This is a genomic window from Fusibacter sp. 3D3 (assembly GCF_001748365.1).
GTDB lineage: Bacteria > Bacillota > Clostridia > Peptostreptococcales > Acidaminobacteraceae > Fusibacter_A.
Genome location: NZ_BDHH01000005.1, coordinates 57,672 through 250,990, shown reverse-complemented (window position 1 = coordinate 250,990; position 193,319 = coordinate 57,672). Strand labels below are relative to the sequence as shown.

Sequence of the window (193,319 nt, the reverse complement as noted above, 5' to 3'; positions counted from 1 at the left end):
AAAAGACACCTTTGTAGCTCTTTCTAAGTACAGAAAGCGGGAATATATAGAGGAGTATGTGCGTTCATCAAAGCAACATGCAGATAGTATGGGGATCAGAGTTTGGGATGCGGATACACTCCGAGGAAGGATGTTTGTACAATTTATATCGCTTTGTTACTACGAATACCTTAGTGAGACTGTACGAACGATGAAGTTATCTCTTGGTGTGCCAAATGGAAATCACGACCACGATCTTAAACAAAACCTTGATCAGGAGAAAAAGCTTAAAAGCTGGCTTGATAACACGCCAATTTATCTACAGCTACAGTGGTTTGATGCTATAGAGGGAATTGAAATATCCTCAGCATTACAATCAAAACGTTGGACTACCGAGATGACAATAAGGGATAACCTGTTTATTCAGAGGCTTGGGCTCAAATCGGGATTTTAATTTGAGTACAGCTTATCTAACTTTTAGGTTAATATATCTAATCTCATTTTCATACTTCCAAGATTGATCTTTTGACAAAAAGTTTCTAATATTTTTATCAGATATTTCTTTTTCTATAATTACTTTATTACTGCCATTTTGTAGTAAGGTTTTTGAAACCTTTTTAATATCTTGATTCATTGATTGTTGTTCTCCAATATAAAGTATGGGGCGTAAAAATTTTTCATTTATAATTTCAAACTCTAAGCAAATTCCATAGTGGTTATTAGCGTAATGAGCCCACATAGGTGAACAATTATAATCTTCAGAAGTAAATGAAGCTATTAATATGTTGCTTTTTAACGCCTCATAAATACTTTTATCTAAATAATTACTAGGTTCCATAAAATAATACTGTGATTCGTATGGATCATTTAACATAGTATATTTACTTGTAAATATTTTGTCATTTTGTAAACTCTCAATTTTCTTTTTATCAAGTCCTTTTATAGAATTGTTTGAAAACCCAATAAATTTATAAATTTTGCTATTAATCATTTTAGTTTCATTACTCCAATTATTTTTGTAAAATCTTTTGGCTAACGTTTCCGCTATTTCCGAAGTCACCGTTCTCGCTGGGCGCTTGGCGGCATTCTTGCCCTAAAAAAAATAAGTCTCTTTTGCAAGAATGATGACAAGCGCACAGTGAGAATTGGCGCGATCGTTGCTTCCTTTCGCAACGATTGTGACGATAGGTGATTTTGGAAATAGACGTGTTAGACGCTGTCGCATGCTCTTAGTCTCCATTTGGTATCGTGCATTAATGGTGGGGCGCCTTAGAGTCACACCATTATCTTGCCCTTAATCACAATGGACCAAACCGTCTTTTCTGATCTTTTCAAAATGAATTATAACAGTTTGAATATGGCATACTTTAATCAAATATATTCGTCTGTTTTGATTATACTTCCTAATGTGTTCGTGCGATGGCGGCTAACGTTCCCGCGGTTACCGAAGTCACTCCTTTTCACCCTTAGGCGAAAAGTGGCGTAGTCCTTGCCTTGCAAGGGCTATGTCATCAGAGTGATTTAGGTAACCGGCGTGTTGGACGAAACCGCTACCGCGGTGACTTTTTAAATCTTTTTGCCCTAGACATATAGTGCTTTCTTTAGATATTCTTATTCTGAATCTAAAAGAAAAGGCGCTATTTTTTATGTCTAAATTATTATCTAAAATGCAAATGGATATGGAACTCAGAGGTTTAAGTCCAAAGACTGTCACTGTCTATCTCAAAGGGGTTAAGAAGATTTCGAAATTTCACAACTTGCCACCTGAGAATCTCTCCTATGATCATGTTCGCGAATTTTTACATGATGCAATTACCAGTAGAAAGCTCAGTCGATCTTATGTAAATTCAAACTACAGTGCCATTAAATTCTTCTTCGAAACTACTCTTGGTCCTGAATGGAATATGGTCGATATTCCTAGAGTGAAACAACCGTCTAAGCTTCCAATTGCTTTAACACCTGCACAGATTCACGCACTTTTTGACTCTGTCACAAATCTTAAGCATAAAACCATGCTTGTAGTCTGTTACTCTTCGGGTTTGCGCGTTGGGGAACTTATGAACCTCAAAGTCTCTGATATTCATTCAGATACGATGCGCATTCGCGTCAGAGATGGCAAAGGCCTCAAAGAACGCTACACGCTTCTTTCGAAAAGTGCTCTTGATCTTTTAAGAATTTACTACAAGCAATATTACCCTAAAGATTACCTTTTTCAAAGCTTCTCAAAAGGCAAACCATTGACGACGCGGAACATTCAAATGGTGTTTAGGACCAAGTGTGATCTCTTGGGATTTCCTAAAGAAGCCACGATTCACAGTTTAAGACACAGCTTTCAGGCACATCTGCTTCTTGCCGGAACCAATGTTGTCGTTATTCAAAAACTGCTTGGTCATTCTAAGCTTTCAACGACCACTGTCTACCTTCATTTAACTACCGCTGACGTGACTAAAGCCATTAGTCCGTTTGATAGTTTGGAGGTTTTTAATGCCTAATCTYCAAGATATTTTTGTGCGTTTCTTTGAGGACTATTGTCAAACCCACAMTCCCTCATATGATCAATATAAAGTCATGAATGCTCTCATGGCTTGTCGTACTTCTAAACTGGGGGGACATCATAATGTTTGCACAAATTGTGGTGAAACTTCTATTGCTTATAATTCTTGTCGTAATCGTCATTGCCCACTTTGTCAGTCTTTCAAAAGAGAAAAATGGCGTGTTGATCGCAACTCTGAACTTTTAAATGTCCACTACTTCCATGTGGTTTTTACTGTCCCTGAAGAACTCAATCCAATTTTCTTTGCCAATCAAGCTTTGATGTACAATTTGATCATGAAGTCTGCTTCTAAAACGCTCTTGTCTCTAGCTGCCGATAAAAAGCATCTAGGAGCTCAAATTGGTCTAACTGGTATTCTCCACACATGGGGTCAAACACTTTCTTATCACCCGCATGTTCACTTTATTGTACCCGGTGGGGGGCTTTGTACTAAAACCATGCGCTTTAAAAAAACCCGAAAAAATTATCTAATTCATGTTAAAATACTCAGTCGTGTTTTTAAAGGCATTTTTATGAAAGCCTTGAAAAAACTTTTTTACGAAGGTCAATTACAAGGTTGGAATACAAATGAATGTGCATCCGCTTTGGACTTTCAAAATAGAATTGATGCTGCCTATTCAAAAGCTTTTGTAGTTTACGCCAAAGAAAACTTTGACTCACCTACTCACGTGGTTAACTACTTATGTCAGTATACTCATCGTGTGGCCATTTCCAATCACCGCATCCTCAAAGTCACTGATGATCACGTCACTTTTAGATATAAAGACAATAAAGACTCCGGAAAAACCAAACAAATGACACTTACTGGCACAGAATTCATACGCCGGTTTTTAATGCATGTACTGCCTTCTGGCTTTGTGAAAATTAGACATTATGGCATTCTCGCTGCTAGAAACAGGCCCACAAAGCTTGCTCACTGCCAGCGCATTATGAAGATTATTCCTTCTAAAAAATCCAGTGATTATACTGCACTTGAGTTTCTAGTCAAATTTATGCGCCTTGATTTTTCTAGGTGTTCAAAATGCCCTTTAGAACCTTCTAATTGTGATACTGTCATGCAAGAGGCTACACCACATATTGGTGCAGGTTAAGCTTTTGAAACTTAATAGATTCTTACACGTCCAAATGATTGAATGTACTTTCATGGGGAGGGGGAATCTATGTCATTGTATCAATTTTTCTATGGATTCACAATCTCATTTTTACCTTTTGTAAGGCGTTTATTCAAAATCTGTTCTAAAAAACCTAAAGAGCAGATCATTGGATACCCAAAGATAATGGTGACGCGGCTTCGCCCAACACAATGTTCCTAAATCACATTTTATGCCTCCTTGAGGCTTATTTTTTTGTGTGATTTAGAAACATTACTTTATGTTATGAGAAGTTTTTTATATGCTAAAATTTCTATATACTTCTTCATTTTTTAATCTTTTTCCAATATAAACCCATTCAGTCAAACTATCTGTTTTATATTCCATAATTTGTTCTTTTAAAAAAGCTTTAAATAACCCTTTAGGTTTTGATGAAAAAACTTTAGTATAAGCATTACCGTTCTTAATTTCAATCAGATACTCAATTTGTTCTCTATGCTGAGTCAAGTAACTGATTTCGATAGAACTAATATTTTGTTCATAACAAACTGGCATCTTCATTGTATATTTTATATTTGGTTGAATTGTGGTAAGTATAAATACATCATCATCTATTTTTAAAACAGGTATACTAGAATTTATTGATTCTACAAATTCATCCTTCAATGCGTCCACGGACACTTTAATGTTAATACTAATTTTAACATCATATATAATTTGTGGACCATTGTTTAATAATCTTAAAAATTGTCCATTCTCAATATATTTTTCAAATATTTTATACCTTACAAAACAATTATTTGCCTCTTTAAAACTATCATTGAATATTTTACTGAGTTCTGAGTAATTACTTGTGTCCATAATTTTAGGATAACCTTTATCTTTTAACGACTCTAGCTTTAATCCACATGATTTTACAATTTCATAGTCTAGTATGACCCTAGCTGACAAACGTTTCTCTATCCTAAGTATTCTAAAGTTAAAAGCTATATTTATCAATGCAATTAACAAAGTGCTAAATATTCCAATATATGTTGAATTTTCTTTCAATATTTCAATTCCATCCTTTGTTAAAGCATATATCTCCATACATTATTCTCCTTAAAAAATTTTTCATAACGTTTCCGCTATTTCCGAAGTCACCGTTCTCGCTGGGCGCTTGGCGACATTCTTGCCCTAAAAAAAAATAAGTCTCTTTTGCAAGAATGATGACAAGCGCACAGTGAGAATTGGCGCGATCGTTGCTTCCTTTCGCAACGATTGTGACGATAGGTGATTTTGGAAATAGACGTGTTAGACGCTGTCGCATGCTCTTAGTCTCAATTTGGTATCGTGCATTAATGGTGGGGCGCCTTAGAGTCACACCATTATCTTGCCCTTGATCACAATGGACCAAACCGTCTTTTCTGATCTTTTCAAAATGAGTTATAACAGTTTGAATATGGCATACTTTGATCAAATATATTCGTCTGTTTTGATTATACTTCCTAATGTGTTCGTGCGATGGCGGCTAACGTCTCGGGGATTCTCGAAGTGCCTTGGTCTCGGCGTTCGCTTGGCGACGTTCTTGATCCAAGTTCACAAGAACGGTGACAAGCGATTAGCTGAGAATTGGCGTGACTCTTGCCTCAGGCTTGCATTAGGCATGCCAATAAAGGCATTTTGAGAATCCTCTGTTATACGATGCCGCATGCACTTAGTCTTTAAAATACATCGCGCATTAATGGCGGGGCGCCTTAGGGTCTCGCCATTATCGCACCTTTAGATTACTATTAACCAATACTTCTTTTTTCTTTTATAATCGTGATGATTTTTAGACAATTATACGGTATGTCTTAGTATCATCTATTTGCTCATATTAAATTTTCAACTTTCTTTGTGCGGTTTCGTGATAACGTYTCGGGGATTCTCGAAGTGCCTTGGTCTCGGCGTTCGCTTGGCGACGTTTTTGATCCAAGTTCACAAAAACGGTGACAAGCGATTAGCKGAGAATTGGCGTGACTCTTGCCTCAGGCTTGCATGAGGCATGCCAATAAAGGCATTTTGAGAATCCTCTGTTATACGATGCCGCATGCACTTAGTCTTTAAAATACATCGTGCTTTAAYGGCGGGGCACCTTAGGGTCTCGCCRTTATCTTTCCTCTGATCACATTTACCCAATACTTCTTTTTTCTTTTATAATCGTGATGATTTTTAGACARTTATACRGTATGTCTTAGTATCATCTATTTGMTCATATTAAATTTTCAACTTTCTTTGTGCGGTTTCGTGATAACGTCTCGGGGATTCTCGAAGTGCCTTGGTCTCGGCGTTCGCTTGGCGACGTTCTTGATCCAAGTTCACAAGAACGGTGACAAGCGATTAGCTGAGAATTGGCGTGACTCTTGCCTCAGGCTTGCATKAGGCATGCCAATAAAGGCATTTTGAGAATCCTCTGTTATACGATGCCGCATGCACTTAGTCTTTAAAATACATCGCGCATTAATGGCGGGGCGCCTTAGGGTCTCGCCATTATCGCACCTTTAGATTACTATTAACCAATACTTCTTTTTTCTTTTATAATCGTGATGATTTTTAGACAATTATACGGTATGTCTTAGTATCATCTATTTGCTCATATTAAATTTTCAACTTTCTTTGTGCGGTTTCGTGATAACGTTCCCGCGATTACCGAAGTCACTCCTTTTCCCTTAGGAAAAGTGGCGCTGACCTTGCCTCGCAAGGGCTGTGTCATCAGAGTGATTTAGGTAATCGGCGTGTTATAAGACGTTATTTTATGTTTTTCAATATTTGCTTACACAACTTTAATCTTTTATTATGAAGTTTTTCTTTTCCAATACTTTCAAAGCCGTCAATGATTGTAGTCATTAATTCACTCTCCCCAAATGGTGGTCGAAGTTTAATTAACTCGTCAATATCAACTCCACAACCAATATCATTAAAATGTTTAAAGTATTTATTTCTATTATTATTTAAGGATACATTCAAACTATATAAACTATAAAAAGACTCAAACATGTTCTCTTCATAACCATCAGTTACTTCCAGTCTATGAAACAAATTATTAGTATTTTGATTCAAATTATCATACTCTTTATATAGAGCTTGATAAGCCTTAATTAATGTACTTATAGTCATTTCTACTTCACTCAGAACCTCGTATGGAATTTCAGGGGTTAACAGATTTTTGATTTCATCATATATATCATCCATTGACCATATACCTATCGCGATATTGTCTCTTTCATTATTTGCATCCCCAACTACTTCTAATAGTTTAGGAGGAATTCCTTTTCTGTCTGACTTTAAAACAAAAATCCACTCATCAATGGATTTCCATTCTCCATCATTCTTCCTTTTTTCAAACCCTTTTAAATCACTTCGAAATTTGCTAATGGCTTTATCTTGCAGATTATTCATAGTCTCAGGCGCAAATATAGCAAATGCAACTTTATCATTCAATATACCATCAACTTTCATATCTCCCTGTTTACCATAATTCTGAGTTTGCTGATATTTTCTCTTGTATTTCTTTTTCATTATTTTTGAGAACATATCTTCAAATGCTTTACCATCAAGATTTTTAAGTTTTTTGTACATATTATTTATTTCGCTCATTTGAGTACCTCCTAATAAAATAATTTCTTATAACGTTTCCGCTATTTCCGAAGTCACCGTTCTCGCTGGGCGCTTGGCGGCATTCTTGCCCTAAAAAAAATAAGTCTCTTTTGCAAGAATGATGACAAGCGCACAGTGAGAATTGGCGCGATCGTTGCTTCTTTTCGCAACGATTGTGACGATAGGTGATTTTGGAAATAGACGTGTTAGACGCTGTCGCATGCTCTTAGTCTCAATTTGGTATCGTGCATTAATGGTGGGGCGCCTTAGAGTCACACCATTATCTTCCCCTTAATCACAATGGACCAAACCGTCTTTTCTGATCTTTTCAAAATGAGTTATAACAGTTTGAATATGGCATACTTTGATCAAATATATTCGTCTGTTTTGATTATACTTCCTAATGTGTTCGTGCGATGGCGGCTAACGTTCCCGCTATTTCCGAAGTCACCGTTCTCGCTGGGCGCTTGGCGACATTCTTGCCCTAAAAAAAATGAGTCACTTTTGCAAGAATGATGACAAGCGCACAGTGAGAATTGGCGCAATCGTTGCTCCCTTTCGCAACGATTGTGACGATAGGTGATTTTGGAAATAGGCGTGTTAGCCGTTGCCACATGCTCTTAGTCTCAATTTGGTATCGTGCATTAATGGTGGGGCGCCTTAGAGTCACGCCATTATCTTACCTTTGATCTCAATGGACCAAACCGTCTTTTCTGATCTTTTCTATATTAGTCACAAGATTTTGCTGATTACACTGTATATCTCATTTTTTTCACTTGCTCATATTTACATCCTAATGTGTTCGTGTGGTTGCGGCTAACGTCTCGGGGATTCTCGAAGTGCCTTGGTCTCGGCGTTCGCTTGGCGACGTTTTTGATCCAAGTTCACAAAAACGGTGACAAGCGATTAGCTGAGAATTGGCGTGACTCTTGCCTCAGGCTTGCATGAGGCATGCCAATAAAGGCATTTTGAGAATCCTCTGTTATACGATGCCGCATGCACTTAGTCTTTAAAATACATCGTGCTTTAATGGCGGGGCACCTTAGGGTCTCGCCATTATCTTTCCTCTGATCACATTTACCCAATACTTCTTTTTTCTTTTATAATCGTGATGATTCTTAGACAATTATAAAATATGCCTTAGTATCATCTACTTGCTCATATTAAATTTTCAACTTTCTTTGTGCGGTTTCGTGATAACGTTCGTATTCCCGACCCTAAATGCAAAATAACTGCACCTAGAGTGGGGTTTGCGTGAAAACATTTCGGGAAAACTACTCCAATCGGTCTAGAGGATTTATTATCTTCTGTAGCGACGCAGTAGATACATGCGTATAAATCTCAGTCGTCTTAGTACTAGAATGTCCCAAAAGTTCCTGTATATATCTGATATCCACACCCGAATCAAGCAGATGCGTTGCAAACGAATGCCTTAAACTGTGAAAAGTCACATACTTGTGAATATCAGCCTTCTCCGCCGAAGCATGGAACACCTTCTGTAAAGTTCTCTCCGACAATCCTTTACTTCTATCGGCATTCTCAAAGACAAAGTGCTTCGGCCTGTAAACCCTATAATAATCCGTCAATTGCTCAAGCATTTTGATCGACAGCGTACTGATGCGATCTTTGCGCCCCTTTCCTTGCTTTACATTCACAAGCATCCGATCACTATCAATATCCTGCAAAGTGATATGAATGACCTCACTAACCCTAAGACCACATGAATAAGCCAACATAAAAGCCGTTTTATGCTTGATATTTGTCGTAACCTCGAACAATCGCTTCACTTCCTGTTGGCTCATAACCTTTGGTAACTTGCGTTCTTTTTTAGGCCGAAGTAACTTCAAAAACGCTTCTTCTCTCACATTCGTATTAACCTTAAGATACAACTTAATCGCATTGATGGCTTGATTGCAATATGAATGACTGCATTTTTTCTCTTCAATTAACGTCATGACATAACCATTGGCTGTATCAATCGAAAAAACTTCAGTAGAATAGGAGACATACCGCTTAATATGATTGATATACGTTTTGATTGTCTTTGGGCTATAACCCTTTTGAACCAAGTGACGTCTCACCTTTTCAAGCGCATCCTCTTCATTAAGCCCTTTTGTCTTTATCAATCCCTCATTTTTACCAACATGCCAGGGCTTATCCACCGCTACAGTACTGTCGCCATTCATATACTTTCCTAAAAAATGACCTTTTCTTTTGACTTTAGAATCAAGTTCATCTTTAAGCGCCATCAAAGCTTCATATTTATGAAGCGGAAAAGTCCATAAATATAACTCTGGATTCCATTTTCCCAATCCGATTTTTTTTAGCTGATCAACAATTTCGGATTCATATCTAAATTCAACCTTCACAATACCATTTTCAATCCAAACTTTCATACAATCCTCCTTTATTATAGCAATTCCTGTTTCTAAACCAAAGTATTTTTTACAAAAAGTACAAAATTTATTTACGATTAACCTACTCTTCAATATTAAAAAATGAGTCCTACACCTCATAAGCAGACATAAGGTATATAACCCTTGTGGTGATGTCCCTTACCTTTTAAAGTGGGGGTTCATATTCCTAATTCAGAAACTCCCGCTGAATGCAATCCGATAGGATTGCAAGGGGGTTACGAAGATAGCAAAACGGGCTAAAATATACATTATTAGTCTTTAATTGCATTATATGTATTCATATTATATACCATTTTTTTCCTGATTGGAATGCTCAAAAAAAATAAACCTCCTCAGAGGTTCTAATGCGTGTCTATTTTATAGACACCTCAAGCCTGAATATCTAAAACAATCTCAGAACTTTGAATTTGATTTTTTCCCATGCGTTTTGCATGATAGAGGAGCTTATCCACCTCATTGATGAAAAAATGATGTTGATTCATCTCAACTACAGGTCTATATGCACCAACACCTAAAGAAATGGTAATTTGAATTTCTACCTGATCATACTTAAAAATATTGCCTTCAATACACATTCTGACTTTCTCAGAAATCATAATGGCATCTTCTAGTGACGTATTGGCAAATACAAGCGCAAACTCTTCCCCACCATATCTAGAAATGAAATCTGTTTTTCTAAGCGTGTTCTTGATGAGATCGGCAGTGTCCCTTAAAAGATAATCCCCAACCAAATGACCATACGTATCATTGACTATTTTAAAATTATCAATATCAATGAGCACCAAACTGACCACCTCCCCAGTGACTTTAGAACGGTTGATCAACGCCTTATAGTAGAGATAAAACGATTTGTAATTATTCAGATTTGTAAGATGATCTGTATACGCCATTTTTTTTAATTCTGCATTTTTCTGAATCAGTTCTTGTCTTTGAATTTCCTTTTCTTCATAAATAAAATGGATATGTTCAAGTGTATTTTGAATGATGTAGTTGACCATGATATAAATGAGCGTCGTAACCAAAAAATCAATTAAAACATCGCGTTTGAGCCCTACGAGCACAAGGGTACCCGCGTGTAAGCCGATCGTATACATCAAAACAAAATACTTATTTTCGCTGACCGCTCTTAAAACATGCAATATCAGGAACACATACAAAATATGCGAAAAAATAGGTGTAATATCACTGAAAAGAACGATCCCAAGACCATAAATCAGCCCCTCAATAAAGATAAATCTTTTGCGCTTCAATATTGAGATTGAAGCATTCACTTTAAGACTTTCGCTTACATATAGCCCAAAGAACACAAGCAAATAAAAGCCATACCCCATAAAGTAAGCATAAAAGGCAGGTGTCTTTAAATCCTTATCCAACATTCTAAAACAAAATAGCATAATGATATAGATTATAATTTGAACACTTAGATAAAATTCCTCTAAATACTTATCATAATCAGATTTAAGTCTAAGCATTTGAACACCAACCATAACTCGGATCATGAAAATCTTGATTGGCTTTTAAATCTTCCCATTTTGGCCAGAGGTTCACAATTGCATTCACAATTACAGGATCAAACTGTCCGCCACTACACCTTTCAATCTCTTCTCTACAAGCCTTCATCGATACTTTATGACGATACAAGCGTTGTGATGTCATAGCATCAATCGCATCACTAACTGCCAGAATTCGAGATTCAAGAGGAATCTGGTCACCCTTTAACCCGTCTGGATAACCACTCCCATCATAGGCTTCGTGATGATGTCGAACAATGATGGCAATGTCCTCAAGCTCTTTTGATTTCTTGATAATTTCATAGCCCATTTCACTGTGCTTTTTCATCATTTCATACTCTATAAAAGTCAACTTCCCCGTTTTATTCAAAATAGCATCCGATATGCCGATCTTGCCAATATCATGTAGATGCCCTGCGATGTGTATTTTATCGAGTCGTTCACCTGTGAAGCCCATAGAAAATGCAATATCACTTGCCATCTGAGCCACACGATCAGAATGCCCCTTAGTGTACACATCTTTTGCTTCCAGTGCACTAACAAGGCATTCAATAATATCATGATAATATTTATATTTAGTTTCTTCAAACATAGTCAACCTCAAATTTTCGTTTTGTAACGATATTGATTATCATTCGCAGTATACAATATTGTGATTCTAATGTCAATATTACATTACGTTTATCTTATCCGATTTTACACATTGCATTTATCTTAACCGGTTTACAAGTCTTTTGGATAAGTTTACACGCTCCACTTTAAACAAAAAAAACCGCCCCCAAAAACAAACAGTCGTGAGCGGTATTACAGATGTCAAACAGGATTTCTGTTCCAAAAGCAATCCTGTTGATTTTACAGATGAAGATATACGGGGCATCATCATGGCCATTTATTAAGTCAAGTCTGGATTACTATCTAAAGCTATTTCTAACGCTTTAATCGCATTTAGGCGGTCGCATTCGCTCATTTTCTCTTTCTTGAGATCATCCCACGGATATACAGCGCCGTTGATCATTCGCGTTACGAGTTTGCCCGATGCTTCAGAATTGCCCTTTAAATGAGGGGCATCTAAAATGCCGACTTTCACCGCGTGTGCCAAATTGTATGGGTCCGTCAGAGGATCGTAATCATCGCCTTGCGCCTTATCCTTTGCAAGATCTGTGATCGCATCTAAAATCAACTGGACCTCACGGTTGAGAACCTCTATACGATTGAGTATTTCTAAATCCCCCATAAAATCGGGTTGCCCTAAGAGCGCATTTTTAATGACACCTTGCACAATTTCGCAGCTTTCAATGACTTCATTTGCCTCTGCCGCATGATCACCTTCACAGAACCCGACGACATGTATGATATCTGGTTTTAACATAAGCGCCAGCATCGTTGAAGCCGCCAGTTGACCTTTAGCGATGTTCAGATTTGGAGACATGTGTAATAGTCCAGCTCTCACTTGGCGATAAGACTTAAAATGTGCATCATGCAGACCTTCTATCCATTGGATTTTGCAGAGCATTTTTGCAAGATCCATCTTTCCAGATGTGCCAGGAGGTGTGTTGAGCATATACTGAGCGATATAGCTGTTCACGCCGAGTTTTTTGGCATTATAGGCTGCTAAATAAGCCATCGCCACTGCTATGCTGTCATGAGATTCTCTCAAGCTCCAGTGATGTGATTCGTTTACTTCTAGGGGAATCTTTCGCTCAGCATACCATTTCATAGCTTCTTGATTTTCGCGAATTGCATTTTCAAGACTTCTTTTAGACCGACCGTCTAAATGGCTATACCACATTAAGGGCACAGCACCCCATTCATTGGATAATGTTCGGGTTGAGAGCTCTGCCCATTGAATTAGATCCCTTGTGCCACTGTAAATGCGCATGAGCGGATAATTTCCAAATTGGCTACTCCCCTTTAATTTTATCAAATCTTCTGCCGTTCTAACCGGTACGCCACCAGAACCCTCTAACTCAACATTCATCTCTGATGGCCTAAAAAAGGATTCTTGTGCATTTTGATCTGGTGCGATAGAAATGATATCCAGAACACCTGATTTTGATATGGTTTCTATGCCCTTAATTGTTTCAGATAAATTGGGTAGCCCAAAGTGATGTCTCAAAAGAGGCACAGGCCTGCTGATTTTAATGCGATCTATTAAGTTTTGAGCGTTTTCAGACGGCTTGTATTCACCCTCCTCATCTCGAAATACCCGCATCACTTCACTTGCTCTCTCTAACCCATTAAAGGTATAGTGAAATACGCCCAGTGCTCGCATCACTTTACAAACTGGCTCAGTACCTCCAAAGACCATGATCGCATCCTTTTTTTGGATTAAGGGGATCAGTGCTTTGACTAAGGTCTCTCCCACTTGAGGCGTCAACCGATAGCCTATTGAAATGACATCTGGGTTAAGCCGGTTAATCTCTGCCGCAAAATAATCAAGCTCAACAGCAGGCCCTAAAAAATGAGTTTCACATCCAATAGATTCCGCCAGTTTTAAAAAATTCATAACCCCAGCAACATGTACACAGTTGCCAAGAGCTCCCGCAACAACAACTCTTTTCTCCTGTCCATTTTCTTTTATCATTTTTTCCTCCATGGCAATCTACCTATTCCCTAACAATATAAATTGTCTCAAAGCCTTTAAATCCATGTCTTCAATGCCCATGTCCTTTAGACCTCTTCCGGTTTGTAAATAGTCTACCTGATGCAATTGTGACCCCAAAAGGATGATCGCATCTATGGTGGGGGTTTCAACCTCACCCAGTTTTCCAAGCATGGCAATCGGTACGAGGCTCATGGGAATATCCTCAGAAATATAACGATGATAAACGGTTTTGGGTGCTTTGATTCCATCATAACCTCTGTTGCTTCTAATGGCTTCAAAGAGTGTTCTGCCGACGGCATCATAAGCTGTATAAAGCCATTCCCTCGCAGTCATGGCTCTAAAGCCCAAGGATTCAGCAACAGCCACACGCTCAGCATCCATTTTTTCCAAAATAATGGCCACTGAGGGCGTAATGCCTTCTGTATAATAATCGAAGTCACCATTCGTGCTTTCTATTCGACCTGCATTCAAAACCGTCACTGCGGGATGAAAAATAGCGCCGATGTTATCAAGACTCGTTTTCATGACATTATCGCCTGAGACAAATTGTGGCAAAGCCCTTCTGAGCTTTTTTACAACATTTGGCGTCATATGTGCTGGAATCGCAGCTATGGGAATGCTATTTTTAACTCTGAAAATCTGCGTTTGAGCTGGATTGACAGATCGACTTGCATAGAGTAGCGTTTGTGTTTCGCATACCGTAATTTCTTTTTCACACCCTAAATTTCGAATCGTATTGAGCACTTGAAGCGCGCCACCCGTCCTTCCCGGATTTAAAATAACGATCTGATCTGCCTCTAAGTGTGGTGCCAGTTGTTCTGCAATATATTGATGTCCGTTGGCCGGAATGACCACCATGATTATCGTGCGTCCTTCTATAGCTTCTTTAATATCATTTGTCACAATTTTAAGAGGCGCAAACCCCCTTGGTATGGTTTCGCAACTTGTGATGATCTCTATGCCTCCGAGTTGTTGAATCGATCTCAGTCTTTCCTTACCCCTGTTGTATAGGCTCACATCAAATCCCATCAAGGATAGATGTCCCGCCATGGCTGTGCCGCCATGACCTGCTCCTAAAACAGCAAATTTGATTTCATTTTCCATTTTTGTCACTTCCTATTCATTTTTTTTAACAAAAAACGACTATCTGGATAGATAATCGCTCATAAGCAAAAAAACCTCCTTCCCTTCGAAGCTTCCGAGGTTAGCTGACGGATTCGGACAGAAAGGAAATTGCCCTACTAAACTTTCGTTTAGATTCACCCCTAATAATTGGTTCCCCCGTATTCCATGTATGCGTACATGGAAATTCAGCAATAGTATATTCAGTTGACCTATAAATGAAATGCATAAATTTTATTTATAAAAATTTTGTTTGTAAATATAAATGGTCTAACTTGATTATAATAATAAAAATCATTCTCTGTCAAGGCGAAAACAAGAACTTAACATTCACGTCAATCGGCTAGCTTAATCAGACCCTATCTTTATTCAATGAAACCCTTTTCTTTCAAGTATTTGACCGCAATTTCTTTATGATCCTCATGATTGATGTCCACTTCACAATTTAACATTTGAATGGTTTCAATATCGATTTGTCCCGACAATTTAGTGAGGATGGCTTTGATCTCAATTTATTGTGCACTACCTTCTAACAAAATCTTACCGATGAGTTCACTGCCCAAGTGATATGAAGGTCCCTCGCCAATGGTTGCCACGATATAGGCTTCTTGACCATAGCTGTGGATGAACACCGTTTTGCCATTTTCAAGTTCTATGTTCATCGTTAAGCCTGCGATCATTTCCACATAAGCCGTATCCATGATAAAACTTTCATTAAAAGCCGTTTCTATTGCCTTAATTTCTTCTTCTGTAAAAGTTCTGTCCACCACATTGCCTTCAAGATCTCTCAATGTGATTGATTTGATGTCTTTTATGGCTTTAGCCTCTTGTATTGCCTTTGCTGCCTCTTCTGTCATCTTTGGGCTTGTCCCTGATGCGGGATCCGTTGTAGGTTCTGCTATGGGTTCTGTTGTGGGTTCAGCCACAGGCTCTGACACTGGCAAGTTTTGCGCATCTGTATTTGGATCTGAAGAGGGTTCTTCATCTTTCTTTGCACAGCCTGTCAATCCCATGAGACCAACGCTTATAATAATACATCCGATTAGTAAACTTTTTTTCATAGATTTGCTCCTTTTATAGGGGTTAAATTTAAATGTCTATAGACTTCAAAAAGACTATAGGGTTAAGACGCATAAAATATCAAAAAGTTCCATTACAATCCATAAGGATTCAAAAAATGCGCATAAAGTCATAGACAACAGAACCTTTTTCGTGTTAGATTAAAGAAAACCCATGGAGGATTCAATGAAAAAAGGATTTGATTCAGAAAAGTATCTTGAAGAACAATCGAAATTTATTCTCGAGCGTGTGCATAATTTCGACAAGCTCTACCTTGAATTTGGGGGTAAACTCATCTACGATATGCATGCCAAACGCGTACTGCCCGGTTTTGATGAAAACGTCAAAATTAAATTGTTGCAAAAATTAAAAGACAAACTCGAAGTCATCATTTGCTTTTATGCAGGTGACATTGAGCGCAATAAAATCCGTGGCGATTTTGGCATCTCTTATGATATGGACGTTTTAAAACTCATCGATGACCTCAGAGGCAATGGTCTTGAAATCAACAGTGTGGTGATCACGCGATATGAAAACCAACCCGCAGCAACCGTCTTCATCAATAAACTAAAGCATATGGGCATCAAAGTGTATAAGCATAGACCTACGAAGGGTTATCCTACCGAAGTCGATACCATCGTCAGCGACGAAGGCTATGGCCAAAATCCCTATATCGAAACCACTAAACCCATTGTCGTCGTAACGGCTCCAGGTCCTGGTAGTGGTAAACTTGCAACTTGCTTAAGTCAACTTTATCATGAAAACAAACAGGGACGTAAAGCAGGTTACTCTAAATTTGAAACCTTCCCCGTGTGGAACATGCCTCTAAAGCATCCTCTCAACATCGCTTACGAAGCTGCAACCGTGGATTTAAAAGACGTCAATATGGTGGATCCCTTCCACCTAGAGACCTATGGCGAGGTGACGGTGAATTACAACAGAGATGTGGAGACCTTCCCCGTTTTAAAACGCATTATAGAAAGAATTACAGACACAGAATCTATGTATCAATCCCCAACAGATATGGGGGTCAATCGAATTGCCTTTGGCATCACTGACGATGAAATCATCAAAGAAGCCTCACGACAAGAAATCATCCGTCGTTACTTTAAAACAGGGTGTGAATACAAAAAAGGGCTCTGTGATTTAGATACCTTTAATCACTCAAAGATGATCATGGAAGAGCTTCAGCTCAAACCCAACCATCGCATTGTGGTGGAGCCTGCCAGAGCTTATTCCAAGGCATTGGCTGAAAAATATGCTGTCGATACGATTGTCCCTACCATGGCGCTGGCACTTCATAACGGTGATATCGTTACGGGTAAAAACAATCAAGTCATGGATGCCGCAGCTGCCTGTATCCTGAACGCACTTAAAAAATATACGGGCATATCTGATGACATGCACTTACTGTCACCTGCTATACTCAACCCGATCATTAAATTGAAAACCGAATCCCTTGGCGATAAAACAGCCCTTTTGGATTTAGAAGAAGTTTTAATCGCACTCTCAATCAGTGCTGCTTTTAACCCAATCGCTCAAGTGGCACTAGATGCACTTGAGAGCATCAGAGACTGTCAAGCACATGCAACCGTTATCCTGCATAGTAATAACGAAGCCACACTTAGAAACCTCGGAATTGATCTCACAAGTGATCCAGAATTTTCATCTACAAGCCTTTTTTATGGCAACTAAAATGCCAGAGCTAAAAGCCCATAGATAAAGATTTATAGATAATGGCATCCCCCTGAAATATAATAAGCGCCATAGGCACACGCCCTGAAAATAGCGTATGTCTATAGCGCTTTATCTGTTTAATAAAGCCCATAACATCCAACCCATAAGACTACAGAAATACAAGCTCTGATAAGATGATGCTTAACAAGAGGTTTGCCATAAAGTTTATACCCGTTCATGACCGCTGAGATATGAACAGAGATTAATCCCAAGCCCAATATAAGTGCCCTCATCATCAAAGTCATTTCCTTGTTGACAAATGCAAAAATAACAACTGCACCTCCAACGAACATCAGTGCACTGGAAAGCCTTCCAAGCCTCTTCTGTGGAAACATCAACGCCCCTGTAAACAGCATAATTAGACCATAGAAAACACCCAATACCATTAACCCAATCTTCATCTCGTTCTCCCTCTTCGCTAAATCTCAAGTGCCTTTAAAATAGATGTCACCATTATTTCATATTCTTCTAAGAGATTCAACCCTTTTACATCCTCTAAATCCTCTAAATCCTCTAAATCCTCTTCAGTCGCCAAATAAGCACTCAACCCCTCTTCCTTTAAAAGCATATACTGTATCGGCGCAACGATTTGAATTGCCATGTACTTGAGTTCACGATTGTTTAAAGTGGGCTTAATTTCACTGAGCAAGGTCAAAAGCGTCTCTGGCGTGCTGAACCTGTTGCTTAAAAGTTCCTCTCTAATCAAATAGGTAGCGTAGGGCTTGTACTGGCAAACCACCAGCGCCATAGCCTTTAAAAAGGCTCTCAACTTTAACTCCGGTGGATCATTGACATCTGCAAACGATTGAAAAGCCTGCATTGCTGCATCATCAATAATCGTCGAAATGGCTGCCACAATGAGATTTAGTTTGTTGCCAAAATGGTAATGAATCAACCCTGTTGCCACATGCGCTTCATAAGCAATTTGCCGCACCGTTAAAGATTCAAGTTCAAAATCATCTTCTAGAAGCGCTCGAACGGATTGAATTAAATGGTTCTTTATCTCTGAATTCTCTGGCTTTATAGACATGGTCACTCCTTTACTGAACTACTCAACACTTTTAAAAAGCTTATCTGCAGCCTCAATGATTTCTTCTCGGTGACCAAAGAGCATATGCCCTCCCATTTCAAAGGATAATAACTGTGACCCTTTGATTTGTTCATGCGTATACGCTGCATAGCGAAAGGGTTGAAGCGTATCATCCTCAGCATGAACAACTAATGTGGGCACTTTTATCTCCCAGATGGGATAATCTTCAGGTAAGAGACTTTTAAACTGAATATTGGCATTGTAGATCCCCGCCTTTCTAAGTGAGATTGGACTCATACTCCCAAAGAACTCTGTTGCCATGATCTTTTCATCATCCGTCATCTGCGCTTGAACCGCTTTGGAGACCCCCAGCACGCTGGAAAGCTGTGATGACATATGTTCTGTGATCATCCAAAATAGAAAGTCATGCTCAAAAATCGTCCCAAATACTGCGGCTTGAACTGGCGTTTGCTCAGGTGGCGTTTGGCTCTTAGCCGCAATCATCGTAAGGGACTTTGTATACTCTGGATAAAAGATACTGAACTTTAGAGCAGAGGGCCCGCCATCGGATACACCCACCACATTGACCTGCTCGATACCAAGTGCGTCTAAAAGTGCCTTATAAAGTGCCGCTTGATGATCAGGCGTGGCATCCTCTGGCAAAGGCGTATTGACATAGCCAAATCTTGATATTGCAATGATTTTACAATTCTCAGGCAAAAGATAATCTGCAAGTAAAAGCCCTTGATCATAACCCCCGCCAGCACCGTGTATCATCAATACAGGATATCCCTCTCCACGAATGGCATATTCGATGGTCCCTACTTCTGTGACCATCATCTGACTGCCCTCATTTAACTTTTGAATTTGACTTGCCTTAACTTTTGAAAATTGATGATAAGCATACCCTAAATATAAAAGGCCTAATCCTAAAGCTATTAAAATAACAATGCCTATTTTTTGCATAAATGGTTTCATTTTTTCTCCTCTCTTGAACATGTTCAGCTAATCCTAGTGTACTGATTAAACCTTATAAAATCAATAGCCCTAGCGTTCAAATCGAAGCCTTTGCAATTCAACAGGTTAGGCGATTGGTTTAATCATTTTTATGTATCTCGTGTATTGTGAATCCAAAAATGCTAAAATGACAGTATTAAAAATACCCTTAATCGAGGTGCTCAATTTGTCAAACTACAATTTACTGCTTATAGAAGATGATCCTGATATCTGTGAAATATTAAGCCATTACCTCATCAAAGAAGGCTATGCAGTTGAACTTGCAACGGATGGCGAACTCGGTCTTGATAAAGCCCTCCACAACCACTACGATTTACTACTTTTGGACCTAACACTTCCCAAATTGCCCGGAATAGAAGTTCTAAAACAGCTCAGAGAAAAAAATCAAATGCCAATCCTTATTGTTTCCGCTAGAGATACAGATCTTGATAAAGCTTTGGGATTAGGATTTGGGGCCGATGATTATATAGCCAAGCCCTTTTCCTTGATTGAAGTTTCGGCTAGAATCAGTGCTGCAATCAGGCGTGCAACGCGTTATAGTGGTCTGAGTACACCTTTAGAGCTTCAACCCAATACAAACAAACCCTCCAATTTTATAGAAATAGGTATTCTTAAAATGGACTTTGATAATTATACCGTCTATAAGAATAACCAATTTATTAAACTCACAAACAAGGAATTTGGTATCTTAAGACTTTTAGCCACCAACCGCAAACGCGTCTATTCAAAAGCGCAACTCTATGAACAGGTTTGGAAAGAAAACTATTACGGCGATGAAAACGTGATTAACGTCCAAATTCGAAGATTACGAGAAAAAATTGAAGATAATCCCTCTGACCCTAAATACATCGTGACCATTTGGGGTATCGGTTATAAATTTGGTGAATTATCATGATGACAGCGCTTATCTTTTTGTCGATTCTATGGATAGCAACGCTCATCGTAGCGCTAAGGCAGTATAGCCAAAGAAAATCTATTGAAAAAGACCTCCTGTATATTACTTCTAAACTGGAAATGATTATGGAGGGGGATGAAATGATCCGACTCTTTACAGATAATCCAACGGTCATAGAACTTCAAAAGCAAATCAATCAAAATTTAGAGATCATTAGACGCATCAGAGCCAATGAGCATCATAATGAAGCCAACATGAAACGCATGCTCTCTAATGTCTCTCACGACTTAAAGACCCCATTGACTGTTATTTCAGGATATCTTGAAATGCTTTTAAAAGATGAAAATTTAGAGATCCGAGAACAAAAACGGATTTTAGAACGTGTTCACTCAAAATCCATTGAAATCATAAACATTGTCAACTATTTCTTTGATCTAGCCAAAATTGAATCCGAGGACTACCCCATCCCATTAGTGCCGGTTGATCTTCACGAAATCTGTAAACAAAACATTTTACACTTTTACTCTTTATTTCAAAAAAACAACCTTGAAGTCTCCATTGACATTCCGGATACACCTAACGTCATCCATTCAAATGTAGATGCCTTAAATCGCATTCTGAACAATCTGATTTCTAATGCCATCCGTTATGGTTATGAAGGCGGTATTGTTGGCATCAAGGTTAAAACAGACGATTCCTTTGTAACCCTCACGATATGGGACAAGGGTAAAGGGATAAAAGAACAGCATTTAAATCAGGTTTTTGAACGCCTTTATACATTAGAGGATTCCAGAAATAAAAACTATCAGAGCAGTGGTATTGGCCTCACGATTACAAAGCGCTTAGTGGAGAGGCTTGGCGGCGAGATTTTACTTAAGAGTGTGCCCTATGAGTTGACACAATTCATGATTAAACTTAAGAAATAAGTAAGAAACACGTAAGAGAAATGAATGATCCCTATCCTATCATTATAGGTGAACGTACGACACAATATTAAGTGAGGTTACAAATGAATACCATTCTTAAAACACATAACTTGACAAAAGCCTTTAATGGCATCGAAGTCATTTCAAATGTGAATATGACCATTAAAAAAGGTGAAATTTACGGTTTTTTAGGCCCAAATGGCGCTGGAAAAACCACGCTTATGAAACTCATCATGAATCTGCTCAAACCTACGTCAGGCAGAATTGAACTCTTTGGCGAAGCATTGACCTATGATTCATATGAATTTCTTAAGCGGATTGGCAGCATTATTGAAAATCCAGTCTTCTACGATTGGCTAACAGGATACGAAAATTTAGAATTGCATTGTCAATACATGGGCTATCATCAAGACAAATCTATCGAAGAAGCCCTACAACGGGTTGCCTTGACGGACATTAAAAAGAAGAAAGTAAAAGAGTACTCGCTGGGTATGAAACAAAGACTTGCCATCGCACGTGCCCTCGTCACAAGACCTGAACTCTTAATTTTAGACGAGCCTATAAATGGCCTTGATCCCGTGGGCATTAAGGATATGCGAAATCTTTTTCACAAATTAAGCAAAGAATACGGTGTTACTATACTCATCTCCAGTCATATTATCTCTGAAATCGAACAAATTGCAGATAAAATTGGGATTATAAAAAAGGGCCGACTGATACAAGAAATCAAACTAGAAGACACCCGTATTGAAAATAAGGCTTGTTTTGAACTGATTGTGGATGATAGTCAGAAAGCTTCTCTGATATTGCTGGATACGTTGAACATTGAAAACTTTAAAGTTCTAGATCACAATACCATCCGCATCTATAATTTTGAGCATTCTCAGACTCAAATCATGAATGCACTCATTCAAAACGGTATTCAGCTTGAGTCCTTTCAAAAGAAAATGGATTCTTTGGAAGATTACTTTCTAAAAAACGTCGCAGGAGGTGAAATCATTGCTTAAATTGATGAAACTCGAATCTCAAAAATACAATATAAAGCGTTATATTTTTAAATCTATTGTCATCACTTTGATCCTACTTTCCATATTGCTATTGATCTTCTTTGCGGACCAAAAAGAAAGCGAAGTGGTTTTTAAAGATATCAACCAAACCTATATGATTACTAAAACGCTGGTGAATATAGTTTTCCTTATTTTGGCATCTGTCATGTTAGGCCGGATCGTTATCGGCGAATATGATAAACAGACCATTTCCCTTTTATTCTCTTACCCTATAAGTCGAAAAAAATTAATGCTATCCAAGATTTTACTCATTGGGATATTTATCGCATTTGCCATAATCCTCTCTACAACGTTCTTAATGTCCACTTTATATATAGTGAGTCATATTTACTATGAAATGCCCTTTAACTTAACACCACAAATCTATTTGCCATTAATGCTCAACATGATCATTAACAGTATTGCATATACTTGTCTGAGTAGTATCTGTCTCTATTTTGGCCTTAAAAAAAATTCAAGCACAAAAACAATTATCGTTGGTGTGATCATCGCATTGCTCTTAGGATCAAACATTGGAGATTTCACACTTGGAAATATCATTTTAGTGCCTATATGTTTTGCAGTTGTCGGTCTCCTATTTACAAAAACGCTCATAAAAAATATTGAACAAAACGATATTTAGATTCATGCAATTTAGATTCATGTGATTTCGGTTTCACTCCAGTAGGTTTTCACTCTACGTTCTAATCTATATTATGATAAGACCACCACATCTAATGCACCTGTCTCAGGGTGCATGAGCATGCCGTGGATTCTGACATCTTTCGGCATGAGGGGATGATTTCGAAGCTGATTGACACTCTCATGAATTGCATCTTCTGGAGACTCAAAGCCCTCTAACCACTTGTCGATATCTATACCCGAATACTTGAGCATTTCCAGTGTTGAAACTTCAATGCCACGTTCAATCGCTTTATCTAACAGCGCTTTGCCATCTAAATGACACATGCCACAGCCGTAATGCCCAATGATGAGGACATCCTCAACACCAAATTCATAGACTGCAACGATAATACTTCTTACAATACTGCCAAAAGGATGCATAATCGTTGCCCCTGCATTTTTAATAAGCTTTGCATCTCCATTTTTAATGTTCAGAGCCTTTGGCAAAAGTTCTGTAAGTCGCGTGTCCATACAGGACAAAATCACAATCTTTTTTTCTGGTATACCAGAAGTTATCAACGTCTTGTAAGCCTCATTCAAGACAAATTCTTTATTATAAGCTAAAATTTCTTCTATTCTGCTTTTCATAAATCCACATCCTTTTGTATAAATATTTAAAACTAATTATACAAATTCTCAGAGAAATGTCAACTTCTATCTGAAATTATTAAAAATCAGATACAATATGAACTTGATTCCTGTAAAAATACACCAGAAGTTTGTCATAACTATTATTTTTTTATAGTAATTTTAACAAAAATAATCTATTATTTCTAAAAAAAAGGGTATATAATGTGTGAAACCAGACACATAAGGAGGCAAATTCATGAAAGTCATTGTAATTGGAAATGGCGCTGCTGGCATTTCAGCAGTGGAAAGCTTAATCGAAAATCAAGTTGATACCCACTATGATATAAAAATCATTACCAATGAAGACGCATCTATCTATTATAGACCCATGTTATCCGATTATATTTCGCAGTCCGCTCTGCCGAATCGGTTCTTTCTTCACCCCTTTGCATGGTATGAAGAAAATAAAATCGAACTCATTCACGGCATTCCCGTCGTTGAAATTTTAAAAGCAAAAAAACAAATCAAACTTCAAGATGACCGTTTCTTGCCCTATGATAAGCTTATTATCGCGACAGGCAGTTATAATTTCATCCCACCACTTGAAGGCGTCGCTCTGCCAGAAGTCAAATCGCTTAGAACCTTAAAAGATGCAGAGTTCATCAAAAAGATGGTCAAACCCTCTAAGCATGCCGTTGTCATCGGTGGTGGCCTGCTTGGATTAGAACTCGGCTGGCAAATGATTAAGCTTGGGCTCAAGGTCACCGTGATCGAAATGATGGAACGCCTCTTGCCGAGACAACTGGATGCTGAAGCCTCTGGTCTGTTTTTAGAAAAAGTGGAAGCTACAGGCATGCAGATCATAACAGGTGTCGGGACAGATTCAATTCTAGGGGATCATCATGTTGAAGGCATAAGGCTTTCAAATGGGAAAACCATCACTTGTGATTATGTCTTCATTTCCATCGGAATTAAAGCCGATATTGCTTTAGCGGAGCAAGCTGGACTTGAAGTTGGCAAAGGGATCACTGTAAATGCTCAAATGCAAACCAGTGACGCAAATATTTATGCTGCTGGTGATTGTGCTGAATACGACGGCATCAATTATGGCATATGGCCCGAAGCTGTGTTACAAGGCAAAACAGCAGGGCTAAACATAGCAAATCAAAAAACTTCTTACGAGACCTTGGTTCCGTTCAATATCTACCATGGTATGAATATGCGCCTTTTTTCGATTGGTGATGTGGGCAGTCTTGGAGAAAAGGCCTATGAGATCATCCGTTTTGAATATGATGATCATTTTGAAAAAATCTTCTTTAAAGAGGGCATTATTACAGGTGGTATTTTAATCGGCAATATATCAAAGTCAGCTAAACTCAAAAGTGCACTTTTCCACAAGTTGACCAAAGAGGCTTTTTTAGAGTCACTTAAATCTTAATCTCATACAAAAATCCTCCTACGATGTTTCTTCAACATGGATAGGAGGATTTCCTTTGTAAATGATCTCTATGATTATACCGTTTTGAAATGTGAACTGCCTTTAATTCGATCTGAAATTTGTTGCATGAGTGAAATGATCTGATGGCTAATTTCATCCGCTTCTTTATAGATTGAAAGCGCCTTTGAACGCTCATTGCGCTCGATGGCTTTTACAATTTCACCACCGCTTTTATGAAGTTTATGATGTAATACATCTATGGCTTGCCAGTCCTTTATGATCCTTGGTTCATCCACAATAACAGAATGATAAAAGTGACCAAACGCACATTTTTTGTCATCGATTTGAAGTGGCAGTAACGTTTCGTTTTGCACGATCTCTTTTAAGGTCTTCATCCAGTTTTGATGTGCAATGATTGCTTTGTCGACTTCTTGAGAAACCTTGGTCAATTGGATCGCATTCTTCCCCCCATGTAAAGCGCCAAGAGAAGATTTGACCACTTTTGAGAGTGCATCATCAATTAAAGCAATATTTTGGGCTAAAGTCTCACTGCTGGATGCGTCTTCTAAAATAGATTTGGTCATAACGCTGAGCGTTTCTGCATCTTGACTTGATGTTTCCATGGCCTGTGTGATTTCATCTGCAGAACTTTTGATATTTTTTACAGCGTCATGTACGACATTTACCGTTTTAATAGTGGTTTTTAGCATACTGACATTTTGATCCATTGTATTTGAAATCACATCGATTTGCTGGCTCATATCACCTGTTGATCTCAGCGTATTATTCATACTTTCAATGCCTTCACCAGCAGTTACCTTGATCGCATCCACGAAACCACGCATCCTGCCTAAGCTGTCCTTTGTGGTTTCTGCAAGTTTCCTTATTTCTTCTGCAACAACTGCAAATCCTCTGCCATGTTCTCCAGCACGTGCCGCCTCAATAGATGCATTTAATGCTAAGAGATTCGTCTGAGCGGCAATATTGTCCACATCTGCAACAATATTATTGATTTGATTTGTCATTTCAACCAATTGTTCAATTTGGATTTTCATCTGGTTGGCATCATTCATGACTTCTTCTTTAAGCTCGACCACAGTATTAATCTGTACAACCCCTTGTTCGTTACTGGATTGAAGTTCTCTAGATTGTTGACTGAGGTGCTCCAGTTTATCGGTGACATCTGATATGGTTTCGTTGACAGTGATCATGCTTGCTGTGGTCTCTTCCACAATTGCAAGGTTGGACTCACTTACATTTGAAAGTTCGGACGCAAATACCTTTAGTTTTTTAGAAGAATGAGACATATTTACATCAAATCCACTGATCTCTGTGGTAATGCTCAATAGCTTTTGCGCATTTTCACCAAATACTTTCTCATTTTGAAACAACTTTTTGAAAGTGGTCATGATGTCTTTATGAATGTGATATTCTATTACAGGTTCTTCATGGACATCGCCATCCATATATTGATCCACATACTTTAAAATACAAACTGCTTCTTCACAAGGTTTTTTCTTAAACAATCTCAGTTTTTTTGACATAGGTCTCCCTCTTCTTAATTTGATTTAAATCACATTGATTTATAAAGTGTACTTAAGTTGATACAAGTATACCTTTTTATTATTCTTTCAACAACACCTTTCGATACTAGATGCTATATTTTACGTGTCCTTTACAAAATCAAATTGATGCGCCCCTCTTCAAAAGTTCAGCGTCAATCGAAATAGTAGCCTTCAACAACGCTCTCTTTTTTTATGGAACCCAGTTCTTTCGGAATGATCACATAACCGTCCGATCCTGAAAGTAATGTGATCATTCCAGACTTACCCGGTGTTGGATGTGCCAGAATACCTGCTTCAGTTTCTTCAAGCGTCACCATTTGGTAGGTGTCTCGCCCTTGAGCAGCATAAATATCACCTGTGAGTTTAACAGTGATCTTATGATCTTTTCTAACTTCATAACCCCATGTCTTCATAATCTCTCCTGCGATGAGTTTAAAAACCACAATTGCTGAAACTGGATGTCCAGGTAATCCAATGATGGGCTTATTCGTATGCTTTGCCACTATAGTAGGCTTTCCCGGTTTAATCGCCATACCACTGATGAGAACGCCTTCTGATGCAATTTCACTGAGCAAGTCATAAGTATAATCCTTTTCGCCCACTGAACTCCCACCCGATATCGCCACCAAATCTGCTTTTTCAAGTGCGGATTCGATTTCATATTTAATGCGCGCATAATCATCTTTTAAGATTAGCGTTTCTAAAACTTCAAACCCCATATCTTCTGCGATTGCCGTTAAGGTATATCCATTTATCTCTCTGATTTTACCGTACGAAAGGGTTTCATCCAGTGTGATCAGTTCATCCCCTGTGGATATAAAACAAACTTTAGGCTTTTTCAATACCTCGACCTCTTGATGTCCCAAAGAAGCCAAAACGCCGATGTGCTGTGGCTTAAGCCGCGTACCTTTTTTAAGGACCACCTGTCCTGGCTTCATATCATCGCCAATTTCTATAATAAAGTCTCTGGAATCCGCCGCTTTATTGAATTGAACCCCTGTAGGCGTTAAGACTTCAGTCTCTTCTATCATCACCATGGTATCAGTGCCCTTGGGAATCACGCCACCAGTGGGCACATAGACACACTCACCTGCACTCAGTTCTATGTTTAAGGCCTCACCCATGTCCACTTTGCCCACCAGGGTACACTGGCAAGGTCTATCCATGAATTTAACTGCATAACCGTCCACTGTGGACTTTGGAAATTCAGGTATGAGCACATCGCTGATCAGAGCCTCCGCCAGAATGCGATGAGAAGCCTCTTTTAACTTAACGCGTTCTGTGCCCCCTATTTTATTATCAAATGTCCCGCGAATGACTGACAAGACATGTTCAATCGGATTTAATTCTATCTTCTTCATAAAAAACTCCCCCCATTATAAGCGCTTAGCACTTTATGATACATCTCTTCATGGTCTATATCCCAAAAGAAACTTGATCTTTCAACAAAATGTGGAATCACATGCACATCAGCTGCCCTGATGATGCTGCGACCGCCTTGATCGCCTCTAATCTGCTTTAACGCATCAAACCAAGCTGCGCCAAAGAGCACAGGTGTACCGCGTCCCTCTGTTCCAACGGGTGTTATAATTGTTTTTGGATTCACGCTCATTCTAAAGACCTCAATCATTTGATTGATGTTTTCTACATCGATCAGCGGTTGATCCCCCATGAAAAAAAAACAGCCTTCGGCATCATCCCGTATCTTGGATAAACCCTTTATCATAGAAGTGCTTTGACCTTCAAAATAAGCGTTGTTCTCATGACATTGAACAGGGTAAGCCTCCAGCACTTTAGAAAGGCGATTATAATCTCTACCGCCTATGACGATCACTTCAGAAAGTTCTGTTTGGAGTAACGTTTTGATGACTGTTTCAATTACAGTGGTCTCATCTATCGGCAATAAAATCTTGTTTTTTTGCATTCTTGTAGAAGCGCCAGCCGCTAAAACAACGCCAGAGATTGAAGGCTTTATCATCATGCCTCACCTTCCGATCGACTTAAGTAAGCAGCATAGGTCCAATGCTTTTCTAAGGAAACCACAAAAAAACCCTCAATGCTTGGGCTTATGTCAAACAACTTTTCAGTTATATTTTCAAAATCATGTGGCAGTGTCGCGCAATCCGCTTGATTCAAAAATGCGATGACATCACAGCCTTTAGGCACTGCTTTTAAAAAACCGGTCTCCCCGCTAAAGAGTGCCACTAGATCCTCAATTTGAAGCATCTCTCCTTGTTTTTTGCCCGTCAGTTTTAAAAAGTGATCTAGCCTATGGACAGATTCTTCAGAAATTGGCACGTTGAGTCCCTTAAGTCCCATGACGGCAATAGTCACATCAGAACACTGAGGCAAGACGGGTTCATGCGGCCCATAAGCTTTTAGAGGTCTACGTCTAGAACCATCTGCTTCTACCAATATTAGATCATACAAAGAGGCGGCCGCAATTTGGTCCACAAGTGTTTCAGACACCCCTTTTAATTTAATCACTGGGCTTTCATCAATATCAAAACCCTCTCCTACCTCATTTTGAAATAATCCCGTCACCGGCTTTGAGGTTGCTGATAGCTCCGCTACTGTCAGCGTCTCCAGTGTCGCTAACTTTTCTAAAAGCGCATGCGCTGGAAGTTCTCCCTGATAAATGAGGTGATCCAATTCACAAGTGGGTTTAAACATCATGGTCGTGGTGGTCACTAAAATTTTGAACTCCGATTTCAATGCATTCACAAGGTAATAGATCAAACTGGTTTTACCCCCTGCACCTACCACCGAGACGACGAGCGTTTTGTGTTGAACTTTAGCAGCATTCAGCTTCATCCGCACCAAGGCTTCTATCGTCATCCCTGAAATAAAATCATTGCCACTCCTTTTTTTTATAGTGCACATATTGGACTCCCTATCTGGATTTTAGACCGATTAATACAGCTTCTAATACACCACCAGCAATGTTCCGCCCTTTATCACTGATCGTAAAGCAATAATGTGTATTCCCCCTTGGATCAATATCTCCGATCTTAAGCCCTTCTGTGATTTTTACAGATTCATGGATCAAGCCTCTGAGCACACCATCGAGTTTTGCCTTGACGGGCTTGCCTGCTATGGTCATGATCACCTCGCCCGCACGCACAAGGTCGCCTATTTTTTTATCACATTTCATAAGACCCGCGCAAGGTGCACGTAAAACCCGTTCATGCGTGTAACCGCCAATATCCCCTGGAATATGCGTGTTTTCTTTTGCCCAGCCACTAAAGATCAATCTTCCCAGATCATGTCCTCTGCTGGTTTCAATCACCGTATGCGCATGAACACCCGCTTCGATATTAGGCCCTAAACCGATGACTACTTGAGCATACGCTTTGGTATAGTTGACCTCTTTTTTAGACACTGTCGCATCCACAAATACATCCGGTTTAAAAAAATCGATCATTTCAGATTCCAAAGTGGTCATTACAGGGATTTTGCCCTGGGCCAGCAGCGTTTTAATTTCATCAACCGACTTAATCCAAACCGCCTCAATCTCTTCCACGACATAAGGATTTTCATAAATTGCATTTGAAAAAGAAACCGTCCGCCTGACCATTTTAGGGGTTTCAAGTTCAGAAACCACAACTTCAAAGCCACTTCTATATAATTTTTGAATGACAGCTGATGCAAGATCTCCACCGCCTCTAACCAGTACCCTATGGGGCATTCTATGCGCCTCCTTTTTCAATCTGTTTCATAAAAGGCCCTTGCTTTCCGAATTGAATAGCTTGAATTTCTGCCATTATAGACAGCGCAATTTCAGAAGGGGTTTCCCCACCGATATCAAGGCCAATAGGCGCATGAACAGCACTGAGCTTTTCTTCGGACACGCCTTCTGCTCTAAGCGTTTGAAAGCAATAATTGACTTTAGATTTACTGCCGATCATGCCGATATAACCTGCATTGTGATTCAAAACGCCTCTTAAGACCTCTAGATCATGTGTGTGACCGTGCGTCACAATGACCACACTGGTGCTTGGCACGATTTCAAGATCAGCCAATAGGGTCTGCATTTCACCTGAGAGAATGACATCAGCAGATTCAAACCGGGCCACATTGGCATATTCGTCTCGTTCGTCAACGATCGTCACATGATACTCTAACAGCTTGGCCATTTTAGAAAGCACCATGCCAATATGACCTGCCCCAAAGATGATCAATGATTTTCCCACTGAAAAGACCTTTATGAAAACCGTCACAGCGCCACCACATGCCATTCCAAGTGCGTTTTCAGTCTCTTTGAGTGTGAGTTCATATGAAAAGGCAGAAGAAGTTTGATTTTTTAGACAAGCCATTGCATCCTGCTTTGCGCTTTCCTCCACACCCCCGCCCCCTATGGTGCCTGCAAGGAGTGTCCCTTTGTGATCCACAAGCATCATACTCCCTTTATCACGTGGGCCACTTCCAACTTTATGGGTCACCGTCACAAGTGCAACAGCTTCTCTATGGTCTATGGCATTTAATAATCTTTTTATGACTGCTGATTCCATATAGGCCTCCTCATATTGAAAATTACAAGTTTATCCGTCAAGACTGGCCTATCCAAGCGGATAGACCAGTCTATTTTAAATTCAGTTCTACTATTATCATAACCTCATAAGACGCCCTCTTCAATCAATTCTTTGATTTTTTCATCATCAAAATTCAAATAGGTCTTCAAAATAACAGCGCTGTGCTCTCCTAGCAAAGGTGCTGCCGTCTGGATACAGCCTGGTGTCTCACTGAGTTTTATAGCCACGCCGGGCATTTTAAGTTTACCTGCAACAGGATGTTCTACCTCAACGATCATTTCTCTTGCGATGATTTGTTCATCTTCAAGCACTTGATCCACATAATTGATGGGTCCATTTGGAACACCCGCTTTGTCCAAGAGCAATTGCCATTCATGTGTGGTTTTCTCCATCATCTTACTTGCGATAATAGGTCTTAATAACTCATAATGCTTATTTCTCTGTGGATTTGTGGCAAATGCTTCTTGAAGGGCAATCTCATTGAGATTACAGACTTCACAGAATTTAAGCCAAAGTGAATCATTGCCCACTGCAACGACTAGTTTAGAGTCTTGAGTGTCAAAGGGTTCAAAGGGTACGATGGAAGTATGACGGTTTCCAGCGGGTTTTGGCACTTCATTCGTGACCACATATCTTGCGATGGCATTTTCAAGCATGGCCACTTGACAATCCAACATAGCCACATCTACTTTTTGTCCAATGCCCTTTTCATTTCGGCAGTTAAGTGCCGATAGCACACCGATTGCTGTAAACAATCCTGCAGCGATATCGCCAATAGAAGGGCCTACTCTTGTGGGCTCACCATCCTTGGCACCTGTGATACTCATGATGCCTCCCATCGCTTGGACGACACCATCGTACGCAGGTCTTTGACTGTATGGCCCCGTGTGCCCAAATCCTGAAGATGCCGCATAGATAATTTTGGGATTAACCGTTTTGAGCACCTCATAACCGAGGCCTAACTTCTCCATCGTCCCTGGTCTAAAGTTTTCTATGATCACATCCACTTCTTTTACCAGTGCTTTAAGAATCTCCTTGCCTTCTGGCTTTTTAAGATCGAGCGTAATACTTTTCTTATTGCGATTCAAACTCATAAAATAGGCACTTTCGCCATTTTGGTAGGGGCCAAAATGTCTTGAATCGTCTCCCTTTATTGGTGCTTCCACCTTGATGATTTCAGCGCCTAAATCGCCTAGGATCATCGTGCAATAAGGCCCAGCTAAAACACGTGTCAAATCTAATATTTTTAATCCTTGAAGTGGTCCCATATACTTTCCTCCAATAATGTGAATCATTGTCCGTCGAAACTTCGTTTCGCCTGACCCGTTCTCGTCTAACCGCTTAGAGCAGGTTGAACATTCCTGCCTCTAAGCTGGACGAGAACTAATGTGAATCATTGTCCGCCAAAACTTCGTTTTGCCTGACCCGTTCTCGTCTAACCGCTTAGAGCAGGTTGAACATTCCTGCCTCTAAGCTGGACGAGAACTAATGATTTAAAGCTCACCCGTGTTATGCACTGGGTGCACTAGGTGAGCCTTTGATTTAGTTTATGCCATACTATGATACGCCCATAAGGCCGCTATTTTATTCTTGTTCGTCAAATGCAACGATTCTACAGAATGCTGATTCACCGCCTTGGAATTTCCAAGGGAAACAACCGATGATGCATCTCTTATTTAAAACTTCATCGATTTGTCCGCCCAAGTTTTCCGCATGAATGATTTCATCTGGTTTAGGGAAAACGTGAATGTGCATTGCCTGATAAGTTTGAGGCCATTCATAAATTTCGTTGAGCTCTTTGCCATATTTTGCTTTCATATAGGCATCACAAGCTTTAGCTTCACCCGGTTCCCAATCTCTGATTTTAGTATTCATCGGATGATCTGCCGAACCACAGTCCACACCAATCCATTTGATCTCCATTTTCTTAACCCAATCTGGGAAATCCATAGAAGGCCCTGGATGTCTCAACATATACCTTCTCTCATCTGCTGTGGGTTGATCCCAACCGTATTTATGATAGCCTGTGTTGATGATCAAAACATCACCCTTTTTAACTTCAACACGGTCCATGATATCTTGAGGGGTATAGATGCTAAAATCCTCTGAAATATCTGATAAATCCACGATGACACCAGGACCACATAGCTTTTCCAGTTCAAGAGAGGCAATATCTCTACCAGATGTATCAAAGTGTAAAGGACCATCTAAATGTGTGCCCACATGGTTAGATGTTGTGATCAGTTGCCCATTTGCCCCATTTGGCGACAATCTTTTAAAGAATTTGACCTGTAGTGGCTCATAAGTTGGCCAAGGGGGTGTTAAGTGACTCGTATTTTGTGTTAAATCATACATTTTTACTTTATTCCAGAAATCCATAGTAATCCTCCTTAAGATTTGGGACGCTACACCTTACAGATGCCTTATACCCTTTTTTAGATTTGACTATTCAAGTAACCCTTCTTTTGCCATTTGCGTTACAAAAGCTTCAAGTGCATCTTCAAAGCACTTCATTGGGGGTCTCACAAGACCAGCACCCACTTGTCCTACACCTGCATCTTTATGCGCAATACCCGTGTTGATAATCGGTAAAATCTGTGTTTCAATGACCTTTTGAAGTTCAATACCCGTTGGTGTGCCTCTAAAATTCATCGTCGGCATCTTATAAGCATCATTTTCTTGTTCAGTGATTTCATACATACTTGTGGTGAAGTTAATCGCATCTTGAGGCGTACCCCCTACGAATTGAACGATGGCAGGTGCAGTCGCCATGGCGAAGCCACCAATACCACTTGTTTCAGTGATAACCGAGTCCCCTATATCTGGATTGGCATCTTCTTTGGTATACCCTGGGAAGAACAAGCCATCTATGATTTCAGCAGGTGCACTGAACCACTGATCTCCTAGACCAGAAACGCGAATGCCGAATTCAGTGCCATTTCTAGCCATGGTGTAAATAAGCGTTGAATGCGGGATATTGCCTACTGGGTCCATGGTTGATTTTGCAGCTGGCATGGTTAAATTTAAAAAGAAGTGATCGTTAGAATGCATAAACTTAAGGACTTCAGATTTTGCTTCATTGCTAAAATCCGTTAAGACCACATAAGGTGCAATCTCTCTGATAAACAGCGAGGTGCCCGCTTTATTTCTATTGTGACCTTCATCACCCATTTGAACCACTTGAGCGATCATGGACTTAAGATCAATAGGACCTCTTAACTTAACAGCCGCCTTAAGCACAGGTGCAAGTGTATTTTCCATCCACTTAAGTCTGGTGATGACCTCTTCACTGAAAGCGCCATACCGAAGTACTTTTCCAAGCCCTTCATTTAGCGTACAGTACGCATAATTGTCAAACGCTTTATTTTGAATAATCCAAACAGGCATTGACGCCGTCACAACACCAGCCATTGGTCCTACAGTTTGGTGGTGATGGCATGAATCAAATTTGATCTCACCTGATGCTGCAAGTTTAGTAGCTTCTTCTTCATTACTTGCTAGGCCTTCATAAATAAGACCTCCAATGACAGCCCCTTTTAAGGGTCCACTCATATTTTCCCATTTGATTGGGGGTCCTGCGTGCAGGATTGTTTTCTTATCCATATTTGGAATATCTTTTAGCGCAACCCCTATTCCCATTAGTGTTGGTCTTGCTTTTTGAAGATTTTCCATCGCTTGTTGATTGGCTTTTCGGATCAATTCTTGCACTTTATCATCTCCTTTACTTATTCGATTTTAAACGATTGAGCAGGTCTATCATCTTAGGATTTCCACCTGCACGAGGTCGCCAGTTCATATGAATCACAGCTACATCTTGTTCTTTTAAATCTTTATAAAAAGATTCAAGTCCCATGTTGATGACTTTTAAATCTTTTTGGAAAAGTTGATTGATCTTATGCATGTTTCATACCTCCTAACGCGGTTAAAAGTTTGTGAACAAATCTCACGGCTTGAGCATTTGAAGGGAGTACCAAGATGCCTTCCTGCTCAAGTGTTGCTTTAGAAACACTTAGGATTTGAGGATCACCTTCTGTGCCTGTTATAGAAGCCACCACAACAAACTTTTCATCATAAGATGCTCTAAGTGCATTAACAGACTGTGCCGCCTCTAGTGCCGGATTTTCATGTGAGCCATAACCGATGACCACATCCATTAAAACCACAGCCACCGTTTCATCTATATCGGTTTTAAAGCGATCTGTACGTGTGGAAGGATCAATCATCGGATGAGGTCTTCCCACTGTAAATTGATCTTCTCCTAAATCCAAACACACATGTCCTTTGAGATTATTCAAATTTTGGAGCTCATATTCTGGTGAAAGCGGGATATTGGAGTAGATTCCCCCAAAAGTATTGCCCAGTAATTTCATGGCTTCATCAGCCAAGGTTCCGCCTGTATAAAGCGCTCTTAAATTGGTTTGCGTTGGTTTTATCCCCTCTAAACTTTTTTGTACGAGTTCATCTATTACAGATTCATCCTCTGTAAAACCTATAAAATCAACGGGTTCCATGCCATTTGCAAGTGCAACCGCTTTTCGGGCTGTATCTTCAAGTGTTAAACACGCATAGGCACCAGCGTTTTTAATGGTTTCTTGGTTGCCTCCTATAAAGTCCACAACAACAGGCTTTGAAGTCAATTTGACCTTCTGAAGGATTTTTTCTGCCACTTCTGGTGCTGGTGGTTTAGAAATAAGAACGATGACTTTGGTCTCTGGATCTTCAATCAAAGCATCGATGCTTTGAAGCATCATAAGACCTCCAATTTCTGATTTTAAATCTCGTCCCCCTGTCCCAATCACTTGCGAACAGCCCGATCCCAATTGATCGATAAGTGCGGTCACTTCTTGCGTCCCCGTACCGGATGCGCCGACCACACCGATAGGGCCTTTTTTGACCACATTTGCAAAAGCAAGGGGTATCCCATTGATGATGGCAGTGCCACAATCCGGTCCCATCATGAGTAGTTCCTTAGATACCGCTTTTTGCTTCATCCTAAGTTCTGCTTCTATGGAGACATTATCTGAGAAGAGCATGACATTGAGATCATGGTCCAGTGCATTTAAAACCTCTTCTTCAGCATATTGACCTGCGATTGAAACAATCACGAGATTGGCCTCTTTAAAATGCTCGACAGCAGAATTCAGTGTTGCTGGCCTATAATCGCTCCCTGCCGCCGTCTTCTTAGCCGTGAGCAGACGCTCCACGGATTCAATCACTTCTTTCATGCTTTCATCTGAATCCACTTCTGCGGCAATATAAAAATCATTTGGCGAAATAGCATCCAGCAATGTATGCTTTAGACCAATGTTGACCGTCAGTTCCTTGTTGAGGTCAGTACCCATACCCACAATCGCGTCCCCTACCCCTTCGATGTTTTTTATCTCTTTTGAAATGAGCATCAAAGTTACGGAGTCATAGTAAGCGTTTTTGCGAATCTCATATTGTATCATTATTCTTCACACTCCTTTACTGGTATAGGTTCAATCGGTTTTAAACGATTTAGCCTTATTGAATTCATGCAATAGACACCGAATAAGAAGTCACTTCCAGAGGATGCCCCATGCTTTAATACGGTCTCAATCCGCAGATGCATTGGGACCTGATCTTTAAAGAAAATACTTCTAATGAGATTGCGATACCCTTCGGAGACCATACCTCTAGAAGCAAATTTAAGCATTTGCTCACTGACACTGGTAGTTTTGCCCACACATATTTCATAAACATCTTTTGAAAATACAAGGACTTGATCCTCTCTAAGAGATGCCTCTTTCATGGATTCTTCATAGACTAGACTGACTAATATTCCCGCCAACAGATCATCGGATGAAGGCGTGAGTCCTGGCCCAAATCCAACAAAGTTAGGCATGAGGGTCAACGCCTCGTCATAATGCCTATCGTTGAGTGCCTTAAGCAGTTGGTAAAGCCTGATTTGTATGAAATCACAGTACTCATTGAGCGCTGGTGAATCCTTGTTCAAAAGTTGAACGCCCTCGTTGAAGGTTAAATAATGTATCAAGGGTGATAAGCCAATCGTCAAATCCTCTTCTACGAGTTTTTGCTTAATGTCTTCAACGCACCGTTTTTGTGCCTCAATAGAATGTCTTTCGCCTTGAATTGAAATTTCAGGATGCCAGACTTTTGATTTTTCAATCGACAGCCATTTGTTATTATTTTTAAAGAGAATGCCCTTGCTTGAAAGCTCCACAGGGTCGTCTTGATAAAAGCCTTTCATTTCACGAGGTTGAGCAGAGATCAGCGCACTCATGGGTTCTATATCTTTTCCAGCAGTGAGAATGGAGATCAATTCGCCGTTTGCCGTCTGAATGTTGAGGGCATCTTTGAAAACAGAATGTATCTTGCCCTCTGATTTTCTGCAACTCTCAAGATAGGCTTTGAGGTCCCTTGATAGCAATTGTGCTTCCATAAATCATCATCCTTTTATTCCGAACTCTGGGCTCAGAACATCTAGTATTTTCAGTGCGATATGGATATTGAGGGTGACGTTGGGATCATTAAAATCAATATTGCCAATCTCTTTAATCCGCTGCATTCTATAGATTACAGTGTTATAATGCGTATACATTTCCTCAGATACTTTTTTGAGGTTACAACCACAGGCAAAATACATTTTTAAAGTCTGAAGGAGATCGGCATCTTTCTCTTTGTCGTACGCCACTATAGGCCCTAATGTCTCCATGAAAAACTGATACAATTCGGGTTGAATCGCTTCATTGGATAGGATTCTATAAATCCCCAAATCATCAAAATGCATTATTTTTTCATATAAATCTAAGGCAGGCTTTTGTACAGCGTGTTCACTTAAGTTGAGTTTTTGAATGGCCCTATGTGCTTCACGATAACTGTTGTGAAGCTCTTTATAATTGCCATACGTTCTGCCAATGCCTATTGAAATTTTATGATGAATGTTTTCAAGCTTTGAAAAATCCAATAAATCCTGTGAAAATCGAATCAGCTCTTGCTTCATTTGCGATTCATCGCGTAAATAGTCAAATCCCAATAGGAAGATGATCCGATCGCTTTTATTGCCATAGATGAGTTCACCCTTGTAGTGACGGTGTAATCTTTCCACAACACTGATCAATTTAGAATTCAGTTGCTTTAAAATTTTAGAATTATTAGGGGTATATTTCACATCTGTTGCGGTCTCATTAATCGTGACCAAAACGACCCCATAAATGTTGTTTTTATTAAAATCAAAGTAAGTTGCCTTCTCGATGGCTCTTAGATGATGCCCCTCTTGATCCGATAAAAGTTCTTCTATAAATTCAATCTTGTGCTTATTTTCATTTTCATATACAGATAGCTTTTTAGCAGAGTTCAGTGCAATAAGTGAAACTGCCGCCTCTATCATAAACAAGGTTGTATCTGCAATATTTTTATTGATATTCCAGATGATGACGTGCCCATAGAGCACATCAGCTGAAAAGATGGGAATCATCAATCTATCCACAATTTCATCTTCGAAATGATCTTCAAAGTGCTCAATCCCAAAATCACGAATGACTTTATTGTGCTTGGTAATTCGATTCAAAACGAGTTCTTCCACTAAGGGTTCAATTATTTTCTTTTGATCTGCGTTGGTGACAATAACATAGTCCTTAAAAATATCTTCTGTTATAGCAATCGGTGCATCTACAACCTCATGAATCATTTTTGCAATTTCAAAGAGGTCTCCACCTCTTAACATAATCTCTTTTAATCGGTTGTTAAAATCATCAATTTGTATCAGTAAATTCGTTTGTTTATTCACAACACTGGTCAAAATGGTCGTTATAATATCACCAAAGGAAATCCCCTGTGGTATGTTGATAATGGGGAATGCCAACTTATTAGCTGTATCAATAACACTACTTGGCAATTCATCTACGTACCTTTTTGTTTTTATACCAATCCCTGCAACACCAATCTCTTTCATAATCGGGATGAGTTCATTTAATTTCATAATATCATCTTTAATCGAGTACGCCGTGGTCAATAAAAATTCGCCTGGCTTAACCCAGTTGATAATATCTGGCACTTCCATTACATTTACCTTTGTAATGTAGTGTTCCAGCCCCATTTTACCGCCTATGATTTCCGCATCTTTAAACAAATCCAGCTGTAAAATTTCACTTATTTTAACGCCAATATTATTTTGCATGACAGATCACCTCTAATACCATTATACTCAATATTCAGATTATTTGATCTGTATTTTTTTAGTGTTTAACAATAATAAATATGTGATTTTATTCGAAATGTTTGTTTCCATTTAACAAATTCTTTTGAAAAGTAAACCGGTAAAAGAAGAGCGCCTCTACCGGCTTAGTGATTAACGAGATTTAAAATATCAAAGTTTTGCTTAAAAACTATTCAATTTATTCTGGTAAAATAACATTTAAAACAATACCAGCGATTGCTGCAAGTGCCATACCTTCTATATTGACTGTGAATGCCCCCATTTGAATAGGCAAAACGGCTCCGCCTAAACCTAAAACCACAATAACAGCTGCAATGATCAAGTTTCTAGCTTTCGTGAAATCCACTTGATGCTCAACAAGTGTTCTTGCTCCAATAGAGGCGATCATACCGAATAAGATAATGGAAATCCCCCCTATAATCGCGCCTGGAATGGTTGAAATCAAAGCACCCAGTTTTGGGATAAGCCCTAAACAAATTGCCATAACCGCTGCTATTCTCATAATTTTAGGATCCCACGCTCTTGTGAGCGCTAAGACGCCAGTATTTTCAGAATAAGTGGTATTTGCAGGGCCACCAAACATGGCTGAAACCGCAGTTGCAATACCATCTCCCATTAAGGTTCTGGTGAGTCCAGGGTCTTTCATAAAATCTTTTTCCACAGTTGCGCCTATTGCTAAAATATCACCCACATGCTCTACCATGGTTGCAAGTGCAATAGGTGCCACAGTCAAAACCGCATCCAAATTGAATTTTGCCAATTTAAATGCTGGAACACCGAGCATGGCTGCATCTTTTACCGAAGAGAAGTCAACTCTACCCAAAATGACTGCGATGAGATAAGTGCCAATGAGACCAATAATAACCGGAATTACTTTTAAGAAGCCCTTTGCATAAACGCTGACTCCTGTTACAATACAAAATGCAATAAAGGCCAGTAACCAATCCGTTTGTGCCATGCTAATGGCAGTTGGCGCAAGTTTAAGACCAATAACCATAATAATCGGTCCAGTGACCACCGGCGGGAAAAATTTGATGACTTTGTCCGAACCAAACACGTGCATGAGTCCTGCTAAGATCAGATAGACAAAGCCTGCTACTACAATGCCACCCCTTGCATACTCGAGTCCATAGGTTCCTGCAACTGCAAGCATCGGTGCGATAAATGCAAATGAAGATCCTAAGAATGCAGGGACTTTGCCCTTTGTGATAAAGTGGAAAATAAGCGTGCCAACCCCTGCTAGTAACAGTGAAACAGAAATATCAAGTCCCGTGATAATGGGTACTAATACAGTTGCACCAAACATCGTAAAGGTATGCTGCAAACCTAATGTCAGCATCTTAGGCATCCCCAACTCAGTAACATCTGTAATCGCATGAACATTTTTTTGCGATTCCATATAACCCCTCCTATTTGTTTTTAGATGCGGCTTCTCGTTAATCTATTTTGCTTGCATTGCCGCGAGCACCTTTTCAGCTGTCATAGGCATTGTATTGAGTCGAATACCAGTCGCATCATAAATGGCATTCGCAATTGCTGGAGCAGATGGCACCATTGCAGGTTCTGCAACCCCCCTTGCGCCAAATGGTCCAGTTTCCTCTGGATTTTCAACAAACTTAATGATCATTTCTGGCATATCGTCTGCCGTCGGTATCTTGTAATCTACAAAGGATGGATTGAGCACCTTGCCCTCTTTGAGCATGAGCTCCTCAAATAAAGCAGTCCCTAGCCCCTGTACGATTGCACCTTCTATTTGACCTTCCAGTAGTTGAGGATTGACAACCCGTCCTACATCGAAGCAAGAAGCAACTTTAAGTACTTTTGTTTGACCCGTTTCCAAATCGACTTCCACTTCTACCCCTTGAACCCCATAGGTCCAAAATACAACAGGATGATCGCCAAGGCCGGTTTTCTTATCTGCATTTCTGATGTTCGGCGGAATAAAGGAACCTCTGCCGATAATTGGCCCGTGAATCGCCGAACCGTCCTCAAAATTCAGACCAAGTGCAAGTTCCGAAATAGACACTTTTTTATCTGGATAAATCTTAGAGACCACATAACCATCTCGAAGCTCTAAATCCCTTTTAAAAATCCCCAGTTTTATTTGGGATAAATCCAACAATTGATCCATAGCGTCATGACAAGCTTCATAGACAGCACGCCCCGCTGAATAGGTAATTCTAGAAGCAACGGTTTGCCATTCATATGGAGTATGATCCGTGTCACCCGTTTTAATCGTGATTTTTTCTGGCGAAATAGACAACACTTCTGCGGCAATTTGCGTCATGACCGTATCCGACCCCTGTCCAATATCTTGAGCACTTACAAGTAAGTGGGCTGTACCATCTTCATTGAGTTTGATGATTGCCGAAGACGCGGCGTTGTTCGGCATAGAGGGTGCCTTCCAACCACATGCGATCCCCTTGCCACGCACTTTGGTTGGTGAAGAGGGTTCGCTCCTTTCATAAAACTTAATATCTTCAACCACTTGGTCTAGACACTCCATAAGACCTGATACCGTCACCACCTCACCAGTCCCTGTTGTGCCACCTGGTTTCATGCCATTAATTTTCCTGATCTCAACAGGCGTAATGCCTAATTTTTCTGCAATAATATCTAGATTTTGTTCTATGCCAAAGTGAATCTCACTCATGCCAAAACCGCGATAAGGACCACCCACAGGATGATTCGTATAGACACAGTAAGAATCCGTCCAAACATTGTCGATATCATAAGGGCCTGCTGATGCATAACCCGCTGCTTTTGCGATGTTTACGCCATACTCGGTATAAGCACCCCCATCCCAAATAAACTCATTTTGAACTGCGAGTATTTTCCCTTCTTTATTGACAGCCGTTTTGATGGCGGCATGCAAGCCTTGTCTCACATAGGCATTTTCAAATTCATCTTGTCTCGAATAAGTGAGTTTCACCGGTCTGCCCTTAGCATGCATCGCAAATGGGATGATAATGCCCTCAAGTGTGGTTCCCGCCTTGGAGCCAAAGCCACCGCCCACTGCGGGTGAAAGCACTCTCAATTTGTTAAGTGGAATGTCAAATGCCGCAGATAAAGCCTGTCTTACTGCATATGGTGATTGACAACTTGCCCACACCGTCAAATAACCATCCGCATCCATCTGCGCAATTGCGGTGTGCGTTTCAATAGGCACATGTTGAACATGGGGGACATAGAAATTATTTTCAACAACAAATTCAGCCTCTTTGAAGATTTCTGGCGCATCGCCTTTTCGCAGTTTATAATGATTCGAGATATTCGTTCCTGGCTTCGGAAAAAATACTGGCGCCCAATGATAGTCTCCCAAGTCTGGATGTACAAGTGGCGCCTCTGGCTTCATGCCCTCTTTCGCGTTGGTCACAGCTGGTAAAACCTCGTATTCAACTTCGATCAAATCCACCGCATTTTGAGCGATTTCTTCGGTTTCTGCACATACTGCGGCTACACCTTCGCCACGATAACGTGCCTTCCCCACTGCTAAAAAGTTTTTATCTTCTAGGTAAAGTCCTCCCCTTCTTTCGAACTGGTCCCCAGTGATGATCTCTTTTACGCCTTTTAATGCCCTCGCCTTTTCGACATTGATGCTAATGATGTTAGCATGGGCATGCGGACTCCTTTTCACTGCTGCATAGAGCATTCTAGACAGCTTAATATCATCTACATATTTTAACGTTCCCGTTACTTTTTTAACGCCATCAACCCTTTTGACACTCTTACCGACGAACTTCAAATGCAACACCCCCTATGCTTTATTTTGATCTGCGACACTTTGAATCGCTTCGATAATTTTTTTATAGCCTGTACACCGGCAAAGGTTTCCACTGATGCCCGCCTTGATTTCTGTTTCTGTTGGATGTGGATTTTCATTTAAAAGCGCTTTTGCGGTCATGATCATGCCTGGTGTACAATAACCGCATTGGAGCGCTGCATTTTCAATAAAAGCACTTTGAAGTGGATCGAGTTCATTCTGGTCACCCGAAAGACCTTCTATCGTTAAGAGGTCACACCCCTCTGCTTCAACTGCAAGGACAAGACAAGCATTGACCGCTCTACCGTCCATAATCACTGTACAAGCGCCACATTCGCCGGCGCCACACCCCTCTTTTGCACCTGTGAGATCAAAATCTTCGCGAATCATTTTAAGCAGCGTTTTATTGACCTCCACCTCATGCTCTATACTTTCACCATTTAGTGTAAAATGAATTTCTGTCTTCATGTGTATCCCCCCTATAACCATTCTGATAATGCATGTTTTAAAATCAAATGCACAAGTTCTTGCCGATAGGCTTTTGAGGCTCTTATATCGCTAATAGGTGATACCTCATTCACGGCAACTTCACAGGCACTTTGGATAACGTCTTCTGTCAAATCATGTGCATCTAGATAAGCTTCGGTTTTATAAAGTCTTATCGGTGTAGGTGCCACGGCCCCCATACTCACTCTATAGCCATCCTTGCCTCTAAATACAGTGCCACAGACAGTGGATAGGTCAACTTCTTTACGTCTAGACATTTTTTCGAAGATGCCTTTAGCGTCTTTATTGGTATTAAAGGAAATACTGGTCACAATCTCGTTTTGTTTTAACACCGTTTTACGGACAAAGACAAAAAAGTCCTTAAGGGGTATTCGCTTGACGCCCGCCTCACCATAAATTTCAACTTCTGCATCCAATGCCAGTAGAGGTGTGGCTGTGTCCGCAAGTGGTGAAGCATTACAGATGTTGCCGATACAAGTTGCACGATTTCGAACTTGCTTTGAGCCAACCGACAATGCCGCCTGTGCTAAAAAGGGCACTCTTTCTCTAATAACAGGATGTGAACCCACATCATTTAATAAAACACAGGCCCCAATGGTGATTTCCGAATCCGTCACTTTGATTTTCCTGAGCATTTCTATATGTTTTATATCAATCACAGCTTTAGGGCTGGAATGACCTTCTCTCATGCGCACGATTAAATCCGTGCCACCATTTAGTAAAGTGGCTTCCTCTCCATAAGTATTCAATAACGCTAAAGCTTCTTTCAAAGATGTTGGTCGAAAATATTCAAATGGCTTCATCATTCATCCCTCCACAAATTCCTTTAATTAACCCGTTATCTCATTATAATCTTTTTTAGGCCAAACACTCTTTATAACAATTGACTAAATTTTCAGACTATTTGACTCTTGCATTTAGTACCCATTAACAATTAAAATACGCATAAGCCCCTTTTAAATGGGTAAATATCATAGGTAAAGGGGGATTAGAATGCAAGCCAGTAATCACTTTAGATATAATGCTTATGATATGAAACAATTTCAGGATTTGTTAAACGCATCCCAAGTGCTCAAGCACTACGAACAAATTGGCATGCGTTATTTTCAGGATTTCCAAGAGTTCATGTTCATGATATTCCTACTCTCTTATAAAATCGTCCTTACTGAACCGATCTCTGAATTAAACTCAGTCGCAATCTCGTGAGAGCGCATGCTGTATTTAAGGGTCGTACAACCTGTGTTGAAGACGACCTCATTGCGCTTCAATTCGCTTTTTGGCAAAACATTGATGATATTTTAATCGTCAAAGATACCATCTTTACCATTTTAGATCAACCGCGAAAAGATGCTCAAAAATATCATGCCTTCTTAGATTCCATTATGGATGAACTCGATCAAAATATCGATAGTGGCAGAGATTTTCCAAGTTTCGATATACATCGCCTCTATACCCAATCCCTCACGGACGTGATGAAGTTGCTCGAGCAAATACAAACAGACTATCCACGATTTGATGCGCTAGAACCCATTATGACCTGCTACAAGCAGATCGAAAAAACTTATGAAAGACTTCTCACCGAGCAAAATGCTTTGCGTTAAAAAAAGATGCAATTATGTCAAATTTGATATATAATTTATAATCAAATAACAAGTTCCACGTATAACGCAAATCCAGTCACACTTGGGGGAAAAGGAGCGGCTCATGAAAATCGGTTTTCTTGGCTCAAAGGTCAGGATAGAAGATATCCGAAAAATATTCAACACACTTTTTACAAATATCACGCCTGTATTTATTATAGATAATTTTGTCTATTATCAAGAACATGTTGAACATGAAATTAAAGCATTAAAATCCACTATAGATGGGTTTATATTTTTAGGGGAACTGCAATACGAGCATTACAGTTATATTTTATCCCCAGAAGTGCCTTGCGCTTACTTAAAAAAGGATTGGTCTTCCCTTCAAATTGCATTTTTGAAAGCCTCTTTAAGAAACTTGGATTTTAGAAATGTCAGCATTGACAGTTATACCAGTTCTGAACTTCAACAACTCTTTATGGACCTTGACATTTCACCCTCCGAAAACAAGACGCATTTTATTACGCGCAGACGTTTTGATCAAGCCTATGTCTCAAAAGTATATGAAGAACACCTTTTGCTTTATAAAACAAATGTCGTAAAGGGCTGTGTCACGGCATTACACCCCGTTCACACGCTATTGGTAAATGCTGAAATTCCTTGCATTTATGTCAAACCCAGCACTGAAATCATCATCAAAACAGTAAACACAATCATCGAGCAAAGTAATATTCGTAAAAATACAATTGGACACACCGCTATTTTGATCATTAAAATAATCCCCAAAAAAGAATATTCCTATGTCCGCAAAGATGAATACTTGTACATGCATGAAAAAATAAAGGTGGCAGAAGAAATCTATTATTTTGCCAGAAATACCAAAGCAGCGGTTGTGAGTGAATCCAACGATAAGTTTATCATTTTAATGAATAAATCGGATCTATTCGAATATACGCAGGGATTCCAGTGCTTTTATCTTGTAAACTCCATCAATGTCAATACAAATTGTAATGTCAACATAGGTATTGGCTATGGATTTGACCCCAGCGAAGCCAAACATAACGCAAATATTGCCATAGACCGCCTTGACGACTCAAATCCAAATCTCGTCTATATTGTGCCCTATGAAAACTCAGTGATTGGCCCCTTAGAGTTTTTACATGCGGATTTCTCTTCTGAACAAAGAGTCGAAGAAAAATTGATTTTAGAGATTTCAGCCAAGACCGGCATCTCGCAAACATTGCTCTACGATTTGTATATCCTCATGGAGAAGCAAAAGAAAAACAGCTTTACGTCACCCGAAATTTCTAAGAATCTAGCCATTTCGCAGCGCAGTTCAAACCGACTCCTGTTAAAACTTGAGGAATCCAAATATGCAATCCATGCGGGCAAACAGTTAACAGGTAAATCAGGTCGTCCAAGTGATATATACGAAATCACTTTAACTAAAACGAATGTTTTGTAGTGCTTAAACCACAAATAAAAGGAGCAGTAAGCCGTGAGTTATTCAAAAATTATATCAGAAATTCTCATACTCATCATATACGTCATCATCGGCTTCTATGCCAAAAAAAGAAATTTTTTCACAGATGCAGGGATTCAAGACATCAGTAAAATTGTTGTCAATATCGCCATGCCACTCTTGGTGATCTCAGCCATCAATATCGAATATAAAGTGGCCTATGTTCATAATATGATTGCCATTGCCCTTTGTTCGTTTCTTTACTTATCAAGCGTTTCTTTGTTCAGTGCAAAACTTGCACCCTATATTACAAAAAAAACAGATCATGCCAAGTCCATTAGATATGCAATGACTTTTGGCAATACTGTTTTTCTGGGTTACCCGATGAGCTATGCGCTCTTTGGTGAACTTGGCATGCTCTATACTTCTGTCTATGTCGCTATGCAAAATATTTTTCAGTGGACCGTCGGCGTTCATATTTTTAAACAAGAAAAATTCGAACTCAAATCGCTCAAACGACTTCTGAATCCAGGTTTGATCGCCATTTGCCTCGGCATGGCGATGTTCTTTCTCGGCATTAAGACCCCTGCCTATTTACAGCGTGTCATTAAAGGCGTTGGCGCTATCTCCGTACCACTTGCGCTGATGGTCATTGGCGCGACACTTGCTGAATACGAATTAAAAGAAATTCTCAGAGATCGTGAAGCACAAGTCGTTTCGATCATAAAATCTGTTGTTTTTCCAACACTGTTTCTCACCGTGTTGCTTTTTATACCGATTGCTCCAATGCTTAAAGCTATTTTAATCATACAAACGGCAGCCCCTGTCCAAGCATCGGCTGCCTTGTTTGCAAAAAACTTTGGTGGCGAATCCGGTATCGTTGCAAAGTGCGTTGCCATTACAACACTCCTCTGCACCCTTACGATCCCACTTTTTTTGATGCTAATTCGGTGAAATTAAGGTACATACCTTTGAGATTAAACTTTATCCAACACATTAAACCAAAAATGATTTTACCTTTTCTGACTCAAGAATGGCATCTGTGATGAGTACAATGCGTTCGATTGCAGAATCCACAAGCGCATATTCCCTATTGGTGTGATTCCATTCACCCTTAACGCCCATACTGCAGAGGCAAGGTACTCCAGCAATTGTGATAAAAGCTGCATCTGATGAGCCCCCAATATGAATGGCTTCTGTTTCACCCAATCCATTTTTAACAGAAATAGCGTTTACAAACTCATACGCTCTTTGATTGAGCTTGTTCGAAAACGGTGGGAACCCTCCATCGATAAAAAGTTCACCTGTTGTGCCTTGTATTTTACTTGTCTGTGCAATTTGCTTGAGGTCTTCGATAAGCGTCTCTTTGATGTCCACATCATTATATCTGACATCAATTTCAATTTCAGCATAATCCGGCACTGCATTGGCCACGGTGCCACCTTTGATGGTGCCAACAGAAAAAGTCACATCCTTATACTTGTTATTCAAAGCTTGTATTTCCAGAATCTTATATGCCATTTCATGAATTGCGTTAATGCCATCGCTAAAGTTAGCGCCTGCATGAGCCGATTTGCCTTTTGTAGCAACTCTACAAGCGATTCTACCCTTTCTCGCTACAGTAATGCTGTTGCCAATCAGTCCAGTCTCCATGTTAAAAGCCAGCTTGCAGCCCTTGCTCTCCTCTAGCATCAACTGCCCCTGATTAGAATGTTCGTGACCGTGTTCCTCATCTCCACTGATTATAATTTTAATGGGTTTTGTATAATGCAACGCTTTAAGCAGTTTGAGAATATAAAAAATGAGATTAACGCCACCTTTCATATCGAGCACACCTGGACCAAATGCCTTTCCGTCTTCTACTCTAAAAGGATTTTCTTTTATAAATCCCTCTTTAAAAACGGTGTCCATATGACCTGTTAGTAAAATACATTCACTGAGGTCACCTTCTCCATATTCGCCGATCAGTAAAGGTCCTACTTTATCAAATTCGATCACTTTAGTCCTTACACCTAGAATTTCAAGCTCACTTCTTATAAAATCGCACACCAAACTGACCCCTTCACGATTGTGTGTAAAGCTTTCAATTTCAACGATTTCTTTCCAAGTTTTAAGTACGGATGCGCTATCAATTTTACAAGACTGCATTGCTTCTAAAATAACTGGATTCATGCTGCCACCTCTTTCTTCATATTTAAGATCATTATATTAACAATCAAATTGACATAATAGTGACTAAAATCTGTCTGTAATCTAAATACGTTTTTTAAAAAGCATTTGAATTTCAATCAAAAACAATTTTGGACATATTATAGCTCATTTTAAGTCTTTCGCTTATCTGTTAATATTTCGTTAACAATTATCGGCGTTTTGTTAATAACTAATGGGGTTTTGTTAACAATTGTCATCACGATAATAAAACTATGAAAAGGAGAAATATTATGGCTAATGCTACTCAAAAATCGAAAAGAAAATTTAAGATGCCTGATACGTATGTCTTATTGGTATTTTTTATTCTCTGTGCTGCTGTGTTAACGTATATTTTACCAGCAGGAACTTATGAAATGGTTCCAGACACAAAAACACTTGATCCGAATTCATTTCACTTCATCGACAGCACACCTGTAAATCCTTTTGCTGCTATTTTAGCAATTTCAACAGGTATGACAAATGCAGCATCTATCATCTTTACTGTTTTTTTAGTTTCGGGGGCATTTAAAATCATCAATGATACGGGTTCAATCGACTCTGCAATTGATGCACTTTCACAGCGTTTAAAAACTAAAGTTATTATACTCATTCCTATTATCATGATTGCAATGTCAATTCTCGGGTACCTTGGCATTATCGTCAATCAAACCATCGTCTTTATTCCTATTGGTTTACTCATTGCCAGAAAGCTTAAAATGGATCCAATTGTAGGTTTATCCATGATGTATCTGGCGACTTATGCGGGTTTCATCGGTTCTGGTATGGATCCATTTACAGTCGTTGTCGCTCAGAAGATTTCTGGATTACCGCTTTTATCTGGTATTGGCTACAGAACTTTCATCTTTGTCTGCTTACTTGCATCTGCAATTATTTATCTTATGATCTATGCTAAAAAAGTCATGGCTGATCCAACGAAGTCTATTCTGGGTACCCATTATGAATGGGCTGTTGAAGAGCATCACACCGCGGCTTTCAGTGCAAAACACAAACTTATTCTAGCCGCACTTTTCTTAACTTTTGCATTTTATATCTACGGTGCTCAAAACCTAAAATGGGGCATGGGTGAGCTTAATACAGTCACGATTTTACTTGCTATCTTTAGTGGTTTAGTCAGTGGCATGAAAACCGAACAAATGAGCAAATCATTTGTTGATGGCTGTAAGATGGCTGTTTTTTCAGCATTGCTCATTGGCTTTGCAACAGCTATTTCAGTGGTGCTTTCACAAGGTAACATTATCCACACGATTATCTATTACTGTTCAATGCCACTTAGCCATTTATCTGCATACTTCTCTGCACTTTTCATGTTCTTCTTTAACTGGGGCTTTAACTTCTTTGTGCCATCAGGTAGCGGACAAGCAGCAGTGGTTATGCCAATCCTAGCACCTCTTAGTGATGTTATTGGCCTCTCTAAGCAAGTTACCGTTTCCGCTTACAAATACGGCGATGGTATTACGAACTTAATCATCCCAACTTCAGGCACTTTAATGGGCTTCATCGGGCTCGCAAAAATACCTTATGAAAAATGGCTCAAATTCATCATGCCATTGATTGGTATTTGGACCGCAATTGCGGCTGCAGCTGTGCTCATTGGCGTTGCAACAGGATTCTAATCAAGATTGCAAACCACACACAATTAGATAAATTACCCAAAGAGATGACTGTGCAAACCCAAAAGCACAGTCATCTCTTTGTCAAAGAAAATATCAAATAGAGGAGGTATTTTTATGGAACAAGCTCTGAAAGGCATTAAAGTATTGGACCTTACGCGGGTATTAGCGGGCCCCTATTGCACCATGATTCTTGCGGATATGGGTGCTGATGTCATTAAAGTTGAAGCCCCTATTAAAGGCGATGATTCGAGACAATTTGGCCCATATGTCAACGGCGAAAGTGCTTACTTTATGAGCATTAACCGCAACAAAAGAAGCATCACACTCAATTTAAAGCAACCCGAAGCCCAAAAAGAGTTCTTTAAACTCATCAAATCCGTGGATGTGATCACTGAGAATTTTAAGCCCGGCACTATGGAAAAATTGGGACTTGGTTATGAGGTCCTCAAAGCTATTAATCCACAAATCATTTATGCTGCAACTTCTGGATTTGGTCATACTGGCCCATACAGTGCACGACCTGCATATGATGGCGTCGTTCAGGCGATGGGCGGCATTATGAGTATAACTGGCCAAAAGGGGGGCAAACCGACTCGTGTAGGGCCATCTGTGGGCGATATCATGGCGGGCATGTTCACCGCCATCGGTATACTTGGAGCACTCCACTACAGAACTGAAAACGGCATTGGACAAAAGATTGATGTCAGCATGTTGGATTGCCAAGTTGCGGTACTGGAAAATGCCATTTCGAGGTATATGGCAACAGGTATCTCTCCAAAGCCTGAAGGCAATCGCCACGCTTCAATTGTGCCTTTCGAACCCTTCGATACCGAGGATGGCGAAATCATGATCGCAGTCGGCAATGATTCCATCTGGCATAAATTCTGTACTCAGATTCAAAGAGCCGATTTGATCTCACATGAACTATTTGCCTCCAATCCGTTGCGGTCAGAAAACTACGAATTGCTTAGCCCTATTATTAAAGCCATCATAAAGACTAAAAAGACTTTAGAATGGCAAGCTATTTTTGATGAAAATGGCATTCCAAATGGCCCAATCAACAACATAGAAAGCGTTGTAAATGATCCACAGGTGAACCACAGAGAGATGATTCTGGAAATGGACCATCCGATTGCCCATAAAGTAAAGATTCCTGGCATTCCTATTAAAATGAGCGTTACACAAGGTGCCGTCTATAAGGCTTCCCCTGTTCTTGGCGAAGATACTGAATCTATCTTGAAGACTATGAACGGGCTGACCGACGAAGAAATAGAGACATTAAAAACACTTGGTGCCATCTAATTTCATTTCCATCACATCGTTTGAACTAAATTAAAGGCTGTTACACTGGACTATTTTGTGTAATAGCCTTTGATTATTTCAAAGCATACCTTCCCCCTATAATTGCGGTAGTTTTCTATGAGAACCATTTGTCTCTAACCCATATGCAATTTCCACTAAGATCGGCTCACTAAAGGGTCTCCCTAAAATCTCCATACCAATAGGAACACCTATTTTAGCCGTTTCTGTTACTGCCGAAAACCCGGCGGGGACACAGATAGAAGGAAACCCCGTAACCGAGGCTAAGACGCCATTGCGTTCATCTTGTGAGCCGCCTACCTTGCAAGTTAATTGCTTCTGATGCGGATAGATCAGTGCATCCAAATCATAATCTGCCATAATATGCATCAATTGTTGTTTGATTTTTTCTCTTTCTAAAATGCGTTGACTGTACTCGGGCATTGTCGTGGAAAGTTCAGAAGCTTTCAAAAGATTCTCTTTAATGCCAGGATGAAATAATCCAGAGTTTAAAACCTCTGCCATAGAATGGACCCTAGCACTTCTTGGCAATGTTTTCAAATAGAGGTTTAGGTGATCTTTTAAGTCATACAAATGAACGCTTACATTATTAACCAAATAGTCTGAATCTATGATTTCGTTCACTTCTACCATTGTGGCACCCTTTTCGCTCATTTCTTGAATCACTTGGTGGACAGCTTGATTGATTTCTTGATGTACGGCTTGCTTTCCAAAAAAATGATTTAAAATCCCGATGCGCTTTGCGGTTAACCCCTCTTTTATGAGATGTGATTTAAGGTCTACTTTAAAGTGTGTATGCCCCCAAGCAGTGACTTCATCTTCAACATCATAGCCCCTGATCACCTCTAAAAGTCTCACTGCGTCCTCTACAGTTCTCGCCATAGGACCCGCAGTATCTTGGGTGTACGAATAAGGAATAATCCCACTCCTACTGACATAACCAAGGGTTGGTCTAATCCCCACAAGACTATTCGCTGAAGATGGCGACCTCACTGAATTAATCGTATCCGTGCCTATGCCCACAAGCCCAAAATTTGCAGCAAGTGCCGCACCAGTACCACCACTTGATCCCCCAGGTGTCCTTGTGAGGTCATAGGGATTTAAAGTCTGTCCTAAGATTGAGCTCAAGGTTTCACCCCATATGGCAAACTCATGTAAATTTGACTTGGCAATAATGATCGCCCCTGCTGCTCTTAAACGCTGAGCAATATAGGCATCCGTCTCGGGTATGACCCCCTCAAGGCTTTTACTCCCAGCAGTCGTTGGCAAATCCACTGTATTGACATTATCCTTTAAAATCACGGGCACACCTTGAAGCGGCCTAATAATTCCAGATTGCCTCGTCTCCAGATCAAGTCGATCCGCTTCAATAAGTGCATCTGGATTCACCATGATTATAGCGTTGAGTTTTGGGCCCTTCTGATCAAATGCCTCTATTCGATCTAAATAAAACTGCACCATTTCTCTAATCGTCATGTGACCTTCAATAAGCTCATGGTGATACTGGCTTATCGTTATTTCTAGAAAGCGATTCTCAACCATCGTCATCCCCCATTTCGTAATATTAATCCTAAAGAAAGAAATTAGACAAATTCAAAATATTCCCTTCATATATCTACAACAAATTTAAGGACTTCATTTTGTTATGAGATTACAAGCCGCATTTACTGTTTCAAATTTTAGATCTATTTTGATCCAAATATATTATTTAATTGTTACTATAAGGGTATCATAAGAATAATATAACTCAAAGGAGAGCGCTATGACTCATAAAATCCCCCCATTAGAGGATCATAAATTTGATCTAGATTTTCTCTCAAAAGATTCAAAGCCAATAGCTCATCTGAAGAAAACTTACAAGATCATCATAGCGGATGATGATGAAGATATTCATACTTTAACAGAGCTCTTACTGAAAGATTTCGTTTTTGAAGATGAAGGGCTCTTTTTCATTCATACGTATTCTGCCGATGAGACGATTAGAAACATGGACCGTCATCCAGATGCCGCCGTCATATTATTGGATGTCGTTATGGAAGAAATGGACTCTGGTCTAAAAGTAATTGATTATATTAGAAAAGTTCAAAAGAACAGACTGATCCGAATTGTTCTAAGGACAGGACAACCGGGGTATGCGCCTGAAGAAAATTTGATCAGAGATTACGATATCAACGATTATAAATTAAAAACAGAGTTGACTAAGCAAAAAATGTACACCACACTTTATGCTTGTCTAAGATCTTATAGAGACCTCATGCATATTGAGCGCAACAAAAGTTCCCTAGAAGAACTTGTGAAAATCAGCGGTGACTTATTTAAGAAAAAATCTCTTATAGATTTTTTGGAGTCTATTTTCATACAAATCTCTATTTTTCAAAAGTATACCTTGCATCTAATGCCAAACTCAAAAATAGAGAAAAACGGCTTGATCTTTACTGCTAATGGCATCATATTAATCGGCATTGGTAAATTTAAAATTTATGAAACCCATTTGATCGACGAGATCAAAGGCCTTATTGGTATAGAAGATGTGCTCCACGAGTTACCTGAAACCAATAAAAATGTCATCTACTTAAAGAAGGGATTGCTCTTTTACAATAAAGGGATTTCATCGCTTAGAGACTACGTCTATATTGAACTTGATAAAGAGCGCTATGACAAAGCACTCATCGAATTGCTCATTAACAATTACGCCTTGGCACTTGAAAACTATCAGCTTAATGAGCTCCTTGTCAAAAGTCACGAGGATGTGATCTTCACCCTCACCGAAACTATAGAAAGACATTCAAATGAAACCTCAAATCACGTCAAGCGGGTCTCTGTATTCATGAAATTATTGGCAAAACACTATGATGTGCCAGAATCTGAATGGGATTTGCTCAGAATTTCAAGTGTACTTCATGATATTGGAAAAATAGGAATCCCAGACTCTATATTGAAAAAGCCAGGAAAACTCTCCTATCAAGAATTTGAAATTATTAAGACTCATACAGAAATTGGCTATCGCATTTTGGGAACCAATAACCATCCCATCTTTGAAAAAGCAGCTGATATTGCCTATTATCATCACGAAAAATTTGATGGCACTGGCTATCCTTTAGGGTTATCTGGCACGAATATTCCCCTTTATGCAAGGATGATGGCAATCATTGACGTATTTGATGCACTGGTCAGCAAAAGATGCTATAAAGAGGCCATTCCAATCGACGAGGTTTTCAAAATCATGCGCTCAGAATCTGGAAAACACTTTGACCCGATTCTTCTTGGACTCTTCTTAAATGAAAAAGAAGCAATCATAAAGGTGCTCGAAGAATATGTTGATTAAAGAAGAACCCCCACTCAAAGAAGTGGAGGTTCTTCTTCATAAATCAATGAAAGTGTATTAAGGGGGATCTCAATGACGAACCGAGTATACTGATCCACTTTACTTTCAAGTGTAATTTTCCCTAAAAGTGATTGTGTAATGATGTTATAAATCACATTCATACCCAGACCACTATTCCCATTTTGTCTGTTTGTTGTGAAGAAGGGTTCAAAGATTTTTTTCATGTGCTCACGTTCTATGCCCCGACCATTATCTTCATAAATAAGGATAAGAACCTCTGGTTTTAATTGACATTCGATCTGAATCAACCCATTCATTCTATCTTTAAAACCATGCTCTATGGAATTCATAATAAGATTGGTCATGATTTGAGAATAAGCTCCAGGAAAACTGTTCAATTCGATCTCTTCATCACATTTTAAACGGATACGATGCTGTTGCCTTTTGTAGACCCCTCTTAAACTCAAAATAACGTCTTCAATAGTCTCTTTCAAGTTAAAGTTGACCCGAACCTCATTGCTTTGATTCACAGCAATCTTTTTGAAACTCTTCACAAGTTCAGCCGCACGATTTAAATTATTACTGAGCAGATAAGTCGCTTCTCCAATGCTCTCAAAGTATTCAATTAAGTCTGCTTTCGTCATCTTGCCAAGTTCAATGAGTTTCAAATTTTTTTTATTGAGCAATTCTATATGCGATGCTGTGGAAATACCCACGCCAAGCGGGGTATTGATTTCATGCGCAACACCTGCCACTAAATTGCCCAGAGAGGCTGCCTTTTCTGTTTGAATAATATACTGATACTGTTGTTCCAATTCCTTATTCTTTTCACGGATCTTTTCTTCAAGTACGACATTTTCATTTCTAAAGGTTGTGATGATACTTTGAAAGGAATTACAAATCGCGCCCATCTCATCTTCTCGATTTAAATGACTCTGGGGAATATTTTTAGAATAATCCCCAGAGGCTATGTCGCCTGCAAAAGCAACGAGGAGTTTGTAAGGCTTTGTATGGCGTCTAACCATCAGATGAATACTGCCAACCGCAAGCATAAATGCAATCACCATCAAAAAAACAATCCAAAAATAAATGCCGTATAAAGCTGCATTAATACTGGCTCGATCTAGCAAAGTGATTACTTGCCATTTATTGTTATCCATACTATAGCTCATCAAATAATAGGATTTGCCTTCATATAGGATAGGAACAAGCTCCTGTTTCGGCGAAAATATTGAATCCACATAAGCATTCAAAGGGTCTGTTTCATCATATAGGGAGGCGTTCATGACTTGATCTGGATTTTCATGATAAATGTATTCACCCTCGTGTGTTACCAAGAACGATTTATCCGCCTCTGACAAGGCTACATTCTTAAAGATCTCTGGTATGGAATCCAGCATGATATCCACGACTACGAAGCCATAAACTTCAGCCCCTTCTCTAAGGGCAAGAATAGATGAGATGACTGTTTTGCGCGTCTCCCATTCCACATAGGGCGGCGTAAAGGCCACCGTACTTGAATTAATCGCCACAGTATACCAAGGGCGTTTGGTGACTTCATAATCCGCATCAGGTGCTACGCCTGAACTGTCTAAATAAAAGTTTGCCTGCTCGTTGGCGACCCAAGCCAAAAAATGTACGGTATTGCTTTCTTTTATTTTAATTAAATAATCATAGACATCCGTATAATAAGGGCTACTTCTTATAGCCTCACGTGTTTTAACGGTTTTAAGATAGGCGGTTATATCAGGGTTTAATGCCATCTGCTTCGTGTAGAGTTGCGCATTTTCAAATATATTGGCAACATCCTTCGAAATAGACTCTGATTGTATATAAGTTTTTTCAAGCAAATTCATTTTGACTGTTTGAGTCATAAAACTAAAACTGCTCAATCCGATTATACAAAAAACCACCAATAAGATAATGGCTATAAAAAAAGAAAGTGTATTGGCCAAACTTCTTCTAATCCACTTCACTTGATTTCCCCCCATTCACCTGACTCTTTCAATTATACCCGTCCGCGAATGATTCTAACGCCAATGCCTATTCAAAAATTTTGGGAATCTCTTCATTTAAGAAAGCTTGAAGCATAACTTGATAAAATATGCCAAACGTCATGATATCGCCCACCTTATAGGCCTGTTTTACATCCGTCATATCGACAATCAAATGATCACTGCTACTGCCATAGATAAACACATCTGGATCTGTCGGAATCAGTTTATCATGATCCGAAACATCTTGACGACCAAGTGCCAATATTGCGCGTTTTCTAATGCCTTTATCCACATAAGTCGGTGTGTATCCAAAAGCATCTACAGAAATAACCCCAAAAGGATAAGTCGGTTTTTCTTTAATCTCAATGATTTCCGCTTTGATGAACATCGTATCCGCATATAAAGATTCAATTTTCAGCTTATGGTATACAGGTAAATCTTTATTGAGCAATAAACCTTCTCCTAATCTTAAATGATTAATACGACTTGGCATCGTCTCCCCAAAGACAAGTGGCAGAGAACTGGTTGCGCTTCCTGAAATATACTTTAATTTTCTACCAATTTGTTTTTCAACGACTTCTGCAACTTCTATCAACGCATTCATCTTATCCACTGTCGGCTTAATAGAACCATAACAGCCTAAATTCGTACCAACACCTACAAGTTTTAGAGTTGTCCATTGAGATTCAATTTTATCAACCATCTCTTTCAATTTTACAGGCTCCAAAATACCCTCTCTAAGGTCGCCTAACTCGATCATCAAAATAATTTGATGTGTTTTTTTATGCATTTGACATGCATTATGAATTGCCTCAAGTACACTTTCTTCTGAATTTAAACTCACATCAACATATTTTACAAGTTCATTGACTTCAGATATCATCGGAATTCTAAGCAGCCACATCTCACACTCAAAAGCCTCTCTCTTTAACGCTTTAAGATGAGAAATTCTAGAGCTTCCAAGACTTTCGCATCCCCCTTCAATCATGAGTTTTGCGATTTCTTTATGCCCATTACAGCCTTTTATAACCCCTGTAACTTTTATATGACTGTCTTCACATTTTTCTAAAATATTATGCATATTATGCAGCATATGATCTTTCTTTATACTGATACATGGATATTGATTCATATGGATTCCCCCTCTCTGTTTTAATTATTATAATGTAAATAGCATGGGATTGAAATGAATATTCTTCAAAATTCTATAATGTTCACAAATCATCAAAATAGCTACATCTTATAAGAAATAGCCTTATAAAATGTAGCTATAAGATTAGAGCGTTATAAACCCGTTACGTAATCCCTCTCACCCATCAGAATTTAAATTTATTGATCATGTCATCTAAATTTTCGATCAACTCAATATTGGATTTCAATATTTCATTTACAGACACCGTTTTTTGAGAAACTTCTTTGGTAATATTGAGGATGTTCTCAACTTCATCCGCCTCTTGTTCTGTTGCAAGCTGAACCTCTTTTACATTTTCCGCAATGGTTTCCATAGAACTCGTTAGCTCTTCAGATATCGCACTGAGTTCCATCATAATACTGTTAAATTCAGAGGCATCATTGCTGTATTGATCCCCAATTTTATTGAGTTTATCATAATCCAATAAGACTGTTTTATCAATAAAACTCAACATTTCACTTGAATCATCAATTAAAATGCCTACGGATTTTTGAATAAAATCAACTGTGACCTTAATATTCTCGACTAGACTTGCAGAAGCCTCTGCCAATTTACCCACTTCACCTGCAACTACTGCAAAACCTTTGCCAGCATCCCCAGCTCTTGCAGCTTCGATTGAAGCATTAAGTGCAAGCATATTCGTCTGTGCAGTGATTTTAAGGATACTTTCAAGTAATTCATTGATTTTATTGACTTCTTTTGCATTTACCATCGCCTCTTCTATACGCACTTTGACCGAAGAGTACATTTTAGAGGCATTTGCACTTGCTTTTTCAGAATCAGTTTTAATGGCACTTGCACGGTGATTGATTTCACTCACGCGCTGTGCACCCTCAGTTGCTTTATTGGCCACAACTTCGATGGCGTCTTTTGCTTCATCAAGCGTCTCACTCACGTGCTCAGTTGCAGCGGACGTCTGTCTTATGACAGCAGAAATATCCGTTGTAGATTGAAGTGCGGAACCAGAACTGCCCTTCAAATAATTCATATTTTCTGATATTTTTTCAGAGTCACCACTGATTTCTTTTGAAGTCATAATCATGCTCTTCAAAAGTGCTTCTAATCCCTGACTGACTTTGTCGAATGCTTCACCAATTTCTCCAAATTCATCTTTTGAATGGATGTTCATCTTTTCAGAAAAATCCAGTATTTTGTATTGATCCGTTCTGAGCACAATGGTTCTCAATGTTTTATTAATCGGAATTACAATGATACTCACGATCACAATTGAAAATAAAATAATAATCGTAGAGATGATAATCACTTGTAAATAAATGGCCCGTTGAATCGCAACTAAATCATCCACATAGATTCCAGTGCCAACAATCCATCCCCACGGCTTATAGCCACTAACAAGCGAAATTTTCGGTTGTGGCGCATCAACTCCTGGCTTTGGCCACTGATACCTTACAATGCCTTCTCCATCTGATTTTACAACAGATACCATTTCTTGAAATAGATACTTTCCATCCGGATCTTGTAATCCAGAAATATCCGTTTGATTGAGTTCTGGTTTAATGGGATGCATCAACATGATGTGATTCATGTCATTGACCCAAAAATACTCCACTTCATCATATCGCATATTTTCAATTGCCCTCAAAGCTTCTTTCTGAGCTTCCTCCTCGGTGATTTCCCCCGCTTCAAAACGCTTATATTGAAGACTGATCTCTGATAGCGGCAAGTCCACCAAATCTTCCAATTTAGAGATTGTACGCTCTTCGATAATAGCATTTGTCTTTGGTAAAATATACAACAAGATAAGAGCCGTGAAAATAATAATGATAAATGCCGCCAACATAATAATCTTGTATTTGAGCTTCATATTTTTTAAGAACATATCATCGCCCCCCTTTAGTGATAAATACCCAAAAAAGAAGACTTAAACATATAACCCACTCACTATTGAGAATTTTTTTAATATTTTACCATATATCGTCTTTGCATTCTGTGGACAAGATTGTAATCTATGAAATTCCTATGAAACTCTCATATGATCAGACTCAACATAGGTTATTTTCTTAGGCACCAATAAATGACGCAGATTATGCACCCCTACCACTTCCACAAGAATGGAAATATTCGGTCCTGATTTCTGACTTAAAACCATTTGATAGATTAATTCAAAAAATCTTTTTTGCATTTTCTTCCGCTCATTTGCCGTGTCTGCTTGTACAATATCATATATTGCACCGATCAATTCGTCATCCGTGCCTTTAAAAGTCGTGATTAATCCAACAAATGTTCTAATCCAATTTTTCTCATATCCCTCTAAACTTGAGTAAAAAGAAGCATTGAAATTTTCATTGATGCTGATTTTACGCTCATGATGCCAAGTTTGAATCCAGTAAGCAGCTTTTTCACATTTCACTTTGAAAGTTTCTATATCTTGATCAATCGTTCTTGAAAATAAGCGATACAAAACCGATATATTAAAATTGACAAGCGGCAAAGTTGAAGCAATTAATGAAAACTTGGGTTCTCTATCCAAAGTAGAATCTATTGCATTAGAAAGCGTCATGATTGTATGGAGCAACTCATCCTCAATTAGGTTTTCTTTAAATCTTTTTAGATGCCTTTCAAACTCTGTATAAAGACGGATCACATCATCATCTAATCCTATGTCAAAAGCATCCGTATTTTTATATTTTGCAAATAAATATAAAATGATTTCTTTCGGATATACTTTTAAAAGTTCATCCGGTGTGATCAAATGACCTGTGGCGCTAGACATTTTTGAAGAATTTCCCTTGAGTCCAATAAATTCATACGGCATATAATAAGGCGGTGCATAATTGAATATTTGCCTTGAGATCATAGATGAAACGGTAAAACTGCCATTTTCAGAAGAGTGATCTCTACCACCTGGTTCGAATACAACGCCCTCTTTACGCCATCTCATTGGCCAATCAATTTTCCAATTCAATTTGATGCGATTAAAAGATTCCAGTTCAGTAATTTCATGATGTCCACAAGAGCAATGATATTCTAATGTATCATATGCCTCATCGTACACCATCCTGAGCACATCGTCTTTGCCACAATTTCTACAATATAACGTAATCGGATAATAGCGTTCTCTTGAAACTTCATTCCATTCCTGTGTTTTAAATTGAATTTGAATGTCATAGATTTCTCGTCTTCTATTCAAGACTTCTCTGATTTCGTCAACATATCGTCCACTTTGATACATCTCACTTTGATATATAAATTCAGGGATTATGCCGAAGGCGTCTAATGTTGCTTTAAATTGGTCTTCATAGTGAGCTGCATAAGATTCATGACAACCAAATGGATCTGGGACTTCTGAATAAGGTTTCCCAATGTACTCAGAATATGCTTCTGACACCCCAGCAGGCACTTTTCTAAAGCGATCATAGTCATCCCATGAAAAAACAAAACGTGTTTTCTGCCCTAAACACTCTAAAGCTTTTACAACAAAATACGTGGTGAGTATTTCTCTAAAATTGCCGATATGCACCTGCCCTGACGGACTGATCCCAGATGCGCAAACAAAGGTTTCTAAATTCGGATTTTTCTCAATAAGTTTTTGTGCAGTTTCCATTGCCCAATGCATAAATATACCTCCTTAGTGTATATTGCGAAATCTAACGATTTAAATAAAAAAAACTCCCGACCTCAAGACCTAAGTCTTGAGGACGAGAGTTAAACTTCGTGGTACCACCCCAATTTATCGTATAAAAAAAACGACCTTTCAAGTACGGCACAAAATGCGAATACTCTAGCTCTATAACGGAAGCAACCGTTGTACTATCCCCTAGCAATTAGGTTCGATACAAAGCTCTGAGGCTTTATTCATCAAATTAAACATTTCTCCTTCTCAGCAAACGGAGTTCTCTGTAAAACTTTAATTTAACTACTCTTCTCTTCACAGCTTTTGAATTATGAATTAAATGTATTATATACGAATACAATGTATATCGTCAACCCCCAATTCAAATTTTTTTATTTTATTTTTAATCATACACTTTGTACTGTTGATGTTTAATACAGTACACATCAATAGTTACACAACAATATCTGCTATTTCATACCTAACCATTTCGCTAAAATCAGCAACACTCATATTGAGTTGCATACCGATTTTTCCAGCACTAAACGTGATCTCATCTAGCAAGAGGACCGTTTCATCTACTACCGTTTTATAATTTTTTTTCATGCCGATGGGCGAACATCCGCCTTTAATATAGCCCGTTATCTTCAAAATATTTTTAACGGGAATCATTTCAATGGATTTCTCTGAAACCGCTTTTGAAGCTTTTTTCAAATCAAGCGTCTTGTCCACAGGAATCATAAAAACATAGTTCTGTCCACTTTTTCCAACTGTCACCAACGTTTTAAAAACACGCTCACAAGGCTTATTGACCTTATCTGCCACAGTGATCCCATCTATAAAACCATCTTCTGTATCATAACTCAAAGTAGTAAAAAAAATGCCTTGTACCTCACATAACCTCACTGCATTTGTCTTTTCCACGTGACCACCTCTTTCATCATACATTAAGGTACTATTCTATATTCAACGTGTGTGAAATCGAATTCTCCTCTAAATCTTTATATGCTACTGAGCCTGCGCCTTTTATAGGTTCTCAACTGGTGAATATGTCTTTAGAATGTTATAATAGTGTCTAGGGTAAGGGGTACTCACTTTTGGCTTTTCACATACTCACGATCCAATATCTGATTTACCGGAGGTCACATGAAAGCAAAAAATGGCAAAAAATACATTTTAGGTTTACTCATCGTCATCATTATGATTTCGGGATTCCTATATGTGAAATACACCACATTTACATCCAGTTCAATCACCCATCTCCAAATTATTGAAGGCTCACAAACTGTTCTGGATCAATTTGATTTTGGCAACACTACCCTATATACGGCTTATGATCAGCGCAAAGAAACAGAAGACATCAGAAATGTGAACTATGATTCAGAAAACCCACTCTTTTTACGCTTAATAAATCAACTCAATAACAAGATCACGTATGAAATTATGAACATCAATGAAAAGGGCTTTATCCTCAAAAACAGTAAAGACGCAACTTACATCTTGGTACCTCATTCCACTTTGATTTCAAGTTCAAAGGCCTTAATCCAATACTATCCAGAACTTATGCCAAGCAATCTTACTTTGAATCAAACGCCATTAACCTCAACCACTTTAAATACTTGGTCTTATTTCTCCTATGACAGCAGATGGATTTCGCTATCTGAAGCCGAATGGGATCATACAGAAGCGCATCAAATGAACCTATTTGATTTACAAGGTGAAAATATCCACTTAGATTTTAAATCTGATAAGCCCTATACACTCGGCATGTTAAAAATCATCGATTCCAATGATGATCAAATTATATATGAAGATGAACTCGAAAGCAACATGCTCTTTATCCCAGAATACGATGGCACCTTTATTTATCATCTTCAATTGATTTACAACGACAACACATCTTATAAAGGCGATCTTACGACAGAATTCACGGTTAAGGTTGATCGTCCCATAAAAGTGACCCTTATAAAAGATCAGATTGAGCAAGGCGATTACACGATTCTTTCAATACAATATGCTTCAGAGCAAGACCATTTTACCATAGAACAATTGCCTTATGAGATCCTTTTTTTCAAGTCAAATCACAATTTGAAAGCCATACTCTATGCCGATTATAGAACCAAAATTGGTAAATATCCCTTTGTTGTTAAATCAACAACTCGCGACACAAGCTGGCCATTCGAATATGAAATTGTACCTCGCAAATTTCATATTCAACACCTTATAATAGATGAAACCATTGCAAAAACCACTAAAAACGATAATGCTAATGCTGAGTTTGCTGAGAAATACACGCCTTTAAGAAAACAATCATCTGATGAGGATTTCACAACAGGTGACTATCTAATCCCCACCACTGGGCGACTTTCGACAGAATACGGCGAAACACGATACGTCAACGGTTCCCCAACCTCATATAGGCATTCGGGACTTGATATTGCTGCGCCAAGAGGTACCCCTGTATATGCCACAAATTCTGGAAAAGTACTTTTAGCAACGCCATTGATCTTAACGGGCAACACCATCTTGATTGATCATGGGCAAGGCATCTTCAGTACTTATTTTCACCTCGACAAACTCACCATTACAGAAGGTCAAATGGTCACAAAAGGCGCTTTAATTGGAGAAGTTGGCACAACTGGTTTTTCAACAGGACCCCATCTTCATTTCATCATTTCATACTATGAACACAATCTTGAACCCGGTTACTTTTTAGTAAACGAACCTATCACCTATAGCAATTACAAGACTTTTATAAAATAATAAATGCCATGGACTGCTTCATATGACAACACGGTCATAAGCTAATCCATGGCATTCTTACTGATTTGATTGAATAAATCAATATCCCACGTATCCTTGATAAATAAAGTGCGATTGAGTTCCAAATTTACATCTTCAACCTCTAAATAATTTTTTTGCCCCTGTAGATTGAGCACTTTAACACTTGGTCGACTTGGACTCGCATGTCTAAACTGAGTTACAACACCAATCCTGCCATCTGATAAGACGACACCGGACCCAGGTGGAAACATGCATATATTACTCGTCAATATTCGATAAATTTTAGGGTCAATTTTAAAAACGGATTCTGTCATTAAATGTTCTAAAGCTTTATAAATGGGCATTTTAGACCGGTAAATTCTATTGGTTGTCATTGCATCGTACATATCGCAAACCGTTACAATCTTCACATACTCTGGGATTTCAATGCCCTTTAGCCCTAATGGATACCCTGATCCATCTAGCTTTTCATGATGAAGTCTGATAATCTGCTTGGAAAGAAAGGGAATTTGAGGTACGGTTTCTGTAATTTCATATCCAAACTGTGCATGCTTCTCAACTTCAATGCGCTCCTCTACTGTAAGTGAACTCGGTTTGTTGATCAGTATGGGACTAATTTTCATTTTACCAATATCGTGTAATAATGCACCTAAGGCAATATGTTTGATATCCTCTTTCTTATACGCTAGTGCTCTTGCCGTTAAAATGGATAAGATGGCCACATTTACATTGTGTTTATAAGTGTACTCATCCGTTTGAAGCAAATCCACCACAGTGTATAAGATCTGGTCTGCCTGCTCCAAAGTTTCTATTAAAAGCGCTAAGACCTCTTCTACCAGTTTTAAATTCTCGTTGGGAATAACCGATTTGATGCCTAATTTTTCTTGATACATCACATCATCAAAAACTTTTTTTATACTCGCAACGGATTTATTCATCTCTCGCTCTGATAAGATGCCCTCTTCTTTAATATTATTTTTAAGAGCGTTCATAACATAAACAACATCAACATTATGGCTCAACAATTTTGAAAGGACATCATTATTGATGACCGTTCCTTTTTTAATGAGCATTGTGCCATGTTCTGAATAAACGGGTTTAATGATTTCATTTCCTAGTATTGATGAACTTACGTGAGTTGTCTGCATGATTCGCTCCAATAAATATTTGACAATTTTACCACATTCTGTGAAAAAACGATATATATCTCAATACATGTTGTATGATCCCTATTTTAAGTTCTCCTGAGCGCTATCCTATAATTATATCGGCACAACTTTAATATTTCTTAGTATGATCACTCTTTTTTTAAAATTTTCTCAGAATCATATTTGAGCCCTCTTCGATGTCTCAAACCGATTTTCGCTGACACCTTTCAGCGGTAAAACATTCCGCTTCAAGTCTTTCGGCTCAAATCTTATGATCTACAATCATTGTCCGTCAAAACTTTGTTTTTCCAGACGCGTCCTCGTCTAACCGCTTAGAGCAGGCTGAACATTCCTGCTCTAAGCTGGACGAAGACTAATGATTTTAATCATTGTCCGTCAAAACTTTGTTTTGTCTGACACGTCCTCGTCTAACCGCTTAGAGCAGGCTGAACATTCCTGCTCTAAGCTGGACGAAGACTAATGATATATAGAATCCCACTGGACAATACGTGCAGTGGGACCTTGGATTCTATTCTATCGTAAAAACGGTGATCTTTGGAATATTGCCAAACCGATATCGCATCTTTGTATTGCCAAGGCCAGTATTGACGTATAGCAATGAATTTCTTGCGTTATCAATCTCATAATACCCATTTGTATATATTTTTGCCAGTGGTGGTGTGATGATGGGCGCCATAAAAGGCAAACGCAGTTGGCCACCATGACTATGCCCTGACAGGATTAAGTCAAAAGGTTTATCTTTTTCATATTCGTATAAATCCGGTTCATGTATAATTAAAACGTTATAATGCAGAGCCTCTATTTGATTCTCAATAAAATCAAACTGGGGTTTCCCGAGCATACCATCATCAATCCCAAAAAAATCAAAAATTCTGCCATCTGCCGTCTTATAAGAAAGCTTTTCGTTTATTAAAACGACAAAACCCGCTTCTGCCATAAAATCTTCGTATATGGCTTTGCCCCCACCTCCAAAATCATGATTTCCAAAAATAGCAATTTTTAATGCCCCGTTATCCAGTTTTCGAAGTATTTCTAATGCTTCATCTTTCGATTCATATGCTCTAGGCACATCAAATAAATCACCCGTAAAAATGATGATGTCTGGTTTTTCTGCGTTAATGCGTTCTACGGCTTTTCCGAATTGCTCTAACGAATAGAAAGGCCCCAACTGAGTATCTGTAAATTGAACGATCTTCAATGCGGAAAAAGATTGATTTTTAAGCGCGACGGGGTCCAAACCATAAACCAACGCCTTATTTTCCGTTATCAGTAAATTGGGTTCAACAAATGATGCATATAAGAAAAGCATCAAAAGTAAAAGCACAACAATTAATCCCTTTTTCATCTATATAGCCTTTTTCAAATAGGGTTTTATAGCACTTAATATTTTTGCTCTGACCTCTTCTTTGACAATGCCATCATCACCAAGAGCACTTTCATTTAAATCGACCCTTATCTTTGGACAAAGGTCAAAAATTTCAAACCAAGTTTCATAATTTCTCTTGAGATCCACAAGATAATCTCTTGGTATAAGGTCACCTTCCGTAGATCTTCCACGACGATTGATTCTGTGAAGGGCGGTATCGACGCTCACATCAATATAGATGAGTACCTCTGGCACATGGATGTGCATAAGCATATTGTGAAGCAAATCTTTATAAATTGTAAACTCATCAGGGGTCATTTGACCACGATCGTGAATGGTCTTTGCGAATATTTCATCGCCATAGATAGATCGATCTAAAATAGCTCGATCTCCCATGGCTTCAATCCGTTTAATATCTTTAAAGCGATCATTGAGAAACATCACTTGAATGATGGCACTCCACCTTGATTGATCCTCATAAAACAAGTCGAGCATTCTTTGTGCCAAGCTGTCCTTGCCGTCATCTTTTAATTCTTCAAATACAGGTAAATTCAAAGCTTCACTTAAAAATTTTCCCACAGTACTCTTACCCGCACCAATGATGCCATCTATTACTATTGCCATGTTTTTATTGTTGCCTCCATTTTTATATTGATCTCTGACCACAGATGTAAAATTCATTTTGACTCCTAATGTGCATTCTTTATTTCATACATTAAATCTTGTGCACGCTGTTTAAGACTCTTGTTATTTGTTTTTACTCTAACCCCTTGAAGGATATAATTTCGAGCATTTTTTATATTGCCAAATTCAAAACTCAACATTGCAAGTTTCAAAGAAAGTTTAATTTCATCATCTGGATCAAGTGTTGACGTTGAATTATACCACGCATCCTCTAGATAATTCAAGAGGATTTCGCGTGCCTGTTTTGCCGTTTCAAAATCGTTGACATCCTCTAATAGCCAAGCATAGGATTGCCAAAGTCTAGCCTTCACAAAGCTCGATTTCGTAACCATGTCCAGAATGACATTCATCTGATAAATATCTGCAAAGACTTGTTGAATATTGTTTTTAACGAGCATCAAATCATGATTCATCTTATGCCTCGGCAAAGATATTTTGAGCTCATTTCGCACCAGATTATTGATTTTAAAAAATTCAGATCCAAAGTTTGTATAATGACAATGTGGACAACGCCAGAGTTGATACCAAAGATCGTCAATATCTTTATAGATATGTCTAAAGTCTTTTGTCACATGATCTATTTCGAGTTGAGAAAACCGAATTTGATTCATTTTAAACTTGATCTCACAAACTGGACAGGTTACATCTTTGTCAAAAAGATATTTATAATGCTCTGTAGGTAATATCTTATGATAACTTCTCTCTGCTTTTATTTCAACATGAGTTTCCTTTTTTAAAATTTTCACTTCTTTTTTGACACTATAAAATTGATCCGCTTGATTTTGGTTTAAAAGTTTGTCATTTATAACTTCAAGTTCCTCCGTTAAAAGAGACAGCATTTCGATGGTCTTAAGTGGATTTGACGCTACAAAAACATCTAAATACTGAAGCGGCACATATAGAATTTCTGTTTTTTCATTACATTTCGCATCAAACTCAGCAGGTAATTGATTTAAAGTTCTCTCAAGCTCTAAATACCCGCCTTCTCGCACTTGTTTATAGACAAGAGACCCTTCTTTAGACAAACTAACAGAACCCGTTTTTACAATAAAGAGACCTTCTTGTATAAGTCCCTGTTTATAAATTACATCGGATTCATTAAATTTAATGGTTTCAAACATATCAGCATCCCTTCTCGCCACAACGCGATCGTGTACACTCAATCCTACCTGCCAAAGTTTTCAACATATTAATCGCATACTTGGGTTCTAGCATTATAAATTGACCGAAGTTGGCTTTGTCAATTCTAAGTGCTAATATGGGGGCTTGTGCAATAATGGTAGCAGATCTTTTATGCTCGTGTATCACCGCCATCTCGCCAAAGACTGCACCTGTATTAAGTGTTGCAAGTACAATCATTCGACCATCTATATCACTTGTTCTACAGGCGATTACCGAACCACTCAACAGGATATAGATCGCATCTCCAGGCTCTCCTTCAAAAAAAATAATGTCATCTTGCTTAAACTGCACTACACTGCCTATTTTACGCAAAGCATCATTCATAACTTTCCCTCGCATTTTTGTGTTTAATCACTGAGATCACTAAGAAATTTAATATGAGCATCACCAGAACAATCCACAATATATTTTTGATGCCAATATAAATGGAGATGTATGTACCAATTGCAGGTGACACCATCCATCCTAAGCTGCCCACCAAACCTTGAAGACCAAAAAGAGATCCGCGATACTCTGGCACAGTTAATTCAGCTGTCATGGAAGTAATCAAGGGTTCTATCCCGCCTATTAATAAAAATAATACCCCATATAGTCCAATAAAAGCATAAAGTGAATGGCTTAAATTCAAAATTATAGCAACGCCAATGGCTAGTCCCATCAATAGAGAAATTAAGTTGAATTTATTGTATCGATCGCCTAATCGGCTAATGGAAAGTGCCGCTATAGTCGTCATAAAGCCTACAAATCCATTGACATAGCCTGTGATAGCCGCTGCACCCTCTTTTGTATGTCTGAGCTCTTGAATATACAGCGGAATAAACGGCGAAAAAACCGTACGCGTAATACGATGGAAAAAGAGCATTAAAAGCATCAATAAGATACTCACCGTCAGAATTTGACCATAGGGTAAAACACGTTTTTTCTCACTAGAGTCTGTGTGCCCTTTTAAAACCCTTGTTTGGAGTGATGACTTATCTTCAACGAGCCAGTATGTGATAAAAAAAGCACCGACTAACATCAACACAGCTCCTGAAAAAAAACTGATCCGATAGCCAAACTGTTCGGCAACAAATCCACCCATTACCGGACCTAAAGAATAGCCTATAAAAGTGGACGAAGATAGAAAACCAAGCGCATAAGAAAGTCTATTATTAGGCGTATTTGCCGCAACAAACGTAGAGGATGCCGTTATTGTTCCAGTAAAAAGACCTTGCAAAAATCTAAGAATTAGAAGCTGCCACACTTGACTGACCATACCCATGAGCCCTATGATAAAGAACGCTGTAAACATTGCCCTTTGTATCATCATTTTTCTACCATAACGATCTGAAAGCATCCCCCATACGGGTGCCATAATCGCCATGGTCACCGCTGGTGCAGCACTGAGAAGTCCTGTATACAACTTTAACGTCGTCGGATCTGTCACCCCTAGATCTTGTATATAGAAAGGCATAAAAGGCAGGCCAAATCCAAAACTTGTCAAAGAAATAATCTGAGCAATCCATAAAATGTAAAGATTTGATTTCCATTGTTCCATTTTTCCACCTCAAAAAATTTAACTTACCCCTGCTTATTGGATTGTACCGCCCCCAACAAGGCTCTTTCCTTCATAGAAAACAACAGCTTGCCCTGGCGTAATCGCCCTTTGGGGTGTATCAAAAACAACTTTGATTTCGTCTTTCGAAATCGGATAGAGTGTACATTTAGCGGGTTTGGCACTATATCTAATCTTTGCTTCGCAAACATATGGCACTTCTAATTGATCAAAAGGGATGAAATTAACGGTATCTGCCATTAGTGTATCCCTGAAAACGGCGTCGTCTTCCCCAAGTACCACTTGATTCCGATCTGCATCTAAAGAAATCACATACATGGGTTTTCCAAAAGTGACTCCAAGCCCTTTTCTCTGTCCTACTGTGAAATTGACCACGCCTAAGTGAGTGCCCAATACGTTGCCTTTTAAATCAACAAAATTGCCTTTTTTATCTTGAATATCACTGTTGCGCTTTAAAAAACCCACATAATCTTGATCGGGTATAAAACAGATTTCTTGACTGTCCGATTTCTCAGAGATTTGAACATCAAATTGTGAAGCGATCTGTCTTACCACTTCTTTGGATTCAAATTCACCAAGTGGCATTAAAATGTGTTTTAATTGATCCTGCGTTAAATTGTAAATCGCATAAGTCTGATCTTTTTGAATCGCATTTGATTGTTCGACGAGATAGCGCTCTACTGACGCATCATAAAAAATCTTTGCATAATGACCTGTTGCCACATAATAAGCCCCTAATTGATGTGCTTTTTCAAGCAGCGCATCAAATTTCACAAACTTGTTACATGCAATACATGGATTTGGCGTCCTGCCGTGCTTGTATTCTTCAATAAAATAGTCCACAACCGTTTCCTTAAACACTGTTTTAAAATCTAGAGCATAAAAGGGTATGCCTATTTGTGCACATACTCTTCTGGCATCTTCAACCGAGGAAAGACTGCAGCATCCCCCGTCTTTTAAAAAATGCGCTTCACTTAGAAAATCATCCTGCCACAATCTCATATTGACACCAATGACCTCGTATCCCATTTTTTTAAGTTGGTAGGCTGCCACAGTACTATCCACGCCACCGCTCATGCCAACGATTACTTTCTGCTTATCTAAATGCTGCTTGTTCATATGACAATTCCTTTCTTATTTTAAACAAGGGCTTTCAGAGCGCTTGCAAATTGATCAATATCCTCTTCTGTTGTAAAATGTCCCAAAGAAACCCGAATACAACGCTTTGCTTCTTTTTCTTTGAGGCCAAGTGCCAATAACACATGTGAAGCCGAAACCGCTCCAGAACTGCATGCCGAACCCGTGGATACAGCAAATCCCATCATATCAAGATTGATCACAGCACTATCGGCATCCATTTTGGGGAACCTGAAATTGACAATACCAGGATGATTATCTGGGTTCATCGCATTTATTTGAATACCACCTTCTAAGCTTAACAACGCTCTTATCAAATGCGTCTTTAGGGTATCTAGATACTCTATATGTGCCTCTCTATCTTTATACGCAAGCTCACAAGCTTTCCCAAATCCGAATAGATAGGGTATGTTTTCAGAAAAAATCAGTTCACTTGAGTAGTCACTATAGGGAAAGCCTAATTTGAGAGTCCCTCGTAGTCCCCCTTCGCTTGACTTGACGTATAGCCCTCCAATACCTTTGGGACCATATAATTTATGCGCAGAAAAACTCATGGCATCTACCGGCAAATCGGAAACATTAAAGACTTCATTATAAACTGCCTGAACGCCATCTACATGGAAAAAAATATGCCGTTCCTCTAAATAGCGACCCATTTTCTCTATGGGCTGTCTGGTCCCAATTTCATTGTTATAAAACAGGGTTGAAACAAATCCCGTACGCTCATTTACGCGCCTATAGAATTCATCTAACCGGATTGTACCATTAGAGTCTACCTTCAAATAACTCACCTCAAAGCCACTGCGTTCTAATTGTTTGAAAACATTTAAGACCGAGGGATGTTCAATTTCTGAAGTCATTATATGTTTTTTATCCTCTGGTAACAGCTTCACAATTGTATTGATAAGAACATTATTGCTCTCTGAGCCACAAGCTGTCAGATATAAATTGCTATGTTCACAGCCGATCAGAGTTGCGATATTGGCCTTTGCCTTTCGCATTTCACTTAACGACAGCTCTAATGGCGATTTGTTTCTATACGCATCTACAATCACATCGGCAACCTCATCTCTAATCGGTGTTGTCGCTGCATAATCTAGAAAAATTTTTTTTTTCATGCCATGACCTCTCGAACTCTCAATTTTCTCTACAATACTTTACTTCCTTAATTATTATACACTAAAATATCCAATGAAAAAACAGATGCTGGCGAGACATCTGTTTTTTCTGTGAGGTATTTAAATAAAGTTTACGTTTGGGGTTCCCATCATATGGGAGGTAATAAAGCTGAACAGTAAAGGTTTACATTGAGTATAAGGATGTTGCTGCTTGATAACGATTACCATTATCGTTATCTGTGAATTTATAATACCACATCCCATTATTTTTGTAAATACCTATTGAAAATTATTCTCATTTATTTACGGATGAAAATGATATTGCTTTTCAACAAGCCATATATGCTCCTCTTCCGACCACTTCATCAAAGTTAAATTATCGATATAACTGTCAAATTTCTCATGCACGTTTTCAAGATAACGCGTAATCACATCAAATTTTTTACTAATTCTTCTGCTGGCAAGCGTACAGTGAAAGACATGAGGTGTCACCAACTCTTCTTTGCTTGCGAAAAGCGTTTGTGCTTTTTCAATATACTGTATTAAAGTCTTCTCTGCTTCAAGTGCCATGTCAATTTCAAGATAAATGACATTATCTCTAAAAGAACCAATGCCTCCTACCACTACAGGTATTCTCTTATGCGTTTTAGCATAAAGCTCTGTGTATTTAATCAATGCTGTAACATCTTCACACTCAAATGGGGGCACCAACGTCATATGGGCACTTATTTTTTGGGGTTGGATGGAAAACTTCTCATTTAAATCTGCAACCATTTCACTATGATATTCTTTTATCGGATTGTTAAAGAGATTGACGACTAAATATTTGCTCATTTAAGCCTCCTGTTATTTTTTTATATTATATCATAATGCGTGTAATTTGAATAAAATTTCATGGCAAGGGTATATAGTTCCAAAGTAGAAAATATTTTATAAATACAATCAATATCAAATGAGGTGCACACTATGAATATCTTAATTGTTGAAGACAATAAATATCAACTCGAAAATTTAAAAAAAATGGTGATGGAAGGCTTAGGAGATCATGCAGGCAATATCTATTGTGCTTCTGATATATCTACTGCGAAACGCGTTTTTGAAGAAGATCATATTGATTTTTTTATGCTTGATATTTCTCTCGGATATGAAAACGGTTTGGAACTCGCTGATATGATCCACAATACAAAATCATATGAAGAAGCTTGTATTGCTGTAATTTCAGCTCATAAGAAATATGAAAGCAAAGCAACTGACGTATCTAAATGTCATGTTTTTATTGAAAAACCTTATCGGAAAGAAGAAATCATAGAACTTGTGAACCGCGCATTAATACACCATTTAGAAAAAATATAGAGCATAAAGGAGAGGATTGGATTGAAGCAATTTAAAATCCGCTATAAGCTACTGCTACTGGTTTTCGCTGTTGTCTTTATCTTTGCATTATTAATCGCAACTTACTTAATACCGACATCAATACATACCATTGATGAACGGACTGAAGATAAACTTAAAAGTTTAGTGGATATTCCCTACAGCATCATTGAAGCAAATTACAACTTATATATCGAAGGTTCTATTTCAGAACAGGATGCTCAAAAACAGGCTATGGATACTATCCGCAACATTCGTTTCTCTGAGGACGATTATTTTTGGATTAACGATTATGAGGCCAACATGCTCATGCATCCCGTCAGTCTCGCTTTAGAAGGTCAAGATTTAAGTCAACTGGAAGATACCAACGGTCTCCGATTTGTCAGTCAATTTGTAGAGATCGTAACCCACTCTGATGAGGGGGTTTTGGAATACTGGTGGAACAAACCCGGTAAAGAAGAACCTCAACCCAAACTTGCTTATGTAAAAGGTTTTGAAAAATGGCATTGGATTGTGGGGACAGGAATCTATGTAGACGATATCCAAGCTGTTAAAACAGCTTTTCTATTTAAAGTCATCTTGATTTCAACTTTAATTATTCTATTGGCTTTGATATTAACGCTTTATTTTTCTAATAAAATAGCGATCTCCATCGTTAAATTAACGCGATATGCTCAAGCAGTTTCCCAAGGGAACTGGGATAACATGATCGAAAAAAACAGTAACGATGAACTTGGTGAGCTCACTGATGCCTTTAATTTGATCATTTCGACCATTCAAAATGCTCTAAAACAAATCAATATCACAAACGAAAAAATATTAAAGGGACATTTGGATTCGCAAATTGACTCAAGCTCCGCTAGTGGCAATTGGAAACAGCTTTTAGAAAGTTTTAATACTTTGACGAGTACGCTTGAAGGGCATATTAGAAATGTTCCAGCTGTTTTAATGACTATCGATACCCAGTTTAATGTCCTTTATATGAACAATTCTGCACTCACTTTACTTGGAACAGATCTTGATGCCGTTCGGAAATCACATTGCTATGATCTTTTTAAAACAGATGACTGTCAAACTCATAACTGTGCTTGCTCCCGTTCGATTCAGCTTCAAACAAATGTCGTGTCGGAAACAATCGCAAGAGCAAATGGCACTATAATGGACATAAAATATGAAGGCATTCCTATTTTTGATCATCAGAACAAAGTGGTTGGTGCATTTGAAATGATTATCGATCAAACAGCCGTCAAAACTTCTGAAAGACTTCAAACCGAGCAAATTAGAATTGAGGCAGAACGTTCTAAAATTCAAGAAGAAAGTGCAATATATCAAAAAAATGAAGTCACTAAACTGATTACTCAATTAAAGCAAGTCTCCGAAGGACACCTTGAAGTCAACCCTAATATTGAAGTGCCCTCAGACAATACTCAAGAGATCTATAATGATTTCAATGAAATTTATGCGCATTTAAATTTCACTGTGGACAGTATTAAATCTTATATCGTGGAGATGTCCACGATACTCAGTCAGATGTCACAAAAAAATATGAAAGTTGCTATTGATCGAGAATATTTAGGCGATTTTAATGAAATCAAGGCCTCAATCAATCATATTATCCGTGTGTTTAATGAAGTCCTTACAGAAATCAGCAGTTCAGCCAAAGAGGTCTCTGTCGGGTCAGAACATGTGGCGCAGTCATCACAAGATATTTCACATGGTGCTTATGAACAATCTCAGTCCATTGATGAAATTACCACTTCCATGAATAAAATCGCAAGACAAACTTCTATTTCTGCTGAAAATGCTTCAAAAGCAAATACGGTTTCTATTGCCATTCAAAAAGATGCCATGCTTGGCAATAAGCAAATGGCAGAAATGCTCATCGCTATGAAAGAGATCAGTGCCGCTTCCTCAGGTATTGCAAAGATCATTAAAGTCATCGATGAAATCGCTTTTCAAACCAACTTGCTTGCTCTAAATGCAGCTGTTGAAGCCGCCAGAGCAGGTGAGCATGGAAAGGGATTTGCCATCGTCGCCGATGAAGTGCGCAATCTTTCTGGAAGAACTTCCACTGCAGCGAAAGAAACAGAGGCTCTCATTGAAAACAGTCTCGCCAAAGTTAAAACAGGCTCTGATATTGCAAAATCCACTGCAAGTGCACTTGGTAACATTGTTTCTGGTATATCAAATGCAGCTGATATTATTTCTGATATTGCAGCCTTAACCAATGAACAGGCAACCCATATCACCCAGATTAACACCGAGTTGAGCCAAATCGCTTCAGTAACACAGCGGAATTCAGCAACCAGCGAGGAAGGGGCCGCTGCAAGTGAGGAAATGGCTTCACAAGCAGAGGTTTTGCTTGACATGGTCAATCAATTTGCACTTAAATGATTAAAATGAGCTGTTGCAAATCTAAAAATTTTAGATGCGCAATGGCTCTTTTTTTATTATAACCCTTGAGGAGATGTCCCCCACTTCTCTAAGTGGGGGTTCATATGCCTAATTCAGAAACGCCCACTAAATGTGCAAGTGTTTCGAAGGTAGCGAAGCGGACTGAGTATACGCTTTGATATTACGAGATCATTAGCGTGTCAAAAGTTGATCTAACAATAGATTGTTTAATCTCTCGTTTTCTTTTATAATAAACGTAGGTTGGGAGGTGAAGGTGTGGAGACCATTATAGATCAATTAAAGCAGTGGCTTATTTTGTCGTTATCTGATCTACTCAAGATCAAAAAATACATCGCACAAAAATACATAAAGTCTACTCAAAAGGAACGTGCTGAAATTCTCTCAAACACAGTCCACCAAGTTCTTGATAAACATTTAAGTGGCGTCGATCAAGCACATAAAAATGCACTCAAATACTCTATTTTGTCTAGCACCATAGGTCAAAAAAAATACGATATTTCTAAATATGATATTTTTAAATCTATTTTTGAACTCGACTTACCCCCTTCTGACCAGATCACACTTGCTTCTGATTGGATTGATCAAAGCACAGACCTCAATTTAGATGCAAGTGATATTTTAGAGTTTGTGATCGCCTACTCTGAGGCAAATGATCAGCATTATATACCTGAGAGACTCACCGATACCTATCGTGAATTGCCCTCTAAAACCGCTCTTAAAAATCTGAAAAAGCATCCTATTCTTGATTTTATGCAACATTTTTTCTTCAATCCAGAATTTGTTATTACGCTTTTTATTTTGTCCATCATTGCAATTACGCTGGGCTCTGCAATTGTGCTCTCAGAACCTGAGCCACAAGAAATCAATCGCACGCTTCAAATCGTACGCACTTTAAACCCAAGAAGCAATTCATTCGCTTCGCAACATTTGTTTTTAATGAAAACCGTCAGTGTTAGACATGGGGTCGATCGCTCTGACGTTTTGATTGAATATGAACAGCTCAAGACGGATAAGCCTCCATACAGTTATGAAGCCTTTAACTTTATGACGTTAAAGAGCTACCTCCTAAATATTAGGCAAAGCTATCTAGGAGAGTCTCCTTATTTAAACGAAGTGATTCATATTTCAAAATTAAATGATATTGACCCCCTTTTGCTCATTTCTATAATTGGGCAAGAGCAAAATTTTATCCCCAATACCCATTTGGATAAAGATCAGATTATCAACAATCCCTATAATGTTTTTTACAGTTGGAAAGTATACAATACAACACTTTCCGATAGCACACAAATTGCAATCAACACCATTAAAAACAGTTTTGAACGCAAAAATATAAAAGATATGGATGATATCGAGTGGCTCAATCAAACCTATGCGGAAGATCAAAATTGGCACAAAGGAGTCAAAGAGATCTATACCTTCTTAAATGATCTCTGTAGACAGTGACCTATTATTTCTTTTTTTGAATTTTTAACGGTTTTCATGACTTGCCCCTTCTATCTTAGAGTCAAGTGTCATTCGCATTGTTGGATAGGCTAATGAAATGTTTTCGGATTCATTTATGATACTTAGAATATCTTCCCATATCTCTTCTTTGGTGCTACGTCTTTGTTGAGGCGCACAGAGATACCGAATGGTCAACTGTACACCACTCTCTTTTACGTCCGTATAGACGATGGGTGTCAAGTTTTTGTAAAGAATCATGTATTTTTTGGATGCCAATTTAACTTTCTTCTCAACTTCTTCACTTAGATGTGACGTATGCTTTTCCGCAATTTCTAAAAATACTTTTTTTGCAACTTGCCAGTCACTTTCAAAGGTGAGTAGAATACTGATTTCATTCCAGATATATTCAAACCCAATTGTATAATTTGCCAAATGGTCTGTGAATACTTTGTAATTCGGAACGTGAATGATTCTGCCAGTACTTTGGTCTTCTTGAATCCAATTTCCAATTTCCATCATGGAAAACTGAAATAATCTCTGATCGATGACATCACCCTTGACGCCAGCGATCTCAATTCGATCCCCCACCGTAAAAGGTCTTTTTACGGTTATAAAGATCCAAGCGGCCATATTGACGACTAAGTCTTTAAGTGCAACTGCAAGGCCAGCTGAAATCAAACCAAAGTAAGTTGAAAAACTCTGCCCAAACTTTAGCCATATGGCGCCAATCATGATCGTCGAAAGCGCGAATATGACATAATTGATAATGCGTCTCACCCTATAGAAACTCGTACTGTCTATAATTCTTTGATGCAGAATTTTAAGCAATACCTTTTTTATCAAATAGGCGATGATCATAATTGTCAATGTCATTAAAATCTCACCTGTATATTTACCATCCAATTTAAAAATCATGCGATCCCTCCTCTTGTCTCCATTTTACCATATTCGAGCCTTGTTAATATAAATACTTCTATTTTTACCGAATAATCTATTAGATTCGGGGTATCAACTTACTATTATATCTAAGGAGTGTGATGTCAATGCCTTATAGAGGTACAAATGCTAAACGACAAGTTGTTCATGCTAAAAGTAAAAACACTTTGAGAGATGGCGCTAAAGACCATTATCATTTTGAGAAAAAAGAGCTTGAACATGAACTCTCACAAAATAAAATTGCAATCCAAAAACTACTCAACGATGGCTATAGATACGAGCGCGCTGTAGAGGAAGGCCCTAAAACGATTGTTCATTTTATCAATAACGACCAGCATCGCGTTGAGGTCTGTTTTGATTATTCTGAAAATGTCACATCGTTAAAAGACTTGTACGTTAATTGATCTTCATATAATCATTGTATAATCATTAGAAAAGGACATTTCCATGAGGGTAAATGTCCTTTTGTTTTCTACGCTTCTATTGTCTATAAATCCAATCCTCAATCCGTTCCAGATAAGCTATCAAAGCCAATCCCTTCACCCCATACAGTGTTCACAGGTAAGACACTTACAAATGCCTTTGAGTCCGTTTGGGAAATCATATCCCGAATAAGAAACGATTCTCTTGGAGAACAAATGGTCACCAGTTTGATCCGACTTAAATTGGTGTATCCCCCTACAATATTATACTTGGATATGCCTCTATTTAAATGGTTTAAAATATAAGCTTCAATTTCAGATTCTTTTTCACTAATAATCTCAAGCTTAACCACCTTTGAAGAGAAACCATAAAGCACCGTTTCCACAGCTTTCATAGAGACAACTTGAGTCAATAAGGCATAGAGTGCAATTCTTGTATCAAATACAAATGCCGCAAATATGAGAACACTCACATCAAGGGCTGCAATAATAATGGAAATTGACATAAATCTAAAAAGTTTTTTGTTTATAATTTTAGCAATGGTATCTGTGCCACCAGATGAAAATCCGCCTTTAAGAATTAAACCCGTTGCAGATCCAGCCATAAGGCCATAATATACAGATGCTAAAAAAAGATCGTTCTGAATAAAGTTAAAAGAAAATCGACTAAACAATATCAGCACGATAGGAAACGACAATGAAAACACGACAATTTTTCGCGCTTCTTTCTTCCCTAAAGTCAAGTAGGTCGCTACCAGTACAAGGAGCGACATGACGTAGTAAATATACATATATGAAATGCCGAGAAGGCGCTCCATCACCAATGAAAAGCCCGTAATACCACCTGTTATAATACCGTTTGGTTTTAGTATAGATGTAATTGCAATTGCCAAAATGATAGAACCTGTTACGACATACGCGATATCTTGAATCTGTTTTGCTTTTTTATTTCTTTTGAGTTCCATGTCCAGCGCCTACTTTCATGTGCCCAAAGTCTATTGCTTGAGCACTCTAATATATGCCTACGCTATTTGCGATGGCAGAAGTTTATTATAGCACATCCGTCACCGGATATTTCTTACATTTCATTTACACATAGGAAAACAAATTGTTGCTAAATGATGTCTTTTTTTCGTGACAAAAGACCATTAGATGGGCTAATCATAATGGTCTTTTGTCTGAGATTTTCATGTAGGATGTTTACCACTTAGTGGATCATCTAGATTATATCAATATAACACTTGCCGAACATCAGATACATGCTAATTTTATGTTAAATCTTTGTTTTTTGTCTCCGAAAATGAATCATACAATCCTGTAATATCTGTTGACAAAGTTTTCAAAAGCTTTATACTAGCTATGAATGACATAATTGTCATATCTCGATATGAAGACAAGAAGGTTTAACCATGAAAAAAGGCATAAAAATTATTATCCTATTACTGATTATGATCAGTGCACTCTTTGTTGGATTTGGTGCATTCTACCAAGATCGAATCAATGTGCTTGTATTTGGTGTTGAAGGCACGAGAACCGATACTATGATTTTATTATCTATTGATACTGCAACGAACAATGTCAGCGCTGTCTCTATTCCACGTGATACTTATTTTCCCACAGAAGGGCATAATAAATTGGGTCAAAAAAAATTAAATGCGCGATATGGCTTCAAGGATGTGGGAGGTGCTGAAGGGTTAACCACCGCTATAGAAGAACTTATGGGGATCCAAATTGATCACTACATCAAAGTCGATTATGAGGGTGTTACTGCCATTGTAAACTTACTTGGAGATGTTGAAGTCGATGTTCCAATTCGAATGCAATACGATGACCCCTATGCCACGCCACCTCTTCATATTGACTTTGAGCCTGGACTTCAAAAAATCTCTGGCGAAAATGCTCTAGGTTACCTAAGGTTCAGAAAATCTAACGATGGCAAAGTGAGAGAAGGCGATATTCAAAGAATCGTACGTCAGCAAGCCTTTTTAAAGAGTGCTGCAAAAGAAGCGCTCACGTTTAAACTGCCTTTTATTGCATCAAAGGCACTGGACTACGTGGAAACGAATTTAACGACTAAAGATGTTTTATTATACACGTCCTCACTTATGGGCGCCTCAATGGATGATGTCCATTTCTATACATTACCCATGAAATCCACAGGTACAGGAAAAGACGGTTTAAGCTATTTTTATCATGATTCATCTGCAACTTTTGAACTCATGAAAAGGATATATGATGGTTCTCTTGCTGAACAAGAGGCTCTCGAAAGAGAATCTCAGGAGGCTGTAAATTAATACGTTTTTATTTATTCACGAATATACTCTACAATGCACTGATTTCTGCCGTTCTCTATTTCAAATTTAACTAAAGCTTTATTTTCAGCGATTGCTCTCATGCTAATACAATTCTCGCAAATTTTATTTTGTTTCCAAAAGTCAAAGCACTTATTTTGCGTCATCACATGAAATTCTTCTGGGCGAAAAGTGTATGTAATTTCATTATCAGAAGGATCAACGACTCTCACATAGTCAAAAAGAGTTTTCAAAAATTCAATTTTGTCCATTTTTTCCTCCTTATAAATTTTTAAAGCTTGTTAATACTTATACCACAATATTGATATTTAAATCTTTATATAGCTGCTCAATAGAAAATGGAGACTAAAAAAAGCGAAAACGCTTAAGCAGTCTCCACTTTTTAGATTCGATTTCACTTGACGGATGTTTTTATGTGACTTGATTAGTGAAACATATCACTTGACAACCCATTTTCAAGGCCTTCAAGTTCACTGGCAATAGTCTCTTCATCAAACCCATAAAAAGTCATTTCATACAAACAGATGGCTATGATGCTTTCATCTGTAATCTGTAGCGTTTCATCTACATTTATTGGCGCATTTACCCACTCTTCCCATTTAGCAAAACCAAGTGCAAAATGTAATTCTTGTTTCTCATCATGTCCCGAAACCACGACATAGGCTTCTTCATCAATACCTTCTTCAAAATCTTCTGATTGACTTGGATCTACGAGTCCAATCCTAATATCAAATTTATCAAAAGGGATGAGCCTTAAAGTTTCAATCAAATCATAAACTGCTTCATAAGATTCTATTTCATTATCCGTTTCTGGATAGAGAATTAAAAGTTCATTTAAAACAGCATCTTTAGTTGTGTTCATCATTAATGTTTTTAAATTCATATATGCCTTCCTTTGTATACATTAACCCACTGTTCTCATTATCATTTATTTTCAGAGGGTTTGTCAATGAAAATCACAAAAATATCACAATTCTATGGTACAATATGGTGTACAATATGGTTAATTTAAGACTCTGGAGGTTATCATGAAATATAAAATTGGATTTATTGGCGCTGGTAACATGGCTAAAGCGATTATCAAAGGATTGCTAAACGCCTCTATTGTAACTGAAAATGAAATTTTAGCCAGTGCCTCTTCACAAAGTAGCATTGATCAAATAAAGGCATCTCTCCAAATTCAAACCACCTTAGACAACACCCAAATTGCAAAAGAATGCGAATATGTTATTTTAGCAGTTAAACCCTATATGGTGGAGACCATTCTTGGCGAAATTTGTGAATCCTTTTCATCAGATCAAGTGGTCATATCCATTGCAGCAGGGGTAACACTGGATCAATTGACCAACTGGACGCACCAAAAACTGCGCATATACCGGGCAATGCCCAACACGCCTGCAAATGTAAATGCAGGTATGACTTCACTTTGCACAGATGTGTCAAAGGCGGATCCTTCATATGCCTATGTTATTTCACTTTTTGAAGCCATTGGAAAATGTGAAGTTATTAAAGAATCTCTTATTCACGCTGCTATTGCAATCCATGGGTCTTCTCCAGCATATGTGTATATGATGATTGAAGCCATGGGCGATGCTGGCGTTCTCTTGGGATTGCCAAGAGGTCAAGCCTATAAAATGGCTGCTCAAAGTATATACGGTGCCGCTCTTATGGCTCTTGAAACAGGCCTACATCCTGGTGTTCTAAAAGATCAAGTAACCTCTCCTGGGGGCACTACCATTGAAGCGGTGGCCTCACTTGAAAAAACAGGCTTTAGATCTGATTTAATAGAAGCAATGGTAACTTGTGCATCAAAATCTGTTCAAATGTCAGCAAAGAAATGAGAGGTGTCATGTGTTTAAATTAATAGCAGATTCAACATGCGATCTTTCAGAGATGATATGCAAACAGTATGATATCGGCATTGCGCCACTGAGTATTACTATAGATGGTCATACTTATAAGGATCGAATCGACATTGATTCGGATACTTTTTTTGCAAAGATTGCAGATTATAAAGCACCACCGATAACGGCTATGCCATCACCTGCACTTTTCCTTCAACTCTTTGAAGACGCTTATATACAAGGCAAAAAAGAAATTCTATGCATTTGTATGTCTCGAAAAACCAGCGGCTCCTATCAATCTGCTCTCATTGCAAAAGATTATTTTATAGATGCTCACGAGGTCATAGATTATAAGATCCACATTGTGGATTCCACCTCTATGAGTCATGGCAGTGGATGGCTTATCCTAAAATCAGCACGTTTATTGAATTCTGATAAAACCTTTGAAGAGGTCGTTGAATTTGTGGAAGCCTACAAAAGAAATGTAAAACACCTTCTATCTGTGGATGACCTCGATAATCTTGTGAGAAGTGGTCGTCTGAAACCCACCAGCGCCTTTATCGGTAAAATGTTGAAGGTAAAACCGATTATGTCCATGCGCGATGGTGAGGGTGCCATTGTCGGCAAGGAAAGAGGTCGAAAAAAAGTCCTTCAGCATTATATTGACGCCTTCAAAGAACGTGTTAATCTCGAACTCACCGACTTTGTTATCGTAGGCTATACCTCTGATAAACTCTATGCAGAAAATTTAGTGCAACTTATAAAAAGTGAAACTGCTTTCCAAGGCGAAATCTTGCTACTTCAGATGGGTGTCGCTGTGGGAACTCATGTTGGCCTTGGCGGTTTATCCTTTTATTTCCTTGAAAAACCACATATTCACGATGGTTTGTTTACTAATAATTTTAGACACTTCAAAGATCAAGTTGAAGAATCCGCTCACAAATTACTGCACAACAACAAATAGCAATATGCCATTAAAAAGGCATAGTCTGAGAAGCATCGAAATGTCTTCTTACACTATGCCTTCTTCAACCGCTGATGGATACAGATCATTCAGTATAACGTCCAAAATTGTTATTCATCTTTTTTAACAATTTAAGGAAAATTTCCTTTTCCGTATCTTCAAATCCCTCAAATGCAACAGCATTAATTTCAGCTGATATCTCCTTATAAACAGGCTCAAAAGCATGGCCTTTATCTGTTAGAACAATATAAACAACACGCCTATCCTCTTTAGAAAACTGTTTTTGAATGTATTTTCTTTCAATGAGTCTATTCACTAAAACGGTCACTGTAGATTTGTCTTTATTGACCAAGTGGCTTATTTCACTCATTTTAAGCCGTCCACCATGCTCATAAAGTGCAGTGAAAATATTTCCATAAGATGGGACCAAATCATCAATTTGATTTTCTTTCAATTTCGCTTCAATAAATTTTTGCATTTTCTTTTTTGTTTTGCTTATAAAATAAACGATGTACTTGTCATTCATAGCTTTCAATATTCCTTTCACTTCATTCGGGTCATAAAAATAATGGCTTATCTTATCGGCCCTTTTCTCTATTATACTTTATCATGAGTTTATTTTCAATTTGTTTGACATAAAACTATTTTAATGGTATATTTGAAAAAAACATTAGTTTTACATAAAACTATCATCAACTCATTCGGGAGGTCTCTATGCAATACAAAGCACTTTATATAACAGAACTTGATGGTGTGTTCACGAAAGAAATCAAGCACCTTGAATCTCAGGAACTCAAACCAGATCATGTCAGAATTAAAGTTCTTTTTTCTTCTTTAAATTATAAAGATGCCCTCTCTTCAACAGGCAACAAGGGTGTCACACGCAATTATCCACATGTTCCAGGGATTGATGCCGCTGGGATCATTGAAGAGAGCAGATCAAGTCTTTTTAATAATTCTGATGAGGTCATCGTAACCGGCTATGATCTCGGCATGAATACGGATGGCGGCTTTGGCGCATTTATTGATGTGCCTGCGCATTGGGTCGTTAAGAAACCGTCAAATCTATCCCTGAAAGATGCCATGCTCTATGGTACAGCTGGATTTACCGCTGCCCTTTCAGTTAAAAAGATTGTCGATCATGGTGTTAAACCTGAATCTGGTAAAATTTTAGTTACTGGGGCTACTGGTGGCGTTGGCAGTATTGCCATGGGATTATTAAGTCACTTGGGTTATCAAGTTGTGGCTGTAACGGGAAAAGAACAGCTCAAAGATCAACTTATTCAAAACGGCGCCTGTGAAGTCCTTCATAGAGATGCCTTAACACAGCTCGGTGCGAAGATGCTTGCTAAACCGATGTGGATTGCAGCTGTTGATACTGTTGGCGGCGATTTTCTTGCATCCGCTGTGAAATCTACCGATTATGCGGGTTGTGTCACCTGTTGTGGCAATGTGGCATCACCCGATTTAATGCTCAATGTGTACCCTTTTATTTTAAGAGGTGTCACACTTTATGGGATTGATTCCGTTCAGTGTGACATGACCCTACGAACTAAAATTTGGGATCTTTTATCAGAAGAATGGGCCATTACAGAAAAATTCAAATTTGTCGAGACCATCACATTATCCGAAATTGAAAGTAGAATAGAGATGATGCTAGAGGGCAAACACTCGGGTCGAACTATTTTAGAACATCATCACGAAAAATAACAATTAAAAGGCGCTATTGCAAATCTAAAACTTCAGATGAGCAATAACGCCTTTTTATTTGTTCATAGGGATACTTCTTAAAATATCGAGTCTAATATCTTGTAATAATTTAGAGGTGACCACTTCATATGTTTCATTCAGTAAAATGGCCTCTATAAAAAAACCAACTAGATGTTGGTTCATCATCATTTCTTCCATGACACCGCTAAAATAAAGTTTCCCCTCTAAATTGATCAGTGAATCATAAAGTGCATTGACATCACCTTCGTCAAGTAAGCGCCCTCTTTGGTAATTTTCACAATACTCAATTGTTCGATTGATAACCTTTAAAGGTACTTTCAGCTTTAAATCCATTAAGATCGCCCTAGCGACACGCTTATTTTGTTTTCTGACAAGATCCAAATTCTTATTAAAAGCATGTCGAGATCGATTGCCAAATATACGGCAAGGCAAAGGTCTCGCCTGATAAATGCTACACAGGTTTTCATCACTTAAAAAAGGACATTTTTTAGGCATAATCCATTCGCTAAAATAGTATTTTATCAGGTTCATTTTTATATTTTCAGGTATTACAATTTCACCATTTTCTTTTTCATAATATTGATGTAGAATATTCAACGCCTCAACCATTGATATATTTACTGACTCATGACAGCATTTTGTACACCCTTGACATTGGCCAGAAGGTACAGCCTCATAAATTTTGTTTAAGCTATCAAATATATTATTTTCAACACAGTATTTTATACGATTATCCGTTCTCATGGCATTTTCTCTTTTCTTAAAAAATTCGATGGTTTGATAAGCGCAGTGCCACAAATAAAGCTGGTGCGCCTGCTGTAGCCCATAATAAAGTTGCAAAATATCGGATAAAACTCATGCTTGGTGCCTCTGGAAGAATCATTTTCAGCCCCACAAATACAATCAAAAGGCCTGTCATGCCAATGATGTATTTTATGATTTGTCGATCTAAAGGGCCTCTTGCATCAAAATTCACAAAGTTCTCTTCTACCCAATAACCTATGATATACCCAAGCAAAATGGCCACACCCTTATAGTAGCTCTCTGTTTTAAAAGCAAATAAAGAGGCGCTCGCGATTGCTAAAATAATAAAATAGGGCAAAAAATCACTGTAACGATATGCACGCTCATGTATCCATTCAGAACTTTTTACAATGACCATAGCAACAATAACCGCTGCAATGACATCTTTTGGCCAGTGTACCCCTAAATATAATCTAGAAATTGCAACTGCAACAACCAAAAACAAACCTAAAATAGTCATCATTTTATCTTTATAAATGCGCATCATTGAAAAAACAAATGTCGCAAGGGTTTGTGTATGGCCACTTGGAAACGATGCCCCTATGGCCGTATGGATACGCAAACTTCTTATCCCCTCAACACCAATGGGTCTTGCCGCATTAAAGATTTCTTTCAACATCCCATTTATGGCGACTGAAAGTGTAACCGCTATTAATAGGCGTCTAGAATTCACTTTATCTATACACCAATAAATCAGACTTAATAAAACAATATAAGTATACGATTCACCCAATACGGTTATAGCTTCAAATAGATGATCCAAAAATGGTGAACTAAACGTTTGTATCCAGATTATTAACTTAATTTCAAACGGCATATGATTCTCCTTCTTCGCTTACTATCCCTATTGTAACAAATGCAGTAGGACATAACAACCAAGTTTGCCTTTAAATAAAGCCCCTCGAGGGTTTTAAGCTTTCTTAATATATGTGATAATACTGACTTTTCGTGGTATATTATTTAGAACCCAACATTCATAACAAAAACAATCTTTGTACTTATATAGAATTAAGGAGGGTATCTTATGAAAATAATTCGAAAATATATAGAAGACACATCACGGTTTAAAAAGATTTCAGATGCACTCTTTGTGTTAGCTTTATCCATAAGTTCATATACACTTTGGACGACTTATACGACCAAGGTATCAAATGTATGTCCAATCAATGCCAATCAAGATATGTACTATCTTTCAATTGGATTGTTAATGGTTGCTTTTGTCATCACTTTTTTTGAAAAAAAGACGAAATAATTAGAGTGTCAACAGTCAAAAGTTTCGCACGAATCCTTACCCTATGATGCGCTTACGAAAAGTACGCGATACGGCATCGGTAGAGGATTCGTGCGAAAATGGTTTTTGACACTCCGACCATAAAGATTCAAAAACCGCAATTTCGAATTCGTCTGATCTATAAATACTTCAACTTCTAGCGCATTACATCAAAGCGTATACTCAGTCCGCTGCGCTACCTTCGTAACACTTGCACAATCCTATCAGATTGCATTCAGTGGGCGTTTCTGAATTAGGAATATGAACCCCCACTTAGAGAAGTGGGAAACATCTCCTCAAGGGTTAAAATCATTCATAATCCCAAATTGAAGCTTTCTCAATAAATGATTTAAAGAATCGATTTCATCATTTGTCAGTGATTTCATCATTTTTTCACTAAATTCTTTATGTAAAAATTTAACTTCATCGAAAAGAGATTCCCCCTTAGGTGTTAATGTCGCTTTAATAGAACGCTTATCTTCATGACTTCTTTTCTTTGAAACCAAACCTTCATTCTCCATGCGCTCAATCAAAGTCGTCATGTTCGCTTTAGTAACAAGCATTTGTTCTCCAATTTCAGAAAGCGCCATGCCCTCCTTTTTATTACTCAAAAGTAATAGAACAAAAAACTTAGGTTCTGAAATATTGTACGCCTCAAATAACTTGGTATAAACGACTCTCATGATCCCCTCTGTTTTGAGGATATTAATGATCATTTGACCCGATGACAATTCAACAAATGAGTACGCATCCACATATTTCTTTAAATTTTCCACATCAACTTTTATCAAGATTTATGCCTCCAAGTATTTTTTTGTCCCCAATTTATCGGTTGCACTCTATAAACGGGTCCACCTTGCTAAGAGCATTATAACCAAAAAAAGGGAGCTATACAAGGTTTAATAATGATATGTCTCCTTAAAAAGTATTCTCTTGCTCTAAATTAACTTTCATTTTAAGTGTTTATTTGTTCAAATTATAGGTGTGATTCTTGTCAAATCATGCTAAAATTAAATATGAACCTAAAATACAGAACTTACAGGGGGCTTATATGATTAAATTGATTATTGGACAACCAGGTATAGGTAAAACAAAAGAAATGATTGATCATGCAAATGCAGCTGTTAAGACTTCAAAGGGCAATATTGTTTTTATTGGTGAGTCAGATGAAAGCATTCTTGAAATTCATCACAGTATCAGATATATCAACATTTCAGAATTTCCTATTAATTCATCTGATGAATTCGTCGCATTTTTACACGGTTTAATGAGCACCAATTACGATATTGAAAGTATGTATTTAGATGGTATTTTAAATATTTATATTCTGACACCAGAAGAAATATGTGATTGGCTGGAAAAAATTAAACTCATTGCAGACCGTTTCAATCTTCACTTTGAGATCAGTTTGAGTATTACAGGACATATTCCCGATTGTTTTTCGCCTTATCTGTAAATTTGAAAGTGAGTTAGAGTGGTCAAAAGTAAAACAACCCTCTTACAAAAGTGTACAAGCTATAAAAAGTATTTTATTTACAGTAAAACGAGCCAATGAAATTAATTCATGGCTCGTTTTTTATTAGAGAACGCATTCGTTTTCGTCCAGCAAAGCGCAGGCATTTTACTCTAACGTTGTAAGTCACACTCGTAAATTCTAGAGCTTTCGCCCCAAGGGTGATAGCCCTCTGCAAGATAATTAAATCCGTATTTTTCATAAAATCCAACATGATGTGTACATAAATATAGATTTGAAAAACCCGCTTCATTTGCGTCTTCTTTGGCTTTATCGAGCAGAAGTTTTCCATAGGCATTTCCTCTGTATTCTTTTTCAATATATACAGCACAAACCCAAGGATACAAATCCATTCGACTGATAAAATCGTTTGTTATAAGTCCAGCACAACCCACTATTTTATCTTGATCTCCTAGCAATAAATACCATTGTGGCAATGGTCTTTGCGCTAAAATACTGTTGGAAATACAATCTTCATAAATCTTCATGGTGGCTTCATTTGCCCATCTCTTTTGAAAATATTGAATTGCAATATCTTTATAAGATGGATTTTCTCTTATAGATATGATTTTCATATGACATTTTCCTCCTAGATTAGAATACAGGGTTAGAGTTTCAAAAACCAAAAGTTGAGCAACCGTCTACCCTATGATGCGTTTACGGAAAGTACGCGACACAGCTTACGGGTGATGGTTCCTGCGAAACTGTTCTTTGACACTCTAACTATAATTGATAATGTCTACCTATCATTATATCACTAACCTTGTCTGTTATGCCACCTTCTCCATCAATTCTTCAAATCAAAAACCATACCTCAGATTGTCTTACTTCTTTGATAGGGCACTGGCCACTGAATATCCTCGTGAAGGTCCTGGGATGCCTTTAATGCCCAATATGGATTTCTTAATAATTCTTGCCCTAGAAAAAACAAATCAATTCTATCGTTTTGGAGCATTTCTTCAGTCATAAGTGCATTCGTCAGTAATCCACCACCAATGACAGGCAGTTGAGTCTCCAATCGAATTGTCTCAATTCATTGATCAAATAGCCATGGGCCCCATGTAACTCAATAACATCAAATCCAGCTTTTAAAGCTCTCTCAGCACCTTTTTTAAAGGCCTCTATAACGGTGTCAATTGCCTTTTGATTCATCTCACTAGGACGCTGATAGGCTTCACTGAACGCGATTGAACTTGGTGCAATGCTATCTTCTGTTGGCACTTCACATTTTCGACCTGCATGTGCTAACTGAATTCCAATTAGGGCACCCTGAATTTTACATTCATCCACTATATTTTTTAACCGTTTAACATGGGCATCATCCCAGATTCCTAAATCTCTATCTGAAATTCTACCTCTCTTTTCAACTGCTGTGGCCTCCATTAATATAAGTCCTACGCCCCCAATAGCACGTGTCGTATAATGAATATAATGCCAAACATTTTAGAACCCCTCAGAATCACTTGTGGTCAAAAAATGAAGGTGCCCTATTCGTAGGAACACCTTCATTTTGCTTTTTAATTTGATTAATATGCCATTTTTAATTTCTGATTTAAATCATCAGAGATCGTTTGAGACATTGGGTACAACAATTCTGTCTTCTCTGCTGAACCAAATACGTCTTCTCTTTTATCTTCAATAATTTTTAAAATTCTAGAGGCCGCTTCTGTTGTAATCGGATATTGATCATCCTCTATGATAGACTGATAAAAATGCACAAGCTCTTGTGTTGGATAATAATCCATTCCCAACAAACCATTAGATAGACTTGGATTTACCGTATTCCAAATACCTACCGAAAGCTGAATGCGTATGTCTTCAAACATCTCTGGTTGATCCTTTTTAATTTGCTTTCCAAAAGTTTGTAAGTAGTCTTCATAAGCATACATTCTCGCTTTTAAGGTCTCTAAATCCACCGCTAAATATTCCTCTGTGGTTAAAGGCTGTTTGAGGTCTTCTGACATAAGGGATAAATAGCCTCTATATTGTTCTGACAAATGCCCTTCATACACAGATAACAATTCGGAATAATCCAGTTGTGGATAGAAAGAACCCTCACCACTGTCTAATGCATAACCCGATTCTAAAGTTTTTTGGACTAAAGCTTTGTAGGATTCTGTTTGCAATTTATCGACCAGTTTTAATTTATCACTGCCATAAACGATATAACTTGCTTGATCCGAAAGCGCAGCTATGAGCTCCGCATGTATGCCGGCCATGTCATCGCTATAATATAAATCGATTTCGTCAGTAAGATGTTCCCTTAAATAAGCTTGATGCATTACAAAGAGGGCATCAATTTCGGTTTGATCAAAATCATTTATATAATTGGTGAGCACTGTTTTATACTCCACCATTCTACCTTCTTTTAATAAAGACATAAGCGCTTCTTTTTCGGTTTCTTTATCAATCGGACTCGCCTCAACTTTTTCTGGACTAATGGCTTCCGTTTCTGGATTTGTCCCCTGAACCGTTTCTTGTGGCACCGACGGATTCGTATTTTGCACCTCATCGTTTGCTTTAGGTTGACACCCTGTCATCAAAAGTGTAAATACCGTAATCCCTATAATCATTTTTCTCTTCATCGTTTATGTTAGGTCTACTTATTGACCTATCCTCCTTATCTTATGAGTTGAATCCATTTTAATGGTACTTCATCATTATAAAGCTAATATATGTATTAGATGTGTCCATAAGATTTCAATTACATTAAAATATCTTTAGAATTGCTTTGTAATTTATATACAAAGTAATCTGAATTTAAAGAAATATTACCGCTGTACCCAACCCCTTCAGCAACTTGTTGAGCGTTATGTCAACCTATTCGACGGACCCCTTGTAAAGTTCTTATAAAATAATGATTAAATTTACTGAATTTTTCTTTAAATTTGATATAATGATTCTATCCATAATATGGACTTTTTTGGGGCTACTATTAAACAATATGGGAGGCAAAACATGAAAAGAAAACTGTCGATTTTATTGACACTGATCTTAGTACTTGCTACAGTGCCATTTGCAGCTTTTGGAGCAAATGAGGAAGTCATCAACATTTCAATCTTAGGTACTAGTGATTTACACGGTCGTATTTATCCTTATGAGTATGCGACAGATTCAAACGACTCAGACGCAGGTCTCGCTAAAATTGCAACTGTGGTTAAAACACTTAAAGCAGAAAATCCAAATTCTATTCTATTTGACTGTGGCGATACAGTTCAGGATAATAGCGCGGAATTATTCAACGATCTACCGGTCCATCCAATGATACAAGCAATGAATATGATTGGCTACGATGCTTGGGTTCTTGGCAATCACGAATTCAATTTTAGCATGGATTTCTTAAACAAAAACATAGCGGGCTTTGAGGGTAAAGTTTTAGCCGCTAATATTTATAAAAAAGAGACTAACGAGCGCTTTGTTGCACCTTATGAAATTTTTGATATTCAAGGGGTTAAAGTGGCAGTGGTTGGCATGATGCCTCCAAATGTCCCTATTTGGGAAGCAAGCACACCAGAACATTTTGCAGGTTTAGAATTTACAAATGTTTTGGACGAAACCGGTAAAGCACTTAAAGAGCTTGAAGGTAAATACGATGTCCTTGTTGGCGCTTATCACATTGGACCTGAAGGCGAACACGGCTATGATGGTATAGAACTCGTTGCAGAAAAATACCCTCAATTTAGTGTCATCTTTGGGGGTCATGCCCACAGCAAATATACAAACGAAATTAATGGTGTCAAATTAATTGAACCGGGTAGCTATGGCTGGGCCGTTTCAAAGGCAGATATTTCACTTACAAAAGAAAACGGCAAATGGAGCGTCAAAACAGTTGAAGTTGAAAATGTCGAAACCGCTAAAGCAGATGCTGATCCTGAAATTTTAACTGCTTTCAAATTTGTTGATGAGCGTTCACTCGAAGAAGCAAACAAAGTCGTGGGACAAATATCCGCTGATTTTATCAAGAATCCTGACTATTATACGGGTAAGAGTGAGGTAACAACACTTCCAACAGCTCAAATTATGGATACATCCGTTATTGATTTAATCAATGAAGTTCAAATGTACTATTCAAAAGCTGATATTAGTAGTGCTGCACTCTTTAATTTTGGTTCTAATCTCAAACAAGGCGTATTTAAGAAGAAAGATGTTGCATTTATCTACAAATATGACAATACCTTAATGGGCGTTAATATTACAGGTGAAAATTTACTCAAATATATGGAGTGGTCAGCAAACTACTTTAACACCTATAAGGAAGGCGATTTAACCATCAGTTTTAATCCTGATGTCAGAGGCTATAATTATGATATGTTTAGCGGTATCACATATGAGATTGATCTTTCTAATCCATCGGGTTCAAGAATCGTCAATGCTAAAATTAACGGTGCCTCTGTGGATTTAAACAAGGTCTACAAACTTGCTGTAAACAATTATCGTTTTGGTACTTTAATCAGTTTAGACCTTGTAAAAATGGAAGATAAATATTATGACTCCTACGAAGCAATGCAAGATAAAGGTCGCGTAAGAGATCTCATCATCGCTTACACACAAGATGTAAAAAATGGAAAACTTGATCCAGCAATTGATAACAACTGGAAAATCATCGGCACAGATATCGCAAATTCCCCTTATCTTGGACTCGTAAATGAAATGATTAAAAACGGCACGCTCACTTTACCTGCTTCCGAAGACGGAAGAACACTAAATGTCAAAGCCATTAATGTGCAAGATTTAATCAATAGTGGCCTCATTAGCGTTAAAGGCAGTGTCTATAAAGTACAGTCTGGTGATGTCCTTTGGAAAATCGCAAAAAAATATCACACCACTTGGCAAGCACTTCAAGAACTCAATCAACTTAAAAATCCAAATTTAATCATGCCAGGTCAAATGTTAAATGTACCTGCAAATTAATTAAAGTTAAAGTGTCCAATACAATTAAACTGTTCTAAGAATTTAGAGTATTATAAAAAAAAGGTTGAGATTGCAATTGCAATTTCAACCTTTTTTATAGGCCACAAAGTTTTAATTCACTCTCAAATTATACGAACACGCTTAGCCGTCTGTAAAGGCACTTCAAAATCCCAACGAAGAATTTGCCTCAATTTTTAAAATGCCAAGCCTCACTGTGTTCAAAAATATAAAGCAAATCACCATCAATCTTGCCTTCTTCTACCATTTTGCCAAGTATAAAGAATGCTTTATCCGCCGGCATCCCCTTCTTATAAGGCCTATCTGTAGCTGTTAAAGCATCATAGATATCAATAATCGTTAAAATTCTGACTTCCATAGGGATTTCAGCCTCTTTTAAACCTCTAGAATACCCAGTACCATCGAGCATCTCATGATGATTAATCGCCCAATAAGGGACCTCATTGAGGTCTTTTGGAAATTTAATTTTGGAAAGCATTTTTTCTGTGGTAACCACATGATTCTCCATAATCTCGCGTTCCCCATCTGTTAAAGTCCCCTTTTGAATCATTAAAAATTCAAATTCTCTCTGATTTAAAAGGCTTTCTTCAACCGCTTCAAATCGATACTCATAAATCTTAACGATTTCACTTTGCATCTTTGCATCCATAAAGGTACTCGGCTCATTTGCTTTTATGATCAGGGCTGTGGCTTCTTCAATAAATTCTTTCTCCAATACCCAAAGTGCTTTAGCCGATTGCTTCTCCGTTTCTGTCCGTTCACAATTTGCCAAGGTTTTATAATAGCGCTGATCCACCAGTGCTTTAATTAATTTTATCCTATTTTCTACAAATTCGATGTCTGTAGATAAACGTGTTGGCTTATTCATAACGCTTTCAGGTACTGTTATCTTTCCAATATCATGAAGCCAAGCTGCCATAACAAGCGTTCGAATATGTGCTTCATCAAATATAAAATCACCATAGGGGCCTTCTTTATAATCATTGACCGCTCTTGCAAACCGCTCCGTAAAAATAGCGACATTTCTAGAATGATTTGCATTGTATGGCGTTCTTTCATCAATTGCAGTTACCAATACCGCAACAAAAGAATCAAACAGAGTCCGTATTTCATCCACATATTGCATATTTTCCAGTGCTATGCCTGCTTGTGAAGAAAGCGTCATGACGATTTCTTCTATGTCATGACTAAAGGGGACCAGTTCATTATTTTCCACAGCATTTATGAGTTGAACAACACCGATAACATCATCATCACGATTGATTAAGGGCACGACGAGCATGGACTTTGTAATATAACCAACCGACTTATCAAACTCTTTCGGTCCAGTAAAATCAAACAGTTCCGTGTGATACACATCCGGAATATTTACTGGTTTTTTATGAATAGCTGTATAAGGCGCAATATGGGTTTCTACCAGTTCAAGGGGTTTGAAATTAATAGGTTCTCCCCCACCACCCAAAAAAATTTTCAAAGTCTCATTTTGCATAATTTTATGATACAATTTGCCATCATCAATAATATAGAGCGTGCCGCCATCTGCTTTTGCAATTTTACGCGTTTCATTTAATATCAGCTCTAGTAATTTGTTATAATCCTTTTCTGCAGTGAGTGCTTTTCCAACTTTGATTAATTTCTCATAATTTTCTTTGAGTATAAGCGCATTTGGCATTATATCCGTCTTTAAATTCATCTCTTTAACTCCTACAGGCTCTAAAAATAAGGGATTCATCTTCTTTCGCTAAAAATACAGTTGGATGCTTTGCTTTGATGTCCTTTTCTAGAGCATCATTTTGGAGATCCTCACGATAAGGCAGATAATGTGTAATATACGTTTTTTTTACTCCAGCATCCTCTGACAAGAGTATACACTCTTCCATTGTGCTATGGCCCCAACCGATTTTATTGCTGCCCACAGCGCCATAATACTCTTCATTGGTAAGTGCAGCATCCATGACCAATACATCAACATCTTTAACAAATTTCAAGAGTTTTTCTCGCTCTGATTCATATGATGAAAATGCCTTGCTCAATTCTATATCTGTTAAAAGCACAATAGATATACCGTTATAAGTTATTTTATAGCCTAGTGCTCCTCCTGGATGCATGAGCAATATAGTCTCTACTTTAATGTTCTTAATGTAAAAGGTTCCGTATTCAGGAATTTCTTCGATATCTAATTTATCTTGTACTTTTGACCACATAATCGGACAAAAGGGAGGATTGAACAATAATCTCAAGACTTCCTTTAATGAATAATGTTCAGGTTTCATCCCTTTTACATGTACTTTATCATTTTTGGCATAGAGTGTAGAAAAAAAAGGTAGACCCAAAACATGATCCCAATGATAATGTGTAAAGAGGATGTGGATATCAAAGTCATTAAAGGGTTTTTCAACTTTTGTAATGCCACTTCCCGCATCCAAAAAAATAATCTGATCTTCAATGATAATTTGAATACAACTTGTATTACCGCCATATTTTACACTTTGAGTATTGGAAAGATTATACGAACCTCTCACCCCCAAAAATTTAACTTCCATTTGCTTGTCTGTCATCGCCTACAATTCCCTCCACTTGATAGATTTGAATCAGAGTTTCCTTGCCCTTGACTTTAATACCGCCTAAAGGCGTTGCAAGAATCTGATCTTTCACATGTTCGTAAGTGCTCTCGCTAATCAAGATTTGACCTGCCTTCGCATTGGCTTCTAGCCTCGCTGATGTGTTCACTGTATCTCCAATTGCAGTGTAATCCATACGCTTTTTGGAGCCAATATTGCCCACAACTGCATACCCTGTATTAACGCCAATACCAAAGTCTACAATCTTGTCATATTTCTCAAACAGCTCTTGCTTTAATTTTTGAGCGCCCATTTTCATGTCCCAAGCTGTTTTTACTGCACAGAGCGCATGCGCTTCAAGTTCAAGAGGTGCATTGTAAATCGCCATCGTCGCATCGCCTATAAATTTGTCTAAAGTGCCTGCATTTTTAAAGATCGACTGTTCACAGAGTTCTAAGTAGCTGTTCAAAATTTCTACAATTTGTTCGGGTTCTGCTTTCTCCGAAAGTGGTGTAAAACCTCTAATATCAACGAACAGCACAGAAATATAGCGTCTCTCACCACCTAGATTTATATTGTCCGAATCCTCTAAGATCTTATCGACAACTTGTGGAGCCACATATCGACCGAAGATATTTCTGATCTTTTTCTTTTCATAAAGTTGCTCTAGATAATGATAAGCCAGTGCTGAAACATACATAATCATCATCGCTAAAATCGGATAAAACACCTTCAAGATATAGCCCATTTGATACACTTGATGACATAATATCAAGTAGACAATTATGATGGCCGCATTTGAAATTAACCCCTTAGCAGGCGATAATTTATTAGATAAAAAATAGGCTAAAATCCCCATGAAAACGATCATTAGCACATTAAAAAAGCTTGGAACGGGTTTTTTAAAACTATCTTCTAGTAAATTTTGAAGGATATTCGCATGTATTTCGATTCCAAACATGGGTTGCTCTTTCACAACAGGTGTCACATATTCATCTTGAAGGCCATTGGCATAAGGTCCAATTAAAACAATTTTATCTTCAAAATAACTCGCAGGAAAACCCTCACTGTAAACTAAAAAATATGGAATACTGTCATATTTTCTTGGAATCCCTTTATAATCAATATAGAGATCCTCAGTGTCATGATTGTATTTTTGGAGTACACTTTCTAAGTTTTCTTTCGTCTGGTCATCCATACCGGCATTTTGAGCATACAGTTTTAAGAGCGCATATGCAAAATTTGGCTCTTCCTCATAGGACTCCGTTTCGAGAACAAAACGTTTTGCAAACATGTTAATTTTTCTAACGACACGGTCTGCATCAAGAAAGGTATTGATGTGACCTTGCGTCGACACATCAAGAAGCTCATCAAACTGACTGATGACAATGTCACTCCCTTGTTTATACCCTTTAATTTTGGGCGTATACACAATCTGCTTTGCCAATACCACATTGCCTGCTTCTTTTATCGCACGTGCAAGTTCAAAGTCAGACGCTTCATTTGAATAGGAATCAAACATAAGGTCCACCCCGATTGCAGCTGGATTGCCTTGTGATATAAAATCAATTAAATCTGCGTGCATTGAGCGATCAAAAGGCCATTGCCCTAGGGCGTTTATTGTGGCATCGTCTATTGCTATGATGACAATATTATCATTGGTCTCTTGCGGCTTTTGATAAAAAGCGTCATAGATACTATTTTCATAGTTATCAAAAAAATGAACGCCATAACTCAGTAAAACCACTGAAATTATACTAGTGATTAATATAAGCTTCCGTCTCATACTGCCTCCAAGTTTTTATTACGTTTTTGATACATTCATTATAGCATCTATACCCAATAATGTGTTCATTTCTACAGAAAACAAATTCGCGATCCAAAAAAAAGAGTTCTACTCAACCCTTATCCTCAAGGTTAAATAGAACTGCTTTTAATCCCTATTTTTAATATTTTATTGTACGGTTTGACCAAAATAATTGACAATGCCACGTGCTAAACTATCCACTAACAAAGATTGAGATTTTTGATCCATCAGCCATTCATATTCCACAGGATTACAAACAAATCCCGTTTCAATCAGAACCGAAGGTGCCCAAGTTCCCCGCGTCACATAGAAATTCTTCATATTAGCGCCTCTGTCTTTTCTCCCCAAATCAAACAAAATTTGATTTAGCAACGTATCTGATAACGCTTTAGCGACAGGATCTTTATAAAAAACTGAAAAACCGAAGACTTTAGAAATATCTTTCGTATCCTCTAAACTATCTGCATGAATGGATAGAAAGAGGTCTGGTTTTACCTTTAATGAAAATGCTAAACGTTCTTTAAGAGACATATCCACATCAGATTCTCTTGTCATTTTCACGATGGCACCTAGAGATTCTAATTTAGCTTTTAAAGCAAATGCGGTATTCAAATTGATTGTTTTTTCGGTGAATATATCCCCAAGAAGACCCCGAGCACCCATATCGCTACCACCATGACCTGGATCAAGCAATATGGTATAGTTGGCAAGTGGCAAACTGGATACAGCAGATTCATTTTTCGCCTTATTTCTAAGTAGAATTAAATCAAAGCCTTTAGCTGTTTTCTCCATATAGTATCCTTTTAAACTTGGCGTTTCGATTTTAAGGTTGGTCTTACCCTCTGCGAAATTTGTTTCTATAATGCTATTTTGAAGTGAAAGTGCATTCTTGTTCTCAATTGAACTTAAAGCAAGCGATACCGACTCCCCATCGTACGCGGCAATTCCAGCACCACCACCAGAAGTTTCAATCACAATACGATCGAAAGCGTCGGTAGATTGATAGTCCATTTTAGTCAATTTAATAATTTGTGGCTCATTTGCCTTAGAAATCGTTACAGCACTTTTGCTGGTCCAAAGACCTGAAGCAAGTCTTACGTAGTTGCCTGACATGCCAGTGATCTGATCCGTCATGCCTTCTACCATATTAGCAGCAACCCCGTTTCCAGATACTGGTGTTTTGTAGAGGTCGATATAAGTGTCCACCACAACGCCTGTATAAATTGAGTTCTTTGAAATCAAGACTAGATTTTCGGGTGCAGAAGCTTCATCTTTGTAACTGCCAAATTTCATCGTATAAACGGGCACGCCTAAATCTTGCTCATAGACGCCTTGATTAAGCGCTGGAAAAGTGTACTCATAACTGTAAGTTGTCGCATAAACTTTACCATCTGGACTCTGAGTCACTTTAGGCACCATCAAATAACTTTGACCATTAAAAGCAACTTTTACTTCTGCTCCAATTGGCGCCTTACAGATTAAAGTGATCTTTTCTCCTGCCATTCTCATTTCTTTCTCTCTTGGAAGCGTTGTACTATCCGAAATCTGATAAGTACTCATCGGTGTTATACTCCCGCTTGAACTTGTTTTCGTAATTGTTCTTGTGTAACTTTTACTGCCCTGTTTGAAAGTAAATGTATTTACACCCTCTTTTAAAGTTACATAAATACCAAAATAACCATTTAAAGTTCTATCCGCTACTTCTTTGTCATTCAAAAACAAAGGCAGCGTCGCATTTGAAGCCCCTGATAAATAATAATTTGAAGCTGTTGTTTTGATATTGTCACTTGGTCTAGACAAGATAAAAGTGTTGGTCACTGGTGTTACTGGTTTGATAACAATTGGTGCATTGGTTGGTGCATTGGTTGGTGCATTTGCCGTTGAATTTTTAGTGGCATTATTTGAAGCATAATAAGTCTTTAAAAGCGTTCCTAGGCTTGGCTGGTTGATAAAAGCGGTATTGTTATAAAAAATACTGCCCTCTACTTGATCCAATGTTTGATTTAAATCAAGCTGTCTCCTAATTTCATCCACGCCATACCACGCACTTTTAGAATCGCTATTGCCAGTTCTGTAAGCCCCATGGCCGATATACAGTTTTACTGAAGACTCCTTACAGACGTCATTCCACCATTTTGCTAGAATCTCATAATCCGCAATCGTATAGCCAATGTTCCAATAAAGCTGCGGCGCGATATAATCTATAATTTCTTTTTCAACCCATCCTTTTGTATCTGCATAATGTGCATAATAAGATTGAAGTCCTTTTGTATCACTTCCAAGTGCATTGTCCTTTTTATTGGCCCATATGCCAAACGGGCTGATCCCAAATTCAACCTCTGGTTTTATCGCTTTGATGGTTTGGTGCACATCCTCAATCAAAAGATCGACATTATGACGTCTAAAATCTCCTACATCACTAAATCCAGTCCCGTATTGGTTAAATGTACTTGCATCATCAAAGTCTGTCCCTGGATAAAAGTAGTCATCAAAATGTATGCCATCTATACTATAATTGCTTATAAGCTCTGCTACACCGTCTACGATGAGATCTCTAGCTGCAGGAATACCAGGATCATAATATATATTACCATCATTGTATTTCACCGTCCATTCTGGATGTAATCTTGCTGGATTGGATTGTGAGAGACTGTTATAATCATGGCTTGCTTCATTTTTAGTCTTTTTAGTCACTCTAAATGGATTAATCCATGCATGTAGTTCTAAGTTGCGTTTATGCGCTTCCTCTATCCAAAATTCCAAAGGATCAAAATTATTTTCAGGAGCAGTTCCCTGAATACCCGTTAAATATTTTGACCAAGGAAATAGTGCCGACTTGTAAAAAGCATCTCCTGTCGGTCTCACCTGTAATATCACCGCATTCAATCCATTTGCCTGTGCACGATCTAAAATCGTAATGGCCTCTGTCTTTAACGCTTCGACATTGGTCGTCCCTTTTTTCGGATAATCAATATTGAGTACTGTTGCTACCCAAACGCCTCTAAATTCTTCTTCCGTAAGATTGCTTGAAGACGTCTCATCCGCATAAATCTGAATGGTCTGTCCAAAAATCATCGTCGTCAATAGCAGAATTGATACCATCAATTTCATTGTCTTCTTCATATGCTGTCCCCGCTCCTCTGATTGAGTTCATTAAATTTTCATTTTAATTCTACACTATTATAACTGATAAATCTGCATCGTTATCACCTTTTAACGAGAATGTAATTCTTCAGTAACAAACCCATTTTCGCTAAGTGATCTATGTAAAAAAGAACCCTCTGATTATTGGTCATTGAGTTCCATTTTTGCATTATTAAATCTCCAGATGCCTTTACAAACACTTTTCTAGTGCCAGTGCAAGTTGAGAGGGACAGGATGTACTTTTATTGCCACACTTTACATCCTTAAGCCTCTCAATCACGTCTGTCACTGGCATCCCTTTGATCATATTGCTTAAACCTATTGCATTTCCAGGACATCCGCCTACAAATTCAACATGTCCAACCAATCCATCTTCAATATTAAAAATAATTTCTCTAGCACATACACCAGAGGTTGCAACTTTATACATTTTTCTGCCTCCTATTAATGATTCTCTATTATTATAGCGTATTGATAGAGAATATCAATTAATAAAATTATACAATAACGCGTCTATAAGTATTTTTGCCTTCGCTCTTGGCGATATAGAGTGCATTGTCTGCATAACTTATAAAAGAACGCATTTGGAGATCAGCACAGTCTCCATTTTCGATGAAGACAGCACCAATTGAGGCACTCACAGTTAAATGTGGATCTAAGGTATACATCTTCGAAGATTTTTGACAGATTTCTTCCAAAATACTGTCCACAACCTCTAACTCAATGCCCATGAACAGCACGCTAAATTCATCCCCGCCATAACGATAAGAATAGCCTAAATTGCCCACGACATCTTTAAGAAGATCACCAAATTGCTGTAGACACAAATCACCTTCTTGATGTCCAAAAGCATCGTTTAACGCCTTAAAATTATCAAGGTCAATCATGGCAAATACCAAATTTTGTTTAAGATCAATCGCCTCTTTATAAAGTGATGGCAAAAACTCGTTAAAAGCTTGTCGGTTGTAAATGCCTGTAAGAGAATCAATGAAAGAAAGCTCATTGAGTTTTTCGATCATATGATTGAGCTCATTTCTCTGCTTATTGTTGATGAGTGCTATGGCTAAATGTGCCGAGAGCATTTCAATCAGTTCAAGATCATAGGTGTTATAGGCATGCTCTTTAAGCGCTTGAATATTAATCAGTCCAATCATTTCATCTTCTATCATCAATGGCCATATGACTATCGATTTTGAATAGTTGCCCTTTTTAATATAATCCTCTCTGCTTAGTTTAATTGCCGCATAATGTGTTTTAATATAATCAAAATCATCTGCATTGTGTATGATGACAGGCATAAGATTGTTTTTAGCCCATACACTAAAGGATTTATCATTGTCATAATCAATCTGACTCGTTCCTAAATAAACATCATTTTCATATTTGGCAATATAGGTGATTTTCCTTTCCTCAGCCTCTAATAATCCAATTGTAAAAGTATCTATCTCAAAAATATTCTTGAGTTCAATGTACAAATCCTTCACCAAATCATTTAAATTATGAACGGCGTTAATTTTCTTGAGGATGTTATTGACAACTTTCATATTTTCGATAGACTGCGTTAGCATATTATTTTTAATTTCCAATCTCATGAGAGATTCTTGAGCGTTGAGCAAATTGAGTTGATATTGATTTAGGCGTTCTTTGTTTTTATTGTTGTGTTCAAAGTACAAGTTAATGGCGTTAAAAGCAAGCTCCCATTCCGACAGCGCTCTGTAACACTCAGAAAGATAGCTGTAGTATTCTGAATATATAAAATCCCAATGATTGATTTTAGCGAGTTCTAAAGAACGCTTTATAAAAGGCACACACGCTTCATACTTTTGGTGATCCATTAAAAAACTCATATAATCGGATGATATTTTGGGATAATAAAACAACTGGCTATCTTTAATTTGATTATCAATAGCCTTTTTATAAAAAATTTCTACATCTTCATAGGCATGTAGCAATTCGAAATACTTGGCTTTAAGGTAATCCACGTAAGAGAGATAGCTAAAATATTTTCTATTATTTAGGACTTCTTCACACCATAAAATATAGTTAAACGCCTTTTCAGGCGATTTGAGCTGTAGGTAAGCTTCAGCATAATTTGCCAGTATGAGATAAGCTTTGTCATAGTCTAGAAGAGCAATACCTTCATTTACTTTATCCAGATATTCCAGTGCTTTTTCGGGTTGATGTATCCCCAGATATGCATCTGCAATATTGCCATGAATAATTGGCAATAAATCCAGCCTGACCTGATATCGATTGATAATGTTTTTTGCATTTGAAAGATGTTCAATTGCAGCCACATGATTACCAATGATATTTTGTGCAACACCGAGGTTATTCAAAACAGGAGGGCGTAAAGCTTCAAGTCCCTCATAAAAAGTATAACTCAAAGCCATAATATATTGACTAATGCCATCGTTGACATTGCCCTTTTCCACATCGACAATCCCAAGATACAGATGTGCTTTAGAGATCCCAAAGTAGTCATTTTCTTTTGTGGAAAAGGCCATTAATGCATCAATCAACGATAAGGTTTTAGAATCAATCCGATGTAGATTCAAATTAATTTGATTTGTCATTTCTTCTATTTGTTGTCTGATCTTATGCATACACTTTCCACTCCCCTAAAACAATTTACCCTTATGATACCCCAAAATGAAGTTATTTATACCCTTTAAATTAATTTAGGATAGCGAAATAACAAAAGATATGTTAACATACTCTTATAAATTGAAGGGAGCCCAATATGTTTATCCTAAAACTCATACTCACTATGGTCATTATTTTAATCCTCGTCTCCAAAAAAGTAAACATCGGTATATCGCTGCTTTTGGGATCTCTGTCGTTCATCTTACTCAACAAGGCTTCTGTTTTGATGTTCTTAAAAGTTGTTTTTCAGACGCTCACAGATCTGGAGGCTTTAAATTTAGCGCTTGCAATTGGTTTTATAACCATCTTAGGTTATCTCATGGACCGTTATCAACTTATGAACCGTATGATTCAATCCCTAGAAAATCTTCTTGGTAGCGTCAAGGCCACAATAGTGCTCGCACCTGCACTTATTGGCACTTTGCTCGTATCAGGGGGGGCTCTGATGTCTTGTCCAGTTGTGAATTCTTTAGGCGAACGCATCGAAATGTCAAATGTACATCGTGCCGCAAGCAATCTTGTCTTTAGGCATTCTCTATATTTTGTATTTCCACTTTCAACCACTATGATTATCGCAGCACAGATCGGGGGGTATGACCTATTTGAATTTATAAAGCTCCAATTTCCACTTGCGATTGTTTTTAGCTTAATGGGCTACTTTTTATATGTCAGACCCTATTCTTCAAAAGCACTTTTGAACACTCAAATAGAGGGCATTGATATGCACTTTAAATCTCCTAAACTATTTTTTCAGTTGATCAATTTTTGTCTTTACGCCTCACCCATAATCGTCAGTTTATTGTCGACATTAATTTTAAATTTGCCTTTTTCAATAGCTTGTATTCTAGGTATTCTAACGACTTTGCTGGTTCATTTTACAGATAAACATCGGCTAGATGATGATGAAACGCTTCTAATCTCTCTTAAAAAAGGCGTTAAACCATTGATGGTTTTATCTGTTTTTGGCATTATGGTCTTTAAAAACACACTGGGTCTTTTCCCTGATTTATACGACCAAATGGCCTCAATCGTCTCTATGGGAATTCCAATTGAACTCATCATTATCTTATGTACGGGATTGTTATCTTTTACCTTGGCCTCAATTCAGCCAAGCGTCGCCATTTTATATCCACTCATTTTACCTATGGCAATCGACGAACAGACAAAGCTGAGACTGGCGATGTTTATTTATACCACTGGATTTGTATTCTACTATATTTCACCACTACATCTTTGTCAGGTTTTAACCGTTGAGTATTTCAACGTTGATACCAAATCCCTTTACAAGCAATACCGCTTGATATTACCCGTTGTTTTTGCAGTAATGATCGGCATCTATTTGGTCTCTGCATAAGGCGTTAGAGTATCCAAAGTCAAAAGTTGAGCCCCTTTTAACCATAGATAAGCGCATGAATTACTCCTCTTGTGTCACAGCACCTGAACCCTCAACTCGTTTTTGAACAAAAGTGGTCTCTAGTTTGGACTTTATAAATGAAATCGTTGAGAGTTCATCCGCTGTCATAAGTGCATTAACGGCTTCATATGCCTCTTTATCGTTATCAGCCGCAACAACTTGAGTTAACGTCACATTTAGGGCGTTCTTAAAATCAAAGAGCTGTCTTCCGTTTCTGTAAAACTGTGTGTTTTTTATCGATATTTGATTCACATCTTTAAAAACAAGACCACAGGCTTGACAGTCCGAAATGAGTGAATTGGAAAGGCTCAATCCTGTCACATCCTCTAAATTGAGTCCATTGTAACCGCATCCAAACAAAATGACTTTGTTGATTTCTATTTGCTTTGAAGCTTTAACAGAAAGGACATCTCCGATACAATACGTCCTTAAATGCCCTAGTCTTATCCCCTCCATTTGAATATTTTCACAGCCATCGTATACGAGCACTTCCAGATAGCTGTCCGCAAGGATATCAACGATCCCAGACTCTGATAAAACTGTCATATTTTCAACATTCTTAATTCTGAGGGTTCCCTCTTCTACCTGTACATATGCGTTTTCAATCTCTACCTGATATGGAATTTCATAAAGTCCCGGTTTTAAATAAATCGTTTTATTGGGTCCAATAGCAGACAAAAAAGCTTCCGTGTTAGAAACGGTAACCACTTCTGATGCCTTGGGATTTAACAAAATACGCTTTTTACCCTCTGTGATATCAGAGAACATCTCCATTTGCATAAACTTTAACGCAAAAGTGTCACTCATAGGTGAGTAGCCCAGTTCAGTCAAATAACGATCCAATTCTTGACTGTAGGCATTGGCAGTCATCTTTAAAATTTTTACCACATTAATTAATATCGGTGTATAAGAAGATTTTGGATTTTCTTGAATATAGGCTTTGTAACTTTCTAAATATGCCTCTGTGATATAGCCGTCTTTATAATTATAGTCTTCTGAAAAATAACCATTTGGCAGTATATAGAGCTCAAAGAGATAATCCGCCAAGTATTTAGCCTCTTCAAAATCTTTAAGGTCTCTATGGGCCTGATAATCTGCATCAAATGCTTTTATTGCATGAGCAAGTTCCTCAGCAGATACCGTCAAATAACCCTCTGATTGTATCGGAAAAACGGTATATTGGCGCTTTTTAAAGGCCACATAATCTTTAGAAATTGGGTCTACAACATTTACCGCTTGATCTAAAAAGTCAGCACTTGTTGAAAAGTAGGGATGACCCTCTTCGTACTTAATGCTCATGCCATTCTCAATAAAATAAGCGCCCACTGCGCGATATTCCCCTTTAAGTTGAGGATTAACCCTTGTTTTTTCTTTATGCTCATCGAAAACAAAGAGGGCCTCCAATTTTGCGTTATCATAGAGTTCAAGTTGTTCAATCCATACATGTCCATAGTCATAACAGTTAAGTTCATAAAATGCTATAAATTGTCTTACGAGTTCAAGTGGATTTTGAGTATAGGTGACGCTATTTCTAAGCATCTCTTTAGCCCTACTTATGTTGCCCATGTTCCCTACTTGCAATTGGTTTAAATAATCTTTATAACTTTGGTACAACTCATTATCATTAAAATGCCCCCGCCTCATTTTTTGTTTAAAAATCGAATCCGAAATTAAATCCTTAAAATAAGTGTTCGGATAAATTTTAGAGATTAACTCTGAAGGTTTGTTGTACCTAGATACAAATGTATTGGGCGTATCTGAGGACTTTTGAGTTAACTGGAGTTCCAGTTCATAATCACTGTAAAGGCGCTTTTCTTTAACAATCCCTTGACCTGCTTTAAAAACATACTCTAATGTGTATTGCTGCGCCACTGGAATATTTTGATTGTCTATGAATTTATAGCGCACTGTTATTTCATCGTTTTCTATCTTTTCTACGGTTGCTTCCACTGCCAACATGCCTAAATCTGGCTCAATCATGGATGTCTTCCATTTAGAGCCTTCCAAAATATCATTTTTCAAAAGAATCATTTCATTTTGATCGTCATAATACAGCGCATAATGCGTATCCGTCACTTCATAAGCCTTATAAAAAGAGTAATCCTCAGAAACTTCTTCAGACAAAGCCTCCGTTTCACCCTCAAAAAAGTATAATTTGCCGATATTTGGAGATAAAATCTCGTCAATTCTCACACAAGATTCATATCGATTTAAACCATCGACCCCTTTATAATACAAAGTTTCATTAAGCTCATAACGCACAAATTCATTGAGATTTACCCCGCTGCTCTGAATGATATCGCCTGCATTAGGTATCGTTTTAGCTTCATTTTCTGTGTTCTTCTTTGAGCAACCTGTAGCGCTTAAGCTGATAAATAAGATGAGTATAAGGTACAATAAACATTTTTTATGAAACTGCGTTAATATCATGATTTCCCCTCCTATCTATGATCTATATTCTATGTAACGACACAAAAAGAGCGCATCCGCTCTCTTCATGTTGAGGACAATATATCCGTCCCATTTTTTATAAGTTGATTTTATGCTCTAACAAGTAGCCTGTCATCGCAAAGAGCAGTGCACTCATCACTAAAACATAACCCATGGATATATTCAGTGCCATGTGAATATTGGAAACATAATTGACATGGCTTATGCTCGCATTGAATAAGTCCATACTATTGCCCACAAGACTAGTGACTAAATTTAGAACCTGACCTTTGATTAATATGATGCCGATAAAGATCCCAAATGTGATGGCGCCCTTAAAGCGAACATCTGTAAAAATACTTTTAAAAAGTGCAAAAGAAAGAAATATTGTTAATGCAAATTCCACAATAGAAAGGATCCCTACTAAAATGCCTTTGATAACCATCCAAATCTCATTGGCGTCTAAATTTCCAAACTCATAGATAAACCCAAAATCAGTAACACCCATTATTTTGCCATTGGCAACTACGATCGCTAGATAAATCAACCCAATAAAAAAACCTTCACAAAGTGCAAATATGACCTTTGAACCCAAAATCTGATAACCGTTAAAGGGCGTCATAAACAACATATAGCCTTCTTGCTTAAACATATCTTGTCTCAGCAATGTGATGATGTCCACAAGATATAACATACCAAATCCAAATGTTAAAAAAGCTACAAATATACCGAATATTTCGTTATTAGCAAAATATCGCATGGATTCATCCATTTGATAATATTTAAATAAAGCATATGCCTCTCCTAAAATCACCATAAGGCAAGCCACTAAGAATACTGTTTTTTTACGGGTAAATTCAAACTTTAATAATTTAAGCATGTGCAAAAACCTCCCTATAGATATCTTCAATTGATTTGCCTCTTTCAAATCGCAAATCTTCAGCACGGCCTTGTAAAACCAATCGCCCATTGCCTAAAAATATAACTTCATCTAGAATCTGTTCAATTTCAGTCACCAAGTGTGTTGAAACGATCATCACGCTATTTTCATCAAACTGCTCAATGATACATTCCTTAATTTTAGTTCTTGAAATTGGATCCAATCCATTTAGAGGCTCATCTAGCATAATTACTTCTGCATCTCTGCAAATCGTCAATGAAATTTTAAGACGTGCTCTTTGCCCTGTGGATAGACTTGACACTTTTTGGTTGAGATCAAGTTCCATAAAGGTCATTAAATCCAGTGCCTTATTCATATCAAAATCAGCGTACATATCATTATAAAAAGCTAAGCTATCTTTAACTTTCATCCACCCGTACACAAAATTTTCGGTTGGCATATAAGCGACTTTAGATCTTGTCTCATGAGACGGTTTATTACCACAAACTGTTATCTCTCCCGATGATTGTTTATGTAAATCCGCAATGATTTTCATCAAAGTGGTTTTACCACTGCCATTGGGGCCAAGGACGCCATATATTTTACCCGATTCAAACTTTAGTGTGATTTCTTCAAGTGCCACCTTATTCATATATTTTTTATTTAAATTAATGCAATTAATTAATATTGACATCTTGTTGGTCCTCCTTCTCAAATTGGCGATTAATCTTTTCTATGATGTTTTCTTTGTTATAATTGAGTTTGACCATGCCTTCAACAAATGTTTTGACCATATCACTCACGAGTGCTTCTTTCATCACTAAAATCATCTCCTCTTCTTCTGTTACAAAAGTGCCAAGCCCTCTTTTTGTCAGGCAGACTTCTTCAGTCTCAAGTTCTTTATAAACTCTTTGTATCGTATTTGGATTTACTTTTAATTTGATTGCCAAATCTCTTGTAGATAATAGCTTTTGACCGCTTGGAATTTTTCCAGAGACAATATCATGTTTAATCATGTTTATGATTTGTTGATAGATCGGTAGATCGTTATTAAATTCCATACCACAACCTCCTTGTTAATTTATCATATAATTCACGCGTGTATTAATGTGATAGTACACCGAACCACGTATAAATACAAGGCATTTAATGCAATTTTAATGTAACCCTTATCATTCTACAAAAAAGAAATGTCTTTTGTGTGACCAAAAGACATTTCTTAAAAAAAAATTAGAACATTGATTTTGTAGCGACAATATTGACGCCCGTATTTAAAATATTTTCGACGATTATTTCTCCTGATTTTACAGGTAATTCAATTTCAAGTGTTTTAATGACATTCATGGCGTCTGAAACAATTGTCTTAGGAAGGGGGGCATCTGAGTTCACAGGCAACCTTTCTACTCTGAATCCTCTTAACCTTACACTTGTGGGTAACATACATTGTTGATCAAACTTATAGTTTTTTATGTATTCATACCCACGACTACATCGACTACCGTACACATTCTTAATTTGTTCTCCCCATTTGGAGTATTCAATGGACATGTTGCAGTGAACTGGGCACAAATTACACACCAGTTCTTTTACATTAGAATCATTCATAGCCAATCTCCTTATGATATTTGTCTTGGATTTAGCCAAAACCTTGACTATGAATATAATATCCACTTCCTAACAGTTCTAAACATTTTTTTGGATCATTTCCTGTAATTCTACAAGTATTTTTTCAGATAAGGAAGGTCGGTTCCAGAAAGGAGAATTCCATTGCCACTTTCCCATACCCGTATTATGAAATGCAAGCAGCTCAAGCTTTTGTCTATACGTGGATTTTGTAAGGCATTCCAGTTTTAAAACAAGAGATTTTTGATCATTATAATCTGGCACAATGACTTGCCTTATCCAATAGGGCTTATGAATGGCTTTAATGAACTCTAAGAACTCAAGCGTTTTTGAAAGTGCTCCACCCGTTAGTGCCGTATAAGCTTCTGATTCTGCATGTTTGACATCTAAAATAATAAGGTCTACCACTTCAAGCAATACTTTTACGTCCTGATTAAGGATACAACCTGATGTATCAAGCGCCACATGAATCCCTTCCGCCTTTAAGCGCTTGCATAAAGGCTCTAATTTTCTAGCCTGTAAAAGCGGTTCGCCACCTGAAAAGGTAACGCCACCGCCATTTTTATAATAAGGTTTCATTTTCATGATCAAAGCCATCAGTTCATCTTGTTGCATCCAATTTTCAGTCTGGTCTTGCCAAGATTCAGGATTATGACAGTAGTGGCATCTCAGTGGACACCCTTTTAAAAAGATGACGGTCCTGATGCCTGGTCCATCCAAAGTGCCCATACTTTCTATATGAAATACATTTAATGCAGGTGTCATAGGGCCATGCCTTTTTAAATTCATTAACCCCTCCTCAAAGACTCTTATGAAAAGTTCTATTGATAACTTCCAGCTGTTGTGCCCTGCTCAACCTATGAAAATGAACCGCATATCCAGATACCCTAATCGTAAGATTCGGATACAATCCTGGATTTTGCATTGCCTCAATCAGCTTATTGCGATCCAAAACATTTACATTTAAATGATGTGCCCTCTGATAGAAGTACCCATCAAGGATATTTACTAAATTGGATTTTTGAAGTTCAAAAATCGTGCCTAAAGAGGATGGCGTTATGGAAAACGTACACGATATACCATCTCGACAAGCCTCATAAGGTATTTTAGCGACCGAGTTCAGTGAAGCAAGTGCCCCTTTCTGATCTCGATTGTGCATTGGGTTTGCTCCAGGTGCGAAAGGTTCCCCTTTTTTTCTACCATCGGGTGTACTGCCCGTTTTTTTACCATATACGACATTTGAAGTTATGGTTAAAACCGACAAACTATGCGTCGCATTTCTATAGGTGGGATGCTTTCTCAATTTTTCTATGAAACTTTCCGTCAGCTTGACGGCTATGGCATCCACGCGATCATCGTCATTGCCATAACAAGGAAACGCACCTTCTGTGATAAAGTCTTCAATGAAACCATGTGCGTTTAAAACAGGTTTTACCATTGCGTACTTAATCGCCGATAAAGAATCCGCCACCACTGAAAGACCCGCTATCCCGCACGCCATGAAACGATGCACCTCGGTATCGTGAAGCGCCATCTGCGTTTTTTCATAAGCGTATTTATCATGCATAAAGTGAATGATATTAAGGGTATTCACATATTGCTCACAAATCCATTCTAAATAGTGATCAAACCGTTGCCATACTTTATCAAAATCCAAAATTTTATCATTCATAACCGTATCTTTTGGCCCTATAAGCTCAAAATTATTTTCATCGTGCCCACCATTTAGTGCCATGAGTAATGTCTTGGCCAGGTTACATCTGGCACCAAAAAATTGCATCTCTTTCCCGAGCTTCATGGCCGACACACAGCACGCGATGCCGTAATCATCCCCGTAAACAGGTCTCATGATGTCATCGTTTTCGTATTGAATGGCATCTGTTAAGATGCTGAGTTTCGCACAATATTTTTTAAAGGCCTCAGGCAATTGTTCGGACCATAAAACAGTCATATTGGGCTCAGGTGCTGGCCCGAGATTAGTGAGTGTATGCAAAAATCTAAAAGAGTTTTTGGTCACAAGTGATTGTCCATCAACACGGATACCACCAAGTGCTTCTGTTATCCAAAGCGGATCTCCCGCAAAAAGTTGATTGTAATCTGGCGTTCTAAGCTGTCTTGCCAATCTCAATTTGATGACAAAATCATCTATAATCTCTTGAATCTGAATTTCAGAGTAAAGGCCATTTCTCAAATCTCTCTCCGCATAGATGTCAATAAAAGAACTTACCCGCCCAAGGGACATAGCGGCACCATTTTGCTCTTTTATTGCAGCAAGGTAACCATAATATAGCCATTGAACCGCTTCTCTTGTATTCTTTGCGGGTTTTCTAATGTCGTGGCCATACGCCTTTGCCATCTCAATCAGTTTCTTTAAAAAATCGATTTGCTTATACAGCTCTTCTACTTGTCTGATATTTTCTTCTGTCATTGGCCTTTGTGCATAACACTTTTTATCGGCTGTTTTTTGTGCGATGAGGTAGTCAATCCCATAGAGTGCAATCCTTCTATAATCCCCAATAATCCGACCACGTCCATAAGCATCTGGAAGTCCAGTGATCACACCACTGCGCCTAAGCGTTTTCATTTCTTCTGTATAGACTCTAAACACGCCTTCATTATGCGTGGTTTTATAGTCAAATTGTGATATGACTTCTGATGAAAGGCTTTTGCCATAGGCTTCACACGCTTGAGTTGCCATTCGAATACCGCCAAAGGGATTAACGCCTCTTTTTAAGGGTTCATCTGTTTGCAGCCCTACGATGATCTCCTTTTCCTTTTGAATATAACCGGGTTCATAACTCAAAAGAGAGGAAACACGATCCACATCGATGTCTAAAACACCCTCTCGACTGGCTTCCAATTCTAGAAGCTTTTCAACGGTTTCCAATACATTTAAAGTGCGTTCCGTACAGCCTTCTAAAAAGCTTTCATCTCCAGTATAAGGGGTGATGTTCTGCATTATAAAATCTCTAACATCTACCTCTTGGGTCCAATTGCCGTCAGCAAAGCCCTCATACTCAATCCTCAATGATGCTTCATTCATTTTATCTGCTTTCATTGCTCAGCGCTCCTTTTATAATAAACTTACCAAGGTGCTGATTTTTTGCATACAAAAACCGACACACCTAGGCTGTAAGCGCCCAGGCGGTCGGCTAATCATTATAATACTCTCAATCCCTCGTGGTTTTCCACTGACTCCGCCAGTTTTGAGATATTCAAATTATAATAGATCTCAAAAGATCTGTAAAGACTTATTTAGAAATTAATGCTTTTGCACGCGTCACAATGTTTTCACTCGTAAAACCAAAAGCTTCAAATAGGACATCCCCTGGTGCTGATAGACCAAAGCCCTCCATCCCGATGACATCACATGCATATTTATGCCATCCAAAAGTGGTGGCAGCTTCAACCGCAAGCTTTGGAACCCCTTTTAAAAGCACTTCTGCTTGATATGATTTTGGCGCCGCATCAAACAATTCTTGACATGGCATAGAGACTACTCTCGAATCAATGCCTTCTGCTTTTAATTTAGACTGCGCTTCAATACAAAGTGATACTTCCGAACCTGTGGCAATTAAAACCACTTGAGCTTCTTTTTCTTCTTTAGAAATAACATAGGCACCTCTTAGGGCTTCTTTAGAAGAACCTTCGAGTGCTGGTAAGTTTTGTCTTGATAGAATAAGTGCCGTAGGGGTCTTTGTACTCTTCATTGCAGTGTACCATGCCGCACTGACTTCTCTTGCATCCGCTGGTCTGATCACATTTAAATTTGGAATTGATCTGAGCATAGCAAGTTGCTCAATGGGTTGGTGCGTAGGACCATCTTCCCCAACACCGATACTATCATGTGTCAAAATATAAGTCACAGGAAGTCCCATCAATGCCGCAAGTCTAATGGCAGGCTTCATATAATCTGAAAATACGAAGAAAGTTGCCGCATAAGATTTTAAGCCACCATGCGCTTGAATCCCATTACAAATCGCGGTCATCGCATGTTCTCTAACACCAAAATGTAAATTTGATCCCGCATAATGGGTTGCAAAGAAACTTTCTCTATTCTTCATATCTGAATTATTTGAAGGCGATAAATCTGCGGATCCACCAAATAAGTTAGGCACTCTATCCGCTAAATTGTTGAGCACCTTACCAGAAGAACTTCTTGAAGCAGTTGTTTCATTATATGCCCAAAACGCCTCTGATTCGAGGTAATCATTAGGTGTGGCACCACTCATCCAAAGCTCATACTCGCTCGCGAGTTCAGGAAATTCTTTTTTATAATTTTCAAAAAGTGTATTCCAAGTTGTCTCAGATTTAGAGAGCTCTTTTGTAAGTTCTGCCATATGATCCGTTACTTCTGCTGGAACCTCAAAAGCATTTTCACAAGGCCAATTCAAGAATGTTTTCATCTCTGAAATGCCGTCACCGCCAAGTGGAGAGCCATGAACCTTATGAGAGCCTTGTTTTGAAGGACAACCATAGCCGATAATCGTCTTAACAATGATGATTGATGGTTTTTCAAGTTCTGCTTTAGCCGCATTAATTGCCTTTTCGATTGCAATCGTGTCATTACCATCCTCAACGATTTGAACATGCCAATGCATAGCCTCAAATCGCTTCGCCACATCTTCCGTGAAAGCGATTTCAGTACTGCCTTCAATCGAAATTTTATTGGAATCATACATGAGTACAAGTTTGCCGAGTTTCAATGTGCCTGCAAGTGATGCGGCTTCTGAAGAGATACCCTCCATTAAACAACCGTCACCTGAAATCGCATAGGTGTAATGATCTACCACTTCAAAACCCGGTCTATTAAACTTAGCAGCAAGATGTGCTTCTGCCATTGCAAAACCAACAGCATTGGCAATGCCTTGACCTAAAGGACCCGTCGAAATTTCAACACCTGCAGTATGCCCGAATTCTGGATGTCCAGGTGTCAAGCTGTTAAATTGTCTAAAGTTCTTGAGTTCATCCATAGGAAGACCGTAGTTAAATAAATGTAATAAGGAATACATCAGCATTGAGCCATGACCTGCTGAGAGTACAAATCGATCTCTATTGTGCCAATGAGGATTGCTTGGACTGTGTTTTAATGCTTTTGCCCATAAAGTATATGCCATCGGTGCTGCTCCAAGTGGAAGTCCAGGGTGACCGGAATTTGCAGCTTGAATTGCCTCCGCTGACAAAACTCTTATCGCATTAATCGTCAAATTTTCTACCATAATTAAACCAACCTTTCTAAAATTCTTATCATAAACATTATATAGTGTAACCCTTTGAATAACAATAACAGAGTTCTACTTTTGTCATTTGTTCATAAAAATTAATAAATACGTCCCATTTTGCTTAAAAAAATGCTGAAGTTCATAAATTAAGGGCGTTCTCAAATGTTTAAGCTTGAATTTCGCTTATCCATCTAAACCCGCCCCTATTAGACCCTATACTTTTAATGATTAAGCTTGAAAATTAACTGTTTTTGCTGGAATTATGGTCGAAATTGCATGTTTATAGATCATTTGTTGTTTACCTTCGCTATCCAAAACGATCGTATAGCTGTCAAAGCCTTTAACTAAACCTCTTATTTGATAGCCACTGATTAAAAAAATGGTAATGTGAGTCTGATCTTTTCTACATTGGTTCAAAAAAACATCTTGTAAATTAATAGCACTCTTCATGGTTCCCCCTCCTTCTATTCTATAGTTTCATATGGTTGATAAAATCGTCTTTACCACTGCCTCTTTTGATGAGAACGCCTCTAGGTCGATCCACCTAATATCCTCATAACGTTTAAACCACGTCATTTGCCTCTTGGCATATCTTCGGGAATTTTGTTTGAGTAGAGAAATCATGGTATCTAAGTCGTAAAGACCATTTAAATATGCGAGCACCTCTTTGTATCCTATACCCTGCATGGATTGAAAACTATCATCCAATCCTAATTTTTTTAGAGTTTTCACTTCCTCTATAAGACCAGCTTCAAGCATCATGTCCACACGCTGATTGATGCGTGCGTAGAGCTTTAGGCGATTTCTCGTCAGTCCAATCAAAATTACTTCATAATCTTCCGTTCTGACAGGGTCCAAAGTAAAATCGCCAACGGTTTTTCCAGTCACTTTATGGATTTCAAGTGCTCTAATAACACGTCTCAGATTATTGGGATGGATCTTCTCTGCAGCATTTAAATCCACCTGTTTCAATAATTCATGTAAAGCATTATTGCCTTCAAGTTCAGCCTTTTTTTCAAGTGATTGCCTGTAATTTTCATCTGATGCATTTTCGCCAAAATGCATTTCGTAGAGCAATGCATTCACATAGAGGCCTGTCCCGCCTGTGATAACTGGTATTTTGCCCTCAGCATGCAGTTTTGAAATAATGGCCTTTGCATCTCGCTTGTATTCACTGACTGAATAATTCTGATTCGGTTCAATGAAATCAATGAGATGATGTTTGATCCCCTGCATTTCCGCATCTGTGGGCTTTGCTGATCCAATGTTAAGTTTTTTATAAAGCTGCACTGAATCACATGAAATAATTTCAGTATCAAGCGCTTTAGCCACCTCAATTGAGATATCTGTCTTGCCAACAGCTGTCGGCCCCACTATCACCAATATTTTTTTCATGATTTCTCCTACCCCTATAAGTTGAATCCATTTTAATCGACTTTAAATTCACGTAATCACCTTTACTTTCGGCGATTAAAATTCATTCTCCTCTCAAAATTCAATTCAATACCTATATCATATATTTTTAATGTACAAACTTCAACCTTGAGTCTATTACTTTTTTAAAGAATACGCTTAAATTTTTTCTCAATCTCTGATTTGCTAAAACTGATCATGATCGGTCTCCCATGTGGACAAGTATAAGGCTCATTAAGACCTTTTAATTGTGTCAATAAAGACTCTATTTCTAAGTTGGACAGCTTGTCATATGCTTTTACTGCTGATTTACACGCTCTACTCATGAGTTTTTCAAGCACAAGGTCATCCATTTTATGTGATAAGCCTTCCATGATTTCAACGAGTATAGCACTGGCTGTTTCAACGTTAAACATATTCGGAATTGCTCTGACAATGATGCTCTTATCTCCAAAGATAGAAACTTCATATCCCAATCGATTGAAGTAGGCCTGATATGCATTAAATTCATGCATGCTCAAATGATCCAGTTCTATAATTTCGGGAAGCAATAAGCCTTGAGAAATCATCTTACCACGCTTATAGGCATCCACAAAGCGTTCATACAGAATTTTTTCGTGTGCTGCATGTTGATCGATTAAATAGAGCTGATTGCTTTTTTCATAGAGCAAGTAAGCATCTATAAACGTCCCAATGTAATTAAGCTCATCATAGATGGATGCCGTCTGTACCGGCTTATCAAAAAAACGAATTTCATCTGCAAATTCGATAAGTGGTTCAAGCGAAACTTTTGAAAAATCAATTGCTTGATAAGCATGCTCATGCGTGGATTCCTTTGAAATAAAAGCCTCCTCCGTCTTTTCGTTTGGCCCTTTTTCAGAGGATAAATATGTCGCGTTTGTGGACTCTTTATACACGTTTTGTTCACGTTTTTGGGCAACGGGAGGCTCAAGACTACCAAGATACTCAATATCATCAATAGGCTCAATATCACTGATAGACTCAATATCACCAAGAGAGTCCATCGCGTCATGCGTTTCAGTTCTTTTCAAACTCACCTCAGGTACTTGATTTTGCAGATTGAATGCCTTTTTAAGAGCCGTATAGATAAATTGCTTTAAAACGCCATCGTCATGAAATTTGATTTCTGTCTTAGCCGGATGTATGTTGACATCAATTTTATCTGGATCAATCTCAAGAAATAGAAAACAAACAGGGTATCGATTATGCATTAAGTAAGGTTTATACGCCAAATTAATGGCATCCTTAATCACATCACTCTTAACATATCGACCATTTACGAAAACAATTTGTTGCTGTCTTGTGCCCTTGGTGTAGTCAAAAGTGGAGATATAGCCCTTCAGTTTTAAGAAGTCAAATTCATCTTTAATCTCAAATAGATGCTTGATCAACATGCGATCATAAATTGAAAAAATCGTATTTTCAAGTTTTTCATCACCAGGTGTTTTGAACACCATTTGATCATCTGTAGTATATTTAAACGCAATCTCTGGATGAGATAGAGCCAAATTGCCCATGATCTCAGTAATATGCTTGGTTTCGACAGAATCACTTTTTAAGAATTTTAAACGCGCTGGCGTATTGTAAAACAAATCTCTGACCACGACGCTTGTGCCACGCTTAGCGCCCATTTCACTCTTCCCGATGATTGCGCCACCAGAAGCTTCTACTTTGATGCCGTAATCGTCATTTTCTTGCATGGTGATTACTTCCACATTTGCAACTGCACAAATGCTTGCAAGTGCCTCACCTCTAAAGCCCAGCGATAAAGTCCTATAGAGATCGTCAATTTTACGGATTTTGCTCGTGGCATGCCTTTCAAACATCAAGTCTACATCATCGCGATGTATGCCACTGCCGTTGTCCACAACTCTTATGAGCTTTTTGCCGCCTTTTTTGATATCCACTATGATTTCAGTGGCACCGGCATCCACCGCATTTTCAACCAGTTCTTTGACCACCATTGCGGGTTTCTCTACCACTTCTCCGGCTGCAATTTTACTAGAGGTTATTTCATCGAGTCTCAATATTCGATTTGTATTCGATTTATTCATTTGATCACTTCCTGTTTTTAAACTGATGGACGATTTGATAGAGTGTATTCATGGACTCTATAGGCGTTAGTTGCTCAACGTCTATATTTTCAAGGTATTTAAACAGAGCCTCATCTATTGCATAAGCACTTTTCAGGGGACTTAGTTGTGCTCTCACCTCTATTTGACCCTCTTTTGAGTCGCCATTATGACCATCTTTTGTATTAACATTTGAATCGTCTTTAAAATCACTTGTCCTATCGACAGCATTCAAATTATGAATATTGTTGTTGATATCATTGACTTCCAGTTTGGCTAAAATTTCTTTTGCCCTCTCAATCACGGGTTTTGGTACGCCAGCGAGCTTGGCCACTTGTATCCCAAAACTTTGATTTGCGCCACCGCGTTCAATTTTTCGGAGGAATAAAATATCATCTTTTGCTTCTTTAACCGATATTCTAAAGTTACAGACACCATGAAGCTTGCCTTCAAGTTCCGTCAGTTCGTGATAATGTGTGGCAAACAAAGCCTTCGTCTTGAGCTTTGAAATATACTCCACTACGCTCCATGCGATGCTGAGACCATCATAAGTACTTGTGCCTCTACCAATTTCATCTAGTATGATCAAGGCTCTTGGAGATGCATTGTTGAGTATGTTTGCAAGTTCATTCATCTCCACCATAAAAGTACTCTGACCTTGTGAGAGGTCATCTGAAGCGCCAACTCTTGTGAAAATGCGATCCACGATACCGATCTCAGCTTTATCCGCTGGTACAAAACAACCGATTTGAGCCATCAAGGTGATCAACGCAACTTGTCTTAAGTAAGTAGATTTACCCGCCATATTAGGACCCGTAATAATATAAAACTGATGTGCATCTTGATCGAGTAGGGTATCATTTGGGATGAACAATTCATCGTTAAAGATGCGCTCGATTACAGGATGACGTCCATTTTTGATGTTGATCACTTGCTTTTTAGATATTTTGGGCATCACATAGCCATAGCGATAGCTGACCTCTGCAAAGGATACCAGTGCATCCAGTGATGCCACAGCATACGCGGTCTTCTGAATGCGCTTGATCTCGACCATAATTTCTTGTTTAAGCGCACTGAAAAGTTCACTCTCAAGTCTCCCGATCTTTTCTTCCGCATGCAAAACGGTTTCTTCGATCTCTTTGAGCTCTGGTGTGATATACCTTTCCGCATTTGCAAGTGTCTGCTTTCTAATGTAATGTTCTGGAGCAAGTTTTGCACTCCCTCTTGAAATTTCAATATAGTAACCGAACACTTTATTAAAACCGATTTTGAGTGTCTTAATGCCTGTTCTTTCTTTTTCCTTATTTTCGATATCTAAAATCCACTGTTTCCCGTTGAGTACCGCATCTCTAAGCTTTTCAAGTTCTGCGTTGTATGTCGTCTTTATCACACCACCATCTTTTAAGGTGTATGGCGGCTCCTCTACGATGGCACCTTCAATCAACTGATAAATGTCTTCAAGGCTATCTATATCATCATAGATCGTCTTCAGGAGGCCTTCTTCCATGGCTTCAAGTCTTATCTTGATTTCAGGTATAACAAAGAGTGAATTTTTAAGGGCTACGAGATCCCTCGGATTGATATTGCCATAGACGAGTTTACTGGTTAAGCGTTCAAGATCATAAATTTGCTTCATATATTCTCTTAAATCACTTCTAAGCAATAAGTCTTCCACTAAAACCGCAACGGTTTGATGTCTCATTTTAATGGCTTCAATTTGAATTAAGGGCTCTTCTATCCACGCCTTTAATTTCCTTGCGCCCATAGCGGTTGCGGTCTTATCCAAAACCCAGAGCAAAGACCCTTTTTTCTCCTTGCTTCTCATGGTTTCCACCAGTTCCAAGTTGCGGCGCGTGTATTTATCTAAAATCATAAAATTGGAATCGTGATAAATTTCGATTTTATGAAGATGATTTAAAGGCGTCTTCGCCGTTTCCTCAATATAGGAAAGCAATGCACCTGTGGCCGAAAGTGCCACGGGAAAATCATTCAGACCTATACTTTCCACTGAAAATACTTTAAAGATCCTTGAAATGACTTTATGCGCGTTTTCATCGCCAAATGCGTGTGCATAATAAGGTGATAAGATCATATCTTGATCGATCAATGCCTTCTCAAGGGCCTTGTCAATTCCAGTTTGTATATTAATGATGATCTCACTGGGCTCTATTTTTAGGATTTCGTCAATAAGACGTTCTACTTCTAATATTTCTGTTGTTTTAAAAGTCCCTGTGGTGATATCACAATAAGCGAGCCCAAATTTCTGGTCATTAACCGAAATAGCAGCAATATAGTTATTTTCTGTGGCATCAAGCATGTCTGGATCAATGACCGTTCCAGGTGTTATAACTCTGATGACTTCTCTTTTGACAATCCCCTTTGCAAGTGCAGGGTCCTCTACTTGTTCGCATATGGCTACTTTAAACCCTTTTTCAACAAGCTTTTTGAGATAGACGTCCATTGCATGATAAGGAATCCCACATAATGGCGCGCGTTCTTCAAGGCCACAGTTTCTGCCTGTCAAAGTAATTTCAAGTGCTTTTGATGCAACGACAGCATCGTCAAAAAACATTTCATAAAAATCGCCTAAGCGATAAAATAAAATGTAGTCTTCATATTGTTCTTTGATTTCAAAATATTGACGCATCATTGGCGTCAATTTCTCTTTATTGATTGTGCTCATGTGTTGCGCCCCCTACTCACGTTCTACAGATGTTTTAAATTATGCTTTTTACTCGCCTGCTTGCTTTTGCACTTTGTTTATCCGTTATCTGATCACTTCAACGAGTTCGCCAAATATTGAAAATCGCCTTGGCTGAGTCGCTTTGACTCTCACAAGCTTACCCGTGAGTGAAAGATCGCCCTCAAAGTTAACCGTAACATGTTGACGCGTTCTACCCATTAAAATCTGATCTGTTGATTTAGAAGCGCCTTCCACAAGAACTTCTAGGATTTCATCTTGGTAACTTTTAATTTTTTCATTAACCATCGGGTTAAACATTTCTAGCAGTTCCGTCATTCGGCGGTGTTTTTCGGCTTCATCGATCTGAGGTTCTATCAACGCTGCTGGTGTCCCCGTACGCTTAGAGTAAATATAGGTGAACGCTGAATCGAATTTGACTTCTTTCATTAAAGATAACGTCTCTTCGAAGTCTTCTTTTGTCTCACCAGGAAAACCAATGATTAAATCAGTGGAAATAGACACCTCTGGCATCAATTTTCGAGCTTTATCTACAATTCCAAGATACTGTTCTCTCGTATACTTACGATTCATCGCTTTTAAGATCCGATTACTGCCTGCTTGAATTGGCAAATGTAAATACTCGCAAATATGCTCGCATTCAGCCATGGTTTCTAGCAATTTATCGGAGATATCTTTAGGATGTGAGGTCATAAAGCGAATGCGCTCAATCCCTTCGATATCGTTTACTTTTCTCATTAAGTCTGCAAAATCCATTGGACTTTCAAGCGTTTTGCCATAGGAGTTTACGTTTTGGCCCAGTAAGATAACCTCTTTCACGCCACCATCAACAAGCCCTTTTATTTCATCAAGAATATCTTCTGGCACTCTAGAACGCTCTCGACCTCTTGTATAGGGTACGATGCAATACGCACAAAAATTGTCACATCCATACATGATATTGACATAAGCTTTGATGTCTTTTTTGCGATTTATGGCAAGCCCCTCTATCACATCCCCTTCATTTGCCCACACTTCAACCACTTGTTTATGAGAGGAAAGCGTTTCTTCAAGGAGCGATGGGAAGTTATGAAGATTATGCGTTCCAAATACGAGATCCACGTATTTATATTGTTTCTTGATAGCTTCAACCACATGCGGTTGCTGCATCATACAGCCACAAACCGCTAGGACTAAGTCCTTTTTCGTTTCTTTTAAATGTTTGATGCGTCCTAAGTTGCCATAAACTTTAAACTCTGCATTTTCACGGACACAGCACGTATTGAAAATGACCAAATCCGCTTGATCGATCTTCTTGACGACGCTATAGCCCATATCTTGAATCATGGCATCTAGTTTTTCAGAGTCATGCTCATTCATCTGACAACCGTAGGTGACTATAATAGCCTTCTTCTGCTTACCTTCTTCTCTATGAAATTGATCGTTGATCTCTCTAATATTACGAATCACTTCATCATTTTTATTTAACAGTTCCTCTACAGAAACCAAATTAAGTGTTTCCCTTTTTGACATTTCAATCCTCCTAAAAATCGTTCCCTATTATTATAACAGATTTCAATTCTCAATTAAACTTTGTGGATTTTTGTTTACAATTAAGCCCCAATCCCCATGCTATAGGCCAGCGTCCTCGCTACGCTGCGGATGACCTGTCGCATGGGGATTGGGGCTTTTGTGGTTTTTAGGACCAAGATCTTACAATAAAATATTTTATTGACATATTGGCATGTGATATTAAAAGCACCGTTCTATGTAGATTATTGATCATAAATTCTTTCTCACACAACAGCCCCCATCTCAATGATGCAGGTTATCCGCAGCAATGCAAGGGCGCTGACCGGAATCATTGAGACAGGGGCAATAGTATAACCCTTGGGGAGATGTCCTCCACTTCTCAAAGTGGGGGTTCATATTCCTAATTCAGAAACTCCCACTGAATGCAATCCTAACGGATTGCGTAAGGGTTACGAAGGTAGCGTAGCGGACTGAGTATACGCTTTGATTGCGCTTTACCAATTTAGCTCTAACCCCACTCCCACTTCTCGCACAGGGATGAACTTATGAATTTCTGATTTTACAGCAAACGACGTACAGTGACAAGGGTATAAATGCTCAATATTATTGCGCTTCAAATAACGGATGGTGCCTTGTACTTGTTCATTCACCTCAAATAAGTGAAACCCACCTATCACACCGAGCACTCTATTGTCTTCGGTTACATTTTTGGCATATTCTATAATATTACAAATGCCGCTATGGGAACACCCTGTGATAATGAATATACCTTGGGCACTTTTATAAACAAGTGCTGTATCATCGAGCACATAGTCATCGAATGAATTGCCATCCACTATTTGTGTCCCAATGCATTGACTCTTTTCAAAATGATTCGTCTGTGGAATTTCACCTAAAAAAGTGATGTTTGGACTCACTTTAATGGGCTTCTGTGACAGGATAAGATTACATTTCTCACTGAGTTCTTGCTTGAGTATTGGCGAGCAGATCTTCAAGCCTTCAAAAGATTTTTCATTGAAAGCATCTGGATGCGCAATAACGGTCACTGCTTCCCTTTTTTCGCATTCAAAAAAGAACTTTAAACCTCTGGTATGATCATCATGTCCATGCGAAATGACAATGGACTCAATCTCATTTAAATCGATGCCAAATGCCTCTGCATTCTTTAAAAATAAATCGGAATAGCCAACATCCAATAGTAATTTTATCCCTTCATCCTCAATATAATAAGATACTGCCGGTTCTCCGCAGTAGTAGGCATCAATATACGTATTATTATCTACCAATACTTTTAGTTTCATCTTGCACCTCACTCATCTCTAATTTTACATCATAGGGTAGAGGGTTGCTCAACTTTTGGATTTGACACCCTAACCCTATCTCTTTTATATGAGTATACCATATTTTAAGCCAAAGCTCATTGAAGACTAAATCAAAGCGTATACTCAGCTCACTGTGCTACCTTCGTAACCAAAATCCACATTTTATTTCAAGATTTTCTGGTACATACTCAGTCCACTACGCTACCTTCGTAACACTTGCACAATCCTATCGGATTGCATTCAGTGGGCGTTTCTGAATTAGGAAGATGAACCCCCACTTTGAAAAGCGGGGGACATCTTCCCAAGGAATCAAAGCGTATACTCAGTCCGCTTCGCTACCTTCGTAACACTTGCACAATCCTATCGGATTGCATTCAGTGGGAGTTTCTGAATTAGGAATATGAACCCCCACTTTGAAAAGCGGGGGACATCTTCCCAAGGATTATATAAAACAAAAACCTTCAATTGTCTAAATGGACAATTGAAGGCCTTGTACTATACTGGAAATTTTCAACTAAATCTTTGACTTTAGCGCTTTATTCTGAAACAGAAATTGTGAAGTTTCTCACCACAGTTGCCTTACCCAATTCCCGAGTAACCACTACCACAGCAAGAGGTGTTGTTGTAAGAATATCATAATCTGCGCCACTTGTATAAGGTGAATCATTAATCCGGATCATCGATACGGCAGAACCAGAATCCGTAACTGTAATTTTAATTGCAGAGGCTGTTGTTGCGACCCATCCGGTTACAGCCCCCGTTGTATCTGTTCCTCCAGCTACTGGAATTGAAACGTTGGTGACACCACCCACTGGATTTGGACTGCCAACTGCAAGTGTAATGGCACTTGGCGATGTTGCCTGAACTGCATTTTCTGCAACTGATATCATAAAGGTTCTTGTTACTGTTGTCTTGCCTGTTTCAGTCGTTGTAACGACAACCGTTAAGGATGAAACTGAAGTTCCAATCACGTAATCCGCACCACTTGTGTGTGGGCTGCTGTTAATTGTAATCACTGAAGCCGCAGGATTGACATCTGTAACCGTAAATTTGATTCTATCAGCATTCATAAAGGACCAATCATTAACTGCACCTGTTGTATCTGTTCCCCCTGCAACTGGAATTGACACATTTGTGACACCACCTACTGGATTATCTTTACCAACTTCAAGTGTGATGGCACTTGGGGTTGTAGCATCTACTGCAGGTGCTGCTGAAACTGTAAACATTTCATTGTCTGGATTATAACCTGTTTTGGCAAATCTTACTTTATAAACACCCTCAAAGGTACCTGTGATTGGTGTTAATAAGAATTCATGATCAGGTAAATTGCTATCATAGTCAGAGCCCACTTGGAAGTTGATAGTGATGAGATTACCCGCACCATCAAATAATTGGATATCATCTGCACTTAAATTTTCAAGCAACGTTGATATCTCCTGGTCTTCAACTGTGACCCAAATTTGGTCTTTATCATACATAAATGCGCTAACATCTGAGTCATGATCCGCCCAATTTCCGAAATTAAACACATTGCTTTGAGCTATAACAGTAGGATTGAGAGGGTCCCCTGTATAGAGTTTAAAATTACAATTATAAGTGTTTAAATCACCAAAATTGCCAAGTATCGCCATGGTCACAGAATTAGAAGTCTGACTGATTAACCCATAATGTCCAAAACGACTAGAATCCACATTGTTAAAAACATCAAAAGAATAAGTTGTAGCCCCAAATACAATCGTATTTGGCATTGTAATAGATGTAAAATTTTGATTAAAAGTTACTGTAAACGTATCTTTTGTTGTGGTAACACTGCTTACGGCTGGCGTACTTGACGCTGCTGTAACCGTCACCACACAAATTGCAGATAAAGTCGTGTTCGATACAGAAGTTGCAATGACATTGGTCGTTCCTGGAGCAACAGGTGTCACCACGCCGCCTGAGACGGTTGCAACACCAGTATCACTGGATGACCAAGTAACAGATTGATTCGTCGCATTGGTTGGCGTCACTGCGGCTGTTACAGTGCCTGTACTACCACCGACAGTTAAAGCCATCGTCGTTGGCGAAACAACAACGCCAGTCACACTTACAGTGGGACTATCATCGCCACCACTGCTGCCACCACCACTGCTACCACTACCACTTGGTGTCGCTGGTGTAGAAGGCGTTCCAGGTGTCACTTCAACCACCTCTTTTGGTGCTGTTTCAAAAGTAACATTTTCAACACTAACTTCTGCCGAAGTTATAGTCCCTTTTCCTGTGATCCTTATCTCTGAGTCAATCTTCATTTTTGTTACAACCGTATTTTCACCTAAGTTTATATTAGAATTTTTTGCTGAAGCCGAAACAGTCATCTCTCCAATAGTGGTTTCACCCTGGGTTGAGACTGCAACTTCTGATGCATTTACTTGAACGCTCTCGAAACTACCTTCTAACACAACGCCTTGACCTGCTGCATTTTCAGAAATAACAACCTTAAGGCCATCTACATTAGTGGCAACCACACGGACCTTTCCACTGGAAGTCTTTTGGACTGTGACGCTTTTATATTGACCCCCATTAATGTGAATACTGTTCGCCCCACCACCTCTAATAAACGTTTCGCCATCTACTGTTAAATTGTTTAATGTAACATCTCCAGAACCCACTTCTTCTGAGACAATCAAATTGCCCGTTATGTGTAAATTCTGAAGTATTACGCCATCTGCTTTGATAACGACATTGTTCTCTATCGTTTCTAATCCTGTTGCAGGTCCATATGTACCCGCTTGATCATAGACAACATGAGCTTCTGCTAGTGTATTATTAAGCGCCACAACAGCTTCGCCTCTTCTGATAATATCATTAGGTCTAAAAGTGCCATCTGGATAGCCCTTCATATAACCCGCTGTAACGACAGCGCCTACATACGCTTTACTCCAATCAGCAATACTAGAAACATCAGAAAAACCACTTACGGATTGTGAGTTCAAGGTTAGTCCTCTAGCCTTGGCGATCATAATAGCGGCTTCTTGTCTCGTAATAGGGTTATTCGGTGCGATGGTCTTATCTGGATAACCACTGATATAGCCAGCTGATATAGCCCTTGCCACAGCATCATAATACCAATCTGATGCTTTTACGTCCTTAAAATCAATTGCTCTGCCTTGAGTAAAATAAAATGCTTTATTAACCAAAGCCATAAACTCAGCTCTGCTAATGTTAGCGTCGGGTTTAAATGTGTTGTCTGGATAACCACTTGCCAAACCACTCGCTAACCATGCCTTGATTTCATTTTCAGCCCAGTGTCCAGTTATATCATTTGGACCTGCAAAAGATACAACTGGAATCATGGTTGCCAACAAAATCAATGTCGTCAATAACGCAATTAATTTGTTCCCCCGTTTTTTCTTCTTCATTAAAAGACCTCCTTGTTATATTGTTTTTTATCCACCCACGAGATAATATGAGTATCATAATAGTTCCTTATACCCATTATTTATAAAAAATCACTTCGGGTTCACCATTGTATTTTTTTATTATCAAACTATTATTGTCTCTTTTGGCACATAAAAAAACCTCCGACTGAAAAATACAATCGGAGGTTTAATCCTTAAAATAAATCTTTAATTAGAAATTTTTACTCGCTACCTTCAAAATCATGGTGATACAGTTATCGTGAAGTTTCTTACGACTGTTGCTTTACCATTTTCTCTGGTAACAGTAACAATTGAAAGATTAGAGATTGAAGCTACCGTATAATCCACACCACTGTAGTAATTAACGCCATTGATCTGAATATTTGTAGTTTCACTTCCACTTCCACTTGCTGTAACGGTAAATTTGATTTTATCATTTGTACCCGTCACCCAACCTGTTATTGCACCTGTTGTATCTGTACCACCAGCTGCTGGAATTGCTACGTTTGTAACGCCTCCTACTGGATTCATACTGCCAACGGCTAAGGTAATCGCACTTGGAGTAGTTGCCTGAACTGGATTTTCAGTCACTGAAATATTAAAAGTTCTAATTGCAGGCGTTTTTCCAGTTTCTGTTGTTGTAACCACTACGGTTAGTGCTGATGTGCTTGTTGCAATTACATGATCCACGCCACTTGTATAGTCTGAACCATTAATCTGAATTGTAGATGATGTAGAAGGTGCGTTTGTCACCGTAAACTTTATTCTATCCGCATTCATATATGACCAATCGGTAACTGCACCTGTGTTATCTGTGCCACCAGCCACTGGAATCGCCACGTCTGTAACGGCACCAACTGGATTTGCGCTACCAACTGCAAGTGTGATCGCACTTGGCGAAGTCGCCAAAGCTGCTGGTGAGACACTTATAATGAAGGTTCTTGTTGCTGTAATTTTGCCAGTTTCGGTGGTTGTCACAACTACAGTCACATTTGATGTAGAAAGCACTTTATAGTCTGCGCCACTCGTATATGGCGTTCCATTAATTGTGATGTTCGATGTTGCTAAACCGACATTCGTTACTGTAAATTTGATTTTGTCTGCTGTTGCTGCTACCCAATCTACAATAGCACCTGTGTTGTCTGTTGCACCCTCTGCTGGAATCGATACATTTGTAATGTTTCCAACCGAGTCTTCACTGCCGCCCTTTGCTAAGGTTACTGCACTAGGAGCAGTTGCTAAAACTGCTGGCGCTGAAGTAACGCTGACGATAAAAGTTCTTACCACAGTTGTTTTACCAGTTTCACTCGTTGTCACAACTATAGATGCACTTGATGTAGAGAGCACAGTATAGTCTGCTCCACTTGTATATGGCGTTCCATTAATTGTGATGCTAGATGTTGCTAAGCCACCATTAGTCACTGTGAACTTGATTTTGTCAGCCGTTCCTGCTGCCCAACCTGCTATAAAACCAGTCGTATCGGTTCCGTTCGCTGCTGGGATGACGACATTGTTAACGCCTCCAACTGGATTCAAACTCCCAACTGCCAATGTTACTGCAGTTGGTATTGCTGCCTGCTCGGTCACTGTTACCACACAGATCGCTGACATACTTGTATTCGCCACTGATGTAGCGACAACATTTGTTGTGCCTACAGCAACTGGTGTAACAACACCGTTGACCACAGTTGCCACTGAGAGATTACTAGAAGTCCATGTTAAAGATTTGTTCGTTGCATTAGTAGGGCTCACTGTTGCAGTAACTGTTCCAGTACTCCCCCCTACGACAAGTCCCATAGTTGTTGGTAAAACGCTGACACCACTAACATTAACGGTGTCATCACCATCATTGCCACCACTTCCGCCACTGCTACCACCACCGCTGCTCGGTGTTGAAGGCGTTACCGGTGTATTGAAATCAACTCTTACAACACCGTCTGTTGGCTGTGTTTCAAAAGTCACACCATCTACGCTGACCTCTGCTTTTATGATTTTACCTTTGCCTGTTATGTGAATCTTTGTGTTTATTTTCATCATTTTAACGACTGTGTTCACACCTAAATCAACTTTTGCGCCGATCGCTGTGCTTGATATCGTCATTTCGTCAATTGTGGTTTCCCCTTGCGTTTTTACAGTCACATTAGGTGCATTGATCTGTACTTTCTTAAAAGTGCCTTCTAATACAACTGTCTGACCTGCAGCACTTTCAGAAATCACAACTTCCAGATCATTTATATTTTTTGCAACAATACGTACATTGCCACTAGAAGTTTTTTGAACGATAACTTTATTATATTTACCGCCATTGATGTAAATACTATTCACACCACCACCTCTGACATATGTTGCACCATCTACAGTGACATTATTTAATGTTACGCTGCCAGTACCCACTGCTTCTGATATGATCAGATCGCCTGTTATATGCATGTTCTGTAGCGTTACGCCATCACTTTTAATAATAACCGTGTTCGCGACATTTTCTATGCCTGTTGCCGGTCCATAGATACCAGACGCATCATATGCTGTATAAGAAGCTGACATTGCATTGTTTAATGCCACAAGAGCTTCTGCTCTTTTAATAATATCCGTTGGTCTAAAAGTCCCATCTGGATAACCGCTCATTAGCCCTGCATTGACAACAGCACCAACATAACTTCTACTCCAATTCGCTATTGATGACGCATCGCTAAAGTTGTTAATATTCAGCGAAGTCAATTCTAATCCTTTTACTTTAGCAATAATGATTGCTGCTTCTTGTCTCGTAATAGATCGATTTGGGCCCATAGTGTTATCTGGATACCCCTTAATATAACCTGCTGCTACAGCTTTTTTTACCGAACTGTAGTACCAATCCGAAACAGATACATCACTAAAGTTAATCGAATTCTCTTGTGTAAAATAAAATACTTTGTTTACTAAAGTCATAAATTCAGCTCTAGTAATCATCTCATCTGGTCTGAATGTACCATCTGGATAGCCACTAGCAAATCCACTTGTTGTCCACTCTTCAAGTGTCGTTTGTGCCCAATGTTTTTGAATATCACTTGGTCCAGCAAATGATAATACAGGAATCATTGTTACCAGCAGGATAAGCGTGGTCGACAATGAAACCACCTTATTTCTCCATTTTTTTCTTGTCATTTAAAACCTCCTACTTCATTTGTATTCATAATACATTTTGATTTATACTCTGAAAAATTATGAGATGGCTTGAAATCTCAAACCGACTTTTGTTAGCAACTTATGAGGTTATGTATCACTATCAAGTCAATTAGTGACAATCCTTGCTCTTCCGCGTGTAACCGATTTCCACAAATTAAACCGCTCTGCTCCGTATCGGGCGGAAAAGTAATGATAAAAATTAGCAATCTGACCGCAACTTTACTATTGAGTTCAAAATGTTAAATGCAAATTTATTATACCAAACTATGTTTTTTCATCTTTTTGATTTTTTACCATATTAAAATATAATGCGCATATTATTCCATCGCCTCATATCTTACTATAGCACTCGGTTAACTAAATTGATATAGCTGTTTGTATTACAAATCCAATACATTGTTGTCGTAAATCTAATAATCCAAAAAAAACACATTTTAAATTTAACCCTCTTCATAAGAAATCAGGTTAAACTCAAAATGTGTGTGGCCTCTTAATACTCAACTTCTTTATACTTTAACTCAGATGCGCTTACGCAACATCTCCAGCAGAGTCAAGTTCGTTTGGTGCATAGTAAATGGCTTCATCAAATTCATTTTCAGTTTTAGCGACGATCAGTGTACAAACTGCATCTCCAGTGATGTTAATAACAGTTCTACACATATCTAAAATTCTATCAATTCCTAAAATCAAACCAATTGCTTCAACAGGCAATCCTACTTGTACAAGCACCATGGAAAGCATAACCAGACCGACCCCAGGAACGCCCGCAGTACCAATAGATGCAATCGTCGCTGTTAAAATTACGGTTGCAAAATCGCCTAAGCCTAAAGGAATCCCGTAAAGTTGTGCTATAAACACGGTTGCAACGCCTTGCATAATTGCAGTCCCATCCATATTGATCGTCGCACCCAGTGGTAATGTAAAAGAGGCAAGTTCTTTCTTAACACCTAATCTCTTCTCAACCGTTTCTATGGTTACAGGCAGTGTTGCGTTGCTTGAAGAGGTTGAAAAAGCAACTGCCATAGCAGGTGCAAAATTCTTGAAGAATTGAATTGGACTCAGCTTAGTGGTCGCATATAGAAGACCTTGATAAGTGATTAAGCCATGAATTACAAGTGCCCCTAAAACACACAACATGTAGACCAGTAAGGAGCCAATCGCATCAAATCCAAAAGTCGCCATCGTCTTGCCCACCAACGCAAATACGCCATAGGGTGCAAATTTCATAATCAACATAACCATTTGAAGAATGACTTCATTGACTTGTTCTAAAAGATCTTTAACCATTTTTGCTTTATCACCTATAATCGTAATTGCCGTCCCTGTTAGAAGTGCAAATATAATGATTTGAAGCATATTGCCTTTTGCCATAGCATCGATGGGATTTGTCGGCACCATATCGATCAATACATTAACAAATGCAGGGCTTGCAGCCGCCTCATAAGTCAGTTCCTGTGAAGTCATTTGCATGAAGGAACCTGGCTTGACGATCGTCCCGACAATAATTGCAATTGTAATCGCAATCGCAGTTGTCAATAAATAAAATCCAACTGTTTTACCACCAATTCTGCCAAGCTTTTTAATGTCACCCATTTGTGCCGCGCCAAGTGTAAGTGATACAAAAACAAGTGGAACTACCATCATTTTAATGAGTGCAATAAAAACCGAACCCAATAAAACAAATCCAAAACCCACAACGTAATCTTTTACGATTACATTGTCCCCAAGCGGATTTAAAACTAATCCGACAACAACCCCCAGTAACATTGCAATTAGAATTTTTTTTGTTAAACTTGTACCTTTCATGTTTTTCCCCCTTTTTAATAATTCAAAATAAATACAGTTCACTCCAGAATACACTCTATTTATATCTGCGAGACTACACTTTCCTACAAAATGTTACACAAACATACAAAATTTATTTCTATTTTGTAACATAGCCCTTGAAGAGATGTCCCTCACTTCTCAAAGTGGGGGACATCTTCCGAGTTCAGAAACTCTCACGGAATGCAATCCAATAGGCGGGTTGCGAGGGGTGCGAAGGTTGCGAAGCGAACTGAATATACGCATTGATAAAGGCTATATCAATATTCAAGCAACTGCGTTTGCCTTAAATCAACATAGCCTTCTTCATTCTAATAGTGCTCTATTTATTCATTTCGATGATCAATCCCGCAATGAACTTTTTGATATTGATCTTTCCAGGATCTTTTGAACGGTGTTTTAGATATTCCATTTCTTTTCGAACTTCTCTGAATTCAAACAGAGTATTTGCATAGCGGTCAAAATAAATATTTTCATAGTCATCTAGTCCGATTTCACCAATGGTCTCAAGTGCTTGTCCAATCGTCCTTCTAATACGTTGCTCAATCGTCTTTTCATTGACGATTTCGCCCTTTTCTCTCTCATACTTATCACTGACATACGTGTACAGTTCCGACAGACGATAATCTAACACTTTTTTTCTTATCCCATCATCAAGTCCAAGAATGAATTCAACCACATGGAGAATATCTTTAGTCCCCGCATCGCTAATCACACCCAAATGAGACAATATCTCTTTTGCGCTGGCGAGCGGATCTTGCTCTAATCGATTCATTTCGAATATTGGATCCCCATTTAAAGACTGCATATTTTTAAAGGCAGATTGAAAGGAATCAATCACCTTTTTCATTTTTAACTTTTCGTCAATGCGTTTTACCACATTGATCACTTCAATCACATTGATGGGCTTATTTATATAGAACTCTATCCCACTGTTGTAAGCCTTAGAAACCATATCTTTTGCGTGAACTTCACTGATCATTATAAAAGGAAGATCTTTAAATTTAGGTTTTAATTGGGTCACCAATGTGATGCCATCAATTTTAGGCAATAGTAAATCCACAATTACAATATCAGGTCTTAGCTTTACGATTTCATTAACTGCATTTGCACCAGTGGTGTCCTTGCCAATCACATCACCCAATTTCTGATTGACAATAATTTTTGAGAGTATACTGATAACACTTATATCATCATCAATTAAATAAAAATTATAATTCATAATCACCTCGGCTACTCACTTTACTCGTGGATTTCTGTATCTTCGCGATCATTTACCAATCGAACTCTAGGCATTCTAATATTGAAATTAGTGCTAACACCCTTTTGTGATTCAACGGTCAATTTGCCATTTAAAATTTCTTCAATAAGATATTTAGCATGTGTTAATCCGATACCAGAAGACATGATTCCATTGATTTCATTATATTTTGTCGAAAATCCAGGCTCAAAAATAAGATTTAAATCGACTTCTTCTATGCCAACACCCTCATCATATACGCTCATAAATATAAAATCATCTTGTAGATTTTCATAAATACTGATTAAACCCGTACGTTCAATTGCTTCAATGGCATTGACCACAAGGTTGTTTAAAACGGATATCAGTGTAAAATATTCACTTGTTTTAAAATTATAAAATCTATTGATTTGAAAATCTATTTTTTTGCCTTTGGATTCTGCTAACTTTCGATTCGTCTCGATGACAATATTTAGAATTTCAAAGAAATGCATTTGAAAACTTGAAGTTTCCTCTATGCTCTTTTCTATACCAGCGATCACTCTCGTATAATCCTTTTTGATCTCATGAATATCTTTTGCAACAGATAAGATTGCAGTTTTTTCGTCACTGTTATCGATTCTCTCATAAATTTCAAAACTTCGTCTCATAGCATCTTCAATATCATTTTTAGATTTCCTAAGGAAAAAGAGTTCAGTTTTTAAGCTGGACATGAGCACAATCTTCTCAACAAATTTTTGGTGATTCTGTCTGTCCTTCATATGTTGCAAATAATAACCTGAAATATAAATCATAATCGTTGTGAAAATCGTCCTAAACAAGCCAATCATAATGATGGTATAAATCACTTGTTCAAAATTTGCATTTTGCCATTCTTGCCTAATGACAACTTCAATAATATTGGGAATACTATCACAAATCCAAATGCTCAAGAAGAGCGCCAAAGGATTTTTGAGAAAACTTCTTACATCTAATAACACAAAAAAGATGCTGTAGAAGACATAGAAAAAAACCACCGGATAGTAAATCTGAAACGCCTCTAAAAAAGTGCCATTTTGATTGAACACAAAAACAGAACTTCTTACAAGAAACATCAAAACGCCTACGAGATTAATCGTGGAAAGTGGGTTAATTTCTTTGAATGTCAATATGAGGATATTTAAAACAACCACTGCAAAGGTAAGTCTAAACTCCGTTCCAAACGGCGTGAAATATATTTGTCCCATAAAAGTAGTAAAAACAGCCACTAAGACGAGCTTTTCATTATTTCTTGATTTTTGATTGATCAAGCGTCTATCACATCCCTGTTATAATCATTAAACTCATTTTATCACAGTATGTTCAAAATATAAATCAAACGCGTATTTAAATGACTATGATCACTTAAACACGCGTCGTGTTGGTTTGAAACGCATTCCTATTGATAGTTAGAGCGTCAAAATTCAGTTATTTATTGTTCACAAAATACTTTAAGTCTTTTTAATCCCTCTTCAATATTAACCATACTTGTGGCATAAGAAAGTCTAATGTAATCATCCACCCCAAATGCAATTCCAGGGATAACCGCTATATTGGCATCATCCAATAAAACCGATGCCAAATCGATGGAGTTTTTTATATCAATACCCTTTATTTTTTTACCGATAAAATAAGCCATATTGACCATGACATAAAACGCACCTTCTGGTTCAACGCATGTGACGTTTTGGATAGCACTAATGGTTTTAACCATGAATTGACGTCTTTCGTCAAATGCTTTTCTCATCACTTCTATTGGTTCTTGATTTCCATTAAGTGCTTCAATACTTGCATACTGCGCGATTGTATTGGGATTAGAAGTAGCATGAGACTGAATATTGCTCATAATTTTAGCGATTTCCACGGTACTTGCTGTGTATCCAATACGCCATCCCGTCATTGCATAGGCTTTACTCAATCCGTTGACAACGATAGTTCTCTCCTTAAAGCTTTCTGAAAGCGCTGCAATTGAATAATGTCTTTTCCCATATATTAATTTTTCATAAATCTCATCTGATATAATATAAAGATCATTTTGCTCTGCAAAAACACCAATTTCTACAAGCTCTTCTTTTGAATAAACTGCACCCGTTGGATTGTTGGGACTATTGATAATAATCGCCTTTGTCTTCTTGGTAACTGCTTTTTCAAGCTGATCTACAGTCACCTTAAATAAATTCGAAGCTTCTGCTTCAACTAAAACGGGCTCACCATCAGCCATTTTTACAAGTTCATAGTAACTTACCCAATACGGCGAAGGAATGATCACCTCGTCCCCTGGATTCAAAAGCGTCTGTAACGCATTGAAAAGTGAATGTTTGGCACCTGATGAAACCACAATTTGTTCAGGATTATAGTCAAGTTCATTGTCTCTTTTGAGTTTATCACAAATCGCTTTTTTCAGTTCCAGTAATCCTGATGCTGCTGTATAGCCATTGCCGCCTTTTTCAATCTGTTTAATCGCTGCAGTTCTGATATACTCAGGTGTATTAAAATCGGGTTCTCCCGCACCAAAACTAACGATATCGACACCACTCTCTTTTAATTGTTTCGCTTTAGCTGTAATGGCTAAAGTCATCGAAGCTGAAATACCACTATTTTTTTTAGACAAAGATTTCATAAATTTGACCTCCAATAATCTCTGAATTCATGTTTATTATAGCAACTCTTTTATGAGATGTACACGCATATTATTAAGCTTTTATTATTTTCCCTATTTTTTTATTAAGTTTTTAGGCCTTTCATATTTAAAAACAAATCATCTACTTAAGTGCTCCATTTGCGGCTCATGTACACATTTGAAATTTGAACCATCAAATTTGTAAATATGCAATTTTGCATTCCCGGCCACATGATACTCTTTGATCTTTTCAATTTGGTCACCATTAAAAATCAATTTCATCATCATCAATGTAATCCCATGCGTGACAATCATCACGCGTTTAACGTGATTCATTTCAAAATGTTGCTCTAGTAAATCTTTTATGAAAGCATTGACACGTTCATAGAGCATATAGTAATTCTCGCCATCTTCTATCACAAATTTTTCAGGTTCATAATAATATTGCTTATACGCATCTGGATACTTTTCTTCTATCTCTTTGATAAACATACCTTGCCATGGTCCGAGCCCAATTTCTTTTAAGCGATCATCGCACATGATATGAGCTGTATAATCCGTTGCAATTTCAAGCGTCTTAAGCGCACGATCCGAAGGTGAAGCATAATAGGCATCAAACTCAAGCGCATCAATTTCTTTGCCCAGATAATAAGCACTCTGAATACCCTTTTCAGTTAATGGTGAATTTAGCCACCCCTGCATTCTTCCAAGAACATTCCATTCTGTCTGTCCATGCCTTGCCATATAAATTTCCAGCATTTAAGCCTCCTCGTATCTCATCTGATGGTTAGGATGAAAAAAAGTTCAGCAATAGACTTTTTCACTCAAACCGTGTAATCTCTACTATTTTATACGATATCTTTATAGCATTACAAGGCTAATTCAAAAAAAAATAAAAGCCATACCTTTAATCTTTAAAGAAATGTTGCCTCCAAAAGATTGTGTATGGCTCTCGTGTCATCAATGGACTCATTAATATTCGTCGTACCAGTCATTCTGTTCACTTTCTTCAGCATTAGACAATGCATAGCAAAGCTCTTCTGGCGTGCATAAATTGTGCTTAATAGCGCCCAATCTCAAGGACGCATAAAGTTGCGCTTTGGTTGCATCCACATAAGGATTGACAAACCACGTGCCGATGCCAAACAGCAGAGAACCTAATATATACCATCCCAAGAAGGATAAGTCCAGTACAAACATATCCCATTTTTGACCATTTGTCATTTCTACACTGAGTTCAATAGCCCTATTACTGTCAATATTGGGATTGTCGGCCAAAATGTAAGGTACCATTGAATACGCATAAGCTTTTATAATACCTGGTATAATGAATAGTAAAAGCCATAGAAAATTATAAACGTCTTTTATGAACATGGTTACAACAATGTTCAGGTAATAGTCCGAGTTAAATCCAAAGCCAACTTCCTTAAAAGCAACCTCACGTTCAGTACCTCTTAAGAAGTAGTTACGCCCGCCAACCTCAAGAATATAGCCTAAAAAGACCCTCAGCACGACAACTACAATTACAATCATTACCATGGCAAATGAAAAGGCAGGTAACCACGAAGTAAATCCGCCAATGTCAAAATTTCCATTGTTAAAATACTGATTTGATGAAATAGAAAAATTTGCATTATGATCCTTTGATCCCGATCCGATTCCTATTCTACTCTAATACCCTTTATAAAGCATTTGAAAGCTATTAAAAAAAGGTTAAAACTTAGAATATTATTATTCTATTTATTTGTCTAGAGTGTTAAGATTAAAGTATTATATAACACTAAGGGGATACAGATATTATGAATCTAGAGAACAATCCAAAAAATCTGAATCAAATTTTGAGAGAAAACACGTCTATATTGATCCGTGAGCACTTCCAGTATAATGCGTTGAAGGATGCCTCTGATACTCTATTTGATTTGTTTGAAAAAGTAAGTCAATTGGATGTCAATGATCACACTCATAATGAAGCGATCTATTTGGATAGCGGTAAAGCCATTGGCTCCTATTGGGCAGGCAGATGCATGACAGAATTTATGCGAACGAGGCTATTTTTAATGGGCATACAGGATGGCATCAAAGCACTTCAAAATCAATTTCCAAACGAGACCATACATATTTTATATGCGGGAACTGGTCCCTTTGGCACATTGGTCACACCCTTGACCACGCTTTTTACAGCATCTGAAATTCAGGTCACTGGTTTAGAAATTAATAAAGAAAGCATCCAATGTTTTCGAAATATTATTGCCGCTTTCCACATTGAAGCCTATTTTCAGGATATTATACAATGTGATGCAACGCAGTACCAAAAAAAATCGAGTCAAATTGTACACATGATCATTACTGAAACGATGCTCAATGGCCTCCAAAAAGAACCTCAAGTTGCCATTACGCGAAACTTGGTACCGCAAATGCACCCCAACGGCATCCTTATTCCCCAAAATATATCCGTTTCACTTAATCTTGTCGACAAAAGGGCAGAGATGGATCGACTTTTTTTAGAAAACACGGTTTCCAAACCTTTTTTTTTACAAGTTGCCAGTTTAATTGAGCTCAATCAAAACAATTGCACCTATGATCACATTTATCACAACATTGAAGTCAATTTGAAGGGACCTATCGAAACACGCTTTAATGGGATCAGTCTTTTTACAACCATTCAAGTATTTGATCATCATGTCATCGAGTACAATGCATGTTCTTTAACCCTGCCTATAAATTTAAAGACATTGACGCCTGCCACACTACTAGAAAACAAACTTGTTTTCAATTATAAATTTGGTGAGCACCCAAAATTTGAATACAAAATTAACGCATTTTCTATGAATTTGAACACACATGATCTTGGTTTAATGGATTACACAAAAGCATACACACTTCAAGAGCATTTATTGCTTGAAGTCCAGAATGGCTCCGATGATCATTTGTTACTGCTTGAGCATCCCAAAGTTATAACACTAGGCTTAAATGCGAATGACAATAACATACTCATCCCTCAGGCAGAACTTGATGCACTTGGTTTCCAAGTTATAAAGACGCGTCGAGGTGGTGATGTTACTTACCATGGGCCTGGCCAATTGGTGGGTTATACTATTTTTAACATCAAAAAAAATCACGGAGGCAGTGTTAAGAAATTTGTCTATAAATTAGAGCAACTCTTTATCCAATTGCTACAGGATCATTATAATATTCCAGCTAAAAGAGATCCCATTAATTCAGGGGTCTTTGTTGGTAATTCTAAAATTCTTGCACTTGGTCTTTCTGTAAAAAAGGGCGTCACCATGCATGGCTTCGCCCTTAATGTCAACACCCATCTTGAGGATTTTGATGTAATTGTCCCTTGTGGTCTCAAAAATCACACCGTGACCAGTATCAATCAACAGTGCCATGGCATAATCGATATGTCCATTCTCAAAACTCAAATTATTCAAGCTTTTCTATCAGAATTCAATTACAATCAAATCATCAACGAAAAATAAATCTAAAAATAGGATTCACTGAAATGAATTTCATTTCGATGAATCCTATTCTAATGATCGCAAAACGATGCAAACGCCTTTCAGATGTCTTTTTAAGCTAAAATGTTGAGTTTACTCTTTTGTGATTCCATTTGCAATTTTTGAGTAGATAACTGATACTGTTTTAAATAATCCTGCTTTTTAAAATCAGATATTTGAGTCAGCAAATCCTCTTCAAGATTTGCTCTGGAAGCAACTGTATTCTCTTGTGCTATATCATTAGAGCGAACCGTTGATTCTAATCCTGTCGTTTTGCTGCCCATTTTAGAACGTGCAGCGCTCACTTTTTCCAGTGCTTGATCGATCTTACTGAGATCAAAATCTCCAGTTACATTAAAATCTGAGATGCCCAAACTTTCTAAACTGGTATTTTGAAGCTGCATAGACGTTCCTTGATTGCCTGTTTGAACATTAAGTTTACGATCTTGACCCAATAATTTTATAGTATTAAATTCCGTGTTCTTAAGGGTATCCTTTATTGAACTTTTTAGGCCTTCGATTTGAGATTGGATGGCATTCTTGTCATCCACTGTCAATATCCCGTTTTGGGCTTGAATTGCAAGCTGCTTGATTTCCTGTAGCGGATCCGATACAGATTGAAGTGCACCATCGGCTGTTTTCAGAGCATCTACCACAGTTTGAGCATTTTCAGATCCTTGATTTAATGCGTTAATTTGAGAAGTCATCTTCTGTTCAATACTAATGTTTGCAGGTTTATTTTGAGCGCCCTGAATCATTGGATTAAACGAATTCGAATCTATTTTCATAACATCACCACACTTTCAAAAAAAATTAAAGCTTTAGTCAATGAATACCCATTTGCGATTATGTCAACCATTTTTTATTTTTTTAAAAGAATTTCTCTAGGCAAAATTATATTTCATTTCAAGCAAATCTCAGACTGCGGATTGGCTCAACAGAGAAGCATATGTTTGAAAACTCTCTCTCTTATTTCCATTTACGCCTTCAACAGATTCTGCTGTCAACATTGAATTTAATACGGCTTCTTCCGTAGACTCAATGACAGCTCTAAAAGCAATATCCATTTGATTTTCCTGAATAAAGGTGTATGACATGAGCTCTGAAGCTGTTGTTATCCCAATTCTATTTGCGGTGGAAAAACCAATGACGATCTCACCACTGCCATGTCCGATATAAGAACCCAGTCTTGCAAGTCCACTAACCGCACGTTTACAAATACGTTTAAGTTGCCTGTCAGATACCGGTAAATCTGTGGCAACAATAATCATACACGATCCTTTATCCACAGCCTCTTCATTAATAGCCGCTCGTCTCAAAGAGTCGATGCAACTTCCAATTTGATTATGGTCTACGATTAAATCTGTTAATATGCCATGATTCGATAATACCAAGACGCCAAGTGTATACTGCGCCTTGCCAATGCTGAAGCATCTTGATGATGAGCCAATGCCGCCTTTCAATTGATGACAAGACATCCCTCTGCCTGCACCTATAGCGCCCTCTGAAAAGTCAATTTCAGCATTCTTGATAGCATCAAGTACATGGTAAGCTTGAACAGATTTATGTGTAATATCATTGAGATAACTGTCGTTGCATTCACCCACAATTGGATTTATCGATTTAATTTCAGATTCACTCGATGCAAGCATATAATCTATCAAAGCATCTTGAACACGCCCCACTGCTAGTGTATTGGTCAATGCTATAGGTGTTTCTAAGGTTCCCAGCTCATCCACTTGTATTAAGCCAGTTGTCTTTCCAAAGCCATTAATCACATGTGATGCAGCTATCATTTTATGTTTAAACATATCCTCTGCCGACGGCAAAATAACGGTTACACCCGTTTGAGAGGCACCACTTTGAATCGTAGAATGTCCCACACGAATACCCGCTACATCTGTGATTTTATTGAGAGCGCCTCTCTTAAGCGAACCTATTTTCAGACCTATTTCATGTGCTCTATTTGGGTAATCGGATAAAAACAAAAGTCGGTTCAGACTGTATATGACTTGTTTCTTATCAGAGATGACACCCATCAGACTGAAATTATAACGCTCCACACTCTTAATAGATGCTTTGTTTTGAGCATGAATAATGCTTTCAACGGTGGAGAGCATCAATACTTTAAATGCAAAGTTCAAAACAAGTTTAAGGCCCTCATGCATATAACCGTTCTTTTGATTAGATTCGATAATCTCATAACCAAGCTCACCTTTATTCGCATCATAGTTAATATTCCATAGACATAAAGTCCCAATAATTGCTTTTGTCTCTTTGAGTTCGATACCCCAAAAATACCATTGATGATCTTCATATCCCGCTATGATCTTATCTATAAATTGTTCTGTCTCTTCATAGGTTTCATCAATCTTACGATCGATATATTTAGAAATCTCCCTCGAATGCCGAATCTCATACAGGGCACTAATATCTTCTTTTTTTAACGCGCGTAATCTTATACGATGACCTTCAAGAACCAAATCATCAGGTGAATTTTGTTTTATCAAACATTCTAACAGCATTTTGTCCTCCAGCTTTAACGATTTTACTCTAAACGATTTTTAGATATAACGGACTAATGCTCACAATTAAGTCATTAAAATTTTAAGCATGCGCTCCGTATTGTTTAAAAATTGCTTTGTAACATTATAATGCTCTGTATCTTCATATTTAACACAATCGTAATTCTGATCAACAGAATATATACACGCATTGGGATACGCCATTAAAATTGGCGAGTGCGTGGCAATTATAAATTGTGAATCTTCCAGAACCAAATCATGCATTCTTGAAAGTAAAGCCATTTGCCGATTTGGTGAAAGTGCCGCCTCAGGTTCATCTAAGATATAGAGTCCTTTGCCGCTTAGTCTGTTCATAAATAAGGTTAGAAATGACTCACCATGAGATTGTTGATGTAAAGATTTCCCTCCATAGGATTGAATTAATTTAGACGCATTACCGTAATCTCGATCTAATTCATCAATATAGGATGCAACATTATAGAAACTTTCTGCTCTCAGAAAAAAGCCATCTTTAGGAGATTTGGCGCTTTTTACAAGTCGAATTTCATTAAACAAAGGAGAATGAGAATTTTCAGTGGCAAAATTAAAATTCTTAGTGCCACCTTCAGGATTATATCCAAATGCAACTGCAATAGCTTCCAGTATAGTTGATTTCCCACTACCGTTTTCACCAATTAGAAAAGTGACATTCGGATGAAATTCAATAGTATTTAAGCTCTCAACTGCTGGCAAGTTATAGGGATATTCATTTCTTCCAGTTACATCACTTTTGTTTTTATAAACTTCACGAAGATATTGTTCTTTTGATTTTAACAATTGTCGATCTCCTTCTTCTCAAGTATCTTATTTCAAAGGTGATTTCTACTTGCAATTTCTGATTTACACGATTCAAATCGCATTTAAGGTTTAAGAACCGAATTGATTTGCGATTCATTTGAAAGTCCAATTTCAATCATATGATCGATGAATCTCTCAAAGATATTCAAAATATTCTCAAGCGTATCGATATCTTTGATCACCCCTGTGGCTTGATAAAGAAGAATACTTTCATCTTTACTGTTTAGACATTTATCTTTTAGTTTAATTTCAAGGGTAATTGGCTTTCCAAAAAATAGAAGTTGTTTTAATTTATAATCGCTTAACAACTGCCTTATCTTTATTTCATCATTGCTTTTAACCACAAAGCGTTGATCAAATTCATCATCTCCAATTAAAATATCTTGCATGCCTAACATTTTACTCAAACTACTGAAAAAACCTTCATGATAAAGTTTAAAACTCAATCTAGTTGGATTCTTAAAAATACTTCTGATCCGTGTATTCATTATTGGTGTAGACCCCACCATAGTCGTATATCGATCCAGTACAATACTTGTATTTTTATATTGAAAAATGACGTTTTCATGTTTTGTAAAAGTTGATTTTCCATAAGTGCCGTTTCTTTTTTTACTGAGCTCTTCCCATGCGCTTTTTTTATTTCTCATCAGAGTACCTTTTAAGCCTTTCTTTATCAATTGCTTTCCACTATTTTCAATTGTTCTGTAACATATGCCCACAAATGAGGTTGTATTTCTGGATAGGTTAATGCCTCTGGTAATGTATCAAAACACTTAAAACACTCAATTTCATAATCAAAATTTAATTTCAGATGTTCAATTTCAGCATAATACAGCCAGCCATAACTCTTGGTGCCCTCTCGTGTAACACTGTAATCACTTATGGGAACAAGTGTGAATTGATCTGCTGTACTCTCTTCCATAAGTTCTCTTTTAGCCGCGTCATCTGGTGACTCACCAGCTTCTATATGTCCGCCAGGGATTTCCCACGTAGATCGATCTCTGTGTTTAACATAAAGCCATTGGTTATTGTATCTAGAGACAATAACCACATACAGTGACATACTCCCACCACTTAAGAAGTGGGGGCTTCTCGTTCGAGTAGCCTAACGGCTACAGCATAAGCGAGCTATCCCCGTGCGTCCCACGGTTCTAGAAGTTCGTTTACGCTAATAATATGCGCATACCTTCATTTTTGATATTTATACTTGCATTGTAATCCCTGTCCATTGTCATTCCGCAATCTTCGCAATGATATGTGCGCTCTGAAAGCAAAAGGGTATTTTTTACTTTTCCACACTCGCTACACATTTTGGAACTTGGAAACCACTTGTCGATTTTAATCAGTTGTTTACCTTGTTCCATCAACTTGTAATCAAGCATAGACACGAACATCCCAAACCCATTATCCATAACACTTTTACCAAAATTCAACGCTTGTGACATCCCCTTCATGTTCAAATCTTCAATACACACAGCATCAACAGCATTGGTTATCTGCTTTGACTGCTTGTGTAAAAAATCCTTACGTTGGTTGGTCACTTTCTCATGAATTTTTGCTACTTTTATCCTTTGCTTGTTACGATTTTTACTTCCTTTTTGACACAAGGATAGCTTTCTTTGTTCACGCTTAAGCTTGTCGAGTGATTTTCTATAATATCTAGGGTACTCTGCTGATATGCCATCAGATGACACAAAAAGCTCTTTCAYGGAAAAATCTAACCCTAACAATGTTTTAGGTTGAACGGCTTTTATCTCTTGTTCATATTCAAACAAAACACTGGCAAAATATTTTCCAGTTGGAGTCTTGCTCACAGTTACAGATTTAAGTTTATAATCTTTATTTGTACATTAGCAAGAGCAAGACTATCTACTTCCTTAAGCCATTCATATTCCTTTTTGTATTGTGCTGGAGTATTGTTTAGCTTTTGCTTCATTTTCTCGTAATGCTCAATTTTATCACTCAGCATCTTGTTGTATATGAAGCGTACACAGCCGAACGTCTTAGCTATTAGCACTTCCTGTTCTGAATTTGGATATATTCTGAATTTGAACGCTTTATTCAATGCTTTTCACCTTGACTTTCTATATATTTCTTAATGACTTCAATGGGTGCACCACCAGTTGTAAGTAAACAATAACTTCTTGACCCAAAATATTCCTTCCAGAGCTTCTTGAGAATTGATTGAAATTCCTTTTTGAGTAGCCTTGAACTTGCACTCTTATAAGCGTTAATAAACTTTGATAATTCACTATTTGGGTGCGCTTTGAACAATATATGGATATGATCACTGTCATGATTCCACTCTAACAATGATCAAAGCGTATACTCAGTCCGCTTCGCTACCTTCGTAACACTTGCACAATCCTATCGGATTGCATTCAGTGGGCGTTTGGACTCCCACTGAATTAGGAATATGAACCCCCACTTTAAGAAGTGGGGGACATCTCCTCAAGGGTTAAATGCGATGATATTTTTTCGCAATTTAAAAATTTAATTTCCATATGATCAATCAGAATCACTCCCTGTAAATGGAAAGATTCCAGCCTCCTTATTGTTATTTTACCGCCAATTCATAATGTTAAGATCATCATAACTTTTTGAACAGAGAATAACCATTAAAAAACCATTAAATTCACAGATTACTTTAGGCTAGAAAAAGAGCGTATCTCTGGTAAAGATACGCTCCAATCGGGGTTTTTAAGGATTTTATTTTTCATTTTTAAAGGCCATAATCTATTTTCAAAACGGACATGCTCAGTGTCCATTGAAAATATAACAGGATATTTCTTTTATTGGTTTCTTCCAAAAGTTTACGAGCGTTCAATGAGCAGTGAAGTGCCCATACCGCCACCGATACAAAGAGTTGCAAGCCCTTTTTTAGAATCTCTTTTTTGCATTTCATGCAAAAGTGTAACAAGAATTCGAGCGCCACTGGCACCCACTGGATGTCCTAAAGCAATGGCACCACCATTGACATTTACGATTTCAGGATTAATTTTCAAATCCTTTACAACCGCTAAAGATTGAGCGGCAAATGCTTCATTTGCTTCAACGAGTTCAATGTCTTCAACCTTCCAACCTGCATCTTTTAAAGCCGCTAAAGTTGCAGGTACAGGACCGTATCCCATAATTGAAGGGTCAACACCCTTTGTCCCATAGCCTTTGATAACTGCTAGATATTCAAGTCCAAGTGCTTCTGCCTTTTCTTTACTCATGACGATGAGCATCGCTGCACCATCATTGATACCAGAGGCGTTTCCAGCCGTTACTGTACCTTCTTTTTTAAACGCTGGTTTTAACTTTTGAAGTGCCTCGTAAGTCGCTCCATATCTTATAAATTCATCATCTTCTACAAGTATTGGCTCTCCTCTTTTAGAGGGAACTTCAACTGTGACGATTTCATCTTTAAACCGACCTGACGTTTGAGCTACTTCCGCTTTATTTTGACTTGCCACAGCAAATTGATCTTGCATTGCCTTCGTTAACGACCATTGCTCAGCAATATTTTCTGCAGTAATACCCATATGGTAATTATTAAAGGCATCTGTTAAAGCGTCTTTTATCATATGATCTATCATTTCATAATGGCCCATTTTTTGACCCCATCGATTTGAGGGCGATAAATAAGGTGCATTTGACATGCTTTCAGTACCACCGCACAGGATTACATCAGCGCCACCCGAAGCAATAATTTGCGCAGCTAAGCTGACACTTCTAAGCCCAGAGCCGCATAAGATATTAATCGACATAGCAGGAACTTCAACTGGGATACCTGCATGAATAGAGACCTGTCTCGCAACGTTTTGGCCACAACCCGCACTTAAAATATTGCCCACAAGCACTTCATCAATTTGATTTGGCAATATACCAGCACGTTTAATGGCTTCTTTTGCTGCTATAGTGCCTAGATCAACAGCACTTAGTGTTTTTAATGCACCACCATAAGCACCCACAGGGGTTCTCACAGCAGATAAAATTACAACTTCTCTCATTTAATACCTCCAAAATTATAAGTTTAGCCCCATTGGGCCTTCATTAAAAATTCGACTGTCCATCTCCTTCAAATTCTTTGAAATGGCAGGTTCAAAATGCATTTGATCGATAATGTCTTTCTGAAGGTCAACTCCGGGTGCAATTTCAGTTAAAGTTAACCCTTTTTCTGATAGTTCAAAGACAGCCCTCTCCGTGACATAAATCACAGGTTGCCCAATCTCATAAGCATATTCACCTGAGAAAGTAATCTGTTCCACTTCGTTTAAAAATTTCTTGGAACTACCTTCTTTTAAGATCGTCAATTTACCTGCTTTAACTTCTAATTCTAAGCCCCCTGCAGTGAATGTCCCACAATAAACCACTTTTTTTGCATTTTGAGAAATGTTGATGAAGCCACCACATCCGGCTACTTTAGGTCCAAATTTAGAAACATTGACATTGCCTTTTTGATCACATTGCGCCAATCCTAAAAATGTCACATCCAAACCACCACCATCATAAAAATCAAACTGATAGGGTTGATCTATAATCATATCCGGATTAATCGCCGCGCCAAAACTCAAGCCGCCTGCTGGTATCCCACCAATAGTGCCTGCCTCTGTTGTCAATATTAAACCATGAATGTTTTCTTCATTAGCCACCATGGAGACACCTTCTGGTATGCCTATACCGAGGTTCATAATGGCATTTTCTTTGAGCTCCATTGCAGCTCTTCTCGCAATCACTTTGCGCTCATTAAGTGCCATTGGTGGAATGCTTTGAACAGGCACTTTTATATCTTGACTATACGCAGGATTAAACTGCTCTGCAAAAGTTTGCATGTGCTCGTGTTGTTCTGCTTCTACGATTGCATCCACATAAATTCCAGGAATTTTGACCATTTTCGAATTGATTGAGCCATCTTTAATAATCTTTTCCACTTGAAGGATTACCTTGCCACCAGAATTCTTAACGGCCTGTGCCATGGAAAGCATTTCAAGGCTTAAACATTCCTTTTCAAAGGTGCAGTTTCCAAAACTGTCTGCATAAGTGCCTCTAATAAAGGCAACATCTATAGGAAACGCTTTATAAAAAAGCCAATCCTCGTTATCAATACTCATGAGTTCTACAAGTTCTTCTTTTGTTCTATCATTAATTTTGCCGCCCTCTAATCGCGGATCTACAAAAGTTTTCAGACCCACCTTGGATATAACACCTGGTTTACCACCCGCAATTGCTCGAAACAAGTGCGAGATAACCCCTTGTGGAAAATTATAGGCATCGATTTGTTCATCTAGTGCTAATTTGCCAAGTTTTGGCGCTAGTCCCCAGTGCCCACCGACTACTTTTTTCACAAGACCTACATGTCCAAAGTGATTTAAACCTCGATCTTTACCATCGCCTTGCCCTGCTGCATAAACCAAAGTTAAATCCTTTGGATGTCCATTTTTTATAAATGCATCTTCAACACCTCTGCTCAGTGCTTCAGGGTGCATATTACCCACGAATCCTCCGGTAACTACTGTTGAACCATCTTGGATGAGCGCAATTGCGTCTTCAAGTGATATCACTTTATTCATGCGATCCTCCTTATACGATTCCAGTTATTAAATAAAATACGGAAACAATTGCTACTGCGATAAGTGGTATTACTACGGTCAATGCCGCTATATCCAAATAACTTTCTTTGTGATTTAATTTACAAACTGATAATAACGTAATAACTGCACCACAATGTGGCAAGCTGTCCAGTCCGCCCGAAGCCATAAGCATAATTCTATGAAGCGCCTGTGGATCAATCCCCATTGCTAAGAAATCTTTTGCCAGTACTTCAAGTGCAATCGCGGTACCTCCAGATGACGACCCCACAATACCCGCGAGTAATGTTGTAGAAATTGCCACTTTAAAAATAGATGGAATTGTAAATGCAACGATACCGAGTTTAACCGTTGTAAATGCAGCAAGAGACTTAATCACACCACCATAACCTACTTCAGAACCTGTATTGAAGATCGGAAGCAATGAACCAATTGCACCTTCAAATATAACTTTATTTGTATTCACAAGGTATTTTCTAAGTGTAACTAAAATAAATACGATTGAAAGTGAAAGCCCTAAAACAACTGGCCAAGTTCCATTAATCGCTGATCCAACCGCTTCATAAGATGCGATAATTGCAGGATTTGCAAAATATACTTTTGTAAAGATAAAGTTTAATACAAACACCAAAGCAATTGGTGTAATCGAAATACCAAAGCTAGGCAAATCATTGCCTACTTCATGCAAGCCTTCATTTTCATGATTTCCATAGCCTTCACCAGCTGCAGCAGCTTGGGCGGCTCTTCTGTTAAGCCACCATAAGCCACCGAAGAACATAATTGCACTACCCATCAAGCCTAAGATTGGACCCGCATAGATATCAGTCCCAAAGTATACAGTCGGCATTGTATTAATATATTGAGGTGAACCTGGTAATCCAGTCATTGTAAATGTAAATGCTCCAAGCGCTATTGCAGCTGGTAATAATCTCTTAGGAACATCAGCTTCTCTTAAGAGCATTGCACCAATAGGATACATCGCAAATACAACAACGAATAACGAAACACCACCATAAGTTAAAAGTGAAGTCGCAACGATAACAGCTGCAATTGCATGTTTCTTACCAAACTTATTAGAAATATAATGTGCAATTGAGGTCGCCGCACCAGTAACCCCCATCAATTTACCAAAGATTGCACCTGCTAAAAATACAGGAAAATAAGCTTGGATATAACCAGCCGCAGCTGGCATGAAAATATTAGATAGAGCATGTAACGCTGGTATTTCACCTGACAGAAGTGCTGCCAACATCGCCAAAATTGGTGCTAGTACAAGTACAGTCACACCGCGATATGCGAAGTACATAAGAGAAAATAACGTCAATAATATCGCTAATACACCTAACATCTTTGTCCCCCTAAATTTTAATAGAAAATTTAATTTCCAACGATTAATTGAATCAACTCATAAAATGTGTACACAAATGCCACTATGGCAATTGCATAGAGGCTATAAAATAGCCCTAGTGTGAAGTGTTTGTTTTTTTCATATGCATCTACATGCTTAGAATGCATTTTTTCTTTAAGATGATCTTTTGAGTCTTTAATCACATGCAGAACAAACATTGCAAGCATTCCTATTAGTCCCAATAAAATCATCAAATACAGTAATCCTAAATGTACACCTGAGACTTTTTCAATGATGGAAATGATTGCACTCATGAAAACCATCGGTATAAAAAATTGATCCCATTTGAAGACACGGTATTCATTTTGATAAGTCTCTGAAATCAGAATTCTCACTAACAAAACCACCAAATGCATATATTTATAGCTTTGTGGGTAATAAATTTGCTGTCCGATCGTAAACAACAAAAGGCTTTGATAGATCAAATTGAAAACGAATGGTTTTTTTAGATTGCACATCATTTGCGATAAGTCTCCCATAGAAAATTCACCTCCACTTTATATAATCGCAAAACACGTGCCAAAACTTTAAGCACATAAAAATGCATATTTGTTCAGAATTGTACATAATGAGTGCAATAAACGAATCTCTTATTCATAATATTCATAAAAAATTAAGAAAAGTGTAAATCAACCTTTACGCTTTTTCGGAAGCATCACATCATTTGTCAAGTTTTAATGACACAATAACGGAAGTCCTCAATTTTGTAAATATTTCTTTACACTTTTTCGATTTCAAATACTTATTTAGCTTTATTTAAGATCATATTTTTCTAGTTTTGTATGGAGCGCCATCCTTGAAATACCTAAATCTTCAGCGGTTTTAGTCTTATTCCCTTTGAAATAGATCAATCTTTCAAGCAATATTTTTTTTTCATAAATTTCCATCATCTGCTTGAGTGGTTCACCCGTATAATCCAATTCGGTTGTCTTTAAAAAGGCTGGCAAGTGGTACGGTTGAATGAAATCATCACCTTCCATGATGTTATATGCCCGTTCAATAATATTTCTAAGCTCACGTATATTGCCTTGCCATTGGTAATTTGAAAGTAAAAACTGCGCCTTTTCAGAGACCCCTCTCACCTTTCCATGATCCTGTTGGTTGAGTTGATCGATAAAATGCTTACTCAGTAGCATGACATCCTCTTTGCGGTCTCTGAGGGGCGGTATCGTCAAATTAATCACATTAAGCCGATAATAAAGGTCTTCTCTAAATTGTTTTGCTTCAACCATCTCTTTTAAATTTCTATTTGTGGCTGCGATCACCCTGACATCAATTTGTTTGGGTCTGTTGGACCCGACGCGTTCCACTTCACCTTCTTGTAAGACTCTCAGTATTTTAGCCTGCATTTGCAAAGGCATATCCCCAATTTCATCCAAAAATATTGTCCCGAGATCCGCCAATTCGAATTTGCCGATACGCCCATTCTTATCTGCACCCGTAAAGGCCCCCTTCTCATATCCAAAGAGTTCTGATTCTAATAACTGCTCTGGTATTGCTGCACAATTTACAGAAATAAAGGGCATGTCATGCCGATTGCTCGCTTGATGAATGGCATGAGCAAACAACTCCTTACCCGTTCCACTTTCGCCCTGTATGAGTACATTTGATTTCGTGTGCGCTATTTTTTTGGCCTGATGTTTCAATTTATTCATTTGATCATTGGAGGTAATAATTTGTTCAAAAGTATATTTTGCTTTATGAATACTGCTGATTTCTGACCTTAAATTTCGGAGTTCTTGTTCTATTCGAGTGTATTTTTTGTTGATGTTATGAAGCTCTGACACATTTCTAAAAATAACCTTTCCAATTGCGCCTGCTTGCTTTCCATCCACATAATAAGGAATTCTAGTGGCTACCATATAATCCCCTCTGATCTCTTGGAAATCATTGATTTCAGGAACACCTGTCTGTGCGACGATATGCATGCGCGTGTTGGGAATCACTTGAGTGACATGTTTACCAATCACTTCATCATCTTCAAGTCCTAAAAAACGTTTATAGGCATTGGAGATCATCGTGATGTTACCCTTTAAGTCCACAACTAAGATGCCATCATAGGCAAGTTCTAAAATCGACTTTAAAATAACCATTTCACTTCGATCTGCTTCTAGTTTTTCATTCAACGCTTCGTACTTGGTTACATCATCAAATATGGCAATTGCACCAACTGGCTTGCCTTTTTCAAATACAGGAATTCTTGAAGTGATGCAATGCTTACCATTTACCTCAATGCTTACGTTTCGATCTATCGTCAGCGTTTTGAATGTATCCATTAGTTTAGATTCCTGATAAACCTCCAAAATCGGTCTATCCAAAGCCTTCTCAAGTGGGATATTTAAGAGCTGAATCGCCCTATCATTGATGTTCTTCACTCTGCCTTCATGATCCACTAAAATGATGGCATTCTTAATTTCTTCGAATACATTTTGATTTTCTAAAACACAGTTAAAAAAATTATTCAAAATAATCCCTCATTTCCGGTTATTAGGTTTTGTTTCCTACTACTTATGTTACGCAAATTTGATACCAAAGTTAATTCTATTATAAAGGAAATCTCATAAAAAAAGAATCGCCCATTTGAACGATTCATTGGATATCAAAATATTTTTAGTAAATCTTACTCATATATGCTTTTAGAGTGTTTTTCTAAATCTAATAAAAAACAACACTTATAACATTGACTATCCTACATAATAAGATATAATATTATTGGCATACGCCATTTTAAGGAGGCAGAATTATGGAAAAAGAAAGTCCAAATCAATTTAGTAATATTAAAAATATCATAGGTATTTTGAGCGGTAAGGGCGGCGTTGGAAAATCATCGGTTACAGCACTTACTGCAATTACGTTAAGAGAACAAGGCTATCGCGTCGGCATTTTAGATGCTGATATAACAGGCCCATCTATCCCAAAAGTTTTCGGTGTCAATCAGAGAAAAGCTTTGGGAACGCCAAATGGTATAGAACCTGTTATTTCATCTACCGGTATAAAAATTATGAGTGTCAATCTTATTCTTGAAAACGAAGATGAACCCGTTGTATGGAGAGGTCCCATTATCTCAAATGCGGTAAAACAATTTTATACAGAAGTAATCTGGGGTGATCTTGATTATTTGTTAATTGACTTGCCACCAGGCACCGGAGATGTTCCCCTAACCGTTATGCAATCTTTGGCTATCGATGGCATTATAATTGTCTCAACACCTCAAGATCTTGTTAAAATGGTCGTTAATAAATCAATAAAAATGGTTAAAATGCTCCACACACCCATTATCGGCGTGATAGAGAACATGAGTTATTTCATTTGTCCCTCTTGTGATGAAAAACACAAGATCTTTGGGCAAAGTAAAGTTAGAAATACAGCAAAAGAGATGGGTGTTCATTTCATTTCTGAAATTCCAATAGACCCTCTGCTCGTTGAACTCTCAGATGAAGGTAAAATTGAGCTCTATACCAAACACAATTTCACTTTTTCTGATGCCTATCAAAAAGAAATCAATAAAGCATTAGCTCAGTTCGAGGCAGGCAAGGTTATCGTACCTTCTGCATTTAAGATGGTCTAATAATATATGAACTCCAAAGAGTCCTACGCGTTGGGGCTCTTTTTATTATCTTTTGTAATAGAAAAACGTCTTACTAGATTCAAAATTATACCGTTGCGGCTGAATAATTTGTTCAGTACTCCCCACAAAGAAATAACCATCATTCACAAGCGCATCATAGAATTTTTTATACATCTCATCCTTAGCTTCTTCTGTGAAATAAATCATAACGTTTCTACAGATAATCATATCAAAACCTTTTGGATAGGGATCACTTAATAAATTCATTTTCTTAAACTCTACACACCGCTTGATTTCATCCTTAATCCTATAAGACTTCCCTACTATTTCAAAATATTTATCGACGTATTGTTTGGGTACATTTTTAATACTCTTCTCCGAGTAAATGCCCATTTGAGCTTTAGAAAGCGCTTCATCATCAAAGTCAACTGCATAAATTTTTATATCTTTAAGTGGCATAAACTCACTGAGACACATGACGAGCGAATAAGGCTCTTCTCCAGTTGAACAAGCTGCTGACCAAATCTTAGGTCTTTTATTTCTCTTTAGAATTGCCGGAAATACATCTTCTCGTAATGTTTCCCATTGACTTGGATTTCTATAAAACTCGGATACATTTATGGTCAAATAAGTGATAAATTCATCGAATGAATCTTTATCCGTATCTATTAACTTAAAATAAGAATCAAAGTCACCAAGACCATGTCTAGTAATTAAAGATTCAATACGTCTTTTCATTTGTCTTTCTTTATACAGCGTTAAGTCTAGTTTTGTTTTATTAAAAACACGTTCTTTAAACTTTTCATAGCCTTCCATATAAATCTCCTTTTGAAAATATATTATCGTGTTTATTTATAGCCATATATATGGTTTTAAATCATAAACAAGACACAAGATAATCAAATTCTAATTTTGTCTGATCATCTGCCCTAAATAACTTTACTAAAAAAGCCGATGAATTTTAATTCATCGGCTTTGTGTTTTATTCCTGCTCAGTTTCTTCCTGAATCGGATCATTTACTGCTTTCATAGAAAGTTTAACTTTCTTTTCATCAGCAATGTACTCTAATATTCTCACTTCAACCGTTTGATTAATTTTAAGAACATCACTTGGCTTCTCAACATGCTCTTTAGCAATATGAGATACATGAACCAATCCTTCAATACCAGGTTCAAGTTCAACAAACGCACCAAAATCCGTAAGATTTACAACTTTACCTTCATAGATACCATCCACTTCATATTTATCAGCAAATGTTGCCCAAGGTTCTTGACTAAGTTGTTTAATACTCAATGAGATTTTATTTTCGTCTTTATTGGCATCAATAATTTTTACCTCTATTGTATCGCCTACATTAACAAAATCATTTACAGGTTTAATTCTACCCCAGCTCATTTCTGTTACGTGAACAAGTCCATCCATGCCACCGATATCAACAAAAGCACCAAAGTTTGTAATTCTTTTTACTTCGCCTTTTACAATGCTGCCAATTTCAATCGTTTTCCAGAATTGCTCTCTTGAAGCTTGTTTTTCTAGCACAGCAAACTCTTTATGAGAGAAAACAGCTCTTCTTTTTTGCTTATTAATTTCAATAACCTTTACTTTGAGTTCTTGACCAATATAAGGTCTTAAATTCTTAACAAATCTGTCAGATAATTGAGAAGCCGGAACGAATCCTCTAATTTCTTTAAAGAATGCAATCAATCCGCCGTTTACAGCATCTGCAATCTTAACCGTGATTTCAGCGTCTTTTTCATGTAACGCTTCAAGCTCACCCCAATCTTTGTCTACATTTACTTTTCTAAGTGATAATAAAATGTTACCTTCACCATTATCATGGTTTATGATGAATACGTCTAGCTCTTGTCCGACTTTAAAATTGTTTTCAATATCAAAGTTTGGATCTGCAGACACTTCATTTCTAGGAATTACGCCGTCAGATTTATAACCGATGTTTACAATTACAACATCAGTATTAACTTGAATTATGCTTCCTTTAACAACTGACCCTCTTCTTGGAATTCTCAATGATTCTTCGATTTGCTCCATCATCTCAGCCATTGAATTATGATTTTCCATCAAAAAATACCTCGCCTTCATTTTCTATTTTAAGAATGACCGATTCAACAATCCAGTCTGGTGTTGAAGCACCCGCTGCAATACCAATTTTTGTATTGCTTTTAAACATGGATACATCTACTAAATCATCCTTAGTTTCAATGTGAATCGTCGTAGCATTCCTACTACATATTTCTGCTAACTTTCTTGTATTCGAACTGTGCTTTCCACCAATTACAATCATAAATTCCACAGTTTTAGAGAGTTCAATACAAGCCTTTTGTCTCTGTTCAGTTGCTAAACATATCGTATTTTGAATAACTGCATTAGATAGTTTCTCACTGAATAAAGTCGACATTTGTTCCCACAAACTCAACTTGAATGTGGTTTGTGCTACAATACAAAATAGTTCATCGGATGGATGCATATCTTCTACATCATGTAATGTATTAACAATTGTAGCACTTTCATCACACCATCCATTAATACCAAGAACCTCTGGATGATTTTGATCTCCGACAATAATTATATTATAACCTTTTAAATAGTAAGATGAAACTGTATTTTGAATTTTTTTAACATACGGACAAGTTGCGTCATGGATCTCAAATCCTTGTGCCTCTGCTAAATCATATACAGACTTTGGTGCGCCATGTGAACGAATCACTAAACGATCTCCATCCATTCTATTATCCATGAAATTCGCAAGTTTTTCAATGGCTTTTATACCTTTTTCTTCATAATATTCAGTTACTTGATTATTATGAATGATAGGACCGAGTGTAAATATCCTTTTTTCGCCCTTATTGGCTTCAATAAGGTCATCTAATATCTGAATAGCCCGTTTAACGCCATAACAGAAACCAGAATGTTTTGCGATTTGAATGATCATTTCGCCTCCAAATATTCTGAGTCAATAAATATTCTACACATTAAAATTCATTATATCATTTCTTATGAAAATTTACAAGTTTTCTGATTTATCAATTCCTATTGATTTATAAATGTTGCTTATAATATTTTGAGATAACCTTTCAAGCGTTTCAGAATCCACTTTTTGGTCGTAATAAGCTTCCAAAACCACAGGCTTATGAAATGTAACCCTTATCCTTGAGAACAATTTAAAAGTTGAATCAATTGTAATCGGTAAAATAGGCGTTTTAGTCCTAATTGCAAGCATTGCTACACCAGCCTTGACGGGTAAAGGCTCTGTGCCTTTATTTCGAGTGCCCTCAGGAAAAAGCGCTAGATTATCGTTTTGCTTCAAAACGGTTAACGCGATTTTAATGGCTTTGATGTCGTTGCCATCACGATCAACTGGAAATACGCCAACTTTATCAAGAACCCAGCTCACTATTTTATACTTAAAATTTTCTTTTTTGGACATAAAACGTGCTTGAAGTGGCAAAACACCCCCCAGTAAAAAGGGATCGTGAAGACTTGAATGATTCCCGCAAATGACATAGTTCTGTTGACCGTCTATATTTTCCTTGCCTATCAGTTCAAGCTTATAAAAAATTTTATAATAAAGAAGTGCGCCCTTACTACAAATTGCATAAAAAGTATTCATGATCTACTCCTAAGTTTATTTAAGCTCAACTTGATCTTTTTTGACATCCTCTAGAATATACTGCACAACATTTTCAATCGTTAAAGCTGTTGTATCAATACACTTAGCATCTTTTGCTTGTACAAGGGGTGCGGTTTCACGCTCTTGGTCTATTTTATCTCTTGCTTCAATCTCAGCCATCATCTCTTCGATGGTGTTATCAAAGCCTTTTGCCTTTAAATCCAAAATTCTTCTCTTGGCTCTTTCCTTGATTGCCGCCACAAGAAAATATTTATAGGCCGCATTGGGCAAAACATGTGTTGCAATGTCTCTCCCATCCATGACAACCGACTGATTTCCAGCTATTTTTTGTTGTAAAGCCACCATTTGAGCCCTTACATAGGCATCTTTTGCGACATACGAAACATTTTGAGTGACTGCTGGTGTTCGAATGGCTTCTGTACAGTCAACGCCATTTACGCGAATACGATCCACTGTTATTTGCAAATCAAGTTGATCTACTAGAACCCTTAATGCCTGCGAATCGTTAAGATCAATATGTTTATTTAGAGCTTCAAGAGTAACCGCTCTATACATTGCACCCGTATCTAAATAGGTAATATTCAGCCTCTCGGCAACAATCTTTGCCACTGTACTCTTCCCAGATCCAGCTGGACCATCAATGGCTATCTGAATAATTTGCATGTGCATACCTCAATTATAGTTAGAGTTTCAAAAGTCTAACCCATTATTTAATCTTATGATCTATTTAAAAAACAAATACCACCTAGCTATGGTGGTATTTACTTTAAAATTATATCGCATATCTAATTAAATATCAATCCATGAAATTATTTGATATTATAGACGCCGTAATCATCCCAAATGCGTTCAAGCTTTTCAAGATTTTTTTCAACGCCTTCTTTGCGTATACTGACACCGATGATTAATGCGTTTATCAAACTCATAGGTGCTACAAATGAATCAATAAATGTATTCATGTTGTACTTTGCAATTAAACAGTATTTAACTTTTTCATAAAGGGGTGAATTCATGCCATCCGTTATGCCTATAATGGTTGCTCTATTCTTGATTGCATAATTCACACAATCATAAGTTCTCTTTGAATAGCGCGGAAAAGAAAGTACAACCATAACATCATCCTTTGATAAATTCAAAAGTTGATCGTACACATCTTGTGCGGATTCTTGTATGATATGAATTTCGGGCAATATAAAATTTAAATAAAATCCTAAATAGTTGGCTAACACAGATGAACTTCTAAGACCGAGTATATAGACTTTTTTTGCATTGATAATTTCATGAATCACCTTATCAATGAGATCATAATCAAATTGATCGATCGTCTGTCTGATATGATCCATATCATTGATCATAATTTTAGTTAAATACTCCGCTTCTTGATGTTCCTTGGAGAGCTCAAAGCGCTGAACTGTTGTAAGCTTCGTCTTAATGGTCTCCTGAAGTTCTTTCTGTAACTGAGGGTAACCCTCGTACCCTATAGCATTGGCAAAACGAACCACTGTTGATTCGCTAATGTTTACGTTTTTACCAAGGGTCGATGCAGTCATAAAAGCTACTTTATCGTAGTTTTCTAAAATATAATCTGCAATCTTTTTGTGGCTTTTACTAAGTGTTAAATATTTTTGCCTAATGCGTCCTAATAAGTCTGAATTACTCATCAAATCACCTTTTACATTTGATTTGCCAGCTCATACCCCTTCTGTAAAGCTAATTTATTCAACTCTTCAGTTCCCTTTGGAACCCTAGATAGAATAGCAGCTTCAAGACTTTCTGCACTTACAATACCGGTTAACCCAACAATCAAACCCAATGCAACGATGTTTGCAACAATCTCTTTACCAACAGCAACTCTAGCTGTTTCTATGATTGGAACACTGATAATTCTCTTTGCTTTAAGGCCTTTAGGCAGTTCAATTGAATCGTCAACAATGATAGTTCCTTCTTCAGAAATATCTTTAATATATTTGTCACATGCAATTTGTGTTAATGCCAATGACATATTCGGTAATGTAACCTTTGGAAAATCTATTACGCTATCACTTATGATAACTTCTGCTTTACTTGCTCCGCCCCTAGCTTCTGGACCATAGCTCTGAGTTTGAATGGCATTTTTATTATCTCTTAATGCTGCCTCTGCTAATATTATACCCGCAGTTATGAGTCCTTGTCCACCAGAACCCGATAATCTTAACTCTAATTGACTATTCATCTCACATATCTCCTTTAATTATACACTATTTTTTAAGTCTTTCGATAATGCCATCGTAAAGTGCTGTGTATTCAGGTTCGACTTTGTTGACGAATTCACCCATTAAGAATTTGCCTTCTAACTTTTCAGGTGGTAATTTTTCTGCTACCTTGCGATCCACAAAACTGTCTTTCAGGAAGTTCATCATATCCACAACAGAGCCTTTTTTGTTTTTTCGACCGTAGTAGGTTGGGCAAATCGAAATTGCTTCAACAAGTGAAAAACCTTTATGTTGTATAGCAGCTTCAATAAATTTTTGCATTTGATTTGCATGATAAACGGTTGTTTTAGCCGTATAAGTTGCGCCTGCACCACCAGCCAATTGAGTGATATCAAAAGGTCTGTCGATATTGCCATAAGGCGCTGTAGTGCCTTTTTCATGCGTTGGTGTTGTTGGAGAATACTGCCCGCCTGTCATACCATAAATGTTATTATTAAAACAAATTGTTGTGATATTGATATTTCTTCTCGCAGCGTGGATTAAATGGTTACCGCCAATCGCTGATAAATCTCCATCTCCTGCCACAACAATTACTTCGAGTTCAGGATTCGCAAGTTTCACACCTGTTGCAAATCCAAGCGCTCTACCATGTGTTGTATGAAGTGTGTTAAAATCCATATATCCAGGCGCTCTTGATGAGCATCCAATTCCAGAAACAATACATACTTTATCTTTATCAAGTCCTAAGGTCTCGATTGCTCTTCCCATTGCTGCCATTATGATGCCATGACCACATCCAGGACACCAAATGTGTGGAAACTTATCCACTCTAAAATAGTTCTCTACTAATGGGCTATTCATTATAATACCTCCCTAAAAGATAGGATTAACTCTTCTGGTGTAATGATCTCACCGTTTGCTTTTCCATAGAATCTCACCGGACATTTACCGCCAACAGATCTTTCAACCTCAAGTTTCAATTGTCCAAAGTTCAGTTCTGTTACTAAAATATCTTTGACATTTGCCCCAATTTCCTTAATACGCGCTTCTGGGAAAGGCCAGATTGTAATAGGTCTAAACAGTCCCACTTTAACGCCTTCATTGCGAAGTTGCTTAACGACTGCTTTTGCAGTTCTAGCAGTACCGCCGTATGCAAATATAACATATTCAGCATCTTCCATAAACATTTCTTCGTAATCAATAATATCGTCGAGGTTGTCGTCTATCTTTGCCATTAATCTCTTAATTAATACGTCTGCATTTGCTGTACTGTTACTTGGGAAACCTGTTTCATCATGCATTAATCCTGTCACATGATATCTAAAGCCTTCACCAAATGCTGCCATTTTAGGAACAAGATCACCTTCTTCAACTTTGTAAGCTTTGTAATCAGATCCCACTTCTGGTTTTATTCTATTATAAACTTCAATTTCAGATTGCTCTGGAATTTCGATTTTTTCTCTCATATGTCCTGTAATTTCATCGGTTAATAAAATGACAGGCGTTCTGTATTTTTCTGCTAAATTAAAAGCTCTCACCGTTAAGTCAAATGTTTCTCTTACAGAATCTGGTGTTAAACAAATAACAGGATGATCTCCATGTGTACCCCATTTAGCTTGCATAACATCACCTTGTGCTGGAGATGTCGGAAGACCTGTTGAAGGACCCCCTCTTTGTACGTTTACAATCACGAGTGGAATTTCAGCTAATGCTGCATAACCTATGTTCTCTTGTTTCAATGAAAATCCAGGACCAGATGTTGCAGTCATTGCTTTAACGCCTGTTAAAGAAGCGCCTATTGCTGCGGCTATGCCTGCGATTTCATCTTCCATCTGAATAAACTTACCACCAATTTGTGGGAGTCTCTCTGCTGATAATTCTGCAATCTCAGTTGATGGCGTTATTGGATATCCAGAATAAAATTTCATACCAGCCATTAATGCGCCTTCTACACACGCTTCGTTTCCTTGAAGAAATTTCACTTTCTTAGCCATTATGCCTTACCTCCTAAAAAAATTGCAAAATCAGGACATCTCATTTCACACATCCTACACTTGATACAATTTTCACGATCTAACATACTCACTTTACCATTTTCATTAAATCCTAATACTTTTTTAGGACAAAAGGCGATACAGATACCGCAGCCTTTACACCAAGCTTCATTAATCTTAATTTCAAAATTTTCTTTATTGTCAGCCATTGGAAAACCTCCTTTTACTCTCTAAATTAATCATATCACAGTTAATACGTTTTGCAAGTGCAATTTCATTTTTAGCTTGATTTTTTTGAAAAATGCAACTCAAGTTGCATATTGTATAATTGACTATTCGTATTTCGGTATACATCCATATTGTATGCAAAAAAAAGCCTCATTTCTGAGACTTTTTTTCCACAATCCACATGACTGGTGGTTTATTGAGTTGATTTATAAAAGCCATTTTCAACACATCAAATTCGCCTTGCGGCAACTCCGCTAAAAAAGGCTCTATATGCCTAAATTCCAATTCGCCTTGTTCATGACCTCGATAGCATAAAATCAAGATTAGACCACCACATTTGATGCATTGCAACGCTGAAACCAAACTTTTCAGAGTCGACTCAAAATGTGTGGTTATCTTTTTATCGCCTTTTGGCAAATAACCCAGATTATAAATAACCAAATCCACTTGCTCACCAGATTCTAAAAAGTAAAAATTTTCATGTGAGCACTGTTTTAGAATCAAAGTATCACTTTCAGTATAACCATTTGATTCTAAAACACGTCTTGTAGACTCTATGGCTTCTCTTTGAATGTCGATAGCATAAAGTCTACCGGTTTCGGTAATGCTCTGTTTCAAAAAAAGAGCATCATTGCCGTTGCCGCAAGTGGCATCAACAATAGTCATGCCAGATTTTATATAATCTCTAAGTATAATCTTATAAGCATTGACAACATTTCCGAGATACTTCATGCATTACCTCGAGAACTCTTGCAGGGTTTATTAAAAAATTCTGGTAATTCAGCCTTGAACACTAACTTTTCATCCGCCTTCATTGCGATATCCAACCCTTCAGCCACAAAAAAACCATTGGTGCTTTCATCCGATTTGATATAAACTTGCGTTACTTTTTTATGATCTAAATGATTGAGCATCGCTCTAAAAAGACCATCACCAAGTTTAAAACCTCGATCTTCGTTTCTTACAAATAGATAAATCATTTCCGCTCTATCAGCTTCTGTCATTTCATAGCCTGCAAGACCACAAATACGCTCTCCATCCTCTACAACATAGCAATGATCAATTTTGAGCTTTAGTTGTTCAAATTTCATTTGAGTTTCTTTGAGCATTCGATCAACAGACCTCATATCACTTTGCTTCATCATTCTGATCTGAATCATGACTGACCTCCTCTAATCCAACATATTGACTTTGAAAAGCATTAAAAGCATCAAACTCATTTATCGGTGGTAATTCTTTAAGGGTTTTATATCCAAAACTCTTTAAAAAGATATCTGTTGTGCCATAAATTTGTGGTCTTCCTATTTTTTCAAGTTTTCCAACCACTTCAATCAATTGGCGTTCCATTAAATGCTGTAAGGGACCATCTGAACTCACGCCTCTTATTTGTTCAATATCGAGCTTCGTTATGGGCTGTTTATAGGCAACAATTGCAAGCACCTCCAAAGCTGAATTGGATAAACCTTTACTCTTTGAGGTTTGGCATAAACTTTCTATATATGAATAGTTCTCCTTTAACGTGCAAAACTGATAATGACTGTTTGTCTCCAAAATTTGAATGCCTCTGCCTTCTGTTTCATATTTTAGCATTAAATCTTCCAGAAGCTTTCTTGTAATGGCAATTTTGAGATCAAGCTGCTTCGAAATCTTCGTAATACTGAGGGGTTCACCCCACACAAAAAGCATGGATTCGATTGCAGATTGATATTTTTTATAATCGTCAATGATCTGATTACTCATCTAGAGCTATTTCCTTCCTGAACTTAATAGATTCAAATTACAGTTAGAGTGTCAAAAGTCAAAAATTGAACAACACTCTAACCCATCACGGGATCTTCGTGAACAATTTCCTGTTCAACATATATTCTCTTTGTAATTTTGATTTCTTGAAATAACCCCTCTTGCTCAATGGTTATCTCTTTGAGTTTCAATAATTCTAATACCGCTAAAAAGGTTACGACCACTTCTTCTTTTGTCAATGCTTCATCAAACAGCTCCGAAAAAATAAAATAATCACTACTTTTTAACCGTTTTCTAATCCTTTTGAGTTTTTCTTCAACCGTGAAAGCATCTCTTTTTATGCCCTTAAAAAAGCCTTTCCTGTGCGCATCAAATCGATCAATTTTAGACATAAGTCTACGAATTGCCTCGGTTAAAAGGTCGCTTTCAAGGTTACTATTTAATTCTTCTAAAGACAGCTGCTTAACATATTGCCCCAGTTCCTCCTGATCTTTAAAAATAACTTCATCAAGCGTACCCTCAGTAGCTCTTAATTTTTCAGCCGCTTCTTTAAATCGTTTATACTCAATGAGTCTTTTCACAAGCTCTTTTCTAGGATCCATCTCTGAATACTCATAATATTCCATTGGATCATTTTTTTCAGGCAAAAGCATCCTTGATTTAATTTCAATCAAAGTTGCAGCCATGACCAAGAACTCGGTGGATCGGTCTAAATCCATTTCTTTTATAATTTCCAAATACTGAGATGTAATCTTTACGATGGGAATATCATAAATATCAATTTCATCTTTAGAAATCAAATGAAGCAATAGGTCAAGAGGGCCTTCAAAAGCTTCTGTTTGCACATCAATACTCATTTTTTATACTCTCAATATACTTTATTTCATCCTCAAGGCTCAGCTCAATTCGATGATTTAGTTTATGCGCTAAAAGGGCATCCATCAAAACACGCATCTGATGATTTTGGGGAATTCCAATTTGAATTAAATCGTTTCCTGTTAAATTTAGTTTAAAACACATTAGGCCTCCATAACGCATCATCAGTGTTTTGTGCTGTTTTGCCATAAGGTTGATCGTCTCAATTCTTTTATTATACAATAGTTTATAAAGATTATAGTCATTAATTTCCGAATTCAGTGAAAAAGCTTCTAAAGTCCTATTATACTCCTCATGGCATTTTTTGATCTGCTCATCAACACCATATAACCAGTCCATATGATTCTCAAATCTCGACATCAAAACGATTCTTTTAACTTCACTTGAATTGCATGGGGTGACTATGATTTCACTTGACTTGATGATTTGCCACTTATACGCAATCAAAGTTTCTAGATTGACTTGCCACTTAGAATCTATAAATAACTTTGAAAATTCCATCTGAATCCTAGACAGAGACAATTTTGAAATTGAATCTGAGTTAATACCCGCAAGAAGTGCCTTTAAAGTGGCTTCTTCTACCTGAAAGCCAAGTTGATTCTTTATCTTCACGGTTCTAAAAATCCTAGAAGGATCCTCTTCAAAACTTTTTGAGTGTAACACTCTAAGAATGCCCTTACTCAAATCCGTATAAAAAAGGGGATGACAAGCACAGACATGTGTCTTGAGGTATTGAATCGCTCTAGGTGTAATTTGATTCGCTTCAAGAGACTGCATTAACACCTGATAAAGTGTCTCATTTAGCTTAACATATGCCGTATTTATTGTAAAATCTCTACGCACAATATCCCATTTAAGGGTTGAAGGCTCGTATTCATAGCGCTCTAGTGCCAAGTTGTAAATTTCGCGGCGCATCGTCGCTATATCGAAATGGATGTGATCCGTACTTTCAAATCGCATGGTCTGGAACTCCGAGCAGAGTACAGCATCATGTGACTTTTGTATGAACTCATAAAGCGGCACAATATCACCTTGAAATGTAAAATCCAGATCAGTTGACCTTCTATTCAACAAAAGATCACGTATGAACCCACCTACTAAGTATATTTGAGTAGAAGATTGTTTCTGATAATTAAGGAGTAACTTTAAAAGTTCACACGCCGTCATCTGTTTTACCTCTCTCGTATATATTATAAAGCATTTTTTTGAATTTTAAAACAGGGCTTAAATGTAGTCTACTATACGTTCCTTTCTGTACGTGGTACGCCACGAAACACTGTACGTGGTACGCCACAAAACAAAGCATGAAACAAAAAAAAGTTTGGTATCAAAAGCATCTTAAATTAAAGCTTTTAGACCAAACTTTTTAAAATATAAAAACAAATTTCTCTGCATATTTCTTAAGCATGCACAGTGCACTATAGCATCCGCTTACTCAATAATTTCATAAATATATTTAATCGGCTCTGGTTCAATACCACTGAACACAAAAGCAGCTCTGACCATTTTCTCAGCTTCAATCGTTTTTTCTTCATTTGTGTGAAGAATGCATAAAACATCGCCAAGATTTACATGATCTCCAATTTTTTTCTTCAAAGTAATCCCTGCTGCATAATCTATTGGATCTTCTTTTTTCTTTCTGCCTGCCCCAAGCATCATAGCAGAAATGCCTACTTTTTCTGCATCAAAACCGCTGACATAACCCTCTAGGTCTGCTTTTACTTCCACATGTTTTGACGCAACTGGCAATCGCTCTGGATGTTCGATCAGATCTGGATTACCCCCTTGAATTTCAACAAATGTTTTAAGTTTTTCAATGGCTGCACCAGATTTGATCAATGTTTCAAAATAAGCATGGGCTTCTTCCACAGTTTTATAGGCACCCCCTAAAACAGCCATGTATGAAGCAATTGTCATCGCCACTTCAGTTTCATCTTCAGCACCATTGCCCTTTAAAACCTCTATCGCTTCACGCACCTCGTTTGCGTTGCCTACCTCATGCCCAAGTGGTTGATCCATATTCGTGATGATCGCCACCGTTTTTCTACCGAGGCGGCTGCCTATATCAACCATAGTATGTGCTAAAATTCTTGCATCTTCAAGTGATTTCATAAAAGCACCTGAACCTACTTTAACATCCAGCACAATGGCATCTGCACCTGAAGCAATTTTCTTACTCATAATGGAACTTGCAATCAAGGGTATACTATCGATGGTACCCGTTACGTCTCTAAGGGCATATATCTTTTTATCTGCTGGTGTTAAATCACCGGATTGACCAACAATAGCCATTTTATGTTCATTGACATTCTTGATAAACGCTTCACTGGTAAGTTCAATTTTAAACCCTTCAATGGATTCAAGTTTATCTACCGTACCCCCTGTATGTCCTAAGCCTCTGCCTGACATTTTAGCCACTGGAATGCCACACGAAGCAACGAGCGGCGTCACAATTAAACTGATTTTATCACCAACGCCACCAGTAGAATGTTTATCCACTTTGATGCCCTCAATTGCAGATAAATCAACCGTATCTCCTGATCTAACAAATGCATCTGTTAAATAAGAGGTCTCCTCCTTATCCATGCCCTGAAAATAAATTGCCATGAGCATCGCTGACATTTGATAATCAGGAACTTCCCCCTTGGTATAGCCAAAGATTATAAAATCAATTTCATCTTTTGTGAGTTTTTCACCGTATTTCTTTTTATTAATTAAATCTACAATTCTCATGTAACCCTCCAGTTAAGCGATCTCAACAATTTTCTTAACAAGCTCTACAAATATTTTCTTCACTCGATTCGCAGTTTCGACAACTTCTTGGTGGTTCAATGCGGTAGTTTGTATGCCAGCCGCCATATTGGTGATACATGAGATGCCTGTCACTTTAAGCGATGCATGTGCAGCCACCAATGCCTCAGGGGCAGTTGACATGCCCACGGCATCTCCACCTAGAATTGCTGCTAATTTTACTTCTGCAGGTGTTTCATACGCAGGACCTGTATTATAGAAATAAACGCCTTCTTTTAGAGCAATCCCAAGAGAGGCAGCCTCTTTGAGAACACGTTCATTGAAAGCTTTATCGTATATGTTGGAGGCATCTGGAAACCTTGATCCCAATTCATTCTCATTTTTCCCCATAAGTGGGCTTGCACCCGTCATATTAATATGATCCGTAATCAACATCAAATCTCCAGCTTTAAAGCTTTTATTGACACCACCAGCTGCATTTGTTAGGATGATATGTTCGACCCCGATTGCTTTCATAACACGTACTGGAAAAGTGATTTCCTTCATACTGTAACCTTCATAGTAGTGAAATCGCCCTTGCATTGCAATAACTGTTTTACCACAAAGCTTACCCACTACAAACTGTCCAGCATGCCCCTCAACCGTAGAGACTGGAAAATGAGGAATCTCATTGTATTTAATGTATACTGGCGATTCAATTTCATCCGCTAAAGTGCCAAGACCCGATCCTAAGACCAACCCGATCACAGGTTTTTCGCTTAACTTAGACTGAATATAATTTTGTGCTTCACTAATTTTAAACAATAATTTTTCCATTTATAACTCCTTTTATAATGATTTATGCCCTTTTTATTGATTTATCTTTCACCATGCTTATTTGATTTTCGACACGCTCACTTCATTTCAAAATTAACGCTTTAAAACTTTCACCATGCGGTGTTTGTGGAATGCCAAGCATATCTGAGACGGTCGCTGCAATATCCGCAAAAGTATTGAGCGTTCCAATATTGACATTCTCTCTTATCGACTTTCCTGCAACAAGTACTGGAATATATTCACGCGTATGATCTGTGCCTTTATAAGCAGGATCGTTCCCGTGATCTGCTAAGAAAATGATGACATCCTCATCGTGCATCGCTTCTAATAGCTCAGGAATTCTTGCATCAAATGCTTCTAAAGCTTCTTTGTACCCTTTTATATCTCTTCTGTGTCCAAATTTAGCATCAAAATCAACGAGATTTGTAAATAAAATGCCTTTAAAATCTTGTTTCAAATATTTTAGCGTCTGCTCCACACCGTCCATATTGTCTTTAGTATGAACATCTTCTGTAATGCCTTCACCGTCAAATATATCCACGATCTTACCGACTGCCTTTACCTCTAGACCATGCTCTTTAGCCATATCTAAAACCGTTTTATTAAAAGGCTTCAAAGAATAATCTCTACGATTTGAAGTTCTTTCAAAATGTCCTGGCGTCCCAACAAAGGGTCTTGCAATTACTCTTGCCACTTGATCTTCACCCATGAGCATGTCTCGTGCAATTTGACACATTTCGTAGAGTTCCTCTAACGGTATAATCTCTTCATGCGCTGCAATTTGAAAAACACTGTCCGCTGAAGTATAGACGATTGGATTGCCTGTCTTCATATGAGTTTCACCGAGTTCATCCAAAATAACAGTTCCCGAAGCCGGTTTATTGCACATTATTTTTCGGCCTGTCTTTGCTTCAAATTCACGAATCACATAATCAGGAAATCCATTTGGATAAGTCTTAAAAGGTTGATCTATCAAAAGACCTGCGATCTCCCAATGACCAGTAGTTGTGTCTTTCCCATTAGAAGCTTCGAGTGAGCGTCCGTAAGCCCCTATAGGTGAGGGGTCAGCTTCAATTGAATCTACACCTTCTATATTGCCAATGCCGAGTCTCTTTAAATTAGGAATCTTAAAATTGTCCGTGCTACCGGCAATATGACCTAATGTATTCACATCAACATCTCCGTATTGCTCCGAATCTGGAAGCGCTCCGATCCCGACACTATCAAGTACAAATAATATTACTCTGTTAATCATCGTTAACCTCCTCAAAATTACATTTGCTAATGCTCTTCAACAACTTAGCATAAAACAAGAGCCAGTTAGGCTCTTGGGTGTGTTTTTTCATAAACGTTTCTGATCTTAGAATTTGACATTTCGAGATATATTTGAGTCGTGGAAACATCCGAATGCCCTAACATCTCTTGAACCGCCTTTATATCTGCGCCATTTTGAATAAGATGAAGTGCAAATGAATGTCTCAAGGTATGAGGGGTTATACTCTTTCTGATATCGAGTGCCTCAGTATACCGCTTAACCACTTTCCAAAATCCTTGTCTCGTAATGCGTTTGCCATAATAATTGACAAACAATGCTTCCTCGTCTTCAGTAACAATCTTACTTCGCCCGTCTTTAATATAAACCTCAACTGCTTTTGATGCAAGTGAGCCAAGCGGTACAACCCTTGATTTTCCATTATTCTTGCATCTTATATAGCCCATGTTTGTATTAATATCCGACAAATTAAGTGACACAAGCTCAGAAACACGTATTCCAGTTGCATAGAGCAACTCGATCATCGCTTTATCCCGTTTGCCTATTGATGTTCTTAAATCTGGTTTTGCAATGAGTTTTTCAACTTCAATCAAAGTGAGCACATTTGGCATTTTTCTTTCAGCTTTGGGTGCTTCTATGTCTAAAGTTGGATTATGGCTTATATACCCCTTATTGTGTAAATACGAATAAAAAGTGCGCAGCGAGGCCACATTTCTTTGGATCGTGGAATTGGCTTTCCCTTGCTTCTTGAGATAGCTTACATATGCAATGGCATCCACTTGACTAATTTGTAAATAATCCCCCAACTGTTGTTCCTCGATAAAAATGCCAAAATAACGCAAGTCTCGCTTATAAGCCTCTAGTGTATTTGCAGATAAATTTTTATGATCTGTTAAATAGACTTCAAATTCTGTTATATAACCGCTCATTTCCCCAAAACTCCTTATTTTATTGTATCGGAATGTACTCTTATTTAAAAGTAAAATCCCCTTCTTTTGTATAAACTACACAACTTAATACTTTGATTTCTCTTTAGTCTGTTTTTTTATAACATACATAGCCTCATCCGCTTCATGCAGAAACTCACTTGGATTTCTATGTTTTGAGGGTTGATACTGAGAAAAACCTGCACTAGCACTGGCACTAAACCTATAAACGTTCTGCAGATTGACTTGTAAAAATTCATCATTGATACGTTGCCAAACCTTTTTCGCCTGCTGCACACCGCACCTTGAAAATATAACCATAAATTCGTCTCCCCCAAGACGTGCTATCACATCAAATTCTCTTAAATTGGATTGAATGGTATCCACGATAACTTTTATGAGCTTATCCCCTTCTTTGTGACCATAACGATCGTTGACCACTTTTAAATCATTGACATCCACGTATGCAATCGTCAATTCCAAGCCTTGTAAAGAAGCACGTGTCATCTCTGCTTTCAGATAACTAATTCCAGCTTCACGACTAAGCACACCTGTCATCTGGTCAATTTCTGCTTTATATTTATAACGCTCCAGATTGTTATCCACTATAAAATTGCGATTAATGAGCAATACCATCGTCAGAGAGATGACTGTAATAAAGAGGTAGGTGACAAGCATATAGAGATTAAGATTAGAAGTCCCTGGCTTATTGATTACCCCAGTCAAAGCAATCTCAATCAAACTTGAAAAAGTGACACGCTGATAAGCTAAAATAGCAGTGAAAATAAGGAAATTGCTGATCACCAATCGACGTTCAACGCGCTTGTTAATCGAAACCATATTTCTAAAAACTTTCATAATCAACTGATAAAATTTTAAAATGAAGAAAAAGAGGACAAAGTAGAGCCCTACAATCGGAAAATATTGCTCTAAAAAAAGAAGTCTAAAGTCAAAAATCCTATTATAAGTCAAAAATCCAATATTAACGGTTATTAAGGATGCTATTGTTTGAAGCAGAAAGAGGAGTACCACAGTAACCGCACTTATAAAACTGGAAAGCTTATATAGCATCATGAGCATTAAAATGATCGAACCATAGAGCACCAATATATGTAATAATTGAGTGCCATCATAATAAAACATAAAAGCACTCAAATAGACCACGGTTATCACATGCTTGAATCGTGGTTGTTTGTTAAATTTAGGTGCAATGATTACCAAACCATAATAAGAGATCAAAGCACTTATTACAGCAAATAGTAAGCTCAAAAAAACTGCCATAGTAAAACCCCATCTTTCGAATTGATGACCTCATATTGACTCTATTTTTTAAGCAATTTTGCTTTCTCAATCATTTCTTTGGCATGATGAGTTGTTGCCGTTGTCATTTCAACACCACCTACTAATCGTCCAATCTCATCAACAATCGCATTTTGGCTAATTTCTTTTATTGTTGTCATTGTGCTCTGAGCTTTTGATTCTTTTTCAATCAATAAATGATGATCAGAAAAAACTGCGATTTGAGGTAAATGTGTGATGCATATAATCTGGCTCATCTTGGATAATCTCGATAATTTTTCACCAACTACATTTGCAGTTACTCCACTGATACCTGTGTCAATTTCATCAAATATCAATGTTGGGATATTGTCCAGATGTCCTAAGACTATTTTGATACCTAACATCAACCTAGAGAGTTCTCCTCCTGATACGACCTTTTTAAGAGGTTTAAAGGGCTGCCCCAGATTTGTAGAAATCAAAAAATCAACCTCATCATATCCATTTTCATTGACTTTTGCCACGACTTCAAGTTCAATTTTAAAGCGTGTATCTTTCATATTGAGCTCAACCAATTCATTTTGAAGAGCCTTTTCAAGATTTCTTGCACTTTTTTCTCTTAAACCTGTCAAAATTTTTGCTTGTTCATTATAAGTCAAAAGAGATGCTTCTCTTTGTTTTTCAAGCGTCAAGATTTTGCTCTCAATAGATTCAAAGTGATCCAGTTCATCTACAATTTCTCTTTCAAAACGCAAAATTTCAGCTATAGATTGCCCATATTTTGTCTTCAAAGAATTGATAACATCCAACCTTTTTTCAATAAATGAAAATCTTTCTGGATCAAATTCTAAATGTTCTTTATAACCCTCAACATCCTTGGAAAGATCATCCAGTGCATAAAACACATCTCTTAATCTACCCGAAAAATCTAAAATTTGGTCATCAAAGGTTTCAAGTTTTCTAAAATCGTTTGAAAGTATTGAAAGCTTGTTGACAATGCCCTCATCAAGGTCATCCTTCATCCATGCAGTGGCCTTCTCAAAACTCATTTTTAAAGACTCAATATTCGATAGATATTCAAATTCTCTTTCAAGAGATACATCTTCATCGCCCTTTAATCCTGCGCTTGAAATCTCATTCAATTGAAATGTTAAAAAATCAATCTTTTTGGCTTTTTCAAAATCGTCTACTTTCAAAGCGTCTAATTCATCATCTAATGCTGCGATTATTTTATAGGTTTCTCTAAGTGATGACCTCACCTTTTCAAGCTTATCGCCACCATAAGCATCTATCAAATTAAGTTGATTAGATTTCATTAATAGTTTTTGATTTTCATTTTGACCATGAAGGTCAATCAAACACTCCGTCACTTCTTTTAATATATTCAGTGGCGTCACTTGCCCGTTAATCCTAGAAATGCTCTTGCCTTTGGCTTGTATCTCCCTTGCAATGATAACAATTTCATCATCTGTGGGGATATCATACGCCATGAGCAATGCGTTCACAACATCATTCGTGTAAAAACTCGCCTTAATAGAAGCCTTCTCTGCGCCTATTCTAACAGCATCTTTATTCGCTGCTTGTCCTAAAATAAGTCGAATAGCACCTAAAATCATGGACTTACCAGCACCAGTTTCACCCGTTATGATATTCAGACCTGATAGAAAATCCACGGTTACATCTTCTATAAGTATGAAATCTTTGATTTTTAATTCAAATATCATATCGCCTCCGGTAAACTATTCTATAATAAATCTTTAAATTGCTTAATTACCTTTTGCACTTGACTTTCTTCTCTAACCACTAAAAATATCGTATCATCTCCCGCAATCGTGCCAACGATTTCTTTAATATTTAAAGCATCAATAGAGACTGCAGCAGCATTTGCTGACCCAACAAGCGTCTTAATAATAACGATGTTACCTGCAAAATCTACCGAAATAACTGAATTTCGATAAATCTTAAGAAATCGATCGTTTACAGCACCCTCTTTTTCTCTAATGGATGCGTACTTGTACCGGCCATCTTTAGTCAATACCTTTATCAATCTCATTTCTTTAATATCTCTTGAAACCGTAGCTTGAGTAACTTGAAAGCCTGAAGCTCTTAGCTCAACAGCTAACTCATCTTGTGTTTCCACATCCTTAGCCTCAATAATTTCCAAAATCTTTGATTGCCTCGAATATTTCATAGTGCCTCCCTAATGATCATATTTCCACAGCTAATATTCTTATTATATTACAAAAAAATCCTTTAGTAAAATATAACCCTTATAAGTTTTTAGTGGGGGATAAAAGGACAATCCACATTTGCCTAAAAAACAGACCAAATAATATTGCCTAAAATACCCGCTAGTACAATATAGTAAATGGGATGTTTTTTATATCTGTAAATCAGCCACATAAAAAATAGAAATAGAGCAACTGATTTGAGTTCAAGTCCATTAAGAACATTTGAAATATGTCCTTGATCACTGTAAAGTGATACAAGTGCAACTTGAAGAATTGCAGTGGCAAGTAATCCGATAACCGCCGCTTTTAAACCGATCAAGGTTGCCTTCACAACAGGATGTTCATTAAAATGATTTAAAAAGCGGGCGACAATTAAAGCCATTAAAAAAGCGGGTAAAATAACGGCTATGGAAGCCAGTAGAGCACCTGTAATTCCATATTGCTGATAACCAATAAAGGTTGCCATGTTAATTGCTATGGGCCCTGGTGTCGACTGAGCAATGGCAATTAAATTTGCGAACGCCGCATTGGTAAGCCAGCCGTTTTCAATTGCAACTGTGCTCAGAAGAGGAATCATCGCAAGTCCCCCACCATAAGTAAATGTACCAATTTTGACAAATTCCCATATTAATCTTATAAGCCCCATGCTAACTCACCTTACCTCTGTAGATAATTGCGCCTATAATTCCTGCTATGATAATCGTAATAATAGGTGATCCCTCATAGAACATGACAAATACAAACCCCGATAGAGCAATAAAAAGAGTCACGTAGTCCTCAATTGAGCTTTTAACCATTCGGACCATCGAATGACAAAGCAATGCTAACACAACAATTCGAATCCCCTTAAAGGCATTTTGAACAATGACCAAAGATTCAATCTGATTGAATACTGCTGCCACCCCTAATATAATCAGTATTGACGGTGTAATCACGCCTAAAACACATGAGATGGCCCCCAGTATTCCCCCAAGCTTATAGCCAACAAACACAGCCGTGTTTGAAGCAATAACACCCGGTAGAGATTGTGCCACTGAATAGCTTTCCAAAACTTCATCCATAGTCATCCATTTTTGATCTATTACAATTTCTCGCTCAATAATCGGGAGCATTGCATAACCCCCACCTATTGTGAGTAACCCCACTTTAAAAAAGGCAACATATAATTGTCGCCACTTTTTCAAATCCATTTTATGGTCTCCTACTCTATAATCAGGGCACTATGTGCTTCCTGAACAAGTGCCATTGTATCAAACAAAAATTGATTTTGTCTTTCAGCCGTTCTTCTTGCATGCGCTAAGAATTCTATATTCCCTTTAGGCCCTTTGATTGGAGAATAAGTCAGCTCAGTCACTGCTAAATATTGGTCTGCACAGAATGCCATCAATTCCTCTAAAACTCTGCTGTGAATTTTAGAATCTCTCACCACACCACTTTTTCGAACTGCTTCTTTCCCCGCTTCAAACTGAGGTTTTATTAAAAAAACGATTTCTGCATCTATTTTGAGAAGCATCACCGCAACTGGAAGTACTAATTTAAGAGAGATAAAGGACACATCCACACTTACAAAATCCAGTTCGGTTTTAAGCGTTTCCATGGTCAAATAACGCACATTTGTACGCTCCAGATTTACAACTCTTGGATCATTTCTAAGTTTCCAATCCAATTGTCCATAACCGACATCCACAGCAAAAACTTTTTGGGCTCCATTTTGAAGCATGCAATCTGTAAAGCCACCTGTTGAAGCCCCTATATCCATACAGATTTTATCTTTTAGATTGATATCATACATTTTAATAGCTTTTTCAAGCTTTAAACCGCCACGGCTTACATAGGGCAATACATTCTCCCGAACTTCTATTTCAGCCTCTATATCAATCTGTGTTCCTGGCTTATCTACCTTTTGACCATTGACATAAACGACCCCTGCCATAATGACGCGTTTTGCTTTTTCTCTTGATTCTACCATTTTTCGTTCTGATAAGAGTACATCAATCCGCTCTTTAGCCATTTAAAACCTCACTTACTTTTTTTACAATCCCCTCTTTATCTAATCCTAAACTCTTCATCAATGCATCGGTATCACCATGGGGCACAAAGACATCTGGAATACCTAACTTATAAAATTGAATACGCTTGAGTATATCCGGGTTTTGCTCAACACATCTCGATATAATTTGATCTCCAAAACCACCTCTTATGGTATGATCTTCAAGTGTAAACACAAACTCAATATCCATTAAAAGCGCTTCTAATTTCTCGACATCCAAAGGCTTGATTTGAGAGACATTAATTACTCTTGCATGAAGTGCCTCAGCACAATCCATAGCAGTTTGAACCATTTTACCTGTTGCGATGAGTGCCACCTTATCACCTGGATGCATCAATTCTGGGAAAAAGGTCAAATCAGATTTCCTTTTTTCTCCAAGTTGATAAGCTTTGCCTCTTGGATAGCGTATCGCTATAGGCCCTTCATTATAAGTAAGTGCAAATTGCATCATATCTTCGAGTTCAAATTGATCTTTAGGGGATAAAACCATCATGCCTGGCATCTGTGATAAAAAACTGATATCGAAAATACCATGATGCGTCTCGCCATCGTTCCCCACCAAACCCGCGCGATCAATACAAAGTACAACAGGCGCCTTTTGAATACAAACATCATGTAAAATTTGGTCATAAGCTCTTTGTAAAAAAGTCGAGTATATTGCCACATAGGGTTTTATCCCTTCCAGTGCCATTCCCGCTGCCATGGTAACCGCATGTTGTTCAGCAATGGCAACATCGAATAACCGCATTGGAAATTTTATTTCAAATTCATTTAAGCCCGTGCCATCTGCCATTGCAGCCGTTATAGCAACCACGTTTTGGTTTTCAGTTGCCAACTGTATGAGCTTATCCCCAAAGACTTTTGAGTAATCATTTTTAACTTTGACTTCAATGCACTTTTCAGGATCAAATTGACCAACGCTATGATACTTATTGGGATCACTTTCCGCAAAGGCATAGCCTTTCCCCTTTTGCGTTAAAACATGAATTAAAACGGGTCCCTTCACGTGTTTGATCATTTGAAAAGTTTCAATGAGTTCTTTTAAATCATGACCGTTGATTGGTCCGATGTAGGTGAGTCCAATCTCTTCAAAAAATAGGCCGCCATCTACTACAAAATATTTTAAACTGTCCTTCAGTTTTCCGATGAAATCAATCATATTGCCACCAATATTCGGAATTTTAGACAGCGTTGCTTTCGTATCCGTTTTAACTTTTGAATAAGTTTCTGTCGTTCTTAGCCTGCTCAATGCTTTTGAAAGGCCACCTACATTTTCAGATATAGACATTTCATTATCATTGAGAACAACTTTCATATTGGTCTTGGCATGTCCCAAATAATTCAAAGCTTCAAGCGCCATACCACCCGTTAATGCACCATCTCCAATAACAGAGACGACTTCATGATGCTCATTTTTGATATCTCTAGCTGTGGCAAATCCAATACCCGCAGAAATAGAAGTACTGCTATGACCGGCCTCAAAGATATCGTGTTCTGATTCCTTACGCTTTAAAAAGCCACTTAAGCCCTCAAATTGTCTTAAGGATTTAAAATCATCTTTGCGTCCTGTCAAAATTTTATGAACATAAGCTTGGTGACCAACATCCCACAGCAATTTGTCATCAGGACTGTCAAACACATAATGCAATGCAACAGTCAGTTCCACAACACCTAAATTAGAGGATAAATGGCCTCCAGTTTCAGATATGTTCTTCACCAAAAAAGCTCTGATTTCATGGCACAATACAACGAGTTCTTCAAATGACAATTGTTTTAATGCCTCGGGGGTTTGAATGCCCTCCAGTATCTTATACATTTCTGTCCCTTCTTCCTTGGAGCATGGCTTTATATGTTCCAATAGAAAATACACTTCTTGAAACATAAATAACCTTCCCAGTAAAATCAACGACTTCTTTTGCCCTTGTTATTGCGATTTCTTTGCCAATGGCTTTTCCACCCACTGTCAATGCAGCAACAATGCCACTGATGCCCACTGATAAATAAGGGTAAAATGCCGCAGGTATCTGGTATTCGTTAATCGCACCTATGATAATGCCAATTGTTGATCCACTGATTATACCCGCAATATCTCCAATGACATCATTACAAAAGTTAGAGACCTTTGAGGCATTTTTGATCAACAGAATAGAGTATTTTGCACTCTTTATTTGGGCAGATGCCATAGAATGAAAAGGTTTTTCATTCGCAGCCGCCACAGCGATACCAATGGCATCAAAAAAAATGCCGATGAAAATAATAATCATCAGCATCAAAAATGCCGAAAAGACATTTACATTGCGCATGAGCGCTTCAGATACCACTGAAAAAATCACAGCAAGGGTAAACGTCATTATAAATGTTCTAATAATCCAACGATAATTAATTTTTTTAATTGATTTCAAAGCATTTCACCTATCTGTGTTGACTCATTTTTTTCAAAGCGATACTTAGTCCGCTTCGCTACCTTCGTAATCCTTGCGCAATCCTATCGGATTGCATTCAGTGGGAATTTAGACTCCCGCTGAATTAGGAATATGAACCGCCACTTTAAAAAGTGGAGGACGTCTTCCTAAAATTTATATTAACTTACTACAAATTGTGAATAAAGCTTAGAGGTAATCAAAAAGGTTAATTCTGCGGCTTAGGTCTAGTAGGATTTCCCATAAGTTTACTGTTATGTCGCCAAAACAGCGGTTTCCCTTCAAATTCTTATTTATACCGTTTCCAGTTATAAGACTAGACTACCACTTAGTCCACACTCCAATCCCTTTTCGATCTATAAAATAACAGCCTAGGAGATTTCCTCAACAGGCAAACTAATCCCTAGCCTCTTTTGCAACACCGGTTTTGATTAGCAATAGAACCGTCCTATTGGCCAATAGAAAGATCCCTGAACTACCGTCCACCGCCATCACTCAAGGCAGGCTACACTACACATAACCTTTCGACCAAATGTAGGTTTAATCTTGCACATAGCAAGTCTCCACAGATTGAGGGTCATTTCCCGCATGCCATTGCAGAATGCCCCCATATCCTTACTCCCAGCACCAACCCGAAACTGGGCGTTTCAAGCAAGAACCAGGAACTTCATCGATGTGCCCTTTAGCGGATTTTTAGCCCCGCCTTCAGAATTAGAAGCTCTGACTAGAATACTGCACCTCTAAGCTAACTCTATCATAAATAAGAATTAAGCTAACTTACTAAGTTGGCAATTATAACGCCTAAAATCGCGCCAACAGCGACTTCAGTCGGTTTGTGCCCCACGAGTTCCTTCAAGCGTTCTTCTTGTAAATGCTTGAACTCATAAAGATCTTTAATAATATCATTTAATAATTTGGCCTGTTTTCCGACAGACCGTCTTACACCAGAAGCATCATACATCACAATAAATGACATAATAAGCGCAAGCGCATATAGGGGGGTATCAAAACCCATAGTAAGCCCTATGGAAGTTGAAGCTGCCATGATCGTAGAAGTATGTGAACTCGGCATGCCGCCTGATCCGTGAAACCGTTCAAACTTAAATTCTCTCTCAATAAGAAGTGTAATCAACACTTTTAAGGTCTGAGCAACAAACCACGCCAAAAGTGAAGCATAGAGCACTTTGTTTTGGGCTAATTGATTTATACTTTCCATTTCCCACCTATTTCTGATTTATTATTTAGTCTTAAGCCTTAATGTGGTCTCAATTGATTTAACAGCTTACTTAACATTATAAAACGTTTATCTCATTTTGTCGATAAACGTCTCTCTTTACAATTAATAATCTCTATTAACTAGAAACTTGACTGTGTCAATTAAAAATTCACTTTGTATAGGAAGTGCTTTTATGCCATTTAAAATTTCATACTCTAATTGCTTGATTCTCAATTGAGTGTTTTCTAGGCCTAGAAGCATCGGATAAGTCCGTTTATCATTTTTTATATCCATTTGTGTTCTTTTCCCTAATTTTTCTGCAGAACCAATCAAGTCTAACAAATCATCTACAACTTGGAATAGAAGGCCCATCTTATCTGCAATTCTTGCCACAGCATCAATCGCCTCTGAGCTTGCCCCACCTAAAATGGCACCACTCTTCATCGCTGCAATAATCAGTTTCCCTGTTTTATGATGGTTTATAAAATCAAGCGTTTCCACGTCCATATCATCACTTTGATATTTAATATCTGCCACTTGACCCAAAATCATCCCTTGGCTTCCAGATGCTTTTAAGATTTCTGACATCGCCCGTATTGCATCAGATGAATCGTTTTTTTGGGTCACGCGATCAAGCATGACTTCATAGGCTTTATTAAGCAATCCATCCCCTGCAAGGACAGCCATATCATAGCCGTAGACCACATGATTTGTCGGCTTGCCTCTTCTTAAATCGTCGTCATCCATACACGGTAAATCATCGTGGATAAGCGAATAAGTATGGATCATTTCAATGCCTACTGCGAAATCTATGGCATCTTCATAAGTACCACCAAAAGCTAAACACATCTCTATCAATAAAAGCGGTCGAATGCGCTTGCCTCCAGCCTTTAAGCTGTATAGCATCGCCTCATTGATAAGCCTTTGAGCTTGTGAGGTCCCCTCAAAATAAGCATCTAAACAATGCTCAAATTGAGCTATTTTTTCTTGATTATAGTCCATGCGATCTCCTACCGATTGATTCTTTTATGACTTTTTAAAATCATTTATATGAATTTCTTTTACAGTGTAATCCTCTTCTAAAATCATTTTAATGCGCGTTTCCGTTTCTTTTAATATCTCAAAACATTCTCGATATACTTTTATGCCTTCTTCAAAATGCTTAAGCATATCCTCTAAATTGTCATCACCATGCTCTAATGAATTAGAAATCTCATTTAATTGCATTATCTTTTGTTCAAAATTATTTTTTTTTGTGTTTGCCATTTTGATCACTCCTTTTCCATTGTACCAAATCTCTCTCTGATTACAACTGTTTTGCCCCTGATTTAAGTCATTTTTAATCTTTTAAGATTTCTTCAATTATCGCTTTGAGTTTGCCATCACTTAAAGTGACTTCAACTTGTTCTTTAGTTTTAATATCATCGATCGATTTTATAAGCTTGCCTTCTTTTCTGACTATACTATACCCTCTTTGCATTGTGGATAACGGACTGAGTGCATTTATTTTACTGCCTAAATGCTCTAATTCTACGGACATCGTTTTAACCTTGAACTTCATAATTTGAACCATTTGATTTTTTAAATGCTCTATTGCATTCAGTTCGCTTTCAATTCGATGATTCAATTTCATCGAAAGGCGCTCTGGCGAAGTTGATTCAAGCGACAAACGGCTTTTCTCAAGCTTCCGCATCACGGTCTGCTGCATTGCCTTCAACTGCTGGTTTAAAAACAATTCCATTTCAGTTTTAGATTTAATGGCAATTTCAGCTGCTGCTGAAGGTGTTGCTGCTCTAAAATCTGCGACAAAATCGGCAATTGTGAAATCCGTTTCGTGTCCAACTCCAGATATAATCGGAATCCGAGATTTAAATATAGCTCTGGCTACTTCCACCTCATTAAAGGACCAAAGTTCCTCGATGGACCCGCCACCTCTTGAAATTATAATCAGATCCACTGGTGATCGGTTATTAAAGAATTCAATAGCGGCTACAATTTCACTGGCCGAAAACTCGCCTTGAACCCTCACTGGAAAGATTAAGAGTTCGGCTAGATTTGAGCGCCTACTCGCAACGGCTATGATATCTTGTATCGCAGCACCTGTTGGAGAAGTGATGATCCCAATTTTTTGTGGTAAGTTTGGCAACTCTTTTTTATGTCTTTGATCAAATAAACCTTCTTGCTCTAACTCTTTTTTTAAGGCTTCAAATTGGATGTGCAGTGCACCAAGACCAACAAAAGTCATAGATTGTGCATACATTTGATATCTGCCATCGCGTTCATAAATACTGATAGCACCTTTTAAATGTACTTTTTCACCGTTTTTAGGAATTCGTTCCAACAGCTGCACGTATTGAGCAAACATCATGCAACTCATCTTGCTCTCTTCATCCTTAATCGAAAAGTAAGCATGACCGCTTGAATGAAGTGTAAAATTGGAGATTTCACCTTCTATAAGGACCTGATTTAAAATCGGATCTGCACCGATGATCTTTTTTAAATATCTTGTGATTTCTGTTACCGAAAAAGCTCTCATCTTAAGCATCTATAAAACCACCTTCGCTAACATTTTTTGTATGCCAAGCAAAGCGACACCATAAGCATTATCTCTTGAATATTCAGGTTTAGCAAAATACAATTGGCTATAATGTTGATTTAAATAAGCTCTGATAATATGATTGGATGCCACACCACCCGATATAATCACCGCTTTGTCTTGATCCAAATCTCTTAAACAATTTTCAATGATGTGCGCTATTGTATTAAAAAGCATTTTCGAGATTTCTTCATGAGACATTGTGCCAATCAAACTTTTAAAATAATTTTCTAGTCCAGAAATATTAAATCCAAAACGATTTGTCTCAGCACTTTTGGCCTTCAAGGGCACAGTCTTATATTGTGTCATAGGGCTATTTCTAGCCATTTCATCCATTCTCTTACCACAGGGAAAAGCAAGTCCCATTTCAACGCCAATCCGATCGATTAGCTGTCCAAAATTAAGATCTAAAGTTTCGCCCATCAGTTCTATTTTAAAAGCTTGATTGGCGTAATTTACTCTTAAAAATTCCGTGGTGCCTCCGGATAGATGCAATCCATAAAAGCAATCTGGAATGGATACAATGTCGCTGGTTGAAAGTGCTGCCATCAAATGTCCTTCTTGATGCGAAAACATAAAAATCGGAATTCTAAGTGCATTTGCTAAGTTCCGCGCAAACAAAACACCTGCATTGAACACAGGCATATAAGAACCTTCTACATTTCTAGGTGCATCGCTCACAGCTATTGCTTTCAAATTTTTGACATCAAAAATAGCGGTAAGCACTTCAAAGCTATCCGCTAGTTGATGTACATGTTGATAAAAGCCATCTGACTGTCTTAGTCCCTTTAAGCCCTCTTTTACTTTAAGCAATTCATTTTTCTCAAAGTGTATTTTTCCCGTTTCCATTTCCACAAGCACCATCGATGTTGTATAGCAGCTTGTATCGATTCCTAATATCATCACTTACTCCGGATTGATAAAATGCTTTAGCAAGCCATTTATAAATTTCCCCGATTTTTCATCGACATATTTTTTGGACATATTAATGGCTTCGTTGACCGTTACTTTGTCTGGAATATCGGGCATGAGCTTAAGTTCTGTAACTGCAATTCTCAAAATGGCAAGATCGATCTTGCTCAACCTTTCCAATGTCCATTTCTTTAATAAAGGCGTAATCTCGCCATCAATAAAATCTTTTTTTTCAATAAAAAGACCAAGGGCCACATCCACATACTTTTTATCAATCTCTTCTTCGTACTGCTCAATCATTCGCTCCGCAAAGACTTTATCAAACGTATTGTGTATATCCATTTGATAGAGAACTTCCATAGCGATTTCACGGCTTCTACTCCTATTCATAAATGCCTCCTATACATCAAATAATGTGAAGCACAGCTTCACATTATTTTGTCACGACTTCATATTGTCTTTCTCAATTTTTGTATTAATGCCTTCAATGCTTACGTTAACGGCTGCAACTTGAAGCCCTGTCATGGATTCAATTGCAAGTTTGACATTTTCCTGAACCTCTTTTGCCACTTCGTGAATCTTCGTGCCATAATCCACAATCACACTGAGATCTACATGTACAATGTTATCATTCATATTGACTTGTATGCCTTTATTAAAGTTCTTTTTACCAATCAATTCAAGAACATCATCTTGGAATGTACCATTAAGTGCTTTAATGCCTTTTATTTCAGAAGCTGCAATCGTTGAAATAACGCCGATTACATCATCCGCTATATTTACTTTCCCGTGCTTATATGAATCAATAATTGTATTCTCAGCCATATCATTGCCTCCTATTCAAAACATCTTATATTTTAAGATATCCATTTTCTACGTGTAATCCATTATATCAAAGTTAGTGCGTTAATACAAATCTTCATCTAGATATTCTATTAATTCTTCAATAAGCAGATCTACTTTAGTTAAAACACTGCCTTCGCTTCTTAAAGGATAAGGATACTTTTTGACCTAGCGGTCAAAACCACTGCGCTCAACGTGATTTTCGCTTTGCGAAAACACTGCCTTCGCTTCGTTAGTTTAAAAGATTAGGGACGGGGTATTTACGAATGTAAATACTGCCCGTCCCCGATATCTGTTCCACTGTGGTTATTTACGCTTTTTCTTCTGTCTTCGCTTCTTTGCAACAATCACATGCGTCATCGTCACAACAATCACATTCATCCGAAAATTCGATGATTAGTCCACAACTTGGACATTCTACTTCTTCACCTTTGTCGATCAATTGATCATCAACAAAAATAATTTCCCCACAATCAGGACACTCGATTTCCTCAAAGTCATCTTCAAGTTCGTATATGTCTTCCTCGAGTTCAGCAAGGTCTTCATCAACTGCTTCGATGTAATCATCAAGTTCCATAACAGATTCGCTGATTTCGTCTAATTCCTCATAGACTTCTTCCATTTCTTCTGCGAATTCTTCTAAAATGTTGATGATGTTTAGCAATAATTTGCCCTCTTTAGTTGAATCACTCATTTCCATACCTTCAGCTAATCCTTTAAGATATGATACTCTTTCATACATATAGCTCATGTGCTTTCCCTCCTTCAGTGGGTGTAATTTTTATTAAAACAGCTTGCGCTGGTTTAAACATTATGCTCTGGATAAGTACTCGCCAGTTCTTGTATCAATTTTAATTTTATCGCCTTCGTTGACAAATGAAGGTACATTGATTTCTGCGCCTGTCTCAACGACTGCTTTCTTAGTCACATTTGTTGCAGTATCCCCTTTAACACCTGGTTCTGACTCTGTTACTAAAAGGATGACAAAGTTAGGCGGTTCTACTTGGAAACAATTTCCTTTATAAAATTTAAGTGTTGCGTTGTCATTTTCTTTGATGTACAAAATTGCATCTTCAACTTGTTCAGCAGATAATGGAATTTGATCATAAGTTTCATTGTCCATGAAATAGTATAATTCGCCTTCATTGTACAAATATTGCATTTCTTTAGTTTCAATATGAGCTCTAGGGAATTTTTCAGATGGATTAAACGCTTGTTCTCTAATGACGCCATTTAACAAACTCTTGTATTTCGTTCTAACGAAAGCTGCACCTTTACCCGGCTTAACATGTTGAAAATCAACCACTACAAACGGTTCACCATTTATCTCAAATGTTACACCTTTTCTAAATTCACTTGCAGAAATCATTTCCTACCTCCAAAATAATATTATATTATATTAAATTATATTTCTATAAGATGTTCTGGCGCTTTCGTTAAACGCTCATAGCCATCTACAGTTACCAAAACCATATCCTCAATTCGGACACCGCCATAGTGTTCAATATAAACACCCGGTTCAAGCGCTAAGGCCATCCCAGATTTGATCACATCAAAACTATCTTCTGTAATTCTTGGAAATTCATGAACCTCAAGACCAATACCATGACCCAGTCCATGTGAGAAGTATGCGCCATATCCCTTCTCTTTAAAAAAATCTCTTGCAATTGCGTCGAGTCTAGCACATTCTAGTTCGGGCTTTATTGCAGCGATTGTTTTGGCTTGCGATTGCCAAACGAGATCATACAATCTGCGTTGCTTCTCACTTGCACTACCGACAACTACAGTTCTCGTAATATCGGAACAATATCCATTATATATACAACCATAATCCAATGTCAAGAAGTCTCCATCTTCTATGATTTTATCAGATGCAACGCCATGTGGCAATGCCGATCTCGCCCCTGATGCAACAATAGTTTTAAACGATGCATTTTCAGCGCCTCTAGATCTCATAAGCCTTTCAATTTCATGAGATATTGCTCTTTCGCTTTGACCTATTTTAATAAAATTTAGGATTTCCTCGAAAACAGATTCGGCAATCTGTGCAGCTATTCTTATGGTCTCCATTTCTTTTGAAGTCTTAATGCGTCTATGAGCCATAATTAAATGCTTAATAGGAATCAATTTTACACCACCGTAATGTTCATCCATAAAATCGTATTGATCAAAAGTCAGATGTAAAGACTCAAATCCCAGCTGCCTTACCCCGTTTATCAGCAAAAGGTTATAAAGTGTTCGACTGCCTTGAATGGGCACAATTTCATAATCGTTAATCAAAGTTTTAGCTTCCGTTAAATACCTTGAATCCACTAAGAGATACTGTTTTTTTACGGTCATCAATACCATGCTGCTCGTCCCTGTGAACCCCGACAAATAGCGAATGTTTATGGGATCGGTAAACAGAAAGGCATCGATGCCCAAATCCTTAATCTGTTCTCTAAGATCGGCTCTTGTCATAATCGGCTTCTTTCCACTATTCGGTTTCTAGGATTACACATAAGGTCCATTACTCCTTTTTATATGTGAGTTCTTGTCTTTTAACAAATTCAATATCATGAGCGTATTTATAGACTACTGACCGTCTTATTTTCCCCGCTTTATAGAGTTCAAATAAGCTGTTATCCATATAGGTCATAAAGTGCTTTCGCCCTGAAATAAGCGCATGTGTGAGTTCCTTGAGTTGATCATTCATGATGTGCGATTTAATTGCAGCATTCGGTAGCAAAAATTCATATGCAAGTAATTGATTAGCTTCCTCTATATCAGGAACCAGCTGCTGCGCAATAATGCCCAATAAAGTGGATGTTAATTTGTATTTTCGAATTTCTGACTTCTCAGGTGAAGTTGAAGCAATGATCTTCTCAATGGTCGATCTGGAATTATTAGCAGGCACACCTGCAATTACAAGCTTTCCAGACTCTGCTATTTGAAGTGCTAAATCTATAACCCGCTCATCTGACAACTCTGAAATCATCAAAATATCAGGATCATGCTTCATCGCACCAAGAACGCCCTCATATAGGTCTAAACAATCTGTCCCAACGTCTCTTTGAGAAATAATAGCATTATGGTGCTTAAATAGATATTCTATCGGTGCCTCAACTGTAATAATGTGCGTCTTTAACGTATCATTAATCCGTTTAATCATCGCGGCGATGGTTGTTGATTTTCCAGATCCTGAGGCGCCACTTACCAGCAATAACCCCTTTTGATAATTTAAAAGTTCGATAAAAGCACTCGGAATTCCTAATGTTTCTATTTCTGGAATAATTAATCTCAATATTCTAAAAGTAATACTTGCGGTTCCTCTTTGCATGATGATATTAATTCTAAATCGGCCTAGCTCGTGAACAGAATAACTAAAGCTAATCTCACCTTTCGATTTAAGGCGTTCACGTTGTTCTTCGGTACAAATGGCATCTATGATACTGTTGATTTCCAAATGATCCACAACTGCCTGATGCTCTATTTGTTCGAGTTTCCCATTTTTCCTAATTACAGGCAAGGCGCCTGGCACCAGATGGATGTCAGATGCTTGCCGCTCCAGAGCGTATTCCAAAAATGCTATATAATCCATTATAATGCCTCCAGTAATCAAGCCTATCAGAAAATGATCAAAGCGAGTACGCGCTCCTCTTCCTTTAGGGTAAAAAAATACATGTGTTAAAAATCAGTTTCGCATAAATCATCTACCTATGCTGTATTGCGTACTTGCCGTAAACGACATCATAGGGGAGAGGGTTGCTCCGCTTTTGATTTTTGACACTCTAACTCTATTTTTCTATTTAAATATTGATCAAAATTGATCAATTTACCTTCATAAGGTTGATTCATGTGTATACTGGTCAACAAGTAATCCGCAGTGGCAATGTTGGTTGCAATTGGGATGTTATAAAGCGTTGCAATCCTTAAAAGCGCTTTGACATCAGGATCATGAGGATGCATACTCAAAGGATCCCAGAAGAAAATCATAAAATTGATTTCACCCTCTACAATCTTACTGCCAATTTGTTGGTCCCCACCAAGCGGACCACTTTTGACACCTCTAACAGGGAGTTCTGTTGCCTCACTAATCATTTTAGCCGTAGTTCCAGTTCCGTATAAAAAATGCTTGCTCAGCGAGTCTTTATTTTCATCACACCAATTGATCATATCTTTTTTTCTAGAATCATGTGCAATCAAAGCGATATGCTTTACCGCAGGGATTAAATGACTCATTTTTTTCTCTGACATAACAGACTCCTTCCTATTAGAAAAAAAACAGTGGTGATCGCCACTGCTAAATGCGTTTGTTCTTTTCTTGAATAATTGCAGTGACTTTTGTGGTCATAATATCAATGGCAACTTTATTATACCCACCTTCAGGTATGATAATATCCGCATATTTTTTGGTAGGTTCAATAAATTGCTCATGGGCAGGTTTGACTGTTTTTAGATACTGTTCAATAACAGAGTCAAGCGTTCTACCTCTTTCGTTGATATCTCTTGTAATACGCCTAATGATGCGAACATCTGCATCTGTATCGACAAATATTTTAATGTCCATCAAATCTCTCAATCGTTTATCTTCAAGAATCATGATGCCTTCTACAATAATAATATCTCTAGGACATACTTTTATAGATTCGATTTCTCGATTGTGCTTTGAAAAATTATAAATTGGTTTTTGAATGACTTTATGATTGCATAAACTATGAATGTGCTCAATTAATAAGTCCGTATCAAAAGCGAGTGGGTGATCATAGTTGGTTTTAACGCGTTCGTCATATGTGAGATCGCTCTGATCTTTGTAATAAGCATCTTGCTCGATAATCAAAATGTTTTCATCTGGCAACGATTGGAAAATTGACTTTGCAACGGTGCTCTTTCCTGAGCCCGTTCCACCTGAAACACCGATAACGATTGGCTTACTCATGGAGATCCTCCTTCGCTTTTCTTAATATATAATAAGGCTCAACCGCCAATGCCATAGGCATCCTAATAATTTGTTGAGCATGAGGTGCCTTTTCAACCGACTCGCCTTTGTCATTTAGAATTTGTTCAACAGTCTGTTCAGCTTGAAAATAGTTCGGTCCAATGATTTCAATTTGATCGCCTACGCTAAAATGATTCCTTTGTTCAATGATCGCCATTTTAGTTTCTGGATCATATGACTTCACCACACCTATAAAATCGTATGCTCTTATATAAGAACTCGAAGTGTACAGTTGATCCTTTTCAGTGGGTTTATTTTGATAAAAGCCTTTAGTAAACTCGCGATGAGATGCCTTTTTTATTTCATCAAACCATTCTGGATTATATTTATAGCCTTCTGGATCCCTATAATAAGCATCAATCGCTTCTCTATAAGCGCGGACTATATTGGCAACATAGTAGACCGTTTTCATTCTACCCTCAATTTTAAGGCTGTTGAGACCAGAATTTATAAGTTCGGGGATATGTTCTATCATACATAAATCTTTAGAATTAAAGAAAAATGTCCCCTTATCCGTTTCCTCTATGGGGATATATTCCCCAGGACGGTTCACTTCAACCAATTGATATTCCCATCTACAAGGTTGTGAGCACGCACCTCTGTTGGCATCCCTGTTATTAAGATAGTTACTTAAAAGACATCGACCAGAATACGAGATACACATCGCCCCATGTATGAACGATTCTAGTTCAAGCGTAGGAGGTGTTTTAGCTCTAATTTCAGCAATCTCAGCGAAGGATAATTCCCTTGCTAAAATCACACGTTTAATCCCTTGATCATGCCAAAAATTCGCACTCATGTAATTTGTATTATTGGCTTGAGTACTTAAGTGCACTTCAAGCTCAGGTGCATATTGTTTAACGAACATAAAAGTTCCTGGATCTGATAAAATAACCGCATCAAGACCCAAATCTTTAATTTCATCAATATACAATTCCAAATCATTAATATCTTCATTATGCGGAATAATATTGAGTGTCAAAAAGACTCTTCGACCATATGAATGCGCAAACTCAACGCCTTCCTTCATCTGTTCAATAGAAAAATTTTTAGCTGCAGCTCTAAGTCCAAATGTTTGACCACCGATATAAACGGCATCTGCACCATAGATGATGGCGAATTTAAGTTTATCTAAATCGCCTGCTGGTGCTAATAACTCAACTCTACTCATTTAAAATTCCCTTCTTATAACTTATCGCAAGGCCATCCCCCATTGTGAGGACAGTCGTTTCAAGATTAGGATGTGTTGTGATGAACTCCAGGTACTTTCTCATGCGCTTAACAATGGTAATCTTACGCTTTACTATATAATCATCCGTAGCAACCATGCCTTTATATAAAACATTGTCTGAAACAATAATGCCGTTTTTAGACAATAAATCATATGCTGTTTCAAAAAAAGTTTGATAATGGCCTTTGGCCGCATCGATAAAGATCATATCATATGGACCCTCAAGCGTTTTAATCACGTCTTTGGCATCACCAAGATGAATTGATAAGGAAACCTCTGGAACACTTTTATTCAAATCTTCAAATGTTTCTCTTGCTTTTTCAGCCATGATTGCGTTGAGCTCTATGGTGTCTATATGACCCCTTTTCATGTGACTTGCAAATACCGAAGCAGAATAGCCAATGGCAGTGCCAATTTCTAAAATACGCGTTGGTTTTGCAATCTCTAACAAAACTGACATATACTGAGCTATTTCTGGATGTATAATAGGCACGTTGTGAAGTTTGGCAAATTGTTCCAATACTTTTAAAAGACCTGTGTGCTCTGGCAATAAGCTTCTGACATAACATTCCACATGTTGATCCACTATTTTAGCGTTCATCAGTTTCCCTTACCTTTTTCTTTATCTCGATTATGCCCCTCTAGTGTTTCATTAAAATAATGAGAACCGTCATTTTTTTCAGTGGTAACAAAATAGAGATACTTTGTATCTGCTGGATATAGTGCTGCAATGATGGCTAATTCTCCAGGAGAGGCTATAGGTGCTGGTGTCAATCCTGTATGCTGATAGGTGTTAAAAGGGGACACGATTTCTAGATCATCATAAGTCAAGCGGTCCTTACGTTCTTTCAAAACATATTGTATCGTTGCACAAGATTGTAACATCATCTTCTGATCAATTCTGTTATGAAAAACACTTGAAACAACTGAACGTTCATCTGCCAGTTTCGTTTCCCTTTCAATAATGGACGCAAGTGTAACCACTTCGTCAACACTCATGTTCAACGCTTGAGCTCTATCATAGTATTCTTGTTTAAAGATCTCATTAAATCGATTTAACATTTTTTCGACGATTTCTTTTTCACCAGTACCCCGCTTGAGAATATACGTGTCTGGGAACAAGTATCCTTCAAGATGATAACTGCGATCTACATTTTCTAAAAAAGAATAATCAAAAGATTCTTCTTCTAAAACTTTTATAAAAGTCTCCCGATCTACAATCCCCTCTTCAACCAGTTTATCGACAATCTGTCTGGTCTCAAATCCCTCTGGAATTGTGAATTTAATATTGTCTTCATAAACCTCGCCATTTGCAATTTTTTTTATGATTGCCTCTGTTGACATGGCTTGTGAAAGCATATAATCGCCTGCTTTCATTTTTCCATCGAGCTCAAGTGTTTTTGCCTTTGATTTAAAAGCATTGACATTCTGTATCAACTCATGCTCAAGAAGCAAATTTGCGATACTCGTCGTTGAAGCGCCCTTTGGAACGGTGACTAAAATCTCATCCGTGTTTTCAAGATTAACGGGTTCATTGTATGCTTCCAAAAATGTAGCACATCCTGGCAACAGTAAAACC

Annotated in this window: 171 protein-coding genes, 2 pseudogenes, 2 riboswitches and 1 other annotated feature (1 of these 176 only partly in view); of the genes and pseudogenes, 31 read left to right on the top strand and 142 right to left on the bottom strand. The window is 37.9% G+C overall.

Annotated features, from left to right (window positions below):
* Positions 1 to 433 (top strand): annotated as a pseudogene (locus F3D3_RS08370) (transposase); the annotation flags it as partial.
* Between the two features lie 12 nt (positions 434 to 445).
* On the opposite strand, the gene F3D3_RS08365 reads toward F3D3_RS08370, so the two are convergent.
* Complete coding sequence (locus F3D3_RS08365) at positions 446 to 1,039, bottom strand: DUF2971 domain-containing protein (RefSeq protein WP_175438325.1); 594 nt, start codon at positions 1,037 to 1,039, stop codon at positions 446 to 448.
* 586 nt (positions 1,040 to 1,625) lie between these two features.
* On the opposite strand from F3D3_RS08365, the gene F3D3_RS08360 reads away from it, so the two are divergent.
* Together F3D3_RS08360 and F3D3_RS08355 are read left to right on the top strand one after the other, a co-directional pair.
* Positions 1,626 to 2,471: a site-specific integrase gene (locus F3D3_RS08360; protein ID WP_069872940.1), complete on the top strand. Its 846-nt coding sequence runs from the start codon at positions 1,626 to 1,628 to the stop codon at positions 2,469 to 2,471.
* Positions 2,464 to 3,624, top strand: a complete 1,161-nt coding sequence (locus F3D3_RS08355) for an IS91 family transposase (RefSeq protein WP_069872938.1) — start codon at positions 2,464 to 2,466, stop codon at positions 3,622 to 3,624. Before F3D3_RS08360 ends, F3D3_RS08355 begins: the two co-directional genes overlap by 8 nt.
* Positions 3,625 to 3,921: 297 nt before the next feature.
* Here F3D3_RS08355 and F3D3_RS08350 read toward each other — a convergent pair whose 3' ends face one another.
* The 8 genes from F3D3_RS08350 to F3D3_RS08310 all read right to left on the bottom strand — a co-directional run bounded on the left by F3D3_RS08350 (position 3,922) and on the right by F3D3_RS08310 (position 15,958).
* Entirely contained in the window at positions 3,922 to 4,713 is a 792-nt protein-coding gene (locus tag F3D3_RS08350; RefSeq protein ID WP_069872936.1) for a hypothetical protein, read from the bottom strand.
* A 1,680-nt stretch (positions 4,714 to 6,393) separates the two neighbouring features.
* Positions 6,394 to 7,242, bottom strand: coding sequence for a hypothetical protein (locus tag F3D3_RS08340; RefSeq protein ID WP_069872932.1), 849 nt, complete (start codon positions 7,240 to 7,242; stop codon positions 6,394 to 6,396).
* Positions 7,243 to 8,516: 1,274 nt separating this feature from the next.
* Positions 8,517 to 9,638: a tyrosine-type recombinase/integrase gene (locus F3D3_RS08335; protein WP_175438324.1), complete on the bottom strand. Its 1,122-nt coding sequence runs from the start codon at positions 9,636 to 9,638 to the stop codon at positions 8,517 to 8,519.
* Between the two features lie 389 nt (positions 9,639 to 10,027).
* Entirely contained in the window at positions 10,028 to 11,158 is a 1,131-nt protein-coding gene (locus F3D3_RS08330; protein ID WP_084388907.1) for a GGDEF domain-containing protein, read from the bottom strand.
* Positions 11,124 to 11,762, bottom strand: coding sequence for an HD-GYP domain-containing protein (locus F3D3_RS08325; protein ID WP_069872928.1), 639 nt, complete (start codon positions 11,760 to 11,762; stop codon positions 11,124 to 11,126). The genes F3D3_RS08330 and F3D3_RS08325 overlap by 35 nt, the downstream gene beginning before the upstream one ends.
* A gap of 300 nt (positions 11,763 to 12,062) precedes the next feature.
* Positions 12,063 to 13,754: a cobalamin B12-binding domain-containing protein gene (locus F3D3_RS08320; protein ID WP_069872927.1), complete on the bottom strand. Its 1,692-nt coding sequence runs from the start codon at positions 13,752 to 13,754 to the stop codon at positions 12,063 to 12,065.
* A gap of 18 nt (positions 13,755 to 13,772) precedes the next feature.
* Positions 13,773 to 14,879 (bottom strand): NAD/NADP-dependent octopine/nopaline dehydrogenase family protein, encoded by a 1,107-nt coding sequence (locus tag F3D3_RS08315; protein ID WP_069872925.1) that lies wholly within the window; start codon positions 14,877 to 14,879, stop codon positions 13,773 to 13,775.
* A 74-nt stretch (positions 14,880 to 14,953) separates the two neighbouring features.
* Positions 14,954 to 15,101: riboswitch (cyclic di-AMP (ydaO/yuaA leader) on the bottom strand.
* 308 nt (positions 15,102 to 15,409) lie between these two features.
* Positions 15,410 to 15,958 (bottom strand): hypothetical protein, encoded by a 549-nt coding sequence (locus tag F3D3_RS08310; RefSeq protein ID WP_069872923.1) that lies wholly within the window; start codon positions 15,956 to 15,958, stop codon positions 15,410 to 15,412.
* A gap of 184 nt (positions 15,959 to 16,142) precedes the next feature.
* Between F3D3_RS08310 and F3D3_RS08305 the strand changes: the two genes are divergently transcribed.
* Positions 16,143 to 17,651 carry a DUF1846 domain-containing protein gene (locus F3D3_RS08305; protein ID WP_069872921.1) on the top strand — a complete coding sequence of 503 codons (1,509 nt, stop codon included), beginning with the start codon at positions 16,143 to 16,145 and terminating at the stop codon, positions 17,649 to 17,651.
* A gap of 10 nt (positions 17,652 to 17,661) precedes the next feature.
* Here F3D3_RS08305 and F3D3_RS24910 read toward each other — a convergent pair whose 3' ends face one another.
* The 4 genes from F3D3_RS24910 to F3D3_RS08290 are packed head-to-tail and all read right to left on the bottom strand — an operon-like array spanning position 17,662 to position 19,701.
* Positions 17,662 to 17,784: a hypothetical protein gene (locus F3D3_RS24910; RefSeq protein WP_255364381.1), complete on the bottom strand. Its 123-nt coding sequence runs from the start codon at positions 17,782 to 17,784 to the stop codon at positions 17,662 to 17,664.
* Positions 17,771 to 18,094 (bottom strand): hypothetical protein, encoded by a 324-nt coding sequence (locus F3D3_RS08300; protein ID WP_069872919.1) that lies wholly within the window; start codon positions 18,092 to 18,094, stop codon positions 17,771 to 17,773. The genes F3D3_RS24910 and F3D3_RS08300 overlap by 14 nt, the downstream gene beginning before the upstream one ends.
* A gap of 17 nt (positions 18,095 to 18,111) precedes the next feature.
* Positions 18,112 to 18,723, bottom strand: coding sequence for a TetR/AcrR family transcriptional regulator (locus F3D3_RS08295; RefSeq protein WP_069872917.1), 612 nt, complete (start codon positions 18,721 to 18,723; stop codon positions 18,112 to 18,114).
* Between the two features lie 18 nt (positions 18,724 to 18,741).
* Entirely contained in the window at positions 18,742 to 19,701 is a 960-nt protein-coding gene (locus F3D3_RS08290) for an alpha/beta fold hydrolase (RefSeq protein ID WP_069872915.1), read from the bottom strand.
* Between the two features lie 166 nt (positions 19,702 to 19,867).
* Between F3D3_RS08290 and F3D3_RS08285 the strand changes: the two genes are divergently transcribed.
* The 4 genes from F3D3_RS08285 (at position 19,868) to F3D3_RS08270 (ending at position 23,250) form a co-directional block, all read left to right on the top strand.
* On the top strand, positions 19,868 to 20,635 hold the full coding sequence (locus F3D3_RS08285) for a response regulator transcription factor (RefSeq protein WP_069872976.1): 768 nt from the start codon (positions 19,868 to 19,870) through the stop codon (positions 20,633 to 20,635).
* Positions 20,632 to 21,561 (top strand): cell wall metabolism sensor histidine kinase WalK, encoded by a 930-nt coding sequence (locus tag F3D3_RS08280; RefSeq protein WP_139132051.1) that lies wholly within the window; start codon positions 20,632 to 20,634, stop codon positions 21,559 to 21,561. The genes F3D3_RS08285 and F3D3_RS08280 overlap by 4 nt, the downstream gene beginning before the upstream one ends.
* Positions 21,562 to 21,644: 83 nt before the next feature.
* Positions 21,645 to 22,568, top strand: a complete 924-nt coding sequence (locus F3D3_RS08275; RefSeq protein ID WP_069872913.1) for an ABC transporter ATP-binding protein — start codon at positions 21,645 to 21,647, stop codon at positions 22,566 to 22,568.
* Entirely contained in the window at positions 22,561 to 23,250 is a 690-nt protein-coding gene (locus tag F3D3_RS08270; protein WP_069872912.1) for an ABC transporter permease, read from the top strand. The genes F3D3_RS08275 and F3D3_RS08270 overlap by 8 nt, the downstream gene beginning before the upstream one ends.
* Positions 23,251 to 23,321: 71 nt before the next feature.
* On the opposite strand, the gene F3D3_RS08265 is transcribed toward F3D3_RS08270, so the two are convergent.
* Positions 23,322 to 23,879: a carbonic anhydrase gene (locus F3D3_RS08265; RefSeq protein WP_069872909.1), complete on the bottom strand. Its 558-nt coding sequence runs from the start codon at positions 23,877 to 23,879 to the stop codon at positions 23,322 to 23,324.
* Positions 23,880 to 24,117: 238 nt separating this feature from the next.
* On the opposite strand from F3D3_RS08265, the gene F3D3_RS08260 reads away from it, so the two are divergent.
* On the top strand, positions 24,118 to 25,299 hold the full coding sequence (locus F3D3_RS08260; RefSeq protein WP_069872908.1) for an NAD(P)/FAD-dependent oxidoreductase: 1,182 nt from the start codon (positions 24,118 to 24,120) through the stop codon (positions 25,297 to 25,299).
* 74 nt (positions 25,300 to 25,373) lie between these two features.
* Here the strand turns inward: F3D3_RS08260 and F3D3_RS08255 are convergent, their stop codons facing one another.
* The 17 genes from F3D3_RS08255 to F3D3_RS08175 all read right to left on the bottom strand — a co-directional run bounded on the left by F3D3_RS08255 (position 25,374) and on the right by F3D3_RS08175 (position 44,672).
* The gene (locus tag F3D3_RS08255) at positions 25,374 to 26,843 is read right to left on the bottom strand and encodes a methyl-accepting chemotaxis protein (RefSeq protein WP_069872906.1); all 1,470 of its coding nucleotides are present in this window, start codon (positions 26,841 to 26,843) and stop codon (positions 25,374 to 25,376) included.
* A 173-nt stretch (positions 26,844 to 27,016) separates the two neighbouring features.
* Complete coding sequence (locus F3D3_RS08250) at positions 27,017 to 28,225, bottom strand: molybdopterin molybdotransferase MoeA (protein ID WP_069872904.1); 1,209 nt, start codon at positions 28,223 to 28,225, stop codon at positions 27,017 to 27,019.
* Positions 28,222 to 28,845 carry an NTP transferase domain-containing protein gene (locus F3D3_RS08245; RefSeq protein ID WP_069872902.1) on the bottom strand — a complete coding sequence of 208 codons (624 nt, stop codon included), beginning with the start codon at positions 28,843 to 28,845 and terminating at the stop codon, positions 28,222 to 28,224. The genes F3D3_RS08250 and F3D3_RS08245 overlap by 4 nt, the downstream gene beginning before the upstream one ends.
* Positions 28,842 to 29,747 (bottom strand): selenium cofactor biosynthesis protein YqeC, encoded by a 906-nt coding sequence (gene yqeC / locus F3D3_RS08240; protein ID WP_069872900.1) that lies wholly within the window; start codon positions 29,745 to 29,747, stop codon positions 28,842 to 28,844. Before yqeC ends, F3D3_RS08245 begins: the two co-directional genes overlap by 4 nt.
* A gap of 10 nt (positions 29,748 to 29,757) precedes the next feature.
* On the bottom strand, positions 29,758 to 30,552 hold the full coding sequence (gene yqeB, locus F3D3_RS08235; RefSeq protein ID WP_069872898.1) for a selenium-dependent molybdenum cofactor biosynthesis protein YqeB: 795 nt from the start codon (positions 30,550 to 30,552) through the stop codon (positions 29,758 to 29,760).
* A gap of 1 nt (position 30,553) precedes the next feature.
* On the bottom strand, positions 30,554 to 31,375 hold the full coding sequence (locus F3D3_RS08230) for an XdhC family protein (RefSeq protein WP_069872896.1): 822 nt from the start codon (positions 31,373 to 31,375) through the stop codon (positions 30,554 to 30,556).
* A gap of 104 nt (positions 31,376 to 31,479) precedes the next feature.
* Complete coding sequence (locus tag F3D3_RS08225; protein WP_069872894.1) at positions 31,480 to 32,664, bottom strand: CaiB/BaiF CoA-transferase family protein; 1,185 nt, start codon at positions 32,662 to 32,664, stop codon at positions 31,480 to 31,482.
* A 316-nt stretch (positions 32,665 to 32,980) separates the two neighbouring features.
* On the bottom strand, positions 32,981 to 33,775 hold the full coding sequence (locus F3D3_RS08220; protein ID WP_069872892.1) for a cyclase family protein: 795 nt from the start codon (positions 33,773 to 33,775) through the stop codon (positions 32,981 to 32,983).
* A gap of 66 nt (positions 33,776 to 33,841) precedes the next feature.
* Positions 33,842 to 35,104: a DUF1116 domain-containing protein gene (locus tag F3D3_RS08215; RefSeq protein WP_242877109.1), complete on the bottom strand. Its 1,263-nt coding sequence runs from the start codon at positions 35,102 to 35,104 to the stop codon at positions 33,842 to 33,844.
* Between the two features lie 13 nt (positions 35,105 to 35,117).
* Positions 35,118 to 35,297, bottom strand: coding sequence for a hypothetical protein (locus F3D3_RS08210; protein WP_069872890.1), 180 nt, complete (start codon positions 35,295 to 35,297; stop codon positions 35,118 to 35,120).
* Entirely contained in the window at positions 35,290 to 36,846 is a 1,557-nt protein-coding gene (gene fdrA, locus F3D3_RS08205; RefSeq protein WP_139132050.1) for an acyl-CoA synthetase FdrA, read from the bottom strand. The genes F3D3_RS08210 and fdrA overlap by 8 nt, the downstream gene beginning before the upstream one ends.
* Positions 36,846 to 37,820 (bottom strand): DUF2877 domain-containing protein, encoded by a 975-nt coding sequence (locus F3D3_RS08200; protein WP_069872886.1) that lies wholly within the window; start codon positions 37,818 to 37,820, stop codon positions 36,846 to 36,848. The genes fdrA and F3D3_RS08200 overlap by 1 nt, the downstream gene beginning before the upstream one ends.
* Positions 37,821 to 37,826: 6 nt before the next feature.
* On the bottom strand, positions 37,827 to 39,557 hold the full coding sequence (locus F3D3_RS08195) for a PucR family transcriptional regulator (RefSeq protein WP_069872884.1): 1,731 nt from the start codon (positions 39,555 to 39,557) through the stop codon (positions 37,827 to 37,829).
* Positions 39,558 to 39,774: 217 nt separating this feature from the next.
* Entirely contained in the window at positions 39,775 to 40,995 is a 1,221-nt protein-coding gene (locus F3D3_RS08190; protein WP_069872882.1) for a uracil-xanthine permease family protein, read from the bottom strand.
* Positions 40,996 to 41,037: 42 nt separating this feature from the next.
* The gene (locus tag F3D3_RS08185; RefSeq protein ID WP_084388904.1) at positions 41,038 to 43,341 is read right to left on the bottom strand and encodes a xanthine dehydrogenase family protein molybdopterin-binding subunit; all 2,304 of its coding nucleotides are present in this window, start codon (positions 43,339 to 43,341) and stop codon (positions 41,038 to 41,040) included.
* A 12-nt stretch (positions 43,342 to 43,353) separates the two neighbouring features.
* Entirely contained in the window at positions 43,354 to 43,827 is a 474-nt protein-coding gene (locus tag F3D3_RS08180; RefSeq protein WP_069872878.1) for a (2Fe-2S)-binding protein, read from the bottom strand.
* Positions 43,828 to 43,838: 11 nt separating this feature from the next.
* The gene (locus tag F3D3_RS08175; RefSeq protein WP_069872876.1) at positions 43,839 to 44,672 is read right to left on the bottom strand and encodes a xanthine dehydrogenase family protein subunit M; all 834 of its coding nucleotides are present in this window, start codon (positions 44,670 to 44,672) and stop codon (positions 43,839 to 43,841) included.
* 187 nt (positions 44,673 to 44,859) lie between these two features.
* Between F3D3_RS08175 and F3D3_RS08170 the strand changes: the two genes are divergently transcribed.
* The 4 genes from F3D3_RS08170 (at position 44,860) to F3D3_RS08155 (ending at position 47,862) form a co-directional block, all read left to right on the top strand.
* A complete protein-coding gene (locus tag F3D3_RS08170; RefSeq protein WP_069872874.1) occupies positions 44,860 to 45,072 on the top strand; it encodes a hypothetical protein in 213 nt (70 codons plus the stop codon).
* Complete coding sequence (locus tag F3D3_RS08165) at positions 45,069 to 45,467, top strand: hypothetical protein (RefSeq protein WP_069872871.1); 399 nt, start codon at positions 45,069 to 45,071, stop codon at positions 45,465 to 45,467. The genes F3D3_RS08170 and F3D3_RS08165 overlap by 4 nt, the downstream gene beginning before the upstream one ends.
* A gap of 103 nt (positions 45,468 to 45,570) precedes the next feature.
* Positions 45,571 to 46,911, top strand: coding sequence for a hypothetical protein (locus F3D3_RS08160; RefSeq protein WP_069872869.1), 1,341 nt, complete (start codon positions 45,571 to 45,573; stop codon positions 46,909 to 46,911).
* 33 nt (positions 46,912 to 46,944) lie between these two features.
* On the top strand, positions 46,945 to 47,862 hold the full coding sequence (locus F3D3_RS08155; protein ID WP_069872867.1) for an AEC family transporter: 918 nt from the start codon (positions 46,945 to 46,947) through the stop codon (positions 47,860 to 47,862).
* 42 nt (positions 47,863 to 47,904) lie between these two features.
* Here the strand turns inward: F3D3_RS08155 and F3D3_RS08150 are convergent, their stop codons facing one another.
* Positions 47,905 to 49,080: a M20 family metallopeptidase gene (locus tag F3D3_RS08150; RefSeq protein ID WP_069872865.1), complete on the bottom strand. Its 1,176-nt coding sequence runs from the start codon at positions 49,078 to 49,080 to the stop codon at positions 47,905 to 47,907.
* A 269-nt stretch (positions 49,081 to 49,349) separates the two neighbouring features.
* Between F3D3_RS08150 and F3D3_RS08145 the strand changes: the two genes are divergently transcribed.
* Positions 49,350 to 50,732 carry a YfcC family protein gene (locus tag F3D3_RS08145; RefSeq protein ID WP_069872863.1) on the top strand — a complete coding sequence of 461 codons (1,383 nt, stop codon included), beginning with the start codon at positions 49,350 to 49,352 and terminating at the stop codon, positions 50,730 to 50,732.
* 114 nt (positions 50,733 to 50,846) lie between these two features.
* Positions 50,847 to 52,034 (top strand): CaiB/BaiF CoA-transferase family protein, encoded by a 1,188-nt coding sequence (locus F3D3_RS08140; RefSeq protein ID WP_069872861.1) that lies wholly within the window; start codon positions 50,847 to 50,849, stop codon positions 52,032 to 52,034.
* A 96-nt stretch (positions 52,035 to 52,130) separates the two neighbouring features.
* On the opposite strand, the gene F3D3_RS08135 is transcribed toward F3D3_RS08140, so the two are convergent.
* Positions 52,131 to 53,594, bottom strand: a complete 1,464-nt coding sequence (locus F3D3_RS08135) for an amidase family protein (protein ID WP_139132049.1) — start codon at positions 53,592 to 53,594, stop codon at positions 52,131 to 52,133.
* A gap of 220 nt (positions 53,595 to 53,814) precedes the next feature.
* On the opposite strand from F3D3_RS08135, the gene F3D3_RS08130 reads away from it, so the two are divergent.
* On the top strand, positions 53,815 to 55,377 hold the full coding sequence (locus F3D3_RS08130) for an HD domain-containing phosphohydrolase (protein WP_069872857.1): 1,563 nt from the start codon (positions 53,815 to 53,817) through the stop codon (positions 55,375 to 55,377).
* A gap of 14 nt (positions 55,378 to 55,391) precedes the next feature.
* Here F3D3_RS08130 and F3D3_RS08125 read toward each other — a convergent pair whose 3' ends face one another.
* The 5 genes from F3D3_RS08125 to ybaK form a co-directional block, all read right to left on the bottom strand.
* Positions 55,392 to 57,353, bottom strand: a complete 1,962-nt coding sequence (locus tag F3D3_RS08125) for a sensor histidine kinase (protein ID WP_175438323.1) — start codon at positions 57,351 to 57,353, stop codon at positions 55,392 to 55,394.
* Positions 57,354 to 57,420: 67 nt separating this feature from the next.
* Positions 57,421 to 58,506, bottom strand: coding sequence for an alanine/ornithine racemase family PLP-dependent enzyme (locus F3D3_RS08120; protein ID WP_084388902.1), 1,086 nt, complete (start codon positions 58,504 to 58,506; stop codon positions 57,421 to 57,423).
* Positions 58,507 to 58,690: 184 nt separating this feature from the next.
* A complete protein-coding gene (locus F3D3_RS08115) occupies positions 58,691 to 60,406 on the bottom strand; it encodes a cache domain-containing protein (RefSeq protein WP_069872853.1) in 1,716 nt (571 codons plus the stop codon).
* Positions 60,407 to 60,544: 138 nt separating this feature from the next.
* Complete coding sequence (gene lysS, locus F3D3_RS08110; RefSeq protein WP_069872851.1) at positions 60,545 to 62,143, bottom strand: lysine--tRNA ligase; 1,599 nt, start codon at positions 62,141 to 62,143, stop codon at positions 60,545 to 60,547.
* 75 nt (positions 62,144 to 62,218) lie between these two features.
* Positions 62,219 to 62,468: a binding site (T-box leader), on the bottom strand.
* A gap of 125 nt (positions 62,469 to 62,593) precedes the next feature.
* Entirely contained in the window at positions 62,594 to 63,064 is a 471-nt protein-coding gene (gene ybaK, locus F3D3_RS08105) for a Cys-tRNA(Pro) deacylase (RefSeq protein WP_242877108.1), read from the bottom strand.
* A gap of 222 nt (positions 63,065 to 63,286) precedes the next feature.
* Between ybaK and F3D3_RS08100 the strand changes: the two genes are divergently transcribed.
* Positions 63,287 to 64,903 (top strand): M23 family metallopeptidase, encoded by a 1,617-nt coding sequence (locus F3D3_RS08100; protein WP_069872847.1) that lies wholly within the window; start codon positions 63,287 to 63,289, stop codon positions 64,901 to 64,903.
* A gap of 41 nt (positions 64,904 to 64,944) precedes the next feature.
* On the opposite strand, the gene F3D3_RS08095 is transcribed toward F3D3_RS08100, so the two are convergent.
* The 9 genes from F3D3_RS08095 to F3D3_RS08055 form a co-directional block, all read right to left on the bottom strand.
* Positions 64,945 to 66,072: an HD-GYP domain-containing protein gene (locus F3D3_RS08095; RefSeq protein WP_069872845.1), complete on the bottom strand. Its 1,128-nt coding sequence runs from the start codon at positions 66,070 to 66,072 to the stop codon at positions 64,945 to 64,947.
* 529 nt (positions 66,073 to 66,601) lie between these two features.
* Positions 66,602 to 67,438, bottom strand: coding sequence for a metallophosphoesterase (locus F3D3_RS08090; RefSeq protein ID WP_069872844.1), 837 nt, complete (start codon positions 67,436 to 67,438; stop codon positions 66,602 to 66,604).
* A complete protein-coding gene (locus tag F3D3_RS08085; protein WP_084388901.1) occupies positions 67,439 to 68,140 on the bottom strand; it encodes a deoxynucleoside kinase in 702 nt (233 codons plus the stop codon).
* A gap of 8 nt (positions 68,141 to 68,148) precedes the next feature.
* Positions 68,149 to 69,264: a DUF2225 domain-containing protein gene (locus tag F3D3_RS08080; RefSeq protein WP_069872842.1), complete on the bottom strand. Its 1,116-nt coding sequence runs from the start codon at positions 69,262 to 69,264 to the stop codon at positions 68,149 to 68,151.
* A 1-nt stretch (position 69,265) separates the two neighbouring features.
* On the bottom strand, positions 69,266 to 69,649 hold the full coding sequence (locus F3D3_RS08075) for a Crp/Fnr family transcriptional regulator (RefSeq protein ID WP_069872840.1): 384 nt from the start codon (positions 69,647 to 69,649) through the stop codon (positions 69,266 to 69,268).
* A complete protein-coding gene (locus F3D3_RS08070) occupies positions 69,642 to 70,862 on the bottom strand; it encodes an MFS transporter (RefSeq protein WP_069872838.1) in 1,221 nt (406 codons plus the stop codon). Before F3D3_RS08070 ends, F3D3_RS08075 begins: the two co-directional genes overlap by 8 nt.
* A gap of 33 nt (positions 70,863 to 70,895) precedes the next feature.
* Positions 70,896 to 71,999 (bottom strand): tRNA 2-thiouridine(34) synthase MnmA, encoded by a 1,104-nt coding sequence (gene mnmA / locus F3D3_RS08065; protein WP_069872836.1) that lies wholly within the window; start codon positions 71,997 to 71,999, stop codon positions 70,896 to 70,898.
* Positions 72,000 to 72,019: 20 nt separating this feature from the next.
* Positions 72,020 to 73,135: a cysteine desulfurase family protein gene (locus F3D3_RS08060; protein ID WP_069872834.1), complete on the bottom strand. Its 1,116-nt coding sequence runs from the start codon at positions 73,133 to 73,135 to the stop codon at positions 72,020 to 72,022.
* A gap of 303 nt (positions 73,136 to 73,438) precedes the next feature.
* Positions 73,439 to 73,969: a 2'-5' RNA ligase family protein gene (locus tag F3D3_RS08055; protein WP_069872832.1), complete on the bottom strand. Its 531-nt coding sequence runs from the start codon at positions 73,967 to 73,969 to the stop codon at positions 73,439 to 73,441.
* A 132-nt stretch (positions 73,970 to 74,101) separates the two neighbouring features.
* Here F3D3_RS08055 and F3D3_RS08050 point away from each other — a divergent pair, with 132 nt between their 5' ends.
* From F3D3_RS08050 to F3D3_RS08040, 3 genes are all read left to right on the top strand, one after another.
* Positions 74,102 to 74,488, top strand: coding sequence for a response regulator (locus F3D3_RS08050; protein ID WP_069872830.1), 387 nt, complete (start codon positions 74,102 to 74,104; stop codon positions 74,486 to 74,488).
* Positions 74,489 to 74,509: 21 nt separating this feature from the next.
* Complete coding sequence (locus tag F3D3_RS08045; protein ID WP_069872829.1) at positions 74,510 to 76,900, top strand: methyl-accepting chemotaxis protein; 2,391 nt, start codon at positions 74,510 to 74,512, stop codon at positions 76,898 to 76,900.
* A gap of 276 nt (positions 76,901 to 77,176) precedes the next feature.
* Complete coding sequence (locus F3D3_RS08040) at positions 77,177 to 78,367, top strand: hypothetical protein (RefSeq protein WP_069872827.1); 1,191 nt, start codon at positions 77,177 to 77,179, stop codon at positions 78,365 to 78,367.
* A 24-nt stretch (positions 78,368 to 78,391) separates the two neighbouring features.
* Here F3D3_RS08040 and F3D3_RS08035 read toward each other — a convergent pair whose 3' ends face one another.
* Complete coding sequence (locus F3D3_RS08035; RefSeq protein WP_069872825.1) at positions 78,392 to 79,282, bottom strand: mechanosensitive ion channel family protein; 891 nt, start codon at positions 79,280 to 79,282, stop codon at positions 78,392 to 78,394.
* 128 nt (positions 79,283 to 79,410) lie between these two features.
* Between F3D3_RS08035 and F3D3_RS08030 the strand changes: the two genes are divergently transcribed.
* A complete protein-coding gene (locus tag F3D3_RS08030; protein WP_069872823.1) occupies positions 79,411 to 79,707 on the top strand; it encodes a hypothetical protein in 297 nt (98 codons plus the stop codon).
* Positions 79,708 to 79,805: 98 nt separating this feature from the next.
* On the opposite strand, the gene F3D3_RS08025 is transcribed toward F3D3_RS08030, so the two are convergent.
* Positions 79,806 to 80,690 (bottom strand): YitT family protein, encoded by an 885-nt coding sequence (locus F3D3_RS08025; protein WP_069872821.1) that lies wholly within the window; start codon positions 80,688 to 80,690, stop codon positions 79,806 to 79,808.
* Positions 80,691 to 81,134: 444 nt separating this feature from the next.
* Between F3D3_RS08025 and F3D3_RS08020 the strand changes: the two genes are divergently transcribed.
* Positions 81,135 to 82,019, top strand: coding sequence for an LCP family protein (locus F3D3_RS08020; RefSeq protein WP_069872819.1), 885 nt, complete (start codon positions 81,135 to 81,137; stop codon positions 82,017 to 82,019).
* An 11-nt stretch (positions 82,020 to 82,030) separates the two neighbouring features.
* Here F3D3_RS08020 and F3D3_RS24075 read toward each other — a convergent pair whose 3' ends face one another.
* Positions 82,031 to 82,288, bottom strand: coding sequence for a hypothetical protein (locus F3D3_RS24075; RefSeq protein ID WP_069872818.1), 258 nt, complete (start codon positions 82,286 to 82,288; stop codon positions 82,031 to 82,033).
* Between the two features lie 173 nt (positions 82,289 to 82,461).
* Positions 82,462 to 82,920, bottom strand: a complete 459-nt coding sequence (locus tag F3D3_RS08010) for a DUF6557 family protein (RefSeq protein ID WP_069872816.1) — start codon at positions 82,918 to 82,920, stop codon at positions 82,462 to 82,464.
* 145 nt (positions 82,921 to 83,065) lie between these two features.
* On the opposite strand from F3D3_RS08010, the gene proC reads away from it, so the two are divergent.
* Positions 83,066 to 83,878, top strand: coding sequence for a pyrroline-5-carboxylate reductase (proC, locus tag F3D3_RS08005; RefSeq protein ID WP_069872814.1), 813 nt, complete (start codon positions 83,066 to 83,068; stop codon positions 83,876 to 83,878).
* 10 nt (positions 83,879 to 83,888) lie between these two features.
* The gene (locus F3D3_RS08000; RefSeq protein WP_069872812.1) at positions 83,889 to 84,845 is read left to right on the top strand and encodes a DegV family protein; all 957 of its coding nucleotides are present in this window, start codon (positions 83,889 to 83,891) and stop codon (positions 84,843 to 84,845) included.
* Positions 84,846 to 84,930: 85 nt separating this feature from the next.
* On the opposite strand, the gene F3D3_RS07995 is transcribed toward F3D3_RS08000, so the two are convergent.
* Positions 84,931 to 85,392 carry a MarR family winged helix-turn-helix transcriptional regulator gene (locus tag F3D3_RS07995; protein ID WP_242877107.1) on the bottom strand — a complete coding sequence of 154 codons (462 nt, stop codon included), beginning with the start codon at positions 85,390 to 85,392 and terminating at the stop codon, positions 84,931 to 84,933.
* A gap of 167 nt (positions 85,393 to 85,559) precedes the next feature.
* On the opposite strand from F3D3_RS07995, the gene F3D3_RS07990 reads away from it, so the two are divergent.
* Positions 85,560 to 86,555: a YhdH/YhfP family quinone oxidoreductase gene (locus F3D3_RS07990; RefSeq protein ID WP_069872809.1), complete on the top strand. Its 996-nt coding sequence runs from the start codon at positions 85,560 to 85,562 to the stop codon at positions 86,553 to 86,555.
* 54 nt (positions 86,556 to 86,609) lie between these two features.
* On the opposite strand, the gene F3D3_RS07985 is transcribed toward F3D3_RS07990, so the two are convergent.
* Together F3D3_RS07985 and F3D3_RS07980 are read right to left on the bottom strand one after the other, a co-directional pair.
* Positions 86,610 to 87,320 carry a YkgJ family cysteine cluster protein gene (locus tag F3D3_RS07985; RefSeq protein WP_069872807.1) on the bottom strand — a complete coding sequence of 237 codons (711 nt, stop codon included), beginning with the start codon at positions 87,318 to 87,320 and terminating at the stop codon, positions 86,610 to 86,612.
* A gap of 16 nt (positions 87,321 to 87,336) precedes the next feature.
* Positions 87,337 to 88,197, bottom strand: coding sequence for a phosphatase PAP2 family protein (locus tag F3D3_RS07980; protein ID WP_069872805.1), 861 nt, complete (start codon positions 88,195 to 88,197; stop codon positions 87,337 to 87,339).
* A 207-nt stretch (positions 88,198 to 88,404) separates the two neighbouring features.
* On the opposite strand from F3D3_RS07980, the gene F3D3_RS07975 reads away from it, so the two are divergent.
* Complete coding sequence (locus F3D3_RS07975) at positions 88,405 to 88,632, top strand: hypothetical protein (protein ID WP_069872803.1); 228 nt, start codon at positions 88,405 to 88,407, stop codon at positions 88,630 to 88,632.
* 314 nt (positions 88,633 to 88,946) lie between these two features.
* Here the strand turns inward: F3D3_RS07975 and F3D3_RS07970 are convergent, their stop codons facing one another.
* Complete coding sequence (locus F3D3_RS07970; RefSeq protein ID WP_069872801.1) at positions 88,947 to 89,441, bottom strand: MarR family winged helix-turn-helix transcriptional regulator; 495 nt, start codon at positions 89,439 to 89,441, stop codon at positions 88,947 to 88,949.
* A 260-nt stretch (positions 89,442 to 89,701) separates the two neighbouring features.
* Between F3D3_RS07970 and F3D3_RS07965 the strand changes: the two genes are divergently transcribed.
* On the top strand, positions 89,702 to 90,106 hold the full coding sequence (locus tag F3D3_RS07965) for a hypothetical protein (protein ID WP_069872800.1): 405 nt from the start codon (positions 89,702 to 89,704) through the stop codon (positions 90,104 to 90,106).
* A 170-nt stretch (positions 90,107 to 90,276) separates the two neighbouring features.
* On the opposite strand, the gene F3D3_RS07960 is transcribed toward F3D3_RS07965, so the two are convergent.
* From F3D3_RS07960 to F3D3_RS07950, 4 genes are all read right to left on the bottom strand, one after another.
* Entirely contained in the window at positions 90,277 to 90,738 is a 462-nt protein-coding gene (locus tag F3D3_RS07960) for a GNAT family N-acetyltransferase (protein WP_069872798.1), read from the bottom strand.
* Between the two features lie 239 nt (positions 90,739 to 90,977).
* The gene (locus tag F3D3_RS24615; RefSeq protein WP_242877106.1) at positions 90,978 to 91,181 is read right to left on the bottom strand and encodes a hypothetical protein; all 204 of its coding nucleotides are present in this window, start codon (positions 91,179 to 91,181) and stop codon (positions 90,978 to 90,980) included.
* On the bottom strand, positions 91,142 to 91,546 hold the full coding sequence (locus F3D3_RS24610) for a hypothetical protein (RefSeq protein ID WP_069872796.1): 405 nt from the start codon (positions 91,544 to 91,546) through the stop codon (positions 91,142 to 91,144). The genes F3D3_RS24615 and F3D3_RS24610 overlap by 40 nt, the downstream gene beginning before the upstream one ends.
* 143 nt (positions 91,547 to 91,689) lie before the next feature.
* Entirely contained in the window at positions 91,690 to 92,748 is a 1,059-nt protein-coding gene (locus tag F3D3_RS07950; RefSeq protein WP_069872795.1) for a hypothetical protein, read from the bottom strand.
* Positions 92,749 to 93,121: 373 nt separating this feature from the next.
* Between F3D3_RS07950 and F3D3_RS07945 the strand changes: the two genes are divergently transcribed.
* Positions 93,122 to 95,074 (top strand): 5'-nucleotidase C-terminal domain-containing protein, encoded by a 1,953-nt coding sequence (locus F3D3_RS07945; RefSeq protein WP_069872793.1) that lies wholly within the window; start codon positions 93,122 to 93,124, stop codon positions 95,072 to 95,074.
* A gap of 187 nt (positions 95,075 to 95,261) precedes the next feature.
* Here the strand turns inward: F3D3_RS07945 and F3D3_RS07940 are convergent, their stop codons facing one another.
* The 6 genes from F3D3_RS07940 to F3D3_RS07915 all read right to left on the bottom strand — a co-directional run bounded on the left by F3D3_RS07940 (position 95,262) and on the right by F3D3_RS07915 (position 105,210).
* Positions 95,262 to 96,785 (bottom strand): HD family phosphohydrolase, encoded by a 1,524-nt coding sequence (locus F3D3_RS07940; RefSeq protein ID WP_175438322.1) that lies wholly within the window; start codon positions 96,783 to 96,785, stop codon positions 95,262 to 95,264.
* A gap of 4 nt (positions 96,786 to 96,789) precedes the next feature.
* Positions 96,790 to 97,650 (bottom strand): MBL fold metallo-hydrolase, encoded by an 861-nt coding sequence (locus F3D3_RS07935; RefSeq protein WP_069872792.1) that lies wholly within the window; start codon positions 97,648 to 97,650, stop codon positions 96,790 to 96,792.
* Entirely contained in the window at positions 97,625 to 99,439 is a 1,815-nt protein-coding gene (locus F3D3_RS07930; protein WP_069872790.1) for a CHASE2 domain-containing protein, read from the bottom strand. Before F3D3_RS07930 ends, F3D3_RS07935 begins: the two co-directional genes overlap by 26 nt.
* 168 nt (positions 99,440 to 99,607) lie before the next feature.
* The gene (locus tag F3D3_RS07925; protein ID WP_069872789.1) at positions 99,608 to 102,583 is read right to left on the bottom strand and encodes an N-acetylmuramoyl-L-alanine amidase; all 2,976 of its coding nucleotides are present in this window, start codon (positions 102,581 to 102,583) and stop codon (positions 99,608 to 99,610) included.
* A 211-nt stretch (positions 102,584 to 102,794) separates the two neighbouring features.
* Positions 102,795 to 103,034, bottom strand: a complete 240-nt coding sequence (locus tag F3D3_RS07920; RefSeq protein ID WP_069872787.1) for a TIGR03905 family TSCPD domain-containing protein — start codon at positions 103,032 to 103,034, stop codon at positions 102,795 to 102,797.
* Positions 103,035 to 103,101: 67 nt separating this feature from the next.
* Positions 103,102 to 105,210 carry a sensor domain-containing diguanylate cyclase gene (locus F3D3_RS07915; protein WP_069872785.1) on the bottom strand — a complete coding sequence of 703 codons (2,109 nt, stop codon included), beginning with the start codon at positions 105,208 to 105,210 and terminating at the stop codon, positions 103,102 to 103,104.
* A 137-nt stretch (positions 105,211 to 105,347) separates the two neighbouring features.
* Between F3D3_RS07915 and F3D3_RS07910 the strand changes: the two genes are divergently transcribed.
* Entirely contained in the window at positions 105,348 to 106,604 is a 1,257-nt protein-coding gene (locus F3D3_RS07910; protein WP_069872783.1) for a DUF401 family protein, read from the top strand.
* Positions 106,605 to 106,664: 60 nt separating this feature from the next.
* Here F3D3_RS07910 and F3D3_RS07905 read toward each other — a convergent pair whose 3' ends face one another.
* From F3D3_RS07905 to F3D3_RS07800, 22 genes are all read right to left on the bottom strand, one after another.
* On the bottom strand, positions 106,665 to 109,094 hold the full coding sequence (locus F3D3_RS07905; protein ID WP_069872781.1) for a right-handed parallel beta-helix repeat-containing protein: 2,430 nt from the start codon (positions 109,092 to 109,094) through the stop codon (positions 106,665 to 106,667).
* 97 nt (positions 109,095 to 109,191) lie between these two features.
* Positions 109,192 to 109,974, bottom strand: a complete 783-nt coding sequence (locus F3D3_RS07900; RefSeq protein WP_069872780.1) for a hypothetical protein — start codon at positions 109,972 to 109,974, stop codon at positions 109,192 to 109,194.
* Entirely contained in the window at positions 109,967 to 110,668 is a 702-nt protein-coding gene (locus tag F3D3_RS07895; RefSeq protein ID WP_069872778.1) for an ABC transporter ATP-binding protein, read from the bottom strand. The genes F3D3_RS07900 and F3D3_RS07895 overlap by 8 nt, the downstream gene beginning before the upstream one ends.
* Complete coding sequence (locus F3D3_RS07890; RefSeq protein WP_069872776.1) at positions 110,652 to 111,035, bottom strand: GntR family transcriptional regulator; 384 nt, start codon at positions 111,033 to 111,035, stop codon at positions 110,652 to 110,654. Before F3D3_RS07890 ends, F3D3_RS07895 begins: the two co-directional genes overlap by 17 nt.
* A 169-nt stretch (positions 111,036 to 111,204) precedes the next feature.
* Complete coding sequence (locus tag F3D3_RS07885; RefSeq protein WP_069872774.1) at positions 111,205 to 111,579, bottom strand: DUF1667 domain-containing protein; 375 nt, start codon at positions 111,577 to 111,579, stop codon at positions 111,205 to 111,207.
* A 78-nt stretch (positions 111,580 to 111,657) separates the two neighbouring features.
* Entirely contained in the window at positions 111,658 to 112,386 is a 729-nt protein-coding gene (locus tag F3D3_RS07880; protein ID WP_084388898.1) for a radical SAM protein, read from the bottom strand.
* Between the two features lie 10 nt (positions 112,387 to 112,396).
* Positions 112,397 to 114,655, bottom strand: a complete 2,259-nt coding sequence (pflB, locus tag F3D3_RS07875) for a formate C-acetyltransferase (protein WP_242877105.1) — start codon at positions 114,653 to 114,655, stop codon at positions 112,397 to 112,399.
* A gap of 73 nt (positions 114,656 to 114,728) precedes the next feature.
* Positions 114,729 to 114,815: riboswitch (ZMP/ZTP riboswitch) on the bottom strand.
* 33 nt (positions 114,816 to 114,848) lie between these two features.
* Positions 114,849 to 116,816 (bottom strand): transketolase, encoded by a 1,968-nt coding sequence (gene tkt, locus F3D3_RS07870; protein ID WP_069872772.1) that lies wholly within the window; start codon positions 116,814 to 116,816, stop codon positions 114,849 to 114,851.
* 231 nt (positions 116,817 to 117,047) lie between these two features.
* Complete coding sequence (gene hfq, locus F3D3_RS07865) at positions 117,048 to 117,269, bottom strand: RNA chaperone Hfq (protein WP_069872771.1); 222 nt, start codon at positions 117,267 to 117,269, stop codon at positions 117,048 to 117,050.
* Positions 117,270 to 117,296: 27 nt separating this feature from the next.
* Positions 117,297 to 118,214 (bottom strand): tRNA (adenosine(37)-N6)-dimethylallyltransferase MiaA, encoded by a 918-nt coding sequence (gene miaA, locus F3D3_RS07860; protein WP_069872769.1) that lies wholly within the window; start codon positions 118,212 to 118,214, stop codon positions 117,297 to 117,299.
* 164 nt (positions 118,215 to 118,378) lie between these two features.
* Complete coding sequence (gene mutL / locus F3D3_RS07855; RefSeq protein WP_069872766.1) at positions 118,379 to 120,307, bottom strand: DNA mismatch repair endonuclease MutL; 1,929 nt, start codon at positions 120,305 to 120,307, stop codon at positions 118,379 to 118,381.
* Positions 120,308 to 120,311: 4 nt separating this feature from the next.
* The gene (mutS, locus tag F3D3_RS07850; protein WP_242877104.1) at positions 120,312 to 123,008 is read right to left on the bottom strand and encodes a DNA mismatch repair protein MutS; all 2,697 of its coding nucleotides are present in this window, start codon (positions 123,006 to 123,008) and stop codon (positions 120,312 to 120,314) included.
* Between the two features lie 84 nt (positions 123,009 to 123,092).
* Positions 123,093 to 124,538, bottom strand: a complete 1,446-nt coding sequence (gene miaB, locus F3D3_RS07845; RefSeq protein ID WP_069872764.1) for a tRNA (N6-isopentenyl adenosine(37)-C2)-methylthiotransferase MiaB — start codon at positions 124,536 to 124,538, stop codon at positions 123,093 to 123,095.
* 494 nt (positions 124,539 to 125,032) lie between these two features.
* The gene (locus F3D3_RS07840; RefSeq protein WP_069872763.1) at positions 125,033 to 125,839 is read right to left on the bottom strand and encodes an MBL fold metallo-hydrolase; all 807 of its coding nucleotides are present in this window, start codon (positions 125,837 to 125,839) and stop codon (positions 125,033 to 125,035) included.
* A gap of 557 nt (positions 125,840 to 126,396) precedes the next feature.
* The gene (locus F3D3_RS07835; RefSeq protein WP_069872761.1) at positions 126,397 to 129,261 is read right to left on the bottom strand and encodes an S-layer homology domain-containing protein; all 2,865 of its coding nucleotides are present in this window, start codon (positions 129,259 to 129,261) and stop codon (positions 126,397 to 126,399) included.
* 240 nt (positions 129,262 to 129,501) lie between these two features.
* Positions 129,502 to 132,405 (bottom strand): S-layer homology domain-containing protein, encoded by a 2,904-nt coding sequence (locus F3D3_RS07830; RefSeq protein WP_069872759.1) that lies wholly within the window; start codon positions 132,403 to 132,405, stop codon positions 129,502 to 129,504.
* A 549-nt stretch (positions 132,406 to 132,954) separates the two neighbouring features.
* Entirely contained in the window at positions 132,955 to 134,232 is a 1,278-nt protein-coding gene (locus F3D3_RS07825) for a dicarboxylate/amino acid:cation symporter (RefSeq protein ID WP_069872758.1), read from the bottom strand.
* A gap of 340 nt (positions 134,233 to 134,572) precedes the next feature.
* Entirely contained in the window at positions 134,573 to 135,472 is a 900-nt protein-coding gene (locus F3D3_RS07820) for a response regulator (protein ID WP_069872756.1), read from the bottom strand.
* A 20-nt stretch (positions 135,473 to 135,492) separates the two neighbouring features.
* Positions 135,493 to 136,779 carry an ATP-binding protein gene (locus tag F3D3_RS07815; protein ID WP_069872755.1) on the bottom strand — a complete coding sequence of 429 codons (1,287 nt, stop codon included), beginning with the start codon at positions 136,777 to 136,779 and terminating at the stop codon, positions 135,493 to 135,495.
* Positions 136,780 to 136,940: 161 nt separating this feature from the next.
* Positions 136,941 to 138,128 (bottom strand): pyridoxal phosphate-dependent aminotransferase, encoded by a 1,188-nt coding sequence (locus F3D3_RS07810; protein ID WP_069872753.1) that lies wholly within the window; start codon positions 138,126 to 138,128, stop codon positions 136,941 to 136,943.
* 138 nt (positions 138,129 to 138,266) lie between these two features.
* A complete protein-coding gene (locus F3D3_RS07805; protein WP_069872751.1) occupies positions 138,267 to 138,887 on the bottom strand; it encodes a histidine phosphatase family protein in 621 nt (206 codons plus the stop codon).
* A 213-nt stretch (positions 138,888 to 139,100) separates the two neighbouring features.
* On the bottom strand, positions 139,101 to 139,667 hold the full coding sequence (locus F3D3_RS07800; RefSeq protein WP_069872750.1) for a DUF975 family protein: 567 nt from the start codon (positions 139,665 to 139,667) through the stop codon (positions 139,101 to 139,103).
* Positions 139,668 to 139,927: 260 nt separating this feature from the next.
* Between F3D3_RS07800 and lipB the strand changes: the two genes are divergently transcribed.
* Positions 139,928 to 141,610 carry a lipoyl(octanoyl) transferase LipB gene (lipB, locus tag F3D3_RS23325; protein ID WP_084388897.1) on the top strand — a complete coding sequence of 561 codons (1,683 nt, stop codon included), beginning with the start codon at positions 139,928 to 139,930 and terminating at the stop codon, positions 141,608 to 141,610.
* Positions 141,611 to 141,702: 92 nt separating this feature from the next.
* On the opposite strand, the gene F3D3_RS07790 is transcribed toward lipB, so the two are convergent.
* The 12 genes and pseudogenes from F3D3_RS07790 to F3D3_RS07735 all read right to left on the bottom strand — a co-directional run bounded on the left by F3D3_RS07790 (position 141,703) and on the right by F3D3_RS07735 (position 154,436).
* Complete coding sequence (locus tag F3D3_RS07790; RefSeq protein WP_069872748.1) at positions 141,703 to 142,416, bottom strand: flagellin; 714 nt, start codon at positions 142,414 to 142,416, stop codon at positions 141,703 to 141,705.
* 129 nt (positions 142,417 to 142,545) lie between these two features.
* On the bottom strand, positions 142,546 to 144,153 hold the full coding sequence (locus F3D3_RS07785; protein WP_084388896.1) for a GNAT family N-acetyltransferase: 1,608 nt from the start codon (positions 144,151 to 144,153) through the stop codon (positions 142,546 to 142,548).
* A 66-nt stretch (positions 144,154 to 144,219) separates the two neighbouring features.
* Positions 144,220 to 144,969, bottom strand: coding sequence for an AAA family ATPase (locus F3D3_RS07780; protein ID WP_069872746.1), 750 nt, complete (start codon positions 144,967 to 144,969; stop codon positions 144,220 to 144,222).
* A gap of 83 nt (positions 144,970 to 145,052) precedes the next feature.
* A complete protein-coding gene (locus tag F3D3_RS07775; protein ID WP_069872745.1) occupies positions 145,053 to 145,637 on the bottom strand; it encodes a hypothetical protein in 585 nt (194 codons plus the stop codon).
* Positions 145,638 to 145,663: 26 nt separating this feature from the next.
* Positions 145,664 to 146,053 (bottom strand): NUDIX domain-containing protein, encoded by a 390-nt coding sequence (locus F3D3_RS07770; RefSeq protein WP_069872743.1) that lies wholly within the window; start codon positions 146,051 to 146,053, stop codon positions 145,664 to 145,666.
* Positions 146,054 to 146,153: 100 nt separating this feature from the next.
* A complete protein-coding gene (locus F3D3_RS07765; protein ID WP_374700070.1) occupies positions 146,154 to 146,804 on the bottom strand; it encodes an RNA-guided endonuclease InsQ/TnpB family protein in 651 nt (216 codons plus the stop codon).
* A gap of 247 nt (positions 146,805 to 147,051) precedes the next feature.
* A pseudogene (gene tnpA, locus F3D3_RS07760) lies at positions 147,052 to 147,306 on the bottom strand (IS200/IS605 family transposase); the annotation flags it as partial.
* Between the two features lie 497 nt (positions 147,307 to 147,803).
* Positions 147,804 to 148,985 carry an acetyl-CoA C-acetyltransferase gene (locus F3D3_RS07755; protein WP_069872742.1) on the bottom strand — a complete coding sequence of 394 codons (1,182 nt, stop codon included), beginning with the start codon at positions 148,983 to 148,985 and terminating at the stop codon, positions 147,804 to 147,806.
* Positions 148,986 to 149,000: 15 nt separating this feature from the next.
* Entirely contained in the window at positions 149,001 to 150,545 is a 1,545-nt protein-coding gene (locus tag F3D3_RS07750) for an acyl CoA:acetate/3-ketoacid CoA transferase (protein WP_069872740.1), read from the bottom strand.
* 10 nt (positions 150,546 to 150,555) lie between these two features.
* Complete coding sequence (locus F3D3_RS07745; RefSeq protein WP_069872739.1) at positions 150,556 to 151,911, bottom strand: GntP family permease; 1,356 nt, start codon at positions 151,909 to 151,911, stop codon at positions 150,556 to 150,558.
* 29 nt (positions 151,912 to 151,940) lie between these two features.
* Positions 151,941 to 152,450: a hypothetical protein gene (locus tag F3D3_RS07740; protein ID WP_069872737.1), complete on the bottom strand. Its 510-nt coding sequence runs from the start codon at positions 152,448 to 152,450 to the stop codon at positions 151,941 to 151,943.
* A 273-nt stretch (positions 152,451 to 152,723) separates the two neighbouring features.
* Positions 152,724 to 154,436: a sigma 54-interacting transcriptional regulator gene (locus tag F3D3_RS07735; protein WP_069872735.1), complete on the bottom strand. Its 1,713-nt coding sequence runs from the start codon at positions 154,434 to 154,436 to the stop codon at positions 152,724 to 152,726.
* Positions 154,437 to 154,714: 278 nt separating this feature from the next.
* On the opposite strand from F3D3_RS07735, the gene F3D3_RS07730 reads away from it, so the two are divergent.
* The gene (locus F3D3_RS07730) at positions 154,715 to 155,539 is read left to right on the top strand and encodes an Mrp/NBP35 family ATP-binding protein (RefSeq protein ID WP_069872733.1); all 825 of its coding nucleotides are present in this window, start codon (positions 154,715 to 154,717) and stop codon (positions 155,537 to 155,539) included.
* A 45-nt stretch (positions 155,540 to 155,584) separates the two neighbouring features.
* Here the strand turns inward: F3D3_RS07730 and F3D3_RS07725 are convergent, their stop codons facing one another.
* The 43 genes from F3D3_RS07725 to mltG all read right to left on the bottom strand — a co-directional run.
* Entirely contained in the window at positions 155,585 to 156,355 is a 771-nt protein-coding gene (locus F3D3_RS07725; protein ID WP_069872732.1) for a protein-glutamate O-methyltransferase CheR, read from the bottom strand.
* 166 nt (positions 156,356 to 156,521) lie between these two features.
* The gene (gene rpsA / locus F3D3_RS07720; RefSeq protein ID WP_207645358.1) at positions 156,522 to 157,601 is read right to left on the bottom strand and encodes a 30S ribosomal protein S1; all 1,080 of its coding nucleotides are present in this window, start codon (positions 157,599 to 157,601) and stop codon (positions 156,522 to 156,524) included.
* 4 nt (positions 157,602 to 157,605) lie between these two features.
* Positions 157,606 to 158,490: a 4-hydroxy-3-methylbut-2-enyl diphosphate reductase gene (gene ispH / locus F3D3_RS07715; protein WP_069872728.1), complete on the bottom strand. Its 885-nt coding sequence runs from the start codon at positions 158,488 to 158,490 to the stop codon at positions 157,606 to 157,608.
* A gap of 72 nt (positions 158,491 to 158,562) precedes the next feature.
* Entirely contained in the window at positions 158,563 to 159,168 is a 606-nt protein-coding gene (locus F3D3_RS07710) for a lysophospholipid acyltransferase family protein (protein WP_069872726.1), read from the bottom strand.
* Between the two features lie 15 nt (positions 159,169 to 159,183).
* Positions 159,184 to 159,852 carry a (d)CMP kinase gene (gene cmk / locus F3D3_RS07705; protein ID WP_069872724.1) on the bottom strand — a complete coding sequence of 223 codons (669 nt, stop codon included), beginning with the start codon at positions 159,850 to 159,852 and terminating at the stop codon, positions 159,184 to 159,186.
* Between the two features lie 146 nt (positions 159,853 to 159,998).
* The gene (locus tag F3D3_RS07700) at positions 159,999 to 160,850 is read right to left on the bottom strand and encodes a MurR/RpiR family transcriptional regulator (RefSeq protein WP_069872722.1); all 852 of its coding nucleotides are present in this window, start codon (positions 160,848 to 160,850) and stop codon (positions 159,999 to 160,001) included.
* An 11-nt stretch (positions 160,851 to 160,861) separates the two neighbouring features.
* On the bottom strand, positions 160,862 to 161,401 hold the full coding sequence (locus F3D3_RS07695) for a 2-oxoacid:acceptor oxidoreductase family protein (protein WP_069872721.1): 540 nt from the start codon (positions 161,399 to 161,401) through the stop codon (positions 160,862 to 160,864).
* Between the two features lie 25 nt (positions 161,402 to 161,426).
* Positions 161,427 to 162,242, bottom strand: a complete 816-nt coding sequence (locus F3D3_RS07690) for a 2-oxoacid:ferredoxin oxidoreductase subunit beta (RefSeq protein WP_069872719.1) — start codon at positions 162,240 to 162,242, stop codon at positions 161,427 to 161,429.
* Positions 162,242 to 163,375 carry a 2-oxoacid:acceptor oxidoreductase subunit alpha gene (locus tag F3D3_RS07685; RefSeq protein WP_069872717.1) on the bottom strand — a complete coding sequence of 378 codons (1,134 nt, stop codon included), beginning with the start codon at positions 163,373 to 163,375 and terminating at the stop codon, positions 162,242 to 162,244. The genes F3D3_RS07690 and F3D3_RS07685 overlap by 1 nt, the downstream gene beginning before the upstream one ends.
* Positions 163,375 to 163,584: a ferredoxin family protein gene (locus tag F3D3_RS07680; RefSeq protein ID WP_069872715.1), complete on the bottom strand. Its 210-nt coding sequence runs from the start codon at positions 163,582 to 163,584 to the stop codon at positions 163,375 to 163,377. Before F3D3_RS07680 ends, F3D3_RS07685 begins: the two co-directional genes overlap by 1 nt.
* Positions 163,585 to 163,753: 169 nt before the next feature.
* Positions 163,754 to 164,335, bottom strand: coding sequence for a class I SAM-dependent methyltransferase (locus F3D3_RS07675; RefSeq protein ID WP_069872713.1), 582 nt, complete (start codon positions 164,333 to 164,335; stop codon positions 163,754 to 163,756).
* On the bottom strand, positions 164,332 to 164,763 hold the full coding sequence (locus tag F3D3_RS07670; RefSeq protein ID WP_069872712.1) for a GNAT family N-acetyltransferase: 432 nt from the start codon (positions 164,761 to 164,763) through the stop codon (positions 164,332 to 164,334). The genes F3D3_RS07675 and F3D3_RS07670 overlap by 4 nt, the downstream gene beginning before the upstream one ends.
* Complete coding sequence (gene scpB / locus F3D3_RS07665) at positions 164,732 to 165,343, bottom strand: SMC-Scp complex subunit ScpB (RefSeq protein WP_069872710.1); 612 nt, start codon at positions 165,341 to 165,343, stop codon at positions 164,732 to 164,734. The genes F3D3_RS07670 and scpB overlap by 32 nt, the downstream gene beginning before the upstream one ends.
* A gap of 77 nt (positions 165,344 to 165,420) precedes the next feature.
* Positions 165,421 to 166,200, bottom strand: a complete 780-nt coding sequence (locus F3D3_RS07660) for a ScpA family protein (protein ID WP_069872708.1) — start codon at positions 166,198 to 166,200, stop codon at positions 165,421 to 165,423.
* The gene (locus F3D3_RS07655; RefSeq protein ID WP_069872706.1) at positions 166,190 to 167,386 is read right to left on the bottom strand and encodes a CCA tRNA nucleotidyltransferase; all 1,197 of its coding nucleotides are present in this window, start codon (positions 167,384 to 167,386) and stop codon (positions 166,190 to 166,192) included. Before F3D3_RS07655 ends, F3D3_RS07660 begins: the two co-directional genes overlap by 11 nt.
* A 264-nt stretch (positions 167,387 to 167,650) precedes the next feature.
* Entirely contained in the window at positions 167,651 to 168,952 is a 1,302-nt protein-coding gene (locus tag F3D3_RS07650) for a pyrimidine-nucleoside phosphorylase (RefSeq protein WP_069872705.1), read from the bottom strand.
* Positions 168,953 to 168,964: 12 nt separating this feature from the next.
* Entirely contained in the window at positions 168,965 to 169,786 is an 822-nt protein-coding gene (locus tag F3D3_RS07645; protein ID WP_069872703.1) for a purine-nucleoside phosphorylase, read from the bottom strand.
* An 82-nt stretch (positions 169,787 to 169,868) separates the two neighbouring features.
* Entirely contained in the window at positions 169,869 to 171,038 is a 1,170-nt protein-coding gene (locus F3D3_RS07640; protein WP_374700071.1) for a phosphopentomutase, read from the bottom strand.
* Positions 171,039 to 171,106: 68 nt separating this feature from the next.
* Positions 171,107 to 171,988 (bottom strand): site-specific tyrosine recombinase XerD, encoded by an 882-nt coding sequence (xerD, locus tag F3D3_RS07635; protein WP_069872699.1) that lies wholly within the window; start codon positions 171,986 to 171,988, stop codon positions 171,107 to 171,109.
* An 84-nt stretch (positions 171,989 to 172,072) separates the two neighbouring features.
* Positions 172,073 to 173,266 (bottom strand): GGDEF domain-containing protein, encoded by a 1,194-nt coding sequence (locus F3D3_RS07630; protein WP_069872698.1) that lies wholly within the window; start codon positions 173,264 to 173,266, stop codon positions 172,073 to 172,075.
* A gap of 41 nt (positions 173,267 to 173,307) precedes the next feature.
* On the bottom strand, positions 173,308 to 174,987 hold the full coding sequence (recN, locus tag F3D3_RS07625; RefSeq protein WP_069872696.1) for a DNA repair protein RecN: 1,680 nt from the start codon (positions 174,985 to 174,987) through the stop codon (positions 173,308 to 173,310).
* Between the two features lie 20 nt (positions 174,988 to 175,007).
* Positions 175,008 to 175,454 (bottom strand): arginine repressor, encoded by a 447-nt coding sequence (locus tag F3D3_RS07620; protein ID WP_069872694.1) that lies wholly within the window; start codon positions 175,452 to 175,454, stop codon positions 175,008 to 175,010.
* Between the two features lie 122 nt (positions 175,455 to 175,576).
* On the bottom strand, positions 175,577 to 176,140 hold the full coding sequence (locus F3D3_RS07615) for a chromate transporter (RefSeq protein WP_069872693.1): 564 nt from the start codon (positions 176,138 to 176,140) through the stop codon (positions 175,577 to 175,579).
* 1 nt (position 176,141) lies between these two features.
* Positions 176,142 to 176,684, bottom strand: coding sequence for a chromate transporter (locus F3D3_RS07610; protein WP_084388894.1), 543 nt, complete (start codon positions 176,682 to 176,684; stop codon positions 176,142 to 176,144).
* Between the two features lie 11 nt (positions 176,685 to 176,695).
* The gene (locus F3D3_RS07605; protein WP_069872691.1) at positions 176,696 to 177,505 is read right to left on the bottom strand and encodes a TlyA family RNA methyltransferase; all 810 of its coding nucleotides are present in this window, start codon (positions 177,503 to 177,505) and stop codon (positions 176,696 to 176,698) included.
* Positions 177,498 to 179,360, bottom strand: coding sequence for a 1-deoxy-D-xylulose-5-phosphate synthase (gene dxs, locus F3D3_RS07600; RefSeq protein WP_069872689.1), 1,863 nt, complete (start codon positions 179,358 to 179,360; stop codon positions 177,498 to 177,500). The genes F3D3_RS07605 and dxs overlap by 8 nt, the downstream gene beginning before the upstream one ends.
* Positions 179,353 to 179,946 carry a hypothetical protein gene (locus F3D3_RS07595; RefSeq protein ID WP_069872688.1) on the bottom strand — a complete coding sequence of 198 codons (594 nt, stop codon included), beginning with the start codon at positions 179,944 to 179,946 and terminating at the stop codon, positions 179,353 to 179,355. The genes dxs and F3D3_RS07595 overlap by 8 nt, the downstream gene beginning before the upstream one ends.
* A 790-nt stretch (positions 179,947 to 180,736) precedes the next feature.
* The gene (locus tag F3D3_RS07590; RefSeq protein WP_069872686.1) at positions 180,737 to 181,180 is read right to left on the bottom strand and encodes a divergent PAP2 family protein; all 444 of its coding nucleotides are present in this window, start codon (positions 181,178 to 181,180) and stop codon (positions 180,737 to 180,739) included.
* A 123-nt stretch (positions 181,181 to 181,303) separates the two neighbouring features.
* Positions 181,304 to 182,182: a polyprenyl synthetase family protein gene (locus F3D3_RS07585; protein ID WP_069872684.1), complete on the bottom strand. Its 879-nt coding sequence runs from the start codon at positions 182,180 to 182,182 to the stop codon at positions 181,304 to 181,306.
* A gap of 24 nt (positions 182,183 to 182,206) precedes the next feature.
* The gene (gene xseB / locus F3D3_RS07580; RefSeq protein WP_069872682.1) at positions 182,207 to 182,446 is read right to left on the bottom strand and encodes an exodeoxyribonuclease VII small subunit; all 240 of its coding nucleotides are present in this window, start codon (positions 182,444 to 182,446) and stop codon (positions 182,207 to 182,209) included.
* 73 nt (positions 182,447 to 182,519) lie between these two features.
* A complete protein-coding gene (gene xseA, locus F3D3_RS07575) occupies positions 182,520 to 183,725 on the bottom strand; it encodes an exodeoxyribonuclease VII large subunit (RefSeq protein ID WP_069872681.1) in 1,206 nt (401 codons plus the stop codon).
* Positions 183,726 to 184,679 carry a hypothetical protein gene (locus F3D3_RS07570; RefSeq protein WP_069872679.1) on the bottom strand — a complete coding sequence of 318 codons (954 nt, stop codon included), beginning with the start codon at positions 184,677 to 184,679 and terminating at the stop codon, positions 183,726 to 183,728.
* A gap of 3 nt (positions 184,680 to 184,682) precedes the next feature.
* Complete coding sequence (gene nusB / locus F3D3_RS07565) at positions 184,683 to 185,078, bottom strand: transcription antitermination factor NusB (RefSeq protein ID WP_069872677.1); 396 nt, start codon at positions 185,076 to 185,078, stop codon at positions 184,683 to 184,685.
* Positions 185,079 to 185,129: 51 nt separating this feature from the next.
* Positions 185,130 to 185,513, bottom strand: coding sequence for an Asp23/Gls24 family envelope stress response protein (locus F3D3_RS07560; protein ID WP_069872675.1), 384 nt, complete (start codon positions 185,511 to 185,513; stop codon positions 185,130 to 185,132).
* Positions 185,514 to 185,841: 328 nt separating this feature from the next.
* Positions 185,842 to 186,282, bottom strand: coding sequence for a CD1247 N-terminal domain-containing protein (locus tag F3D3_RS07555; RefSeq protein WP_069872673.1), 441 nt, complete (start codon positions 186,280 to 186,282; stop codon positions 185,842 to 185,844).
* Between the two features lie 60 nt (positions 186,283 to 186,342).
* Positions 186,343 to 186,900 (bottom strand): elongation factor P, encoded by a 558-nt coding sequence (efp, locus tag F3D3_RS07550; RefSeq protein WP_069872671.1) that lies wholly within the window; start codon positions 186,898 to 186,900, stop codon positions 186,343 to 186,345.
* A 35-nt stretch (positions 186,901 to 186,935) separates the two neighbouring features.
* Entirely contained in the window at positions 186,936 to 187,991 is a 1,056-nt protein-coding gene (locus F3D3_RS07545) for a Xaa-Pro peptidase family protein (protein WP_069872669.1), read from the bottom strand.
* A gap of 49 nt (positions 187,992 to 188,040) precedes the next feature.
* Positions 188,041 to 189,111 (bottom strand): type IV pilus twitching motility protein PilT, encoded by a 1,071-nt coding sequence (locus F3D3_RS07540; protein ID WP_069872667.1) that lies wholly within the window; start codon positions 189,109 to 189,111, stop codon positions 188,041 to 188,043.
* Positions 189,112 to 189,260: 149 nt separating this feature from the next.
* Entirely contained in the window at positions 189,261 to 189,767 is a 507-nt protein-coding gene (locus F3D3_RS07535) for a methylglyoxal synthase (protein ID WP_139132047.1), read from the bottom strand.
* A 46-nt stretch (positions 189,768 to 189,813) separates the two neighbouring features.
* On the bottom strand, positions 189,814 to 190,449 hold the full coding sequence (gene udk / locus F3D3_RS07530; protein WP_069872665.1) for a uridine kinase: 636 nt from the start codon (positions 190,447 to 190,449) through the stop codon (positions 189,814 to 189,816).
* Positions 190,442 to 191,680, bottom strand: coding sequence for a U32 family peptidase (locus F3D3_RS07525; RefSeq protein ID WP_069872664.1), 1,239 nt, complete (start codon positions 191,678 to 191,680; stop codon positions 190,442 to 190,444). Before F3D3_RS07525 ends, udk begins: the two co-directional genes overlap by 8 nt.
* Positions 191,673 to 192,341, bottom strand: a complete 669-nt coding sequence (locus tag F3D3_RS07520; RefSeq protein ID WP_069872662.1) for an O-methyltransferase — start codon at positions 192,339 to 192,341, stop codon at positions 191,673 to 191,675. The genes F3D3_RS07525 and F3D3_RS07520 overlap by 8 nt, the downstream gene beginning before the upstream one ends.
* A protein-coding gene (mltG, locus tag F3D3_RS07515; RefSeq protein WP_069872660.1) for an endolytic transglycosylase MltG crosses the window boundary here: on the bottom strand, positions 192,341 to 193,319 show its 3' portion. The gene runs 35 nt beyond the window's last position; 979 of the gene's 1,014 nt are visible here — the last part of the coding sequence; the start codon falls outside the window, past its right edge; the stop codon is at positions 192,341 to 192,343. The genes F3D3_RS07520 and mltG overlap by 1 nt, the downstream gene beginning before the upstream one ends.

What these genes read in the sequence shown, in the direction of transcription:
- F3D3_RS07570 (WP_069872679.1), bottom strand. Translation starts at nt 184,679, where the DNA reads ATGATATTAGGAATCGATACAAGCTGCTATACAACATCGATGGTGCTT.
- F3D3_RS08130 (WP_069872857.1), top strand. Translation starts at nt 53,815, where the DNA reads ATGACTCATAAAATCCCCCCATTAGAGGATCATAAATTTGATCTAGAT.
- F3D3_RS08265 (WP_069872909.1), bottom strand. Translation starts at nt 23,879, where the DNA reads ATGAAAAGCAGAATAGAAGAAATTTTAGCTTATAATAAAGAATTTGTC.
- F3D3_RS08210 (WP_069872890.1), bottom strand. Translation starts at nt 35,297, where the DNA reads ATGCATAAGATCAATCAACTTTTCCAAAAAGATTTAAAAGTCATCAAC.
- F3D3_RS07755 (WP_069872742.1), bottom strand. Translation starts at nt 148,985, where the DNA reads ATGAGAGAAGTTGTAATTTTATCTGCTGTGAGAACCCCTGTGGGTGCT.
- tkt (WP_069872772.1), bottom strand. Translation starts at nt 116,816, where the DNA reads ATGGTAGAAAATTTGACGATTAATGCGATAAGAGTTTTGTCAGCGGAG.
- F3D3_RS08160 (WP_069872869.1), top strand. Translation starts at nt 45,571, where the DNA reads ATGAAAATCGGTTTTCTTGGCTCAAAGGTCAGGATAGAAGATATCCGA.
- xerD (WP_069872699.1), bottom strand. Translation starts at nt 171,988, where the DNA reads ATGAGCGGTTATATAACAGAATTTGAAGTCTATTTAACAGATCATAAA.
- F3D3_RS07710 (WP_069872726.1), bottom strand. Translation starts at nt 159,168, where the DNA reads ATGAATACTTTTTATGCAATTTGTAGTAAGGGCGCACTTCTTTATTAT.
- F3D3_RS07750 (WP_069872740.1), bottom strand. Translation starts at nt 150,545, where the DNA reads ATGAATAAAGTGATATCACTTGAAGACGCAATTGCGCTCATCCAAGAT.
- F3D3_RS08305 (WP_069872921.1), top strand. Translation starts at nt 16,143, where the DNA reads ATGAAAAAAGGATTTGATTCAGAAAAGTATCTTGAAGAACAATCGAAA.
- F3D3_RS08060 (WP_069872834.1), bottom strand. Translation starts at nt 73,135, where the DNA reads ATGAAAAAAAAAATTTTTCTAGATTATGCAGCGACAACACCGATTAGA.
- F3D3_RS07785 (WP_084388896.1), bottom strand. Translation starts at nt 144,153, where the DNA reads ATGCTGTTAGAATGTTTGATAAAACAAAATTCACCTGATGATTTGGTT.
- xseB (WP_069872682.1), bottom strand. Translation starts at nt 182,446, where the DNA reads ATGGCAAACACAAAAAAAAATAATTTTGAACAAAAGATAATGCAATTA.
- F3D3_RS07825 (WP_069872758.1), bottom strand. Translation starts at nt 134,232, where the DNA reads ATGAAAGGTACAAGTTTAACAAAAAAAATTCTAATTGCAATGTTACTG.
- F3D3_RS07840 (WP_069872763.1), bottom strand. Translation starts at nt 125,839, where the DNA reads ATGAAACTAAAAGTATTGGTAGATAATAATACGTATATTGATGCCTAC.
- F3D3_RS08330 (WP_084388907.1), bottom strand. Translation starts at nt 11,158, where the DNA reads ATGATCCGAGTTATGGTTGGTGTTCAAATGCTTAGACTTAAATCTGAT.
- F3D3_RS07905 (WP_069872781.1), bottom strand. Translation starts at nt 109,094, where the DNA reads ATGATATTAACGCAGTTTCATAAAAAATGTTTATTGTACCTTATACTC.
- F3D3_RS07555 (WP_069872673.1), bottom strand. Translation starts at nt 186,282, where the DNA reads ATGAGCTATATGTATGAAAGAGTATCATATCTTAAAGGATTAGCTGAA.
- F3D3_RS07950 (WP_069872795.1), bottom strand. Translation starts at nt 92,748, where the DNA reads ATGAAGAGAAAAATGATTATAGGGATTACGGTATTTACACTTTTGATG.
- F3D3_RS07645 (WP_069872703.1), bottom strand. Translation starts at nt 169,786, where the DNA reads ATGGAAAAATTATTGTTTAAAATTAGTGAAGCACAAAATTATATTCAG.
- miaA (WP_069872769.1), bottom strand. Translation starts at nt 118,214, where the DNA reads ATGAAAAAAATATTGGTGATAGTGGGGCCGACAGCTGTTGGCAAGACA.
- pflB (WP_242877105.1), bottom strand. Translation starts at nt 114,655, where the DNA reads ATGAAAGCAGATAAAATGAATGAAGCATCATTGAGGATTGAGTATGAG.
- yqeB (WP_069872898.1), bottom strand. Translation starts at nt 30,552, where the DNA reads ATGCCCCATAGGGTACTGGTTAGAGGCGGTGGAGATCTTGCATCAGCT.
- F3D3_RS07520 (WP_069872662.1), bottom strand. Translation starts at nt 192,341, where the DNA reads ATGAACGCTAAAATAGTGGATCAACATGTGGAATGTTATGTCAGAAGC.
- F3D3_RS08180 (WP_069872878.1), bottom strand. Translation starts at nt 43,827, where the DNA reads ATGAAGACAGAAATTCATTTTACACTAAATGGTGAAAGTATAGAGCAT.
- F3D3_RS08310 (WP_069872923.1), bottom strand. Translation starts at nt 15,958, where the DNA reads ATGAAAAAAAGTTTACTAATCGGATGTATTATTATAAGCGTTGGTCTC.
- F3D3_RS08080 (WP_069872842.1), bottom strand. Translation starts at nt 69,264, where the DNA reads ATGTTTGAAACCATTAAATTTAATGAATCCGATGTAATTTATAAACAG.
- F3D3_RS07700 (WP_069872722.1), bottom strand. Translation starts at nt 160,850, where the DNA reads ATGAGTAATTCAGACTTATTAGGACGCATTAGGCAAAAATATTTAACA.
- F3D3_RS07660 (WP_069872708.1), bottom strand. Translation starts at nt 166,200, where the DNA reads ATGAGTATTGATGTGCAAACAGAAGCTTTTGAAGGCCCTCTTGACCTA.
- nusB (WP_069872677.1), bottom strand. Translation starts at nt 185,078, where the DNA reads ATGAATAGGAGTAGAAGCCGTGAAATCGCTATGGAAGTTCTCTATCAA.
- F3D3_RS07630 (WP_069872698.1), bottom strand. Translation starts at nt 173,266, where the DNA reads ATGGCAGTTTTTTTGAGCTTACTATTTGCTGTAATAAGTGCTTTGATC.
- F3D3_RS07810 (WP_069872753.1), bottom strand. Translation starts at nt 138,128, where the DNA reads ATGAAATCTTTGTCTAAAAAAAATAGTGGTATTTCAGCTTCGATGACT.
- F3D3_RS07655 (WP_069872706.1), bottom strand. Translation starts at nt 167,386, where the DNA reads ATGACGGCGTGTGAACTTTTAAAGTTACTCCTTAATTATCAGAAACAA.
- F3D3_RS08340 (WP_069872932.1), bottom strand. Translation starts at nt 7,242, where the DNA reads ATGAGCGAAATAAATAATATGTACAAAAAACTTAAAAATCTTGATGGT.
- F3D3_RS07985 (WP_069872807.1), bottom strand. Translation starts at nt 87,320, where the DNA reads ATGAGAACGGATAATCGTATAAAATACTGTGTTGAAAATAATATATTT.
- F3D3_RS07960 (WP_069872798.1), bottom strand. Translation starts at nt 90,738, where the DNA reads ATGAAAATCATATCTATAAGAGAAAATCCATCTTATAAAGATATTGCA.
- F3D3_RS07675 (WP_069872713.1), bottom strand. Translation starts at nt 164,335, where the DNA reads ATGAAGTATCTCGGAAATGTTGTCAATGCTTATAAGATTATACTTAGA.
- F3D3_RS07605 (WP_069872691.1), bottom strand. Translation starts at nt 177,505, where the DNA reads ATGGCTAAAGAGCGGATTGATGTACTCTTATCAGAACGAAAAATGGTA.
- F3D3_RS08350 (WP_069872936.1), bottom strand. Translation starts at nt 4,713, where the DNA reads ATGGAGATATATGCTTTAACAAAGGATGGAATTGAAATATTGAAAGAA.
- F3D3_RS08225 (WP_069872894.1), bottom strand. Translation starts at nt 32,664, where the DNA reads ATGGGACCACTTCAAGGATTAAAAATATTAGATTTGACACGTGTTTTA.
- F3D3_RS08260 (WP_069872908.1), top strand. Translation starts at nt 24,118, where the DNA reads ATGAAAGTCATTGTAATTGGAAATGGCGCTGCTGGCATTTCAGCAGTG.
- F3D3_RS07685 (WP_069872717.1), bottom strand. Translation starts at nt 163,375, where the DNA reads ATGGCTAAGAAAGTGAAATTTCTTCAAGGAAACGAAGCGTGTGTAGAA.
- F3D3_RS07585 (WP_069872684.1), bottom strand. Translation starts at nt 182,182, where the DNA reads ATGGACTATAATCAAGAAAAAATAGCTCAATTTGAGCATTGTTTAGAT.
- F3D3_RS07965 (WP_069872800.1), top strand. Translation starts at nt 89,702, where the DNA reads ATGATTAAATTGATTATTGGACAACCAGGTATAGGTAAAACAAAAGAA.
- F3D3_RS08025 (WP_069872821.1), bottom strand. Translation starts at nt 80,690, where the DNA reads ATGGAACTCAAAAGAAATAAAAAAGCAAAACAGATTCAAGATATCGCG.
- F3D3_RS08075 (WP_069872840.1), bottom strand. Translation starts at nt 69,649, where the DNA reads ATGAATGATGCTTTGCGTAAAATAGGCAGTGTAGTGCAGTTTAAGCAA.
- F3D3_RS08170 (WP_069872874.1), top strand. Translation starts at nt 44,860, where the DNA reads ATGCAAGCCAGTAATCACTTTAGATATAATGCTTATGATATGAAACAA.
- F3D3_RS07990 (WP_069872809.1), top strand. Translation starts at nt 85,560, where the DNA reads ATGCAATACAAAGCACTTTATATAACAGAACTTGATGGTGTGTTCACG.
- F3D3_RS07590 (WP_069872686.1), bottom strand. Translation starts at nt 181,180, where the DNA reads ATGGAAAGTATAAATCAATTAGCCCAAAACAAAGTGCTCTATGCTTCA.
- ispH (WP_069872728.1), bottom strand. Translation starts at nt 158,490, where the DNA reads ATGATCATTCAAATCGCAAAACATTCTGGTTTCTGTTATGGCGTTAAA.
- F3D3_RS08145 (WP_069872863.1), top strand. Translation starts at nt 49,350, where the DNA reads ATGGCTAATGCTACTCAAAAATCGAAAAGAAAATTTAAGATGCCTGAT.
- F3D3_RS08200 (WP_069872886.1), bottom strand. Translation starts at nt 37,820, where the DNA reads ATGGAAGCACAATTGCTATCAAGGGACCTCAAAGCCTATCTTGAGAGT.
- F3D3_RS08285 (WP_069872976.1), top strand. Translation starts at nt 19,868, where the DNA reads ATGACAGTATTAAAAATACCCTTAATCGAGGTGCTCAATTTGTCAAAC.
- F3D3_RS08095 (WP_069872845.1), bottom strand. Translation starts at nt 66,072, where the DNA reads ATGCAGACAACTCACGTAAGTTCATCAATACTAGGAAATGAAATCATT.
- recN (WP_069872696.1), bottom strand. Translation starts at nt 174,987, where the DNA reads ATGATATTTGAATTAAAAATCAAAGATTTCATACTTATAGAAGATGTA.
- F3D3_RS08335 (WP_175438324.1), bottom strand. Translation starts at nt 9,638, where the DNA reads ATGAAAGTTTGGATTGAAAATGGTATTGTGAAGGTTGAATTTAGATAT.
- F3D3_RS07620 (WP_069872694.1), bottom strand. Translation starts at nt 175,454, where the DNA reads ATGAAATATTCGAGGCAATCAAAGATTTTGGAAATTATTGAGGCTAAG.
- F3D3_RS08320 (WP_069872927.1), bottom strand. Translation starts at nt 13,754, where the DNA reads ATGATAAAAGAAAATGGACAGGAGAAAAGAGTTGTTGTTGCGGGAGCT.
- F3D3_RS08175 (WP_069872876.1), bottom strand. Translation starts at nt 44,672, where the DNA reads ATGATGAAGCCATTTGAATATTTTCGACCAACATCTTTGAAAGAAGCT.
- xseA (WP_069872681.1), bottom strand. Translation starts at nt 183,725, where the DNA reads ATGCTTAAGATGAGAGCTTTTTCGGTAACAGAAATCACAAGATATTTA.
- F3D3_RS08090 (WP_069872844.1), bottom strand. Translation starts at nt 67,438, where the DNA reads ATGAAAAAGGGATTAATTGTTGTGCTTTTACTTTTGATGCTTTTCTTA.
- F3D3_RS08115 (WP_069872853.1), bottom strand. Translation starts at nt 60,406, where the DNA reads ATGTTCTTAAAAAATATGAAGCTCAAATACAAGATTATTATGTTGGCG.
- F3D3_RS07910 (WP_069872783.1), top strand. Translation starts at nt 105,348, where the DNA reads ATGTTTATCCTAAAACTCATACTCACTATGGTCATTATTTTAATCCTC.
- F3D3_RS08150 (WP_069872865.1), bottom strand. Translation starts at nt 49,080, where the DNA reads ATGAATCCAGTTATTTTAGAAGCAATGCAGTCTTGTAAAATTGATAGC.
- F3D3_RS07900 (WP_069872780.1), bottom strand. Translation starts at nt 109,974, where the DNA reads ATGCTTAAATTATTAAAGTTTGAATTTACCCGTAAAAAAACAGTATTC.
- F3D3_RS24910 (WP_255364381.1), bottom strand. Translation starts at nt 17,784, where the DNA reads ATGGGCTTTATTAAACAGATAAAGCGCTATAGACATACGCTATTTTCA.
- mnmA (WP_069872836.1), bottom strand. Translation starts at nt 71,999, where the DNA reads ATGAACAAGCAGCATTTAGATAAGCAGAAAGTAATCGTTGGCATGAGC.
- F3D3_RS07830 (WP_069872759.1), bottom strand. Translation starts at nt 132,405, where the DNA reads ATGACAAGAAAAAAATGGAGAAATAAGGTGGTTTCATTGTCGACCACG.
- F3D3_RS08085 (WP_084388901.1), bottom strand. Translation starts at nt 68,140, where the DNA reads ATGAATTTTACATCTGTGGTCAGAGATCAATATAAAAATGGAGGCAAC.
- F3D3_RS08055 (WP_069872832.1), bottom strand. Translation starts at nt 73,969, where the DNA reads ATGAGCAAATATTTAGTCGTCAATCTCTTTAACAATCCGATAAAAGAA.
- F3D3_RS07690 (WP_069872719.1), bottom strand. Translation starts at nt 162,242, where the DNA reads ATGAATAGCCCATTAGTAGAGAACTATTTTAGAGTGGATAAGTTTCCA.
- F3D3_RS08315 (WP_069872925.1), bottom strand. Translation starts at nt 14,879, where the DNA reads ATGGAAAATGAAATCAAATTTGCTGTTTTAGGAGCAGGTCATGGCGGC.
- F3D3_RS07680 (WP_069872715.1), bottom strand. Translation starts at nt 163,584, where the DNA reads ATGGCTGACAATAAAGAAAATTTTGAAATTAAGATTAATGAAGCTTGG.
- F3D3_RS07610 (WP_084388894.1), bottom strand. Translation starts at nt 176,684, where the DNA reads ATGGATTTGAAAAAGTGGCGACAATTATATGTTGCCTTTTTTAAAGTG.
- F3D3_RS08035 (WP_069872825.1), bottom strand. Translation starts at nt 79,282, where the DNA reads ATGATTTTTAAATTGGATGGTAAATATACAGGTGAGATTTTAATGACA.
- F3D3_RS24075 (WP_069872818.1), bottom strand. Translation starts at nt 82,288, where the DNA reads ATGGACAAAATTGAATTTTTGAAAACTCTTTTTGACTATGTGAGAGTC.
- F3D3_RS07540 (WP_069872667.1), bottom strand. Translation starts at nt 189,111, where the DNA reads ATGGATTATATAGCATTTTTGGAATACGCTCTGGAGCGGCAAGCATCT.
- F3D3_RS08255 (WP_069872906.1), bottom strand. Translation starts at nt 26,843, where the DNA reads ATGTCAAAAAAACTGAGATTGTTTAAGAAAAAACCTTGTGAAGAAGCA.
- F3D3_RS08245 (WP_069872902.1), bottom strand. Translation starts at nt 28,845, where the DNA reads ATGATGATAAAGCCTTCAATCTCTGGCGTTGTTTTAGCGGCTGGCGCT.
- F3D3_RS07650 (WP_069872705.1), bottom strand. Translation starts at nt 168,952, where the DNA reads ATGAGAATTGTAGATTTAATTAATAAAAAGAAATACGGTGAAAAACTC.
- rpsA (WP_207645358.1), bottom strand. Translation starts at nt 157,601, where the DNA reads ATGGCTGAGATGATGGAGCAAATCGAAGAATCATTGAGAATTCCAAGA.
- F3D3_RS07770 (WP_069872743.1), bottom strand. Translation starts at nt 146,053, where the DNA reads ATGTCACTGTATGTGGTTATTGTCTCTAGATACAATAACCAATGGCTT.
- F3D3_RS07935 (WP_069872792.1), bottom strand. Translation starts at nt 97,650, where the DNA reads ATGACAGACAAGCAAATGGAAGTTAAATTTTTGGGGGTGAGAGGTTCG.
- F3D3_RS07945 (WP_069872793.1), top strand. Translation starts at nt 93,122, where the DNA reads ATGAAAAGAAAACTGTCGATTTTATTGACACTGATCTTAGTACTTGCT.
- F3D3_RS08280 (WP_139132051.1), top strand. Translation starts at nt 20,632, where the DNA reads ATGATGACAGCGCTTATCTTTTTGTCGATTCTATGGATAGCAACGCTC.
- F3D3_RS07885 (WP_069872774.1), bottom strand. Translation starts at nt 111,579, where the DNA reads ATGAATGATTCTAATGTAAAAGAACTGGTGTGTAATTTGTGCCCAGTT.
- yqeC (WP_069872900.1), bottom strand. Translation starts at nt 29,747, where the DNA reads ATGTGCACTATAAAAAAAAGGAGTGGCAATGATTTTATTTCAGGGATG.
- F3D3_RS07545 (WP_069872669.1), bottom strand. Translation starts at nt 187,991, where the DNA reads ATGACAAGAGCCGATCTTAGAGAACAGATTAAGGATTTGGGCATCGAT.
- F3D3_RS08250 (WP_069872904.1), bottom strand. Translation starts at nt 28,225, where the DNA reads ATGAAGAAGATAGAATTAAATCCGATTGAACATGTCTTGTCAGTCATT.
- F3D3_RS08030 (WP_069872823.1), top strand. Translation starts at nt 79,411, where the DNA reads ATGCCTTATAGAGGTACAAATGCTAAACGACAAGTTGTTCATGCTAAA.
- dxs (WP_069872689.1), bottom strand. Translation starts at nt 179,360, where the DNA reads ATGTATAAGATACTGGAGGGCATTCAAACCCCCGAGGCATTAAAACAA.
- F3D3_RS08195 (WP_069872884.1), bottom strand. Translation starts at nt 39,557, where the DNA reads ATGCAAAATAATATTGGCGTTAAAATAAGTGAAATTTTACAGCTGGAT.
- F3D3_RS07920 (WP_069872787.1), bottom strand. Translation starts at nt 103,034, where the DNA reads ATGTATAAAGTTGCAACCTCTGGTGTATGTGCTAGAGAAATTATTTTT.
- F3D3_RS08020 (WP_069872819.1), top strand. Translation starts at nt 81,135, where the DNA reads ATGAAAAAAGGCATAAAAATTATTATCCTATTACTGATTATGATCAGT.
- F3D3_RS08070 (WP_069872838.1), bottom strand. Translation starts at nt 70,862, where the DNA reads ATGGAACAATGGAAATCAAATCTTTACATTTTATGGATTGCTCAGATT.
- F3D3_RS08230 (WP_069872896.1), bottom strand. Translation starts at nt 31,375, where the DNA reads ATGGAATCAGCAGTCATAAAAAGATTATTAAATGCCATAGACCATAGA.
- lysS (WP_069872851.1), bottom strand. Translation starts at nt 62,143, where the DNA reads ATGCATTGGGCAATGGAAACTGCACAAAAACTTATTGAGAAAAATCCG.
- efp (WP_069872671.1), bottom strand. Translation starts at nt 186,900, where the DNA reads ATGATTTCTGCAAGTGAATTTAGAAAAGGTGTAACATTTGAGATAAAT.
- F3D3_RS07535 (WP_139132047.1), bottom strand. Translation starts at nt 189,767, where the DNA reads ATGTCAGAGAAAAAAATGAGTCATTTAATCCCTGCGGTAAAGCATATC.
- F3D3_RS07930 (WP_069872790.1), bottom strand. Translation starts at nt 99,439, where the DNA reads ATGAGACGGAAGCTTATATTAATCACTAGTATAATTTCAGTGGTTTTA.
- F3D3_RS08275 (WP_069872913.1), top strand. Translation starts at nt 21,645, where the DNA reads ATGAATACCATTCTTAAAACACATAACTTGACAAAAGCCTTTAATGGC.
- F3D3_RS07835 (WP_069872761.1), bottom strand. Translation starts at nt 129,261, where the DNA reads ATGAAGAAGAAAAAACGGGGGAACAAATTAATTGCGTTATTGACGACA.
- F3D3_RS07740 (WP_069872737.1), bottom strand. Translation starts at nt 152,450, where the DNA reads ATGGGAGACTTATCGCAAATGATGTGCAATCTAAAAAAACCATTCGTT.
- F3D3_RS07820 (WP_069872756.1), bottom strand. Translation starts at nt 135,472, where the DNA reads ATGAATTATAATTTTTATTTAATTGATGATGATATAAGTGTTATCAGT.
- F3D3_RS07925 (WP_069872789.1), bottom strand. Translation starts at nt 102,583, where the DNA reads ATGAAGAAGACAATGAAATTGATGGTATCAATTCTGCTATTGACGACG.
- F3D3_RS08190 (WP_069872882.1), bottom strand. Translation starts at nt 40,995, where the DNA reads ATGGAATCGCAAAAAAATGTTCATGCGATTACAGATGTTACTGAGTTG.
- F3D3_RS07975 (WP_069872803.1), top strand. Translation starts at nt 88,405, where the DNA reads ATGAAAATAATTCGAAAATATATAGAAGACACATCACGGTTTAAAAAG.
- hfq (WP_069872771.1), bottom strand. Translation starts at nt 117,269, where the DNA reads ATGAAGAGTGCTATTAATTTACAAGATGTTTTTTTGAACCAATGTAGA.
- mutS (WP_242877104.1), bottom strand. Translation starts at nt 123,008, where the DNA reads ATGAGCACAATCAATAAAGAGAAATTGACGCCAATGATGCGTCAATAT.
- F3D3_RS08300 (WP_069872919.1), bottom strand. Translation starts at nt 18,094, where the DNA reads ATGAAGATTGGGTTAATGGTATTGGGTGTTTTCTATGGTCTAATTATG.
- F3D3_RS07980 (WP_069872805.1), bottom strand. Translation starts at nt 88,197, where the DNA reads ATGCCGTTTGAAATTAAGTTAATAATCTGGATACAAACGTTTAGTTCA.
- F3D3_RS07940 (WP_175438322.1), bottom strand. Translation starts at nt 96,785, where the DNA reads ATGAATTTAAAGACGGATATAATGCCAAATGCGCTTATACTCAAAGAA.
- F3D3_RS07895 (WP_069872778.1), bottom strand. Translation starts at nt 110,668, where the DNA reads ATGTCAATATTAATTAATTGCATTAATTTAAATAAAAAATATATGAAT.
- F3D3_RS08135 (WP_139132049.1), bottom strand. Translation starts at nt 53,594, where the DNA reads ATGGTTGAGAATCGCTTTCTAGAAATAACGATAAGCCAGTATCACCAT.
- F3D3_RS07670 (WP_069872712.1), bottom strand. Translation starts at nt 164,763, where the DNA reads ATGATTCAGATCAGAATGATGAAGCAAAGTGATATGAGGTCTGTTGAT.
- F3D3_RS08100 (WP_069872847.1), top strand. Translation starts at nt 63,287, where the DNA reads ATGAAAGCAAAAAATGGCAAAAAATACATTTTAGGTTTACTCATCGTC.
- lipB (WP_084388897.1), top strand. Translation starts at nt 139,928, where the DNA reads ATGAATCTAGAGAACAATCCAAAAAATCTGAATCAAATTTTGAGAGAA.
- F3D3_RS08050 (WP_069872830.1), top strand. Translation starts at nt 74,102, where the DNA reads ATGAATATCTTAATTGTTGAAGACAATAAATATCAACTCGAAAATTTA.
- F3D3_RS08325 (WP_069872928.1), bottom strand. Translation starts at nt 11,762, where the DNA reads ATGTTTGAAGAAACTAAATATAAATATTATCATGATATTATTGAATGC.
- F3D3_RS08140 (WP_069872861.1), top strand. Translation starts at nt 50,847, where the DNA reads ATGGAACAAGCTCTGAAAGGCATTAAAGTATTGGACCTTACGCGGGTA.
- F3D3_RS07725 (WP_069872732.1), bottom strand. Translation starts at nt 156,355, where the DNA reads ATGGAAGGCTATGAAAAGTTTAAAGAACGTGTTTTTAATAAAACAAAA.
- proC (WP_069872814.1), top strand. Translation starts at nt 83,066, where the DNA reads ATGAAATATAAAATTGGATTTATTGGCGCTGGTAACATGGCTAAAGCG.
- F3D3_RS07890 (WP_069872776.1), bottom strand. Translation starts at nt 111,035, where the DNA reads ATGGAATTTAATAACGATCTACCGATCTATCAACAAATCATAAACATG.
- F3D3_RS07615 (WP_069872693.1), bottom strand. Translation starts at nt 176,140, where the DNA reads ATGGGGCTTATAAGATTAATATGGGAATTTGTCAAAATTGGTACATTT.
- F3D3_RS07560 (WP_069872675.1), bottom strand. Translation starts at nt 185,513, where the DNA reads ATGGCTGAGAATACAATTATTGATTCATATAAGCACGGGAAAGTAAAT.
- F3D3_RS08360 (WP_069872940.1), top strand. Translation starts at nt 1,626, where the DNA reads ATGTCTAAATTATTATCTAAAATGCAAATGGATATGGAACTCAGAGGT.
- F3D3_RS08290 (WP_069872915.1), bottom strand. Translation starts at nt 19,701, where the DNA reads ATGAAACCATTTATGCAAAAAATAGGCATTGTTATTTTAATAGCTTTA.
- mutL (WP_069872766.1), bottom strand. Translation starts at nt 120,307, where the DNA reads ATGAATAAATCGAATACAAATCGAATATTGAGACTCGATGAAATAACC.
- F3D3_RS08010 (WP_069872816.1), bottom strand. Translation starts at nt 82,920, where the DNA reads ATGAATTTAAAAACATTAATGATGAACACAACTAAAGATGCTGTTTTA.
- F3D3_RS07775 (WP_069872745.1), bottom strand. Translation starts at nt 145,637, where the DNA reads ATGAGAAATAAAAAAAGCGCATGGGAAGAGCTCAGTAAAAAAAGAAAC.
- udk (WP_069872665.1), bottom strand. Translation starts at nt 190,449, where the DNA reads ATGAGTAAGCCAATCGTTATCGGTGTTTCAGGTGGAACGGGCTCAGGA.
- F3D3_RS07880 (WP_084388898.1), bottom strand. Translation starts at nt 112,386, where the DNA reads ATGAATTTAAAAAGGCATGGCCCTATGACACCTGCATTAAATGTATTT.
- F3D3_RS07745 (WP_069872739.1), bottom strand. Translation starts at nt 151,911, where the DNA reads ATGTTAGGTGTATTAGCGATATTATTGACGTTATTTTCTCTTATGTAC.
- F3D3_RS07695 (WP_069872721.1), bottom strand. Translation starts at nt 161,401, where the DNA reads ATGAATAGTCAATTAGAGTTAAGATTATCGGGTTCTGGTGGACAAGGA.
- F3D3_RS07790 (WP_069872748.1), bottom strand. Translation starts at nt 142,416, where the DNA reads ATGAAAATAGATTCGAATTCGTTTAATCCAATGATTCAGGGCGCTCAA.
- F3D3_RS08295 (WP_069872917.1), bottom strand. Translation starts at nt 18,723, where the DNA reads ATGTCTATAAAGCCAGAGAATTCAGAGATAAAGAACCATTTAATTCAA.
- scpB (WP_069872710.1), bottom strand. Translation starts at nt 165,343, where the DNA reads ATGAGTAATCAGATCATTGACGATTATAAAAAATATCAATCTGCAATC.
- fdrA (WP_139132050.1), bottom strand. Translation starts at nt 36,846, where the DNA reads ATGATACAATATGAGATTCGCAAAAACGCTTACTATGACTCCGTAACT.
- F3D3_RS07730 (WP_069872733.1), top strand. Translation starts at nt 154,715, where the DNA reads ATGGAAAAAGAAAGTCCAAATCAATTTAGTAATATTAAAAATATCATA.
- cmk (WP_069872724.1), bottom strand. Translation starts at nt 159,852, where the DNA reads ATGCAAATTATTCAGATAGCCATTGATGGTCCAGCTGGATCTGGGAAG.
- F3D3_RS07800 (WP_069872750.1), bottom strand. Translation starts at nt 139,667, where the DNA reads ATGGTAATGATTGTAATTGTAGTTGTCGTGCTGAGGGTCTTTTTAGGC.
- miaB (WP_069872764.1), bottom strand. Translation starts at nt 124,538, where the DNA reads ATGTCAAAAAGGGAAACACTTAATTTGGTTTCTGTAGAGGAACTGTTA.
- F3D3_RS07805 (WP_069872751.1), bottom strand. Translation starts at nt 138,887, where the DNA reads ATGCTGGAAATTTATATGGCAAGGCATGGACAGACAGAATGGAATGTT.
- F3D3_RS07915 (WP_069872785.1), bottom strand. Translation starts at nt 105,210, where the DNA reads ATGCATAAGATCAGACAACAAATAGAAGAAATGACAAATCAAATTAAT.
- F3D3_RS24610 (WP_069872796.1), bottom strand. Translation starts at nt 91,546, where the DNA reads ATGGAGGCCACAGCAGTTGAAAAGAGAGGTAGAATTTCAGATAGAGAT.
- F3D3_RS07525 (WP_069872664.1), bottom strand. Translation starts at nt 191,680, where the DNA reads ATGAGTAGAGTTGAGTTATTAGCACCAGCAGGCGATTTAGATAAACTT.
- F3D3_RS08220 (WP_069872892.1), bottom strand. Translation starts at nt 33,775, where the DNA reads ATGGATTTCTGGAATAAAGTAAAAATGTATGATTTAACACAAAATACG.
- F3D3_RS08120 (WP_084388902.1), bottom strand. Translation starts at nt 58,506, where the DNA reads ATGAATCAATATCCATGTATCAGTATAAAGAAAGATCATATGCTGCAT.